The sequence below is a fragment of the Microbacterium sp. NPDC056057 genome (genome assembly GCF_042266945.1).
In the GTDB taxonomy this organism is placed as follows: Bacteria; Actinomycetota; Actinomycetes; order Actinomycetales; family Microbacteriaceae; genus Microbacterium; species Microbacterium trichothecenolyticum_C.
Genome location: NZ_JBHJWS010000002.1, coordinates 627,783 through 858,468, shown reverse-complemented (window position 1 = coordinate 858,468; position 230,686 = coordinate 627,783). Strand labels below are relative to the sequence as shown.

The window sequence follows — 230,686 nt, the reverse complement described above, 5'->3', positions numbered from 1 at the left end:
GGAGCCCTCGTGTTCTCGGTGATCGAAGGCCCGGATCTGGGGTGGTGGGCGCCGAAGGCCGCGTTCCAGATCTTCGGCTGGACGTGGCCGCCCGATGCCCCGATCTCCATCATCCCGATCACGCTCGCCGTCGCCGCGGCATCCCTCACGCTCTTCGTCGTGTGGGAGCGGCACCGCGCGCGCAACGGGCGGTCGGCGCTGCTCGATCTGCGCCTCTTCCGGCTGCCGACTTTCACGTGGGGCAACATCACAGCGGGCGCTGTCGCCGTCGGCGAGTTCGCGATCATCTTCGTGCTGCCGCTGTACCTCGTCAACGTGCTGGGCATGAACGCGATGGGCGCGGGCCTGGTGCTGGCGGCGATGGCCGTCGGAGCTTTCGCCTCCGGCGCGGCGGCGCGGCACGTCGCGGCCCGTTTCGGTGCGCCCGGGACCGTGCTGCTGGGTCTCGGGCTCGAGGTCGCCGGAGTCGTGGTCGTCGCGCTGGTGCTCACCGCGACGACGCCGGGTTGGCTCATCGCGCTGCCGCTGATGGTCTACGGACTCGGTCTGGGACTGGCCTCCGCCCAGCTCACCGGCACCGTGCTGCGGGACGTGCCGGTCGCGGAGTCGGGTCAGGGATCGGCTACGCAGAGCACCGTCCGGCAGGTGGGATCGGCGCTGGGCACGGCGTTCGCCGGCGCAGTGCTGTCGGTCGCCCTGGCACTGACTCTTCCGGCCGCCCTGTCGTCGGCCGGCATCACCGGATCGACGGCCGACACCCTCGCGGACTCCACGCGCCAGTCCGCGGGGACGACCATCGCTCAGCTGCGCCTGCAGGGCGAGGACAGTGCGCTCGGATCCCAGACGAGCGATGCGGTCGCGGCGCTCGCGAGCGGGTTCGCGGATGCCACGCAATGGGCGCTCGTCGTGGCCGCCGTGTTCCTCGTGCTGGGCTTCGCCGGCGCCGTCCTGCTGCGCCGCGCCGCGCGCCGCGGATCGGACTGACCCGGCCGATCTCAACCTTTCGATGGATCCGGCCGCGGCGACGCTCGCCGAGGCTGGAAAGAGATTCGAGAGGAATGCCAATGCGAAAGCTTTACTACGCGGCCTTCGGCTACATGCTCGCCGGGGTCGCCTCCGGCCTGTTCTACCGTGAGTTCACCAAGCTCAACGACTTTCCCGAGGGGCAGTTCACACAGCTCGGACTCGCCCACACCCACCTGCTCACACTCGGCTTCGTGATCCTGCTGATCGTGCTGCTGCTCGAGAAGGCGTTCGCGCTGTCGCGCTCGAGACTGTTCGCCTGGTTCTTCTGGGTCTACAACGCGGGCGTCATCCTGACCGCGGCCATGCTCGTCTGGCACGGCTCGCTCACCGTCCTCGGGCTGGAGGCGTCGAAGGCGATCGCCGGCATCGCCGGCACCGGTCATATCCTCCTCACCGTGGGCATGGTGCTGCTGTTCCTCGCGCTGGGGCGCGCTCTGCGCCGCACGCAGGCCGCGGGCGAACAGGCGCCGCCCGCTCACGCCGTCGCGAGGGGATAGACCCCGCGCAGGACGATCCGCTGCGCCAGCGTCCACGCGACCGTCGTGGCGAGATAGAGCGCGGCGGCGAGCGGCACGAAGAGGGCGAACACCGCGGTCGTGAACTGCAGCGCTCCGGCGAGCCTCGCCATGCCGGCACCGGCCAGGGGCGCAGCATCCGGTGTCGCGTCGATCGGCGGACGGAACGCTCGCCGCGTGATCTCGGCGACCAGGACGATGACCGCGAGCACTCCCGCGAACACCCCGAGGGTGGCGGCCGAGGCCGTGCCCGCGGCGATCGCGCTCACCAGGCTCGTGCCGAGGGGGACGGCGAAGAGTTCGTGCGCGAGCAGCGCGTTGGCGTGTCCGGCGATCGCGGTGTGGAGGAAGAGGGCATAGACGATCGCCACGATCGGAGCCTGAGCGAGCATCGGGAGACACCCCGCGAAGGGCGACGCCTTCTCGTCGGAGTAGAGCTTCATCGTCTCCCGCCGGAGGCGCTCGGGGTCCTTCCGGTGACGTCGCTGGAGGTCTCGCAGCTTCGGCGCGAGGCGGCTGCGGGTCTGCTCGGCCCTCGCCTGCGCGATCCCCGCGGGGATGAGCGCCGCGCGCACCAGCAGCGTCAGGACGATGACGGATGCTGCGGCCGCCGCGGATCCGGCGAGAGGTTCGAGCAGGGCCGCGAGGCCCATGAGCAGGGAGTATGCCGCGTCGAGGATCGCGGCGACAGGCGGGAAGGCGTAGAGGTCCATGGAGGTGTCCGTTCGTCGGGTGCTGTCTCGTGGCGTGCGGCCACGAAGGCACCGGCGAGCGGTCCTCGAGGGGAACGGGCGTCGGGGCTACGCGGCCAGGGCCGCGGAACCCGGGGCGCGCGGACGGGAGTGCCCGGGAGCGTCGGGGTGGGATGCGCTGAGCCTTGTCGCGTCGGCGATCGCGCGGCGTGGATGGGCCGCGGCGGCGATCGTGCGCGCCGGGACGAGGAAGACGGCGATCGCGACGGCAAGGAGGGCCAGCGTCGCGACGACGGCGACCGCGATCACGAGGGCGCCGGTTTCGGGGTGCGGGGTCGGTGCCACCTCGAACGCGGCGCGGGCTGCGGCGCCGAGCAGCTCCAGGGCGGGGCGCAGGCCGGCCGCGAGAACCTCGACGACGAGGCGCAGCACCGCGGCGATCGTCTCGAGCACGCGCACCTCCCTCGTCGCCGCCACGGTAGCACGGGGCCGGGAGGCCAGGTCGGGACGGCGGACCGGGTGTCAGGACCATGGGGCAGGCTGGGAGGGTGACAGCGACCACGACGACCCGCACCGAAGCCCTCGAGGTGCTGCGCACCCTCGTCGGACGCAACGACGCCGACTTCCACGAGGGGCAGTTCGAGGCGATCGAGGCGCTCGTCGACGAACGCCGCCGTGCGCTGGTGGTGCAGCGGACCGGGTGGGGCAAGTCGGCCGTGTACTTCGTGTCGACGCTGCTCCTGCGTCGGCGCGGGGCGGGACCGACCGTGCTCGTGTCGCCCCTGCTGGCCCTGATGCGGGATCAGATCGCCGCGGCCGCGCGCGCCGGGGTGCGGGCCGTGAAGATCGACTCGACGAATGCGCACGAGTGGGGCGACGTGCTCGCACAGCTCGACCGCGACGAGGTCGACGTGCTGCTCGTGTCGCCCGAACGCCTCAACAATCCTTCGTTCCGCGACGAGCAGCTGCCGCAGCTCGTCGCCCGCATCGGCCTGCTGGTCGTCGACGAGGCGCACTGCATCAGCGACTGGGGCCACGACTTCCGCCCCGACTACCGGCGCCTGCGCGACCTCATCGCGCGCATGCCCGCGGGCGTGCCGGTGCTCGCGACCACCGCAACCGCCAACAGTCGCGTGGTCGCCGACGTCGCGGAGCAGCTCGACGCCGGTATGGCGGAATCGGATGCCTCGGCGCAGGGCGTGCTCACGATTCGCGGTCCGCTCGCGCGGGCATCGCTGCGGCTCGGCGTACTGCGCCTGCCCAACTCGCCGAGCCGGCTCGCCTGGCTGATCAGCCACCTCGGCGACCTGCCGGGATCCGGCATCATCTACACCCTGACGGTGGCTGCGGCGAACGACACAGCACGGCTGCTGCGCGAGCGGGGGTACGACGTCCGCGCGTACACCGGGCAGACCGACACCGACGAGCGTGAAGAGTCCGAGGCGCTCCTGAAAGACAACCGGGTCAAGGCGCTCGTGGCGACGAGCGCGCTCGGCATGGGATTCGACAAGCCCGACCTCGGCTTCGTCGTGCACCTCGGTGCGCCGTCGTCGCCGGTGTCGTACTACCAGCAGGTCGGCCGCGCCGGTCGCGCCACCGACTCCGCGGACGTGCTGCTGCTGCCGGGCGTCGAGGACCGCGAGATCTGGCACTACTTCGCCACCGCCTCGATGCCCGACCGCGAGCGCGCCGAGCGCGTGCTCGCGGCGCTCGGCGCAGCGGGCGGACCCCTGTCGACGCCCGCGCTCGAGGCCGTCGTCGACATCCGGCGCACACCGCTCGAACTGCTGCTGAAGGTGCTCGACGTCGATGGCGCGGTCGGCCGCGTGCGCGGCGGCTGGATCGCGACCGGCGAACCCTGGACGTACGACGAGGAACGCTACCGCCGCATCGCGGCCGAGCGCGTCGCCGAGCAGCAGCACATGATCGAGTACGAAGAGACCTCCGGCTGCCGCATGGAGTTCCTGCAGCGCTCGCTCGACGACGACTCGGCGGCGCCCTGCGGGCGCTGCGACAACTGCGCCGGCGCGTGGTTCCCGACGGCGATCGCGTCGGGAGCGACGGATGCCGCGGCCGCCGCCCTCGACCGCGTCGGGGTGCCGATCGAGCCGAGGCGGCAGTGGCCGACCGGCGCCGACAGGCTCGGCGTGCCGGTGAAGGGCCGTATCGCCGCGGACGAGCAGTCCACGGAAGGGCGCGCGCTCGCGCGTCTCACCGACCTGGGCTGGGGCGGCGCGCTGCGCGACCTCTTCGCGGCAGGAGCGGCCGACGCGCCCGTGCCGCAGAACGTGCTCGCAGCGTGCGTGCGCGTCCTCGCGGAATGGGGCTGGGAGAACCGCCCGGTCGCGGTCGTCGCGATGCCGTCGCGCACGAAGCCGCAGCTCGTCGACTCGCTCGCCCGCGGCATCGCCGAGATCGGCCGGCTGCCGTTCGCCGGGACGCTCGACCTCGTCGACGGTGGGCCGACCGGGCAGCCCGGCGGCAACAGCGCCTTCCGTGTCGCCGGAGTCTGGGGCCGGTTCTCCGCCGCGGGTCTCGACATCCCCGCGGGCCCCGTGCTCCTCGTCGACGACCGCGTCGACAGCGGCTGGACCCTCACGGTCGCCGCGCGCGAGCTGCGCCGCGCGGGCGCGACCGAGGTGCTCCCCTTCGCCCTCGCCCTCCGCGGCTGAGCCCGGCCTACGTCTCGGTCGGCGGCTTCGGCCGCGGTCGCCGCACGATGAGGTAGATCACGGCCGCGGCGACGAGCAGCACCACCAGGACGACCCAGGGCACCCAGTTGATGGGCGCGGCGGCGTTGTCCCCCTCCTCGGCCGTGGGTGAGGGTGTCGCGGACGGGGTCGGTGTCGCCGTCGGGGTGGGTGTCGGCGTCGGGGTCACGGTCGGCTCGGGAGTCGGTGTCGCCGTCGGCTCGGGCACCACGGTGGGCACCGGCACGGGCGTGGTGGGCTCGGCCGTGGGCTCCGGCACCACGGTCGGCTCCGGGGTCGGCTCGGCTGTGGGCTCGGCTGTGGGCTCCGGTGTCGGTGCGGGGGAGCGCGTCGGCAGCACCCTTGTGGGCTCCGGTGTCGGCTCGACCGTCGGCTCCGGGGAGGTCGTCCGCGTGGGCAGCGTGGTGGGAAGCCCCGTCGGCAGCGCGGTCGGAATGGGGATCCCGCCGTTGCCGCACCCGGCGAGGAGCGTGAGCCCCGCCGCGATGGCGAGTCCAGCGAGAAGCCGGGCCGCGCGCCGCGGGGCCCGGGAATCACGTGTCGCGCGAGGGTGCGGCATCCGTTCCTCCATCGGTTCTGGCGGAATCGTACGGCCGCACGCGCGAGCCGACCCGGATTCGACGCGAGACACACCGCGCCGCCTGCGCGAGCGGCCCCGACACATGACTGCGTGTGACGCCCCGTGTCGTCGTGTCGCGGCGTGTGTCGTCACAACATCCCGCGCGGTCTGCGGCCGGGTGAGCATGACCTCATGCCTTCCCCGATCATCTCGCCGACAGAGCTCGCTGATCTCATCCGCAACGGAACCCCGCCGCGGATCCTCGACGTGCGCTGGCGGCTCGACCAGCCCGAGGGCCGGCCGGCGTACCTCGACGGGCACCTGCCCGGTGCGGTCTACGTCGACCTCGACCACGAACTGGCGCGCCGCGGCGATCCGCGCGAGGGACGCCACCCGCTGCCGCCGCGCGCGCAGCTCGAGGCCGCTGCTCGGCGGTGGGGCATCCGGGCCGGCGACACCGTCGTCGCGTACGACGACGTGCACTCGGTCGCCGCGGCACGCGCATGGTGGGTGCTGACGCGATCCGGGCTCGCCGACGTGCGCGTGCTCGACGGCGGCCTGCGCGGCTGGCTCGCCGAGCGGCTTCCGCTCGAGACGGGCGACGTGCTGCCTCGACCGCCCGGGGACGTCGTGCTCGACGAGATCACCGAGGGCGTCGCCGACATCGACGGCGTGGAGGAATGGCCCGACCACGGCCTGCTCCTCGACGTGCGCGCGCCCGAGCGGTACCGCGGCGACGCCGAGCCGCTCGATCCGGTCGGCGGGCACATCCCGGGCGCGGTGAACCTTCCGACGACGGTGCACCTGACCGCGGGCAAGTTCCGTTCGCCCGACGAGATCCGCGCCGAGTTCGCGGCCGCGGGCGTCGTCGACGGCGTCTCGGTCGCCGCGTACTGCGGCTCGGGCATCGCGGCGACGCACACCGCGCTCGCCGGGGCGCTCGCCGGCATCGACGTCGTGGTCTACCCGGGCTCGTGGAGCCAGTGGTCGCGCTCGCGCGGCCGGCTGGCCGCCGTCGGCCCTGCGCCGTCGCTGGACGTGGTGCCGGTATGACCGAGGTGCTGCGGGAAGCACCCGCCATCCCGACCATCGCCGACCGCCCCCTGCGCGTGGTGGGGGTGTCGGGCTCGCTCCATGAGCCGAGCCGCACCACCGCTCTCGTGCGGACGATCCTCGCGTCGGTCGCGCAGCGCATCCCGGCGGAGACGGAACTCGTCGAGGTCGCCGCGCTGGGCGCGGGCTTCGCCGGCGCGCTGAAGCGCGAGGACGTCGCCCCCGAAGTCGAGACCGCATTGCGGGCGATCGAGTCCGCCGACCTGCTCGTCGTGGCGAGCCCCGTGTACCGGGCCTCCTTCACGGGGCTGTTCAAGCACCTGTTCGACTTCGTCGGCCAGTACGACCTCGTCGGGACGCCGGTGCTCCTGGCGGCCACCGGAGGCGGCGAGCGGCACGCGCTCATCATCGAGCATCAGCTGCGGCCGCTGTTCGGCTTCTTCCAGGCGCTCACCCTGCCGATCGGCGTCTACGCGTCGAACAGCGACTTCGCGGACTACCAGCTGACGTCGCCCGAGGTGGCGCGCCGCGTCGTGCAGGCCGTCGACCGTTCGCTGCCGCTCGTCGAGCAGGCTGCGCTCGTCCGTCGATCGGAGTACGTCGCGACCTGGTGATCTGCTTCTTCTCGACGTGATGCCGCCCAGCACATAGACTGGCGCCCGTGTTGACCTGTCGGTGTTGTCGCCCCTGCTGTTGAAGCTCCCGCTTCACGCAGACCTCAGCGACCCCGACAACCTTCCGCGCACCCGCGCGGCAACACTCCAGGACACAACGTGCGTTACGCCCAGAGCGTGGCCGACCTCGTCGGCGACACCCCCCTCGTCCAGCTGACCCGTGTCACCGACGGCATCGCCGCGACGGTGCTCGCCAAGGTCGAGTACTTCAACCCCGGCGGCTCCGCCAAGGACCGCATCGCCCGCCGCATCGTCGACGCCGCCGAACGTGACGGCCTGCTGAAGCCCGGCGGCACGATCGTGGAGCCGACGAGCGGCAACACCGGCGTCGGTCTCGCGCTGGTCGCCGTGCAGCGCGGCTACCGGATGATCTTCGTCGTGCCCGACAAGTTCGCCGGTGCCAAGGTCGACGTGCTCAAGGCCTACGGCGCCGAGGTCGTCGTGACCGAGACCAGCGTGCCGCCCGAGGACCCGCGCTCGTACTACAGCGTGGCCGACCGTCTCGTGCGCGAGATCCCCGGCGCGTTCAAGCCGAACCAATTCGCGAACCCGAACGGGCCTCTCAGCCACTACGAGACCACCGGGCCCGAGATCTGGCGCGACACCGACGGCCGCGTCACCCACTTCGTCGCGGGCATCGGCACCGGCGGCACCATCACGGGCACCGGCCGCTTCCTCCACGAGGCGTCGAATGGGGCCGTGCGCGTCGTGGGCGCCGACCCCGAGGGGTCGATCTACTCCGGTGGACCGCTGCACGGCTATCTCGTCGAGGGCGTCGGCGAGGACTTCTGGCCCGAGAGCTACGACCCGTCGGTGCCCGACGAGATCCACCGCATCCCCGACGCCGAGTCGTTCGAGATGACGCGTCGACTCGCCCGCGAGGAGGGCCTCCTCGTCGGCGGATCGAGCGGCATGGCCGTCGTCGCCGCCCTGCGCACCGCGCGGGACCTCCCCGCCGACGCGGTCGTCGTCGTGCTGCTGCCCGATCACGGTCGCGGCTACCTCAACCGGTTCTACGACGACGACTGGATGCGCGACCACGGGTTCGACGTCGGCGCCGTGGCGCCCGCACCCGGCGCACACCCCGCGCCCGAGGCATCCGGAACCACCCACGAAGGAGCACCCGAATGACCGAGTCCACGAACGACCGCGGCTTCGAGACCCGGGCTGTGCACGCCGGGCAGGCGTTCGACCCGACGACGGGGGCGGTGATCCCGCCGGTGCACTTCTCGACGACGTATGCGCAGGACGGCATCGGCGGACTCCGCGAGGGGTACGAGTACGGACGCAGCGGCAACCCGACGCGCACGGCGCTCGAGACCCAGCTCGCCGCCCTCGAGGGCGGTGCCCACGCGCTGTCGTTCGCCTCGGGCCTCGCCGCCGAGGACGCGCTGCTGCGCGCCGCGCTGAAGCCCGGCGATGAGGTGCTGCTCGGCAACGACGTGTACGGCGGCACGTATCGCCTCATCGCGCGCGTGCTCGGCGGGTGGGGCGTCGGGATCCGGGTCGTCGACATGAGCGACCTCGACGCCGTGCGGGCGGCGCTCGAGGAGCGCCCGGCCCGCATCGTGTGGGTCGAGACCCCCAGCAACCCGCTGCTGCGCATCACCGACATCGCGGGGCTCGCGAAGCTCGGGCACGACGCCGGCGCGCTGGTCGTCGTCGACAACACGTTCGCGTCGCCGGCGCTGCAGCAGCCGCTCGCGCTCGGCGCCGACGTCGTCGTGCACTCGACGACCAAGTACCTCGGTGGGCACTCCGACGTCGTCGGCGGCGCGCTCGTGCTCAACGACGACGCGCTGTACGGCGAGGTGAAGTTCCTGCAGTTCGCCGTCGGAGCGGTGTCGGGCCCGCTCGACGCGTGGCTCACCACCCGCGGAATCAAGACGCTGGCGCTGCGCATGCAGCGGCACAGCGAGAACGCCCAGGAGATCGCGGAGTTCCTCTCGGGGCACGGCGCGGTCGCGCGCGTCTACTACCCCGGTCTCGCATCGCACCCGGGGCACGAGCTCGCCGCGCGGCAGATGAGCCGGTTCGGCGGCATCGTCTCGGTGGCGCTGGCGGATGCCGCATCCGCACGCCGCTTCGCCGAGTCGACGCGTCTCTTCCAGCTGGCCGAGTCGCTGGGCGGCGTCGAGTCGCTGATGAACTACCCCGACGAGATGACGCACGCCTCGGTGCGCGGCACGGAGCTCGCCGTCCCGCCGGAGGTCGTGCGCCTGTCGGTCGGCATCGAGTCGGCGCCGGACCTCCTCGCAGACCTCGAACAGGCGCTCTCGGCGCTCTGAGGAAGGCGGTCGTAGGCTCGAAGGCATGACCGCGAGCCCCGGCATCCGTTCGTCCGTCCTCGCGCAGCCGCTGCGGATCGGCGGCGTCACGGTGCCGAACCGCATCATGCAGACGGCGCACTCGAAGCAGTACTCCGACCGCGTCGAGTCCGACCGCGAGACCGCGTACTACGTGCGCCGCGCGCTCGGCGGATGTGGCCTCTTCGTCGCCGGCAACCACTTCGTGCACCCGACCGGGTCGATCCGGGGCTTCGAGGACGCCTACCGTCCCGAGGGCGTCGCGGCGTCCAAGGGCATGACGGATGCGGTGCACGAAGCCGGTGCGAAGATCTTCGTGCAGCTGAACCACCATGGGGCGCAGGCGCAGCCCGACGGGCCGGATGGCCCGCGCACCGTCTACGCGCCGTCGCGGCTGATCTCGCCGTCGACGGGGCACGCGACCCGGGAGATGGACCACGCCGACATCGCCTCGTTCGCCCGGGGCTGGGCGCTGTCGGCCGAGTACGCGCGCGACGGCGGGTTCGACGGCGTCGAGATCCACCTGGCGCACGGCTACCTGCTGCACCAGTTCCTCTCGCCGCTCTACAACGCCAGACAGGACGAGTACGGCGGCGACCTCGACGGGCGCACGCGATTCCCGCGCGAGGTGCTGCGGGCCGTGCGCGCGCGGGTGGGCGATGACTTCACCGTGGGCATCCGCATCGTCGCGAATGAGTTCCACCCCGACGGGATCGACGGCGCCGGCATGCGCGAGGTCATCGCGCGCCTCCGTCAGGAGGCCCGGATCGACTTCCTCGACCTCGCCGCCGGCGGCTACCACAACGTGCACTACGTCTTCCCGTCGTCACCCATGCCGTACGCGTGGCTGCGCGACGACGTCGCCGCGGTCAAAGCCGCGAACCCCGACGTGCCGGTGTTCGGCGTCGGCGCGGCCCGCTCGGTCGAGGAGGCCGAGGACGTCGTCGCCGCCGGCATCGCCGACATGGTCGCGCTCACGCGCGCGCAGATCGCCGACCCCGACCTGGGCCGCAAACTCATCGGACTCGCACCCGTCGACACGGCGGAGCGCGGCATCCGTCATTGCATCCGCCTGAATCAGGGATGCCTCGGCCGCGGCAGTCGCGGACTCGCGATGTCGTGCACCGTGAACCCTCTCGCCGGCCGCGAGCTCGAGCGCGGCGAGCGGCCGCGCACCGCGTCACCACAGCGGTGGGTCGTCGTGGGCGGGGGCCCTGCGGGCATGCGCGCCGCCGTCGAGCTCGCGACCGATGGGCACGCCGTCACGCTGCTGGAGCGGACGCACGAGCTCGGCGGACAGCTGCGCCTGGCCCGGAGAGTGCCGGGGCGGGAGAGCGTGGGCCTGCTGGTCGACGACCTCGAGCGCGACCTCGGGGCCGCCGGCGTCGACGTGCGGCTCGGCGTCGAGGCGACGGCCGAGACGGTGCGCGGGCTCGGGATCGTCGACGGCGTCGTCGTCGCCACCGGTGCCGTCGCGCCTGCGACGACCTCGCTCGCGCTCGGCGGGGCCTACACCGACGGATTCCCCGTCGCGGGCACGATCGACGCGTTCGCCGCGGCGGCGGGGGTGCCGCTCGGGCGGCGGATCGCGGTGGTGGATGCCGACGGCACGGCGTACGCCGCCGGCATCGTGCTGAGCCTGCTCGACCGCGTCGACGAGCTCGAGCTGATCACCCCCTTCGAGACCGTGTTCCCGCACATCGGTGCCGGGTACGACCGGCCGCTGCTGCTCGAGCGCCTCGGCGCGCACGCAGGCTTCCGCCGGAGCGTCGCGCACCGCGTCGTGAGCATCGAGCCCGGCGCGGTGACCGCGCGCGACATGCTCACCGGGGCCGCGGACGCGATCCCGGGCGTCGACACCGTCGTGGCGATCGAGCCGCGAGCTGCGGTCGGGGTCCCCGGCCTCGCGACGGACACCGCGGCCGCAGCATCCGGATCCCCTCGTGTCGTGGTGATCGGTGACGCGTTCGCGCCCCGCAGCATCGACGCCGCGATCTTCGAGGCCGTCGAGCTCGCCTACGACGTCGCGGGCATGGCCGTGCTGCGCGGCTGAGGTCCGCGCGGCCGCCGGTCGCAGCATCCGTCCGTCCTCCCGTTCGACAGGTCAACCGGGGTTCCGCAGGAGCTTTCCCCGCGGATCCTCCTGTCGCGGCCCGGTTGACCTGTCGAAGCGCCCTTCGACAAGCTCCAGGACCCGATCCCATCGACGCGGAAAGGCGGTGGCTACGCTGGGCGGGTGGACCCCGTCACCGCAACGCTCGTCATCCTCGTGCTCGCGGTGATCGCGTTCGTGAGCAATCGCGTGCCGATCGGGGTGGTGGCGATCGGCGTCGCGCTGGCCCTCTTCTTCACCGGCGTGCTGACGCTGCCGCAGGCGCTTGCGGGGTTCGGCGATCCGACGGTGCTGTTCATCGCGGCGCTCTTCGTGGTGAGCGAGGCGCTCGACGGCACGGGTGTCACGGCGTGGGCGGGGCAGAAGGTGATCGGCCGTGCCGGCACCAAGCGGACCACCCTTCTGGTCGTGATCGCGCTGCTCGTCGCCGGACTCACCGCCCTCATCAGCATCAACGGGGCGGTCGCCGCGCTGCTGCCGCTCGTGGTGGTCGTCGCCGCCCGCGCGGGCATCGCGTCGTCGAAGCTCCTCATGCCGCTCGCGTTCGCGGCGTCCGCGGGTTCGCTTCTGCTGCTCACCGGCACGCCGGTCAACATCATCGTGTCGGAGTTCGCCGCCGCTGCCGGCGGGCGCGAGTTCGGGTTCTTCGAGTTCGCGCTGGTCGGCATCCCTGTGCTCCTCGGGACGGTCGCGATCCTCCTCGTCGGCGGCGCTCTCGTGCCCGAGCGCAAGAGCGCGCTCATGCCGCTCGATCTCGTGCGGCACGCGCGCCTGCTGCGTCAGCAGTATTCGCTCAGCCTCGACACCGGCATGCTCCTCGGGCCCGAGACCGGCGTCACAGAGGTGGTCGTGGCGCCCCGGTCGCCGCTCATCGGCAAGCGCGTGTGCGCGGGCATGACCACGCCCGACGGCGATCTCGTGGTGCTCGCCGCGCGTCGCGGCGACGAGCAGCTGAAGGGCACCGAGTTCGTCGTGCAGGCCGGGGACGCGCTGCTGCTGCAGGGCGCGTGGGACGACCTGTCGCGAAAGACGAGCCAGCCGGGCGTGCTCGCCGTGGACGATCCCGCGCAGCTGCGCCGGTCGGTGCCGCTCGGCAAGGGCGCGAAGCGCGCGATCGGCATCCTGCTCGCGATGATCCTGCTGCTCGCGACGGGCCTGGTTCCGCCCGCGGTGGCGGCGCTGCTGGCGGCGTGCACCCTGGTGCTCACCCGCACGGTCACCGTGACGCAGGCCTACCACTCGATCTCGTGGACCACCATCGTGCTCATCGCCGGCATGATCCCGCTGTCGACCGCCTTCATCAGCACCGGAACGGCGGACCTCGTGGCGAACTGGATGCTGTCGTTCCTCGGCGACGCCGGGCCGCACGTCGCCCTGCTCGCACTCTGCGGGCTGACGGTGGTGCTGGGGCAGCTCATCAGCAATACCGCGACCGTGCTCATCGTCGCGCCGATCGCGATCTCGGTCGCGCAGTCGCTCGACCTCTCGGTGCAGCCGTTCATGATGGCGCTGACCGTCGCGGGTGCGGCCGCGTTCCTGACCCCGATCGCGACGCCCGCGAACCTCATGGTGATGGAGCCCGCCGGCTACCGCTTCGGCGACTACTGGAAGCTCGGCCTGCCGCTGGCCCTGTTCTTCCTCGTCGTGGCGGTCTGGTACGTGCCGCTCGTCTGGCCGTTCTGACGTCGCGGGTTTGGCGACTCGCCAAAAGGGCCTGGAGCACAGAGCGACGCCCCGGCGGACCGGAGGGTCGGGTCCGCCGGGGCGTCGCGGTGGGGTCAGGCGGCGGACCAGCCGCCGTCGCTCGCGAGGTTCTGGCCGTTCACGTTGACGCCGTCACCGCTCAGCAGGAAAGTGATCGACGCGGCGAGGCGGTCGGCGGCGACCGGAGGCGTCATGACCGCCATGCCGGCGCGCACGCGGTCGGCGCCGAGCGGCGAGTTGAACTTCGCCTCGATGTTGGTGATCACCGCACCCGGGGCGACCGCGTTCACGCGGATGCCGCTCGGGCCGTACATGAACGCGCTCGACTTGGTGAGGCCCACGACCGCGTGCTTCGACGCGGTGTAGGCGGCACCGGCGGAGGAACCGCGAAGGGATGCCTCGGACGAGGTGTTCACGATCGAGCCGCTGCCCTGCGCGAGCATGGCGGGGATGACGGCGCGCATCAGCTTCATCGTGCCGGTGACGTTCACGCGGAAGACGCGATCCCAGACCGCGTCGGTGACGTCGCCGACCGGCGTCATGTCGTCCATGATCCCGGCGATGTTGGCGAGGGCGTCGATCCGGTCGCCGGCCGCCTCGATGATACGGGCCACGCCCTCGTCGTCGGTGATGTCGGCCGTCAGGGCAACCACGTCGGCGCCGGCGTGGGCGGCGACGAATTCGTCGAGGCGGTCCTGGCTCACGTCGACGGCGATCACGCGACCGCCCTCGCGCGCGACGCGCGACGCGGTGGCGCGGCCGATGCCGGAGCCGGCACCGGTGACGATGACGGTCTGGCCGGTGAAGCGCCCGGCGGTGACCTTCTCGGCCCACTCGGCCTTCGGGGTCTCGGCGGCGGCGTCGGCCTCGGCGGGGACGCCGTCGGGGTTGACCTGCGCGACGAGTGCGTCGAGGGCGGCCTGCGGGAAGGCGCCGCCGCTCATCGCGACGAGGTTGCTGATCGGCAGGCCCGCGATGGGTGCGAGAGTCTCCGCGGTCTGGCCGCCCTGGGCGAGCAGACCGCGCAGTGCGGCGCCGCCGGCGGGGTCGTCGAGCCAGGTCTGGATGGTGGATGCTCCGGTCAGGGGAGCGGTGGTGGTGCTCATTTTCTGTCCCTTCTTCATGCAGTTCAGCGGGGCTGCGGGTCCGGGGGATGAGGATCCTTCGGGGCGGCTCCTACCGGACAACTTTGTCCGGTACTAGGCTACACCCGTGCCGAGCACCGCATCCCCCCGTGCGCTCCCTCGCCAGAACCGAGGCCCCGCCGCAGCCGCCGACAACCGCAAGGCGTTGATCGCTGCTGCCCGCGAGGTCTATGCCGAAGGAGGCCTTCAGGCTCCCTTCAGCGCCGTCGCCAAGCGCGCCGGTGTCGGGCAAGGAAGCCTTTACCGTCATTTCCCCGACCGCACCGCCCTCGCCGTCGCCGTCTTCGAAGACAACGTGCGCGACCTCGAGGAGTACACCGTGCCGCCTGACCGAACGATCGACGATCTGCTCGATCGTGTGGTCGATCAGGCGGTCGTGTCGACGGCGTTCATCGAGCTCATCACCGCGGATCTCTCCGATCGCCGCGTCGCGTCGCTGGGTGCGCGATTCCAGGCGCTCGTGGAGCGTCTGGTCGCGCGTGACCGGGCCGCCGGACGCATCGGATCCCACATCGAGACCGAGGACGTGACCCTCGCGACCGGGATGCTGGCGACCGAGCTCGCCCGCGCCGATCCGGCCCAGCGACCCGCGGTCGCGCGCCGCGCGCGTGCGCTGTTCGCGGCGGCGTTCGCGCCGCGCTGATCAGCCGTTCGCGCCGTGATGATCCGGCACTAGGCTCCTGCCATGGGCCGGTTCATCTACGACACCAACGCCAACTCGGTCGACATCGATGACCGCACGCTGGCGCATCTGCGCATCGTGATGATGAACAAGCTGCGCCGCTCCGAGCCGTTCATGTTCGACGTCGAGATCGGCGACGGCAGCGGCCGGCGGAGCTTCTGGATCCATCCTTCGGTGCCGATCCAGTTCCACTTCTTCGGCAGCCGTCAGCCGCGCATCAACCGCACCTGGATCGAGGCGCTGATGCTCGCGGCCAGCGGGCCCAACGGCCTCACGATCCTGCCGGAACCCGAGCAGGAAAACGCACCGCCGCCGGCGGAGGGCTGAGCTCAGTCTGCGTCGTCGCCGGGGGTGACTTCACTGCCGCCGACGGTGAGTCGCTCGACATCGAGGTGATCCACGTCGACGTTGCCGAGCGTGACGTCGGGAGCGGCGCCGTCCGCCCCCTCCAGCACGGCGACGGGACCGGTGTCGAAGTGCTCGGCGATGAGCATGATGCCGCCGGTCGAGCTGGCGGAGTTCGCGAGCTCCTCGATCCAGTCCCGGCTGAGCTCGGTGGGCTCGGGATCGTCGAAAACGAACCGCAGCGGAATCGACGGATGCAGCCAGATGGTGCTGCGCCCGCGCGGCTGGTCGTCCGGATGCTTCCACGAGACCGTGAAGCTCTCGTCGCGTCGCAGCTTGGTCGCGATCACGACCTTCAGGTGCGCGAGTGCGCGGTCTTCGATATGGATCGGCATCCCGCCGCCGCCGTAGTAGATCGTGCCCACGCGCCAACCATAACCCCGCCCCCGGGGAACCGCGAAGGGGTGGATTTCCGCACGTCGAGCGTGGTGAAATCCACCCCTTCGGGGTTCTGGTGTCCGGTGCAGGACGTCAGAGCCGCGTCCACGCCTCCGTCAGCACGCTGCGCAGGATCTGCTCGATCTCGTCGAACTCCTTCGGCCCGATCGTGAGCGGCGGGGCGAGCTGGATGACGGGGTCGCCGCGGTCGTCGGCGCGGCAGTAGAGGCCCGCGTCGAACAGCGCCTTCGACAGGAACCCGCGCAGCAGCCGCTCGGACTCGTCGTCGTCGAAGGTCTCCTTCGTCGCCTTGTCCTTGACCAGCTCGATGCCGAAGAAGTACCCGTCGCCGCGCACATCGCCGACGATCGGCAGGTCGGAGAGCTTCTCGAGGGTGGAGCGGAACAGTGGCGAGTTCTCGCGCACGTGCTCGTTGAGGCCCTCCTCCTCGAAGATGTCGAGGTTCTCGAGCGCGACCGCGGCCGACACCGGGTGGCCGCCGAAGGTATAGCCGTGGTAGAACGCGCGGTCGCCGTGGGCGAAAGGCTCGTAGATCTTGTCGCTCACGATGGTGGCGCCGATCGGCGAGTAGCCGCTGGTCATGGCCTTCGCGCAGGTGATCATGTCGGGGACGTAGCCGTACGCATCGCACGCGAACATGTGCCCGATGCGGCCGAAGGCGCAGATGACCTCGTCCGACACGAGCAGCACGTCGTACTTGTCGCAGATCTGGCGCACGCGCTGGAAGTATCCGGGAGGCGGCGGGAAGCAGCCGCCCGAGTTCTGCACGGGCTCGAGGAAGACGGCGGCGACCGTGTCGGGACCTTCGAAGAGGATCATCTCTTCGATGCGGTCGGCGGCCCAGACGCCGAACTCCTCGAGGCTGCCGGACGGCGCGCCCATGTCGTCGGCGCGGTAGAAGTTGGTGTTCGGCACGCGGAACCCGCCCGGGGTGACCGGCTCGAACATCGACTTCATGGCCGGGATGCCGGTGATCGCGAGCGCGCCCTGGGGTGTGCCGTGGTAGGCCACCGAGCGCGAGATCACCTTGTGCTTGGTCGGCTGGCCCTGGATCTTCCAGTAGTACTTCGCGAGCTTGAACGCGGTCTCGACGGCCTCGCCGCCGCCGGTGGAGAAGAACACCTTGTTGAGATCGCCGGGCGCGTAGTCGGCGAGGCGGTCCGCGAGCTCGATCGCGGCGGGGTGCGCGTACGACCAGATCGGGAAGAACGCGAGCTGCTCGGCCTGCTTCGCGGCGACCTCGGCGAGGCGCTTGCGGCCGTGGCCCGCGGCGACGACGAACAGGCCGGCGAGCCCGTCGATGTACTGCTTGCCCTGCGAGTCCCAGATGTGGTGGCCCTCGCCCTTGACGATGATCGGGACACCGGGTCCGTCGGTCATCACCGACTGGCGCGCGAAGTGCATCCACAGGTGGTCTTTGGCCATCTGCTGCAGTTCGGCTTCGGTGCGGGCGTGGCGTTCGGTCGTGATCGACATGTGGAGCCTTCCGTCAGACTGGTCCCACGCTACTCGCGTGCCCCGCGCGCCGACATGCGACGTTTCGTCCGGTTCGGATGCCGCGGCCACCGGTCCGTCCGGATCGTCAGGTCGAGCCGCGCTCGATGAGCTGCGTCGGCAGGACGATCGGCGACGGCGCAAGCGCAGCGCCGGCCGCGGCGTCGGCGAGGGCCGTCACGGCGGCCGCGGCCATCTCGCGGATCGGCTGCCGCACGGTCGTGAGGGGAGGTGTCAGCCACCGCGCGCCGCGCAGGTCGTCGAAGCCCACGACGAGCACGTCGTCGGGGATGCGGCGCCCGGTCGCCGCGGCTGCGGCGTACACGCCGGCCGCCATCTCGTCGGTGCACGCGAAGACTCCGAGGCGCTCCCCGGCGCGCAGGCCGCGCAACAGGGGGAGCGCCGCCTCGCGCGCCGCCGCTCCGCTCCAGTCCGCTTGCACCGCGGCGAGGTCGGCGCCGGGGGCCGCCAGGCGCAGCCCCTCGCGGAAGCCTGCGTTCCGCGCCCGCCCGTAGCGGAACGGCGGCGAGCCGAGCACGATCGCGAACCGCGTCGCCCCCCGCTCCGCGAGGTGGGTCGCCGCCCCGAACGCGCCGTCGCGGTCGGTCGTGCGCACGCTGGCGAGCCCTCGGGAGGTCTCAGCCTGCGGGTCCATCAGCACGACCGGGATCTCGGCATCCGTGATCGCGGCCAATTGCGACGCGGTCGGCGAGATGAGCCCGAGCACCACACCCGCCGAGCCGCGTCGGCGGATGCGCATCGGCCAGTCGTCGTCGGGGGTGTCGCGCTCCTCGGTGAGCACGAGGTCGTAGCCTGCGGCGGCGGCGGCGCTGCGCGCGCCGGCGGTCACCTCGTCGGAATAGGCGTTGTGGTACGAGCCCAGGACGAGGTCGACGAGGCGCGCGGTGCCGGCCGGGCGCCCGCCGCCCGACGGATCGCGGGTGTATCCCAGCGCACGCGCCGCGGCGAGCACGCGGCGCCGCGTCGCAGGAGCGAGGTCGCCACGGCCCGACAGCGCCCTCGACGCGGTGCCGACACTCACTCCGGCCTCGGTCGCGACATCGACGAGGGTCACTCGGGCTGGCACTCGACCAGTTTTGCGCAAGATCCTCGACCGATGCCAGAGCCGATGGCATCGTCGGTTTCGGAAAGGGCCACCACGATGACGACGACGACATCTCCGCTGCGGATCGCGCTGATCGGCACCGGCTTCATGGGCCGCATGCACACGCAGGCCTGGCGCACGGCGCCGCACTTCTTCGACCTCCCGCTCGCGCCGCAGCCGGTGCTGCTCGTCGGTCGTCGCCCCGACGCCACGGCCGAGGCCGCGGCGCGCTGGGAGTGGCCCGAGCACGGCGTCGACTGGCGCGAAGCCGTCGAGCGCGACGACATCGACGCGATCGACATCTGCACCCCCGGCGACACCCACGCCGAGATCGCACTCGCCGCCCTCGCCGCCGGCAAGCACGTCCTGTGCGAGAAGCCCCTCGCGAACTCGGTCGCCGAAGCGCAGGAGATGACGGATGCCGCGGCCGCAGCATCCAGTCAGTCCGGCGTCGTCGCGATGTGCGGCTTCAGCTACCGCCGCACACCGGCGCTCGCGCTCGCCCGTCAGCTCATCGACGAAGGGCGCATCGGGGAGATCCGGCACGTGCGTGCGCAGTACCTGCAGGACTGGCTGAGCGACCCGGACTCGCCCCACACGTGGCGGCTCGACCGCGACCGCGCCGGCTCCGGCGCCCTCGGCGACATCGGCGCGCACAGCATCGACACTGCGCAGTGGCTCGCCGGTCAGCACATCGAGGCGGTGTCGGCGACGATGCACACGTTCGTCACGTCCCGGCCTCGGCGCTCGGCGGTCGAGGGGCTCGGTGGCGTCGCCGCCGACACGTCCGACCGGCTGCCGGTGACCGTCGACGACGCCGCGGCGTTCACGGCGCGCTTCGACGGCGGCGCGCTCGGCGTCTTCGAGGCGACGCGGATGGCGACAGGCCGCCGCAATGCCAACCGCATCGAGATCAACGGCGACCGCGGTGCGATCGCCTTCGACTTCGAGCGCATGAACGAGCTCGAGGTGTACGACGCCGCGGCCGATGCCGCGCAGGGCTTCCGGCGCGTGCAGGTGACCGAGGCGCAGCATCCGTATGCCGGAGCATGGTGGCCCGCGGGACACGGACTCGGCTACGAGCACCTGTTCGCGCACCAGGCCGTCGACTTCGTGCGCGCGGTCGCCGGCGAGATCCCGGTGTCGCCGAGCTTCGCCGACGCCACTCAGGTGCAGCGCGTGCTCGCCGCCGTCGAGCAGAGTGCCGCCCACGACAGCATCCTCACGCCGGTGGCACCCGCCGCCGCCGACCCCGAAGGGATCCCCGCATGACCCGTACCGCCCTCGTCGTCCGTGGCGGATGGGACGGCCACCATCCGATCGAGGCGACCGACCTCTTCCTGCCGTTCCTCCGCTCCAGTGGATTCGACGTCACCGTCGAAGAAGACCCCGAGGTCTACGCCGACGCCGACCGCATGGCGGCCACCGACCTCGTGCTGCAGTCCGTGACGATGTCGCAGGCGTCGCACGAGGCGATCCGGGGCCTCCGCGATGCCGTCGCCGCCGGCACCGGCCTCGCCGGCTGGCACGGCGGCATCGCCGACTCGTTCCGCGCGAGCTCGGACTATCTGCAGCTCGTCGGCGGCCAGTTCGCGACGCACCCGTCGAAGCACCCCGACGAGGTGCACGGCGACCAGACCGACAACTACCTCGACTACACGGTCGAGATCACCGACCTCGGTCGCACGCACGACATCACGGCCGGCATCGACGACTTCACGCTCACCACCGAGCAGTACTGGGTGCTGCACGACGACCTCATCGACGTGCTCGCGACGACGACGCACCCTGTGCAGCCGTACCACCCGTGGCATCGGCCGATCACCTCGCCGGCGGTATGGACGCGGGACTGGGGTCAGGGTCGCGTGTTCGTGGCCACGCCCGGCCACTCTCCCGAGGTGCTGCAGGACGCGAACGTCCGCACGATCGTCGAACGGGGGCTGCTGTGGGCCGCGCGGTGACCGACATCGGGATCGTCGGGCTCGGCGTCATCTCCCGCCAGTACCTCGACACCCTGCTTCCGGCGTCGAGCGTGCGCATCGCGGCCGTCGCCGACCTCGACGTCGCGCGTGCGGAGGCGGCCGCCGAGGCGATCCCGGGCTGCCGCGCACTCACGACCGCCGAGCTGCTCGCGGATCCCGGCATCCGCACCGTCCTCAACCTCACGATCCCGGCCGCGCACGCCGAGGTCGCGCTCGCCGCCATCGCGCACGGCAAGGACGTCTACGGCGAGAAGCCGCTCGCGGCGACCTTCGCGGACGCTGCGCGGATCACGGATGCCGCGGCCGCCGCGGGCGTCCGCGTCGGCGGCGCGCCCGACACGGTGCTCGGCACCGGCGTGCAGACCGCGCGCGCGGCGATCGACGGCGGGCGCATCGGGCGACCCGTGTCGGCATCGGCGATGTGGGTCTCGGCGGGCCACGAGTCGTGGCATCCGCAACCCGACTTCTACTACCGTGAGGGCGGCGGGCCGCTCCTGGACATGGGGCCCTACTACGTCACGTCGCTCGTGCAGCTTCTCGGACCCGTGACCGCGGTCTCGGGCGCCGGATCGCGGTCGCGCGAGACGCGCGTGATCGGCTCGGGCCCGCGGGTCGGCGAGAGCGTGCCGGTCGAGGTCGACACGCACCTCACCGGCATCCTGCACCACGCGTCGGGTGCGATCTCGACCGTCACGATGAGCTTCGACGGCGTCCGCTCCACCGCGGCCCCCATCGAGGTGCACGGGGTCGACGGATCGCTCATCGTGCCCGACCCGAACAACTTCGCCGGCGACGTGCAGCTGCATGCGCGCGGCGGGTCGTGGGAGACGCTCGAGCCCTCCGCCGGGTACGTCGACTCGGGGCGCGGGATCGGCCTCCTGGACCTGGTCGCGGGCGAGGGCCGTGCGAGCGGGGCGATGGCCCTGCACGTGCTCGAGATCATGACCGCGCTCGCCGCATCCGCGGCCTCGGGTGTGCGCGAGTCCCTGCGCTCCACGGTCGAGCGTCCTGCGCTCGTGCCGTTGACACCCGCCGAGGCGTGGCGGAGCCTCTGAGGCCGAACCTGCGCGGCGGGTCGCGGCATCCGTCCTCCTCCCTGCGTGCTTCAACAGGTCAACCGGGGTTCTGCAGGAGCGAAGTGCGAGGTTTCGTCCTGTGGAGGGCCGGTTGACCTGTCGAGCGGGGGGCGGATTGCGGACGTCAACCCAGACGAAGTGCCCCGAGTGCTGCACGCACTCGGGGCCCTTTCAACGGGGGTCGGGGACCAGGGCCGAGACCGCAGCCGTTGCCGTTCGCGGCGCATCGGCGGTGATCGCGTGCACGGGTCCGACGAGCTCGATCCGGGTCTCGGTGTCGCGTTCGGCGCACGACCCTCCGACCCACAGGTCGACGGCACCGGGCTCGACGATCCGGCGGCCTTCCCGTCCGGTGAACGCGAGCCGCGAGGTCGGCACCGAGAACGTGACCGTCGCCGACTCGCCAGGCGCCAGGGACACCCGCTGGTAGGCGAGCAGCTGTGCGACGGGGCGGGTGACCGAGCCGACGATGTCCCGGGCGTAGAGCTGCACGACATCGGTGCCTGCGCGGTCGCCCACGTTCGACAGTCGCACCTGCGCGGTGATCGTGCCGTCGGTCGCGGCATCCGAAGCCGTGAGGTCCTCTCGGGTGAACGAGGTGTACGTCAGCCCGAAGCCGAACGGCCTCGCCGGCGTGTTGTCGGCGCTGGTGATGTCGGTCGGACCCCCGAGCCTGGGGTGCAGGTACGTGTAGGGCTGGGCGCCGGCGGACCGGGGCAGCGAGACAGGCAGCCGGCCCGACGGCTCGGCAGCGCCCGAGACGATCCGAGCGATCGCGGGTCCGCCCTCCTCTCCGGGGAAGAACGCCTGCAGCACCGCTGCGGCAGCGGTGCTGCCGTCGAGCATCCAGCCGATCGCGTACGGGCGTCCCGAGACGATCACGACGACGGTCGGGGTGCCCGTGGCGACCACAGCCTCGACGAGGCGCCGCTGCACACCGGGAAGCTCCAGGTCGTCCACGTCGTTGCCCTCGCCGACGGTGCCCCGTCCGAACAGACCGGCGCGGTCGCCCACGACGACGATCGCGACCTCGGCGTCCGCCGCCGCGCGGGCGGCGGCGGCGATGCCGCGCTCGTCGTCGCCTTCGACGTCGCAGCCGCGCTCGAGCACGATATCCGCGTCGCGGAACTCCGCGCGCAGTGACTCCGCGATGGTCGGGATCTCGAAGCCCAAGGGCGTGCCGGGGTGGTGCGCCAGCACATGGTTGGCGAACGAGTAGCAGCCCATGAGCGACTCCGCGGCGTCGGCGTTGGGGCCGATCAGCGCGATGGTGCGTGGCGCCGCCAGTGGAAGCACGCCGTCGTTGCCGAGCAGGACGACCGACTCCTCGGCCGTCCTGCGAGCGAGGTCGCGAAGCACCGGGCCGTCGAGCTCCACCTGCGTCGGCGGCGAAGAGAAGTCCTCGTCGAGGAGGCCGAGCTCCTCCTTCTGCGAGAGCACGCGGAGCACCGCACGGTCCACATCGGCCCGTCCTTGGGCGCTCGAGTCGAGCAGCGCGCGCAAGGGCTCGACGAACGCGTCGCCCGTGGGCAGCTCGATGTCGATCCCCGCGCGCAGCGCCAGCAGCGCAGCCTCACCGAGATCGCCCGCGACCCCGTGCAGCGCGTGGAGGAATGCGACCGAGAAGTAGTCGGCCACGACGGTGCCGTCGAATCCCCACTCGTCGCGCAGGAGCGCGGTGAGCAGCTCGGGGTTCGAGGCGACGGGAACACCGTCGATCTCGGCGTACGAGTTCATGACCGACCGCACCCCGCCGTCGCGGACCGCCATCTCGAACGGCGGGAGCATGACGTCCTGCAGCCGACGGCGCCCCATGTGCACGGGGGCGTGGTTGCGGCCGGCCTGCGACGCGGAATAGCCGGCGAAGTGCTTCAGGGTGGCGTGGACACCGGCCGATTGCAGTCCCTTGACGTACGCGGTGCCGATCGTGCCGACGACGTACGGGTCCTCCGAGATGCATTCGTCGGCACGACCCCATCGCGGGTCCATGATCACGTCGAGCACTGGCGCGAGGCCCTGGTGTATTCCGAGCTCCGCCATCGAGCGGCCGATCGCCGCCCCGAGCTGCTCGGTGAGCTCGGGGTCGAAGGCCGCGCCCCAGGCGAGCGGCGTCGGGAAGGTGGCCGCCTTCCACGCGGCGAGCCCCGTGAGGCACTCCTCGTGCACGATCGCGGGGATCCCGAGGCGGGTCTGCTCGCGAAGTCGACGCTGCTCCGCCCAGAGCCACTCGGCGCGGGCGACCGGGTCCACCGGCCGCGTGCCGTAGACGCGGGTGAGGTGCCCGATGCCGTTCGCGGTGGCATCCTCGTACCGCGTCGACGTGACCATCTCGCCCGCCATCGGCGCGACGACCTCGTCTCCCTGGTCGACCCAGTACCCGACGAGCTGTGCGAGCTTCTCGTCGAGGGTCATCTGTGCGTGCAGCGCGAGCACGCGCTCCGAGACGGCGCGCAGTTCGTTGTCGCTCATCCCTTGACCGCTCCCGTCAGGCCGCCGACGATCCGCCGCTCGAAGAGGCTGAAGAACGCCAGCGCGGGGATCATCGACAGCGAGGTGAACGCCAGCACCTTGGCGGTGTCGACGGAGTACTGCGAAGAGAACGCCTGCACGCCGAGGGGGAGCGTGAAGTTCGCGTTGTCGTTGAGGAGGAACAGCGGCAGGAGGTAGCTGTTCCAGCTGCCGATGAAGGCGAGGATGCCGACCGTGATGACACCCGGGACGGCCAGAGGAAGCACCATCCGCCAGAAGAAGCCCAGGCGGCTGCATCCGTCGATGAAGGCGGCCTCCTCGATCTCGTCGGGGATCGCGCGCAGGAACGGCACCAGGATGATGATCGTCGTCGGCAGCCCGAAGGCGATCTGGGGCAGGATGACGCCGCCCAGCGAGTTGATCAGCCCGATGTCGCGCACGACGATGTAGAGGGGCGTGATGGCGACGGTGATCGGGAACATGAGTCCCGCCGCGAACAGTGCGTACATCGCACCCCGGCCCCGGAACCGGTACCGCGCGAGCACGTAGCTCGCCATGAGGCCCAGCACGATGACGCCGAGCGTGGTGGCGATCCCGACGATGGTGGAGTTGAGTACGAGCTGCCAGAAGACGCCGCCGGTCAGCACGTCGAGGTAGTTCGTGAAGACCCACGGGTCGGGGAGGCCCCCGGGGTCCGTCGTGATCTGGGAGTTCGAGCGGAAGCCGCCGAGGATGATGTACAGGACCGGCCCGAGCATCAGTGCGATCACGACGAGCGCGACGAACCACACGGCGGGCGTGGAGCGCCGCGTGCGCTGGCGTCGTGGCGGTGGCAGCTCAATGGTCGCCAGTGAGGCGGCGGTGGTCATTGGGCGTTCCTTTCAGTGAGCGCGCCGGCGGTGTCGCGGCGCAGCACGAAGCGCTGGTAGACGAGGGCGACGATGAGGGAGATGAGGAAGATGACGACGGCGACCGCGTTGCCGTAGCCGAAGTTGCCGGCGTTGCGACCGTTGGCCACCATGTACGTCGCCATCGTGGAGGTGCCCGCGACGGGAGCGACGTACTGGCCCCAGATGATGTAGACCAGGTCGAACAGCTGCAGTGCGCCGATGATCGACAGGAACGCCCAGATGCGCAGGGTCGGCGCGAGCAGCGGAATCGTGATGCGCCGCTGGATCTGCCAGTAGGTGGCGCCGTCGATGGCCGCCGCCTCGTAGAGCTCGTCGGGGATGCCCTGAAGGCCCGCCAGGAACAGGATGACGGCGAAGCCCACGTACTTCCAGGTGAGGATCGCGACGAGAGTCCAGATGGCGATGCTCGGATCGGCGAGCCAGTCGTGGGTCAGCCCGGAAAGGCCCCACTTCTCCAGGACTCCGTTCAGGCCCCCGTTGGTCGCCAGGAGCAGGCTGAACCCGGTTCCCACGACGACCTCTGCGATGACGTAGGGAACGAAGATGAGCACGCGGATGACGGACTGCCCGCGCATCTTGCGGTTCAGCAGGAGCGCCAGGAGCAGGGCGATCGGTCCTTGGATGAGGATCGACGTGACGACGATGAACGCGTTGTGACCGAGTGCTTCCTGGAAGTCCGGGTCGGTGAGGATCGTGACGTAGTTCTTCAGTCCGATGAAGTCGGTCGCCGGCCCGTAGCCGTGCCAGTTGAAGAAGCCGTAGTAGGCCGCCATGATCACGGGGAAGATGACGAACCCGATGAAGACGAGCATCGCCGGCCCGGCCAGGATCGCCACCTCCAGGCGGCCCGACCAGCCGAGTCCTCGGGATCGGCGGCGCTGCGACGCCGGGGGCGGCGGTGTGACGCCGCCGCCCCCGGAACGCTGCGCGAGATCCGTCTCCGGGCGATCGTCCGTCTTCGGGGTCTCGCTTGTCTGCATGGGAGTTCTTCCTAGCCCTTCGCCCCGGCCTTGTTGGCCTCGTCGATCATCTGCTGCGGGGTGCTCTGTCCGGCGAGCATCGAGACGACGGCGACGTTGAGCGCGTTGCCGACGTTCTGCCCGAGCACCGTGTCGAGCCACTGCGAGACGAACGGGGCCGCGTTGTAGGCCTCGAGGATCTGCTTCAGGTAAGGCTCGGTGACCTCGGCCTGTGCGGCCTGGTTCACGGGGGGCGAGTTGAACGCCTTGTAGTACGCGGTCTGCTGGTCGTTCGACGCGACGAAGTTGAGGAAGTCGACGCACTCCTTGGGTGCCTTCGCGGAGCATGAGTAGCCGTCGACGCCGCCCATCATCGAGCCGGGCTCGCCCTTGCCGCCGGAAACCTCCGGGAAGGGGTACCACGCCAGATCTGGAAGCGGCTTCTCGTCCGGCGTCAGCGAGGCGATCACGCCCGGGTCCCACGCGCCCATCAGCTCGCCGCCCGCCTGGTGGTTGGCGACGAGGCCGGCCGAGCTGCCGGCGCCCTGCTGCGCGGACGTGGTGAGGAAGCCGTCGTTGAACGGCTCCGTGGCAGCGAAGTCGGCGAGGTCCTCTGCGGCCTTCAGCCAGCACGGGTCGCTGAAGTCCTTGGAGTCGCCGGTCTCCTCGACCGTCTTCGGGGCGCACTCCCGGAGTGCGAACCAGTAGAACCAGTGCGCGGCCGGCCAGGCATCCTTCGCGCCGAGGGCGAGCGGCGCCACCCCGGTCGCCTTCAGCTTGTCGTTGGCCGCGACGAGCTCGTCGATCGTGGTCGGGTTCTCGGTGACGCCCGCTGCGGTGTACAGGTCCTGGCTGTAGAAGATGCCGCCCGGCAGCACCGAGAGGGGCATCGCCCAGACCTTGTCCTGGTACGTCTCCGCCTTGAACGAGCCTTCGGAGATGTTCTCCTTGGCGTCGCCCTCGATCTTGCCGGTGAGGTCCATCAGCTGGCCGGCCTGCACCATGGCCGCCATCTTGCCGCCGCCGCGCTGCAGGAAGATGTCCGGCGGGTCGCCCGCGTTGAGCGAGGTCTGCAGCTTGCCGTCCATGTCCTCGTTCTGGATGGACTGCATCTTTATCGTGACGCCGGGGTTCTCCTTCTCGAACGCGGCGATGGCGTCCTTCCAGAACTGCTGGCCCGGGCCTGTCGTCGAGTTCTGCCAGAGCGTCATCTCGACGTTGCCATCATTGCTGTCGCCGCCGCCGGCGCTACAGCCGGCGAGCGCGAGCGCGCCGATGATGAGTGCTGCGGAACCCGCGAGGATTCTCTTGCGCATCATGTGATTCCCGTCTCTTCTTCGAGGGGCACCTCTGCTGCGAGGTGCTGGTGGTCGACGCGATCGGGTCGCGTACCGCCCGGCGTGCAGACCGGGCGAGAAAAGTCTGAGTCGACAACAAATCATATGTCAAACGTTTTCAATAACGGTTTCGAGGCCGTTATGATTTCGAGACATGACCCGTCGTCCCACGATCACCGACGTCGCCGCCGCAGCCGGCGTCTCGGTCGCCACCGTCTCCAAGGCGGTGAACGGGCGCTATGGAGTGGCGAGCGAGACGGTGGACAAAGTTCTCGCCGTCGTGGCCGAGCTCGGATACGAGTCGAGCCTCATCGCCAGCAGCATGCGATCGCGCAAGACGGGTGTGATCGGCGTGCTCGTCGCGGACTTCGAGCCCTTCAGTGCCGAGATCCTGAAGGGCGTCGGCGAGGCGCTGCGCGACTCGCGGTACGACCTGCTCGCCTACTCAGGGTCGCACGGTGCCGCGGAGGGGTGGGAGCGGCGTTCGCTGTCGCGACTGAGCGGCACGCTCATCGACGGCGCCATCATCGTCACCCCGACGGTGGTGAACGTGGGCGCTGAGGTGCCGGTCGTCGCCATCGACCCGCACACGGGTCCTGCCGATCTGCCGACCGTCGAATGCGACAGCTTCGGAGGTGCTCTGCAGGCGACGCGCTACCTCATCGAGCTGGGCCACTCGCGCATCGGCTTCATCGCCGGTCGTCCGGATCTGCGCTCGTCGATCGCGCGAGACGCCGGCTATCGACGCGCACTGGCGGACGCGGGCATCCCCCTCGATCCGGCGCTCGTCGGCTCGGGGAGCTACCAGCAGGACGCCGTCCGCGTGGCCGCACTCGAGATGCTCCACCGTCCCGACCGGCCGACCGCGGTCTTCGCCGCCAACGACATCTCGGGTCTGGAGATCGTCAGGGTGGCGTCCGAGCTCGGCATCGACGTCCCCCGCGAGTTGTCGGTGATCGGCTTCGACGACGTCCCCGAGGCGTCCAAGTCGACACCCGCGCTGTCGACGGTGCGCCAGCCGATGCAGGTGCTCGGCGCCGAGGCTGTCGGGATGCTGCTGGAACTCATGGACGGGAAGACGCCACCCGTCACGCATGTCAAGCTGCCGACGCGTCTCGTGCCGCGGGACACCACTGCCCCGCCGGCGTGAGTCAGCTCCGAGCTGCGCCGCCAGGATCCCGGAGCAGCTCGGCGAAGGCGGCCTCGGCGGCCCCGATGAGGAGGCGATCCTCGGCCAGTGATGCGACACGGATGAGGAGCTGCTCGCTGGTCGCCGACATGGTCTGCTCCTGGACCATGGTTCCGAGTCCCTGCACATCGACCGCGGCGATCGTCGCGAGGAAACCGCCGAGCACGACCACCGAAGGGTTGAGCGCGTTGACGGCGTTGGCGAGCGCCGTCGAGAGGATGCGGCGCTGTCGCGCGACCTCCTCGGCGGCGGTCGGGCCCGCTGCGGACACAGCCGCGGCGAGCGCCGGCTCGTCCGCCGCGTGAAGTCCGACGGCAGCGAGCAGTCGGGTTCTGCTGACCTCGTCCTCGAGCACGCCGTCGTCGGCGCGACGGTCGGTGGCCGACGCGATGCCGGGGCGATTCTGCCCGAACTCGCCGGTGTAGCCGCCGGCGCCGAGGAGCGGCTGGCCGTGCACGATCAGGCCGCCGCCGATCCCGCTCGCGCCGCCATTGAGGTACACGACGTCATCGAAGCCGACCGCGGCGCCGAAGAGATGCTCGGCGATCGCCCCCAGCGTCGCGTCGTTGCCCACGACGGTCGGCAGGCCGGTGGCCTCGGCGACGAGGTCGCGCACGGGCGCGTCTGCCCAGCGCAGGTGCGGGGCGTTGCGAACGAGCCCGTCGGCCGCTCGCACCAGTCCCGGAACGGCGAGTCCGACGCCGACGATGTGCGCGTCGGCGAGTTCGCCCGCGCGCCACGCCTCGACACGCTCGGCGATGAGCCGTGCCGTCTCGTCCGGCGACAGCAAGTGGTCGAGCTCGATGCGTTCACGGACCGGGATGCCGCGGTCCAGTCCCACGGCCGCGATCGTGAGGGCGTCGACCTCCGGGTTGGCTGCGATCGCCATCACGCGTGCATCGGCGGCGACGACCGGCGATGGGCGGCCCACGCGCCGGGACGGATCGGGCGCGCGCTCGACGACCAGCCCCTCGCGCACGAGCTCGGCCACGAGGTCGGCGATCGTCGACCGGTTGAGACCCGTGGACTCGGTGAGTCGTGCTCGAGAGAGAGGGCCTTCGAGGTGGACGAGGCGGAGCAGCCGTGCCAGATTGCGCTGGCGTACGCCCTCGGCGGCCGTTGGATCGCTCACCGTCTCACTGTAGGGGGCGTCGAGGCGGCGCTTCGAGATTTGTTGCGCGGAGCTTCAAACCGGTGGCACCGCGTGGCGCGGAGGGTCAGTCGGACGGGCGCGGGACACCAGCCGGCGAGATCGCGGCGACGGCGAGGGGGAAGTCGAGCGTCTGGAGCACTTCGACGGCCCGGTCGTAGCGAGGGCCGGCGAGGACGACGAACACGGCCCCGACGACGTCGATGAAGCCGACGGTCGCCGCGGCGGCGCTCACCTCGTAGCGATCGATGTCGATGCGCTCCCACCGGACGGCCGAGTCGTCGGGTGCCGGCGGCTCCGGTCGTCGCGGCGGCAGCTCCTTCGGCGACGGCATGACACGCGACCGCAGGGCACTTCGTCTCGCCGGTGAGGACGGCCTCTCGAGCACCATGGGGGAGGCTCCTCTCGTCGTGCCCCGATCCTCCGCCTCGCCTGCACTTTTCGGGCAGGGGATAGACGCGTGGGGATGGGCCGGCGAGGGCTGACGCCGGCGTCCGCGCGACCGGATCGCGCTCCCGAGATCATTCTCCGCGCTCCGACCGGAACCGCGTGTTAAGGCCTGATGAACTTCCGGTCACAACCGGACACGCGTGGACCCGCGGCGTCATCTGATCATCGCTTCCCGAGTCTGGAGGCGCGGTTCGCGTGGAAAGCTCCGTCCGTGGTGGACGCAGCATCCATTCTGGTATAGGTTGTCGGCAGCAACATTTACCGCGAAGGAGCGTCATGCCCACCCCCACCCGCGCCGACAAGTTCTCGTTCGGTCTCTGGACCATCGGCTACAACGGGACCGACCCCTTCGGTGGGCCGACCCGCAACCACCTCGACGTCGTCCACGCCGTCGAGAAGCTCGCCGAGCTGGGCGCCTACGGACTCACCTTCCACGACGACGACCTGTTCGCCTTCGGATCGACGGATGCAGAGCGCCAGACGCAGATCGACCGCCTGAAGGGCGCGCTCGCCGACACCGGCCTGATCATCCCGATGGTCACCACGAACCTCTTCTCGGCCCCGGTCTTCAAGGACGGCGGCTTCACGTCGAACGACCGCGACGTGCGTCGCTTCGCGCTGCGCAAGGTGTTCCGCCAGCTCGACCTCGGTGCCGAGCTCGGCGCCAAGACCTTCGTCATGTGGGGCGGCCGCGAGGGCGCCGAGTACGACTCCGCCAAGGACATCCGCGCCGCGCTCGAGCGCTACCGCGAGGCCGTCAACCTCCTGGGCGACTACGTCACCGACAAGGGCTACGACATCCGCTTCGCCATCGAGCCGAAGCCCAACGAGCCCCGCGGCGACATCCTGCTGCCCACGCTCGGGCACGCGATCGCATTCATCGACTCGCTCGAGCGCCCCGAGCTCGTCGGCCTCAACCCCGAGGTCGGCCACGAGCAGATGGCGGGCCTCAACTTCGCCGCCGGCATCGCTCAGGCGCTGTTCCACGGCAAGCTCTTCCACATCGACCTCAACGGCCAGCGCGGCATCAAGTACGACCAGGACCTCGTGTTCGGCCACGGCGACCTGCACAACGCGTTCGCGCTCGTCGACCTGCTCGAGAACGGCGGCCCCGGCGGCGTGCCTGCGTACGACGGCCCGCGCCACTTCGACTACAAGCCCTCACGCACCGAGGATGAGACGGGCGTCTGGGACTCTGCCGCCGCGAACATGCGCACCTACCTGCTGCTCAAGGAGCGCGCCGCGGCCTTCCGCGCCGACCCCGAGGTGCAGGAGGCGCTCGCCGCCGCAAAGGTCGACGAGCTGTCGGTTCCGACGCTCAACCCGGGTGAGACGTACGACGACTTCCTCGCGGACCGCTCGGCCTACGAGGACTTCGACGCGAACGTGTACCTCGGCGGCAAGGGCTTCGGCTTCGTCCGCCTGCAGCAGCTGGCCACCGAGCACCTGCTCGGCGCCCGCGGCTGACCGATCCCACTCACCGAACCAGGGGATTCTCGTCGAGACCCGGGGCACAGTCCCCGGTCTCGCGTGGAATCCCCTGTTTCGGCGGAACACAGCGTGAAGGAGCGCACATGAGCCTCGTGATGGGGGTCGATTCGTCGACGCAGTCCTGCAAGGTCGTGATCGTGGATGCGGCGACCCGCGCGGTCGTCCGGCAGGGGCGTGCGTCGCACCCCGACGGCACCTCGGTCGACCCCGAGGCATGGTGGAGCGCACTGCAGGAGGCGATCGCCGACGCCGGAGGGATCGACGACGTCGAGGCTTGGGCGATCGGCGGGCAGCAGCACGGCATGGTGGCGCTCGACGCCGAGGGGCACGTCGTCCGCGACGCGCTGCTGTGGAACGACACCCGCTCGGCGCAGGCCGCGGCCGACCTCACGGCGGAGTTCGGCGCCGAGGAGCTCGCACGGCGCACGGGCCTCGTGCCCGTGGCATCCTTCACCATCACGAAGCTGCGGTGGCTGCGCGACCACGAGCCCGACAACGCCGCGCGGGTCGCGGCCGTCGCCCTGCCGCACGACTGGCTGACCTGGCGGCTGCGCGGGTTCGGGCCCGAGGGCGAGTCTCCGCGCGGCCCCGAGCTCGACGAGCTCGTCACCGACCGCTCCGACGCCTCGGGCACGGGTTACTGGAACCCCGCCACGGGCGGCTACGACCGCGAGCTGCTCATCGCCGCCCTCGGCCACGACGCCGCGCTCCCGCGCGTACTCGGACCCGACGAATGGGTGACGGATGCCGCGGACCGGCGTGTCGGCGGCGGCGCCGGCGACAACGCGGGCGCGGCCCTCGGGCTCGGCGCCGGTCCCGGAGACGTGGTCGTGTCGATCGGCACCAGCGGAACCGTGTTCGCCGTGAGCGAGGAGCGCACGATCGATCCCACCGGCACGGTCGCCGGCTTCGCGGACTGCACGGGGCGCTTCCTGCCGCTCGTCGCGACGCTCAACGCCGCGCGCGTGCTCGACGCGATCGGACGCGTGCTCGGCGTCGACCACGCCGAGCTGTCGCGGCTGGCTCTCTCCGCCGAACCGGGCGCCGCGGGCCTGACGCTGGTGCCCTACTTCGAGGGCGAGCGCACGCCCAACCTTCCCGACGCCACGGCCTCGCTCACCGGCATGACGCTCGCCTCGACGACGCGCGAGAACCTCGCTCGCGCCGCGGTCGAGGGCATGCTCTCGGGGCTCGCTGCCGGGCTCGAAGCCCTCCGCGGCCTCGGCGTGCCGCTCGAGCGCGCGTTGCTCGTCGGCGGCGGCGCGCAGTCCGCAGCGGTGCGCGAGATCGCGCCGCTCGTGCTCGGGCTTCCGGTCGAGGTGCCCGAGCCGGGGGAGTACGTGGCCCTCGGCGCCGCGCGGCAGGCAGGCTGGGCCCACGCGGCCAGAGGCTCCGCCTGACGCGCCAGCGGCAGGTGGAGGGGCCGTGGGGACCGTCCTCGCCTCCTGAGCACGGAAGCCTGCGGGCCGAATCATGCAGGCCGCCTCGGCGGAAATGGGTAGAACTGCCGATGTATCGCGGGTGGCAGCATCCGTATCTTCCCTATATGGATGCTGCGACGCTCGCCGGGACGGTCTCGACCGTGCTGTTCGCCGCGGCCAACCTGCCGATGGTGGTGAAGGCCGTGCGCTCCGGCGACCTGCGCTCGTACAGCCTCAGTGCGCTCGTGATGGGCAACGTCGGCAACGCCGTCTACACCGTCTACGTGCTGAGTCTGCCGTTCGGACCGATCTGGATCCTGCACGGCTTCTACCTCACGACCATGGCGATCATGCTCGCTCTCTACGGGGTCTCTGCGCACGCGCATCGGGGTCGCGCGGCGACCCTCGGACACGGCGCGATGACGGCGGTACCATTCGGGCATGGCGGACACGGTCGCCGTGCTCGAACAGGCGCGGGCGGCATACCGGTCCGGTGACTGGGAGACGGCGCGGGAGGCGTTCGAGGGGGCCCGCCGCGACGCCGCGGCCACCGGTGCCGACCTGCGCGCGCTCGCGTCGTGCGAGTGGTGGCTCGGGCGCCAGGATGCCTGCCTCGAGCGCCTGGAGTCGGCCTTCCGCGTGCTCTCCGACGAGGGCGACGCCATGGGCGCGGCCGAGGCGGCGCTCGTCGTCGCGCTCGTACGCCTGATCCGGGCCGAGATCACCGTCGGAACCGCGTGGGCGCGGCGCGCGCGGAGGATCCTCGCCGACCTGCCCGACGGTCGCGGGCACGCCTACGAGGTGTACCTCACGGCGAGCATGGACCTCGACGCCACCGGCGCGCTGTGGCCGGCCGAAAGCGTGTCGCGCATGCGCGAGCTGGCCGACGCGCTGCGACAGCCCGCGGTGTCCGCGTTGAGCGCGGTCATGGCCGGGATGCACGCGATCCGGGCGGGGCGCACGGCCGAGGGCTTCGCGCAGCTCGACGAGGCCATGCTCTGCGTCGTGTCGGACGAACTCGAGGCGGAGTGGGCGGGCGACGTGCTGTGCACCACCATCCACGTGTGCCATGAGCTCGCCGACTTCCGCCGCATGGCCGACTGGACCCGCGCGACGGAGGCCTGGTGCGCCGCACGCGGCGCGCACGTCCTCTACGCCGGCGTCTGCCGCGTGCACCGACTCGAGCTCCAGTCCGCGAGTGGGGAATGGGATGCTGCGGAGTCGGCGCTCGAGCGCGCGTGCGAGGACCTCGGATCCGATCACCCGTGGATCGCCGGCGAGGGCTGGAACCAGCTCGGCGAGATCCGGCGCCTCCGCGGCGATGCCGCCGGAGCGCGCGACGCCTACCGCCGTGCGAGCGAGGCCGGGGTCGACCCGGTGCCGGGCGAGGCGCTGCTGGTGCTCGCGGACGGCGACACCGAGCGCGCGGCCGCGATGATCGCCGCCGCACTGGAGCAGCGCGATCGGATGGGCCGCGCGCGGCTGCTGCGTCCGGGGATCGAGATCGCTCTCGCGGACGGGCGGCCGCGGGAGGCCGAGCACCTGCTCGACGAGCTCGAGGACGACGCCCGCGCCTTCGGCAGCGACGGATTCCACGCGTGGGCGGCCCATGGGCGCGGGATGATCCTGATCTACACCGGCGACGCCGCGGACGCCGTCGGCCGGCTGCACGCCGCCCTCGACCTCTTCCGGCGCTTGGGGCAGCCCTGGGAGCAGGCGAACGTGCTCTGCTGGCTCGCCACCGCACAGGAGCTCCGCGGGGAGCAAGCGCTGGCCGCGCAGCTGCGGGAGCAGGCGGGTGCGATCTTTGCGCGCCTCGGCGCGCCGCCGGTGGTCGTGAGATCGGCGGCTGCCGAAGACGGCGGGCCACTGACGGCCAGGGAGCGCGAGATCGTCGAGCTCGTCGCGCAGGGCAAGGCCAACCGGCAGATCGCCGACGAGCTCTTCATCAGCGAGAAGACCGTGAGCCGGCACCTCGCGAACATCTACGTGAAGCTCGACGTGGGCTCGCGCACCGCCGCCGCCGCGTGGTGGCGCGAGCACGCGGGGAAGCGCAGCCGGTGAACTCGTCTGTTGCCGAGCGGGGTGTCTGCATCGAATGGTGCAGACCTTCGCGCGGGATTGCGCGGTTCTGCCGACGCGGCGGCCCCAGCCGGCTCCGTAGCGTCATGGGCAGGCAATCGAGGGAACACTCATGAAGGAGACGATGATGTCGACAACGATCACCGGCGCTGACACCCAGGCCGAGGCCACGGCGGCGTTCGCCGACCGGATCATGGAGGCCACGCTCGGCTGGTTCGACCTCATGGCCGTGCATCTCGGCTCGCAGCTCGGCTGGTACGCCGAGCTCGCACGCGCCGATGGCCTTGCGGCAGACGAACTCGCCGACACGACGCGCACCGACGCCCGTTACGCCCGCGAGTGGCTCGAACAGCAGGCCGCGAGCGGAATCCTGGTCGCGGAAGAGAATCCGGACGCCGCAGCCCGCCGCTTCCGACTCGCGCCCGGGGTCGCCGAGGTGCTGCTCGACCAGGGCAGCCAGTCGTACCTCGAACCTCTGGCCCGCATGGCCGCTGCCTCGGGCAGCCAGATCGACGCGCTCGTGGACGCGTACCGCACCGGCGGCGGCGTCAGCTGGGAGCAGCTCGGCCGGCACGCCCGCGAGGCGCAGGCCGACATGAACCGCCCGTGGTTCGACGACCTGCCCGCGCTCTTCAGCCGCATCGAGCGGCTCGACGGCATCCTGCGCCGTCCCGATGCGCGGATCGCCGACCTGGGCTTCGGCGGCGGCTGGTCGTCGATCGCACTGGCGAAGGCCTACCCGCAGCTGCGCGCTGTCGGCCTCGACATCGACGAGGCCTCGGTCGAGGCGGCTCGGCGCAATGCCGCCGAGGCGGGGGTCGCCGACCGCGTGGAGTTCCTGCTCGCGGACGCGGCCCTGGTCGACGCACACGGCCCGTTCGACGCGGTGTTCGCGTTCGAGTGCCTGCACGACATGCCCCACCCCGTGGACGTGCTCGCCGCGGCGCGCGGTGCGGTGAGCGACGACGGCATCGTCGTGATCATGGACGAGGCCACCGAGGACCGCTTCGCCGCGAACGCGAGCGACCTCGAGCGCGTGCTGTACGGCTTCAGCCTCTTCGTGTGCCTGCCCGACGGCCGGTCGCACACGCCGAGCGCCGCCACCGGGACGGTGATGCGCCCCTCGACCCTCCGCGGCTATGCGCGCGCGGCGGGCTGGAGCGACATCGAGGTGCTGGTCCCCGAGTTCGGCCTCTGGCGCTTCTACGAGATCGTCTGATGCCCTCTCTCCGAAGTTCGTTCGTCACGGATGTACGCCGATCCGGCCCGGACGCGTACATCCGTGACGAACGAACGGAGAGGCCTGGCGCGGCGATAGGCCGAGCGAGGAGCGCGGGGGCGGCACAATGGGCGCATGGATGCCGACGCCGACGGAGCTGACAGGCTCGACGCGATCGCCGCGGAGCTGTACGCCCTCCCGCCGGCGGAGTTCACGGCCGCCCGCAATGCCCGTGCGGGGCTCGCGGCACCGGCGCTGGCCAAGCGGCTCAAGGCGCTGCGCAAGCCTACTGTCTCGGCGTGGGCCGTCAACCTGCTGGCCCGCGACGGGCAGCTCGCCGACGCCGTGGAGCTGTCGGCCGCCCTCCGCGAGGCGCAGGACGACCTCGACGCCGCCGAGCTGGCGCGCCTCGGCCGCCAACGACGTCAGCTGGTGGCCGCTCTCGCGAAGCAGGCGGTCGGGCTCGCCGAAGAGGCCGGCGCCACCCTCAGCACGGCCGCGCGCGACGACGTCGAGAAGACGATCAACGCGGCGGTGATGGATGCCTCGGCCGCGGCCGCCGTCCTGACGGCCCGGCTCGTCAAGCCGCTGGAGGCGGGCGACATCGAGCCGGCCGGGCTCGCCGACGCCGTGGGCGGGTCGCTCCCGGGAGCGGTCGCCGCGCCCCCGCGCGACGACCTCGCCGAGCGCCGCGCGCGCAAGGCGGCGGAGAAGGCGGCGCGCGAGGCCGAGCGCCTCGCGAACGAGGCGGAGCGCGAGCTCGCCCGCGTCGACGCGCGTCGCGCGAAGGCGCAGGAGCGGGTCGACCATGTGCGGGAGCGCATCGACGACCTCCGCCGCGACCTCGCCGCCCTCGAAGGTGACGAGCGGGCCGCCGTCGAGAAGCTCGACGTCGTGGAGCGCGAGCAGTCCGAGGCCGCCGCGAAGGCCCGGGACGCCGCCCAGGCGAACGAGCGCGCCCAGCGCGCCCTCGACGACGCCTGACCTGAGCGCGAACGCTGGGACACGGCATCCGTGTCTCACAGGACTCTCGTAGAACCGCCGCCTAGCGTGAAAGGCATGGCGACTCCCGCACCTCTGGTGCCCGCGACGGCGTCCGACGAGGGTGAGATCACGGTCTCGCCGAGCGAGCTCAGGGAGCTCCGGGACGAGCTGCAGCGCTTCATGATGGAGTACCGGTTCGGCCTGCAGGAGGTCGAGACGAAGATCGGCATCCTGCGCGACGAGTTCCTGCTGACGCACGACTACAACCCGATCGAGCACGTGTCCAGCCGCGTGAAGTCGCCCGACAGCCTGGTCGAGAAGGTGCAGCGCAAGGGCATCGACGGGGACTTCGCCTCGATCCGCCGGAGCATCACCGACATCGCCGGCATCCGCATCACGTGCAGCTTCACGGCCGACGTGTACCGCCTCTTCGACCTGCTGACCGCGCAGGACGACGTGCGCGTCCTGCAGGTCAAGGACTACATCGCGTCCCCGAAGTCCAACGGCTACAAGAGCCTGCACGCGATCCTCGAGGTGCCGGTGTTCCTGTCGACCGGGCGCATCGAGGTGCCGGTCGAGGTGCAGTTCCGCACCATCGCGATGGACTTCTGGGCGAGCCTCGAGCACAAGATCTACTACAAGTACGCGACGCGCGTGCCCGACGAGCTGCTCGAGAGCCTCAAGGACGCCGCCGAGACCGCCGCCGAGCTCGACGCCCGTATGGAGCGCCTGCACCGGCAGATCCGAGGCGGCGGCGCGGGCCAGACCGCGCCCGTGGCCGTGCGCGAGATCACGTCGATGCCGGCTCCCGCCGAGAGGGCTCCGGATGCTGCGCGCCTGCGCGTCGACGACGCCGAGGCCCGTCCGGTCTGACGTCACCCCCTCGTTGTCGTGCCGCGGGCCCGCGGTCGTGGGCGGGTCAGCTCGCGAGGACGGCGGCGGTGCTCTCGAGGTAGTCGTCGACGGTGCGGGGGCCGAAGACCGCGCTGTTGGCGATGTAGCCCTGCGCGAGAGCGGCGATCGAACGGGCGGTCTCGGCGGCGAGGGATGCGGCATCCGTCTCGCCCGCGGTCTGTGTGCGCGCCCACGGTCCGATCGCGAGAGCGAGGGAGGCTCGCAGGCGCCCGGCGGTGCGCAGCATCTCGTCGTGGACGCCGGGCTCGACCATCGCCTCGCCCCAGAACTGCAGGATGAGCGAGGGCGACAGCCCCACTTCCGCGAACATCGAGAGCATGCCCTGGAGCGCCTGCCGCGGCGTCACCAGCTGGCCGCGCTGCCCGGCCTCTTCGAGGGCGTCGATGCGGGGGAGCAGGTAGCGTCCCACGACGTAGCGGGCGAGTTCGGCCTTGTTCGTGAAGTGCGAGTAGATCGCGCCCGTCGACAGGCCCGACTCGGCGACGATGTCGGCGATGGACGTGTCGCGCACGCCATTGCGCTCCAGCACGCGCAGCGCGGCCTGGGCGATCTCCTCGCGGCGGGCCTCGCGGTACTCCTCCGACACCTTGGGCATGGAAACAGAATACCCATTCTGTTATTCTCACAAACAGAATCATCATTCTTTTTAGGAGGACGCGATGAACGCTCATCGTGACGCGGCATCGGTGGATGCCGCACCCGCACGCCGCACGAAGTGGGGTGTCGCGGCGCTGTTCGGACTGCTCGGCTCGTTGATCGTCGCCGTCATCGTGATGGCATTCGTCTGGCCCGCAGCCACCTCGCAACCGCAGAACCTGCCGGTCGGCATCTCAGGACCCGCCGAGGCCGTGACCGCCGTCGAGGACAAGCTCGCCGAACAGGACCCCGCGCCGTTCGACCTCCACGAGGTCGACTCGCGCGACGACGCGGTGTCGCAGATCGAGTCCCGTGAGCTGTACGGCGCGATCCTGCTGGGCGACGAGCCCGAGGTGCTCATCGCGACGGCGGCGAGCCCCGTCGCCGCGCAGGCGCTGCGCGGCGTCGCCACCCAGCTGCAGTCGCAGATCGACACGGCCGCCAAGACCGCGCTGACCGACCAGCTCACCGCGATCGTCGGAGCGCTGAAGTCGGGGCAGATGCCGCAGCTGCCCGACGGCGCCTCGGGTGCCGCGCCGGTGATCCCCACGGTCACCGTCACCGACGTCGTGCCGCTGGCCGATGGCGACAGCACGGGCGCCGGGCTCGGGGCATCCGTCTTCCCGATGGTGCTGGGTGGCATGCTCGGCGGCATCCTGCTGACGCTGCTCGTGCAGGGCGTCGTGCGCCGCCTGGTGGGACTGGTCGTCTTCGGCATCGCCGCCGGCGCACTGATCGCGCTCGTGATGCAGACCTGGTTCGGCATCCTCACCGGGGACTGGCTGCTCAACGCCGCCGTGCTCGGCCTGGGCGTGACGGCGACCTCGGCGCTCATCGTCGGGCTCGCCGCCCTGATGGGTCCTCCCGGGATCGCCGTCGGCGCGGTCATCACGATGTTCATCGCCAACCCGATCGCCGGTGCCGCACTGCCGCCGCAGTTCCTTCCCGAGCCGTGGGGCGCCGTGGGCCAGTTCTTCGTCCCGGGGGCATCGGCGAACCTGCTGCGATCGGTGATGTACTTCCCGGATGCCTCCACCTGGGCGCAATGGACGATCCTGGGTGCCTGGCTCGTCGGGGGCGTGATCCTCGCGCTGATCGGCCACCAGCGCAACCGGGCAGAGCTCACGCCGCCCGCTGAGCAGCTCGAGCACTGACCGCTCGCAGCGCGGGAGCGCACGCCGCGACGCGTGCGCTCCCCGCGCCGGACGCGATAGCGTCGCAGCAATGGGGACCTCGACGCGCCGCGCGCGCCGACAGCGATTCGTCTTCGCCTTCGTGGCGGCGACGCTCGCCGTCGTGGGCGGGGTCGTCGCGGCCGAGGAGGCGCGGCTCGTCGGTGACGCGCTCGAGCGCCCCGGGATCGACGCGTTCTACGCCCAGCCCGACGACGCCGCCGACGGCGAGCCGGGCTCGCTCGTGAAGGTCGATGCGCTCCTCGGCGCTCCGCTCGCCGCGCGGGCGTGGCGGATCATGTACCGCACCACCGACGTGCACGGCGATGCGGCGGTCGCAACCGGCGTGCTCGTCGCTCCGCTGACGCCGGCGCCGTCGTCGGGGCGCACCGTCGTGTCGTGGGGGCATCCCACGACCGGCGCGGCCCGGGACTGCGCGCCGTCGTACGGCTTCGACCCGTTCATCGGCATCGAGGGGCTGAGGTTCCTGCTCGACCGCGGGTACGCGGTCGTCGCGACCGACTACGTCGGCATGGGCACGGCCGGTATCGACTCGTACCTCGTCGGCGTCACCGGCGGCAACGCGGTGCTCGACGCCGTGCGGGCCGCCCGCTCCGTCCCGGACGCCCGCGCGAGCGAGCGGGTCGTGCTGTGGGGCCACTCGCAGGGTGGTCAGGCGGTGCTCTTCGCCGCTCAGCAGGCGGCCGACTACGCGCCCGAGCTCGACATCCAGGCCGTCGCCGCCGCGGCGCCGGCCGCCGACCTGCCCGGCCTCATGAGCGCGCACCTCGACGACATCTCGGGGGTGACCATCGGGTCGTACGCGTTCACCGCCTACGCGGACGTGTACCCCGAGGCATCCCTCGACGTGATCCTCACGCCGACCGCGCAACAGATCGTGCCGCGCATGAACGAGCTGTGCCTGCTCACCAACATCCCGGAGCTCCATGAGATCGGCCAGCCGCTCGTGGGCGACTTCACGACGAGCGATCCCACGAAGACCGAACCGTGGGCGAGCCTGCTGGAAGCGAACTCGGCGGGGGCGACCGCGTTCGATGCCCCGCTGTTCCTGGCCCAGGGGCTCGAGGACGGGCTCGTCGTGCCGTCCGACACGACGGAGTTCGCGCAGCACGAGGCCGACCTCGGCATGGACGTGACGTACCACGAGATCCCGTTCGCGAGCCACGGGACGGTGGCCTATCTGGCACTGCCTGCGATGCTCCGCTGGCTCGACGGGGTCTCGGCGGGGTGACCCCGGCTGGCTAGTCTGTTCGCGTGGACGGTATGACACCCTCGACGCTCCTGCTGATCCCGCTGATGGCCGTGCTCGCGCCCCTGCTTGCGCGCGGGATCGGCCACTGGGTGCGGGTTCCGGTGGTGGTGTTCGAGCTCTTGCTCGGCATCCTGATCGGTCCGGCGGTGCTGGGATGGACGGGGCCCAACGCCTTCGTCGACACGCTCGCGAACTTCGGCCTGGCGATGCTGTTCTTCGTCGCCGGCACCGAGATCGAGTTCGGGTCGTTCCGCGGGCGGCTCGGCGTGCGCGCGTCGCTCGGCTGGCTCATCAGCCTCGCGGCCGGCGTCGCGGCAGGATGGCTGCTCGCCCCCGGCGAGGCCGCCATCGTGATCGGCGTGGCGCTGTGCTCGACGGCACTCGGGACCCTCCTGCCGATCCTGCGGGATGCCGGCGAGCTTCCCACCCCGTTCGGCAAGGCGGTCGCGGCGATCGGCGCCGTCGGCGAGTTCGGGCCTCTCATCGCGATCTCGATCTTCCTCGGCGGACGCGAGCCGGGCCTGTCGACGATCGTGCTGGCACTCTTCGCCGTGTTCGCCGGCCTCGCTCTCTGGCTCGCCTTCCGCGTGCCCCGCGGCGCCATGCACTCGTTCGTCAACTCCACGCTGCACACGTCGGGGCAGTTCGCGATCCGCGTGGTGTTCGTGATCCTCGCCGCTCTCGTCGCGCTGAGCGTCATCCTCGACCTCGACATGCTGCTCGGCGCCTTCACCGCGGGCATCATCTGGCGTCTGCTCATGCGCGACGCCTCCGAGCACGACCGTCACGCCGTCGAGAGCAAGATCGAGGGCGTCGCGTTCGGGTTCCTCGTGCCCATCTTCTTCGTGTACACCGGCATCACGTTCGACCTGCAGGGGCTGCTCGACGATCCGGCCCTCTTCTGGCTCGTGCCGCTGGTGCTCGTCGCGCTGTTCGTGGTCCGCGGTCTGCCGTCGACGCTCGCGGCGCCCGCGGGATCCACACGCCGTGAGCGGCTCTCCGTCGCCTTGCTCGGGGCGACGGGGCTTCCGATCATCGTCGCCGTGACCCAGATCGGAGTGGACGAGAAGATCCTCGGCACGACGCAGCAGACCGTGCTCGTCGCGGGCGGCATGCTATCGGTGCTGCTGTTCCCGCTGGTCGGCATGGCGCTGCGCGGCGAGAGGCTGAAGGCCAGCCCATCACTCCTGGACGACATGGCGTGACCGCCCTCGACCTGCTCGACGCCGCGCGCTCGCGGCTCACCGACGTGCCCCGTGAAGCGCTCGGAGAACTGATCGTGCCCAAGCGGTTCCTGGGAGTGGCACGCGCTCCCCGCATCGAGCGGCGCGGCGACGCGTGGCACCTGGGCGTGCTGCTCCTCACCGACGACGCCCTCTTCGCGACCGGCGACATCCTCCGCGCCCGGCACGAGGCCCGGGGCGGCTACACCGCCGAGTCCCAGCGGCAGCGCGCCGAGCTCGCTGCCGCCGCACGTCGCGGCGGCTTCGCGGAGGGCGAGACCGTGCACATCGGATGGCGGATGCTGCAGCCCGGCGCGGTCGACAGGGGCGAGGCATCCGCCCCGCTCTTCTCCTCCGACGGCGTGCCCAGCGTGCGGTGGAGCGCCGCCGGAGGGCTCATGCCTCTCGAGGCCTATCTCTCGGAGCGGGTCGCCCTGCTGCTCGACCCGCCCCGCGGCTCGTGAGCCCGCTCGCTATCTGCCGCGGCGCGGGATGTCAAGAGCCCTCGTGGCGGGGTGACCCGCGCCCTACCGTGTGAGCATGACCGCCAAGGACCTCGCCCGGCAGATCATCGTCATCAGCGCGTTCTGCTTCATGATCGTGGCCGCCATGGTCGGAACCGGCCTGTTCGGCGGCACGCCGGTGCAGGCGCTGCAGGACGGCGCGCTCGACCAGGACGGCTCGTACCTCGCGCCGGCGCGGCCGGCGTTCTCGATCTGGACCGCGATCTACGTCGGCCTGTTCGCCTACACGGTGTGGCAGGCGCTGCCGCGCCAGCGCGGCAGCGAGCGGCAGCGGGCGCTCGGGTACCTCATCGCCGGCACGATGGCGCTCAACGGACTCTGGCTCGTGACGGCGCAGTTCGGCTCGCTCGCGCTGACGGTGCTGGCGATCATCGTGCTGCTCGCGCTCCTGGGCGTCACGTTCAGCCGCACCGTCATCGAGCCCGCTGACGGCTGGGCCGATCGGCTGCTGGTCGACGGAGTCACGGGCCTCCACCTCGGCTGGGTGACGCTCGCCACCGTCGCGAACGTCGCGGCCTGGCTGACCTCGATCGGACCGCCCGAGTGGGAGGCGTCGGCGGACCTGTGGGGCGTGGTCGTCCTCATCGCCGTCGCTGCCATCGGACTCGGGATCGAGATCGCGAGCCGCTGGCGCCTCGGGCCGGCGCTCGCTCTCGCGTGGGGGCTGATCTGGCTCGCGGTCGGCCGGCTCGAGGGCGAGCCGCAGAGCACCGCGATCGGGGTGACGGCGATCGTCGTCGCGGCCGTGATCCTCGGCACGGCGCTCATCGGCACCGCAGCGCGCGAGCTGACCGCGGTCCGCAACGCCGAGGTGTGATCAGGCGGGTGCGAAGCGGTCGGCGAACGCGCGCAGCAGACGCGTGGGCTCCGTGACGGATGCCGCGAGCACGCGTCCGGCGATCGCGTCGTAGTCCGCGGAATCGAAGTAGCCGTCGTCGCGGTAGACCGCCATGCGCTCGGTGAACGCCTTCGTGGTCGGCTCGGGGTGGAACTGGGTCGCGTAGAGCCGGTCGCCCACGCGGTACGCCTGCACGGGGCATCCGTCGTTCCTCGCCAGCAGAACCGCGCCCGGCGGCAGGCTCTCGGTCCCCTCCTTGTGGGCGGTGAGCGCCGTGAAGCGATTCGCGAGGGCGCCGAACAGCGGGTCGGCCGAGGCCTGCTTCGTGAGCGCCACCGCCACGGGGCCGGTGTCCTCGGGGAAGGCACGGCTCACCGTGCCGCCGAGCGTGCGGGTGGCGATGCCGATGCCGTAGCAGGTGAACAGGGCGGCCGGTCCATCGCCCGTGGCGGTGCGTTCGGCGATGCGCGCGAGACCGGCCTCCAGGCGCCGCTGCGCGTCGGTCTTGGTCGATTCGGGGTCAGTGACGTTGAACGGACTGCCGCCGACAAGGAAGCCGGAGTAGCGCTCGAAGACGTCGTCGGGAAGCGGATCGCGCACCAGGTCGTGGCGAGCCAGGCGGCTCTCGTCGAGGTGCATCGCGGTGCGGAAGGACTCGTATTCGGCGGCCGCCGCACCCAGCTGCGGGCGCACGCAGACATAGAGCAACGGCGCGGTCGTCATGCACGCAGTCTAGGTCTCCGCTCCCGAACCCTGCGAGACGGCTGAAATGGTCGGTATTCGGGCGGTCTCCGTGTATCAAACCCGCACTATCGCGCTCGGGCATGGTGTGGACAGAATGGGCGCTATGACGCAGGCTGGCGCCGAACCATCCGTCGACTCCGTGGAGCCGGCGCGATGGGAGCGCGCCGCCGCACTCTTCGTGCGGTGGCGTGAAGGCGACAGCCGTGCGATGGACGAACTCGTCCGCCTGATGACGCCGCCGTTATGGCACGTCGTGAGGGCGTACGGGCTCGATCATTCGTTGGCGCAGGACGTCGTGCAGACGACCTGGCTGACGCTCGTACGCCGTCACGAGACCATCAACGACCCGCTCGCGGTGTCGGGGTGGCTCACGATGTGCGCGCGCCGTGAGGCGTGGCGGGTCGGCAAACAGCATCGGCGTGCCGATGCGACAGAGGCCGAGTCGCTCGAACCGCACCTTCCGGTCCACGAATCCGCCGAGCAGACCGCCGCGCAGGACGACGAGACCCGTCGCCTCTGGACAGCGGTCGGAACGCTCAACGAACGATGCCAGCGCCTGCTGCGGATCGTCGCGTTCGAGGATCGCCCCGACTATGCCCGCATCGCCGAAGACCTCGCGATGCCCATCGGATCGATCGGACCGACCCGCCAGCGCTGCCTCGCGAAGCTACGCGCCGTACTCGAGGGAGACGGATGGAGAGGTGACGACGATGGAAACTGAAGACTTTGCGGCCGACGCCGCGCTCTTCGCACGGATGCGGCGCATGTGGGAGGACGTCGACCCCGTGCCGGCCGACCTGGTGGACCAGATGGTCGCCGCGGTCGCCGTCGAGGACCTGTCGCGGGAGTATGCGCTCCTGACACTCGTGGAGGGGACGTTCGCGGCCGTGCGCGGAGAGACCGACACGGCGACGCTCCAGTTCAGCGACGGCACGACCAGCGTGCTGCTGCACGTGACCGCCACCGAAGGCGGCGACCGGCGCGTGGACGGATGGGTGGATGCCACGGCCCTGGCCATCCGTCTCATCCAGGGCGACCGTGAGTGGTCGGCCGAACCAGGCGAGCACGGACGCTTCGCCTTCGACGAGGTCACGCCCGGGATGGCGCGGCTTCGCCTGGTGGTGCGCGACGCCGACGGCACGCTGCGCGACTTCCAGACCCCGCAGTTCGAAGTCTGACAACCAGTTCGAGATACGAAGAAACGGATGCCGCGGCCTGGGGGCCGCGGCTCCCACGTGTGTGAGGAGAAGACGATATGGCCAGCGCAAGCGGATCCTGGCGGGACCGGGTCAAAGCCGGAGCGCCTCGCGGAGTGGTTCTCGACCCGACGCGCAACGTGGTGCCGGGCTACGAGGCGTTCCCGAGCGCGTACGCGCCGGGGCATCTGCTGATCTTCGGCGACAGGACCGACTCCGAGAACACCCTGCTCGCCGCAGCGCAGGAGCTCGGCTGGGACTTGGAGGTCGACCGCATCCGCCCCGAGGACTCGTCGAAGGACGACCTGTGGAAGGCGACGATCATCCAGCTGCCGAGTCCGACGCGCGACGACGAGCCGGTGCCGCCTGTCGACGCCTGGCGCCTGCTCCAGCACGCGCGGCGACTCGAGATCGAGCAGGCGGAGATCGACCAGCGGTCCGGGGGAGCGACCCGCGAGCGGGCGCTCACCGACGCGGCGGAAGAGACCCGGGTCCGGGCGGAGGTGCGCCGCAAGGTCGCGGTCGAGGCGGCCAACCAGCGAGAGGAATTCGCCTCCCGGCGTCCGCCGGTGCGATCCCGCGGTCCGGAGAAATCGCTGGCACCCGAGACGCGGCTGCGCAACGTGAGCCTGGACCACGTCCTGACGGTCGATCCGATCGGACTGAATCCGCACTCGATCACGAACCCGCACTCGATCACGAATCCGCACAGCATCACGAACCCGCACTCGATCACGAACCCCTCGGGCACGGACGGCTACGCGTATCCCGGTAACGGCGGCCTCGAGATCGTGTCGTACATCGGACCCGATCCGGTGCGCTCGGAGGCGAAGTTCCCCGGGAGGAGGCCGGTCGTGGCTGTCGTCGACACCGGCTGCGGCAAGCATCGGTGGCTTCCGCCGTTCGGGGCGGGAGAGGCGGGGCCCGGCGTGGCCGCGGACTCCACAGCCATCGTCTATCGCGGCAAGCTGCCCGACGGACAGCTCATCGGCATGCAGGATCCCCTGACTGACCCGGAGGTGCACGGCGACCAGTCCGGCCCTCTTGACGGGTATCTCGACGCGGCTTCAGGCCATGGCACCTTCGTCAGCGGCATCGTCCGTCAGGTGGCGCCGGAGGCGGAGATCATCGCGATCCGGGTGGCCGACAGCAACGGTACAGCGCTCGAGAACGAGTTGATCATCGCGCTGGAGGAGCTGGCGGACTGGGTCGAGGCTGACACCGACAAGAACAAGGTCGATGTCGTGAACCTCTCGCTGGGTTACTACCACGAGACCCCCGAAGACGGGCAGTACAGCGATCGGCTGTACAAGGCGCTCGTCCGACTGAGGGCGAAGGGCTGTGCGATCGTCTGTTCGGCGGGCAACGACGCAACGGCGCGGCCGGCGTTCCCCGCAGCGCTCTGGGAAGGGGGCGACCCCGACCTCGGCCTCGACGACGCCGAGGGCCTCGCGCGCCACCTCGCCGTCGGCGCGCTCAACCCGCAGGGCACCTCCGCGGCGCTGTACAGCAACGTCGGGCCGTGGGTCACGCACTTCGCGCCGGGAACGTCGATCGTCAGCACCTTCCCGAGGTTCCAGGGCGGCGTACAGGCGGGCTCCAGCGCCGACACCGAAGACCGCGTGCGCCTGAGCCTCGACCCGGACGACCATTCGGGCGGATTCGCCATCTGGAGCGGGACCTCGTTCGCCGCGCCGTATGTCTCCGGCGTCATCGCCCAGGCGTTGAGCTCTGTGCTGATGAACCCGAGCGCCGTGCCCGAGTCGACGGATGCGGTGATCGAGAAGGCGCTGAAGAGGGTGGTCGACGCGGACCGGTCCAAGAAGACGAAGTAGCCCATCGGCGGACCCGCCTGCCGCTCGCCATCGGGCGGCGGGCGGGTCCATCATGGCTCTGTGGAGGAGAGCGCCGATCAGCTGTATCAGCAGGGACGCCATCTGGCGACCCGTGGCAGCTACCTCGAGGCCAAGCGCGCGCTCATGTCGGCCGCCGAAGCCGCGGATGCCGACAGGGACACCGAACTCAGCGCGCGCATCGCCGGCACGACGGCCTACGTCCTGGCGCGGCTGGGCGACGTCGATGCCGGCGAGCGCACCTGCCTCGAGGCCCTCGATCGGCCGGGCCTCTCGGCCGGGGCCGTCGCGCAGCTGCAGGGGCAGCTCGGGATGCTCGCAACCGAGCGAGGCCGGATCGACGAAGCGATCGGATGGTTCGGCAAGAGCATCCACGGCCTGTCCGACGAGCCCGTGCGCCAGGCCAACACACGCGTGAACCGCAGCATCGCACTGATGCAGACAGGCAAGCTCGACGCAGCGATCGAGGATCTCGAAGCGGCGGAGGAGGTCTACCGGTCCGCGGGCCTCGAGCAGGAGGCGAATCTCGCGGTCCACAACCGCGGCTACGCGCTCATGCTCGCCGGCGACCTCGTCGCCGCGCTGAGGACGATGCAGTCGGTGCGGGAACCCCTCGACAACGAGTCCGCACTGTGGGCGGCGATCAACGAGCTCGACCGCGCCGAGGTGTTGCGCGATGCCGGGCTGACCACGGAAGCCGAGCGTAGCCTCGTCGCCGTCGCCGCGTCGCTCGGGCGCCACCACGCGCCGAGCGAGCGCGCTGCCGCGGAGTATCAGCTCGCGCGCTCTCTCCTGAACCACGACCCCGAGGCCGCCGCCACCGTCGCCGGAAACGCCGCCCGGCGGTTCCGGCGCGTGGGAAGCCCGGGCGGGGCCGCGCGCGCTGAGGCGGTGCGCCTGCGCGCGCGGTTGTCGACGAGGAACCACGACCGCTCCGGCGATCCGCTCGCGCCCGCGGGGCGACTGCCGGCGAAGGCCACTGTGGACGGCGTCGCGGGGCGGCTTGCAGACCTGGGCTTCTCCGCCGACGCGGAGGTCCTCGTCATCGCCGATGCACTGGCGCGCGTGCGGCGCGGGAGCGGCACGGCGGCACCCGCGTTCCGGGTCGCGAAGAACACCCGACTGGAATCAGCCCTGCTGGTGCAGGAGCTGCGCGCTGCCGATGCGATGCGGCGGCACCGGGATGGGGAGGCACGACGTCACGCTCAACGCGGCCTCGACCTGCTCGACGCGTCGTTCAGCGACGGCGCCAGCCTCGACCTGCACGGCTCCGTGATGATGCGCGGCCTCGGTCTGCTCACCGCGGGCATCGGCGCGGCGCTGAGGTCGGGTCGGCCAGACACGGTGTTCGACTGGTCGGAACGGGCCCGACTGGGCAGCGAGCGGGTCATGCCGGTGCGCCCTTCACCTGATCCCGGGCTCGCGGCCGATCTGGCGGAGCTCCGGGTCCTCCGTATGAACAGCCCCGACGGCGGATGGCTGGCCGATCCCCGGGCGCGCGCCCTGCAGGATCGAGCGCGCGAGCACCAGTGGTCCGGAACGGGCGCCGCAGGGGTTCAGCGCCGGGTGAGCCTCGCCGAAGTCCAGGCCGGGATCGAGCCGGGCGAGGCGCTCGCGAACTTCGTCTTCGATGGCGAGCGACTGGCGGTGCTCGTCATCGACAGCGACGACGCGGAAATGACCGAGCTCGACTGGGCGGCGTGCCGCCGCGTGATGCGGGGCCTTCGCGCGGACCTCGACGTGCATGCTGCGGTCTCCACGGGTCCGATGGCCGAGATCGTGCGGGCGTCGCTGACCGATCGGCTGGCTGCCCTGTCGGCAGCGCTGCTCGAGCCGTGGCTCGCCCGCGCCGGCGCGTCTCGCGTCGCCCTGACCATTCCGGGCGTGCTGGCAGGGGTGCCCTGGGCGATGCTGCCGGCGTTCCGCGGCGTCGCCATTTCGGTGGCGGGCTCCGCGAGCGGGTGGCTCCGGCGGCGCGAGCAGCCGTATCGGCACCCCGCGAGCGCGGGGTTCGCCGTGGGCCCGCGGGTCCCGCGCGGCGACGAGGAGGTGCTGCTGGCGGCCGATTCGTGGCGTGAGCCCGCCGTGCTCACGGGCGACGCGGCCGAGGTGCGAGCCGTCACCGCTCTGGCGGGCGAGGTCGACGTGCTGCACGTCGCCGCGCACGGCCGGCACGCACTGGACAACCCCATGTTCTCGGGGTTCGAGCTCGCGGACGGGACGCTGTTCGGCTACGACATCGACCTCATCCCCGTGGTGCCCGACACCGTCATCCTCTCGGCGTGCGAGGTGGGACGTTCGTCCGTGCGCTGGGGGGAGGAAGCGGTCGGGATGACACGCATCTGGTTGCACGCCGGTGCGCGTGCCGTCATCGCCGCTCCCGTCGTGGTCGCCGACGACGACGCGTGCGAGCTGCTGGGTGCGGTCCACGAGGGCCTCGCCGCGGGCGTCGCCCCCTCGGAAGCACTGGCCGCGGCATCCGTCCGTACCGGCATCGTCGCCCCGTTCCAGGTGCACGGCGCCGGCTTCTAGAAGATTCTTCGCGTTCCGTGTATCAGGACGGATGCTGAATGCTCCTGGTCATCGGAACGGCTTGCGCTTGGCCGACGGGGGGTCGGGGGCGCTGACAGAAGACCTTCTTGGGGAACGCAGAATCGGCTGTGGGTCTTCGCCGCCGATCCTCGAGGGGTGCTGCATGGGACTGGGGCGGCACCCCTCAATCCATGGTTCGGCGCAGCCGCGATCAGCCGCGCGAAGAGTTGGCCGTGCGCCCGCGCACGATGCCGACGAAGGCCTCGACCGCGGGGGTGGTCCGCTCAGCCGCCCACGCGAGTGCCACCGTCGAGATCGGGCCCCCGCTCAGCGGACGGTATTCGACGTCCTTGCGACGGTGCAGTCGTGCGACCGACATCGGCACCACCACGATCCCGACACCCGCCGCGACGGTGGCGATCGCCTCGCCGGTGTCGGCAGGTGGGGTGAACCGCGGCGCGACGGTGCCGGGGAGCTGGACGGCGAGCACGTCGTCCTGCGGCACGATGAGCACCTCGCCCACGAGATCCGCCGCGTCGAGCTCGTCCTCTGCAGCGGTCAGGTGCGAGTCCTTCGCGCACACGACGACCGGAACCTCGTCGTACAGCGGGATGACGTGGAGGCCGTCCTTGTCGAGCGGCAGCCGCACGAGCGCCGCGTCGACCTCGCCGTCGAGGAGCGCGCGACGCTGATCGGCGACGACCAGGGGCACGAGTTCGAGGGTGGTCTGCGGCATCCGATCTTTCCAGGTGTCGATCCACTTGCCGGGCGTCGCGCCCGGGATCGCGCCGAGGGTGAAAGTCGCGGGCATCGCGGGCTCGCGGGGTGGCGTCGGCGACGGCCCGGGCGACGGCTGCGGCCGCCGCGTCTTGGCGGGCTTCGCCTTCGAGGACGATCCGGATGCTGCGCCCGGACGCTTGCCCGATGCGCCTCGTCCTCGTCCGCCTGTACGCGACCCGCCCTTCGCCATGCTGTTCAGCGTAGCCGGGGCGATATGGTTCGCTCATGGTGGCGATTCTGGCAACGGTCTTCGCGGCGCTCGCCGCGCTGCTGCACGTCTACATCTTCGTGATGGAGAGCGTCCAGTGGACGCAGCCCAAGATCTGGAAACGGTTCGGTGTGGCCGACCAGTCGGCCGCGGACACGACGAAGCCGATGGCATACAACCAGGGCTTCTACAACCTGTTCCTCGCCATCGGCGTCGTGATCGGGCTCGTGCTGCTCTTCGCGGGAAGCGACACCGCGCCCGTGCACGCCGCAGGGCTCGCGCTCGTGCTGTTCGCGCTGGGATCGATGGTGGCCGCAGCGCTGGTGCTGCTCACCACGGGACTGCGGTACCTGCGGGCGGCTCTCATCCAGGGGACGCTGCCCCTCATCGGGTTCGTGCTGTTCCTCTTCGCTTGACCGCAGCGCCCGCGTGACGGCTCAGCCGCACGCGCCCCACTGCCCGGAAGCCGCGGCGACCGCCGAGGATTCGAGTGAGCGCAGCAGGGTCTCCTGGCTGCGGTTGGGCGAATAGACCTCGACCCGCGCATCGCCCTGAGCGACGAGTTCGCCGTTCACGAACCGGCCGTCGGGCGTCCAGACGTAGAGCAGCGTTCTGCCGTACTGGTCGTGCACCTCGACGTCGGCGGCGACCCAGATCGTCGATCCCACCGGGACGAGTGACGTCAGCTTCGCCGTCGCCTCCGCACCCCAGCAGTCGAGTTCGGGGGAGATCTCGGGGGTGTCGATGCCCAGCAGGCGGACGCGCGTGGATTCGAGATCGCCGACGACGGCGTTCGGGACGGCGACGCGAGCGCGCAGCGTGTCGCCGTCGTGGACGCTCTCGACGGTCATCTCGAAGGCGTCGGCCGGGATCGCCGGCATCGTGGCGGAAATGCCCGGTGCCGGCTGGGCGACCTCGGCGCCTGCGTCGCGCCCGACGAACCACCAGTAAGCCGTGCCCGCGATGACGAGCAGCAGGATTCCGATGAGGACGCGTCTGAGCACGACGCGAGCCTATGCGGTGGCGCCGACGCGCCACCGCGACGATCAGGCTGCCAGACGCAGTCCGCGCTTGTCGGTGGCGACGCGCTCGCCGTCGGCGATCGTCTCGTCGTCGCCGATGAGCGAGCCTCCGGCGACACGGGCGTCGTGCCCGACCTGGGTGCGCACGCCGATCTTCGCGCGCGGGCCGATGGCCGCGCGCGGCCCGATGTGGGCGTGCGGTGCGATTTCGGCGTCGGGTCCGATGACGGCATCCGTCTCGACCCATACGCCCCGGCCGACGTGCGCGCCTGCGGCGATCTGCACGCCCGGTTCGACATACGCCCCCGCTTCGACGATGGCGCTGGGGTGCACCTTCGCTCCGTGCGCGATCAGGCCCCGACCGTTGACGTGCTTGCGGTAACGCAGCATCTCGCCCTGGTCGTTCTCGATGTCGATGTAGTTCTTTCCCACGGTCCCCTCCTGGAGCAGCACATGGTGCTGAGTAGAGGAATAACGGTGGGGAGGGGTGATTCATTCCCGCGCATCGGAACGATTCGGTGACGGGCGTGCAGCGGCCCCGCGCCCGGAGTGGACGCGGGGCCGGAAAGGGGTGCTGATCAGCGCGTGACGTACTCGTCGGCGGTCGAGAGGGCCCGGTCGATGACGTCGAGTCCACGCACCAGTTCGTCCTCGGTGATCACCAGCGGAGGCGCCACGTGCACGCGGTTGAAGTGCGTGAAGGGCCACACCCCTTCCCGCTTGCACGCCGCGGCGACCGCGGCGATGGGTGCAGCATCCGTCCCGCTCGCGTTGAAGGGCACGAGCTGCTCGCGGGTCTCGCGGTCTTTGACGAGCTCGATCGCCCAGAAGAGGCCCAGTCCCCGCACATCGCCGACGGATGGATGCCGCGAAGCGAGGTCGCGCAGGCGCGGCTCCACGACGCGCGATCCGAGGTCGCGCACGCGCTCGAGGATGCCGTCGCGTTCGAACACCTCGAACGTGGCGACGCCCGCCGCGCACGCCAGCGGGTGGCCCGAGTACGTGAGCCCGCCGGGGAAGAACACCGTGTCGAAGTGCGAGGCGATCCGGTCGGAGATGACGACGCCGCCGAGCGGCACGTAGCCCGAGTTCACGCCCTTCGCGAAGGTGATGAGGTCGGGTTTCACGTCGAACGCCTGGAACGCGAACCACTCGCCCACGCGGCCGAAGCCCACCATGACCTCGTCGGCGATGTAGACGATGCCGTAGCGGTCGCACAGCTCGCGCACACCGGCGAGATAGCCCGGCGGCGGCACCAGCACGCCGTTCGTGCCCACGATCGTCTCGATGATGATCGCCGCGATCGTCGTGGCGCCCTCGAGCACGATGGTCTGCTCGAGGTGCTCGAGCGCGCGCTGCGTCTCCTCCTCGGCGCTCGACGAGTGGAACGCGGAGCGGTACGGGTACGGACCGAAGAACTTCGCGGTCGAGCCGTCGGCCGGCTCATTGGGCCAGCGGCGCGGGTCGCCGGTCAGCGAGATCGCCGTGGTGGTGTTGCCGTGGTAGCTGCGGTACATCGACAGCACCTTGCGGCGGCCCGTCACGAGGCGCGCCATGCGCACGGCGTTCTCGTTCGCATCGGCGCCGCCGTTCGTGAAGAACACCTTCTCGAAGCCGTCGCCCGCGACCTCGGCGATGCGGCGGGCGAGCTCGCCGCGCACGTCGTTGGCCATCGACGGCTGGATCGTCGCGAGACGACCCGCCTGATCCTGGATCGCCCGGACGAGATCCGGATGCTGGTGCCCGAGGTTGAGGTTCACCAGCTGGGAGCTGAAGTCGAGGTAGGCGTTGCCGTTGTAGTCCCAGAAGGTCGACCCCTCGCCCGCGGCGATGGGGAGCGGATCGATGAGCGCCTGCGCGCTCCACGAGTGGAACACGTGGCCGCGGTCGTCCGCGCGAACGCGGGCGTCGGCCTCAGGATCGGTGTAGACGGCGGGGGCGGGGGTGAGTGTGTCAGTCATTGTGCTCCGGTCGTTGAGCGAGCGAGGAACGTGGTCGTTGAGCGAGCTTGCGAGTCGAAACGCAGAGACGAAACGCGTCGGGATTCCGGGCGACGCTGATTGCGAGTGGGGTCAGTTGTTCTGGGGGAAGCCGAGGTTGATGCCGCCGTGGGTGGCGGGGTCGAGCCAGCGGCTGGTGATGGCCTTTTCGCGGGTGAAGAAGTCGAAGCCGTGGACGCCGTAGGCTTTCGCGTCGCCGAACAGGGACTGCTTCCAGCCGCCGAAGGAGTGGTAGGCGACGGGGACGGGGATGGGCACGTTGATGCCGATCATGCCGACCTCGACCTCGTTCTGGAACCGGCGGGCCGCGCCGCCGTCGTTGGTGAAGATCGCGGTGCCGTTGCCGAACTGACCGGAGTTGATCAGGTCGAGTCCCTCGTCGTACGACTGCACCCGGACCACGGAGAGGACCGGGCCGAAGATCTCCTCCTGATACGCGCGGGAGGTGGTGGGGATGTCATCGATGAGGGTGGGGCCGAAGAAGAACCCGTCCTCGTGACCCTCGACGGTGTAGCCGCGGCCGTCGACCACGATCCTCGCGCCATCCGCCTCCGCGATGTCGACATAGGAGGACACCTTGTCGCGGTGGACGTCGGTGATGAGGGGTCCCATGTCGGGTTCGACACCGTTCACACCCGCCCCGTTGCCGATCTTGAGCTTGGCGATGCGGTCCTGGATCTTCGCGATCAGGTCGTCGGCGACCGGTTCGACGGCGAGGACGACGGAGATGGCCATGCAGCGTTCCCCGGCGGCGCCGTACCCGGCGTTGACGGCCTGGTCGGCGACCAGGTCCAGGTCCGCGTCGGGGAGCACGAGCATGTGGTTCTTCGCGCCACCGAGCGCCTGCACGCGCTTGCCGTGACGCGACGCGGTCTCGTAGATGTACTGCGCGATCGGGGTGGACCCGACGAACGAGATCGACGCGACGTCGGGGGAGGTGAGCAGCCCGTCGACGGCGAGCTTGTCACCCTGCAGCACCGTGAACACCCCGTCCGGGAGGCCCGCCTCCTTCCACAGCTCGGCCAGCCACAGTGCCGCGGACGGGTCCTTCTCGCTGGGCTTGAGGACCACGGCGTTGCCGGCGGCGATCGCGATCGGGAAGAACCACATCGGCACCATCGCCGGGAAGTTGAACGGCGAGATGATCCCCACCACCCCCAGCGGCTGCTTCAACGAGTACACGTCGATCCCCGTCGACGCGTTCTCCGAGAAGGCGCCCTTGATGAGGTGCGGGAACCCGGTCGCCAGCTCCACGACCTCCTGGCCGCGCAGGATCTCACCCATCGCATCCGAGAGCACCTTGCCGTGCTCTGCCGTGATGATCTCCGCCAACTCCCGCTTCCGCGCGTTCAGCAGCTCCCGGAACGCGAACAGCACCGTCTGCCGCCGCGCGATCGAGTACCCCTTCCACACCTGGTAGCCCGCTTTGGCGGACGCGATCGCCTGATCGATCTCCGCCTGATCCGCCAACGCGACCCGAGCGCTGACAGCGCCGGTCGCCGGGTTGAACACCGACGCGGTCCGCCCCGACGACGACGCACACTCCGCACCATCGATCCAGTGCGAAATCACCCGGACGTCGGCGTCCGTGGTCGCGGGCGCGACGGCGCTCTCTGCAATGCTCATGGGTGGCTCCTTCTCGGTGTCGGACAGATCGTGTGGTGATCCCCTAGGCTTGACGGGTCCCAGCCTGTCAGAGAAGAAGAGGCGGCCACGGTGCCCGACCGTCGCGAAGATCGGGCGATCCACACGGATCGTCCGGCAGATCGATCCGCAGATGAGATCCTCCCGACCGTGCGCGAAGTGATCGCGCTCGAAGCGGTCGCGCAGGGCGTTCCCGAAGTGCTCGTCGGCGATGATGCGCTCGAGGCGCGCGTGCGCTGGCTGCACGTCTCCGACAGTGCGGGCGTCGCCCGCCTGCTGGACGGCGGCGAGATGCTGCTGTCGACCGGTTCGTCGTGGCCGGTGGAGCCGGGGGATCTGCGCCGGTTCGTCGACGAGCTCGCCGACGCGGGGCTCTCCGGCCTCGTGCTCGAGCTGGGCACCCACTATCGGTACGTCCCCGCGGTGGTCGTCGAGGCCGCCCGCGAGCGCGGCCTCGCCCTGGTCGTGCTGCACCGGGAGCTGAAGTTCGTCACGGTCACCGAGGCCGTCCACAGCCGCATCATCACCGGGCAGACCGACGCGCTGCGCGCGCGTGACGAGGTGCGCGAGCGCTTCACGGCGCTGGTGCTGCGCGGATCGCCTGCGGACTTCATCGTCCACCAGCTCGCGCAGACGCTCGGCGCGCCCATCGTGCTCGAGAACCTCGGCTACGAGGTCGTCGCGGCCGAGGTGCCGCTGGCGATGGAGGAGGAGCTCTTCACCGAGTGGGAGCTCCGATCGCGCTCCGCGCACCGGCGCTCCGAGCAGCGCCGGGAGCGCGGCATCCCTGCCGGAGCGGACGACTGGCTGATCGTCCCGGTCGAGGCACGAGGCATCCGTTGGGGAAATCTCATCGCGCTGCCGGGACCGGAGCACGCGGCCGGACGCACCGCCGTGCTCGAGCAAGGCGCGATCGCCCTCGCGGTCGGCCGTCTCGCCGACGGCGACGCCGACGAATGGGCGCGCATAGGACGGCGCCGCCTCGTCGACGGGCTGCTCGCCGGACGCTTCGCCGGGGTCGGCGGCGCCGCCGCGCGCCTCGAGGCGGCCGGCCTGCCGCTGCGCGGTGCCAAGCTCTACGGTCTGGTCGTGTCGGGCGCGCCGGTCGCGGTGGAGCGCGCGGATGCTGCCGCCCGCGCCCTGCGAGGGCGCGCGCTGGCGGGGTCGGCACCGGCGGGCGTCGTGGCGCCGGCGACCACGATGCTGGTGTCACTGCCGCCGGAGGCCGTGTTCGACGATGCCGCCGTGGTCGCATTCGTGCGTGCCCTCGTCGATGCCGGTGACGTCGAGCGCGTCACCGTCTCGGTCGGGCGCAGCGCTGAGGGCATCGATGCCGCGCTCGCCTCGGTGCACGAGGCGGTCGACCTCGCGGGCGGCCGGAGGCGGCGCTCGGGGCGCGGCCCGCACCTGCGGCGCGCCGAGAATCGTCCGCTCGTGCAGTTGGTCACCGCCCTGCGTGATGACCATCGCGTGCTCGAGCATGGCGAACGGATGCTCGCCCCGCTCATCGCCTACGACCTCTCGCGGTCGGGCGACCTGCTCGACGTCCTCGAGGCGATGCTCGCCCACCCGGGCAATCGCACCGCGGCGGCGGGAGCATCCCATCTGTCCCGGTCGGTGTTCTACCAGCGCATCGCGCTCATCGAGGAGCTCCTGGGCGCCGATCTCGACGACGGCGAGACCCAGACCGCGTTGCATCTGGCGCTGCTCGTGCGGAGGTCCGCAGGACGCTGACGCGCGTGTTCTGCACTCGAGTGTGCGCACTTACGCGTCGGAGTCGCCCGTCGTGTCGAACGTGGTGATTCCGAGGTCGGCCCACGCGCGCAGCAGGTCGCGATCGCCCGACACCGCGAGGCAATCCTCGGACGCTGCCGCCAGCGCCGTCGCACACTGCAGTGCGTCGTAACCGCGGAGTCGGTGACTGGCCGTCAGAGTCGCGGCGTGCCGGATCACGGCATCGTCCACGCTGACCTGCGTGACCGCTGCCCAGATCGCCTCGAAGTCGGCGATCGCGCGCCGGTGCTGGCTGGTGTCCAACCGACGCGAACGAGCAGCTGTGGCGAGTGCTGCGTGTACCTCGACGAACGTCACGACGCTCGAGATGACCTCGATAGAGGCCGTCCACGCCATGGTGCATCGCCCGGTCGATGGCTCGTCGATGAGCAGCGGAACGAAGGCGGAGCTATCGAAATACGCGCGCACTCAGTACCTTCCGCGACTCTCCTCGAGAAGGTCGCTGACCGTGCCGCTCGCCTTGATCGGCTCGGGCAGCGGGCGTCGCGGTGACGTCGGCCGACGCGCAAGGCCCTCACGGACGAGTTTCTCGAGTCCCGATTCGCGGCCGAACGGCACGATGCGTGCGATCGGCTTGCCGTGGTCGGTGACGATGATCTCGCCGCCCTCCCGCACCTCGGCGAGGTGCCGGCTGAGACCGTCGCGCAGTTCGCGAATGCCGATTGTGTCCACACTCATGGAGAAATTGTAGCCATAATGTCGGAGGCCGGCGTCATGCTCTCGCCATGGAAACAGCCATCGACATCCAAGCCGAATCGTTCGTCCGTGAGCTCGCCGTCGCGATCATCGCTCCGCGGGGTGGTGAATGCCTGGCGTGTTATCTCAACCGCGTCTTGCGCGACGCCCCCTGCGACGGATCGCTGCGTCTGGCGCGCACCTACCGCGACGCGCTGGCGCCGCGTGCCGTCGCCCTCGAGGGTCGTCTCGAGGGCGGCGGCGGCTTCTGCGACTGCGAGGTGCTGATGAACGTCTACTGGTCGAAGACCGACGAGGTGAAGCCCTGCCATGGCGCGAGACACGGGTCCACGAAGCCGTGCGACCTCTGGCTGCGCCGCAGACGCGGAGATCGGTGGTGAGCCCGGAGTCAGCCCGCGATGTAGACCTTGCGCAGCGTCTCGCGCACCGTCCACACCGTGTGCATGCCTGCTGTCAGGCGTGCGATCGACCCCGCGCGGAGCTCGATCGGCTCGAGGGCCGGGTCGTCGAAGGACACGGTGGCCGAGCCGGACAGCACGACGAAGACCTCGTCGGCCTCGACGTCGGTCGACGCGCCTGGCGTGTGCTCCCACACGCCGAGCTCGATCCCCCCGAACTCGCCGAGTTCGGCGAACCCCGTGGCAGGGGAACCCTGCACGACCTGGTCGGCGGGCAGCGGCTCGAGGCCGAGCTCGAGGGACGCGGCATCCGTCACGATTCCGGGGTTCACGAGTCGAACCCCAGACCGAGCGCGTCGAGCGTCTTGAGCAGCAGGTTGCGCTTGCCCTTGTTGTGGTCGGCGCGGTCCAGCGACCAGCGGGTGGCGTTGATGCCCATCGACGCCGCGGGCTCGGGAGGGAACGGGAGCGGGCGCTTGCGCACCATCTCGAGCTGAGTGCGCTCGTTCTGGACGCCGTCGAGAAGGTCGAGCATGACCTCGCCGGCGAAGCGGGTCGACCCGACGCCGAGCCCGGTGAATCCGGCGGCGTACGCGACGCGGCGGTCACGGGCGGTGCCGAAGAACGCCGTGAACTGGGTCGAGGTGTCGATCGCGCCCGCCCACTGGTGCGTGAAGCGCAGTCCCTCGAGCTGCGGGAAGGTGGTGAAGAAATGGCTGGCGAGCTTGGCCCAGGTCTCCGGGCGATTCTCGTACTCGGGATCCACCTTCCGGCCGTACCGGTAGATCGCGTCGTAGCCGCCGAAGAGGATCCGGTTGTCCTTGGTGATCCGGTAGTAGTGGAACTGGTTCGCCATGTCGCCGATGCCCTGGCGGTCCTGCCAGCCGATCGATGCGAGCTGGATGTCGGTGAGCGGCTCCGTCATGAGCACGTAGTCGTACACGGGAACCGTCATGAGCCGGTTGCGCTTGATGAGCGACGGGAACACATTGGTGCCGAGCGCGGCGCGAGCGGCCTCGACGCGGCCCTCGGGGGTCGTCACGACGACGCCCTGTCCGCTCGTGTCGAGGCCGGTGACGTGGGAGCGCTCGAAGATCACGACGCCGCGTTCTTCGCAGACGCGAGCGAGCTCGGCGGCCATGCGTGCGGGATGGACCATGCCGCACGCGTCCTTCTCCCACACCGCAGCGAGGTATGTGGGGGAGTGGACGGATGCCTGGGCCTCGACCCGGTCGAGATAGACCACGCCCTCTTCGCCCTCGGCGGCCCACTCCTTCAGCCACTCCACCTGGTGCGGCTCGATCGCCGGAGCGAGCTGCCCGGTGCGCTCGAACTGGAAGTCCATGCCGAAGCGGGCCTCGGCGGCCTCGATCGCATCGAGGTTCTCGTGCCCGAGCCGGTCGAGCGTGGGCATCTCCTTCGGCCAGCGGGCCATGCCGTTCTCGTGGCCGTGGGTGAGGCTGGCCTCGCAGAAGCCGCCGTTGCGGCCCGACGCGGCCCAGCCGACGCGCTGCGCCTCGACGACCACGACCGTCGCATCGGGGTCGCGCTCGGTGGCGAGGAGCGCCGTCCACAGGCCCGTGTATCCGCCGCCCACGACGACGAGGTCGGCGCGGTGCGTGCCGACGAGCGCGGGCCGGTCGGGAAGGAGGCTGTCGGGAAGATCGTCGCGCCAGAACACCGAGTGCTTCGTGTCGGCGAGGGAATGCTGGACGACGGATGCTGCCGGCCGCTGTCGTTCGAAGACGGTCGTGCCCACGGTTATCAACTCCGATGCGGTGTGTGGTGCTCCCATCCTCACCCGTTCGCCGGGTCGATGTGGGGCTTGCGTGTCGGAAGTTGTCCGGCTGGTCGGACAGGTTGTCGCGGCGTCAGCGGGCGACGAGCTCCCCCACGAGCGCATCGACGTCGGCGACCCGGGCATACGTGCCGTCGAGCGCCGCCATGAAGGCGAGGTGCACCTGGGCGCCCGGCACCGTGCGGCCGTCGTAGGCGAGGTCGGGTGCGGCGCACGCGTCCTGCGCGACGGCGATGGTGAAGCCCAGGTCGGACGCCGCACGCACAGTGGCGTCCACGCACATGCTGGACATCATGCCCGCGACGACGATCTCGTCGGCGTCCGCTGCGCGCAGCAGCGACTCGAGCCCCGTCCCCAGGAACGCGTTCGGCTCGTGCTTCACGATGACGTGCTCCTCGCCGTCGGGTGCGACCCGCGGATCCAACTCCACCCCGGGGGTTCCGGGGGCGAAGAACGCGGCGTCCGGTGCGTCCCACACGTGCTGGACGTGCACGACCCGCTCGCCCGACGTGCGGAATCCGGCGAGGAGTCGCGCAGCGGCATCGGCGGCGGAGTCCGGGTCGACGAGCGGGTGCCGCCCGCCGGGGAAGTAGTCGCGCTGGATGTCGATGAGGAGCAGGAGTCGGGTCACCGCGACAGCATAGGGTCGCACAACCGCATCAGCCGCCCGTCATCGTGCGCGCGATCTGCGTCGCGGAGTCGCCCGCGCGCTTGAGCACGAGCGCCACGAGGGCGAGAGCGACGAGCGTCAGCAGCAGCATGATCGTCGACACCGCCGCGATCTCGGGACGCAGCCCGGTCCGCAGCGCGCTGAGCACGTACACGGGCCACGGCGTCGTGCCCGACACCTGCACGAAGGCCGCGACGATCGTGTTGTCGAGACTCAGCGTGAACGCCAGCAGGAAGCCGGCGAGCACCGCGGGCATCGCGAGCGCGAGGGTGATCCGTCGGAACGTCGTGAAGGGCGTGGCGTAGAGATCGGCGGATGCCTCCTCCAGCTGCGCGTCCTGACCCACCAGCCGGGCGCGCACGATGTACGACACGACCGCGGTCGCGAACAGCGACGAGCCGACCGACAGTCGCACGATGCCGTCGTTGAACATCGACAGGCCGAGGTCCTGGCCGAGGAAGACCATGAAGGGGAGCAGTGCCACGGCGTCGACGATCTCGGGCGTGACCGACACCAGCAGCAGGAGCCCCAGGAACCACCACACCCACTTGCCGGGGTGCCGCGCCATCGCGATCCCGGCGAGAGTGCCCAGGACGGTCGCGATGATCGCCGCGATCAGCGCCGTGATGAGCGATACCCGCACGGCGTTCTGGATCGCCGGCTTCACCAGGATCGACGCGAAGGCGTCGAAGCCGAACCCGTCCCACACCGCCAGCAGGCGGCCGGTGTTGAACGAGTAGACGACGATCACGATGATCGGCAGGAACAGGAACAGCATGACGAGGAGGCCCCAGACGCCGAAGGCGACGTCCGACCACGACCTGCGGGGCCGCCGGCGCGGCGCGGCGCCCGGGCGCGCCGCCCGCGCCTCTGCCTGCAGGATCGTCTCGGTCTCGGTCTCGGTCTGCGTGGTCACGTCGTGGCCTCCAGGATCGCGGCGGGGGCGGCATCCGTCTTCGCGGTCTCGGGAGCCGGCCCGAGCACCAGCCGGTTGCGGGAGCGGAACGGCAGCGCGACCAGCCAGATGATCACGGCGGACACCCCGATCGCCACCATGATCAGGAGCATGAGCAGCACCGCCATCGCGGATCCCAGCGCCCAGTTCTGCGCGGTCTGGAACTGTCCGGCGACGAGCTGACCCACCATGTTGCCCTTCGCGCCGCCCAGCACCGTGGCGGTGATGTAGTCGCCCATCAGCGGGATGAAGACCAGCAGCACGCCCGCGATGATGCCCGGCTGCGACAGCGGCAGCGTGACGCGGAAGAAGGTCACGATCTTGCCGGCTCCGAGGTCCTTCGACGCCTCGCGCAGTGCCGGCCCGACGCGGTCGAATGCGACGAAGAGCGGAAGGACCATCAGAGGCAGGTAGTTGTAGACCACGCCGATGATCACGGCCGCGCGCGTGTAGAGCAGCTCGAGTGGGCCGTCGAGCACGCCGATGCCCTGAAGCACGGTCGACAGCCACCCCTCGGGGGCGAGGATCACCTGCCAGCCGATCGTCCGGACGAGGAAGTTGGTCCAGAACGGCACGAGGACGAGGGCGATGAGGATGCCGCGGCGCTGGGGTTTGACTTTGAAGGCCATCCAGTACGCCACCGGGGCCCCGATGGCGAAGCAGAGCACCGTGCCGATGATCCCCACCCACAGGGTGTTCTGGAAGGTCGCGAAGAAGGTCGGCGAGATGGCCTCGACGTACCGGTCGAACGACAGGACGTCGTTGGCGTGGGTGCCGAAGACGCCGGGCTTGTAGCCGAAGCTGAACCACACGACCATGGCGACCGGCGCGACGAAGAAGAGGAGCAGCCACGCCCAGGCGGGGACCGCGAGCGCGGGCCCCACCGCACCGGTGGCGCGATTACGCACCGGCGGCAGCCTTCACCTCGTTGTAGATCTCGACACGAGTGCTCAGCGAGTCGTTGAGCACCTGCTCGTGCATGCTGTCGAGCTGCTCGGGGGTGAAGAAGATCATGTCGAGCCGCTCGACCTCGGCCTCCTCGGCCGCGCCCTGCATGTCTTTGCCGCCGACGTTGTAGCCGACCCACTCGAGGTTCAGCATCTGGTTCTCGGGGGCCATCGCGAAGTTGATGAAGGCGTGGGCGGCCTCGGGATGCGCCGCCCCGGTCGCGATCGCCCAGTTGTCCATCCACAGCTCCGTCTGCGGGCCGGGCAGCACCCACTGCCAGCGGTCGGGGTCGGACGACTCCTGGATGCCGAGCCGCGCGTCGCCGTTCCACGCCATGAGCAAGGCATGAGTGCCCTGGGGGATCGTGTTGGCCCCGGCTGAGGAGTCGAACGCCGCGACGTGCGGGGCGATCTTCTCGACGAGGAAGGCGCGCGCCGCCTCGAGCTCGTCGGCGTCGTCGGTGTTCCAGTCCACGTCGTTGGCCCAGAAGTACGATCCCACGACGCCGGCGGGATCGTCCGACATGGCGGTCTTCCCGCTCGCCTCGTTCTGCGCGGCGTCGAAGTAGTCGGCCCACGTCGTCAGCTCGCGGGTGATCACGGTCTTGTCGTAGACATAGCCCGTCGTGCCCCACGCCTTGCAGATCGAGTAGTCGTTGCTCGGATCCCACGCGCGGCCGAGGAAGGCCGGGTCCATGTTCGCGATGTTCGGGAGCAGGTCCTTGTTGAGCTTCTGCAGCAGTCCCTGCTCGATCATCTGGGGGATGAAGACGCCCGTGGGCACGACGATGTCATAGCCGGACGTGCCCTTCGCCGCGACGAGCTTGGCGATGAGCTCCTCATTCGATCCGTACGAGTCGAGCGTGACCTTCGGCCCGAGCTCGGCACTGAACGCCTCCACGACCTCGGGCGCGTCGTACTCGGCCCACGTGTACACCGACAGGCTGTCCTCGAGTGCCCCGCCGGTCGCCTGCGGCGCCGGCGCCCCGCTGCCGCCAGGGGTGCAGGCCGCCAGCACCGTGGCGCCACCGGCCAGTGCGGCGAGGCTCAGGAAGCGGCGGCGCGACAGCTCGCGCGCGATCAGGGGCGCCGCGCCCTCGGGGGCGAGGATGCGGAGCGGCGTACGAGGCTGGATCATCGGGTACTCCTGGAGTCGGGTCGGGAGCCGAGACGGATGCTGCGGCTTCGGGCGTGCGACGGGCGTGCAGGTCGTGCGGTGGTGCGTCGGGTGCGGGTCGAGTCGTGCGGGTCAGGCGGTCGGCGGTGCGACGTAGCCGCCCTGCTGCGCGGCGTCTTCGTCGGCGGCGGGGAACAGCAGCACGTGATGCGCCGCCCACGTGCAGACGACGGGATCGCCGATCGAGAGGGTCGGGGCGTCCGGCGTCGGCCGCCGCACGATGAGGCTCTGGTCGGCGCCGAGTCGCACCAGGTACTGCATCGTGTCGCCGAGGTGCGACACCCCGATCAGCTCCCCTCGGGCCGTGTTCGCGTCCGGAGAGCTCGGCCCTGCGGTCGCGGAGCCCGCCGAGGCCGCCTTCTCGATGCGGATGAACTCGGGCCGCACCGCGGCCTCGCCGAGGTTCGTGGTCGTGAGCACCGGCGAAGCCGCACGCACCAGCGCGTGCGGCGAGGTGATCGCCGCCCCGGCCTCTGCGGCCGGTCCGCGGAAGAAGTTCTGCTGGCCGACGAACGCGGCGACATACGCCGAGGCCGGTCGCGCGTAGACGGTGTCGGCGTCGGCGAGCTGCTCGATGCGGCCGGCGCGCATGATCGCGATGCGGTCGCTCATCGACAGGGCCTCGCCCTGGTCGTGCGTGACGAAGACGAACGTGATGCCCAGGCGGGACTGCAGCAGCTTCAGCTCGAGCTGCATCTCCTCGCGCAGCTGGCGGTCCAGCGCGCCGAGCGGCTCGTCGAGCAGGAGCACCGCGGGCCGGTTCACCAGGGCGCGGGCCAGCGCGATGCGCTGCTGCTGCCCGCCCGACAGCTGGGTCGGCTTGCGGTCGCCGTACTGCCGCATCTGCACCATGTCGAGCGCCTGGGTGACGCGCTCGCGCACCTCGCTCTTCGGAGTGCGTCGCTGCTGCAGCCCGTAGGCGACGTTCTCCGCGACCGACAGGTGCGGGAACAGGGCGTAGGCCTGGAAGACCGTGTTGACGTCGCGCTTATACGGCGGCGCGGCGAGCACCGAGCGGCCGGAGATGCGGATGTCACCGGCATCGGGGTGTTCGAATCCCGCGATCATCCGCAGCGTGGTGGTCTTGCCGCAGCCCGACGGCCCGAGCAGCGAGATGAACTCGCCGGGCTGGATCTCGAGCGACAGGTCGTCGACCGCGAGCTGCTCGCCGTAGTACTTCGTGATCCCCGACAGGGTGACGGCCCCGCGTGCGCCGTCGCCGTCGGGGGGAACCTGCTCCGCCGAAGCCTGCGCTGCGGTCGCCGTGCCTGTGGACATCGTCACCTCGTGAGGGTCCTTCTGGTGCGGGCCGCGCGACGATGCACGGCCTATCGGGTGTGGGGGTATTCAATATGGCGACGCACACACCCGCAACGGAGCCGCGACCGAACCGGACGATCCGGGCCGGTGCGGACGTCCGGTGGGACAGATCGTCCGGGCTTGTGTGACGGTCAGGAAACCGCGGCGTTTCCGCGGTGGCACGACGCGGCAGCACGGATGCCTCGCCCCCGCGCGACATTTCGTCCGCCGGGCATCGTGATCAAAGCGTGCTGGAACCGGGGATCAACGGGAGGGGGACCGAGGCTCAGCGCTGGCAGGTGGGGCACCAGAACACGATGCGCTCGCGCGTCGGATCGGCGCCCAGGCTGCCACCCAGGATGAGAGTGCCGCATCGGCGGCATGGGCGGCCTTCGCGCCGATACACCCACGTCGATCGGCCGGCGCGTGCGTCACCCGTGAAGGTGCGCCCCGAACGGTCGCGGTTCGCGCGCATCATGCGGGCTCCGAGCTCCACGATGGCCGCAGCATCCGTCTCATTCGCGGGCGTCGTGGGCAGGACGCCGCGCACGAACAGGATCTCGTTCGCGTACTCGTTGCCGAAGCCCGCGATGTTGCGCTGGTCCTGCACGGCGACGTGCACCGCGCGGGTGTCCGCCGCCAGTCGACGGGTGGCCTCCGCCGGGTCCCACGAGTCGGACAGCGGATCGGGACCGAGATAGCCGACGAGCTGGTCCTCGTCGGCCGTCGGGACGAGCTTGATGTCGGCGAGGTCGAACCCGACGGTCTCCCACTGGACGCCGTCGGGTGCCGTCGCCCCGATGATCGCCCGCGCACGGAAGGCGGGAGCGTGCCAGCGCTCACCGCGTCGGTAGACGTGCCATTCTCCCTCCATCTTGAGGTGCGTGTGGAGCGTCCAGGACCCGATGCGGTGGAGCAGATGCTTGCCGCGCGAGACCACGTCGTGCACCACTTCACCGCGCAGGTCTGCGGTGGCGAGCTGCGGGACCCGCAGCTCGAAGCGCGTCACGGTCGTCCCCGCGAGCGCTGCGTCGAGCCGCCGTGCAGCGCGGTAGACAGTGTCGCCCTCAGGCACGCGCGCCTGTCCTGTCCTCCGGTCCCTGAGCGCCTCCTGGCCCCTGAGCCTGTCGGAGGGCGTCGCCCGCAGTGAGGCGGCGCAGTGTGAGACCGCGCGGCGACTCCACGAAGCCGGCATCGCGAAGCGTCCTGCCCACAGAGGTGCCGTAGACGAACGCGCCGTTCACCTGCTCGATGGTGAGGGTGTCGAGGCGCCGCGCCCGAGCGGTCGCCGCGAGGTCGCGCGTGGCCGCGGCCAGCGCCGCTTCGTCGCCCGTGAACGCGAGCGCGGACTTGCCGCCACGCTCGAGGTACAGCGTGAGCGCGCCGTCGACCAGCACGACGAGGGCGCCCGCCTTGCGACCGGGGCGGTGCGAGACGCCCTCGAGCGCCGGCCACGCGAGCGCGGCGCCGTAAGGATTTGCGGGATCGGTCGCCGCCAGCGTCACCGCCCGCAACGGCGGAGGGTCGGAGAGGCCGGCGAACTCGCGCAGCCGGTCGACGGTGGCCGAGGCCGCGAACTGCGCCGCCCCGAGCTTCTCGATCACGTAGCCGCGGCGGCAGTGGCCGGCTTCCTCGAAACCCGCGAGCACGCGATAGGTCTGGGCGAACCCGCCGGGCACGCCCTCCGACTGCACCGCGCCGCGCGTCACCACCCCGTACCGGTCGAGCAGCAGGCTCGCCGTCGCGGTCGCCCGCAAGGCGGCGTCGGGTTCGGCGGCGGGCAGCAGCGACCACCGTCCGCCGATCGCCGGTGGACGAGCGGGAACGGATGCTGCCACCGCTCGCACCGCCGCACCCCGGTAGAGCCGTGCGCGTGGTGTGCGGCGGCTCACCCGGTGGGCCTGCGATCCTCCCGACACGAGCGCACGGACCGGCGCGAAGGTGTCGTTGGTCACGAGGCCCGCCCACGTCAGTCGCCACAGCGCGTCGACGACGGACTGCTCGTTCTCGGCGCCGGTGGTCTGCCGCAGCTGCGCGGCGAAGTACGCCCCGCCACCGCCGAGCGCCGCGAGCAGCTGCGCGTCGAGCGAGCCGGGTGCGACCTCTTCGGCTTCGTCGGGGAGAGCCAGGGTGAGCGGCACCGCGTCAGCAGGGTGCAGGGCGATCCAGCCGTCGCGCCCGGGAAGGCTGCCGTGGCCCGACCACACCACTTCGCCGGTGGCGGTGAGCTCGTCGAGCATGCCGGACGTGTAGTCCGCGACGCGGGCGGGGAGCACGAGCGACTCCCACGCGCTCGCGGGGATCGGCACGCCCGCGAGCTGCTCGACGACCGCGGCGACGCCGTCGATCCCCTCGAGCGGCCGCGTCACGTGCTGCCACACCGGGAGGAAACGGGCGTACGCATGCTGCGGCACCGGCTCGACGCTGCCGCGGATCGCCGCGAGCGAGCGCATGCGAAGGCGGCGGAGCACCTCGGTGTCGCACCACTCCGTCTCATCCGCGCGCGTCGCCCCCGCCGCTCCCGAGCCCGTCGAAGGGTCGGGAAGGAAGAAGCCGCTGGTGACGCGTCCCTGCGACTCGAGGCGCTGCAGCGTCAGCCGCGCGACGGCCACGCCGATGCCGAGACGGTCGGCCGCGGCATCCGCCGTGAAAGGTCCGTGCGTCCGTGCGTAGCGGGCCACGAGGTCGCCCAGCGGGTCGGCGACAGGCTCGAGGAACGCGGTGGGGATGCCGACCGGCAGGGGTGCGCCGAGGGCATCGCGCAGCCGCCCCGCGTCTTCGATCGCGGCGATGCGCGTGATGCCGGCGATGGTCACCGGGATCGCGCGCCGCGCCGAGACGAGGGCATCGAGGAGAGCGGATGCCTCGGCCTCGGTCGCGTTCGGAGCACCGGCACCGTTCGCCTCGACGGCGGATTCCAGGCGGGCGGCGACCTCGGCCGCGTCGAGCGGGCCGAGGAGGCGGAGCAGATCGGCGACACCCTCGAGCCCCCGCGCGCGGCGCTCGGGGTCGAGGCGCTGTGCCTCGCGCTCGAACTGGGCGATCACGTCGGGATCGAGCAGCTCCCGCATCTCGACCTTGCCGAGCAGCTCGGAGAGGAGGGCGGGGTCGACGGAGAGCGCCGCTGCACGGCGCTCGGCGAGCGGAGAGTCGCCCTCGTACATGAACGCGCCGACGTAGCCGAAGAGGAGGTCACGGGCGAACGGCGAGGGCTGCGCGGGCTCGGTCTCGATGAGCCGGATGCGCCGCTCGCCGATCCCGCGCATGAGGCGCAGCAGCGACGGCACGTCGTAGACGTCCTGCAGGACCTCGCGGAGCGTCTCGAGGATGATCGGGAAGGTCGGATAGCGCCGGGCGACCTCGAGCAGCTGCGCCGATCGCTGTCGCTGCTGCCACAGGGGCGTGCGCTTGCCCGGGTTGCGCCGCGGCATCAGGAGCGCGCGCGCTGCGCACTCGCGGAACCGGGAGGCGAACAGTGCAGAGCCGCCGACCTCCTCAGTGACGATCTGGTCGAGCTCGTCGGGATCGAAGACGAAGAGGTCCGCGCCCGGCGGCTCGGCCGTAGCATCCGGAATCCGCGCGATGATCCCGTCGTCGCTCGCCACCGCCGATCCGTCGACTCCGAGCCGCTCACGGATGCGGGCGTTCACCGCGAGGGCCCACGGCGCGTGCACCTGCATGCCGTACGGCGAGTGCAGGATCACGCGCCAGTCGCCGACCTCGTCCCTGCCGCGCTCGACAGTGAGCTGGCGGTCGGTCGGCAGTGTGCCGGTGGCCTCGCGCTGCTCGGCCAGATACGCCAGCAGATTGTCTTGCGCGAACTCGTCGAGGCCGGCCTCGCGCAACCGCGACTCGGCCTTGTCGGGCTTCGCCGCCGACACCTCGCGCGAGAACTTGCCGAGCGCCTCGCCGAGCTCGGCGGGACGGCCGATGCCGTCGCCGTGCCAGAACGGCACCTTGCCGGGCTGCCCGAATGCGGGCAGCACGTTGACGCGATCGTGGGTGATCTCGACGATGCGCCAGCTCGTTGTGCCCAGGGTGAAGACGTCGTTGACGCGCGACTCGTAGACCATCTCCTCGTCGAGCTCGCCGACCCGGGCGTTCTGGGATTCGCCCGCGATGAAGACGCCGAAGAGGCCGCGATCGGGGATCGTGCCGCCGCTCGTCACGGCGATGTGCTGCGCGCCCGGGCGACCGGTCAGCACGCCGAGGTCGCGGTCCCAGATGACCCGGGGACGCAGCTCGGCGAACTCGTCGGACGGGAACCTGCCGGCGATGAGGTCGAGCGTCGCCTCGTACGCCGATCGCGGGAGGGAACGGAAGGGTGCGCTGCGCTTGAGCGTCTCGTACCAGCCCTCGACGTCGACGGGACCGATCGCGGCGGCGGCCACCGTCTGCTGAGCGAGGATGTCGAGCGGGTTCTGGGGAATCGCGATCGCCTCGATCTGACCCGCGAGCATGCGCTCGGTGACGATCGCGGTGTGGAGCACGTCGCCGCGGTGCTTCGGGAACAGGGCGGCACGGCTCACCTCGCCGACCTGGTGACCGGCGCGGCCGATGCGCTGGAGTCCCGAAGCCGCGCTCGGCGGGGCCTCCACCTGGATCACGAGGTCGACCGCCCCCATGTCGATGCCGAGCTCGAGACTCGAGGTCGCGACCACGCAGCGCAGGATGCCGGACTTCAGCTCTTCCTCGACCTGCGCTCGCTGCTCCTTCGAGACCGATCCATGGTGCGCCTTCGCGAGCACGGGATCGGCCCCCGCCGTCGCTCCGGCCTGCGCCATCATCGCGGCGGGCACCGTCGGATCGGGCAGGTCGAGGCCGAGGCGCTCGGAGTAGATCTCGTTCAGCCGGCCGGTCAGCCGTTCGGCGAGGCGACGGGAGTTGCAGAACACGATGGTCGAGCGGTGCAGCAGGATGCGATCGACGATCGCCTCCTCGACGTGCGGCCAGACCGACCCCGTCATCTCCGTCTCACCGGCTCCGGAGGCGCGCGGTCCTGATCCCGAGGACTGTCCGTCGGCGAACCAGTCCTCGTCGATCGGCTCGTCCGCCGCGCCCGGCTCTGCCCAGGCGCCGTCGCCGTCAGAGCCGAACGGGCTCGGCGGCGGAGGCGGGTTCAGCATGTCGCCGATGGGCACGACGACCTTCATGTCGAAGGCCTTGGTCGCGCGCGGAGCCACGATCTCGACGGGCTCCGCACCGCCGAGGAACCGCGCCACCTCGTCGATCGGACGCACGGTCGCCGATAGGCCGATGCGCTGCGCCGGCGGAGCATCGGGTGCGAACGAGCGTCGCAGTGCGTCGAGACGCTCCATGCTCACCGCGAGGTGCGCTCCGCGCTTCGTGGCCGCGACGGCGTGCACCTCGTCGACGATCACGGTATGGACGTCGCGCAGCGTCTCGCCCGCGCGGCTCGTGAGCATGAGGTACAGCGACTCGGGGGTCGTGATGAGGATGTCGGGCGGCGTCTGCACGAGCTTGCGCCGGTCACCCGCGGGGGTGTCGCCCGACCGCACGCCGACGGTGACGTCGGGGACGCTGAGGCCCAGGCGCCGCGCGGACTGCCCGATCCCGACGAGCGGCGACCGGAGGTTGCGCTCGACGTCGACGCCGAGCGCCTTGAGAGGGGAGATGTAGAGGATCCGGGTGGCGGGGGCCGTAGCATCCCGTCGCTTCTTCTTGCCCTCGGGAGCCGGCGATGCCGGGGCCTTGTCGTGGAAGACGCGGTCGATCGCCCACAGGAACGCCGACAGCGTCTTGCCCGAACCGGTCGGCGCGACGACGAGCGCGTGCTTTCCGGCGGAGATCGCCTCCCACGCGCCCGTCTGCGCGTCGGTCGGGGCATGGAAGGCGCCGCGGAACCAGTCCTGCGTGGCAGGACCGAACCGCTCGAGGACGTCGCCCATCACTCCATCTTCGTCGTGATCGCCGACATCGGGCCAGGTTCCGTCCAGGACCGTCGCGTAGGCTCCCTGCGTGCGTGCACCCCCGGCACGCGCTCACCGCCGAGGACCGTGATGGAACCGATGCCCTCGAGCGAGCCCACGGCCCCGGCTCCGCTCACCCGCCGCACCAATCCGGCGCTCGCCGACCGCTCGTGGATGCGCTCGCGGCGCGTGCAGACGTTCGGGCTCGGCGCGCTCTGCGGTGCGCTGGGGCTCTCGCTCCTGGTGGTCGTCACCACGATCCTCGGAGCGTCGCAGAACCAGGCCCCCTTGGTGCCCGCCGACCCGGCGCCCGTCTCTGAGCCACGGCCCTCGGCATCCTTCCCCGCCACGCCCTCGCCGTCCTCCGCGCCGACGACCGAGCCGGCGGAGGAGACGGATGCCGCCACCGAGCCGGAAGCACCCGCCGAGCAGCCGGTGGTCGCGGTCCCTGCGCCGGCGCCCGAGCCCACCCAGACCCAGCCTCCGGCCGATGAGTCCACGGACAGCCCCGGCAACAGCGCGAATGCGCCGGGTCGGCTCAAGAAGAAGCCCTGAGCGTCTGAGTCAGCGCTCGTCGGGCATGAGGATCCAGAACAGCAGGTACATCAGGATCGAGACGCCGAAGAACGCGGTCGAGCCGACCCACAGCACACGCACCGGCACCACGCTGCAGCCGAAGCGGTCGGCGATGCCCTGGCAGACTCCGGCGATCATGCGCCCTTTTAGCGGGCGGACCAGGCGATGCATGCGTTCATCATGGCGTGGGGAACCCCGCCGCACCAGGGGTCAGCGCTCGGAGGGCACGATGATCCAGAGCAGGATGTAGATCCACAGCGACAGGCCGAAGAAGACGACCGCGATCAGGGTGAGGATGCGCACGAGGGTGACGTTCCACCCGAAGCGGTTGGCGATGGCGGCGCAGACGCCGGCGATCCATCGGCCCTGCTGAGGTCTCACGAGTGCGTTCATGGCTCCATCCTGCTCGCGGCGGCGCGTCACCGCACGGGTGCAGGCCCCCGATACGCGCGGGGGCGGGCCGCAGCATCCGTCCCCCTTCCGGAGATGACGGATGCCGCGACCCGGCGTCAGCGCTCGGTGAGCGTGCCGTCGCGATCGAGCTCGAGCACGAGGCTCACGCCGATGCGTTCGAGGAACGCATCGTCGTGACTGACGACGAGCACCGCGCCGCGGTAGGCCGCGATCGCGTCGACGAAGCGGTCGACCGTGTCGAGGTCGAGGTTGTTCGTCGGCTCGTCGAAGACGAGCAGCTGCGGCGGCGGATCGGCGAGCATGAGTCGCGCGAGCGCGACCCGGAACCGCTCGCCGCCCGACAGCGTCCCGACCGGACGTTCCACCGCGGCTCCTCGGATGAGGAACCGTGCGAGCCGGTTGCGCAGCTCCACGATCGTGACGTTCGGCGCCGACGGGGCGACGTTCTCGAGCACGGATGCCGCGTCGTCGAGTCCGTCCACGCGCTGCGGGAGGTAGCCGACCCGGTCCGTGTGCAGCTCCGCACGTGCAGAACTCCACGGATTCGCCACCGGCTCATCCGATTCCGCGTTCGTGGACGCCTGCGCTCCGGGATCCGTGGAGTTCCGCGGGCGGGCTCCGATCAGCTTCTCTAACACCGTCGTCTTGCCGGCGCCGTTGGGGCCGATCAGCGCGACCCGCTCGGGTCCCTGGATGATCCACGAGCGCTCGCCGTCGCCGAGCGTGGCGATGCGACGCCCGGCCGGAACACCCGGGTCGGGCAGGTCGATCTTCACGATGTCGTCGTCGCGCACGCGGCGCTCCGCGGCATCGAGCGCTTCGCGGGCGGATGCCTCGCGGTCGGCCTTCTCGCCGCGCAGCTTCCCCGCCGACACCTGGGCGGCCATCCGGCGTCCGTTCGCGACGATCTTCGGCACGCGCTTCTCGTCGAACGCCTTCTGCCCCATCGCGGCGCGGCGCGAGATCGTGGTCTCGGCCTCGATGCGCTGGCGCTTCTCGCGCTTGACGGCCTGGCGCGCGGCGCGCTCGGCATCGCGGGCGGCGCCTTGCTCGGCATCCAGCCACGCCCGCCACTCGGAGTACGGGCCACCGAAGACCGACAGCGAGTTTGCGTAGAGCTCGGCGGTGTCGTCCATCAACTCGAGCAGCGACGTGTCGTGGCTGACCACGATCAGCGCACCACGCCACGAGCGCACCATGTCGTGCAGACGTGCACGCGCCTCGCGGTCGAGGTTGTTGGTGGGCTCGTCGAGCAGCGCGATCGACGCGCCACGCAGCCGGATGCCGGCGATCGCGGTGAGCACCGCCTCGCCGCCCGACAGCTGCCCGACGTTGCGGTCGAGCATGTCCGGGACGAGACCGGCTTCAGCGAGCGCCGCGTGCGCGCGCGCTTCGATGTCCCAGTCGGAGCCGACCGCGTCGAAGTGACGCGGGTCGGCATCGCCGGACTCGATGGCGCGCAGCGCCCGGAGCGTGCCGCCCACGCCGAGCAGGTCGGCGACGGGCCGGTCGACGTCGAGCGTCAGGCGCTGCGGAAGGTACGCAGCATCCGTCGTCCGTGCGATGTGACCGCCCGAGGGCGTGAGCTCGCCGGCGATGAGCCGCATGAGCGTGGACTTGCCGGAGCCGTTCCGGCCGACGAGACCGGTGCGGCCCGTGCCGAACGCTCCGGAGACATCCGAGAGCGCGGCGGTGCCGTCGGGCCAGGCGAACGAGACCCGGTCGAGGACGATGGCAGGGGTGAGGGTGTGAGCGGGCATGAGGCCTCCTGTGTCAGACGTGCGCTGACACCGAGGGGCCGCAGGACCGGCGCCCGGGCATGCCGGAGCGGGTGAGGAAGCGGCGGATCGACGGCAGCGCGAAGTGGTTCAAGCGCTGGCGCGTCGAGAGTCGACGGAGCAGCGCGATTACAGCGCGGTCGCGTCGATCAGCTTCAAGGGAGTTCCTCACGGAGGGGACAAGGCCGTGAGCCACCATAGCCGACATCCCTGGACAGGGCGAGGGATCGTGCCGGATGGGGCCGCGCGCGTCGGTTGGATAACGGTGGATCGACAATCGCGGGGACGACCACCGTCAGCCGGTTAGGTTACTCACAACCAGCCCAGGTCGGGAGGGTCGAGAGGAACGGATGTCCCCCCGATCTGCCATTGCCGCAGTTCTGACGATCGCCATCGCCGGCGTGCTGGTGTCGTGCACGACTGACGTCCCGCCGGTTGCCGAGACGCCGAGCGCGACCGCCACCGCAGCACCGACGCCGGCGCCGGCGCCGGCGCCGGAGACGCTCGTGGTTGCTCCGGGGGCGCGACCACCGGTCTTCCTGGACGGAGACTGCGAACGGATGCTGCCGCTCGACGTCGTGGAAGCCACGCTGGGACGGGCGGCGGAACTCGACCGCGCGCCGGAGCCTGAGGGGTACGACGTCGTTGCCGGTGCGGGTGGGTTGAGTTGTCTCTGGTGGGCGGACAACGTGGACGGCCTTCGGGTCGCCGTGTTCACCGCAGACAGTGTCTCGGAGGTCGATCTGACTACCGTCGACGGCTGGCGCGCAGACCCGGCGTGCGACTGGTATTGCTCCGTGATCATCGAGCGCGACGGCTACGTGGTGGTGACGACCGTCAACGGGTTCGATGGCGCCGACGTCGCGGGTTCGCTGCATGAGGAGGCTCTTCGGGTCGCCGAGCAGGTCGCTCCGGTCGCCCTCGCCAACGTCGCCGCGGGCGACAGCAGGTGGGTGAGGGACCGCACAGGCTGGTCGGACGTGGACTGCAGCTCGCTGGCCGCGAAGGTGGGCACCTCCCTGGGCCGGGAGTTCGGCGGTGAGGACTGGGGGCTGTACGTCGACCCGCCCCTGACGGTGGGCCTCATCGCAGATGAAGCCGCTCGCGTGTGGGTGTGCCGTTTCGTGGATTCTTCGGGTCACTACATCGAGGCGTGGGGTCACGCGGGCGCGGCGTGGGGATTCGATGCGTCGAGCACGGAAGCGATGCCCCGACCGTGGATCGGCCGCATCCTCGAAGCGGACATGCGCAACGACGGAAACGTGGGTGAAGGCTGGGAGATGAGCGACGGCATCAACGTCGTTCGTCTCACGGGAGTGCCTGCCGAGCTCGGGCTCGGGGCCAGGGAAGTCGCGGCTGCGCTCGCCACCGCACTCACGGACTGACCGGCGTCGGCATCAGCCCTCGATCGCGAGCTCTTCGAGCTGCTTGTCGAGGAAGACCCGTACGTCGGCGAGCTCCTGCTCCGAGACGCTGTGCGTCAGGCCCGCGTACACGCGACCGCTCAGGTCGACGCGCTCGGGCAGCCACTGCGTCGTGTGCTCGACGAGGAACTCCGGGATGACGTCGTCGTTGGTGCCCCGGCCCCAGAACACCGGAGGCCTCCGTTCGGCGAACTCGGCATCCTTCGGCAGCTCGCCGGGCGTCACGTAGCCCGACAGGTTGGCGGCGAACGCGAACCGCTGCGGCTCGAGACGCATGGCCTGCAGCGACACCGCTCCGCCTTGCGAGAAACCGAGAAGACCGACGGATGCTGCGCCCTCCGCGTGCGCGTCGACCCAGGCGATCACTGCCTCTGCAGCGCGCGTGACGTGCGAGGGATCGCGGCCGTCCAGGCCGTCGATCGGGTACCAGGAGCGACCGGGCGCCGGCCACGGCGGGACGAGGGGAGCGGCGAGGCTCGCGACGACGAAGGCGTCGGGAAGGTAGCCGCGCAGGGGATAGAGATCGTGCTCGTCGGCGCCGTAGCCGTGCAGGAGAAGGAGGAGGTGGCGTCCTGCGAGGGCCGACCGCTCGGTCGACCACAGCACGGCGTCGGCATCGAGGACGAGCGCTTCCGGCATGCCCTCATCCTGACATGCTGCGCCGACACGGCCGAGGCCCGAACGGGTGCGGTCCTCGTCGCGGGTGGGTCGCGCGGGGTATACAAGAGGCATGTCCGTGCGCACTCCCGACCCCGAACCTGCGGGCGACGAGCCGTTCGGCCCGCCGGCCGGCAATGTCTCGAACCCCGCGTGGCTGAGCGACATCGAGCTCGAAGAGGCTCGTCGCCGGCTGCCCATGCTCTACGTCGAGGGCGTTCCGGTGCGCACCGACGGCATGGGTCAGGTCACGCAAGTCGGCATCCTGCTGCGGGCGACCCCCATCGGGGAGATCTCGCGCACCATCGTGTCGGGTCGCGTGCGGTACGGCGAGACCGTCCGCGACGCGCTGTTCCGGCACCTCGAGAACGACCTCGGGCCGATGGCCTTCCCCCTGCTGCCGCCGCAGCCGACGCCGTTCACCGTCGCCGAGTACTTCCCGCTCCCGGGCGTCAGCGCCTACCACGACGACCGGCAGCACGCGGTGTCGCTCGCGTTCGTCGTCCCCGTCACCGGCACGTGCGAGCCGCGTCAGGACGCGCTCGAGGTGACCTGGCTGACACCGGAGGAGGCGGCATCCGATGCCCTCTCCGCCGAGATGGAGGGCGGACGCGGCACCCTCGTGCGCATGGCGCTCGCAAGCGTCGGCGCCCTGCGCTGACCCTCGCGCCCGCCCGGATCCCGCCCTCGCGCGGTGTCGCCGCCCGCGCATAGGCTCGCAGGGTGACTCTCGCACCCCTGCCCTTCCCGTCCGACGCCGCCGGCTGGGCGGCCTTCGCGACCGCGCGCCCTGCCGAGCGCATCGCCCGCGTGCACGAGATCGACGCGCGCCTGACCTCCGGCGCGGAGCTGACGACCGCGGCACGCCTCGAGCTCTGGAACGACGCCGACATCGCCCTCGCCGAGGCGCTCAGCGAGGCCTACGTGGTGAGCGAGGCGCACCCCGACGCCGAGGTGCGCGAGATCGCGGAGTCGCAGGTGCAGGCGGTCGAGTCGCTGTCGGCGGCGCGCCTCTTGAACCGCGATCTGTGGCATTCGTTCGCGGATGCCTCGGCCGACGGTCTCGACGAAGACCAGGCGCGTCTGCTGACGCACCTGCTGCGCGACTTCCGCCGCGGTGGCGTCGAGCTGGACGAGGCGGACCGCGAGCGTGCCCGGCAGCTGGCCGACCGCGACACCGAGCTGTCGCTGGCGTTCTCGCGCAACATCCGCGACGGGCGCCGCGAGATCACCGTTCCGGCGGAGGGCCTCGGCGGACTGCCGCACGACTTCATCGACGCCCACCCCGCCGATGCACAGGGCCGCGTGACACTGTCGACCGACTACCCCGACCTCATGCCGATCCGCGACTACGCGCACGACCGTGCGACCCGCGTCGCACTGGTGAGCGCCTACAACGACCTCGCGTGGCCCGAGAACGACGCGATCCTGGCCGAGCTGCTCGACGTGCGCGCCGAGCGTGCCCGACTGCTCGGGTACCCGGACTGGGCCGACTACGAGACCGAGACCCGCATGATCGGGTCGGGGGCCGAGATCCCGGCATTCCTCTCACGTCTCGACGACGCGTCACGGGCGGCGACGGATGCCGAGTACCCGATCCTGCTCGAACGCCTGCGCCGTGACATCCCCGATGTCGACGCCGTGTCGATCGCCGACTTCTGGTACCTGCTCGGGGCGATCAAGCGCGAGCAGTACGACGTCGACTCACAGCTCGTGCGGTCGTACTTCCCGTTCGAGCGCGTCGTCGCGGGCGTTCTCGATGTCACCGGTCGGCTGCTCGACGTCGAGTATGTGCCGGTCGACGCCCCCGCGTGGCACGACGACGTGCAGACCTACGACGTCGTGCGCGACGGTGATCGCCTCGGGCGCATCCACCTCGACCTGCACCCGCGCGAGGGCAAGTTCAGCCACGCCGCATGCTTCCCGCTCGCGCCGGGCGTCTCCGGACGCGTGCTTCCGGAGGCAGCGCTGCTCTGCAATTTCTCACGCGGACTGCTCGAGCACGACGAGGTGGTGACGTTCTTCCACGAGTTCGGGCACCTCGTGCACGACATCCTCGGCGGCCGGCAGCGCTTCGCCCGTTTCAGCGGGGTCGCGACCGAGTGGGACTTCGTCGAAGCACCCAGCCAGCTCCTCGAGGAGTGGGCATGGGACGCCGAGGTCCTGGCCTCGTTCAGCGCGAACGCCGACGGCGAGCCGATCCCGTCCGATCTCGTCGAGCGCATGCGCACCGCCGACGCGTTCGGTCGCGCACTCGAGGTGCGCCGCCAGCTGGGGCATGCCAACGTGTCGTACCACCTGCACGTCGACCGGCCCGCCGACCTGCAGGCCGAGACGGAGCGGCTGTACGCGGCATCCAGTCCCGTCCAGCCGCTGGGTGGACTCCACTCGTATGCCGGATTCGGGCACCTCACGGGGTACGGCGCCTGCTACTACACGTACCAGTGGAGCCTGGTGATCGCGCGCGACCTGCTGAGCGGGTTCGGGGCGGGATTGATGGACCCCGAAGCCGCACATCGCTATCGCACGGAGGTGCTGGAACGGGGCGGATCGCGGGACGCGCGGGACCTCGTCGAAGCGTTCCTGGGGCGCCCCTCGTCGTTCGACGCGTACCGCGAGTGGCTCGCGGGCGAATGACGTTTCGCGCACACAGCGCGGCGTTGTAGGGTTCACCTACCCCCGAAGCGCAGTCACCCGCGACACACCCCCCGGTGTCGTCGAGGACGGTGCGGCCACCGCTGCCCGCGCGCGCGGCGATCCGTTCGCCGGCGCGGCGGGCGCGGTACCGCACGCCTCCGCCGCGAGCACTCGCCGACGTTGCACACCCTCGCCACAGAAAGCGGAGATACCGATGTCCGACCACGCCCAGAGCGCCGGAAACACGGGTCAGGACGACCCGACCCCGTTCGACAACCTCATCGGCGACACGGCGACCACCGCGTTCGGATCGGGCTTCACGACGACCTTCCGCGGATACGACAAGGAAGAGGTCGACGCCGCCATCGCCGGGCTCGACGCGCGTATGCGCGCCGCCAGCGACGAGGTCGCGCAGCTGAAGCAGCACCAGCGCCGCGCGGGTGCCGCCGTCGCCCAGAGCCGCGCGAAGGCCGAGCGCCTCGAGGCCGAGCTGCAGACGGCCAACGAGCGCCGTCAGGCCGAGATCGATGCGGCGATCGCCGAACGTCAGGCCGAGATCGACGCCACGCTCGTCGCTCGGCAGGAAGAGGTCGAGCGTCTCGAAGCGGCGCTCGCCGAAGCCGAGCAGACGCGCCGGGCCGACCTCGAGCGCGTCGCGGCCGAGGCATCGGCCGCCCGCGAGGAAGAGGGCGACGCCGTCCAGCGGCTCCAGGGCGAGCTCGAACTCGCGAACGCGAAGATCGCCGACGCCGAGCAGCGCGTGCAGACCCTGAGCGATGAGCTCGTCGGCGCGACCACGGAGTCGCCCAACCGTCAGCAGTTCGAAGAGGTGCTGCGCGTCGCCGAGGACCAGGCGAGCCTGCTCATCCGCAACGCGACGATCCAGGGTGACCGCCTGCTCGAGGCCGCGCGCGAGGAGATCGCGAACCGCCGCTCATCCGCGCTGGCCGAGGCTGACGGCATCGTCTCGCAGGCCCAGCACGACGCCCAGCAGATCCAGCTGAAGATCGACACCGAGCTCACCGCGCACGAGGCGCGCCTCGAGCGCGAGGCGGCGCACGCGGCCGAGAAGGTGTCGCAGGCCGAGCGCGAGGCCGCCGCCATCCGCTCCGAGGCCGAGAAGGGCGCGGCCGTGCTGCGCTCGACCGTGGCCCGCGAGACCGCCCGTGACCGCTCGGAGGCCGAGGAGACGGTGCGCGAGCTGCGTCTGCGTGCCCTCGAGTTCGAGGCATCCCTCACCCGCCGCCAGGATGACGCGCACCAGGAGTTCCTCGTCCTGCATAACCAGGCGGTCGCGCACGCCGAGCGCATCACGCAGGACGCCAACGAGCAGGTCACCGCATCGCTCGAGCACGCCCAGCGCGTGTCGGTGAAGGCCGAGGACTTCGAGCGCCTCATGCGCGCCCAGTCGCAGCAGATCGAGGCCGACGCGCAGCTGCGCGCCCGCGAGCACCTCGACCGCGCCCACGTGAAGGCCGAGCGCATCATCGACCTCGTGACGACCCACTCGCAGTCCGTGCTCCGCGACGCCGAGGACCGCACCCGCCAGCTGCGCTGGCAGCAGCACCAGCTGATGAGCTTCATGGCCGAGGTCAAGGAGCTGATCCGTCCCGAGACCCCCCTCACGTCGGCCGAAGACGCCGCGAGCGACGAGGTCGAGACGGACGAGACGGATGCTGCTGCCTCCGTGGATGCCGAGGCTGCGGTCGGTGGGGTCGAGGGCGCTGAGCCCGAGGACGAGCACGGGGACGATGAGCCAGCCGAGGGCGAGCACCACGAAGGCGAGCACCACGACGGCTGACCCCGGTCCTTGAGCGCAATGCGCTCCGCGCCCGAACACGAACGCGCCTGACCTTGCGCAAGGTCAGGCGCGTTTCGTCTCTGCGTCTCGACGCGCAAGCTCGCTCGACCGCGTTCCTCGCTCGCTGAGGCGACCGAGGATGCTCGGGTGTGCGGCATCCATCCCACGGCTGCAACAGGTCAACCGCGGTTCTGCAGGAGCGGCCTACGGCGCATGCTCCTGCAGAAGCCCGGTTGACCTGTTGAGCGGCGACGGCGTCCGGGGTCAGGCCGCCGAGGTCTCGCGGGCGATGGCGGCGAGGAAGGCGTCGATGTCGTTCTCGGAGGTGTCGAAGCTGCACATCCAGCGGACTTCGTTCTTCGCGGCATCCCAGTCGTAAAACTTGAATGAGGTGCGCAGGCGCTCGGCGACGCCGTCGGGCAGGGTGGCGAAGACGCCGTTCGCCTGCGTCGGCTGCGTGAACTCGATGCCCGAGATCGAGCCGTCGACGATCCCCGCCTCGATGCCGGCGCGCAGGCGCTGCGCCATCGCGTTGGAGTGCGAGGCGTTGCGGTGCCACAGGTCGCCCTCGAGCAGGGCGAGCAGCTGCGCCGACACGAAGCGCATCTTCGACGCGAGCTGCATGTCGAGCTTCCGGAGGAACCTGAGCCCTTCCGACGCCGACGGGTTGAGCACGACCACGGCCTCGCCGAGCATCGCACCGTTCTTGGTCCCGCCGAAGCTCAGCACGTCGACGCCCGCGTCGCGCGTGAAGGCGCGGAACGGCACGTCGAGCGATGCCGCCGCGTTGGAGATGCGCGAGCCGTCCATGTGCACGTGCATGCCGAGGCTGTGGGCGTGGTCCGCGATCGCCGTGATCTCGTCGACCGTGTACAGCGTGCCGAGCTCGGTCGACTGCGTGATCGACACCACGAGCGGCTGTGCGCGGTGCTCGTCGCCCCAGCCCCATGCCTCGCGGTCGATGAGCTCGGGGGTGAGCTTGCCGTCGTCCGTGGGGACGGTCAGCAGCTTGATGCCCGCCACGCGTTCGGGCGCGCCGCCCTCGTCGACGTTGATGTGCGCCGTCCCGGCCGAGACCACCGCGCCCCAGCGGGGGAGCATCGACTGCAGCCCCACGACGTTCGCACCGGTGCCGTTGAACACCGGGTACGCCTCGACCCCCTCGCCGAAGTGGCGGGCCATCACCGACTGCAGACGCTCGGTGTACACGTCGTCGCCGTACGCGACCTGGTGGCCGTCGTTGGCGGCGGCGATCGCCGCGAGCACCTCGGGGTGGATGCCGGAGTAGTTGTCGCTGGCGAAGCCGCGCAGGTTCGGGTCGTGGATCGTGGTCACGGGTGTCCAATCTCGTATCGCGTGCGGGCGGCCCGGGGGCCGTTACAGGGAGGGGTCGGTGAGCTCGACGATGGTGTCGTTGATGTCGGCGGCCTCGGCGATCCAGAGGTCGGCGAACCGGTGCGCGAGCGCCTCTTCGAGTCCGTCGAGGCTCTTCACGCGGAAGATCACGGATGCTGCGGCCTGCGGCGTCCCGGAGTCCCGGGCGTCCTTCGCGAAGCCCTGTGCGACGGCGCGGGCCCACGCCTCGGTCGCGGCCTTCACCGCGGCGTAGTTCGCGCCGCCGGCGAGCGGACGTGCTACCGCCGTGGACGACACCACCGCGAGCCGACCCGCCTCGGAGGCCCGCAGATCGGCGTCGAACGCACGGCTCACATGGCGCAGCGCCGTGAGGGAGCCCTCCAGGAAGCGGAAGTCGGCGTCGCTCTGCCCCGCCAGGCCGCCTCCGCCGCGCCACCCGCCCACGAGGTGCAGCACCCCGTCGACCGGGCTGTCCTCCGCGTGGATGCGCTCTGCCAGCGCCGCCACCTCGGCCTCGTCGCCCAGGTCGCACACCTCAGTGCGTACGCTCCCTGCGGTGCCCCCGGCCAGGGATGCCGCATCGCTTTCCAGAGAATCGAGAAGATCGCGCAGCTTGCCCGCGTCGCGCCCGACGGCCACCACGCGCGCACCGGCGGCGCGAAGGACGCGTGCGGCGGTGAGGCCTGACGCGCTGGTCGCACCGGCGATGATCACGAGTCTGCCTGAGACGCTCATGTCTCCACCCTTCCACGTCGCGAACGAGCGTTCTCGGCGAGATACGAGACCTCGCCGAGAACGCCCGTCGGTGTCAGGAATCCTGCCCGGTGATCCCGGCGGTCGACTCGATGATCGGCTTCATCTTCTTGTCGAGCGCCTCGAAGAACATCGAGAGCGGGAACTCGTCGTCCAGGACCGCGTCGGTGTACCCCTTCGGGGCGCCGGCGAGGATCTCGTCGGAGAGGCCCCGCGCCCAGCGCGAAGCCGGATTCGGCGTCAGCGTCGAGCGCACGAGGTCATAGGCGGCGAGCCAGTGCGCGGTCTTCGGCCGGTCGATGGACCGCCAGTACAGCTCGTCGATCGCCTCGCCGAGCGCGATCACGGCGGCGGGCACGTCGTCCCAGTCGAAGGCGAGCGCGGTGTCGGTCCAGTGCAGCACATCGCGCTGGTGCAGCCACGCGAACAGCAGCTGGCCGCCGAGTCCGTCGTAGTTGCGCACGCGCGAGCCCGTGATCGAGAACCGGAAGATGCGGTCGAAGATCACCGCGTACTGCACGAGCTTGGCGTGCTCGAGCATCTCGGCCTCGGCGGCATCGAGCGTCTCGCCCGCCTGTACGCGGGCCGCGAGGCGCTTCTCGATCGCGACGCACTCGCGGAACGCGGTGAGGTCGCACCGCAGCTCTTCGAGCGAGTACAGGAAGTACGGCATCCGCTGCTTGATCATGAACGGATCGAACGGCAGGTCGCCGCGCATGTGCGTGCGGTCGTGGATGATGTCCCACATCACGAACGTCTTCTCGGTCAGCGCCTGGTCGTCGAGCATGCGCGCGGCGTCGGCGGGGAGGTCGAGCTTCGTGATGCCGGCGGCGGCACGGACGACGCGGCGGTAGCGCGCGGCCTCGCGGTCCTGGAAGATCGCGCCCCACGTGAACGTCGGGATCTCGCGCATCGCGACGGTCTCGGGGAAGAGCACCGCGGAGTTCGTGTCATACCCGGGCGTGAAGTCGACGAACCGCAGCGACACGAACAGCTTGTTGCCGTAGTCACCGGCCTCGAGTTGAGCGATGAACTCCGGCCAGATCACCTCGACGAGCACGGCCTCGACGTGGCGGTCGCTCGAGCCGTTCTGCGTGTACATCGGGAACACGACGAGATGACGGATGCCGTCGGCGCGCTGCTGCTGCGGCTGGAAGGCTTCGAGCGACTCGAGGAAGTCCGGGACGCCGAACCCCTGGTCCATCCAGCGATCGAAGTCGCGCACCGACGCGGCGAGGTACTCGGCGTCGTGCGGGAAGGCGGGCGCGAGCGCGCGGATGCCGCTCGTGATCTCCGTGACCAGGGCGCGAGCTTCGGCGTGGGCGGCAGCATCCGGAATCGATCCGTCCTGCACCTGGAGACTCTGGATCGCGGTCGCCGCGGCCTTGAGGCGCAGCCACGCGTCGCTCGACTCGGCCACGCGGGCGTCCTCGACGACCTCGGGTTCGCCGACGATCGCCTTCGACGTGTGAAGGGTGCTGCTGGACATGGTGAACCTCCGATCTTCGAGTGCGGTTTCACTCCCGATTCTAGAGAAGTTCCCTTGGTTCCGAGATTCGGCAGGAAAGTTTCCTGCTCGCGCGACTAGTGTCGAGTCATGCCCGTCCTGGATGACGCGATCGATGCCGCCATCGTGCGCGAGGTGTCGAAGGACGCCCGCGCCACCCTCGCCGACCTGTCCGCAGCCGTCGGACTGTCGGTGTCCGCTGTGCAGGCGCGACTGCGCCGCCTCGAGAGCCGCGGCGTCATCACGGGTTACCGCACCCTCGTCGACGCCGAGGCCGTTGGAAAGCCGCTCGCCGCGTTCGTCGAGATCACGCCGCTCGACCCCGCCCAGCCCGACAACGCACCCGAACTGCTCGAGCACCTCACCGAGATCGAGGCGTGCCATTCGATCGCGGGCGACGCGAGCTACATCCTGCTCGTGCGCGTCGCGTCGCCGCGCCATCTGGAGTCGCTGATCCGCGACATCCGTGCCGCCGCGTCGGTCAATACGCGCACGACCGTGGTGCTGCAGACGTTCTACGAGAACCGGCCGATCCTCCCGGCCTGAGCGCGCCGTACTCGCAGCGCGCGGGTGGCGCCGGCGGCGAGACACGGGAATCCCGCCGAAACAGGTGACGTCGCCGCGAGTCCCGACGGAAATGCCTTGTCTCGCGATTCCGCGCAGATCGCGGGCGCCGGCGCAAGCCCTCGTTCAGCCCCGTCTGCGTCGGTACCCTCGCCGCATGAACCACAGGACACGCTCCGACGGGCACGGTGTACTCGTCGTGCGGAACGCGCGATCCGGCTCCGCCGTGATCCGCTCGGATCCGGCGGGCACGTTCGCCGAGCGACTGCCGGCCGCACGGGTGCACGAGCTCGGCGAGGGGGAGGACCTCGCGGAGGTCGTCGATACGGCGATGAAGACGGATGCCGCACCCGACGTGCTGGGGATCTACGGCGGCGACGGCTCGGTGTCTCGCATGGCGCACCTCGCACGACAGCACGATCGACCGTTGCTGGCCATGCCCGGCGGCACGTTCAACCACTTCGTGCGGGCACTCGGCGTGGAGACCGTCGACGACGCCATCGATGCTCTCGCGGCCGGCTCGACCGTGGAGGTCGGTGTGGTGGAGGCGACGGCCGACGCGGACGAGCCGGTGACCGTCCTCAACGTGGTTTCCATCGGTGCGTACCCGGAACTCATCGAAGAGCGCGAGCGCCGCAGCAGCCTGGGCAAGTGGCTCGGCGGTGCGGTGGCCACAGCGGTCGCGCTGCGGCGCGCCGAGCCGCTGACGATCGTCCGCGGCGGCAGGCGGGCCCGGGTCTGGTCGGTCTTCGTCAGCGTCGGACGAAACGATCCCGACCGTGTCGCGACGATGCAGCGGCAGGAGACGGATGCCGCCGTGCTGGATGTGCGCGTCCACCACGCGCGCGGATCCAAGGTCCGCGCATTCGCGTCGCTCGCGTTCGGCAAGCGGTCGGCGGCCGTGCTGCGCGCGATCGGGCTGTTCCCCCGCGACGCCGACATCGAGCGGCTCGTGGTGCGGGAGTTCGAACTTCAGGTGCGCCCCGAGCCGGGGCATCCGTCTGTCTTCGTCCACGACGGCGAGCTCGAGGAGCGGGCTCCCGGCGGCTTCACCCTGCGGTGCGTCGCCGTGCCGCGGGCGGTGACGGTGTTCGCGCCCGCTCAGCGACCGGACGTCGGTCGCTGAGCACCAACCAACCCTTTGTTCGTTCGTCACAGATGTACGTAGATAGCCCATACGGGCGTACATCTGTGACGAACGAACGAAGGAGAGCGTGGCGCGTGCGGGCGTGACGTGGGCCGGTCAGTCGTGCTGGGGGAAGCCCAGGTTGATGCCGCCGTGCGACGGGTCGAGCCAGCGCGAGGTGATCGCCTTCTCGGCCGTGAAGAACTCGAAGCCGTGCGGGCCGTAGGCCTTGGCGTCGCCGAAGAGCGACGCCTTCCAGCCGCCGAAGGAGTGGTACGCCACCGGGACGGGGATCGGCACGTTGATGCCGATCATCCCGACGGTCGCCTCGCGCTGGAAGCGCCGGGCCGCGCCGCCGTCGTTCGTGAAGATGGCCGTGCCGTTGCCGTAGCGGCTCGAGTTGATGATGTCGAGGCCCTCTTCGTAGCCTTCGACGCGCACGACCGACAGCACCGGGCCGAAGATCTCGTCGGTGTAGACCGTCGAGGTCGTGGGCACGTTGTCGATCAGGGTCGGTCCGAGCCAGAAGCCGTTCTCGTCGCCGTCGATCTCGACGTCGCGCCCGTCGACCACGACCGAGGCGCCGTCGGCTCCGGCGACGTCGAGGTACGACGTCACCTTGTCGCGGTGCTGGCCCGTGATGAGCGGACCCATGTCGCAGCCGCGGGTGCCGTCGCCCACCTTGAGTCCCGCCATGCGCTCGGCGACCTTCGCGACGAACGCGTCGGCGACGGTGTCGACGGCGAGCACGACCGAGATCGCCATGCAGCGCTCGCCGGCAGAGCCGAAGCCCGCGTTGACGGCGGCGTCCGCGGCGAGGTCGAGGTCGGCGTCCGGCAGCACCAGCATGTGGTTCTTCGCGCCGCCGAGCGCTTGCACGCGCTTGCCGTGCGAGGTCGCGGTCTCGTAGACGTACTTGGCGATCGGCGTCGAGCCGACGAACGAGATCGCCCGCACGTCGGGGTGCTCGAGGAGCGCGTCGACCGCCTCCTTGTCGCCGTGCACGACGTTGAAGACACCGTCCGGGAGCCCCGCCTCGGTGAGGAGGCCGGCGAGCCAGTTCGCCGCCGTCGGGTCCTTCTCGGACGGCTTCAGCACCACCGCGTTGCCGGCGGCCAGCGCGATCGAGAAGAACCACAGCGGCACCATCGCCGGGAAGTTGAACGGGCTGATGATGCCCACGACGCCGAGCGGCTGCCGCAGCGTGTACACGTCGATGCCGGTCGAGACGTTCTCGGAGTACGCGCCCTTGGTCAGGTGCCCGAGGCCGCACGCGAACTCGACGACCTCCATGCCGCGCGCGATCTCGCCGCGCGCGTCGGAGAGCACCTTGCCGTGCTCGGCGGTCAGGATCTCGGCGAGCTCCTCCTTGCGGGCGTTGAGCAGCTCGCGGAACGCGAACAGCACCGTCTGACGCTTGGCGATCGACGCGTCGCGCCACTGCAGCCACGCCGCGGACGCGGCATCCACCGCTTCGCCGACGTCTTCACGCGACGCGAACCGCACCTCCTTCTGGACCGTTCCCAGCGCGGGGTTGAACACCTGGCCGGTGCGCTCGGATGCCCCGGCCCAGGGGGCCCCGTTCACCCAGTGGTCGAGAACCGCCGTCTCGGTGCGCGGCAGGGTGTCAGTCATCGTGTTCCTCCTTCGGAAGCCCTCCTCGTGAGAGGGCGTGCACGTGTCACGCGAGGTCGCCTTCGACCTTCGTCAGAGCTTCATCGTAAATCGACATCGCCTCCTGCACCTCCCCATCGGTCACCACGCAGGGCGGCACGACGTGGATGCGGTTCTCCGCGGCGAAGGGCAGCAGGCCTCGCGAGGTGAGCTCCTTCTTGAGGCGTCCGATCACATCGGCGCCGACCGGCTCGCGGGTCTCGCGGTCCGAGACGAGGTCGAGCGCCCAGAACACGCCCTCGCCCCGCACCTCGCCGATGAGCGGGTGCTTCTCGGCCAGCTCGGCCAATCCGGGGCCGATCGCCTCTTCGCCCACGCGGCGGGCGTTGTCGACGATCCCCTCCGACTCCATCGCGTCGATCGCGGCGATGATGGATGCCGCGGCCAGCGGATGACCGGAGTACGTGAGCCCTCCGGGGAAGACGCGGTCGTCGAACGTCGCCGAGATCTCGGGCGAGATGATGACGCCGCCCACCGGGACGTAGCCGGAGTTCACGCCCTTGGCGAAGGTGATGAGGTCGGGCACGACGTCGTAGCCCTGGAACGCGAACCAGCGGCCGGTGCGGCCGAAGCCCGCCATGACCTCGTCGAGGATCAGGACGATCCCGTACTTGTCGGCCAGGGCCCGGACTCCGGCGAGGTATCCCGGAGGCGGGAGCATGATGCCGGCGGTGCCAGGGATCGACTCGAGCAGCAGAGCCGCGATCGTCGCGGGACCCTCGGACTGGATGACGCGCTCCAGGTGCTGCAGCGCCCGCTCGGACTCCTCCTCCGGGGTCGTCGCCCAGAACTCGGTGCGGTACAGGAAGGGTCCGAAGAAGTGCACGTGTCCGCGGGCGAACTGGTTCGGCATCCGTCGCCAGTCGCCGGTGGCGACGATCGCCGCGCCGGTGTTGCCGTGGTACGAGCGGTACGTCGAGAGCACCGTCTCACGGCCCACTTCTCCTCGAGCAGCACAGTGGAGGCGTGCCATGCGGATGGCGTTCTCGATGGCGTCCGCGCCGCCGTTGGTGAAGAAGACCTTGGCGAACCCGTCGGGCGCCTTGTCGAGGATGCGCTCTGCCGCTTGCCCGCGGTGGAGGTTGGCCGTGGCGGGCCCGATGGTGGCGAGCCGCTCGGCCTGCTCGCGGATGGCGGCGACGACGGCAGGATGCTGATGCCCGATGTTGACGTTGACCAGCTGGCTCGAGAAATCGAGCAGCCGGTTGCCGGCGTGGTCCCAGACGACGGTGCCGGAGCCGCCGGCGATCACGGGGAGGTCCAGGCCCGCCTGCGCGGACCACGAGTGGAACACGAACTCGCGGTCGAGCTGCTTCGCGAGGGCGTCGAGGTCTTCGGTCATGCGGCCACGTTGCTGGATCGCGACGGCCGGCGCAAGACCCGGTTCACCCGCCCGACGCCCGCGCGACGGCGCCGGGACAAAGGGTTTCCGCCGAAACCGAGGATGATGCCCCCGGTTTCGGCGGAGATGCCCTGGTTCGGCGCGAGGGCGCTCAGACCCCCATGCTGCGCTCCGCGCGGGCCCGCCGCAGGATCGCGACACCGAACCACACGTCGCAGCAACGCCGAGATCGCGTCGATCCTGTTCCTCGGCGAGGCGACGGTGAAGACGCACGTCAGCCGGATGCTGCTCAAGCTGGGCGTCCGCGATCGCGTCCAGGCCGTCGCGTTCGCGTTTGAGAGCGGGCTGCTGACCCCGGGCGGCTGATCGCTCGGCCGCCCGGGGTCACGCGGCTATTGGCCGCCCTCGGTGAGGGTGACGTCGATCGGCGTGTACTCGCCGGCGACCTCGACGCCCTCGTCCTTCAGCGCGGCCAGCGCCTTCTCGATGTACTCGTTCGAGTACGCCGAGGCGGCGGGTTCGGTCGTGATGAGCTCGAGGTCGTCCTGGTTCTTCGCCGACAGCGCGCCCGCGACCGTCTTGTCCCACGCGGCCTTATCGACCAGGCCGAAGTCGGCGCCGGTCCAGATGAGCTTGTTGACCTCGTTCATCTGCCACTGCTGGTGCACCGGACCGACCGGGAAGGCCGCCTCGGCGTTGGAGGCGATGTCGTAGACGATCGACGCGGCCTCCTCGGGATTGTCGCGCGCGAAGATCCAGCCCTTGGTGACGGCCTTGAGGAACCGCACCGCCGCGTCGGCGTATGCGGGGTCGTCTTCGAGGCGCTGCGTGTCGGCCCAGATGGCGTCCTGCAGCATGGCGCCGTCGGTCTCCTCGTACGAGATGACGTCGAAGTCCTCCGGCTGGTACAGCTCACCGGTCGCCGGGTTCACGACCTCGAGGATCTGCGCCCACTCGTTGTACGTCATCGCCTGGGCGGCGTCGACGTCCCTGTCGAGGAGCGCGTTCATCGAGAAGTCCTGCGTCGTGATCGAGACCGTGGTCGAGTCGAGGTCTTCGGCGGCCATCGCCGCGAAGATCTCCCACTCATTTCCGAAGCCCCATGATCCGATCCGCTTGCCCTCGAAGTCCGCGACCGATTCGATGCCGTCGCCCTTCCACGACACCTGGAGCGTCCCCGACTTCTGGAACACCTGCGCGATGTCGGTGAGCTCGACGCCCGTGGCTTCGAGTGTGCCCAGCACTTTGGGAACCCACGCGATGGCGAAATCGACGTCGCCGGCGACGAGCGCGTCCTGCGGCACGATGTCGCCGCCCGACGGGACGATCTCGACGTCGTCGAAGCCCTCCTCCTCGAAGTAGCCCTTCTCCTGGGCGACGTAGTACCCCGCGAACTGCGCCTGCGGCAGCCACTGCAGCTGCAGCTTGATCGACGAGAGCGGCTCGAAGTCCTCGCCCCCGCCGCCCCCGTCGTCGCCGGAGTCACCGGAACCGGCACACGCCGCGAGCGCGAGTGCCGCGACGGTGAACACGGATGCTGCGGCCAGGCCGCGTCTGATGCTGTGTCTCATTGCGTTCCTTTCGTGTGGTGCGTTGTCTTTCCCTCGGTGGTCAGGGTTCTTCAGTCCGACGACCGCCTCGTCGCCAGGCGCTCCAGGAGCGAGGTGACGAGGAAGAACACGAGGCCGATGATGATGCCGCCGAGCACGTACGCCCATGCCAGCGCGGCGCGGCCGGATTTCGCGTAGGTGGCGATCGCGGTGCCGATCCCGTCGGCTGGGCCGCCGAAGTACTCCGCGACCAGGGCGGCGATCACGGCGAGCGAGCTCGCGATGCGCAGTCCCGTCATCAGATAGGGGAGCGCGGTCGGCAGCGTGAGCACGCGGAACGTCTGCCAGCCGGAGGCCGCCGAGGCGCGGAGCAGGTCGCGGTGCACCGGGCGGGTCTGCCTGAGCCCTCGCAGCACGTTGACGAACACCGGGATGAAGGCCGCGATCGTCGCCACCGCCTGGCGCCCGAACTGGCTGGACGCGCCGAACATCGTGTTGAGGATCGGCGTCACTGCGACGATCGGGATGACCGCGAGCGCCGACACGAGCGGCGCGAGCATGCCGTCGACGGGCTTGGCGGCGGCGGCGAGGCCGGCGAAGAGCAGCGCGAGCAGCGAGCCGACGACGAGGCCGATCAGCGCATTCGTGGCCGTGATCTTCATGTCGTCGAGGATGATCGGGAAGCGCCTCACGAACTCCTCGGCGATCGCGATCGGGCTCGGCAGCATGCGCGGCGCGGTGCCGAGCACGTCGACCCAGAAGATCCAGACGGCGAGGATGAGGATCCCGACCACGATCGGCGCCACCCATTTCAGCCAGCCCGGAAGCTCGCGCTCGGCGGGCAGAGGGCGCTTCGACGGGCTCAGCGACCGATCCCTGGTGGCGGTGCCGGTCATGAGGTCCGGTCCCTGAGCTTGTCGAAGGGCGTGACGGGGGTGCCGTGGAGCGCCTCGCGGACCGCGGTGACGCGGTCGAAGAACTCGGGCGACTCGCGCAGCGCCTCGTCGCGCACGTCGCCGAGGCCCGTCTCGACGACGTCGGTGATGCGACCGGGACGCGGGCTCATCACGACGACGCGGTCGGAGAGGAAGACCGCCTCGGGGATGGAGTGCGTCACGAACACCACCGCGGCGGAGGTCTCGGCGGCGATGCGGGTGAGCTCGGACTGCAGGCGCTCGCGCGTCATCTCGTCCAGCGCGCCGAACGGCTCGTCCATGAGGAGGAGCTTCGGCCGCGCGGCGAGCGCCCGCGCGATCGCGACGCGCTGCTGCATGCCGCCGGAGAGCTGGTCGGGGTACCGGCCTGAGAAGTCCGAGAGGCCGACGAGCTCCGCGAGCTCCGCGACGCGCGCCGCACGATCCGCTTTGCCGGTGCCGTGGAGTTCGAGGGGAAGTCCGATGTTCGCCCCGACGGTGCGCCAGGGGAGGAGTCCTGCCTGCTGGAAGGCGATGCCGTAGTCCTGGTCGATGCGGGCGCGCTTGGCGGGCTTGCCGAAGATCTCGAGGGTTCCGCTCGTGGCCTGATCGAGGTCGGCGATGAGGCGCAGCAGCGTCGACTTGCCGCAGCCGGACGGCCCGATGAGCGACACGAACTCTCCGGCCGAGACCTCGAGCTCGACGTCGGTCAGCGCGACGACCTCCCCGGTCTTCGTCGGGAAGACCTTCCCGACGCCGGCGGCGTGGACGGCGAACGGTTCCTGAGCCTGTCGAAGGGCCGTCATGCGGTCGCTTCTCCTCTGCGGTAGTTGGCGAGTCCGAGGCCGATGAGGGCGACGGAGCCGGCGGCGATGAGGCCCAGGGCGATCGAGCCGAAGGTGGGACCCCACGGCGCCGCGGGGTCCGACGAGGCCTGACCCGCGAGCTGGATGAGCATGCGGCCGATGCCTCCGCGCATGCCGATCGACACCTCGGCGACGACGGCGCCGAGCACCGCGTTCGCGGCCGCGAGCCGGAACGCGGGGAGGAGGTGGGGGACCGCGGCGGGAAGGCGGAGTCGGAACAGGGTCGCCCAGTAACCGGCGGCGTAGCTGTTCATGAGGTCGAGGTGGATGCGGTCTGGCGACGCGAGTCCGCGCAGCACGCCGACGGCGACCGGGAAGAACGCGAGGTACGAGGCGATGACGGCCACCGACAGCCACTGCGGCCAGGTGCCGCCGCCGCGGTCGATCTGGTTGCCGATCGCGTTGACCACGGGGGCGAAGGCGATGAGCGGCACGATCTGGCTCACGACGATCCAGGGGAGGAGCCCCCACTCCAGCAGCCGCCAGCGCTGCATCACCAGGCCCAGCACCGCGCCCACGGCGACGCCGATCAGCCAGCCGACGGCGGCGATCCCGAGCGTCACGAGCGCCGCACCCGCCACCGAGACCCACAGCGGCGGGGTGTCGCCGCCGCTGGTCGGTGCGAACAGTCGTGCGGCCATGTCCCACACGTGCGGCATCGCACGGTCGTGCGTGCGGGGGAGGATCATGACGCCCGAGCCGGACTCGCCCGGCACGGCGCCGACGACGAATCCTTCGCTCGGCCCGGCGAACTTGTACAGCTCCCACAGCACGAGGACGGCGAGCACGCCGAGCGCGCCCCATCCTGCGGCGATCCACCCCCGCAGCTCGCCCTGTCGCCGGGCCGACCAGCCGATGGGCCTCATGCGGCCGCCGTCACTTCTTCGCCGTCACGTGGGCCGACAGCGCCGGAATCACCGTCTCGCCGTAGACGCGGAGGGTCTCCTCCTTGTTGTCGTGCTGCAGGTAGCCGGCGAACTGGGTCACGCCGAGCTCGCGCAGCTGCTCGAGCTTCGCGATGTGCTCGGCCGCCGTTCCGAGGATGCAGAACCGGTCCACGATGTCGTCAGGAACGAAGTCGACGTGGTCGTTGTCGGCCTTGCCGTGGGTGTTGTAGTCGTAGCCCTGGCGTCGCTCGATGTAGTCGGTGAGCGCTTCGGGCACCCCCTCGCCGTGGTGGCCGTACTTCGCCACGATGTCGGCGACGTGGTTGCCGACCATGCCGCCGAACCAGCGGCACTGCTCGCGCATGTGCTCCCAGTCGTCGCCGATGTACATCGGCGCCGCCACGCAGAATGCCAGCGACTCGGGGTCGCGGCCGGCGGCGGCCGCGGCATCCTTCACCGTCTTGATCATCCAGGCGGCGATGTCGACGTCGGCGAGCTGCAGGATGAAGCCGTCGCCCACCTCGCCGGTGAGCTTCAGCGCCATCGGCCCGTATGCGGCGACCCACACGTCGAGCTCGGACCCCCGGCTCCACGGGAACTGGAGCGTGGCGCCCTTGTACTCCACGGCGCGCGAGTTGGCGAGCTCGCGGATCACGTGGATCGACTCTCGCAGCTCGGCCATCGTCGTGGGCCTGCCGTTCGTCACCCGCACCGCCGAGTCGCCGCGGCCGATGCCGCAGATCGTGCGGTTGCCGTACATCTCGTTGAGGGTGGCGAAGACGGATGCCGTGACCGTCCAGTCCCTCGTCGCGGGGTTGGTCACGAACGGCCCCACCGTGACGCGCTTGGTCTCGGCGAGGATCGCGGAGTGGATGACGTACGGCTCCTGCCACAGCAGGTGCGAGTCGAAGGTCCACACGTGGCTGAAGCCGTGCGCCTCGGCGAGCCTCGCGAGCTGCACCGTGCGTGAGGCGGGCGGATTGGTCTGAAGGACGACACCGAAGTCCATGGGCTGCTCCTCAGATCAGGTACTGCGACAGGCCGCGCTTGAGGAACCGGCCGTCGCCCTTGGCGCCGAGGTACTGGCCGCGGTCGACCACGACCTTGCCGCGCGAGATGACGGTGTCGACGTGCCCGTCGATCTCGTAGCCCTCCCACGCGGAGTGGTCCATGTTCATGTGGTGGGTCTTGCCTTCGCCGTACCCGATCGAGGTGTGGCCGTTCGGGTCGTAGACCACGACGTCGCCGTCGGCACCGGGCTGGATCACGCCCTTGCGCCCGTAGAGGCCGAACATGCGCGCCGGAGTGGTCGAGGTGAGCTCGACCCAGCGCTCGAGCGTGATCTTGCCCGTCACGACGCCCTGGTACATGAGGTCCATGCGGTGCTCGACCGAGCCGATGCCGTTCGGGATCGCGCGGAAGTCGTCGAGCCCGAGGTCCTTCTGGCCCTTCATGCAGAACGGGCAGTGGTCGGTCGAGACCATCTGGATGTCGTTGGTGCGCAGGGCCTGCCACATGTGGTGCTGATGGCCCTCCTGACGCGAGCGCAGCGGCGTCGAGCACACCCACTTGGCGCCCTCGAACTGCCCCCACTCCTCGCTGAACGCGCCCAGCTGCTCCTCGAGCGAGAGGTACAGGTACTGCGGGCACGTCTCGCCGAAGACGTTCCAGCCCTGGTCGCGGGCCCAGGCGAGCTGATCCACGGCTTGCTTCGCCGACACGTGGACGACGTACAGCGGGGCACCGGTGAGGTTCGCGAGCATGATCGCGCGGTGCGTGGCCTCCTCCTCCATCTGCCAGGCGCGGGCGATGCCGTGGTAGTACGGCGCCTTCTTGCCCGCCTCGGCGAGCTGCGCCGCCAGCACGTCGATCGCCGGCCCGTTCTCGGCGTGCATCATCGTGAGGAGTCCGGTCTCCTGCGAGACCTGCATCGCCTTCAGCACCTGGGCGTCGTCGGAGTAGAAGACGCCGGGGTAGGCCATGAAGAGCTTGAAGCTGGACACCCCCTCGTCGACGAGTCCTCGCATCGCCGCGAGCGACTCGTCGTCGACGCCGCCGACGATCTGGTGGAAGCCGTAGTCGATCGCGCAGTTGCCCGCGGCCTTCTCGTGCCAGGCGGCCAGGCCGTCCTGCACGCGCTCGCCGTAGCGCTGCACGGCGAAGTCGATGATCGACGTCGTGCCGCCCCACGCGGCCGCTCGCGTGCCGGTCTCGAACGTGTCGGACGCATTGGTGCCGCCGAACGGCAGCTCCATGTGGGTGTGCGCGTCGATGCCGCCCGGGATCACGTACTTTCCGGTGGCGTCGATGACGGTGTCGACGGATGCCGCGACATCCGTTCCGAGAAGCTGCGAGCCGGGCGCGAGCACGGCCGCGATGGTCTCGCCGTCGATGAGCACGTCCGCCTCGCCCCGGCCGGTCGCCGAGACGACGGTGCCGCCCGTGATGAGTGTCGTCGCCATGTCCCGCCCCCTTACGGCTTCGCGATCTTCGTGTAGGAGTCGGGCCGGCGATCGCGGTAGAACTGCCAGTCGTCACGCATCTCGCGCACCATCTCGAGGTCGAGGTCGCGCACCAGCAGCTCCTCGTGCGTGCCCGAGCCGCGCTCGCCGACGAAGTTGCCCCGAGGGTCGATGACCTGGCTCGTGCCGTAGAAGTCGACGGCGAGGTCGCCGTACTCGTTGTCCTCACGACCCACGCGGTTCGGCTGCAGCACGAAGTACCCGTTCGCGACGGCTGCGGCGGGTCCTTCGACCTCCCACAGCCGGTTCGAGAGACCGGGCTTGGTGGCGTTCGGGTTGAAGACGATGTGGGCGTCGTTCAGGCCGAGTTCGCGCCATCCCTCAGGGAAGTGGCGGTCGTAGCAGATGTACATGCCGATCCGGCCGACCGCGGTGTCGAACACGGGGTAGCCCATGTTGCCCGGCCGGAAGTAGAACTTCTCCCAGAACCGGTCGAGATGCGGGAGGTGGTGCTTGCGGTACTTGCCGAGGATCGTGCCGTCGGCATCGACGAGCACGGCCGTGTTGTAGTACACGCCGGTCTCCGCCTCCTCGTAGATCGGCAGCACCGTGACGATCCCGAGCTCCTTCGCGATCGCGGCGAAGCGCTGCACGATCGGCCCCTCCGACGACTCCGCGAAGCGGTAGTACTTCTTGTCCTGTGTGATCCCGAAATAGGGACCGTAGAACAGCTCCTGGAAGCACACCACCTGCGCACCCTGAGCCGCGGCGTCCCGCGCGAACCCTTCGTGCTTGTCGAGCATCGACTCCTTGTCGCCCGTCCAGGTGGTCTGCGAAATCGCCGCGCGTACCGTCGTCATCGTCTCTCCGTTCATGAACCGGCTGGCGCCGTGTTCGTCCGTCCCTCGGGCGGGTCGGGCGGGGTCCGATCGATGGAGCAGCCCCGCTTCCCGATCCTGGCGATCCGACGTTTCCCGTCGGTTTCGGCCTGTGACGCGACAGTAAAGCCTTGCCCGGTGCGGCGCAATGGTCGGCTGGGCAGACCTTATGGATCCACGGAACGGGATGCTGCGGCATCCGGTCCGTACATCCCTCGAATGATCCCCGCCCCCGACGGATACAGCGCGGGACGGATGCCTCGGCGCGAGGCGCTCGCGTAGCGTGAGACGGTGTTCCGCCGCATGAAGACGTCCCAGCTCGTCGTCGACGTCATCGTGGCGGTCGGCTTCTTCCTCATCGCGTGGCCGGTGGAGACGGTGCTGGCGACCGGCACGCTGGGCCTGGAGTACCAGCTCGGGTCACTCGGCCAGATCATCACGGGCCTGCTCATCGCCGCGCTGTTCAGCGGCGCGCTGGCGCTCCGCCGGCTGTCGCCGTCGCTCTCCCTGGGCATCGCGTGGGTCGGGGCGCTCGTGCAGATGGGGCTCGGGCGCCCGCCCAGCCTCTCGGACGTCGCCATCTTCGGCATCCTCTACACGACCGCCGCCTACGGGACCCGGCTCGTCTATTGGGCCGGCTTCGCCTCGGCGCTCGTCGGAGCGCTCGTGATCACCGTCTACCTCTTCGCCGGCCCGGTGTTCGCCGGCGGCGGGCTGTCGTGGCAGACGCTGCCGCTGGCGCTCGTCGTCCTCGTCGCGGGCGCGTTCGCGCTCGGGCTGTCGTGGACGATCGGCGCCCTCGTCCGCACCGCCGTGCGGGCGCGCGAGAATCGCGAGGCCCAGCAGCGCGCCGAGGCGGAGACCGCGGCCGAGCAGGAGCGCGTGCGCATCGCTCGCGACATGCACGACGTGGTCGCCCACTCGCTCGCGGTGGTGATCGCCCAGGCCGACGGCGCACGCTATACACTCACGGCTGCGCAAACCGGCAAAGGCGACATGAAGACACTGTCCGATCCCGCGGTCGCGACCGACGCGCTCGCGACGATCTCGGCCACCGCCCGCTCCGCCCTCGCCGACGTGCGGCTGCTGCTCGGGCAGCTGCGGCACCGCCAGGGCGACGGGCCGCAGCCGACGATCGCCGACCTCGAGGAGCTGTACGCCCAGGTGCGCACGGCCGGGGTGCAGCTGCGGGTCGACGTCGATCCAGCGCCTCCGGGCGAGCCCCCGGCGGCCGTGCAGCTCGCGGTCTATCGCATCCTGCAGGAGGCGCTCACCAACACACTCCGGCACGGCGCACCCGGCGGCTCGGTCGACGTGCGGCTGTCGTGGCTCCCTGACCGTGTCGAGCTCGACGTCCGCAATCCCGTCTCCCCGGGCTCGCAGCCCGGACGGTCGGGCCACGGCATCATCGGCATGCGGGAGCGCGCCCAACTCGCCGGCGGCCGGCTCGACGCAGCCGACGAAGGCGGCGCCTTCATCGTGCGTGCCACCATTCCCCTGGGAGGACCCGCATGATCCGCGTCGCGCTCGTCGACGACCAGTCGCTGTTCCGCGCCGGCATCCGCATGCTCGTGGACTCGCAGCCCGACCTCGAGGTGGTGGCCGAGGCATCCGACGGTCGCGAGGCGATCGACGCCGTGCGCCAGTCGCGGCCCGACGTCGTGCTCATGGACATCCGCATGCCCGTCATGGACGGCCTCGCGGCCACGGCTGAGCTCCTCACGGATCCGGAACCTCCGCGCATCGTGATGCTGACGACGTTCGACCTCGACGAGGCCGCCGCACGCGCGATCCGCCAGGGCGCGAGCGGGTTCCTCCTCAAGGACGCCGACCCCGAGTTCCTCCTCGCGGCGATCCGCACCGTGCATGCGGGGTCGGCCGTGATCGCAGCATCCGCCACGCGAGAGCTGTTCGAGAGATTCACGGATGCTGCGCCCCGGCCGGTCCCGGCCGCCTACGCGGAGCTCACCGAGCGCGAGCGCGAGATCTTCGCGCTCGCCGCACGCGGGCTCTCGAACGCCGAGATCGCTGCGCGCGAGTACCTGTCGGAGGCGACGGTGAAGACGCACATCAGCCGCATCCTCACGAAGCTCGGCCTGCGTGACCGCGTGCAGCTCGTGGTCTTCGCCTTCGAGCACGGCCTGGTGTAGCGCTCAGCGGCCCTCGAGGGCGGCGCGATGCTTGGCGTAGGCGCGTCGCCCGATCAGTCGCCACGCCAGCCGGCCGGGCGCGGGCATGTGCTTGTGCAGCCACTCGTCGCCGCCGTCCGGCTGCGCCGCGAGGATCTCGCCGAGCTGCTGCCAGGTCTGGCCCTTCGGGATGGCGCCCCGGCCGTGCTCCGCGAACCACTCGATCTCGGGCTCGGTGATGGTGTACTCCATCACTGGCACGATGTTGGTCTCCTCGTCGGGGAGGTGCACGGCCATCGCCGTGTTCACGCCGGCGAGTGCGGACAGCACGGGCTCGGCATCCGTCGCCGTGGCCGTCGCCCGCCACGCGGGCAGCGCGCCATCGAGCGCTGTCAGGTGCACAAGCAGCTCGGCGTGCTGCGCCTTCATGCGCTCGACGTGCGCAGCGCACGACGGTGCGCGCTCGTCGAGCGCGGGCCACAGGCGCTCGTCCTCGCCCTCGTGGTGGGCGTGCAGACCCAGTGACAGCGTCTCGAGCTGCGTCGCGACCGCGGCGGCATGCGCCGTGTCGCCCTCGCGCACGCCGCGCACGAGGGCCGGGCCTTCGCCGAACCCGCGCGTGAACATGCGGTGGATCTCGGCCATCCCGCTCGCATCGCACGTCTTCGGACCGCCGGGCAGATCGCCGCTGGGCGGCAGGGGCGTGGCGGGCATCGTTGCTCCTCGCGTCGGTGTTCGGGCTCCCCGCGAGGCTAGTCCCGAGCGCCTGCGCACGGAAGGTCATCCTCGAGATGTAGACGGATGCCTCTCATGGGCGACGCGGGCGACACCGGGTCGTTCCTACCGTCGAAGCATGGAACTCTCATCGACCGACCTGGGCCTGGCCGCCCGGGTGCAGCAGCTCACCAAGACCTACGGAACCGGCGAGAGCACGGTGCATGCGCTCGACGGCGTGAGCGTCGGCATCCGCCGCGGCGAGTTCACCGCGATCATGGGCCCGTCGGGCTCGGGCAAGTCGACGCTCATGCACATCATGGCGGGACTCGACGCCCCCTCGTCGGGGCGCGCGTGGATCGGCGACACCGACATCACCGGCCTCTCGGACCTCGAGCTCACGATCCTGCGGCGCCGCCGCGTCGGGTTCGTGTTCCAGGCGTTCAACCTCGTGCCCACCCTCGACGCGCTGGGCAACATCCTGCTGCCGTTCGACCTCGACGGCCGCCGGCCCACGACGCTCGAGCGGGCTCGCATCGACGGCCTCGTCGAGCGCTTGGGGCTCGCGTCGCGCCTGAACCACCGCCCCCACCAGCTGTCGGGCGGCCAGCAGCAGCGCGTCGCGATCGCCCGCGCACTCGCCACCGCACCCGACCTGGTCTTCGCCGACGAGCCCACGGGCAACCTCGACTCACGCTCGGGTCGCGAGGTGCTCACGCTCCTCGCCGCCGCCACGCGCGAGCACGGCCAGTCCATCGCCATGGTCACGCACGACCCGGTCGCGGCCTCGCACGCGGATCGCGTGCTGTTCCTCGGCGACGGACGCATCGTCGCCGACAAGCCGCGCCAGAGCGCCGAGGAGATCTCGGCCTACATGCTCGCGTCCGAGCTCGGCGCGGGTGCCGCGGCGGTGGCATCGTGACCGCGATCGCCGAGACCGGGCGGATCCCGCGGCCCGCAGCATCCGTCCCGCGCAGCGCGTCCGCCCCGCTCGCGTGGCTGCGCGAGCGCGGCATGGGGGCGAGCATCCTGGTCGCCGCGATCTCGAGCGCGTTCGGTGCGATCCTGCTGAGCGCGACCGGGTTCATCGCCGCCGTGCTGAAGGCCGATCCGTTCATCGGCGAGAGCGGCACGCTGGCCGTGGTGCTCGCGATCATGAGCTTCCTGCTCATCGGCGTCGCGGTGTACGTCGCGGCCATCGTCACCGCGAACACCTTCGCGACGGTCATCGCGGGGCGCACGCGGCGCATCGCGCTGCTGCGGCTGATCGGCGCCTCGGCGCGCTCGCAGCGTTCCGAGGTCGCCCGCCAGGGGCTCGTCGTCGGCGTCATCGGCGCTGTGCTCGGGCTCGTCGGCGGAACGCTCGCCTCGTGGGCGGGCGTCGTGCTCGCGGGCGTCGCGTTCGGCATCGAGGACGTGGAGTACGCCGTCGTCCAGCCGGTGCTCGTGGTCCCGGCGGCGGTGGTCGCGCTCACGACGTGGGCCGCGGCGTGGGCGGGGTCCCGGCGCGTGCTGACCGTCACGCCGCTGCAGGCGCTCGGCGGCTCGGTCGAGGCATCCCACGACGTGTTCACCCGCAAGGGCGCACGCAACGGTGCGGCGATCACGCTGTTCGCAATCGGCGGGGCACTGCTCGCGGGAGGCATCGCCATCGGCCTCGTCTCCCCGCTCGGCGTGATCGTCGCCTTCTTCGGCGGGATCTTCTCGTTCACCGGGCTCGCGCTCGGCGCGACGCTCGTGATGCCTCCGGTGCTGCGGCTCGTGGGCAAGCTGTTCGGTGCGTCGGCGACGGCGCGGCTCGCGTCGGAGAACGCGCTGCGCTACCCCGAGCGCTCCAGCCGCATGGCGATCGGCGTCGTGATGGGCGTGACGCTCGTGACGATGTTCGCCGTCGCGCTCGAGACCGTGAAGGCCGTGTTGACGACGTCGGCCGGCGGCGAGGCGCCGCAGGAGATGACCACGCTGCTCGACACGTTCGCCGGAATCATGATGGGTCTCGTCGCGGTCTCGGCGGTCATCGCCGCGGTGGGGCTCGTGAACCTCCTCACGATCGGCGTGGTGCAGCGCCGCCGTGAGCTGGGGCTCCTGCGAGCGCTCGGAGTCTCGACCGGGCAGGTGCGCCGCATGGTGCTGCTCGAGGCCGCGCACATCACGATCACCGCGACGATCACGGGCCTCGTGCTCGGCATCGCGTACGGCTGGGCCGGGGCGCAGTCGCTGCTCGGTGCCGTGCCGATGCCGCCGTCGTTCTCGTCGCCGACGCTGGTCGCTCCGGCTGTGCCGTGGCTGCCGGTGGCCATCATCGTGGTCGCGACGGCGGTGCTCACCCTCGTCGCCGCGGTCGTCCCGACGCGGCTCGCAACGCGGGTCGTCCCGGTGGAGGCGCTCGCGGACTGAAGGCTGCCGCTCACCTGTCACGAAGTGCCGGACCGGTCAGCACTTCGTGACAGGTGAGCAGGCAAGACGTCGGCTGGACGGACGGATGCTGTGGCGCAGGGCTTCGCGCCGCAGCATCCGTTCACGCATCTTTGACGAGCGGGACCTGACGGAAGGGGCCGTGCGCGGCGTCTGCTTCGAGTTCGATCCACTCCTCACCGCCGGTGAGGTCGTCGGTCGAGTAGAGGTCGGCGACCTCGCGGAGCGCGGTGACGAGCTGCGGCTGCGGCACGGCGCCGTCGCCCTCGCCGTGGACGTCCTGGCGGGTCGACATGACGGCGGCGAGCCGGGGGCGTTCGGGTTTGCGGTCCTTCCACAGCGCGTGCAGCGAGCGGGGTGTGGCGTTGCGGCTGCCGTGGTGGCCGACCTTGTACAGGTCGATGCCGGCGAGCCGTTCGCGAAGCTGCGGCTCGTCCGCGAGCCGCTCCAGCGTGAGCCGCCAGTTCTCGATCTGCGCATCGCCCGGGAACAGCATCGACAGCCCCTCGATCTCCAGCAGCAGGATGATGCTCGTGTTGTTGAGGGCGTCGTCGAGGTCGCGCACCAGACGTGCCGCCGAGTGCGACCGCTGGTTCGCGAGGCGGTCGATGAGCCAGCGCACCGGACCGGGACCGTGCGCGATCGGGGCGGGCGCGCCGGCGTCGGCGGCCGAGCCGACGACGCGCAGGGAGGCGCCGAGCGCACGGAGCCAGTACTCCGGGTCGTCCTCCCGCTGCTTCGCGACGCGCGGGTCCTGGTCCACGGTGGGCGGGCCGAGCACGGTCGTGCGCATCCCCGGCACCAGGTCGTCGATGCCCGACTCCATCCCGGCGTGCAGGTAGCGGCCCCGGTCGGCGAGCGACAGTTCGTCCAGCAGGGCCACCGCTTCGGCGTTCTTGAGCTGGTCCTCGGCGGCGGCCCTCACATCGTCGTCGAGCCCCACGAGCTGGGTGAGCTTGGCGACGTGCTCCTGCGCCTGTGCGAGCAGCGCGGCGTACCGCACGGACGCGCTGGTGAGGCCGTTCGGCGGCTCGGCCGCAGCGAGGCCCGGGTCGCCGGGGCCGTTCGCCGTCGCCGACAGCTTCGGATCTTCGGTCCACGACCGGAGCACGAGCGTGGGCGCGAGCTTCTTCATGATCGCCGCGCCCGCGTCGACCTCGAACCCGCGCAGGTGGTCCCGGTGGCGGTGGGTGACCACGAGCACGTCGAGCCGGCCGCCCGTGTGCTTCTCGATCAACGCGGCGACGTCGCCCATGCGGCCGCGGGCCATGCCTTCGCGGGGGGAGTGGCTCGTGCCGTAGTCGATGAGGATGTGCCGCTCGGCGCGGCCGTCCGGGAGCGGCTCGTCGTACTCGACGGACACCAGGAAGCAATCGCCGAAGCCGACCTGGTACATGCGGACGCGAACGCGGATCGGAGTGCTCACCATGTCTCCCCGGAGCTCTGCTCGGTGCGGTGCAGCTCGGCGAACGTCTGCCCGCGAGCCGCCCCGTCCGAGAAGCCGAGGCGGCGCTTCGAGTCCATGCGACCGGTGCGGGCGAGGTGGTCGAGCCGCAGCTGCTGGCGACGCCAGTCGTCGAGCCGCTTGTGGATGTGCAGCTTGAGCCGGCCGAACTGGTCGAAGATCAGCGTCCCGCCGCCGAACAGCTGCACGGGCGTGCTCGGATCGATCAGCGGGGAGAGCTGGAGCCCCGACTCGTCGGTGAACTCACGCGCGGTCATGTCGGCCATCTGGACGTACGTGGCGACCGACTCCGGCACGATCAGTCCGTCGGGACCGATCCGCTGCGTCGGGAGCACCGACTCGATCACGGTGTAGTAGTCGGTCGACACGTCGAGGCGGCGGGCGTTCTGCCAGAGGAACCGCGACACCTCGTCACGGTCGCTGCGGAGACCCGCGAAGTTGATCCCGAGGTAGCGCGGCGGCAGCTCCGACTCGAGCACGTCGGTCACCCGACCCGACGGGAGCTTGATGCCGGCCTTGGCGAACCCGTCGACGAGGAGCTTGCGATAGCCGAGGTCGTCGTCGGGCACGACCTCGTTATCCGCCAGCAGCACCGCGTTGAGGAGGTCGCCGAAGTCGAACTCGACGGGCGGCAGGTAGTCGAGGCCGCGGATCAGCATCGTGAGCAGCTGGGACGCCGCCTTCGCACCCTCCTCGGCGGCCCGGGCCCGGTCGACGGTGACCCCCTTGCCGGTCGCCGCCTCGCCGTTCGGCCGCGAGAACAGCGCCTGCAGCCGCATGTACCAGATGTCGATGAGCAGATCGAAGGCGATCGCCACCAGCACCTCGCCGCGCCGGTGCGGCTCGAGGAAGTCGGTCTGCTTCGCCCAGTCCACGGGCGGCGGAGTCAGCGCCGACTCCCGCAGCGCGCCGCGGCCCTGCGTCAGCACGCTGCCGATCTGCTCGGCGACGCGGGCGAGCATGTTCCTGCGCAGCGCCTCGGGCTCCACGTGGCTTCTCGGGATGCGCCCGCTCCTGTCGGGCTTGCCGAGCGCCTGCTCGATGACGGGGCGCATCGAGAACACCGAGAGCAGCGCCACGATGTCCGCGAAGCCCTCGTGGAACGCGGCCTGGTCGGGGAGGCTCGGCTCGAGGAACCGGCCCCGCAGTCCGTCGAGCACGGCGTGCGTCGTCTCGTGCACCACCACGTCGTGGCTCAGGCACGTGTAGATCGTGTCTCCGGTCGGGTCCGCGGGTGGCACGTAGCCGAACAGCAGCGCGCGGTCCTCGAACGAGTAGTAGGCGTTCGCCTCGGCGAACGCGTGCGGCACGAGGAACAGCTGGTGGCTGCGGAACCCCCACGGAAGCCGCCGGCCCAGCGCCGTCTCGAACGTCGCGAGCGTGCGCGCGGCGGTGGCGTACACATGCTGCGCGTGGAAGGCCCAGTCGGTGCGCAGCACGTCGTCGGTCGCCTCCGCGAAGAGGTCGTCCTTGCCGAGCGGCTCGTGCTTGACGTAGCGGCCGGTGGCGGTGTCGTAATCGACCACGTGCAGGCGGGCTCCGCGGGGTCCGTCCTCCATGCGCGACCACGGCACCTTCACGTTGGCGGTGAGGATGCTCGCGTCGTCCCCGCTCACCGACGGATCCTGCGCGATGAGCCGCAGCGTCACGTGCGTGCGCGGTTCGTCGGCCGGTTCCGCGAAATCGATACCGTCCGCCATGTCACACCCCCAGGGTCTACGGCTCCACAATGCAGCGACTTGCCCCGCTCTGGAAGAGGGTCGCCGCGCAGGCCTGATACCCGCGGCTCCGGAGCGCAAGGGGGTGCGTGAGCGGTTGCACGGGTGCAGGCTGGCCGCATGCAGATCGAGATCGTTGAGCACGAACCGCCCTATCGCGTCGGCGTCATCGTCGGCAGCCTCTCTCGCGAATCCGTCAACCGGCGTCTGGCACTCGCCTTGCAGCGCCTCGCGCCGCCCGAACTCGAGTTCTTCGAGATCTCGTACGCCGATCTTCCGCTGTACAACCGCGACCTCGACGCCGACTACCCGCAGGCGGCGCTCGACTTCAAGGAGGCGGTGCGCTCCTCCGACGCGCTGCTCTTCGTGACGCCCGAGTACAACCGCTCGATCCCCGGCGCGCTCAAGAACGCGATCGACTGGGGCAGCCGGCCGTGGGGTCAGAACGCGTGGAGCGACAAGCCGGTCGCCGTCATCGGCGCCTCGCCCGGGCAGATCGGCACCGCCGTCGGCCAGCAGTCGCTGCGGAGCACCCTGAGCTTCCTCAACGCACGCCAGATGACCACCCCCGAGGCGTACATCCACTTCACGCCGGGGCTCATCGAGGCCGACGGCGAGGTGACCGTCGCCTCGACGGAGGAGTTCCTCCGCACCTTCATGGTGAAGTTCCTGGAGTACACCGCGCGCGTGCTGACGGTGATCCCGCAGGCGTGATGAACACCGGATGCTGCGGCCGGCAGCATCCTGTCAGTCGTCGTCGCGGGGATCGGGGTCGTGGGCCCACGAGGGCGCGAGGGCGCGCACGCGTGCGGCGCGCCATTGCCACATGCCCCACAGCACCGGCCACAGGAGGGGCGCCGTCGGGCCGCCGATGACGAGCCGGTCGCGCCACAGCGTCTTGCCGGGCTGACCGGGCGCCGGCGAGACCGCCATCTGGTGGTCCCACACGTCGAGGCTGGCCAGCGGGCCCGTGAGCGGGATGCCGCTGTCGCGGAAGATCCGGACGCGGCCGCCGGCCTCGTCCACCGAGCGCTCGCTGACGTGGATGAGCTGGCGCCCCATCGGCACCGCGCCGAACGCCGACAGCTGCACCGGCACGTCGTCGCCGGGGGTCCACGACGTCGGCAGCCCGCTCGGCACGAGCGGAGCGAGGTCCATCAGCGGGCCGTAGAGCTCGGCGACGGCACGCGGTGAATGCACTGCCCGCCACGCGGCATCGGCGTCGCAGTCGATCACGAACTTCAGCAGGATCCGCATGCGCTCCAGTGTCGCATCCGTCGCGGAGCATGGCGTGGGATGGGGCGGATACCACAAAACCGAGTGATGCTCGACATTCACCTCGGCGTCGGTGAACGTTTACCCGATGCTCGCCGGTACCGGACAACCGCTCGATAGCTTCGCCCCTGGCCTGCGCCAGCCCCGAGCGCGGCCGTGAAAGGACCCCGGGAATGAGGCCCCATCCCCGCCGGACACTCCGGCACATCACCGCGATCGGCGGCGCCGTCGCACTCACGCTGGCGATCGCCGCGCCCTCCGTCGCATCGGCCCCCGCCGAGGCGACGGCCACGCTCGGCGAGCCGGTGCCGTATCTCATCGAGAACGTGCATGCCGCCGGCAAGGTGCTCGAGATCGGCGCCGACGACGCGCAGTCGACCGGCCCGTCGGACGCGCCCTGGCTCGCTGCTGCCGCGATCTTCTCGAAGGAGGCGGATGCCGCCTCCCTGCGCGCGCAGGCCGTGCTGGCGTACCCCGTGACCGGTGCCGCCGACACGTACGTGTTCGCGAACGCCGACGGCGACGTGCTCGCGCGTAAGGCGAACGACGACCCGTGGGCGCGCTACGTGGAGATCTCGGATCTGTCGGTCGCCGAGGCTGCGACCGACCCGGGCGCCCAGTGGCGCGCGGTCGACGCGGGCGGAGGCGCGGTGTACCTCCACAACGTACGCGCGTACGCGAACGGCGGCACGGCCGGTCTCGACATGTACAACTGGGCCACCGCCGACGGCGCCGAGATCCAGACCTACGACGCCGGCAGCGCCGCGGTGCAGAAGTGGTACCTGCGCTCGCTCGACCCGACCGTCGCGCCGCACACCGGCCGCACCGACCTCGGCGTCGCCCCGACGCCACCCTCTTCGCTCGTCGCCACGTACAGCTGGGGGCTGAGCCACACGCTCACGGCGATCGCGTGGACCGACCCCGGCGCGGGCGCGTGGCAGGCCGAAGGCACCGTGCGTGTCACGGGCACCGCGACCGGGTACTTCGGCGAGGCCGTGCCCGTCGCCGCGGAATACCTCGTCGGGTCGCTCGGCGCCGCCCGCGATGTGCCCGTGTCGGCGCACGTGGGCATGACGGTGGCGCAGCTGCGGATGCTCGCACCGAGCAAGGTCGAGCGCACCGTCTCGGGCTCCGATGTCACCGTCACGGCCCCGGCCGCGTGGGACTGGTCCGCGGTGACCGACGCGTCGATGGCCGAGGAAGGCACGTTCACCGTGCCCGCGACCGCCGCGACGGGCTTCGCCGCGCACCTCGTCGTCACGGTCGTCGCCGTCGAGGAGGTCAACATCCTCCGTGAGGCGGGCGTGCACTACACCTACACGCACAAGGACGACACCCGTTTCGCCCTGACCGACGGGGTGCGGAACGCGGTCGGCTTCGCCGACTGGCGCAGCGGCGGCGCGGCGAACCGCGTCAACCCCAACACCGTGTCGTTCTACTTCGACGCCCCGCGTCAGGTCACCGGTGCCGCCGTGTACGACATCGGCGGCACGAAGAACATCGGCTCGGTGACGGTGCAGTACCGCACGCTCACCGGCGGCTGGCGCGACCTTCCGGCCGAGAGCACGACGTGGCCCGCCACGAACCCGACGGCGGACCTCAGCCTCGTCGTCGACGGCGACACCGTGCTCGCCACCGGCGTGCGCGTCGCGATCGGCAACAAGTCGACCGCCACCTGGATGTCGCTGTCCGAGGTCGAGGTCTACGGACCCGGCACCGTGCCGGCGAGCTGATGATGCGCACCGCCACAACCCCTCCCGAACCCCACTCGCAAGGAACCCCGATGCCTTCCCCCGCAACGCGCCGCGCCCGCGGCGTGCTCGCCACCGCGTCGCTCGCCGTCGCGGCGGGCCTCATCGTCACGACGGGCGGCGCTGCGGCGGCCGCACCGCAGGCGCCGGCTCGCAGCATCCCATCGTCCGTCACGAGCGTGGCCGCCGCGGCCGAGGCGCCCGCCGGCGACCGGTCGAGCTTCGTGCTGCCGGTGCTGCCCGACACCCAGTTCTACTCCCGCTACAGCGCCTCGCAGCTCGTGCCGAGCTACGGCACCAACCCTTTCGAGGTGCAGGCGAAGTGGATCGTCGATCACCAGGACGAGCTCGACATGCCCTTCACGGTGCACGTCGGCGACGTCGTCGATCAGGAGTGGGTCGCCACCGAATGGGATGCCGCCGAGAAGGCGATGCGCATCCTCACGGACGGCGGCATGCCGTACTCGGTCGTCCCCGGCAACCACGATGTGAAGAACTCCGGCGCCCGCTCGTCGGTGGCGAGCTCGGGCAACTACCTCGCCCGCTTCGGCGCGGCGGACCTCGCCGCACAGGCCGGTCCGGCACTGATCGGCACGTTCCAGGACGGGCTGTCGAGCGCGTACCTGTTCGAAGCAGAGGGGCACACGTGGATGTCGCTCGCACTGGCGTGGAACGCGTCGGACGACACGTTCGCGTGGGCGCAGGGCATCCTCGACGCGCACCCGGGCGTGCCGGCCATCCTGTCGTCGCACGCGATCATCAACATCGCCGAGGACCAGGTGTCGCCCGCCGGCTGGGGGTGGGGTGAGGAGCTCTGGGAGAAGCTGATCCGCCGCAACGACCAGATCATCCTGACGCTCAACGGCCACTTCCACGGTGCGACCTCGCAGACGCGCCTCAACGACGCCGGCAACCCCGTGCACCAGGTGCTCACCGACTACCAGATGGCCGCCGACGGCGGCAACGGCATCATGTCGCTGTTCGAATTCGACCTGTCGAACAACGCCATCGACGTCGAGACGGTCTCGCCGTGGGTCACCGTCAAGCACGAGGCGTCGCTGACCTCGTCGGACGCCCCCGTGCTCGACGGCCCCTGGCAGTCGTTCAGCCTGCCGCTGGACTTCGGGGCGCGCTTCGGCTGGACCGTGGACCCCGCCGACGAGACCGGCGCCGACCTGTCCGAGCTCGCCAAGGCGATCGCGTCGGAAGGCTGGGACGGTGACGGCGCGGGCGCCGCGCTCCATCCCGCCGGCAGCCCGGCCGACTACATCGAGGCCGAGGGGACCGTGGCGCACTGGCGCTTCGGCGAGGTCGAGGAGGGCGTGGTCGACGAGAACACCGTCGTGCCCGACATCGCCGGCGAGAGCCCGATGCACCGCAACCCGATCGACGAGACCGACGCGCCCGAAGAGCTCGAGGACCTCACCGTCACGCACGAGAACACGGCGTTCTACTCGGCCGATGCGGGCGCCTCGTGCTTCACGAACGTCTCCCGTGACGCGGCGGGCGGGCCCGACCGCCTCTCGTTCCTGACGACCGAGTACGGCGCGCCGGCGACCTTCGCCGACCTGGACTCGGACGCGGGCTACACGATCGAGACGTTCCTGCAGCTCGACGCCGACTGGACCGAGACCGACAACCGCTGGAGCGCCGCGCTCACCCGCGGCGGCGCGCGCGAGTGGGCCGGGATCAACGACGGCTCCGACCCGGGCGCCGGCGTCTCGTGGCTCGGCATCTCGAACCTGCGGGAGTACCAGTTCTCGGCGGCCGACACCGCGAGCTCGAACTCGTACACGCTGTGGTCGGGTGAGATCATGCCCGGCGCCTGGCACCACGTCGCCATCGTCAACGACCCCGCCAAGAACACCGTCATCATGTACGTCGACGGCGTCCCGGTGCTGCGCAACGCGTCGGGCGTGGCCGGCATGGTCGCCGAGGACTACATGCCCTGGGTGATCGGCACGTCGACCTGGTACACGGAGCCCGACCACGGCTGGCACGGATGCGTGGGCGAGACCCGCATCGTCGAGCAGGCGCTCGACACCGGCGAGTTCCTCTACAACCGCGTCGACATCGACGGTGACGGCGGCTCGTTCACGCTCGGGACGGACCTGAGCCAGGTGCAGCCGGCCGATGCCGAGATCGCCGCGTTCGAGGGCACCGGCCACCCCGGCGCCGCCGTCCGCGTCGAGGTCGCGGGCGAGGTCCGCGGCTCGGCCGAGGTCGCCTCCGACGGGCGCTGGTCGATCGCGCTCGACGAGGCCGTCGCCGGATCGGGCACGCACGAGCTGTCGTTCGTGCAGTCGATCGGCACCCGCGACGGCGAGCCGTACGAGGCGGTCGTCGTGATCGCCGAGGACGCGGGCTGGACGCCCGCCGACCCCGAGTCGATGCCCGACCTCGAGGGCCGCATCACCATCACGCCCGAGACGTTCGCCCCCGGGGACACGATCACGATCGAGCTGCCCGAAGGGTACGAAGGCACCGCGATCAACGCCTTCGCCTTCTCGGCCCCGACGGCGCTCGGCTCGGGCACCGTCGTGAACGGCGCGATCACCGTCACGACGCCCGTGACGCTCGCGGCGGGCGTGCACCGCGTCGCGGCGTACACCGCCGAGGGCGAGATGGTCGGCTGGAACACCGTGTTCGTCGACCCGGCAGCCGGCTCGGCGGGGTCTGGCGATCCGGCGGGGGAGGCCGCGGGCAGCCCGTCGGCCGAGGAGCTCGCCGTGACCGGCATCACCACGACCGTGCTCGTGGTGCTCGCACTGGCCGCGGCCGCGGCGGTCGTGCTCGGTGTGTTCGCGGTGCGCCGCCGCCGCGTCGGCTGACCGCGCGGGTTCAGGGGCCGGGTGGAACGAGGTTCCGCCCGGCCCCCTCGCATGCCCGCCGGCGCGACCACATCGTGTGCTCTCGCCGAGGGCACACGATATGCGCGGGCAGGACGTGTCGTCTCGGTGAGAGCACACGATCCGAACGCGGGCAACCGAGGACGGGAAGCGGGATGCTGCCGCCTACGCTGGACGGATGCCCGAGAGCCCGTTCGACCAGCACCGCTACCAGGTCCGCCACGACTGGGGGATCGAAGGGCTCCGTCGCCTCGCCCCCGCGGATGTCGTGGTGGTCGTGGACGTGCTCCGGTTCTCCACGACGGTGACGGATGCCGTCGCCCGGGGCGAAGCCGTGGCCCTCGACGCTTCCGCGCACGCGGTGTCGATCAACGGCGCGGCGGTGGCCGACGCGGCGGCAGAGTCCGGCGCGGTGGTGCTGCTCGGCTGCCTCCGCAACGCCGCCGCGGTCGCCCGGGCCGTGCTCGACCTCCAGCACGAGCGCGGTGCGCGCACGAGCATCGCCGTGATCGCGGCGGGCGAGCTCGCCGGCCGTGACCCCGGCGCTCCGCTCCGGTTCGCGGTCGAGGACCAGCTCGGGGCGGGTGCGATCATCGACGCGCTCGGCGACCTCGGCGTCGACCACACCGCGCCCGAGGCGGCGGCGGCGTGCGAGTCGTTCCGCGGGCTGCGCGGCGCCATCCGGCACCTCCTCACGGCCGGCGGCTCCGGGCAGGAGCTTCTGCTTCGACCGGCTCAGCAACCGGGGGACGCCCGCGACGAGGTGCTGAACGCGGCCGCGGTGGATGCGGCATCCGTCGTCCCGGTCCTGCGAGACGGGGCGTTCGTCGCGTACTGACGCGGCTCAGTCGCGCGGGGTCATCGCTGCCAGGCGCGTCGCGCGCGTGATCTCGCGACGCGTCCACGTGAAGGCGTGGCGCTCATCGAAGTGCGGGGCGCACTTCGCGCACGACGTCGGCCGAGTCGCCTTGCGGTGGCGGTACGCGACGTGCCCCGCGGGGCAGACGCCGATCCACGGCGCGAGCTCGGTCGCCGTCTCGCCGTTGTGCGTCGTGCCGCCGACATAGCCGAGGTCGCGCGCGACGGCCTTCCACCGCGCGCCGTGGCCGGCGCGCGGCCCGGCCAGTGCGTGGGCCACCTCGTGCAGCAGCGTCTGGTGATTGGTGTCGTCGTCGTACCGCGCCGCGAGGTAGCGCGAGACGCTGATGCGCTTGTGCGTGTAGTCGCACAGGCCCGCCCGGCGCTTGGCGTTGTCGAACGCGAAGCTCCACGAGTCGTCGAGGTGGAGGGCGATGAGGGCCTCGGCCCAGTGCCGCACGCGATGCAGATCCGACATGTGCGCGAGACTAGAACGTATCTCCGACACTCCGGCCCAGGGTGCCCACCTCAGCTGGCGACGGATGCCGCGGCCCGGCGCCGGTCGGCGGCGTCGATCGCGAGGAGGGTCGACTCGAGCTGGTCCTCGGTGGCGCCGGACTCCTGGCGCAGGAACAGTGCGCGCTTGAAGTCCTTGCGGGCGGCCTCGAAGTCGCCGGCGTCGTAGTTGACCTTGCCGCGGTGCTGGTAGGCGAAGGCCCCGATGCCGGCCCAGCCCTGCCCGTCGGCCTCTTCGGCGCACGTGGTGAGCTCCTGATCGGCGGCTCCGTACGCGCCGCGGGCCTGCAGCACGGTGGCGTGCAGGATGCGGGCGCGCAGCAGGTCCTTGCGGGTGCCGGCCATGCGCGCGACGCGCACCGACTGCTCCGAGATGACGAGGGCCTCGTCGGGGCGATCCAGGACCTTGAGCAGCCACACGCGCTCGAGCAGCGCCGGAAGACTGCGCTGATCGCCGATCTCTTCGAGCCGCTCCTTGCACTGGCTCGGGTTCACCTTCTCGCGGAGAGTGTCGGGATCGTACCCGCTGATGTAGCTCACGTCTGACTCCCTTCGCCGCGCCGGTGGCCTCTCCAGTGTGCCTTGCCGCTTCCCGGGACGCGGTCGTGCCACGCCGGGTCGCGGCATCCGTGAACCGTCAGCGGGTGAAGACGGATGCCGCGGGCTTGGGCGACGGCGTCGCGTCGGCGTCGGTGGCCACCCGCGCGCCGCGCGCGAACTCGTCGAGCTCGCGTCCTTCGGCGACCTTGGCGGGGTGCGGACCCGCGGCCATGAGGCGCGGGAGCCACTCGGTCGGAAGGGGCGCGCGCGAGGCGGCGATCACGAGGTTGCCGAAGCGGCGGCCCTTGAGCGTCTGCACCTCGGCGAGCACGATGACGTGCTCGAGCACGGCCTGCACCGTCGCGACCTCGCGGCGGGCGAAGGCGAGGCCCGCGCCGTCGGCGACATTCACGAGGAGCACTCCGTCGGGGGCGAGGAACCGTGCGGCGTCGGTGAAGAACTCCACGGTCGTGAGGTGCGCGGGCGTCTGCGCGCCCGAGTACACGTCCGAGACGACGAGGTCGGCGGCGCCCACGAGACCCGCGGGCAGGCGCCCGAGCGTCTCGCGCGCATCGCCGATGCGCACCCGGATCGAGGCACCGCGGGGGAGCGGCAGGTTCTCGCGCACGAGGTCCCACAGCGCCGGCTCCAGCTCGACCACCTGCTGCCGCGAGCCCGGACGCGTCTGCTCGATGTACCGCGGGATGGTGAGCGCGCCTGCGCCCAGGTGGATCGCCGTCAGCGGCTGCCCGGGCATCCGCAGCCGGTCGATCACGGCGCCCATGCGCGCGACGTACTCGAAGTGCAGGTGCGTCGGATCGTCGAGATCCACATGCGACTGCGGCGTGCCGTCGACGTCGAGCTCCCACCCGCCGCCGAACGGCGAGCGCACCACGCGGGCGAGCGTCCCGTCTGAGAGCCGGACGGAGGGGACGGATGCTCCCCGACCTTCTCCACGGGTCGCTCCGCGCCCCGCGGAGCCTCCGGGTCGGGGGCCCACTTCCCTCGCGCGTGCCATGGCCTCCACGTTAGCCGCACCCCACGCGCCCGCACCCGGCGGGGGCGGGGATACCGTGGAAGCATGGCGGCGATCGACCTCAACGCGGACCTCGGCGAGACCGTCGACGGGGTGCCCACGGCCGACGACGAGGCGATGTTCGCGGTCATCTCGAGTGCGAACGTGGCCTGCGGCGGGCACGCGGGCGATGCGGCGTCGATGCGCGATGCCGTCGTCCGCGCGCAGCGCTTCGGCGTCGCCGTCGGGGCCCATCCGTCGTATCCGGATCGCGCGCACTTCGGCCGCATCGCCGTCGTGATCGACCCCGCCGAGCTCACCGCGACGGTCGCGGAGCAGTTCGCCGCGCTCGCCGACGCGGGCGCCGACCTCCGCTACGTCAAGCCTCACGGCGCCCTGTATCACGCGGTCACCGTCGACCGGGTGCAGGCCGACGCCGTCGCCCGGGCGACCGCGGACCGCTCCGCACTGCTCGGCCGGCCCTTGCCCGTGCTGGGCCTGGGGGGCGAGATCGTGCGGGCCGCGGCATCCGTCGGTCTGCCGTTCGTCCGCGAGGCGTTCCTCGATCGCGGCTACCTCCCTGGCGGCTCGCTCGTGCCGCGCACGCAGCCGGGCGCGCTGCTCGACGACCCCGCACTGGTGGCGGCGAGAGCCGTCCGCCTCGCGGACGAGGGCGTGGTCGAGGCGGTCGACGGCTCCCTCGTGCGCGCGGATGCCGCGTCGCTGTGCGTGCACGGCGACTCGCCGTCGGCGGTCGACATGGCCCGCGCCGTGCGCGCGGCGCTCGACGCCGCCGGCGTGGAAGTGCGGGCGCCGTGGTGACCCCGCGCGTGCGGCCGATGGGGGAGCGCGCGTTCCTCCTGGACGTCGGCGCGCTCGATGAGGTGCTCCCGCTGCACGCCGCGCTGGCCGCCACGCGTCCCGCTGGCGTCATCGACCTCGTCCCTGCCGCGCGCACGGTGCTCGTCCGGGTCGACCCGCGGGTGCTTCCGCCGGCGGCCGCGCGCTCGTGGGCGCTCGGTGCGGCGACGGAGACCCGGGAGGCGACGGATGCTGCGGCCCCGCCCGTCGAGCTCGACATCGCGTACGACGGGGCCGACCTGGCGGACACCGCGCGCCTGCTGGGTGTCGACGCCCACGAACTCGCGCGGCGCCACGCCGAGGCGGACTGGCGGGTCGCGTTCACGGGGTTCGCGCCCGGCTTCGGGTACCTCGTGAGCGACGACTGGACGTTCGACGTGCCCCGGCTCGAGTCGCCCCGCACCCGCGTGCCGGCCGGATCCGTCGGGCTCGCCGGCGTCTTCAGCGGCGCCTATCCCCGCGACACCCCCGGCGGCTGGCGGCTCATCGGCACGACCACGGCGCCCCTTTTCGATCCGGATGCCGCGTCCCCCGCGCTCCTCGAGCCCGGAGCGCGCGTGCGGTTCCGCCCGGCGCCGGCCGCGGTCACCGCTGCCCCCTCGACCCCGATCGAGAGCCGCTCGCCTGTCACGTACGGTCGGCCGGAGCGGCAGGTCGTGACCGGTGAGCGGTTGCACGCCGGGGATGATGGAGCGCCCGCGGGAGCGGCGCCGACGGGTCGCAGCATCCGTGTCGTCGAACCCGGCCTCTTGACGACCCTGCAGGATCTCGGCCGCGAAGGCGCGGGCTCGGTCGGCGTCGCGGTCTCGGGGGCGCTCGACCGCGGGGCGCTGCGCACCGCGAACCGCCTGGTGGGCAACCCCGAGGGGGTCGCCGGGCTCGAGGTCACGATGGGCGGGCTGCGAGCCGTGGCCGAGGCCGACCTGTGGGTCGCCGTGACCGGCGCGTGGGGCACGGTGCGCCTGGACGGGCGCGAGGTGGATCCGTACGAGGCCCACGCGTGGCGCGCCGGCTCCGAGCTGCACCTCGACTGGTTCGCGCACGGCGCGCGCGGTTACGTCGCCGTCCGCGGCGGGCTCGACGCCCACGCCGCGCTCGGCTCGCGGGCGACAGATCTGCTCGCGGGGCTCGGGCCCGCGGCGCTGCGCGCCGGTGACGTCGTGGGCGTGCGCGACGACGCGGCGGGGCCGGTCCCGGTGGCGCCTCCCGTCGGCTGGGGTGCGCCGCACGACGACGAGCTCGAGCTGGAGCTCGCGCCAGGTCCGCGGGCCGACTGGTTCGCTCCGGCAGCGCTCGCCACCCTCTACGACACGGTCTGGACCGTCTCGAATCACGCCGATCGCGTCGGCGCGCGCCTCGACGGGCCTGAGCTCGCTCGCCTGCGGAGCGGCGAGCTCGCGAGCGAGGGGATGGTGCCCGGAGCGCTGCAGGTGCCGCCGAGTGGAAGGCCGACGATCCTGCTCGCGGACGGCCCCGTCACGGGCGGCTACCCCGTCATCGCGGTGGTGACGGACGCGAGCCTCGACCTCGTCGCGCAGGCCCGGCCGGGCACGCGCATCCGCTTCCGCCACGCCCGCCCGGGCGGCTGAGCCGCGCCGGGCCGAGGCATCCGTCCCCTCTCGCGGGTGCTCGACACCTGCTTCAGGGGGCGCGACACGCGGGCTCGCCGAGGCGATCCCGCGTGTCGTGACACCCGCGACGGCGTCAGTCGGCGCCGCCCGCCTCCAGCAGGTCGGCGGTCGCCCGCAGGATCGCGACGATCGCGGCCGTGCGCACGTCGCTCGGCGCGCGGTGGCCGTCCGTCTCGACGGCCGCCGGGGCCACCGCCGCGAGGGCGTCGTGCACCGAGGTCAGCAGCCCGCGGGCGCCGAGGTCGCCCGCGGCGGACAGCATCGGACGCTGCTCGTAGGTGTCGTCGAGGACGTCGAAGACGGCCGCCACGAAGGCCGTGTTGCTCAGCTTCGGTGTCTTCGCCAGCACGCCGAGAGCGGCCGTGGTGAACACGCCGTGGCCGTTGGTCTCGAGCGCGACCTGGTCGGGCTGGCAGGCGCTGATGAGCACCTCCCTGCCGTCGGCGCGGGGCTTCGTCGGCACCGCCGCGCGGTCGGTCTCGACCTCGACCACCCGCTTCCACGCGGCTGTGCGGAAGGGATCGTCCGGCGACGCCGCCCGCTCCTCGCGGAACGCCGCCTCTTCGCCGGCGTTCAGCACCGTCATGCGCGGCGTCGCACCTGCCGGGATCTTGCGCGACTCGAACTCGGTCGGCGTGATCTCGCGGTTCACCGAGCCGGAGTGGCACGAGTCGAAGAACAGCGTCACCGCGACGCCTTCGGGGATCGCGTCCCAGATGACGCCGAGATCGTCGTCGACGATCAGCTGTCCGTCGCGGAAGTCGACCGGGCAGAGGGCCTCGTCCTTCGGGCCGAACTCGTCGGTCTCGTCGCCGTCGAGATCGGGCACGAACGTGCCGTGGCCGGCGAACTGGATCGCGACGATGTCGCCGTCGCGGGCCGACGAGACCTTGTCGAGCATCGCGCGCAGGATCGCGTCGCGGGTCGCGTCGCCGTTGTGGATCGACTCCACCTGGAAACCCGCGTCGCCGAGCGCCTTGGCCCAGGACTCCGCATCGGCGACGCAGCCGCTGAGCGGGTCCCTCGGGTACGCGTCGATGCCGATGCACAGGGCGAGCTTGCGCGATGCCGCGCCCCGCGCGCCGGTCGGCTCGGGGCGAGGCGCCGGGACGAACTCTCCGACTTCGCGCGCCCGCGCCGGGAACACGGCGACGTGGTCCGCCTCGTTGCTGTCGGGCACGCCGACCACGCGCCGGGCGAGACTCATCATGGTCTGCTCGTCATTGTCGAAGTCGCCGTGCGACGTCGCCTGCGTGCTGCTGCGGGGCCCGCGGGTGACGGGGCCGAGAACCAGGCGCTCGCTCCGGTCGCCCAGGTACGCCATCGTGCGGCCGGAGCCGCGCAGGTGCTCCTCGACACCGAGGATCTCGGCGTCCTTCTCCGCTTCGAAGGCCCGTGAGACGAGATACAGGAGGGACTTGCGGTACACGCCCGCGGTGTTGTCGCGCTTCTCGTGGTTCTCGTCCATCGTGAAGATCGAGAGGTTCTCGATCTTCCCGGCCTCCGCGAGCGGCAGCAGCGTCGCCTCGAAGGTGTCGATGCGCACGGCCGGTGCGAGGAACGTCACGGTCTTGACGCTGTCCACGCGGTCATCGCCCTCGAACAGCCGCGGGACGAAGTGCGAGTGGTAGATCGAGCCCGCGCTGTGCCCGCCGATGTGCAGTTCGATGGCGCCCGCGTTCGCCGCCATGAACTCGCGCAGCGCGCCGGCCAGCACGAAGGCCCCGCCCGGGTCGCCGCCGTCGACGCTGGGAAGACACGCGCCGGCCGAGTCGAGCTTCATGTCGTCCCAGAACTTGCGACCTCCGAGCACGCGCGCCGCCGCCTCGACCGCGAGGTCCGTGAGGTCGGTGAAGCCACGCTTGCCCGCCTTGCCGCGGACGACGTCCTCGAGGGTCGTCTTGAACCCGCTCTCCCACACGAGGTGGATCGGGTACACCCCGTTCTTCTTCCACCAGCCGGTCTGCCGCTGCGCCGTCAGAAGGCCGGCGTCCTTGTCGGTGAGACCGCCGTGCGCCCAGATGAACACCGGGACGGGTGCGGGCGTCTCCCCGGCGGGGGTCTTCTTCGCCTGCTGGTCGACGAACGCGGCGAGATCCACCTCGATCATGCGGCGGACGTCGGCCGCCGTCGTGGCGAAGTCCGCCACGGTGCGAGGCTTCGCGACCGCGGTCTTGGCGAGACGGCCGTCCGCGGTGTGGACGACGTGCTTGCGCAGCGCGGTGAGCTCGGCCGCCGTGAGGCTCGCGCCCCGGGCGGTCGTCGTGGTCTCGGGCATGGTGTCACGTCCTGTCTGCTGGTGATGGATGGCTGAAGGTCAAGGGTTGTCGCCGGCGTCCCCTGCGGCGTGGGGCACGAGCCTCGCGCGCGGGTCGGCGAACACGGTGAAGGCCAGCGACGTGAGATCGCCCGCCTCGCGCGCCGCCCGCCGCGCCGCGAGGACCGCCTCGCCGACTGTCGCGTTCTCGCCGAGCGTGCGCTGGTAGAAGGTGCGGACGAAGAGCGCCGTCACGTCGTCTCGCACGGCCCACGAGCAGCCGATGAACACGCCGACGCCGCCGCGGAGGAAGACCTCCGCGAAGCCGCCGAGGCCGGTGGCCCCCGAGCGCAGCCGGCCGACGTCGCACGCGCTGAGGAAGACGAAGGGGGTGGAGGTCGCGGCCGAGGTGTCGAGCTCGGGGAGATCTCGGCGCGCGTCGGAGTCGGTGTACGACGCCGACCCGTCGTCGTGGTCCTCGGAGAACGCCGCGAAGGCGATCTCCTGACCGAGCGGCGCGATGTCGCGCCAGCGGCCGTGCCCTGCGAAGTGGAGCAGGTCGAAACCGTCCTCGATCGCCTGGCGGAACTCGACCGGGTCGGCAGCGGATCGCGGGGGACCCGCGAGCAGGTCGCCGAGTGTCTCGATCTCCTCACGGGCGCGCGGGAGGTCGAGACTGTGGTCGACGTAGTCGGGTGCGATCGCGACCACGCGCGTCGGGTCGACAGGGATGACGGTGGGTCGCGACGTGCCGTACATCCATCGGGTGAGTCCGAGGTCACCGAGGAAGTAGCGCTCCGGATCGGGCCGTTGCTTGCCGACCGGGACGAGATGCACGATCTCCCAGGGGATGTCGAGCTCGCCCGAGGTCTGCAGCACGAGCTGCGAGATCCGGCGGCGTCGGCTCCAGAGCAGCGCGTTGACGTCGCCGCCGAGGAGCTCATCGGCGACCCGGGCACCGAGGGTGCGCACGTCACGCCGGGCGGTGTCGGCGGCCTCGTCGGGATCGTCTTCGACGGATTCGAGGAACGTCGTGCGAATCCTGGAGAGCTCCGCGTAGATGCCTTCGACGTACGCGCTCTTATCGGGCAGCCGCACGGAGTTCTTGGCGACGGTGCGCCCGATCTTCGCCGTGACGAGCAGCTCCGATGCGCCGCGCGACATGGACTCGTCGATGACGAGCGTCGGAAGGTCGGCGATGCTGCGGGGCGGGGCCGCGACCGTGGCGACCGTGGTGCGCGGGTCCTCGGCGACGATGCCCTCGACGGCGTCGTCGGCCGCGAGGATCGGCGTGCTCAGCGCCAGCACCGCGAGCGGCGTCACGATGGGCGGCTGGGTGAACGTGACGGTGATGTGTCCGCGTCCGGGGCCGTCGGGGACCAGCGCGAAGACGAGTCGACGCGGATCGGAGGCCTTCGCGGGGAGCGTGGTCGAGAGGATCGACGGCGTGCCGTCGGCGAAGGCGAGGCCTCGCAGCTGCATGGCCACCTCGATCTCGCGCGCCGGGTCGAACAGCGCCTTGGCCTTCTTGCGTGCCGTGCGGGCCGTCGGAGCGAGATCCGCGAGCGACAACCGCACGACCGCGTCGAACGGGACGCCCTCCACGACCCGCGCCGGCACCTCCGCATCGACGAACGCCGCGACGGGAGCCGCACCGTCGAGACCACCGGACGGTGTGACAGCCTCGGGCGCCGGCGCCGGCTCGGCGGCCACGGGGGGTGGCGCGGGCGCAGGCGTCGGAGATGGCGCAGGTGAGGGTGGGGGGACCACGGGCGCGAGCCCGGGTGAGCGTCCGCCGAATCCACCGCCACCGAGCACGACATCGGGGACGAGGGGCGGCGGTGGCGGTTCCGCGGCCGCCTCGAGCTCGCCGCCCATCCCCATGCCGCCCTGCGCGACCTGGTGCTCGAGCCACGCGATGCCCGTCTCGAAGTCGCTCGCCACGACCGTGAGGTGGAGGGTCTCGCCGCGTGCGACCGCGATCCGCGCGCTGTACCGGCCGGCGCCGAGGGCCTCGAAGTGGACGAGTTCGGCAACCCCGCCGCGTACGACGATCGCCGCGTAGTGGAAGTCGTCGCTGCCCTTGACGCGCACCCGCACCACGGTGTCGGAGAGGCCGTGCAGCATGATGTCGGCCAGGAGGGCCACGCCGAATTCGTTCGGCTCGACGTCCGGCGGGGCCGCGTCGACGCGCACGTCCACGGCGTCGGCGTCGGAATCGACGTCGACTGCGCCGTGCGGCACGTCTGGAACACGCGCCATGTCGACCCCCTCGCACCGGTGCCCAGTCACCTGACGATCCGAGAGCGCTGCTCGGTGCACAGCATACGAGCGCGCTCCTCACCACACCAGAGCGGCATCGTGGGCGGCTGATACCTCTGGACCGAGTGGATGCCGCGACCCGCGGCATCCACTCGGCTCTACCAGGCGCGCAGCGCGTCGACGACCGTCGCGAACTCGTGCTCCGGCAGTGCCAGCTGCACCGCTTCGGCGACGGTGAGCTCGGCCCCGGCGATCTCGCCGGCCTCGACGCTCTGCGCATCGCGGCCGCGGAGGATCTCGAGGTACGGCGTGTGCACCGTGAACGCCTCCACGTCGAAGATGCCGATGCGACGGCGGATCTCGCCGGCGGCGACGGCGAGCGCCGCCGCCCGCCACGCTTCGCCGTGGGCCGCCGCGACCGCGCACACGCCCTCGAGGCCGTACGCGACGCCCTCTTCGTAATGAAGCCCGACCGAGAGCAGCAGAGTGTGGACGAACTCGCGCTCCGCCTCCTCGATGCGGCCGAGCTGGAAGTTCAGGCGGGACCGCAGGTTGCCGGCGACCGAGGTCGTGAACAGGTCGCCCCGCGACTCGGCGACCGAGGTGGCACGGTCGAAGTGCGCGAGGGCGTCGTCGGTGGATCCGCGCACCCAGGCGAGGCGGCCGAGCGAGACCTCGGTGATCGCCTCCGCCCACGTGTTCCCGCGCTCGCGCAGCGTGATCACGGCCTCGCGCAGCTCGGCTTCGGCCTTGTCGGTGTCCAGATGCGAGAACTGCACGCGGGCCGTCGCGCGAGCGGCGAGCGCCATCGCCGCGGCATCCTCGTCGCCGCTCTCACGGAACAGACGCACGCACTCACCGAGGCCCGCCACCACCTGCTCGCTCGGCCGCTGCCACATCTCGCCCCACAGCGCGAAGAACCACGCGATCGCGCGGGTGTGCGGCGTGATCGGCTGCTCGTGCTGCTTCTCCAGGAGCTCGAGCATCCACACGCGCACCTCGGCGAAGAAGCCGGAGATCCACCAGTAGATGAGGAGGCACCACGCGAAGTCGCCGGCGTCGTCGAGACGGTTCGTGTAGACGAGGTGGCGCACGGCCGCGCGCAGGTTCGGCAGCTCGAGCCCGAGCCGCACCACGGCGTCGGCCTGCCCGCGCCCGCCGAGGTCGGGGGCGATCTGCTGGACGAGCTCCCGGTAGTAGTCGGCGTGGGCACGCCGCACGCGCTGCGCGTCGCCGCGCTCCTTGAGATGGTCCAGCGCGTACTCCCGCACGATCGCGAGCAGCGAGAAGACGCGGCGTCCGCCGAGCTCGCTCTGCTTCACGAGCGAGCCGTCCGCCAGCTCGGCGAGTGCGTCGATCGCGTGACCGCCCCACGGTCGGCCCTCGCCGAGGGCCTCGACCGCATCGAGCGTGAACCTCGTCGCGAACACGCCGAGATCCTCGAGCAGGTCGCGCTGCGCGGGCGGCAGGAGGCTCACGCTCCAGTCGATCGTCGCCCGCATCGTGCGGTGCCGTTCGGGCAGATCGCGCACCGCGGCCGTGAGCAGCGGCAGGCTCTTCTCGAGGCGCCCGGCGATCTGCGCCGGGTTCAGGATGCGCACCTTCGCCGCCGCGAGCTCGATCGCCAGCGGCAGCCCCTCGAGCCTGCGGCAGATGTCGGCGAGATCCCGCGCGTTGTCGGGTGTCACATCGAACTGCGGATCGATCGCGCGTGCCCGGTCGACGAACAGCGACACCGCCGCCGAGCGTGAGGTGCGGTCCAGGCTCGCGGGGCCCTCGCCGGCGGGCGTCGTGAGCGGCGGCACGTCGTAGACGCGCTCGCCGCGGATCCGCAGCACGATGCGGCTCGTCACGAGGAAGGTCGCCGTCGGCGCGACCGTGTACAGCCGCACGAGCACGGGTGCGGCATCCACGATCTGCTCGAAGTTGTCGAGCACGATCAGCACGCGGCGATCCGCGAGGGCGTGGGCGATGCGCTCCTCGAGCGCGGCCTCGCCGTTGTCTCGGATGCCGAGATAGTAGGCGATCGTCGGCAGCAGCAGGCCCGGCTCGAGCACGCCCTCGAGGAGGACGAAGTACACGCCGTCGGGGAACAGGTCGGCGCAGGCGAGAGCCGCCTCGATCGCGAGCCTGCTCTTGCCGATGCCGCCCGGCCCGATGAGGCTCACGACGCGGTCGGTGCCCCTCGCGAGCAGGGTGCGCACCGCATCGATGTCGCCCTCGCGCCCGATGGTGGTCGTGTAGGGAACAGGGACCCGGCCCACCAGGCCGACCGGCGCGGCACCGGCGTCGGGTGCCTCCGGCGTACGGGATTCGTCGAATCGTTCGGCGAGGAGCATGGCGAGGTCGCCGGCGACCTGGTCTTCGAGGTCTTGGGTGTTGTGGAAGTGGAGGTAGGCGGCGGTGTCGTCGGCTTGGATGCGGGCGATGAGGTCGGTGAGTCGTTGGTCTCGGGTGTCGGTGTCTTTGACGTAGATGAGTTTGGGCATGCCGGCGGGGGCGAGGTTGTATTCGTCTTCGAGGCCGGAGACGTCTTCGTCGGGGGCGACCCAGCCGTAGCTGGCGCCGTAGATGCCGATGAAGACGTCGGATTGGGCGAGGTAGGAGCGGTAGAGGTCTCGGGGCGGGTGGGGGCGGGCGCCGAGTTCGAACATCACGGGGGCGAGCCGGAGTCGCTCGATGGCCGACCGCACTGCTTCGCGTTCGTCCGCGAGCTCGCGCAGGGTCGAGCTCACGAACACCCGGATCCGCTGGTCGGGCGTGCGGATCACGGGCGCCCGCTCGGGGCCCGTCACCACGAAGGGACCTTTTCGCGGACGTCCGCGTCGGCGTCGGGCAGCGCGATCGCGATCGCGTCCGCGAGGCCCATCTCCCTGCCCGCGCGCTCTCCGGCCTCGACGCTGTCGGGGTCGACCGCCCGCAGCGCCTCCAGCGGGGCGAGATGCACGGCGAACCCCTCGATGTCGTAGATGCCCGTCGTCTCGCGGATGGTCGCCGCCACCGCGGCCAGGGCTCCGGCGCGCCACGCCTCGCCGTGCGAGGCGGCGATCGCGGACATTCCCTCGAGCCCGTACGTGGCGCCGTCGACGAAGTGCAGCCGGATCGACAGCGTCAGCGTCAGCAGGAACTCCGCCTCCGCCTCGTCGCGCTCGCCCAGCACGAATCGCAGGCGCGCGCGGTTGTTGCCCGCCACGACGCGGGTGAACGCATCATCGGCGGCATCGGCGATGTCGACCGCCCGGCCGAGGTGCTCGAGCGCCGCCGGGATGTCGCGACGGAGCATGCCGAACTGGCCGAGCACCACTTCGGCGAGCGACTCCGCCCAGCGGTCGCCGAGCTCGTGGAGCGTCGCGATCGCCTCGCCGATCTCGGCCCGGAACACCTCTTCGTCGAGGTCGGCGAACTGCAGCCGCGTCGACGCCTTCGCGGCGAGCGCCATCGCAGCGGCCTGCTCGTCGCCGCTCTCGGTGAAGAGCCTCACGACCTCGCCGAGGTCCTCCACCGCCTGGTCGCTCGGGCGCTGCCACAGCTCTGCCCACAGCGGGAAGAATGTCGCGATCGCACGCGTGCGCGGTCTCAGCGGCATCCGCTTCTCGAGAAGCTCCAGCATCCACAGCCGCACGTCGGCGAAGTACCCGCAGATCCACCAGTAGGCGAGCATCGTCCACGCGAAGTCGCCGGCGTCGTCGAGCCGGTCCATGGAGACCAGGTGGCGGGCCGCGGCGCGCAGATTCGGCACCTCGAGCCCCAGTTCGGCGACGGCGTCGATCTGCTCGGCTCCGCGCAGCCGCGGCGCGACCCGGTGCACCAGGTCGAGGTAGTAGTCGGCGTGCGCGATCCGCATCGCATCCGCCGCCCGGCGGGACTCGAGCGTCTCGAGGGCGTATTCGCGGACGATCGCGAGGAGCGAGAACACCGAGCGACCGCCCGAATCGATGCGCTGCACCAGCGACGCATCGATCAGCCCGGCCAGCGTCTCGATCGTGTGAGGTCCCCACGAGCGGGTCTCGCCCACCGCCTCGACCGACTCGAGGCTGAACCGTGCGGCGAACACGCCGAGGTCCTCGAGCATCGCGCGCTGGTCGTCGGACAGCAGGCCCACGCTCCAATCGATCGTCGCCCGCATGGTGCGATGGCGGTCCGGCAGATCGCGCACCGAGGTCGACAGCAGTGGGAGGGTGTGCCCGAGACGCTCGGCGACGTCGTGCGGCGAGAGCAGCCTGATCTTCGCCGCGGCCAGTTCGATGGCGAGCGGCAGCCCGTCGAGCCGGCGGCAGATGCCGATGACGTCGGCCGCGTTCTCGGCGGTCAGCTGGAAGCCGGGGAGTGCGGACGCGGCACGCTCGGCGAACAGCACGCATGCCGACGATGCCTGCGCCTGCGCGAGCGTCGCAGGGACATCCGGCGAGGGCGTCTCGAGCGTCTCGACCTCGAACACGCGTTCCCCGCGGATGCGCAGCACGATCCGGCTCGTCACCAGGAAGCATGCGCGGGGCGCGAGCGAGTACAGGCGCACGAGGACGGGGGCCTCGTCGATGATCTGCTCGAAGTTGTCGAGCACGATGAGGACGTGGCGGTCGCCGATCGCCTGCGCGATGCGCTCCTCGAGCGTGGCCGCCCCGGTGTCGCGCACGCCGAGGATGTAGGCGATCGTCGGCAGCAGGAGCCCCGGTTCGAGCACGCCCTCCAGCGGCACGAAGTACACGCCGTCGGGGAACAGGTCGGTGTTCGCGTGGGCCGCCTCGATCGCGAGCCGGCTCTTGCCGATACCGCCGGGACCGATGAGGCTCACCACGCGGTGGAGGCCTCCTGCCAGCAGCGCCCGGATCTCGGCGAGCTCGCCCTCGCGCCCGATGGTCTCGGTGTAGGGCTCGGGCACGCGAGCCGCGAGCGAGATCTCGGCCGCCGTGGCCGGCTCGATGCGCCGCGACTGGTCGAATCGTTCGGCGAGGAGCATGGCGAGGTCGCCGGCGACCTGGTCTTCGAGGTCTTGGGTGTTGTGGAAGTGGAGGTAGGCGGCGGTGTCGTCGGCTTGGATGCGGGCGATGAGGTCGGTGAGTCGTTCGTCTCGGGTGTCGGTGTCTTTGACGTAGATGAGTTTGGGCATGCCGGCGGGGGCGAGGTTGTATTCGTCTTCGAGGCCGGAGACGTCTTCGTCGGGGGCGACCCAGCCGTAGCTGGCGCCGTAGATGCCGATGAAGACGTCGGATTGGGCGAGGTAGGAGCGGTAGAGGTCTCGGGGCGGGTGGGGGCGGGCGCCGAGTTCGAACATCACGGGGGCGAGCCGGAGTCGCTCGATGGCCGACCGCACTGCTTCGCGTTCGTCCGCGAGCTCGCGCAGGGTCGAGCTCACGAACACCCGGATCCGCTGGTCGGGCGTGCGGATCACGGGGTGTCCCACCCCAGTCATGTGCATATATTGGCGCGATCGGAGGCGTTTCGCCATGGTTTCGGTGCACGGATGTATCGGAATCGCCGCGCGGCTTCAGTTCGAGCGCATGCGTTTCTCATCCCGGCACCTCCCTTCCGTGCCGGCGCGCCCAGGAGTAAGTTGCGGCGGTGACGGCGTCGGAGTGGACGCCGTTGGTCCGGATTGGGGCTCCGGGCGTCACTCATGGGAGGGGAATGCGATGAAGAAGGCTTTGGCGTGCGCGGTCGTGGCGATCGGGCTGGTGCTCGGCAGCGGCGGAGCCGCGATGGCGGGCGAGGTCAACGGGAACGGCGGGGCGGCGAGCGGCGCCGCGAACTCGGCATCCGAGTGCGCGTTCTCGGGTCAGGACACGCCCGACGCCATCGAGAACCCGCCGGGCGGCCCGGGTTACGATCCGGCGTTCAACGACGACGGCTTCGCGATGCGGGGCAACCAGAAGAACGGTTACCACGGCGTGCAGAACTACGGCATGTTCCAGAAGGCGAAGATCGACATCCCGATCAACCCCGGTGACGCCTGCCGCGGAAATCTGGGGAAGAAGCACTGATCTGACCTCGGCGCCACGCCGCGCCCGCGTGTTCCGGCCCTGTGCCGGGCGCGCGGGTGCGGTCGTCTTCCGGCTTATACCGCAGCATCCAGAACTTTTCAAGAATCCGACTGGACACGGCGCGTCGTGCGACGTATAGTGGGTCTTTGCGCTCTTGGATTCCCCCTGCCCTCATATGGTGGTCGGCTGTGCCTGCGCCCCCTCACGTTCACGTGAGGAGTGCCGCGCGGGTTTCGGGGATGAGGAGCACTCCACCTGACGACAAGGAAACGAGCCCTACGGGCCCACGGAGGTAATCCCCTTGGCTGCTGCGCGCAACGCATCCAACCCCACCACCACCCCGAAGAACGGACGCGGAGCATCCCGCCTCTCGTTCGCCAAGATCTCCGACACGCTGACGGTCCCCGACCTTCTCGCGCTGCAGACCGAGTCGTTCGACTGGCTCGTCGGCAACGAGGCCTGGAAGGCGCGCGTCGCGGACGCGAAGGCCGCCGGTCGCACCGACGTGCCCGAGGTCAGCGGCCTCGAGGAGATCTTCGAGGAGATCTCGCCGATCGAGGACCTGAGCGAGACCATGCAGCTCTCGTTCACGAACCCGTACCTCGAGCCCGAGAAGTACTCCATCGAGGAGTGCAAGGAGCGCGGCAAGACGTACGCGGCCCCGCTCTACGTCGAGGCCGAGTTCATGAACCACCAGACCGGTGAGATCAAGACCCAGACGGTCTTCATGGGCGACTTCCCGCTCCAGACCGACAAGGGCACGTTCATCATCAACGGCACCGAGCGCGTCGTCGTGTCGCAGCTCGTCCGTTCGCCCGGTGTCTACTTCGACAAGACCCCCGACAAGACGTCCGACAAGGACATCGTGTCGGCGCGCGTCATCCCGTCGCGCGGCGCCTGGCTCGAGTTCGAGATCGACAAGCGCGACCAGGTCGGCGTCCGCATCGACCGCAAGCGCAAGCAGTCGGTCACCGTCTTCCTGAAGGCCCTCGGCCTCACCAGCGAGGACATCCTCGCCGAGTTCGCCGGCTTCGACTCGATCGAAGAGACCCTGTCGAAGGACACGATCCTCACCAAGGAGGACGCGCTCCGCGACATCTACCGCAAGCTCCGTCCGGGCGAGCAGGTCGCCGCCGAGGCCGCCCGCGCGCTCCTGGACAACTTCTACTTCAACCCGAAGCGCTACGACCTCGCCAAGGTCGGCCGGTACAAGATCAACCACAAGCTCGGTCTCGACAAGCCGCTCACCGACTCGGTGCTGACGGTCGACGACATCGTCGCGACGATCAAGTACCTCGTGCGCCTGCACCGCGGCGACGTGACGTTCGACGGCGTGCGCGGCGGCAAGCCGGCCGAGATCCGTCTCGACGTCGACGACATCGACAACTTCGGCAACCGTCGCATCCGCGCGGTCGGCGAGCTCATCCAGAACCAGGTCCGCACCGGTCTGTCGCGCATGGAGCGCGTCGTCCGCGAGCGCATGACCACGCAGGACATCGAGGCGATCACGCCGCAGACCCTGATCAACGTCCGCCCCGTCGTGGCCGCGATCAAGGAGTTCTTCGGAACGTCGCAGCTGTCGCAGTTCATGGACCAGAACAACCCGCTCGCGGGTCTGACCCACAAGCGCCGCCTCTCGGCCCTCGGCCCCGGCGGTCTGTCGCGTGAGCGCGCAGGCGTCGAGGTCCGCGACGTCCACCCGTCGCACTACGGCCGCATGTGCCCCATCGAGACGCCGGAAGGCCCGAACATCGGTCTGATCGGCTCGCTCGCCTCGTTCGCGCGCATCAACGCGTTCGGCTTCATCGAGACGCCGTACCGTCGTGTCGTCGAGGGCAAGGTCACCGACCAGATCGACTACCTGACCGCCTCGGAGGAGAGCGACTACATCGTCGCCCAGGCCGGTGTCGAGCTGAAGGCCGACGGCAGCTTCGCGCAGGACCGCGTCCTCGCCCGTCGCGGCAACGGCGGCGAGGTCGACCTCTTCCACTCGGAGGAGATCGGCTACATGGACGTCTCGCCGCGCCAGATGGTGTCGGTGGCGACCTCGCTCATCCCGTTCCTCGAGCACGACGACGCCAACCGCGCCCTCATGGGTGCGAACATGCAGCGCCAGGCCGTTCCGCTTCTCCGCTCGGAGTCGCCGGTGGTCGGCACGGGCATGGAGGGCTTCGCCGCGATCGACGCCGGTGACGTCGTCACCGCCGACAAGGCCGGTGTCGTCGTCGAGGTCTCGGCCGACGTCGTGACCGTCCAGCTCGACGAGGGCGGCACCCAGGACTACTTCCTGCGCAAGTTCGACCGCTCGAACCAGGGCACGTCGTACAACCAGCGTGTGGTCGTCTCGGCCGGTGAGCGCGTCGAGGCCGGCGAGGTCATCGCCGACGGTCCCGCGACCGAGAACGGCGAGCTCGCCCTCGGCAAGAACCTCCTCGTCGCGTTCATGACGTGGGAGGGTCACAACTTCGAGGACGCGATCATCCTCAGCCAGGACCTGGTGAAGGACGACACCCTCTCCTCGATCCACATCGAGGAGTACGAGGTCGACGCCCGCGACACGAAGCTCGGCAAGGAGGAGATCACGCGTGACCTCCCCAACGTCAGCCCCGACCTCCTGAAGGACCTCGACGAGCGCGGCATCATCCGCATCGGCGCCGAGGTGCGTCCCGGCGACATCCTCGTCGGCAAGGTCACGCCGAAGGGCGAGACCGAGCTGTCGGCCGAGGAGCGCCTGCTCCGCGCGATCTTCAACGAGAAGAGCCGCGAGGTCCGCGACACGTCGCTGAAGGTGCCCCACGGTGAGCAGGGCACGATCATCGCGGTCAAGGAGTTCAACGCCGAGGACGGCGACGACGAGCTCGGCTCGGGCGTCAACCGCCGCGTCGTGGTCTACATCGCCCAGAAGCGCAAGATCACCGAGGGTGACAAGCTCGCCGGCCGTCACGGCAACAAGGGCGTCATCGCGAAGATCCTCCCCGTGGAAGACATGCCGTTCCTCGCGGACGGCACGCCGGTCCAGGTCATCCTGAACCCGCTCGGCATCCCCGGTCGAATGAACTTCGGCCAGGTCCTCGAGCTCCACCTCGGCTGGATCGCCAAGCAGGGCTGGAAGGTCGAGGGCACCCCCGAGTGGGCCGCCCAGCTGCCCGAGCAGGCCTTCGAGGCTCCGGCCGGCACCAAGGTCGCCACGCCGGTGTTCGACGGCGCGTTCGAGGCCGAGATCGCGGGTCTGCTCGACTCGACGAACCCGACCCGCGACGGCGAGCGCCTGATCGACTCGTCGGGCAAGACGCAGCTGTTCGACGGTCGCTCCGGCGAGCCGTTCCCGGCTCCGATCTCGGTCGGCTACATGTACATCCTGAAGCTGCACCACCTCGTGGACGACAAGATCCACGCGCGCTCGACGGGTCCGTACTCGATGATCACCCAGCAGCCGCTCGGTGGTAAGGCGCAGTTCGGTGGCCAGCGCTTCGGTGAGATGGAGGTGTGGGCCCTCGAGGCCTACGGCGCCGCGTACGCGCTCCAGGAGCTCCTCACGATCAAGTCCGACGACATCCTCGGCCGCGTCAAGGTCTACGAGGCGATCGTCAAGGGCGAGAACATCCAGGAGCCCGGCATCCCCGAGTCGTTCAAGGTGCTCATGAAGGAGATGCAGTCGCTCTGCCTGAACGTCGAGGTCCTCTCGGCCGACGGCACCGCTGTCAACCTCCGCGACACCGACGATGACGCCTTCCGCGCCGCTGAAGAGCTCGGCATCAACATCTCCAGCCGCTTCGAGTCCTCGTCGATCGACGAGATCTAAGCGCGCCAGGTAACGAACGAATTTCCGACACAGGAGAACCAGTGCTCGAATCAACCACTTTCGATCAGCTTCGCATCGGCCTGGCCACCGCTGACGACATCCGTCGTTGGTCCTACGGCGAGGTCAAGAAGCCCGAGACCATCAACTACCGCACCCTGAAGCCCGAGAAGGATGGTCTGTTCGGCGAGCAGATCTTCGGACCCTCGCGCGACTGGGAGTGCGCGTGCGGCAAGTACAAGCGCGTCCGCTTCAAGGGCATCGTCTGCGAGCGCTGCGGCGTCGAGGTCACCAAGTCCTCGGTCCGCCGTGAGCGCATGGGCCACATCGAGCTCGCCGCGCCCGTCACGCACATCTGGTACTTCAAGGGCGTGCCCTCGCGCCTCGGGTACCTGCTCGACATGGCGCCGAAGGACCTCGAGAAGGTCATCTACTTCGCCGCCTACATGGTGATCTCGGTCGATCAGGACGCTCGCCACCGCGACCTGTCGACGCAGGAGAACAACATCCGCCTCGAGCTGAAGACGCTCGCCGACCGCCGCGACGCGCGTGTGGCCGCTCGCCTCCAGAAGCTGGAGGAGGAGCTCGCCGCGCTCGAGGAGGAGGGTGCCAAGGCCGACCAGAAGAAGAAGGTCAAGGACGCCGCCGAGAAGGAGATGGCGTCGATCCGCAAGGGCACCGACGACCAGATCACGCGTCTCGAGAAGGTGTGGGAGGACTTCCGCACGCTCGAGGTCGGCCAGCTCAAGGGCGAGGACGAGATCTTCCACGAGCTCCAGGACCGCTTCGGTCAGTACTTCGAGGCCCACATGGGCGCGGAGTCGATCAAGCGTCGCCTCGAGGCGTTCGACCTGGCGGCCGAGGCCGACAGCCTGCACCTGCAGATCTCCGAGGGCAAGGGCCAGCGCAAGATCCGTGCGATCAAGCGCCTGAAGGTCGTCAACTCGTTCCTGCAGACCGGCATGTCGCCGGCCTCGATGGTGCTCGACGTCGTCCCGGTGATCCCGCCGGAGCTGCGCCCGATGGTGCAGCTGGACGGTGGCCGCTTCGCGACCTCCGACCTGAACGACCTGTACCGCCGCGTGATCAACCGCAACAACCGCCTCCGTCGCCTGATCGACCTCGGTGCCCCCGAGATCATCGTCAACAACGAGAAGCGCATGCTGCAGGAGGCCGTCGACGCGCTGTTCGACAACGGCCGCCGCGGTCGCCCCGTCACCGGTACCGGCAACCGCGCCCTCAAGTCCCTGAGCGACATGCTCAAGGGAAAGCAGGGTCGCTTCCGCCAGAACCTGCTCGGCAAGCGCGTGGACTACTCGGGCCGTTCGGTCATCATCGTGGGTCCGCAGCTCAAGCTCCACCAGTGCGGTCTGCCCAAGCAGATGGCGCTCGAGCTGTTCAAGCCGTTCGTGATCAAGCGCCTGATCGACCTCGGTCACTCGCAGAACATCAAGGCGGCCAAGCGCGCCGTCGAGCGCACGCGTCCCGAGGTCTGGGACGTGCTCGAGGAGATCATCCGCGAGCGTCCCGTGCTGCTCAACCGTGCACCCACGCTGCACCGCCTCGGCATCCAGGCCTTCGAGCCGCAGCTCGTCGAGGGCAAGGCCATCCAGCTGCACCCGCTCGTCTGCGCCGCCTTCAACGCGGACTTCGACGGTGACCAGATGGCCGTGCACCTGCCGCTGTCGGTCGAGGCCCAGGCCGAGGCCCGCATCCTGATGCTCGCCTCGAACAACATCCTCAAGCCGTCGGACGGCCGCCCGGTGACCCTGCCCTCGCAGGACATGATCATCGGTCTGCACCACCTGACCACGGTCATCGAGGGTGCTGCCGGCGAGGGCCGCGTGTTCGGTTCGGTCGGCGAGGCGATCCTGGCCAAGGACGAGGGCACCCTCGACCTGCAGGCCAAGGTCCGCATCCGCATCCCGGGTCTCGCGTTCCTCGAAGGCGAAGCCCCCGAGGGCTACGAGCGCCACGGCCTCGTGGACGCCTCGCTCGGCCAGGCGATCTTCAACGACACGCTCCCCAAGGGCTACCCGTTCGTCCGCGAGCAGGCAGACAAGGGCAAGCTGTCGCAGATCGTGAACAAGCTCGCCGAGGAGTACCCGAAGGTGGAGGTCGCAGCATCCCTCGACCGCATCAAGGACGCGGGCTTCTACTGGGCCACCCGTTCGGGTGTCACCGTGGCGCTCAGCGACATCCTCACGCCCCCGAACAAGGGCGAGATCGTCGCGGGCTACGAGAAGCAGGCCGCGAAGGTCCAGGCGCAGTTCGAGAAGGGTCTCACCACCGACGCCGAGCGTCGTCAGGAGCTCATCAAGATCTGGACCGAGGCGACCGACGAGGTCCAGAAGGCGATGCGCGACCACTTCCCGGCCGACAACACCATCAACCGCATGGTCTCGTCGGGCGCCCGTGGTAACTGGCTGCAGATCCGCAACATCGCGGGTATGCGAGGCCTGGTGAACAACCCGAAGGGTGAGATCATCCCGCGCCCGATCATCTCCTCGTACCGCGAGGGTCTGTCGGTGGCGGAGTACTTCATCGCGACGCACGGTGCCCGTAAGGGTCTGGCCGACACGGCCCTCCGTACCGCCGACTCGGGCTACCTGACCCGTCGCCTCGTGGACGTCTCGCAGGATGTCATCATCCGCGAGGAGGACTGCAGCACGACCAAGGGCCTCGAGTTCACCATCGCCGCTCCCGGTGCCGACGGCACGCTGGTGCGCGACGCGAACGTCGAGAACTCGGTGTTCGCCCGCACGCTCGCGGCCGACGCGGTCGACCCGAAGGGCGAGGTCGTCGCCTCGGCCGGTGAGGACGTCGGCGACGTGCTCATCGACAAGCTGGTCGCGGCGGGTGTCGAGTCCATCAAGGTGCGCTCGGTGCTCACGTGCGACTCGGCTGTCGGCGTCTGCGCGAAGTGCTACGGCCGTTCGCTCGCGACCGGAAAGATCGTCGACATCGGCGAGGCCGTCGGCATCATCGCGGCCCAGTCGATCGGTGAGCCCGGCACGCAGCTGACGATGCGTACCTTCCACACCGGTGGCTCGGCGTCGGCAGACGACATCACGCAGGGTCTTCCCCGCGTGCAGGAGCTGTTCGAGGCCCGCACCCCGAAGGGTGCGTCGCCGATCGCCGAGGCCGACGGCCGCATCACGATCGACGAGACCGACAAGGCCAAGAAGGTCATCCTCACGCCCGACAACGGCGACGAGCCGCACGTCTACCCGGTCCTGAAGCGCGCGACGCTCCTGGTCGAGGACGGACAGCACGTCACCGTCGGTCAGCCGATCCTGGTCGGCACGCTCGACCCCAAGGAGGTCATGCGTGTCATGGGTGCCCGCGAGGTGCAGAAGTACCTCGTGAACGGCGTCCAGGGCGTGTACCGCTCGCAGGGTGTGCCGATCCACGACAAGCACATCGAGGTCATCGTCCGTCAGATGCTGCGGAAGGTCACCGTGGTCGACCACGGCGACACCACGCTGCTGCCGGGTGAGCTGGTCGACTTCAAGAAGTACCAGACCATCAACCGCGAGGCGGTCGGCGAGGGCAAGCGCCCCGCGTCGGGTCGTCCCGAGCTGATGGGTATCACGAAGGCGTCGCTCGCGACCGAGTCGTGGCTGTCGGCCGCGTCGTTCCAGGAGACCACCCGCGTCCTGACGCAGGCGGCCATGGAGGGCAAGAGCGACCCGCTCATGGGCCTCAAGGAGAACGTCATCATCGGAAAGCTCATCCCCGCCGGAACCGGACTCGCGAAGTACCGCGATGTCACGGTCGAGGCGACGGAGGAGGCCAAGAGCGAGCGGTACCCCAACCGCATCTTCGCCTCGGACGGCGCGTACACCGACGCCGACCTGAGCTACGTCGACTTCGACAGCTTCTCCACGGACGGTTTCACCACCGACTACAACTGAGTCCCGGGTCTGAAAGACCCTGACGCTCGAACGAGAGGCCCCGGCATCGCCGGGGCCTCTCGCCGTTGACGGGACGGATGCCTCAGCCTGCGGCGTCCTCGGAGGCCCCGCGCGCGCCGCGGCGCAGCATCCGTCTCTCCGGCTTACCGTGGAGACGGAGGTGGGGGCCCCATGGCGAGGATCGGTGGACGCAACTCGTGGATCGCCGTGCCCGCGGGGATGCTGTGCGCCGCGGTCGTCGCCTCGCTCGTGTGGCTGGCGCTGCCGATGGTCCCGGTGGCCGTCGCGTGGGTCGGCGACACGCTGCGCAGTGCCACCGCGCCGCGGCCCGAGGCGACGCCTGTGCAGACGCCCGCCCGGATCGCGGCGGACGGCGGCGCGATCGACTGCCGCACGCTGTACTCCGACGACCTCTGGAACGAGCTGACGTGGCGGGAGGGATCGCTGCTCAACCAGTCGACGGCGGCTCCTGCGACGGCGGCGGCGGCGTTCGCCGATGCCGCCGCGCCCGACGTGCTGGTGACGTGCACCTGGCGGTTCGACTCGGGCGGGATCGTCACCACCCTGTCGAAGGTGGACGCCGACGCCGCCACGATCGCCGAGGCCGCGCTGGCGGGCGACGGGTTCTCCTGCCGGACGGCGGACGCCGCCACCGTCTGCGACCGCACGCGGGGCGCGGTGCTCGAGGAGCACACCCTCCGCGACGGACTGTGGCTCGTGAGCGTCGAGACGGCGTGGCACCCCGACGACTACGGCCCGCGGCTCGACCACACGGTCTGGGGCTGACTCAGCCGAAGATGCTCGCGACGACGGCTGCCGTGTAGCCGGCGGGCGCGAGGTTCGAGTACTGCGTGTCGATGAGGATGTCGTCGCGCCAGAACAGCGTGCGTCCGTCGGTGACCGGGTACGTCTCGTTCGGCCAGGTCTTCTCGCAGCGCGTGCCGCCATCGGGGGTGTAGCACGTGTAGCCCTCGTCGGTGACGAGCTTGTTGAGCATGTCGAGCGCCGGCCCCCGCGACATGGAGGAGATCTTGGTGACCAGACCCGTCGTGTCGGCGGCGGGGTCGCGCCACACGCACACCAGACTGCCGTCGGGCTGCGCTCCCGATGCGCCGAAGGCGGGGTCGTTGAGCGGCACGCCCTCGAGCTGAGCGAGTACGTCGGCGGTCAGGATCGCGCGGCAGTCGTCGGGGATCTCCGCGCTCGCGGTGGGCGACGGCGTCGGGGTGGGCGTCGCCGATCCGGACGCCGACGTGGACGGTGTGGGCGTGAAGGTGAGTCCGCCCCCCGAGGGCGCGTCGGGTGCGCACGCCGTCAGCGCGGCGAGTGCGAAGAGAGTGGATGCCGCGGCCGCGGCGACCCGGAACGCCCGTGGTGCCATGGGCTCAGGGTAGTGGGCGGGCGCGTATTCCCCCGGCACGCCTCCGTCGTGTGCGCGGAACCGCGGGCTACTCTGCCTCTGCGGGGATGAGCCCTGCGTGAGGAGTGCCTGCGATGAGTGACCCCAAGTCGTCCTACGGCGAGCCCGTCGACGAGCCCAACGGCGTCGACGACGTCGTCGGCCGTGCGAACGAAGGTCTCGCCGACGCCGAGGCCGCCCGCCGTGACACCGGCGCCACCGAGACTCCTGCCGCAGAGACCCCCGCCGACGAGACCGAGGCATCTCGCACCGCCGACGCGGAGGCGTCCGCCGAGGCTCCCTCGACCACCGCCGAGGCGCCGGCCGCCGCCGAGCCCGACCCGTGGGACTCGCCGGAGGCGGCCACGCTGGACTACACGTCCACCGCGACGCCCGCTCCCGCCGCCGACGACTCGCCCACCGTGGTGGTCCCGCCGGTCGTGACCCCGAGCGAGCCCGTCGTCGCCGAGCCCGCGGTCGTCGCCGCGGCCGCCGCCCCGCAGCCGATCTTCGTGCAGGCGCCCGAGGCTCCGCGTCCGCGGGGCAACCGCGCCGCCGCCGGAGCCATCGGCCTGCTCGCCGCCGTCGCGTTCGCTGTGCTCTACCTCGCGGTGTGGCTCGGCGTCGACGCGATCAAGGGCGACGTCACCGGCGCGAACGTCGGCACGACCGCCCTCGAGGCACTCGCGACCTGGTCGCTCTGGGTGCCCGTCGTCGTGTTCTTCATCGGCTTCTGGCTGCTCGGCGCGATCATCAACCGCGGCCGCTGGGGCCACTGGGTGGTCTTCGGCATCCTCGTGGGCGTCGCCGCCTACGGCGGGCACATCCTGGGCGCGCTGTTCCAGGCCCCGTTCTGGAACCTCACCGCCAGCGAGGGCGCCAAGCTCGTCGAGGGCGAGCTGCTGACGCCGCTCGCGATCGCCGCGTTCATCATCGGCCGCGAGCTCACGATCTGGTTCGGCGCGTGGGCCGCCGCGCGGGCGAAGCGCGTCACCGAGCTCAACATCGAGGCGCAGCGCGAGTACGAGCGCACGCTCGAGGCCGGCCCGCAGCTCGTCCGCCAGTAAGCCCCGTCCGCGTCCGTGCCCGCCGACGTAGGCTGGCGGCATGGCCGCTGACGGTTCGGACGGGCCGTCGCAGGGACGCGTGCGACCGCCTGTCGCCCTGGCCTTCGCGACGATGGGCTTCGTCGCGCTCCTCATCTTCGGGCTCGGCATGACCAGTCTGGTGACGGAGGAGGATGTCATCGCGAGCCCCGGGCTCGGACAGGCTCCCGGGATCACCGGCGTCGTGTGCGCGACACTCGCTTTCGCCGGCGGCCTGTGGGCCGCGATCGCACGCGCCGGAAGCCGGACGGATGCTGCGGCCCCGGCGCGCGGCGCCGCACCGGGGTCCGCGGGCGCGGGGTCGAACGCCGGCGCCGGGGCGAGGCATCCGTCGTACTGGGGTGCCGCGTGGACGACCGCCGCGACCTTCCTCGCGTACCTCGCGGGAGTGTGGTTCGGCGCCGTGTTCACCGGTGCCGATCTCGGCGTCGCGACGGCGGTGGTGGGACGCCTCGCGACCACGTGGTTCGGGCTCGTGGTCGCGGCGGCGGCGTTCGTGTCGTCGTGGGCGGGCATCGCGCTCGTGCGCACCCGCGCCCGCCGCCCGAGATGGCCGTGGGAGGACGAGTTCGACGAGTGATCCGGCGGCCGACGGCGCTCGGAACCGCGGAAATCCGCACGAGTGCGGAGGCCGGGCACTAGCGTGGGACGCGTGGAGCGGTCGCTCGAGACCCAGGTCAGCCAGGCGGTGGACGCCTGGCTCGCGTGGGTGCCCCGCTGGGAGCCCGCGACGCACCACGGCCGGACCGCCCCCTGCCGCCGCTGCTTCGGGTCGCCCGTGCTCTCGGCTGCGGGTCTCGGCGCCGACGTGCCGCACGGCGTGCAGCACGGCCTGTCGACCCGCATCAAGACGATCGTCGACCGCTCGGTCGCCGAGTACACGGCGCTGAACCTGCCGATGCTGCAGGCCGAGCTCGATCAGCAGGCCACCCGCAACCGCGCCCGCACCTACCGCCCCGGCGAAGGGCTCGATCCCGAGTTCGAGGGTCTTCCCATGGACCCCGATCCGGTGCCCGGCGCCCCCTTCCTGTTCACGATCGCGGGACTCGCCGAGGAGGCCGACGCGCACGTGCCCGCGCTGCCCCCGCTGAGCGAGGAGGCGAAGGCGGCACTGCGCCAGGAGGTCGGGCTCGCCGACGACTACGCGAACATGGTCGGCCGCGAGGTGTGCACGATCCTGCTGCACCATCGCCTGCGCATCCAGGCCGCGGTGACCGAGTACGTCGAGCCCCAGATCGAGGCGATGCTCGCCGATCTCACGAAGTCGCTCGACGCACCGTTCGACCCCCACGACCCCGGCGACACTCCGCGGCTAGACTGACGCCGGCCCCGTCATTGCGGCACGGTCCGACGCCGGACCGCCGCACGCGCTCCACTCTCCACATCCCTGCTCGCCATGCGGGTTCTCGGGAGGTGGGTTTTGTTAGCATGACCGGGTTTGTTGTCGCCCTGGCGACATGGGTGTGACGGTAGCGGACTGCGGGGAGGTGTGCTGGTGGCTGCACGGCTTCCTTCGGCGCCTCCGATCCTTCCGGGGCTCGCCTACATCCGCCCGCTCGGCTCCGGCGGCTTCGCCGACGTCTTCCTCTACGAGCAGGACATGCCCCGCCGCAACGTCGCGGTGAAGGTCATGCCGAGCGACGTGCGCGACCCGGAGCTGCGGCGGATGTTCAACGCCGAGGCCGACGTGCTCGCGCACCTGTCGGCCCATCCCTCGATCGTGACGGTCTACCAGGCGAGCATCTCGGCCGACGGCCGCCCGTACATCGTGATGGAGTACTGCCCGGGCTCGCTCGCGCAGCGGTACCGGGTCGAGCGCGTCCCCGTCGAGGAGGTGCTCGCGACCGGCGTGCGCATGGCCAGCGCGCTCGAGTCCGCGCACCGCGCCGGCCTCATCCACCGGGACGTCAAGCCGAGCAACATCCTCATCACCACCTTCGGCACCCCGGTGCTCGCCGACTTCGGCATCTCGGCCTCACTGCAGCGCAAGAGCGGCGGCGAGGTGCTCGCGATGTCGATCCCGTGGAGTGCTCCGGAGGTCGTCGCCGAGCAGACGAGCGGCACGGTGACGAGCGAGGTGTGGAGCCTGGGCGCCACGGTCTACTCGCTCCTCGCGGGCCACAGCCCCTTCGAGCGCCGCGAGCGCGGGCAGAACACCAAAGAGCTGCTGCGCAAGCGCATCGCGCGCGCCACCTACGTCGAGATCCCGCGGGCCGACGTTCCGGCGTCGCTGCAGGCCGTGCTGGCGACCGCGATGAGCCGCGACCCCGGTCGCCGGTACGACTCGGCTCGGGCGTTCGGCGAGGCGCTGCGAGAGGTGCAGTCAGGGCTCGGCCTCTCGCCGACACCGCTCGAGATCCCCGACGCGGAGTGGTCCCCGGCATCCGCCCCCGTCGATTTCGCGGATTCGGCGCTGCGAGGACCCGCGCGCTCGCACGTCGAGCGCGACCTCACCCGCAAGACGCGCGCCGGCACCGGCGTCGCGCAGCTCGCCCGCGACGAGGACACCGAGATCTCCGCCCCCGCCCGTCGGCGCGGGCGCGCGGTGCTGCCCTGGGCGATCGGCATCGGAGCGGGGGTCATCGCCGGCGCCGGCGCGGTCGTCGTCGCGCTGATGGCCGCGGGGGTGCTCTGATGCGACGCGGCACCATCGCCGGCATCGTCGCCGCCGGCGCGGTGGTGGCCACCGTCATCGGCATCAGCATCGTGTGGCCGGGGCTCGACGCGCAGGAGACCCCCGACGTCGACACCGCGGTCTGGGCGCTGCAGACCGGCGACGGCCGTCGCTACGCCCGCGTGAACACCTCGGTCGGCGAGCTCGACACCGTGCGCAGCATCAGCAACCCCGACCAGGTGGTGCAGACGGGGGATGCCGCGTACCTCTTCAGCGACAGCTACTCGACGCTCACGCGCATCGACGCCGCGATGCCCACCGACCTCGACGAGGAGGCGCTGCAGTCCTCGCAGAAGACCCCTTCCGGCACGACCGAGGTCGTCACCTCCGGGGACTGGGTCGCCTATCTCACCGACTCGGGCGCCGTCTTCGCGGGACGCCTTTCGAGCGGCACGTCGTCGCAGCTCGACCCGTTCGGCGTGGACGACGAGGATGCCCCGCAGTACACCGCCGAGGCGATCGCCGTCGACGAGCGCGGCATGCTGTTCGCGTACTCGGGCGCCGACGGATCGGTGCTGCGCTACGACATCGGCGAGAGCCAGGTGCGCGCGCGCGACGCATTCGACCCCGACGGCCTCGATACGCCGGCCATCACGGCGGCGGGCGACACGTGGGCGGTGGTCGACACCGAGGACGGCGACGTGTGGCTTCGCGGGCAGGATGCCGCGGCCCGAGCGCCGACGACGGGTGCGGTGGTCGTCGGCGCACCGGACGCGCAGGGCACCTCCGTCTATCTCGCCGACGAGACCGGGCTGGTGCGGGTGCCGGCCGACGGGTCGGCCATGGAGACCCCGGTCGGGGACGGCGCAGGAGCCGTGCTCGGCACACCCGCGCAGCCGGTCGCGCACGGTGGCGAGACCTACGCCGCATGGCTCGGCCAGGGCGACGCGGGCGGTCTGCTGTGGCGCTCGAGCGGCGCCACCGCGCCGCTCGACTACGGCGACGAGACGATGGGCGACCAGCAGCGCCCCGTGTTCGTCTCGAGCGACTCCGCGGTCATCCTCAACGACACCCGCTCGGGGTGGGCCTGGTCGGTGCCCGACGGCGCACTGATCCCGTCGAGCCAGGACTGGAGCCTCGACGACCGCACCGACCCCGACGCCGTTCCCAGCGAAGAGCAGCTGCAGGTCGTGCTCGATCCGAAGCCGCCGATCGCCGAGCCCGACGCGTTCGGCGTGCGTGCGGGCGCCCTCGCCTCGCTGCCGGTGCTCATGAACGACCACGACCCGAACGAGGACGTCCTCACGATCGACCCGGCGTCGATCGCCGGGCTCGACCCCGCGTTCGGAACCGTGTCGGTGACCGACGACGACCAGCGCCTCGCCCTCCGGGTGCAGCCCGGCGCGACGGGATCGGCGACCTTCTCGTACGCGGTCACCGACGGCACCACCGAGAGCGGCCTCATGTCCGACCCGACGTCGGTCACGGTGACGGTGGCGGACGCCGCCGCCGACTCGGCGCCGGAATGGTGCGGCGTCGAGCGATGCCTCGTCGAATGGCCCGAACCCGAGGTCGCCCGGGGCGGCACGGTGACCGTGCCGGTGCTGCCGGGCTGGGTCGACCCGGAGGGCGACCCCCTGCTGCTCCTGTCGGTCGAGAACAAGAGCGGCGTCGGCAGCGTCGCGGCGACGCCCGGCGGCGACGTCGTCTACCAGCACGACGACGCCGGTGACGGCGGGGAGCAGCTCGTGGAGCTCGAGGTGACGGTCGCCGACACCCAGGGCGGGACGACCGTGAAGCCGCTCATGATCAAGGTCTCGCCGCAGCCTCAGCTCGCGGCGCAGTCGTTCGCCGTCACCGACACCGTCGCATCCGGGATCACCGTCGACGTCGCCGACCACGTCACGGGCACCGCGGGCACGCTGTCTCTGGAATCGGTGCGGGTGCTCGACGATGCCGCGGCCACGGCGACGGCTGTCAGCGGCTCGACCTCGTTCGACTTCGCGGCGAAGAGTCCCGGCACGTTCCGCGTCGACTTCACGGTGACCGACGGCGTGAGCGAGGCGAGCGCCACGGCCCGCATCACCCTGCTGCCCGCGGACGCGCCGGCCCAGCTGGCCACGTCGCCGGTGGTCGCGTTCGTGCACCCTCAGCAGGACGCGACCCTCGAGATCTTCGACGCCGTCTCGAACCCGACGCGCCGCGTGCTGCTGCTGAGCGACGTCGTCGCGCGGGCGGACGACGGCGCCACGCTGTCGGTCGACGCCGTCGGCCAGAACCACCTCCGCGTGTCGGGGACCACCGCCGACGGCGCCGCCGGACGACTCGGCACCGTCTCGTATGTGGTGAGCGACGGCACCGAGGACGCGGGCGCGAGCGTCGAAGGCGAGGCGACGGTCTACCTGCTGCCACCCGCGCCCGAGCTCGCGCCGATCGCCGTCGACGATGCCGTGATGGTGCGCGCCGGCGCCCAGATCGACATCCCGGTGCTCGACAACGACATCTCGCCTGCCGGCGGCAGGCCGACTCTGAACCCGGCCTCGGTGAGCTCGTCGTCGGAGGGCGCGCTCGCCTTCGCGTCGGGCGACCTGCTCCGCTACCTCGCTCCCGACGAGCCCGGGCAGTACGCGATCGAGTACTCCGTGTTCACGACGGGCGCTCCGGCGCTCGCGGACACCGCGACGGTGCGGGTGACGGTGATCGACGCGGAGGCCAACCGCGCCCCCACCGCCGACACCCTCGAGGGCCGCGTGCTCAGCGGCCAGTCGACCCTCATCGAGTTCGACGACTTCGGCACCGACCCCGACGGCGACGTCGTGACCCTCGACCGCATCGTCGAGCAGCCCGCCCGGGGCGCGGCCACCATCACGGCCGACGGCGGATCGATCATGTACACGAGCGTGCCCGGCGACAGCGGTCAGGTGTCGTTCCGCTACCGCGTCGTGGACGCGTTCGGTGCGACCGCCGACGGGACGGTGCGCATCGGCGTGCTCGACAGCCAGGCCAACCCGAGCCCGGTCACGTTCACCGACTACGTGCAGGTGCAGGCCGGTGAGGGCAACACGATCCGCGTCAGTCCGCTCTCCAACGACGTCGACCCGACCTTGGGCGAGCTGCGGGTCACCGATATCCGTCCCGACGTGCCGGCGACGCTCGTGGACGGCAGCGCCAACCCCGAGTTCGCACGGCTGAACGAACAGATCGTGGGGGCGGACGACACCACGGTGCGGATCGCGGCGGGGGACGAGCCCGCGACGATGTCGTTCCTCTACGACGTCGAGTCCTCCTCCGGCAACACGGGACGCGGTCTCATCGTGGTGCGCGTGGTGCGCGAGAACGTCCCCGACTTCCCGGTCGTCGCCGACACCAACCTCACCGTCGAGACCCGTGAGGGCTTCCCTCGGGGAGTCGACGTGCTGGGCGGCAAGGTCACCTGGTCGGGCGGCGACGTCGACGACCTCGAGCTGTCGCTGTGGGGCGATCCCGACGGCGTCTCGGTGCGGGGCACGCAGCTGCGGGGCGAGCTCCCCGACACCACCCGGCTGATCCCGTTCGCGGTGACCGGTGAGGGCACCGCCGGCGAGGTGACGTCCTACGGCTTCCTCCGCGTGCCGGGCGAGAACGACCTGGCGCTGACGCTGCGCGCGAACGCCGCCTCGCCCGAGGTCACCGAGCTCGAGTCCACCACCTTCGACATGGCGGGCCTCGTCGCGCGCCCCCGGGGGGCGGTGGTCGAGCTCGGCGAGGACGTGCGGGCATCCGGCGCCCGTCCCGAGGCGTCCTGCACCGTCGAGTCGGGCACCGTGGTGCGCTACGACGCGGGTTCGGGCGCACCGTGGGTCGACGCCTGCCAGGTGCCCGTGCGCCTGACCGGCCAGGAGGACTGGACCTACCTCTCGGTGCCGATCGTGGTGCACCCGCGCGACCCGCAGCCGGAGCTTCGGCCGGGATCCATCACGGTCGGCCCCGGTGAGACCGCGACCTTCGACCTCCGGAACATGACCACGTGGCAGCTGCGCCCGGATTGGGACGGGATCGTCTACGCGACCGAGCACGCGGGCACCGCGTTCGAGGTCACGCAGGAGGGCTCCATCGTGACCGTGACCGGCGCGGACCGTGCCGTCCCGGGCTCCGAGGAGGCCGTGCTCGTCTCCGTCACGAGCCACACCTCGGTGACCCCTGCGCGGCTCATCCTCCGCGTCGGCGCCGCGCCGTCGACGCTTCCGCAGGGCGGCTCGGTCGTGCAGCAGTGCTCGCAGGCCGCGGGGTCGTCGTGCACGATCCCCGTGATCGGCGCGGGCGGCGAGGTCAATCCGCTGCCCCGCACTCCGCTCGACGTCGTCGACGTGCGCCCGACGGGCGCGTGCGTCGGGGTGGGCTTCCAGGTGGCGTCGGCGACGTCGATCACCGCGACGTGGACGACGGATGCCCCGGGCGCGACGTGCACCGCCACGTTCTCGGTACGCGACGCCCAGGGTCGCGTGACGAACGCCGAACGCGACGGCCGCGTGCTGCTCGACCTGCTCGGATTCCCGAAGACGCCCGCGAGTATCACCCAGACGGCATATGCCGATGGAGCGGTGACTCTGAGGGTCGATCCGGGCGAGGCTCGACTGGCGTACCCGGCGCTCACCGGCTTCGTCATCCGCTCGGGCGGGCAGGAGGTCGCGCGGTGCACCGCGGACGGCGTGTGCCCCGCGGTCGCCGCGCCCAACGGCGAGCAGCGCACCTATGACGCCTGGGCCGTCAACGCCGTGGGCGAGTCGAAGGCAGGCGTGCGCACCGTCGCGTGGGCGTACGACGCGCCGCTCGCGCCCGCGAGCGTGATCGCCGCCCCGGTCCCCACCGGTGACGGTGCGGGCGGCATCGTGTCTCTCGTCATCGACGGGATCGAGGCCGGCGAGACCGGCAGCCTCGAGATCGCGAGTCCCGCCGGCGAGACGGTGCGGGTGCCGGTGAACCGCAACCAGACGCGCGTCGAGGTGCCCTGGTTCCGCGTGGGCAGCAACACCGGCACGATCGTGACGATCACCCCCTACTCGCGCTTCGACCTCCCGCCCGGGCTCGGCGGGAGCGCGTCGGGCGGGGCCGCGACGGTGCAGACCAACGGCATCGGCAGCCCGCTGTCGCCGCAGCTGACGCTCAGCTCGGTGTCCAACGGCGACGGCACCGCGACGGTGACGGCGCGCGCCTCCGCACAGCGCAATGGCGACGGCTCGGAGCTGCGCTACGGGATCGTGCAGGACGGTCAGCGCTGCACCGTGACCGAGGACGGCGCGACGGCCACCTTCCCCGGCCTCACCGACGGCGAGGAGTACACGTTCCGCGCGTGCGTCGAGTCGTGGGAAGACGGCACGTCGTTCGGCCGCGCGGAGGTCACTCAGAGTGTGCGCGCCTTCCAGTCCGGCAAGGCGCCGCAGAGCTGGACGTTCGTCGTCGACGGCACGCCGAACGTCCAGTCGCAGCGCGCCGACTGGGTGATCCGCCAGAACCCGACCTCGACCGAGGGGCTCCCCAACCGCAATCACGCCGAGTTCCAGGGCTGGGGCGGGAGCACCTCGGTCTTCGGTCAGGATCCCGCCATCCAGGTGCGCTACGTGCACGACTTCTGGGGCACCGTCACCCCGTGGTCGACCGTGACGCCGCGCGCCGGCAGCGCTCCGTACCAGGTGCAGGCGAACTGGACGGTAACCTCCTGCGTCGGCGGCAGCCCGCTCGCCTATCGCGGCCAGTCGTCGAACGCCCCGAACGGCTCATCGGCGGTGTTCACGTTCGGCAACGCCGGCCTGCGCTACTACGACAAGCAGGACCGGCTCCTCACCCACGCCGCCGGCACGTGGGACGTGCCGCAGGGCGCGGTCCGCGTCGACGGCATCTCGGTGTCCGTGAACTGGGACGCCCAGGGCTGGGGTCTGGCCCCCGTGAGCACCGAGTTCTCGGCGATCTGCCAGCCGGGCAACGGCAACCCGGAACCGCCGCCCACACCCTGAGCGGCAGCATCCGCTCTCCCCACGATCTTCCCCACACGACGAAGGACGACACCACATGACGATCACGCAGGAGCAGGCCGACTGGTTCGCGCAGACGTTCGGGCAGATCGCCGACAACGTCGAGCGCGCCGTCCTCGGCAAGCGCCATGTCGTCGAGCTCGTGCTCACCGCGATGCTCAGCGACGGGCACGTGCTCCTCGAGGACGTGCCGGGGACCGGCAAGACCTCGCTGGCGCGGGCGATGGCGCAGTCGGTGCAGGGCACGAACACGCGCATCCAGTTCACGCCCGACCTGCTGCCGAGCGATATCACGGGGCTCAGCGTCTACGACCAGAAGGAGGGCGTCTTCGAGTTCCACGCCGGCCCGATCTTCGCGAACATCGTGCTCGCCGACGAGATCAACCGCGCGAGCCCGAAGACGCAGTCCGCCCTCCTCGAGGTGATGGAGGAGGGACGCGTCACGATCGACGGCGTCTCGCGGGAGGCGGGCGTGCCGTTCCTCGTGCTCGCGACGCAGAACCCCGTCGAGCAGGCGGGCACCTACCGCCTGCCCGAGGCTCAGCTCGACCGCTTCATGATGCGCACGTCGCTCGGCTACCCCGACCACGCGGCGACCGTGCGCATCCTCGACGGGGCGGCCGTGGCGACCGCCGAGCTCACGCCGATCATCACGCCGCAGGCGCTCGTCGGCATGGCCGATCTCGCCGCCGATGTGTACGTCGACGCGCTCGTGCTCGACTACATCGCCCGCCTGGTCGACAGCACGCGCACAGCCGACGAGGTGCGCCTGGGCGTCAGCATCCGTGGCGCGCTCGCCCTGACGCGCGCCGCCCGCACGCGGGCCGCGTCGCAGGGCCGCACCTACGCGACCCCCGACGACGTCAAGACGCTCGCCGTGCCCGTGCTGTCGCACCGCCTGATCCTTCACCCCGAAGCCGAGTTCGACGGCGTCACCCCCGAGACCGTGGTCGGGCAGGTGCTGCTCGACGTGGCACCGCCCTCGAGGCGCGAAGCGGTATGACGAGCCCCGAGCGCCGCGGCGGCGCCACCGGAACGGTGGAGCCGCGCATCACGCGCACCGTCCAGTCCACCGGCACGACCGGCCGCACGCACGTGACCGCCACGGCCACGAGCGTCGGCGAGTCGCGCCGCGGGCGCGCCTTCGTGCGCGCCGCGGTGTGGTGGACCGGCGTGTGGCGGGCGGCGGGCTCGGGCATCACGACCGCGGCCGAGTGGGCCGCTCAGACCATCCGGCCGGCCGGAGCCCTGGTGGCCCTTGCGGCGACCGTGGGACTCGTGCTCGGAGTCGTCTTCGGCTGGGTGGAGTTCATGGTCGCGGGCGCGGCATCCGTCGTCCTCATCGTCGCCGCCGTGCCGTTCCTGTTCGGCGCCCGCGCGTACGACGTCGACCTGTCGCTGACGCACGAGCGGATCGTCGCCGGCGAGGGCGTCACCGGCCGCATCGACGTGCGAAACGACGGCCGCCGCACGGCGCTGCCGGGCCGCATCGACATCCCGGTCGGAGCTGGCCTCGTCGAATTCGGCGTGCCGCTGCTGCGACCGGGGAACGCCGTCGAGCAGCCGCTCGACATCCCGGGTCTCCCGCGCGGCATCGTGAGGGTCGGCCCGGCGACGACGGTGCGCAGCGACCCGATCGGGATGCTGCGCCGCGAGCACTCGTTCCATGACGTGCACGACCTCTACGTCCACCCCCGCACGGCCGCGCTCCCGTCCACGAGCGCGGGGCTCATCCGCGACCTCGAAGGCGCGCCGACGCGCCGTCTGGTCGACGCCGACATGTCGTTCCACGCCATCCGCGAGTACGCGCCCGGCGATTCGCGCCGCCAGATCCACTGGCGGTCGACGGCCAAGACCGGGCGGCTGATGGTGCGTCAGTACGAGGAGTCGCGGCGCTCGCGCATGGCGGTGGTCCTCGCGGCCTGGGAAGCCGAGTACGCGGACGCCGACGAATTCGAGCTGGCCGTGTCGTGCGCGGCCTCGCTGGGCCTGCGCGCCGTCCATGACGCCCGCGACGTGCAGATCGTGACCGGATCGGAGATCCCGCGGGTGGTGCGCGGACGCCTGCGCGCGATCCGGCACATCCCCGCCGCGGCGCCGCGCCCCATGCTGGACGGCTTCAGCGGCGTCGAGCTGCTCGAGAGCACGATGCCCGTGGGCGAGGTGTGCCGCCTGGCCGCCGAGTCGGGCGAGCGGCTGTCGATCGCGTTCGTCGTGGTCGGCTCGCGCGTGCCGCTGACGAGGCTGCAGCAGGCGGCCCTGGCGTTCCCGGCCGACACCGCGGTCGTCGGCCTCATCTGCGACGAGCGCGCGCACCCGCGCATGCAGCCGCTGTCGGGCATGACGGTGCTCACCGTCGGAACCCTCGAAGACCTCTCGGGCCTCCTGCTGCGGGGAGCGACATCGTGAGCGGGCCGATCCCCATGATGGAGCGGATGGATGCTGCGCCCCGCGGTGCGGCCGAAACCCTGGGCGTGCGCGCACCGCGGTTCGTGGCCCGCGTGTGGGTCGGCGCCGGGTTCGCCGCGGTGATCGCCGTCGTCGCGGCCGTCGCCGCGTGGCCGATCTACCGCTCGGGCACCTTCGCGCTCCTCGTGCTGGTGGGCACCCTGGTCGGCGGCGGGATCGCCGCCGTCGCGTGGTGGCGCCGCTGGAGCAGCTGGACCGCGGCCGGTGCGCTGGCGCTCGCGGTGCTGATCCTCGGCGTGCCGCTCGCCGTGCCCTCGCGCCTCGGCACGCCCGACGACCTCGTGCGGGGTCTCGGCGAGCTGGCGAGCGGCCTGGTGCTCGGCTGGAAGGACCTCGTCACCGTCGAGCTGCCGGTGGGCTCGTACCGCAACCTGCTCGTCCCCGCGCTGGTGGTGTTCCTCATCGGAACGTGCACGGTGCTGCTGCTCGCCTGGCGCGAGGATCGCGCGGCCTACGCGGCGGTTCCGGTGGCGCTCGGGATGGTGACATTCGGGCTCTTCTTCGGCCGTACGACCGTGAGCGCCCCGCTCGAGGTCGGCCCGGTGTTCCTCTACGCGCCCGTCGAGACCGCGGTCGGCGTCACCGCCCTCGTGGCGTGCCTGCTCTGGCTGGCCTGGCGCACCCACGACGAGCGCGTCCGCGCACTGCAGCGGGCCGCGGCATCCAGCGGCGTCCGCATCTCGCGGCGCCCCTCCGCGGCCGACCGGCGTCGCACCGCGCTGGGCGCGGGCATGGTCGCGGTCGCCCTGGTGGTCGCGGTGGCGGTCGTGCCGTTCGCCGCGCGCGGCGTGGAGCGCGAGGTGCTGCGCTCGGCCGTCGGCCCCGACATCGACCTGTCGGCCGAGGTGAGTCCGCTTTCGCAGTACCGTGCGCTGTTCGCCGACGCCCGCGCCGACGACGTGCTGTTCACGGTCGAGCCCGTGGTGACGGACGGCGTCGTCGACGCGCTCCCCGCACGCGTGCGCCTGGCGACCCTCGACGCCTACGACGGCGAGATCTTCCGGTCGGGCGGCGAGGGCGCCGTCGACGCCGGCCGGTTCGTCCGCGTGCCGTCGGCCCTCGACGCCGGCGAGGGCACGGCGGTCGCGGCGCGGATCGAGATCGACGCGTGGGACGGGATCTGGATGCCGACCGCCGGCCGGCTCGAGGCGGTCGCGTTCGACGGTGACCGCTCCGCCTCGCTGGCGGACCGGTTCTACTACAACGCCTCGGCCTCCGCCGGCGTGCAGACCGCCGGGGGAGGCTTCGAGTCCGGGGACGCGTTCGTGGTGCGCGGCGTCGAGCCCTCGGCTCCCGCGCTCACCGAGCTCGACGCGCCGGGGAACCCCGGCGGCGTGGCCGCCCCCGACAGCCTCCGGACCTGGATGGACGAGCATGCGGTCGGGTCGGGCGGCTCGGCCCTCGCGGGCCTGGTCGCGCTGCTGCGCGAGCGCGGCTACCTCAGCCACGGCCTCGACGAAGGGGCGCAGGAGCCGGCCTGGGCGGCGGCCCTGCCCGACTACGCGTTCCAGCCCAGCGCCTCGGGCCACTCGCTCGCCCGCGTCGACACGATGTTCGCGCGCCTGCTCGGACGCGAGACGGACCAGAGGTCCGTGGCGTCCGGGAACTACGTCGCGGCGATCGGCGACGACGAGCAGTTCGCCGTCGCGGTGGCGCTGATGGCGCGGGAGCTCGGATTCCCGTCGCGGGTCGTGCTGGGAGCGAGACTGTCCGCGACCGAGCCCGATCTCGCGACGTGCGACGAGGGCGCCTGCCGCGCGCAGGACCTCACCGCGTGGACCGAGGTGCAGTCGGCGGCGGGCGAGTGGGTCGCGGTCGACGTGACTCCGCAGCATGCGCAGTCGCCGAGCCTCGACACGACCGAGCAGCGCGACCCCGAGAACGTCACCGAGGTGCGCCCCGACTCGGTCGAGGAAGTCGTGCCGCCGGACCCCGCGCAGGAGGACTCCGCCGCCGATCGCCCCGCCGACGAGGACACCGGCGCCGACCTGGCGTGGCTCTGGCCGATGCTGCGGATCGGCGGCATCGCGCTCCTGGTGCTCGTGCTCGCACTCGGTCCCTTCCTCATCGTGATCGGCACGAAGGCCGCCCGCCGTCGCTCCCGCCGGCGCACCGGCACACCGGCGACCCGCATCGCGGGCGGGTGGGACGAGTACGTCGACGCGGCGCTCGACAGCGGGCGCGCGGCATCCCGGACCGCAACCCGCAGCGAGCTCGCCGCAGCATTCGCCACGCCCGCGGGGGTCGCGCTCGCGCGAGACGCCGACCGCGCCGTGTTCTCGCACGCGGACCACTCCGCCGACGCCGCGCGGCGCTACTGGGAGGCCGTCGACGCTGAGCGAGGCGCCCTGCGCCGCGAACGCGGGTTCTGGCGCGGAGCGCTGGCGACCGTATCGTTGAGATCGTTGTTCCGTCCGATGGCGCCCGAACCGGGCGGCCGCACGCGATTCGCCGAGAGGGGGAGACGACGGGCCGAGCCCGTGCGTCCCACGCCATGAACGCCACAGATGCCACTGCAGCCGTCTTCGGCACGCTGATCAGCCTGCTGCTGTTCGCGGGTCTCTACGTCTGGACCGCGCTCGCACTGTCGGCGGTGTTCCGCAAGTCCGGCGTCGAGGCCTGGAAGGCGTGGGTGCCGGTCCTCAACACCATCGTGCTCCTGCAGCTCGCAGGACTCTCGCCGTGGCTGGTCGTGCTCGCGTTCATCCCGTTCGTCAACATCGCGTTCCTGGTGGTCTGGGCGATCGCGCTGTACCGCGTCAACGTCGCCTTCGGCTTCGGCGCCGGCATGACCGTCCTCGGCTTCCTGCTGTTCCCGGTCTGGGCGTCGATCGTCGGCTGGGGGAGCGCGCGCTGGGTCGGACGCGAAACCGATGCCGGAACCCGCGCTCCCTTCGGCGCCGGCGTGCGGCGCACGTCGGGCGAGACGGCGACGCTTCCTCCCCTGCCGCCGTTCCCGACTCCCGGTGCACGGACCGACGGGGCCGGGTATCCGCCTGCGCCGACGGCCGTCCCGCCGGTGCCGACGAGCGCCGGCGCAGGGTTCGCGCCGCCCCCCGCCGACGTTCCCCAGGCGCCGGTGGTTCCGGCTCCAGTGGCAGCTCCGCCTGCGCCCGCATCCGCCCCAGCCGCCGCTGCGCCCGTGGCGCCTCAGGAGTCCGCCGCGGCCGACGTCGCGCCGCCGGCCGCGGGGTGGACGCCCCCGCCGCTGCCGGGCCGCCCCGTCTCCGCGTCGCCCACCGAGGCGGGCGGCAACGGCACCGGCGACGCGGACCCGTGGCAGGGCTTCGCGCTCGACGGGATCGACCTGAGCGCCGAGGTCACGGGGGCCGTGCCCGGTGCTCCGGCGCCCATCTCCGCCGTGCCCGCCACGCCGCTCGCATCGCTCCCGACCGCCGCCGCATCGCCCGCGCCGGCCGGGCCCACGCGCACCGCCGCCGAGCCGTTCACGGCTCCCGACGCCGCGACCACCGGCGAGGAGGGCATCACGCGTCCCCCCGTCACCCGCGTGCCGGCGGCCCCCTCTGAGGGCGACGACCGCGAGCCGTGGGCTCCCGCGCGCTCGCCGATGAGCGAGGCCGACGCCTTCCCCGAGACCTCCGGACCGGTGTCGGCGATCTACGGCGCGCCCGACGCCGGCTCACCGCGATCGGCGCGGTCGTCGGTGTCGGCATTCCACAGCAAGCCCGAGATCCCGGACGAGCAGGACCTCCTCGAAGAGACGATCATCGCCCGCCGCAAGCGCACCGACTGGGCGCTCGTGCCGCCGACCGGCGAGCCCGTCGCGCTCTCGTCGGAGGTCGTCATCCTGGGCCGCCGGCCCGCCGCCGACCCGGACCACCCGAGCGCGCAGCTCGTCTCGATCCAGGACGGCACCGTGTCGAAGACGCACGCGCGCCTCCAGCTGCGCGACGACAAGTGGTACGTGACGGACCTCGATTCCACCAACGGCGTGCTGTTCGCGACCGTGATGGGCACCGAGGTCGAGGCCCCTCCGGGTGAGGAGGTCGAGGCCGGCGACCGGTTCCTGCTGGGCGACGCCGAGGTCCGGCTGCGCCGGAGCGACGGGTGATCGATCCCGACGAAGAGCGCACCGCCTTCTCCCGACGGAAGACCGCGGCGGCCCCGCCGGACGACCACGACGCGTTCGACGAGCGGACGCTGCCGTCGAGGCGCTCCTCGACGGAGATCGACGCCGTCGACGACACCGTGATCGCGGGGAGGTCGGCGGTCGCCTCCGACTCCGAGATCCCCACGCAGGCCGCGACCGAATCGGCGCCGGCCGGCCCGCGACGGACCGCCCATCCGCCGGCACCCGAACCCGGCGATGCCTCCGCAGCCGCACGGCGCGCCGCATCCCCGTCGCCGGTGGCCCCGGAGCCCGCCGGAGAGACTTCGGCGGCGCCCGGCCGGGTCGCGGCTCCGCCCGCATCGGCGGCGGACGCCTACCGCGCCCGCGCCGTCCCTGCGGTCACCGCGGTGCGTGCAGAGCCGGTTCGCCGCACGCCGCAGGATCACGTCGACACGGCTGCCGCCCAGGCGACCCGCAGGCGTCGCCGACGCCGGCGGATGATCGTGGTCGTGGCCGCGGCATCCGTCCTCGTCATCGTCGTCGCGCTGGCGCTCGTCGTCCTCCTGACGACCGGCTGACGGAGACGCCGGAAGGCGATCTCGGCCGTGTCGCGGCGTGTCGTCGTCCGGTTGGGGCTGCAACGTGCTTCCGCGTTTGCCCGACCCCCGAATCCCACGTATCATGGATCGGGTGTGCGCTCACGCGCGCCGTCGACCGTGCCTCGGCGCGGGAACCGGTGCGAGCGCCGCATCTCAGGGAACAGCCTGCGAACAGGCCACCCCCACGGCATACCCACCAACGAAAGCGCGACAGTCATTCTGGCGCGTCGGTGGGTCAGCGTGAGCCCGCAGCGTCACGAATCGAAAGATCCGGATGCCGCGGGGGAGACCACGACGCTGTCACCGTGCAGCACAACAAGGAGAGAACGTGCCAACCATTCAGCAGTTGGTTCGCAAGGGTCGCTCGCCCAAGGTCTCGAAGACCAAGGCGCCGGCGCTCAAGGCGAACCCGCAGCAGGCGGGTGTCTGCACCCGCGTGTACACGACCACCCCGAAGAAGCCGAACTCGGCGATGCGCAAGGTCGCCCGTGTCAAGCTCCGCAACGGCACCGAGGTCACCGCGTACATTCCCGGCGAGGGCCACAACCTGCAGGAGCACTCGCTCGTGCTGGTCCGCGGCGGTCGTGTGAAGGACCTCCCCGGTGTCCGCTACAAGATCGTCCGCGGTGCGCTCGACACCCAGGCAGTCAAGAACCGTAAGCAGGCTCGCAGCCGCTACGGCGCGAAGAAGGGCTGAGAAAGATGCCTCGTAAGGGACCCGCCCCGAAGCGCCCCGTCGTCAACGACCCGGTCTACGGCGCTCCGATCGTCAGCCAGCTGGTGAACAAGATCCTCGTCGACGGCAAGAAGTCGCTCGCCGAGTCGATCGTGTACACCGCCCTCAAGGGTGTCGAGGCGAAGAACGGCCAGGATGCCGTCGCCACGCTCAAGAAGGCGCTCGACAACGTGCGCCCGACCCTCGAGGTCAAGTCGCGCCGCGTCGGCGGCTCGACCTACCAGGTGCCGGTCGAGGTCAAGCCTCACCGCGCCAACACGCTCGCCCTCCGCTGGCTCGTGAGCTACGCGAAGGGTCGTCGTGAGAAGACGATGACCGAGCGCCTCCAGAACGAGATCCTGGACGCCTCGAACGGCCTCGGTGCCGCGGTCAAGCGCCGCGAAGACACCCACAAGATGGCCGAGTCGAACCGCGCCTTCGCGCACTACCGCTGGTAAGCCGCTTCGACAGGCTCAGCGACCGGTTCGCCGGTCCCTGAGCCTGTCGAAGGGCCGCCCGCCCAGACCCACCTTCAACAGCTAAGGACACCCCGTGGCACAAGAAGTGCTCACCGACCTCAACAAGGTCCGCAACATCGGCATCATGGCGCACATCGATGCCGGCAAGACGACGACGACCGAGCGCATCCTGTTCTACACGGGCGTCAACCACAAGATCGGCGAGACGCACGACGGCGCTGCCACCACCGACTGGATGGAGCAGGAGCAGGAGCGCGGCATCACGATCACGTCGGCCGCCGTCACGTGCTTCTGGAACAAGAACCAGATCAACATCATCGACACGCCCGGCCACGTCGACTTCACGGTCGAGGTCGAGCGGTCGCTGCGCGTCCTCGACGGCGCGGTCGCCGTCTTCGACGGCAAGGAGGGCGTCGAGCCCCAGTCCGAGACCGTGTGGCGTCAGGCCGACAAGTACGACGTGCCCCGCATCTGCTTCGTCAACAAGATGGACAAGCTGGGCGCCGACTTCTACTTCACGGTCGACACCATCGTCAACCGCCTGAAGGCCAAGCCGCTCGTGCTCCAGCTGCCCATCGGCGCGGAGAGCGACTTCGTGGGCGTCATCGACCTCGTCGAGATGCGCGCACTGGTGTGGCCCGGCGACGCCAAGGGTGACGTGACCATGGGCGCCAAGTACGAGATCCAGGAGATCCCTGCCGACCTCGCCGACAAGGCCGCGGAGTACCGCGAGATCCTGCTCGAGACGGTCGCCGAGTCCGACGAGGAGCTTCTCGAGAAGCACTTCGGCGGCGAGGAGCTCACCGTCGCCGAGATCAAGGCTGCGATCCGCAAGCTCACCATCGCGTCGGAGCTCTACCCCGTGCTCTGCGGCTCGGCGTTCAAGAACCGCGGCGTGCAGCCGATGCTCGACGCCGTCGTGGACTACCTCCCGTCGCCCCTCGACGTCCCCGCCATCGAGGCGAAGGACCCGAAGGACGAAGAGGTCATCATCGAGCGTCACGCCGACCGCGACGAGCCGTTCGCGGCGCTCGCGTTCAAGATCGTCACGCACCCCTTCTTCGGCCGCCTGACCTACATCCGCGTCTACTCGGGTCACCTCGACTCGGGTGCCCAGGTCGTCAACGCGACCAAGGGCAAGAAGGAGCGCATCGGGAAGATCTTCCAGATGCACGCCAACAAGGAGATGCCGGTCGACTCGGTCACCGCCGGTCACATCTACGCGGTCATCGGCCTCAAGGACACCACCACCGGTGACACCCTCGCCGACAGCCAGAACCAGGTCGTCCTCGAGTCGATGACGTTCCCGGAGCCGGTCATCGAGGTCGCCATCGAGCCGAAGACCAAGGCCGACCAGGAGAAGCTGGGTCTCGCGATCCAGAAGCTCGCCGAAGAGGACCCGACGTTCCGCGTCGAGCAGAACGCCGAGACCGGCCAGACGGTCATCAAGGGCATGGGCGAGCTGCACCTCGACATCCTCGTGGACCGCATGAAGCGCGAGTTCAAGGTCGAGGCCAACGTCGGAAAGCCCCAGGTGGCGTACCGCGAGACGATCAAGAAGACCGTCGAGCGTCACGACTACACGCACAAGAAGCAGACCGGTGGTTCGGGTCAGTTCGCGAAGATCCAGTTCGCGCTCGAGCCCCTCGAGGTCACGGCCGACAAGACGTACGAGTTCGAGAACAAGGTCACCGGTGGCCGCATCCCGCGCGAGTACATCGAGCCGACCAACCAGGGCTTCCAGGACGCCATGAACGTCGGCGTGCTCGCCGGCTACCCCATGGTGGGCGTGAAGGCCATCCTCATGGACGGTGCGTCGCACGACGTCGACTCGTCCGAGATGGCGTTCAAGATCGCCGGCTCCATGGGCTTCAAGGAGGCCGTCCGCAAGGCGAACCCCGTCATCCTCGAGCCGCTCATGGCGGTCGAGGTGCGTACTCCTGAGGAGTACATGGGCGACGTCATCGGCGACCTCAACTCGCGTCGTGGCCAGATCCAGTCGATGGAGGACGCCCAGGGCGTCAAGGTCGTCCGCGCGCTGGTCCCGCTGTCCGAGATGTTCGGCTACATCGGCGACCTGCGCTCGAAGACCTCGGGCCGCGCCGTGTACTCGATGGAGTTCGACAGCTACGCCGAGGTTCCTCGCAACGTGGCCGACGAGATCGTCCAGAAGGTCAAGGGCGAGTAACCCTTTTCCGTCGGGATGCCTCGGTGACGCGGCATCCCGACGGCACAACTTCACACAGAATCAACAGAACCGTCTCTACTAAGGTGGAGATATCCCCGTAGACGACCGGCGCACACCAGCGCCCGGAACCTCTACACGAACGTCCTGAGGAGGACCCAGTGGCTAAGGCCAAGTTCGAGCGCACCAAGCCGCACGTGAACATCGGAACGATCGGTCACGTCGACCACGGCAAGACCACGCTCACCGCCGCAATCTCGAAGGTGCTCGCCGACACGTACCCGTCGGCCACCAACGTGCAGCGCGACTTCGCGTCGATCGACTCGGCTCCCGAGGAGCGTCAGCGCGGTATCACGATCAACATCTCGCACGTCGAGTACGAGACCCCGAAGCGTCACTACGCCCACGTCGACGCCCCGGGTCACGCCGACTACATCAAGAACATGATCACCGGTGCCGCTCAGATGGACGGCGCGATCCTCGTGGTCGCCGCCACCGACGGCCCGATGGCTCAGACGCGTGAGCACGTGCTGCTCGCCAAGCAGGTCGGCGTGCCGTACCTGCTCGTCGCGCTGAACAAGTCGGACATGGTCGACGACGAGGAGATCCTGGAGCTCGTCGAGCTCGAGGTTCGCGAGCTCCTCTCGTCGCAGGACTTCGACGGTGACAACGCTCCGGTCGTCCGCGTCTCGGGCCTCAAGGCTCTCGAGGGCGACGCCGAGTGGACCGCCAAGATCCTCGAGCTCATGGAGGCGGTCGACGAGTCGATCCCCGACCCGGTGCGCGACAAGGACAAGCCGTTCCTCATGCCCATCGAGGACGTCTTCACCATCACCGGCCGTGGCACGGTCGTCACGGGCCGCGCCGAGCGTGGCACGCTGGCCATCAACTCCGAGGTCGAGATCGTGGGTCTGCGCCCGACGCAGAAGACGATCGTCACCGGTATCGAGATGTTCCACAAGCAGCTCGACGAGGCCTGGGCCGGCGAGAACTGTGGTCTGCTCCTGCGCGGCACCAAGCGTGACGACGTCGAGCGCGGCCAGGTCGTCGTGAAGCCCGGTTCGGTCACCCCGCACACCAACTTCGAGGGCACGGCGTACATCCTGTCCAAGGAGGAGGGCGGCCGTCACAACCCGTTCTTCACGAACTACCGTCCGCAGTTCTACTTCCGCACCACCGACGTCACCGGCGTCATCACGCTGCCCGAGGGCACCGAGATGGTCATGCCCGGCGACACCACCGACATGACGGTCGAGCTGATCCAGCCGATCGCCATGGAGGAGGGCCTCGGCTACGCCATCCGCGAGGGTGGCCGCACCGTCGGCGCCGGCACGGTCACGAAGATCCTCAAGTAAGGTTCTTCGGCGCAACTGCTGCGAGAAGCCCCCGGGAGAGATCCCGGGGGCTTCTCCGCGTCTGCGGGCGTCTGAGGGGCGTGCGGGCGGCTGACGGTGCGCAGGGGTTCCGCTGCAGCATCCATCCCGACAGGATGGGTCTGGGCGCCTCGCCGGGGGGTGCGCGAAGGAGTGAGCATGGGCGGTTTCGACGACCTGGTGAACCAGGGCAAGGACATGTACGAGCAGAACAAGGACAAGATCGGCGAGTTCCTGAAGTCCGAGCAGGCCGAGGACATCAGCGACAAAGTGCTCGACGGCGCGTCGGGTCTCGCCAAGAAGGTCGTCCCGGAGGAGCACCACGACACGGTCGACGATATCCGCGGGAACGTCGACGGAGCAGTCGGCAACCAGTAGCGGAATCATCGAGAAGCGGCCCGGGGGGACCCGGGCCGCTTTCGCGTTTCCTGAGGCGATCGTGACCGGCGCGTGATCATTGAGACTTGACGTCCCGCCCGAAGCGCCGATAGCTTGACCGTGGGCTACGTGCGTCCGGTGCGACTGGGGAGTTAACACCGGATGGGAACGCACACTTGGGGAGTCCGACCGGGAAATTCGGGGTCCCCTTGAGCTGACATCAGCGAGAAGGGGAAACCTTGATGTCTGGGCACTGGGGAATTGACGGTTCGGCACGCTCGGGAGTGCGGCGGAGGCTTCGGGAGGCGCGTGAGCGCGACCGCAAGCTGACGATGAGGCACCGGTGGTACGCCGGTGGCATCGCGACGCTGCTGTCGGGCGCGCTGATCTTCACGGGGGTCACTCCGGCGATCGCGGAGGTCGTTCCGACGCCCACGCCGTCGACCGAAGCGACGACTCCTCCGGAGGAATCGACTCCTCCTGCCGAGGAGACGCCGGCTGAGCCGGCACCGTCCGACCCGGCGCCCGCCCCGGCGGAGCCTGCACCGGCTCCGTCGGAGGAGTCGACCGAGCCGCCGGCGGATGAGACGCAGAGCGACGAGTCGAAGACCGACCAGTCGCAGTCGCGCGTCGCGCCGTCCACTGAGGACGCCGGCGTCGGCGTTCTCTCGGTGCCTGAGCCGGGCGCGAACCAGGCCGTGATCACGGTGAAGGTCGGCTCCGACCGCACCGGCATCACGGGCGTCACCAACCTCATGGGCGTCGTGCTGCTGCTCAACACGGGCACCAACTCCCCGAGCGGTACGCGCCCTGACGGTGTCGCCGGCACAGGCGACGGATGGGCCAAGTGCACGTCCGACGCCGACGGCGACTGCTCGTTCGTCGTGCCCAATGTGGTGCAGGGGGGCAACCGCGACGCTCGCTTCTGGGTCGTCCAGTCGAGCGTCCCGTCCGGGTACTACTCGAACCCGGTGCTCCGCGTCGGCGGCGCGAGCGGTTCCGGCTCCCAGTTGGCGTACCAGTTCCGCACCGGCACGCTGCTGCGTGCGGGCCAGACCTACTCTTCCCAGAACGCCAACGACTTCATGCTGGCTTCCGGCGACGCGGACAACGCATCGGGCGGCATCTGGCAGCAGTCGCGCAACAACCCCACGCTCGCCCCGGCGTGTGGTCTGGACGTCGCGCTGATCCTCGACATCTCGGGCTCGGTCGGCGACGCGCTCCCGAACCTCAAGCAAGCGGCCAACACGTTCGTGGATGCGCTGCAGGGCACGCCCTCGCGCATGTCGCTGTTCTCGTTCTCCTGGCAAACGCCGGGTGCCGGTGCATCGCAGAACTACCCCGACCTCGTGTCGGTGTCGACCGCCGGCCAGGGGACGACCTTCAAGAACCGGTACTCGGGCTGGACGTCGTCTGGCGGGACGAACTGGGACCGCGGTCTCGGCATCGCAGCCTCGTCGAACACCGGCGCCAACAAGTTCGACGTCGCCGTGATCATCACCGACGGCAACCCGACCACCTACAACCAGCCCTACCAGGGCAGCGGCAGCGACAACCGCTTCCGTGAGACCGAGAACGGCGTCTTCTCGGCCAACGCGCTCAAGGCCGCAGGCACCCGCGTGCTCGCCTTCGGCGTCGGCGCCGGGGCGACGGGAGCGAACAACGCGCTCAACATCCGCGCCATCTCCGGCCCGACCGCGTACACCGGCAGCAACGGCGCCGTCGCGGACTACTACCAGACGGCCGACTACAGCGCTGTCGGCACGGCCCTCCGCAACCTCGCGCTCGGCAACTGCCAGGGCAACCTCACCGTCACCAAGCAGATCGTTCCGAACACCGCTCCGGCGGGCTCGATCGCGGGCGCAACTCCCGCAGGCGCCGGCTGGCAGTTCACCGGTGTCTCGAACACCCCGAACGTGACCACGCCGACGGCGAACCGCACCACGGTCGCCGACGGCACCGGCACCGTGACCTACCCGCTGAACTTCGGCGGTGGCATCAACTCGGGCAACGTCACGGTGACGGAGGCGCAGCAGCAGGGCTTCACGCTCACGCAGGTGAACTCGAAGAACGCCGTCTGTACGAACCTCAACACCGGTGCCGGCGTCACTGTCACGAACCAGGGTCCACTGGGCTTCTCGGTCGACGTGCCGAACACGCAGGCTGTCAACTGCATCGTCTACAACCGGGCACCGAGCCCCGAGGCCGACATCACGGTCACCAAGAAGTGGGTCGTCAACGGCACCGCATACGCGAACGGCGCGCAGCCCGGCGGGCTCACCTCGCAGCTGAGCCTCACGGGTCCCGGCAACGCCACCGCCACGCCCCAGGGATGGGGAGTCACCCGCGGCGGCTACACGCAGGGCAACTCGACGACCCTCACCGAGACGGTCGGGCTGATCGATCCGCAGCTGTGCACCAATGACGCCCGCGTGACCGAGGTCAACGGCTCGACGATGAACACCGCGTTGGGCTCGGGCTACCAGGTCGCATTGAGCCAGGAGCACAACACCGCGACGATCACCAACAACGTCACGTGCCGCAGCACGCTGACCCTCGTGAAGCAGGTGCAGGGCGGCAACGCTCAGGCGTCGTCGTGGACCCTCAACGCGCAGAGCACCGACGTTCCCGCACCGATCGCCTTCGCGTCCGGCACCACGGGCGTCAAGCACGACGTCACGCCGGACGCCCGCTACCAGCTGTTCGAGACGAACGGCAGCCCGCTGTACGCGCAGACCGACAACCGCACGAACCTGCAGTCGAACCCGCTCTCGAGCGGCTCGGCCACCTGTATCCAGGTCGATGGCAACGGCAACCCGGTGCAGGGCAGCGGCTACTCGGACGGCATCAACGGCGGCGTCAACGTGCCGCTGGGATACAACGTCCGATGCACGCTGGTCAACCAGACTGCGTCGCTGACGCTGCTGAAGCACGTCGTCAACGACAACGGCGGCTCCGCCGAGGCCGATGACTGGAAGCTGACCGGAACACCCGCGATCCTCGCCGGACTGTCGGCGACCACGGTCGACGGTTCCGAGACTCAGGTCGCTGCGAGCACCTTCCAGGTGCGCCCGCGTCACACCTACACGCTGACCGAGTCGAGTGTGGCGGGCTACCAGTTCCAGAAGCTGCAGCAGCTGGTGAACGGCTCGTGGGTCGATGTGGTGGCCAACCCGGACCCGAACGGGTACCCGCGCCTGAACGGCCAGGGCAACTGGATGGTCCAGGTCGCCGGCCTCGACGCGCCCGTGTACCGGTTCGTGAACGACGACGTGGCGCCGAAGCTGACCCTCGTCAAGGAGGTCGTCAACAACAACGGCGGCACCGCGGCGAACACCGCATGGACGCTCGCGGCGAACACCCCCGGCGGTCCGAGCCTCAGCGGCGTCACCGGCACTCCGGCGGTCTCGAACCAGAACGTCAAGGCCGGCGTCGTCTACACGCTCTCGGAGTCGGTGATCGCCGGCTACGACTGGACGACGCTCTCCTGCACGGGCTACGCGAACACCACCAAGGACAGCCCGACGCTGACCCTCAAGCCGGGCGACAACGTCACATGTACCTTCACCAACGACGACAAGCCGGGCAAGCTCACGCTCGTCAAGGTCGTCGATGACAGCAACGGCGGCTCCGCGGTCCCGAGCGACTGGAACCAGAAGCTCACGGCCAAGCGTGGCCAGGACGCGACCCTGACGTTCAACCACAACGAGACGAAGGATGTCCCGGCGGGCGTCTACACGCTCAACGAGATCAACCAGATCACCGGCTACGAGTGGACGAACCTCGTCTGCTCGACCGGCGGCACCTCGCTGCAGGACAAGACGGTGACGGTGGCCAACGGCGCGAACGTGACCTGTACCTTCACCAACCGCGCGATCAAGCCGACGCTGAACCTCGTCAAGATCGTCGACAACAAGAACGGCGCCGGCTCCGCCACGCCCGACATGTGGACGCTCACCGCGGCGGCCGACGGCCAGCCGTCGGTGACGGGCCAGGGAACGGCATCCGGAGCGGTCATGCCCGGAGCGGAATATACGCTCTCCGAGAGCCAGAACGTCTCCGGCTACACCGCCGGCGACTGGAGCTGCTACATCACGGGCAGCGACCCGCGGGTGGCGTTCCCGGTCGACGACGACGTCGTGGTTCCGGTGGTCGGCAAGAACGTGACGTGTGAGATCACGAACACCGCGATCCCGGCCGAAGGCGGCATCGTCAAGAAGGTGCGCGCCGGCTCGCCGCAGCAGATCGCTGCCGGCCCGGACGCGGGCAAGTGGCAGATCGTCTACGACATCACGGTGACCAACCAGTCGCGCACGTCGACGCTCTTCTATTCGCTCACCGACGCGCTGCAGCTCGGCGCCGGCATCACGGCCTCGGCCGCGAGCTGGACCGGTCCGAACGGCACGAGCGGTGCCTTCACGCTGCCGGCCGGCACCGCGACGCTGGCGCCCAGCGGGTCGCTCGCACCGCAGACGAACGTGAACCAGCCGCTGGCGACCCACGTCTACACGGTGACGGTGATCGCCGATGTCGCGCCGAGCGCGGCAGGCGCGACCTCCTCGGTCTGCACCTCGACCGAGCCGAAGCGCGCGTTCCTCAACACCGCGACTCTCACGGTCGACGGCAAGCCGACGACGGTGCAGGACTGCGCCCAGCCGGTCTTCCCGACGATCGTCAAGGTGGGGACGAACCCGGCATCGCAGAACCCGGATGCCTCGTGGAACATCCAGTACACGGTCACGGTCGGCAACCCCAGCGCCACCACGGCGCTGCAGGCCACGCTGAGCGACGCGTTCCCCGCGGCTCCGGCCGGCTGGACGCTCGACCCGAACAGCTGGACGGTCACCGCGGTCGGCAGTGCGCCGGCTCCCGCGGCATCGCCCTACGCACCCGGATCGGCGACGATCTGGACGGGCACGCTGCCCGCGAACACGAGCTACGCGTACACCGTGACGGGCAAGCTCGTGCCCTCGACGTCGGCGACCTCGATCGGCGACTGCGCGGCTGAAGCAGGCCTCAAGAACAAGGCGACGGTGACGTCTGGTCAGATCGTGAAGGATGCCACGGGCTGTGTGTCGATCGTGCTCCCGCCGGTGACGGTCGTGAAGTCGAACGCGGGCGTCGTGACGCAGATCTCGCTCACCCAGTGGGAGATCCTGTACGACGTCACCGTGCAGAACTCGAGCCAGACGACGGCGACGGTCTACACCCTGACCGACACCCCGCAGCCGGGCGCAGGCTGGACTGCCGACCCCTCCAGCGGATGGGTTCCGACGGCTGACCAGCCGCCCGTGCCGGCGCCGAACACGCCGATCGCTGCAGGCGCATCGCACACGTTCAAGTACCGCATGGTCGTGAACCGCAACGCGCAGGTCGAGAACCCCTCGCTGACGTGCGACCTCTCGAACGGCGGCGGCTTCTTCAACCGGGCGACGGTGACGTTCCCGGGCGGGACCGCGACCGACACCGGCTGCGCGACGCCGGGTGCCCCGACCATCGTGAAGACCGGCAAGCCGGCGACCGCGAACGAGGACGGCACTTGGACGATTTCGTACGAGGTCGCGGTGTCGAACGCCAGCGGGAAGACGCTGTACTACTCGCTGACCGACACGCCGCCGGCCGCGCCGGCGGGGACCGCGCTCTCGAACTGGAAGGTGACGGGGCCGAACGCCTCGGCCGCATGGCCGACGCCGAACGTCATCGCGGCACAGTCGATCGCGAATGGTGCGACGCACACGTTCACGATCACGGCGACGGTCACCATCACGGGAACGCTGAGCCCGGTGGCGAACGCCTGCGGTGAGGGCACCGCGACCGGTGTCGCGATCGTCAACACGGCGACGGTGACCAACGGCGTCAGCACGACGAACGACGACGGCTGCACCTCGGTCAACCCGAGGCCCGTCCAGGTCGAGAAGTCGGACGGCATCGTCTCGCAGGGCGTCGACGGCATCTGGACGATCGAGTACGAGGTGACGGTGTCGAACCCGAACCCCCTCCCGAGCGTCTACACGCTGACCGACGCGCCGCAGTTCGACGCAACGAGCTTCGAGATCCTCACGCAGGGCTGGGAAGGCTCGCCGGACACCACCGACGTGCCGATCGCGGCGAATGCGACGGGAGCGGACGCCCACGTCTACACCTACGTGATCACGGCCAAGTCGAAGGTCGATCCGGTTCCGGCCTCGGGCCTGCGCTGCACCGAGAACGGCGGTGGCTTCTTCAACGTGGCGACCGTCACGTTCCCGGGAGGCAGCGACAGCGACAGCGGTTGCGCGATCCCGGCGAAGCCGACGGTGCAGAAGACCGCGCTCGAGTCGGTCCAGAACACCGAGACCGGTGAGTGGACGCTCAGCTACGAGGTGTCGGTGACCAACGGCACCGGTGTCGACCTCTGGTACTCGATCACCGACACTCCTGACGCCCTGCCTACGGGCGTGAGCGGCGGAGAGTGGGCGGCGACCGGGCCGGTGGCAACCGGCGGCGGTTCGGGCACGCTGAACCCGGCGTGGGATGGCGACGCAGTCGTGCAGTTCGCGACGGGACTGATCCCGACCGGTGCCACGCACGCCTACACGTTGACGCGCACGGTCTCGGTGGCGGCATCCGTCGAAGACTCCGCCCTCGATTGTGAGAGCGAAGGCGGCGGCATCTGGAACTCGTCGACCGTGACCAACGGCGTCGGCGGGAACACCAGTGAAGACTGCGCCCAGATCGATCGTCCGACGGTCGACATCGCCAAGACCGTGACCGGGACGAAGCAGCTCGAGGACGGGACGTGGGAGATCACGTACGACGTGGTCGTCACGAACTCCTCGACCGCGCTGGCGGCCGTGTACAGCCTCGATGACACCCTCGAGTTCGGTGGCGACATCGAGATCGCGGATGCCTCGTGGACCGGTCCTACCGGACCCGGCGACTTCGCCGGGCCGGCCTGGAGCGCCACCCTTGCGACCGACCAGGTGCTCGCGCCGAAGGTCGACGCGGCCGGTGTCGACACCTACACGGTGACGGTGCACGCGAACATCGACGCGGAAGCGTGGGACGGCGACACCCTCGCCTGCAAGGACGACGAGGGCCCATCGGCCGGCGGCTTCCTCAATGTGGCGACCGTCACGGTGAACGGCGAGGCGATCCCTGCCGACGACTGCTCCGAGCCGAAGCTGCCTACGTTCCAGAAGATCGGGGTCTCGGCCGCACAGGACGAGGACGACGCCTCGAAGTGGCTCGTGACATACGAACTCCGGGTCACCGGCAGCGGTTATGACACGTTCTACTCGCTGTCCGACACGCCGGCGTTCGCTCCGGGGATCGACGTGATCTCGGGTGTGGCGCAGCGGACCGACACCGACCCGGTGGGTACTCCCATCCCGGTGACGGCGGGCACTGACTTCGTGACGAACGTGCCGCTGGGCGCCGACGACGAACCGCACGTGTACACGATCGCGTGGCTCGTCGACATCTCCGACACGTTCGACCCCGACCTCGCAGCCTGCGAGGGCGAGGGCACCGGATTCTTCAACACGGCGCTGCTCTCGATCGGCCAGATCGAGATCCCCGGTGAGGACTGCATCCCCGTCGAGGACCGGGTGTACCCGGTGCCGGTGAAGACGGTGACGTCGACGACGCAGGATCCCGAGACCGGGGACTGGACGATCGTCTACGACATCGACGTGACGCTCGCCGGGGAGGGGCCGCAGAACCCGAAGGCGCTGTCGGCCGAGTACGACCTGACCGACACGCTGGACTTCGGCGGCGACATCAACATCGGCAGCGCCGAGTGGGAGTTCGACGGCACGTCGCACGACTTCGCGGGACCCGATTCGACCGAGACGCTCGCGAACGACCGGACGATCGACGCGGGTGAGACCCACACCTACACGGTGACGGTCGTGGCCTCGGTGACCAAGAAGGCGATCGATGGCCACACCACCGACTGCATCAGCGGGGAGGGCCCGGAGGCCGGCGGCTTCCTGAACACCGCGCTGCTGACGTCGGGTGACTCCGAGACGCCGGTGGACGCCTGCTCCGAGCCCGTGTTCCCCGAGATCGAGAAGCACGGCGGCGAGACGACGGACAACGGTGACGGCACGTGGGACATCGAGTACATCGTCACGGTGAGCTACCCGGTGTCCGACGCCGACCCGCTGCCCGAATCGGTGGCCTACGACCTGACGGACGCCCCGGCGCTCCCGGCAGGCGTCGAGTTGGACGGCGACTGGCACGCCGAGGCGTGGGACGACGACACCCCCGCCCCGACGAACCCGACGTGGAACGGCTCCGGCACCTGGACGGTCGTCGACGGCGGCGAGCTCACGCCCGAGAACGACGTGCACACCTACCGGGTGTACGCGACGGTCGCGGTCACCGAGCCGCCGGCGGGCGAGCCCGAGGTGTGCGAGGACACCGAGGGATCCGGCATCCTGATCCCCAACGTCGGCACCATCACGTCGGGCGACTACGTGTCCGACGACGACGGCTGCCAGGTCGTGCACTACGACGACGTGAAGATCGAGAAGACCGCGTCCGGCCTGCCCGAGGTGGGCAGCGTCGAGCCGGGCGACGAGTTCACGTACGAGCTCACGGTGACCAACCTGGGTACGCGAGACGCCACGAACGTCGTCGTGACCGACCCGATCCCGGATCGTCTCGAGGTCACCGGCATCGAGCTGCCCGCGGGCTGGGTCAACGACAACTCGCCCGACTTCGTGGATGAGAACGGTGAGCTCAGTGTGAGCACTCCGACTCTCGCGGTCGGCGCGTCGGTGACGATCAAGGTGCACGTCGAGTTCACCGAGGTCGAGAGCGACGTGATCGACGTGGGCACCGGCACACCGCCGGAGGCGCCCGCGGCGATCGAGGAATTCGTCAACACCGCGTGCGTCGAGGCCGACAGTGATGCCGTCGAGTCCAACAACTGCGACACGAACGAGATCCCGGTCCGCGACATCTCGGTGGTCGTCTACACGAAGTGCGTGGGCGACGCCCCGTTCCTCGGATGGTCGGTCACGAAGTCGCAGACGCTGCTCGCCGAGCCGATCGACTTCTTCTGGGAGCCGGTCAACGACGACGTGAAGCCGACCACGACGCCGGCCGACGTCACTCTCACCCAGCCGGGCGGGACCCTGACGTGGGCCGACGAGATCTCGTGGCCCGGTGCGGCGTTCACGCCGTCCGGCATCTCGATCGACTACCCCGGATGGCGCGCCATCGAGGTGACCGACATCGTGCCGGGCTCGAACCCCACGCAGTACTACCTGCCGGGAACGAGCAACGTCATGACGCCGGCGCAGCAGGCCGAGTTCATCTTCAACGGCCTGATCCTCGACCCGAGCGAGCTCGACTTCGCCTGGCGCGGCAACACCGAGGTCACGCTCTCGGTCAACCCGAGCGAGACGTTCTCGACCTCGTACCCGCCGGCGACGCCCGAGTGCTTCGTGGCCCGCCACACCGAGGTGCAGATCGAGAAGACGGCGAGCGTCGAGAAGACCGAGCCGGGCAAGTCGTTCACCTACACACTCGACGTGGCGAACGTGAGCGACGACGCGGCGGCGGAGGGTGTGGTCGTGACCGACCAGATCCCGGCCGACATCAAGATCACCGCGGTCAACTGGACCGGCAAGGGCGACGCGAACACGTTCCCGAACTGGCAGTCCTGCGCGGTGACGGGTCAGAACGGCTCCGGTTACGGCGGCACGCTCACGTGCGTGCTGTTCGGACCTCTGCAGCCGATCAACTCCGACAACGGCGGTACATCCGTCGCTCCGCGGATCACGCTCTCGGCGACGGTGAACCCGGCGTCGAAGGCGAACACGATCAACAACATCGCGGTGGTGGATTACCACACGTTCGGCGACCCGGATGACCCGGGCCGCGACTCGGACGACGCCACCGTGCTGCTGTCGTCGCTGCCGGCGACGGGTGGGAGCCCGATGCTGCCGATCATCCTGCTCGGCCTGGTCGTGATGCTCACGGGCGCTGCCGTGGTCGCGGTCTCGCGCCGCCGACGCGGAGAGGCCAAGCCGACGCTGTGATCCCTGGAGAGGGCGGGCATCCCCCAAGGGCCCGTCCTCTCCAGCCACGCCCGGCATCCGTTTTCAACCCGTTACTTGACGCGGGTGGATGCCGGGCATAGCTTTGCCCCGGGAACACGTTTCGGCTCGTGTTTGGGGAGATAGCCGAACCTTGGGGACTTGGGATCCCTCGGTTCTTGGGTTCATCAACTCACAGCGAGTCGTGACGTGCTGGGAGGGGCCTCTACTTGGGGCACCCTGTGTCGTTTCGACCAAGGGTGAAGTTGATGTTCAGTCGTACTTTCGTGCGCGCCTCGAAGTCTGAGGGTCCGCGCCGCCGCATGCGTCAGGAGCGGACTGAGGAGCGACGTATCGCGCTCCAGAACCGCTGGTACGTGGGGGGACTCGCCGCGATCGTGGCGAGTTCTCTTGTGTTCTCGGGGATGTCCCCGGCATCGGCGGAGGAGGTGACCACCCCCGACCCCGCCGCCACCACACAGGCGACGACGACGGACACGACATCGACGGATGCTGCGCCCCCGCCCCCTGCGGAAGAGCCGGCCACGCCGCCTCCCGCGGCGGAAGAGCCGGCTGCGCCGGAGGCGACAGTGGCGGAAGAGACCGCACCGCCGGCCGCGCTCGCCGCGCCAGTGGCGGAGCCTGAGATCGCCGCGCTGGCGCTTCCCTGTGCCGGATGGCCCGTCTCCGGGTCTCCACTGGCAGGCTTCGAGATCGACGGCAACCTGTGTCTCGACGGCGCCGGCACCAAGGACTGGGCGACCGTCGGCGGTCAGCCGGTCGCGGACGACGGCTACGACGACGCGACGCAGTTCACCCAGGGCTCCAAGGAGAGCAACTGGCCGTGGAGCTCTGGACAGATCGGCGGTGACGGCGTCGCGCCGGGCAAGACCGACATCGGGAACGTGTACTCGTACACCCAGACCGTCGGCGGCCACGTCTACGCGTACCTGGGCTTCGAGCGTGCGGTGAACAACGGCTCGGTCTCTTACCACGTCGAGCTCAACCAGAAGCCGAACACGTTGGGCCCGACCCCCGACCGGTCGGTCAACGACCTCCGACTGACGATCGAGCAGAACGGCAACAACACGATCTCCCTCGTCGGCGCGGACCGGTGGAACGGGACGGCTTGGGTCTCACTGGGCAACCTCTCCGGCTTCATCGGCCAGGTCAACCAGGGCCAGATCGAGAACCTCTCCGGCGACATCCTCGAGCCGGGCGAGTTCGCCGAGATGGCGATCGATCTGACGGTCCTGTTCGGCAACGCCGGCTGCAGCGGCAATTACGGCGTGCTCAACGTCCGCTCGAGCTCGTCTCCCGAGGACACGTCCGCGCTGGCCGACTGGATCAAGCCGGTCGCCGTGAACGTCCCGTCGACCTGCTCGACGCTGACGATCCTCAAGACCGACATGGGCGGCACGCCGCTCGCGGGTGCGAAGTTCAGCATCACGCCGAATCCGGCAACGGGGACCGGCTCCACGACCGGCACGACCGACGCCAACGGCAAGATCGTGTTCAGTGGCAACGTCCAGCCCGGCACCTACACGGTCACCGAGACGGAAGCTCCCGCGGGATACCTGCTCGACTCGACGCCGCAGCAGGTGACGTTCGGTGACAACGCCGAATCCAAGACGCTGACGTTCAAGGACCCGCTCGGCTCGGGGGCTTGGGTGAAGCGCGCAGGTGACGCGAACGGCGCACTGCTGGGCGGCGCGACCTTCTCCCTGGCCGCGACGGGCGGCCCCGCGGCAGCGGCGCCCTGGGCTGCGACCTTCCCGAAGACGGTGGTCGACAACGGCGCGAACGACGCCGACCCGGTGGCCGGTCAGATCAAGGTCGTCAATCTGCCGATCGGCACCTACTCGGTGACCGAGACGGCAGCGCCCGCCGGTTACGTGCTGGACCCGTCGGCGAAGACCTTCGCGGTCACGCAGGCGGCGCCGAACGCGACCATCTCGACATCGTTCGTGAACATCCCGTACGCGACGGTCACCCTCACCAAGGACTGGGTCAACTCGTTCGACGGCGACACCGCAGAGCTCTTCATCAAGGGCGCGGCGCAGAACAGCGCGACGTCGACGGCACCCACCGACGGCCCGGTGATCTCGGTCAGCGTGGCTCCGGGAGCGAACCTCAACGTGACGGAGGTCCTCGGTGCTCAGAACCGCGGTCTCTACAATGCGACGCTGACCTGTGTCGGGTCCGACATCGGTGACGGCGGTGCGATCACCGTGCCGCAGTGGCCCGCATCGGCGAACGGTGTGCAGTGCACGTTCACCAACACGGCCAAGACGCGCATCGTGAAGCTGCAGAAGCAGTGGGTCGACGGCTTCCAGGGCGACTCCGCTCAGCTCTCGCTGACGGGTGACGCCGACGGCGCGAAGAGCACGGCGACGGGCGTGGCGGGATCGCAGCTCGACACCGTGAACGTCGCGACGGCCACCGTCCGCGTCGGTGAGACGGTGAACTTCGGCGAGGCGCTCACTGCTCCGAGCGGCGCCGCCTACGGCACCACGTTCTCGTGCACGCCGACCGTGGCCGTCACCGGCTCCGACAAGGCGTACACGCTGGACCGCATGCCGAACGCCGACGTCGTCTGCACCTTCACCAACACGGCGCAGAAGGCGACCGTTACGCTGAAGAAGCAGTGGGTGGACGCCTTCGAGGGCGACGCCGCGATCCTCGGCATCGCCGCCCCTCCGGCGGTGGACGTCATCGAGGCGGTGGCACCCGAGGGTGACGGGACCTCGCCACAGATCGCGACTCTGCAGGTGCGGATCGGCGAGAAGGTGGCACTGGGCGAGACGCTCGACGACGACAACCAGGGTGACTACACCTCTACCTGGTCGTGCGACGACGGCACCAGCGGCACCGGTACCCAGCTCGGTCAGATCACCGTCACCAAATCGGTCGTGTGCACCATCGTGAACACAGCGAAGACGATCCAGGTCACAGTGAACAAGACGTGGGACAACGCGTTCGGCGGCGACACCGCCCAGCTCGGGGTCAACGGCACGACCGAGACCTCGACCGCCGGCACCGCCGGTCAGCTGATCGTCAACGAGACCGACGCCCCTGTCGTGACGGAGACGGTGCGCATCGGTGACCCGGTGAACATCGCCGAGACGCTGAACACCGCGGGCAACCGCGGCTCGTACACGTCGAGCTACGTCTGCACCGGTGCGGAGTCATCGGGGCAGGGCACCACGATCCCGGAGTTCGAGGCCACGTCGGCGAACGTCAGCTGCACGTTCACCAACACCGCCGTGAAGGTCGGCGTCCTGCTCAAGAAGAACTGGATCGACGCCCTCGCGGGCGACAAGACCTCGCTCTCGGTGACGCCGGAGTCGGGGCCGATCGCGACGGCACTGTCGACGATGCTCGCGAACTCGCCGAAGGACTTCCTCGACGACATCAACGTCGTCGGGCTCCAGGTCCGCATCGGCGCGGTGCTGCCGATGAAAGAGGTGCTCACGGCGAACGGCACGTACGCCTCGAGCTTCTCCTGCTCGGCGGGTGAAACGACCGCGGTCGGCGTCGACGGTCGCGCCTTCACCCTCAAGGTGACCGGCGCCGCCATCTGCCGCTTCATCAACGTCTCGCAGACGGCGCACCTGACGGTCGTCAAGAGCTGGGTGAACAGCCAGGACGGCGACAGCGCCGCCCTGTCGGTCACCGGCGGCGCGACGGGCGCGGCGACCTCCAACACCGACGGGGGCACCTTCACCGACCTCGACCACACGATCAGCGCAGAGGCGACGATCGGTCAGACGGTGAACGTCAAGGAGATCGTGAGCGTCGAGCACGGGGACGCCTCCGACTACACGTCGACGCTGGTCTGCACCAGCGGAGAGACGGTTGTCTACACCGGCAGCGCTCGCGAGGGCTCGTTCACGATGCCCGGCGTGCCGGTGACCTGCACGTTCACGAACACGGCCGAACTGCCGTCGATCGCGCTGGTCAAGATCGTCTCGGGCGCTCCCGGGATCGAGGACACGAACTGGCAGCTGATCGCCGCACCCCAGATCGGGCCCGCGGTGACGAACCTGGCCGGCGGCGACGTCGTCAAGACGAACGTCGTGGCCGGTGTGCCCTTCGTCCTCTCGGAGGACCTGATCGGCACCTTCCCGGGCTCGAACGAGTTTGCGGCCGGGCTGTGGTCGTGCCTCAACGAGGACGGACAGGTCACCCTGACGGACAGCACGCCGGGGAAGGCGGACCTGCGTGGCCTCGACAAGGGCGAGAACGTGGTGTGCACCATCGTCAACTCGCACGTCGATCAGGGCTTCACGGTTGCGAAGACGGCGACAGGGTCGACCCAGCACGAGGACGGAAGCTGGACCGTGACCTACGACATCCGGGTCCACAACAACAGCGCCGTCGTGCCGATCACGTACGACCTGTCGGACACGCTCGACGCTCCGGCCGACGGCGTCTCCTACACGGGGGCATCGTGGACCGGGCCTACCACCGGATCGTTCACGCTTCCGAGCCTCACCGCTCAGCTTGCGGATGGCGAGGTCGCGCCGCCGTTCAACGGCTCCAACGACCCCGTCTACTCGGTGTCGGTGAATGTCGAGGTCAGCGCGATCCCGGCGGAACCGAACCCCTGTGACGCGGAGGTGACCGAGGGTATCGGCATCGTCAACACGGCGTACCTCACGGTCGGGGAGGTCACGGAGGATGACAGCGCGTGTGGCACCGTCCACTATGACGACGTCTCGATCCTGAAGACGGCGACCAACCTGCCCGAGCCGCCCGAGGGTGAGGAGCCCTGGGCCGAGGTGGGCGACACGTTCGACTACGTGCTCACCGTCACCAACAACGGCACCCGCGATGCGAAGGGCCTCGTGGTCACCGACCCCGTGCCCGCACGCCTCGAGGTGACCGCGGTCGACCTTCCGGACGGCTGGCAGAACGACAACGGTGGCGCACTGGTCGGTCCCGGAAACACGATCTCGGTCAGGATGGGGCCGGACACGACCCTCGGAGCCGGTGAATCGGTGGACATCACCGTGACCGTCGAGTTCCTGCCGCCGGACTACCCGGAGGGTGCGGAGGAGCCGCCGACGCCGATCGACTCGCTCGTGAACGAGGCCTGCGTCGAGGCGCCCCTCGACCAGGACCCGACGAACGACTGCTCCGAGAACGAGATCCCGGTGCACGAGATCACGGCGATCGTCTACACCACCTGCGTGGGCGACGCCCCGCTTCTGGGCTGGACGATCTCCAAGTCGGGCACGCTGCTGGACGACCCGATCGACTTCCTGTGGACGCCGGACTCCCTCGAGCCGACGACCGACCCGCAGGAGATCGCGATCACTCAGCCCGGTGGCACGTCGACCTGGAGCGACCTGATCGACTGGCCCGGCACCGCGTTCACGCCGTCGGGTGTCTCGATCGACTACCCGGGATGGCGACCGCTCCAGGCGTCGGACTACGGCCCCAACGGCGGGTACATCAACCCGGAGAACGGCATTGAGTACGCACCGGCGGATGCAGGGGACTTCGTCTTCAACGGGTTGATCCTCGACCCGAGCGAGCTCGACTACTCGTGGCGCCTGCAGTCGACGGTGACCTTCTCGGTCAACCCGACGCTCGAATTCTCGGTGGGGTACCCGCCGGCGAGCCCCGAGTGCTTCGTGGCACGTCATTCCGACGTCCAGATCGAGAAGACGGCGAGCGTCGAGAAGACCGAGCCCGGCAAGTCGTTCACCTACAGCCTGGCTGTGGAGAACATGAGTGACGACTCGGCCGCCGAGGGTGTGGTGGTCACTGACACCATCCCCGCCGACATCAAGATCACGGACGTGACCTGGCCGGGCAAGGGCGACGCGAACACGTTCCCGAACTGGGAGTCGTGTGCGGTGGCGGGGCAGGACGGCTCCGGCTACGGCGGAACGCTGACCTGCGTGCTCTTCGGACCGCTGCAGCCGCAGGGTGCGAACGACTCGCCATCGGCGGCCCCGACCATCACTCTGGCGGCGACGGTGAACCCGGCGTCCAAGAGCAGTTCGATCACCAACGTGGCAGTCGTGGACTACCACACGTTCGGCGACCCGGACGACCCGGGCCGTGACTCGGACGACGCTGTCGTCCTGCTCTCGGCACTGCCGGCGACCGGTGGTGAGCTGCCGCCGCTCCTGGTGATCCTCGGCCTGCTCGCACTGCTCGGAGGCACGGCGATGCTGATCGTCACCCGCCGCCGTCGTGGAGAGGCCAAGGCCACCATCTGACCGACCGTGTGAGAGAGCGGGACCGCCCCAAGGCCCGCTCTCTCACCCGACTCCGGCCCGCCTCTTGTGCCGGACGTTCGAGCCCCTCGCACCCCAAAGGCGAGGGGCTCGTTCGCGCGACGGCACGTATTAAGAGGAATGGATGCCTCGGCCCGCAGGATCCGTGTCGCGCGTCGATTTCGCCATCCGGGCGTGTCGCGATAGCCTGCACGAACGGCGGTTCTCCGCCTGTTCCGCAACCTTCGGGAAGGGCGCGGAACCCGGATCCCATTCGGCCCGAACCGCGTGAGGTCTGACACCCGTTCCCCGACGGGTGAATGGTGCGCCCCCGTGCGCCGAAGGAATGCGGTACCCCCGTGCCGCAGAAGTACCGATGTGCCTCCGCACGTCGCTGGGATGTACGGCGCGCTCTGCGCGTCGCTGGGAAGTACGGCGCGCTCCGGCGTGCCGCTGGGATGTACGGCGTGCCTCGGCGCGCCGCTGGGACGGCGCCTCGGCGCCGGTAAGGGGAGGAACGCTGTGCCTGCATTGCGCAAGCGAACATGGAAAGCATTGGCTGGGGCGCTGGTCGCCGCCGCACTCGTGGTGGCACCTCTGGTGACCGCCGGTGCGACGGCCGCGGAGCCGGTGCTGAAGGGTGAGGTCGGAGTACTGCAGCCCTGGAGCTCGGACACCAACAAGACGTCGTACTGGGAGAAGCTCTACGCGGCCCACAAGGCGGTCTGCTACAAGTCCGAGGGCAACACCTCGCACGGCAAGATCACCGACGGCGGCAAGACGGTCACGCTCAAGCCGTTCGACCAGTCGTGGCCGGGCGACCACTGGGAGCTGCTCGTCGTCAAGGGCGGCAGCGTCTACAACAACGTGATCGAGCACCCCCAGGCGGGCGTGGCGTACGCCTCGCCGGTGAATGATGGGGGTAAGCAGTCCGACGTCTCGCACTGGATCGTCTGCAAGGGCACCACGCCCGAGACGCCGCCCAAGACGGTCGTCCCCGCGCTGGACTGGGATCCTGCGACGTGTGACGTCGCCGGTGTCCTGCGCAAGAGCGAAGACGTGACCTGGACGTCGGTCAAGAACCACGACGGCACCACCACGTGGACGGCCGCGCCGAAGGCCGGCACCGTCTTCCCCGTCGGTGCCCGCGTCAGCTGGGACGTCCCGAACCTCGCCAAGCTTCCGCTCGACAGCGACGCCTGCCGGCCGGACCAGCCGAAGGCCGAGGAGACGGTGACCCCCGTCGAGATCATGACCTGCGAGAGCACGACTGTGCGGATCGAGACGACCACGGTCACGACGCCCTACGTGTGGAACGGCGAGGCCTGGGTGCCCGGCACGTCGACGAAGTCGGTCGAGACGACGACGCGCGACAAGACCCCCGCAGAGAAGAAGGAATGCCCGCTTCCTGCGGACGACACCGACACGGGTGAGTGGGAAGACGGCGAGTGGGTGTGCGGCGACACGACCGTGACCCAGACCCGCGAGGTCACCACGACGGTCTACTCGTACGACGAGAAGGGCGACGTCACGTCGACGACCGACCTGGAGACCGAGACGCAGACGCGCGAGCTCGAGTCCGAGGAGATCGGCGAGGTCTGCGACCTGGTTCCCGGTGAGATCGAGTCCGTGTGCGTCGGCGATGTTCCGTTCCTCGGCTACGAGGTCACGCTGCCCGAGGGCTTCGAGACGGACGACGAGACGCCCGTCACCATCACCTTCGTCAACCCCGAGGGCGAGAACTACGTCGTGCCGGGCACGCACCCGCTCAGCGGCGTCGTCCTGTGGCCGGGCGCCTCGAACGGCACGCCGAAGATGTGGCCGGGCTGGGAGCTCGTGAACGGCGAGTACGTGAAGACCGATGGCAACTTCGACTGGACCCGCAACGGCGTCACGGTGCGCTTCGAGGTCAACCCGTCGTACGAGACGGAGGTCGAATACCCTGCGGCCAGCGCGCTGTGCGCGAACCCGCCCGTCGGCGGTGGCGATGACCCGTCGACCCCGACCACCGGCACGCCGGCGTCGACCGACCCCGAGGCCCTCGCGGTCACGGGTGGCGGCATCAGCCCGATGTTCGCTGTCGCGGGTGGTGCCGTGCTCCTCGCCGGCATCGCGACGGTCGCCTTCGCGGCCTACCGTCGCCGCCACGCGAGCGCGGAGTGACGCCTTAAGAGATAGGTAGAAAGGGCGGTCGCGCACAGCGCGACCGCCCTTTCGCATGGGGCCGCATCATCCATTCCGCGAACCCTCCTGAGAAACGACCGAGCATACCCGCGTCGCGACACGCCCGAGTTTGCGACACGCCCGGGCTGCACGTAGACTAGTGAGGTTCCACATTCCGACGCCCCTCTTGGCGTGCGTCGGATCACTGCCAGGGCAGTGCATAGGCAGCGCAAAAGCGCAGGGTCCTAGGCCGCGGGCAGCAGAACCACCACATCACGAATCCACCTTGGGCGGAGCTTTGCTTCGCGCGCGGGGGAGGACGGATGCCGGGACGCGGCGCTTCGGCGCGGCACCCGGATTGACAGCAGAACAGCGGTGCAGCACGCACTGCGTAAGCGGTGCAGAAGTGCCATGGCGCTTTGCGCCACGTGCGTCCAATGCCACAGGGGTATGACGCGAGAAAGAGAGTGAGCAGACAATGGCGGGACAGAAGATCCGCATTCGCCTGAAGTCGTACGACCACGAGGTCATCGACTCGTCGGCGCGGAAGATCGTCGACACCGTGACCCGTGCGGGCGCGACGGTCGTGGGCCCCGTGCCCCTTCCGACGGAGAAGAACGTGATCGCCGTGATCCGTTCTCCCCACAAGTACAAGGACAGCCGCGAGCACTTCGAGATGCGCACCCACAAGCGTCTGATCGACATCATCGATCCGACGCCCAAGGCTGTCGACTCGCTCATGCGCCTCGACCTCCCGGCCGATGTCAACATCGAGATCAAGCTCTGAGGTTCGACATGGCTGACATCAACAACAAGGTTTCCAAGGGCCTGCTGGGCACCAAGCTCGGTATGACCCAGGTCTGGGATGAGAACGGCAAGCTCGTTCCCGTCACCGTCATCGAGATCGCCCCGAACGTGGTCACCCAGGTTCGCACCCCCGAGAAGGACGGCTACAAGGCCGTGCAGATCGGCTACGGGCAGATCGACCCCCGCAAGGTGAACCAGCCCCTCACGGCCCACTTCGAGGCCGCGGGTGTCACCCCGCGCCGTCACCTCACCGAGATCCGCACCGCGGACGCCGCTGACTACTCACTCGGTCAGGAGCTCACGGTGGACGGCACGTTCGAGGCCGGCCAGCTGGTCGACGTCGTCGGCACCAGCAAGGGCAAGGGCACCGCGGGTGTCATGAAGCGCCACAACTTCAAGGGTGTCTCCGCCTCGCACGGTGCGCACCGCAACCACCGCAAGCCCGGTTCGATCGGCGCCTCGTCGACCCCGAGCCGCGTCTTCAAGGGCATGCGCATGGCCGGCCGTATGGGTGGCGAGCGCGTGACCGTCCTCAACCTCAAGGTGCACGCCGTCGACGCCGAGAAGGGTCTGCTGCTCGTCAAGGGCGCCGTCCCCGGTGCTCGCGGCCGCATCGTCTACGTCCGCAACGCAGTGAAGGGTGCCTGATCTCATGGCTGACTCGACTCTCGCGCTCGACGTCCTGAAGGCCGACGGCAAGAAGGCCGGCTCCGTGGAGCTGCCCGCCGCCATCTTCGACGTCAAGACGAACATCCCGCTCATCCACCAGGTCGTCGTCGCGCAGCTCGCGGCGGCTCGCCAGGGCACCCACTCGACCAAGCGTCGCGGTGAGGTCTCGGGCGCCGGCCGCAAGCCCTTCAAGCAGAAGGGCACGGGTAACGCCCGCCAGGGCTCGATCCGCGCGCCGCACATGACCGGTGGTGGCATCGTCCACGGCCCGAAGCCGCGCGACTACTCGCAGCGCACCCCCAAGAAGATGATCGCCGCCGCCCTGCTGGGCGCGCTCAGCGACCGTGCTCGCGGTGAGCGCCTCCACGTCGTGGAGTCGTTCGCGATCGAGGGTGCCCCGTCGACCAAGGCCGCTGTCGCGGTCCTGACGGCACTCGGCGCCACCAAGAACGTGCTCGTGGTCGTGGACCGCTCGGACGACATCAGCGTCCTCAGCGTCCGCAACATCGCGTTCGCGCACGTGCTGCCGGCTGACCAGCTCAACGCCTACGACGTGCTCGTCTCGGACGACATCGTCTTCACCAAGGCCGCCTACGACGCGTTCGTCGCGTCGAAGAGCGCCGCCACCCAGGAGGTCTCGGCATGACGAACGTCAACAAGGACCCGCGTGACATCATCCTGAAGCCGGTCGTTTCGGAGAAGAGCTACGGGCTCATCGACGAGGGCAAGTACACCTTCCTCGTCGACCCCCGTGCCTCGAAGACCGAGATCAAGCTCGCCATCGAGAAGATCTTCGGCGTCAAGGTCGCAGCGGTCAACACGCTCAACCGCACGGGCAAGGCCCGTCGCACCCGCTTCGGCACGGGCAAGCGCAAGGACACCAAGCGCGCCATCGTGACCCTGAAGTCGGGCACCATCGACATCTTCACGGCAGTCGGCTGACGGTCGGGATAGAGGACTAGAGATATGGCTATTCGCAAGTACAAGCCCACGACCCCGGGTCGCCGCGGCTCGTCGGTGGCCGACTTCGCCGAGATCACCCGATCGACGCCTGAGAAGTCGCTCCTCCGCCCGCTCAGCAAGACCGGTGGCCGCAACAACCAGGGCCGCATCACCACGCGTCACATCGGTGGTGGCCACAAGCGTCAGTACCGCGTCATCGACTTCCGTCGTAACGACAAGGACGGCATCAACGCCAAGGTCGCTCACATCGAGTACGACCCCAACCGCACCGCGCGCATCGCGCTCCTGCACTACTTCGACGGCGAGAAGCGCTACATCATCGCGCCGAACAAGCTGTCGCAGGGCGACATCGTCGAGTCGGGTCCCTCGGCCGACATCAAGCCGGGCAACAACCTGCCGCTGAAGAACATCCCCACCGGTACCGTGATCCACGCGATCGAGCTCCGCCCCGGCGGCGGCGCGAAGCTGGCCCGCTCGGCCGGTGCGTCGGTTCGCCTCGTGGCGAAGGACGGCCCGTACGCCCAGCTGCGTCTGCCCTCGGGCGAGATCCGCAACGTCGACGCGCGCTGCCGCGCGACCGTCGGCGAGGTGGGCAACGCCGAGCAGTCGAACATCAACTGGGGCAAGGCCGGCCGTAACCGCTGGAAGGGCATCCGCCCGACCGTCCGCGGTGTCGCCATGAACCCGGTCGACCACCCGCACGGTGGTGGTGAGGGTAAGACCTCCGGTGGTCGTCACCCGGTTTCGCCGTGGGGTCAGGCCGAAGGCCGCACCCGTCACGCGAACAAGGAAAGCGACAAGTACATCGTCCGTCGTCGCAACGCCGGCAAGAAGCGGAAGTAGGAGTAGAGGAAGATGCCTCGCAGCCTTAAGAAGGGCCCCTTCGTCGACGAGCACCTGCTTCGCAAGGTCGTCGTCCAGAACGAAGCCGGCACCAAGAACGTCATCAAGACCTGGTCGCGCCGTTCGATGATCATCCCGGCCATGCTGGGTCACACCATCGCCGTGCACGACGGACGCAAGCACATCCCCGTGTTCGTGTCCGAGACCATGGTCGGCCACAAGCTGGGCGAGTTCGCGCCCACCCGCACCTTCCGCGGCCACGTGAAGGACGACAAGAAGGGCCGCCGCCGCTGACGCGGGGGCAGAGGAGAGAGAAATGGTGGAGTCCATCGCACGCGTGCGACACATCCGCGTGACCCCTCAGAAGGCTCGTCGTGTCGTTGCGCTCATCAAGGGCAAGCAGGCTGAGGAGGCCCTGGCCATCCTTAAGTTCGCACCGCAGGGTGCGAGCGAGCCGATCTACAAGCTCGTCGCCGCCGGCATCGCGAACGCTCGCGTCACGGCAGACAAGAACGGCGAGTACCTGGACGAGCAGGACCTGTACGTGAAGAACGCGTACGTCGACGAGGGCACGACGCTCAAGCGTTTCCAGCCCCGCGCGCAGGGTCGTGCCTTCCAGATCAAGAAGCGCACCAGCCACATCACCGTCGTGCTCTCGACCCCCGAGGTCGCGGAGACGGCGCCGGCTGCCAAGAGCAAGAAGGCGAGCAAGTAATGGGACAGAAAGTCCACCCGTACGGCTTCCGCCTCGGCATCACGACCGACCACGTGTCGCGTTGGTTCTCGGACTCGACGAAGCCCGGCCAGCGTTACGCCGACTACGTCGCCGAGGACATCCGCATCCGCAAGCTCCTGCAGACCCAGCTCGACCGGGCCGGCGTGAGCAACATCGAGATCGAGCGCACCCGTGACCGCGTTCGCGTCGACATCCACACCGCCCGCCCGGGCATCGTGATCGGTCGCCGCGGCGCCGAGGCCGAGCGCATCCGCGCCGACCTCGAGAAGCTCACCGGCAAGCAGATCCAGCTGAACATCCTCGAGGTCAAGAACCCCGAGGCCGACGCTCAGCTCGTCGCGCAGGGCATCGCCGAGCAGCTCACCGCTCGCGTGGCGTTCCGTCGCGCGATGCGCAAGGGGCTGCAGGGCGCTCAGCGCGCCGGCGCCAAGGGCGTCCGCATCCAGGTCTCCGGCCGCCTCGGCGGCGCCGAGATGAGCCGCTCGGAGTTCTACCGCGAGGGTCGTGTGCCGCTGCACACGCTGCGCGCGAACATCGACTACGGCTTCTACGAGGCGAAGACCACCTTCGGCCGCATCGGCGTGAAGGTCTGGATCTACAAGGGCGACCTCACCAACAAGGAGCTCGCTCGCGAGCAGGCCAACGCGCCGAAGTCGGACCGTCGTCGTGACGACCGTCGTGGCGGCCCGCGTGGCGACCGCGGCGAGCGTGGCGGCGACCGCCGCAACGAGGCCCCCGTGGCAGAAGGAGCGTCGGCGTAATGCTCATCCCCCGCAAGGTCAAGTACCGCAAGCAGCACCACCCCGGCCGCTCGGGCCAGGCCACCGGTGGCACCAAGGTGTCGTTCGGTGAGTTCGGCATCCAGGCCCTCACGCCCGCTTACGTGACGAACCGTCAGATCGAGTCCGCTCGTATCGCGATGACCCGTCACATCAAGCGTGGCGGCAAGGTGTGGATCAACATCTACCCCGACCGTCCGCTCACCAAGAAGCCGGCCGAAACCCGCATGGGTTCCGGTAAGGGTTCGCCCGAGTGGTGGGTCGCAAACGTCAAGCCGGGTCGCGTCCTCTTCGAGGTCGCCGGCGTCAACGAGGAACTCGCTCGTGAGGCCCTGACCCGTGCCATCCACAAGCTGCCTCTCAAGGCACGCATCATCAAGCGCGAGGAGGGCGACGCGTAATGGCGATCGGCACCAAGACGCTCGCCCCGAGCGAGCTCGACACGTTCGAAGACCAGCGCCTCGTCGAGGAGCTGCGCAAGGCCAAGGAAGAGCTGTTCAACCTGCGCTTCCAGTCGGCGACCGGCCAGCTCGAGAGCCACGGCCGCATCCGCGCGGTCAAGCGCGACATCGCGCGGCTCTACACCGTGATCCGTGAGCGCGAGCTCGGCATCCGTGCCACGCCCGCGCCGCTGGAGACCGCGACGAAGGCGAAGAAGACGAAGGCCAAGAAGGCGGATGCCGCTGACGAGGCCGCGAAGGAAGAGGCCGAGTGATGGCTGACACGAAGAAGACCGCTGACGCGGTCGAGACCAAGGGCCACGAGTCGGCCGAGCACGATGTGCGCGACGTCGACGCCCGCGGTTACCGCAAGGCCCGCCGTGGCTACGTCGTCAGCGACAAGATGGACAAGACCATCGTCGTCGAGGTCGAGGACCGCGTGAAGCACCCGCTCTACGGCAAGGTCATCCGCCGCACCTCCAAGGTGAAGGCGCACGACGAGACGAACTCCGCCGGCATCGGCGACCTCGTCCTCATCAACGAGACCCGCCCGCTCAGCGCCACCAAGCGCTGGCGTCTGGTCGAGATCCTGGAGAAGGCCAAGTGATTCAGAACGAGTCCCGCCTCAAGGTCGCCGACAACACGGGCGCCAAGGAGCTGCTCACCATCCGCGTTCTCGGTGGCTCGAACCGCCGTTACGCGGGCCTGGGTGACATCATCGTGGCCACCGTCAAGGACGCGATCCCGGGAGGCAACGTCAAGAAGGGCGACGTCGTCAAGGCCGTCGTCGTTCGCACCAAGAAGGAGACCCGTCGTCCCGACGGTTCGTACATCAAGTTCGACGAGAACGCCGCCGTCATCCTGAAGAACGACGGGGAGCCCCGCGGCACCCGCATCTTCGGACCGGTCGGTCGTGAGCTTCGCGACAAGAAGTTCATGAAGATCGTCTCGCTCGCACCGGAGGTGATCTGACCCCATGGCCAAGATCAAGAAGGGTGACCTGGTTCAGGTCATCACGGGCAAGAAGCAGGACAAGGGCGGCGACCGCGGCAAGCAGGGCAAGGTCCTCGAGATCTTCGCCGAGCAGAACCGCGTGATCGTCGAAGGCGTCAACTTCGTCACGAAGCACAACCGTGTCGGTCAGTCGCAGCGCGGCACCAAGACGGGCGGCATCGAGACGATGGAAGCCCCCATCCACATCTCCAACGTCCAGGTCGTCGACCCCTCGACCAAGAAGCCGACCCGTGTCGGCCACCGTGTCGAGGAGCAGACCAAGGACGGCGTGAAGCGCACCGTCCGCGTGCGCTACGCGAAGAAGTCAGGCAAGGACCTCTGAACATGAGCAGCACCACTGCCGTGGAGGCTGGCAAGATCCAGCCCCGCCTGAAGCAGAAGTACAACGGCGAGATCAAGAAGGCTCTGCAGGACGAGTTCGGCTACGCCAACGTCATGCAGATTCCCGGCCTGGTCAAGGTCGTCGTGAACACCGGTGTCGGCGAGGCAGCTCGCGACAGCAAGGTGATCGATGGCGCGGTCGACGACCTCACCAAGATCACCGGTCAGAAGCCGGTCGTGACCAAGGCCCGCAAGTCCATCGCGCAGTTCAAGCTGCGTGAGGGTCAGGCCATCGGCGCGCACGTCACCCTCCGTGGTGACCGCGCGTGGGAGTTCATCGACCGCCTCGTCAACCTGGCGCTGCCCCGTATCCGCGACTTCCGCGGCCTCTCGGGCGCCCAGTTCGACGGTCACGGCAACTACACCTTCGGTCTCCAGGAGCAGTCCGTGTTCCACGAGATCAACCAGGACAAGATCGACCGCGTCCGCGGCTTCGACATCACCATCGTGACGACGGCGAAGACGGACGCCGAGGGCCGCGCACTCCTGCGCGCCCTGGGCTTCCCGTTCAAGTCGGACGAGGCGCAGGCGTAATTCCTGAATCGGATGCCTCGGCCCGGGCGCGTGCGCGGGTCGAGGCATCCGGATCCCACAACTGAACATGGCAATCATGGAAGGTCGTCCGGCGTGTAACGCCTGCCGATACCTCGTGAACAAAGGAATCAAGAAATGACAATGACAGACCCGGTCGCAGACATGCTGACCCGTCTGCGCAACGCGAACTCGGCGCACCACGACTCCGTGTCGCTGCCGAGCTCCAAGCTCAAGACCCACATCGCCGAGATCCTCAAGCAGGAGGGCTACATCTCCGCGTGGGAGGTCAGCGACGCCCGCGTCGGCTCGACCCTCACCCTGACGCTCAAGTACGGCCCGAACCGCGAGCGGTCGATCGCCGGCATCAAGCGCGTCTCGAAGCCCGGCCTCCGCGTGTACGCGAAGTCGACCGAGATCCCCCGCGTCCTCGGCGGCCTCGGCGTCGCGATCCTGTCCACCTCCTCCGGTCTTCTCACCGACCGTCAGGCAGAGCAGAAGGGCGTGGGTGGGGAAGTCCTCGCCTACGTGTGGTGATCTGACATGTCGAGAATCGGTCGTCTTCCGATCGACATCCCCGCCGGCGTGACCGTTTCGGTCGATGGCCAGGATGTCGCCGTCAAGGGCCCCAAGGGCGAGCTCCTGCTCACCGTGGCCCGTCCCATCGAAGTCAAGGTCGAAGAGGCACAGGTCGTCGTGACCCGTCCCGACGACGAGCGCGCCTCGCGTTCGCTCCACGGCCTGACCCGCACGCTCATCAACAACAACATCATCGGTGTCACCCAGGGCTACACCAAGGGTCTCGAGGTCGTCGGCACGGGTTACCGTGTCGCGCAGAAGGGCAGCTCGATCGAGTTCGCCCTCGGCTTCTCGCACCCGGTGCTGGTCGACCCGCCCGCCGGCATCACCCTGACCGTCGAGGGCAACAACAAGGTCACCGTGAGCGGCATCGACAAGCAGGCGGTCGGCGAGGTCGCCGCCAACATCCGCAAGATCCGCAAGCCCGAGCCGTACAAGGGCAAGGGTGTGCGGTATGCCGGCGAGGTCGTTCGTCGCAAGGCCGGAAAGAGTGGTAAGTAACCATGGCTGTCAAGACAAAGACCCAGGCGCGTTCGCGCCGTCATGCCCGCCTCCGCAAGAAGGTCGTCGGCACCGAGCTGCGTCCGCGCCTCGTCGTCACCCGTTCGGCCCGCCACGTCTTCGTGCAGGTCGTGGACGACAGCAAGGGCCACACCGTGGCCTCGGCCTCGACGCTCGAGACCGGTCTGCGCACGTTCGACGGTGACAAGACCGCCAAGGCCCGCAAGGTCGGCGAACTCGTCGCCGAGCGCGCGAAGGCCGCCGGCGTCTCGGACGTCGTGTTCGACCGTGGCGGCAACCGCTACGCCGGCCGTGTCGCGGCGATCGCCGACGGCGCCCGCGAGGGAGGTCTGAACCTGTGAGTGACAACAAGGAGAACATCGTGACCGAGCAGGCTGCTGCCGAGGCTCCGGCCGACGCCGCCGCGACGGCTCCCGCCGAGCGCGAGCGCGAGCCGCGCCGCGGTGGGCGCGAGCGCAACCAGACCCGCGGTGACCGCGGTGGTCGCGATCGCAACGAGAGCCAGTTCCTCGAGCGCGTCGTCACCATCAACCGCGTGTCGAAGGTCGTCAAGGGTGGTCGCCGCTTCAGCTTCACCGCGCTCGTCGTCGTCGGCGACGGCAACGGTGTGGTGGGCGTCGGCTACGGCAAGGCCCGCGAGGTGCCCCTGGCGATCTCGAAGGGTGTCGAAGAGGCCAAGCGCAACTTCTTCCGCGTGCCGCGCGTCGGCTCGACCATCCCGCACCCCGTGCAGGGTGAGGCCGCTGCCGGTGTGGTGCTGCTGCGCCCCGCCGCCGCCGGTACCGGTGTTATCGCCGGTGGCCCGGTGCGTGCCGTCCTCGAGTGCGCCGGTATCCACGACGTGCTGTCGAAGTCGCTCGGCTCGTCGAACACGATCAACATCGTCCACGCGACGGTGGAGGCCCTGAAGCAGCTCGAGGAGCCCCGTGCGGTCGCCGCGCGTCGCGGTCTCGACTTCGACCAGGTCGCCCCCGCCCGTCTCGTCCGTGCCGAGGCTGAGGCCGCGGCCGCTGCGAAGGCAGGTGTCTGATGGCTGCGCGCCTGAAGGTTACGCAGGTCAAGTCCAAGGTGAGCGAGAAGCAGAACCAGCGTGACACGCTGCGTTCGCTCGGTCTGAAGCGGATCGGCGACTCGGTCGTCCGCCCCGACGACGCGCAGACGCGCGGCTACGTCCGGACCGTCGCGCACCTCGTGAAGGTTGAGGAGATCGACTGATGGCTGAGAAGAACGACGCCGTCGAGGCCGAGAAGGCCCCGAAGAAGGCTGCTGCTCCCAAGGCTGCCGCCGAGAAGAAGGCTGCTGCTCCCAAGGCTGCCGCCGAGAAGAAGGCCCCCGCGAAGGCGGCCGCCGCCAAGGCGGACAAGGCTGAGAAGGCCCCCGCGAAGAAGGCTGCCCCGAAGAAGGACGCTCCGGCTTCGCGCCCGGGCGTGCTGAAGGTGCACCACCTTCGTCCGGTCCCCGGCTCCAACACCGCGAAGACCCGTGTCGGTCGCGGTGAGGGCTCGAAGGGCAAGACGGCGGGTCGTGGTACCAAGGGTACGAAGGCCCGCTACCAGGTCAAGGTCGGCTTCGAGGGTGGGCAGATGCCGCTGCACATGCGCACCCCGAAGCTCCGCGGCTTCAAGAACCCGTTCCGCGTCGAGTACCAGGTCGTGAACCTGGACAAGCTCGCGGAGCTGTACCCGGCTGGTGGCGACGTCACCATCGGCGACCTGGTCGCCAAGGGTGCAGTGCGCAAGAACGAGAAGGTCAAGGTGCTCGGCACCGGCGACATCGCGGTGAAGCTCAACGTGTCGGTCGACAAGGTCTCGGCTTCGGCCGAGCAGAAGATCGTCGCCGCGGGCGGCGCCGTCAAGTAATACGCACACAGTGGGGGTCGGAGCTTGCTCCGGCCCCCACTGGGTTACCCTGGACGTCGGTACGTCTGCGTGCCGACGCCCCCTCTGGAGGAATCCTCTTGTTCAGCGCCATCGCGCGGATCTTCCGCACACCCGACCTTCGGCGGAAGATCGCATTCACCCTGGCGATCATCGCCCTGTATCGCTTCGGCGCGCACGTTCCTGCGCCGTTCGTCGATTTCCCGAACGTGCAGTCGTGTCTGCGGCAGTCCGCCGGCACCGAGGGCCTCCTCTCGCTGGTGAATCTCTTCTCCGGCGGCGCCCTCCTCCAGCTGTCGATCTTCGCCCTCGGCGTCATGCCGTACATCACGGCGACGATCATCGTGCAGCTGCTGCGCGTCGTCATCCCGCACTTCGAGACCCTCTACAAGGAGGGCCAGGCGGGCCAGGCCAGGCTCACGCAGTACACGCGCTACCTCACGATCGCGCTCGCACTGCTGCAGTCGACCACGCTCGTCACCGTTGCGCGCAGCGGCCAGCTCTTCGGGACCACCGGTGTTCCCGAGTGCGAGAACCTCCTCACGAACGACGTGTGGTGGGCTCAGCTGCTCATGATCATCACGATGACCGCCGGCACCGGCCTCATCATGTGGTTCGCCGAGCTCGTCACCGAGCGCGGCATCGGCAACGGCATGTCGCTGCTGATCTTCACCTCGATCGCCGCCGCGTTCCCCGCCTCGATGTGGGCGATCTGGCAGTCCAAGGGCTTCGAGGTCTTCCTGCTCGTCCTGGCGGTCGGCATCGTCGTCGTCGCGCTCGTCGTCTTCGTCGAGCAGTCGCAGCGCCGCATCCCCGTCCAGTACGCCAAGCGCATGGTCGGACGCCGCACCTATGGCGGCACGAACACGTACATCCCGATCAAGGTCAACATGGCCGGCGTCGTGCCCGTCATCTTCGCCTCGTCGCTGCTGTACATCCCGGCGCTCATCGCGCAGTTCAACCAGCCGCAGGCGGGCGAAGAGGTTCCGGCCTGGGTCGCATGGATCCAGCTGTACCTGGTGCGCGGCGACCACCCGCTGTACATGGCGCTGTACTTCCTCCTCATCGTCGGCTTCACGTACTTCTACGTCGCGATCACGTTCAACCCGGTCGAGGTCGCCGACAACATGAAGAAGTACGGCGGCTTCATCCCCGGCATCCGTGCCGGTCGCCCCACGGCGGAGTACCTGGACTACGTGCTCACGCGCATCACGCTCCCGGGCTCGATCTACCTCGGTCTGATCGCGCTCCTGCCGCTCATCGCCCTCGCGACGGTCGGCGCCAACCAGAACTTCCCGTTCGGCGGCGCCTCGATCCTGATCATCGTCGGCGTGGGTCTCGAGACGGTGAAGCAGATCGACGCGCAGCTGCAGCAGCGCCACTACGAAGGGCTCCTCCGATGACGCGACTTCTGATCGTCGGCCCGCAGGGTTCGGGCAAGGGCACGCAGGGGATCCGCATCGCCGAGGCGTTCGGCGTCCCGGCCATCTCGACGGGCGACGTGTTCCGCGCCGCCGTCGCGGACGGCTCGGACCTCGGCAGCCAGGTGAAGGCCATCATCGAAGCGGGCGACCTGGTCCCCGACGAGCTGACCAGCGCCGTGGTGCGCGAGCGTCTCTCGCAGGGCGACGCCGAGGGCGGCTTCCTGCTCGACGGCTACCCCCGCAACGTGGCTCAGGTCATGCACCTCGACGAGTTCCTCGAAGGGCGCGACGAGGAGCTGGACGCCGTGATCCTGCTCGACGTGCCGCGTGAGGAGAGCATCTCGCGCATCGCGGGCCGTGCCGCCGAGCAGGGCCGCAGCGATGACACCGAAGAGGTCATCGCCAACCGTCTGGCGATCTACGAGCGCGAGACGGCGCCCATCCTCGGCGTGTACGAGGTGCGCGACCTGGTCGTGCCGGTCGACGGTGTGGGCACCCTCGACGAGATCACCGAGCGGATCGTCTCCGCCCTCGAGGCGCGCGGGCTCGTCCGCGTCCCCGTCGCCTGATCCCGTGTCGCTCCGCCGTTCGATCTACAAGTCGCCCGCCCAGCTGCGGGCGATGGTGGAACCCGGGCTCATCACGGCTGCGGCGCTCGACGCGGCCCGCAGCCTGATCGCTCCGGGCGTGACGACGGCGGAGCTGGATGCCGCGGCATCCGCCCTCATCACCGGCCGGGGCGCGAAGTCCAACTTCCAGATGGTGCGCGGGTACCGCCACACCATCTGCGCCTCGGTCAACGAGGAGGTCGTGCACGGCATCCCCGGCGACCGGGTGCTCGCGCCCGGCGACATCCTCTCCGTCGACGCCGGCGCCGAGTACAAGGGCTGGAACGGGGACTCCGCGTTCACGTTCGTCCTCCCCGACGACAGCCGTCCGGAGGTGGTCGCTCAGCGACAGCACCTGTCGGACGTGACGGAGGGGTCGCTGTGGGCGGGCATCGCCGCGCTCGCGACCGCGAAGCACATCGGCGAGGTCGGCACCGCCATCCAGGCGCACATCGAGGCGAACTCTCCCGAGTCCGGCACCTACGGCATCCTGCGCGAGTACGTGGGGCACGGCATCGGCCGGAAGATGCACGAGTCGCCCTCGGTCTTCAACTACCGCGTGGCCGACCCCGGCCCCGAGGTGCGGCCCGGACTGGTGCTCGCCATCGAGCCCATGGTCGTGATCGGCGACCAGGCCACGTTCGTCGAGGACGACGGATGGACGGTCTCCACGATCGACGGCACCGCCGGCTCCCACTGGGAGCACAGCGTCGCCGTTCACGAAGACGGAATCTGGGTGCTCACCGCACCCGACGGCGGCGCCGCGGGCCTTGCGCCCTTCGGCGTGACCCCGCGCGAGATCGCCTAGGAGGCTTCACATGGCACAGACGGCACGCAAGACCAACTGGTTCGCGATCTGGGTGACCCTGGGCGTCGTGGTGGCGCTCGTGCTCGTCACCGTGCTCGTGGTCACCCTGAACAACGCGGCGACGCCCAAGCCGCTGCCGACCGAGGTGAACACGCCGTCGGCGTCGAACATCGACAGCGAGACCGGCGCGATCGTCGTCGGCACCGGCGAGGACACCCTCGGCACCTACGTCGACTTCATGTGCCCCGTCTGCAACCAGTTCGAGCAGGTCTACGGCGCCGAGATCCAGAGCATGGTCGACGACGGCAGCATGACGCTCGAGATCCACCCGATCTCGATCCTCGACAGCCAGTCGAGCGGCACCCAGTATTCGACCCGCGCCGCGAACGCCGCCTACTGCGTCGCCGTCGCCGACGCCGACGCGTCGCTGCCCTTCCTCCAGGCGATGTTCGAGAACCAGCCCTCCGAGGGTTCGAAGGGTCTCACGAACAACGAGATCCTCGACATCGCGTCGGGTGTCGGCGTCACGGGCATCGACTCGTGCGTCAACGACGGCACCTACGCCGGCTTCGTCACCGCGATGACGCCCGAGACCCCGATCCAGCCGGGCTCCTCCGGCATCGGCACCCCGACGATCACGGTCAACGGCCAGGTCATCGCGAACTCGGCGCTGCCGCCCGCGGGCTCGCTCGCGACGCTGTTCGAATAGGCACCGGGAGAACGGATGCCGCAGCGCGCGGCATCCGTTCGTCGGCTGTCGTCCTGCCGACGCTGCCGGCCGCGCGGGTCCCGCCACTACGCTTCGGCTAGGAAGGCGGGTGGGATGAGCGGAACCAGACGCAGGTCGCTGCGGGGTATGGCGTTGATCGCCGCGCTCGGTGTGACGGTGGCGGCCACGCTCACGTCCTGGAGCGTGCTGGGTCTCGCGGATCCTGCGACGGCGGAGTTGGGGGAGTGCCCGCCCGGCACGATCCCGGGACCGGGCAACACGAACCCGATCTGGACAGACGACAACGTCGCGATCTACGCGGGGCAGGATTTCCGCGCTGAGGCCGGCGCCGCGGAGGCCGAGGGCCTTGTGGTGGTGCAGGGCGACGCCGACTTCACCAAGTCGCCCGGCGGCACTTTCAACGTCGGCTGGGTCGGAGTCGGATCGGGTGTCGTCCCCACTCCCGGCGAGACCATGCTCGCGGTCGGCGGCGACCTGTCGGTCGGCGCCGGGACCGTGCTCGACGTCGGCGCGAACGCGCGGAACGCCGCGAACGAGCTCGTCGGCGGCAATGTCGACGTCGGCGGCATCACGACTCCCGACTACGAGAGCGATGGCTCGCGGTACCGGCTCAACAACGGCACGCTCTCACAGGACCTGGGCGCTGGTGCGACGGCGAACTGGTCGACGTGGGGCGCCGACATCGCGGCCGCCTCGACGACCTACGCAGCCCTGCCCTCGACCGGGACGGTGACCGCGGCGTTCACCGTGATCGACTTCGTCGGCGACGGGGCGGCCACCCAGCAGGTGTTCACGGTCACGTCGGCTGCCCTCGCGGCCAATCCCGAGATCCACTTCACCGGGATACCGGCGGGGGCGTCCGTCGTGATCAACGTGACAGGCTCCGGCCCCGTGACCTGGGCGCCCTACTATTTCAGCGACAACGGCGTCCGCGTCGACGACCCCGCGTCCCCGGACTTCGGCACCGTCGCGCAGCGCACCCTGTGGAACTTCGTCGCCGCGACGTCGGTGCACGTCGCCGGGTCGTCCCAGGTGCTCGGCACGATCCTCCTGCCGGCGGCGGATCCGGCCGCCGACCAGCCTGCGCTCCGGGTGACGGCGAGCACCAACGGCCGCCTCTACACGAACGGCACGATCGTCATGGATGGCGTGGGCAACGAGCACCACAACTACCCGTGGATCGAGCCGCCGTTCGACTGCATCCCCGAGCCCATCGTCCCGCAGGCGACGGGATCGGTCACGATCGCCAAGGAGGTCGCGCCCGAGGATGCCGCATTCCTCCCCGACGGCGTGCTGTTCCACGGCATCGTCACCTGCGAGCTGCCGGACGAGGGCGGCGAGGTCGTCGCCGAGTGGTACGTCGCACCCGGCGGCTCCACGGTCGTGGACGGACTCCCCGTCGGCGCGTCGTGCGTCATCCAGGAGTCGATCGGCGTCGGCGCCCGTGCGGTCGCACCGTTGGTGCTCGTCGGTCCGGTGCTCGCTCCGACCTACTTCCTGTGGCAGACGCCGGTGTGGGATCCGTCGCCTCCGGAGTTCGTCGTGCCCGCCTCGGACGACCCCGTCCAGTTCACCTTCACCGTCACGAACGCGCTCGTGCGCGGCGCGTTCACGATCGAGAAGGCCGTGGAGGGTGAGGGTGCACCGGCCGCGACCTTCGCCGGCACCTGGTCGTGCACGCTCTCCGGCGAGGTGGTCGGGGAGGGAGAGTGGTCGCTCCAGGCCGGCGAGACGACCGAGCCGATCGACGCGCTCGTCGGCGCGACGTGCACCATCGCCGAGATCGCCCCGGGCGATCCTGACGGGGGCAGGTGGTCGGCGCCCGTCATCGATCCGGCATCCGTGACCATCACCGCGGCATCCGCGCAGGAGCCGCTGACGTTCCAGGTCATCAACACGTTCACCACCGACAGCCCGACCCCGACCCCGACCCCAACGCCGACGCCGGAGCCCGGCCCCGGACCCGGCGGCGAACTCCCGGCCACGGGCACCACCGTGCCGTGGTGGGCGATCGCGGTGGGCGGGGCGCTGCTCATCGGAGGAGCCGCGGTCGTGCTCATCACCGCGGTGCGTCGCCGGCGTTCCTGAGTGCGAGCCGTGACCGCACCGCGGTCATTTGCCGAGGCATCCACTATCACGTATGCTTGATCTTTGGTGCGTTGCGCCTGTATTGGCGTGTCGCCGCACCGAATCCCATCCACCGCAGATCGACCGGTCTGCACAAGTGTTAGCGAGCGTATGGCGAAGAAAGACGGTGTCATCGAGATCGAGGGCGTCGTGTCCGAGGCGCTGCCCAACGCGATGTTCCGCGTTGAGCTCAGCAACGGCCACAAGGTCCTCGCGACGATCTCCGGCAAGATGCGGCAGAACTACATCCGCATCATCCCCGAGGACCGTGTCGTCGTGGAGCTGTCGCCCTACGACCTCACCCGCGGGCGCATCGTCTACCGCTACCGCTAGACCGGTCGAGAAGTAACACCCCAGGCTCCGGCCTGCCCGGTGAAGACAGCGAAGAGAAGAAATCATGAAGGTCAACCCCTCCGTCAAGCCCATCTGCGACCACTGCAAGGTCATCCGTCGCCACGGTCGCGTCATGGTGATCTGCAAGAGCAACCCGCGTCACAAGCAGCGCCAGGGCTGACATCAGGTCTGGACGGATGCTGCGAGCCGCAGCATCCGTCATCCCACAACTGAATACGACTACAGGCAGCGTCAGAACCTCTCCGGAGGGGACACCTCGGGCTGGGGGCCCGGGCACCGACACTGCTCCACACCTCCACCAACTCTCAGGAGAATCGCATGGCACGTCTTGCCGGCGTTGACATCCCGCGCGACAAGCGCGTGGTGATCGCCCTCACGTACATCTACGGCGTCGGCCGTACCCGCTCGAACGAGATCCTCGCCGCGACGGAGATCGACGAGAACATCCGCGTCAAGGACCTCACCGACGACCAGCTCGTCGCGCTCCGCGACCACATCGAAGGCAACTACAAGGTCGAGGGTGACCTCCGTCGCGAGGTTGCCGCCGACATCCGCCGCAAGGTCGAGATCGGTTCCTACGAGGGCCTGCGCCACCGCCGCGGCCTCCCGGTGCGCGGGCAGCGCACGAAGACGAACGCGCGTACCCGCAAGGGTCCGAAGCGCACCGTCGCCGGCAAGAAGAAGGCGCGCTAAGGCGCGGCCCCCAGGGTTTAGGAGAGCAAGCACATGGCACAGGCCAAGTCCGCCGCGCGCAAGCCGCGCCGCAAGGAGAAGAAGAACATCGCGCTGGGCCAGGCCCACATCAAGTCGACGTTCAACAACACGATCGTCTCGATCACCGACCCGTCGGGCGCCGTCATCAGCTGGGCGTCGTCGGGTGGCGTGGGCTTCAAGGGCTCGCGCAAGTCGACGCCGTACGCCGCCGGCATGGCCGCGGAGTCCGCTGCCCGCCAGGCGCAGGAGCACGGCGTCAAGAAGGTCGACGTCTTCGTGAAGGGTCCGGGTTCGGGCCGCGAGACCGCGATCCGCTCGCTGACGGCCGCCGGCCTCGAGGTCGGCTCGATCCAGGACGTGACGCCGCAGGCCCACAACGGCTGCCGTCCGCCCAAGCGCCGCCGCGTCTGACATCCCGTAAGCCGGGGCACCGTTCGTCGGTGCCCCGGCTCCGGCACGTTTCCTACGGATGCCGCGACCGCTCGCCCGCGCGTCGGCCGCAGCATCCCGAGTAAAACTCAACACCTCACCCACCGCACGTGTCATATAGCGGGCACGTGATCGAAAGGAACACATAGTGCTCATCGCACAGCGTCCCACTCTGACCGAGGAGAAGATCGGGGAGTTCCGCAGCCGTTTCGTCATCGAGCCGCTGGAGCCCGGCTTCGGTTACACGATCGGCAACGCGCTGCGTCGCAGCCTCCTGTCGTCCATCCCCGGCGCAGCCGTGACGTCGATCCGCATCGACGGCGTCCTCCACGAGTTCAGCACCATTCCCGGTGTCAAGGAGGATGTCACCGAGATCATCCTCAACATCAAGCAGCTGGTCGTCTCCAGCGAGCGCGACGAGCCCATCACCGCGTACCTCCGCAAGACCGGCGCCGGTGAGGTCACCGCCGCCGACATCTCGGCTCCGGCCGGTGTCGAGGTGCACAACCCCGAGCTCGTCATCGCGACGCTCAACGACACCGCCAAGTTCGAGCTCGAGCTCACCATCGAGCGTGGCCGCGGCTACGTCTCGGCCACCCAGAACCGCAACGAGTACGCCGAGGCCGGCCAGATCCCGGTCGACTCGATCTACTCGCCGGTCCTCAAGGTCTCGTACCGCGTCGACGCGACGCGTGCCGGTGAGCGCACCGACTTCGACAAGCTCGTGCTGGACGTCGAGTCCAAGTCGTCGATCGCCCCGCGCGACGCCGTCGCCTCGGCCGGTCGCACCCTGACGGAGCTCTTCGGCCTGGCCCGCGAGCTCAACGTCGAGGCCGAGGGCATCGAGATCGGCCCCGCGCCGGTCGAGACCGTCCTCTCGAACGAGCTGTCGATGCCCATCGAGGACCTCGACCTCTCGGTGCGTTCGTACAACTGCCTCAAGCGCGAGGGCATCAACACCGTGTCGGAGCTCGTCGCCCTCTCGGAGACGCAGCTCATGAACATCCGCAACTTCGGTCAGAAGTCGGTCGACGAGGTGCGCGACAAGCTCGTCTCGCTCGGCCTGTCGCTGAAGGACTCGGTCCCCGGGTTCGACGGCGCGCACTTCTACGGCGGCTACGACGACGAGACCGTCTGAGCCAGCCGGATACCGGATGCCGCAGCATCCGTTTCCCGACCGACTTTTCACACTGGAGTAAATGAGAATGCCCAAGCCCACCAAGGGTCCCCGCCTCGGAGGCGGCCCCGCCCACGAGCGCCTGCTGCTTGCGAACCTGGCCGCTGCGCTGTTCACCCACAAGTCGATCAAGACGACCGAGACCAAGGCGAAGCGCCTGCGTCCGCTCGCCGAGCGTCTCATCACGTTCGCGAAGCGCGGCGACCTGCACGCGCGTCGTCGCGTGCTGTCGGTCATCGGTGACAAGGAAGTCGTGCACGTCCTCTTCACCGAGATCGCTCCGCTGGTCGCGGACCGTGACGGCGGCTACACCCGCATCACCAAGGTCGGCAACCGCAAGGGCGACAACGCGCCCATGGCCGTCATCGAGCTCGTCCTCGAGCCCGTGACGAAGAAGCCGTCGGCCAAGAAGGCTGCCGCCGCCAAGGCTGCCCCGGCGGAGGAGACCCCCGCCGAGGAGGCTCCCGCCGCCGACGAGGCCGCCGAGGCCGGCGCCGAGTCGCAGGACGAGGGCGCCGCCGCTGAGGCTGCCGCCGAGGAGGCCGTCGAGGCCCCCGCCGAGGAGAAGTCCGAGTAATCGGATCCCGCCGGGCGCAGCAGCCCGGCACCCCTTGCACCGCGAGGCCCGTCACCCACTGGGTGACGGGCCTCGCTGCGTTCTCGGGCGCCCCCCTCCCTGTTCGTTCGTCACGGATGTACCTCCGAAGGGCGATTCCGCGTACATCTGTGACGAACGAACAACCGGGGGAGGGGAAGGGGAGACGGATGCAGCGACCCGGCGCGATGCCGGGACGCGACATGGCGCCGGCTCAGGGCACGAGGTCGGCGCTGAGGATCTCGGCGAGGCGGTCGGCGCGGTCCGCGGCGTCCGCGCGGCGCTCGTCGGCGAGCTCGTCGACGGCCGCCGCGACGGTGTCGGCGAAGATGCGGCCCCCGGCGGCGCCGGGGTGGATCCTGTCGCCGGCGAGGAGGTCCTCGTGGGGCGCGATGGCGCCCGACCAGTCGGCGACGATGACGTTGCGGTGGTCCTGGGCGAACGCGGCGAGCTCGGCGTTGACGCCGGGGATCCAGTCGCGCGGCGCGTAGGCGTTCACGAGCACGAGGTTGCGCTTCGGGCCGACGGTGTCGGCGAGCTGTTCCAGCGTCGAAGGGTCGACCGCGCCGTTCGTGCCCAGGGCGACGACGACGTACGGCCGGAGCCGGCCAGTGGCGTCGAGGTCGTCGACGATGTCGGGCCCGGCCCACATCGAGCGCGAGACCTCGGCGTCGACGTCGATGCCCGGCAGGCGCTCCACGAGCCCGCCGGCGGACGCCAGCATGACGGAGTCGCCCACGGCGCTGATCTGGTCGCCGGTGATGTCGGCAGCCGCGGGGGACGCGGCATCCGTTCCCGAAGGCGTGGGGGCGATCGGTGCGGGAGCCTCGCGCAGCGCCTTCTCGAGGGCGGCGCGACCTGCCGCGACGGCGGCCTCGGCGCTGGTCTCGTCAGGCGAGACCGCGATGGCGGTGCCCGCACCGGCGAGCACGAGTGCGCCGCTGAGTGCCACGCCGACGGCGCGGAGCCGGGCGCCCGGCCCGCTCTGCAGGCGTGTGGTGAGCAGGCGTGCCGAGGCGCGGAATCCGTGCCGGCGCACGGGCGTCTCGATGCAGCGGAACGACAGGGCGGATGCTGCGGCCGTCGCCGCGAGGACTCCCAGGCCGATCCAGACCGGCGCCGAGGCGACGGTCGCGTCGGGTGCGAACGCCGCGACCGCGAGCACGAGGAGCGGCCAGTGCCACAGGTAGATGCCGTAGGAGCGGTCGCCGATCCAGCGCATCGGCCGCACGTCGATCGTGCGTCCGAACCACGAGCCGGGCCACACGCCCGCGACGATCGCGACGGCGCTGAGCAGGCTCGCGGCCAGGAGGGCGCCGGGGAAGGTCGCGATCGAGGAGCTCTGCGGAAGCATCGCGAGCGCGACCAGGCCGCCGAGCGCGAGGACTCCCGCCGTACCGGTCAGGTCCCGTGCTGCGCGCGACTGCGCCCACTGCAGACTCGGGAGCGGTGCCAGCAGGAACGCGAGGCCGACGCCCAGCAGCAGGCCGAACGCGTGCGTGTCGGTGCCGAAGTAGGCGCGCGTGACGTCGCCGCCGCCCGAGACCGTGACGCCCATCCAGACGGCCGACGCGGCCGCCAGCACGAAGGCGGCCGCCGAGCGCGCCCACCCGCGCGGGAGCAGCAGGAACAGCGGGAAGATCAGCGGCCAGAGCACGTAGAACTGCTCCTCGACCGCGAGCGACCAGAAGTTGCGGAACAGCTCGGGCGTCGCGGCGGCGAAGTATCCGCCGCCGCCCGCGACCGAGACCCAGTTGTAGCTGAAGGTCGCGGCTCCGAGCACCTGGTCGTCGAGGTCGACGAGAACGTCGCCGCCCACGATCCAGGCGAGCGCCGAGCAGACCACGACCACCACCGCGAGGGCGGACAGGAGCCTCCGCGCGCGCCTCTGCCAGAACCGTCCGAGGGCGACGCGTCCGGTCGAGAGCTGCTCCCGCAGCAGCAGGCTCGTGATGAGGAATCCGCTGATCACGAAGAACACGTCCACGCCGACGAACCCGCCCGGCAGCAGCGCCGGCGGGAACAGGTGGTAGACGACCACGAGCAGGACGGCGATCGCGCGCATGCCGTCCAGCCCGCCGAAGCGGGCGGGCGAGGCTGGGGAGGGCGCAGTCGACGTCATGGGTTCTCACGAACGAAGGAGGGGGAAACGGCAATCATACGCGGCGCGTCTGGGCGTATCACGGCGCGCGGTGGCGGCTCTATGCCAGAAGCAGGCCGAGCGCTACTCTTGGCCCCAACCTCGGGGGGCCGGGGTGATTGGGGATGCTTCCAGCGCCGCTGCACGTGATCGAACGGCGGCGTACGAGGGGAGAGAGCGTGTCCGGACCGGAGACGCCCGTGGCGACACCCGCGCACTGGGTGGGCACGCCACGCGCCCGCGCGCGTGCGGGCCTGTCGATCTACTCGATCCTGCTCATCATGCTGCTGTCGGTGAGCGTGCTCTCGAGCATCGTCGTCGGCATCATCGGGTACGTCAACGGCACCGAGGCGCTGCGCGCGATCGCGTACGAGAAGCTCGTCGAGATCCGCGAGAACCGCGCGCGCGAGGTGTCGCAGCTGTTCCGCTCCATCGAGAACTCGGTGCGGCTGTCGGCGCTGAACGACACCAGCACGGCGGCCGTGCGCGCCTTCACCGAGGGCTTCGACGAGTTGAACGCGCAGGAGACGGATGCCGCAGCATCCGCCGCCGTGAACACCTACTATCGCGACACGTTCGCCGCCGATCTCGAGGAGGCGACCGGCGAGGACGTCGACGGCTCGGCATTCGCCCCGCGCGGGGCTGCCCAGACATATCTGCAGAACCACTACGTGATCCCGTACGACAGCTGGGAGGACGCGATCGTCGCTGACGACGCGGGCGACGGCAGCGCATGGTCGGCGGCGCACGCGAAGTACCACGACTACTACCGCACGATGACCGAGCTTCAGGAGTACGAGGACGTGCTCATGCTCGACACCGAGGGCAACGTCGTCTACAGCGCCTACAAGGGCGTCGACCTCGGCACGAACCTCTTCGACGGGCCGTACCGGCTGTCGAACCTCGCCGTCGCGTACCGCGAGGCGATGGACCGCAACATCGTCGGCGACGTCGTGCTCGCCGACTTCGCGTCGTACGGTCCGAGCCTCGGCGCCCCGGCCGGCTGGGCGGTGGTGCCGATCGCCGACGACGGCGAGGTGCTCGGCGCGCTCGCGATCGAGCTGCCGATCGAGCGCATCGACGACGTCATGACCGTCGCCGGCGAGTGGGAGCTCAACGGCCTCGGCGCGACGGGCGAGACGTACCTCGTGGGCGCCGACGGCACGATGCGATCCGTCTCCCGCGCGCTGCTCGCCGACGCGGCGACGTACGAGACGGATGCTGTGGCCGCGGGTCTTCCGCCGGCTGCGGCTGCGCTCGCCGTGAACAACGGAAACACGCTCCTCAGCCAGGCGATCGCGGGCACCGCCGTGACCCGCGCTCTCGCCGGCGACTCGGGGACGCTGCTCGAGAGCGACTACCTCGGCCGTGCCAGCCTCACCGCCTACGCGCCGCTCGAGGTCGACGGCCTGGACTGGGTGATCGTCGCGCAGGAGACCGAGCAGGAGGCGATGGTCCCCGTCGAGGACTTCACGCGCAACCTCATCCTGTCGACGGCGGCGATGATCATCTTCGTCTGCGTGCTCTCGCTGGTGCTCGCGCAGGTGTTCGTGCGGCCGCTGCGCCGCCTCAAGACCGCGGCCCAGCGCATCGCCGCGGGCGACGAGGGCGTGCAGGTCGACGCCGGTTCGAGCGACGAGCTCGCCGATGTCGCGAACGCCTTCAACGACATGAGCCGCAGCCTGCAGGTGAAGTCGCACCTCATCGCCCAGCAGGAGAAGGCCAACGAAGACCTCATCCTGTCCTTCATGCCCGAGGGGATGGCGAGCCGCTACAAGCTCGGCGACGACGCGATCACGCAGGACAGCGACGACGTCACCGTCGTCTTCGCCGACATCGTGGGCTTCGAGGCGCTCGCACTGTCGATGTCGTCCGACGACGCGGTCGCGCGCCTCAACGACCTCATCCGGGCGTTCGACGAGGCGGCCGAGCGGCACGGGGTCGAGCGCGTCCGCACGACGCGGCAGAGCTACCTGGCCAGCTGCGGGCTCGCCACGCCGCGCGTCGACAACGCGCGCCGCGCCGTCGAGTTCGCCCTCGAGCTGGACACGATCCTCGAGCGCTACTCGACCCAGCAGGGCGTCGCGCTGACGCTGCGCGCAGGCCTCGACTCCGGCAAGGTGACCAGCGGACTGATCGGTCGCGCGCGCGTCGTGTACGACATGTGGGGGGATGCCGTGAACCTCGCGTTCCGCGTGCAGGGCGACTCCGACGAACCCGGCATCTACATCACCCAGCGCGTCGCCGAGCGACTGCCCGATTCGATCACGACCCTGCCGGCGGGCGAGATCGAGACGCAGTCGGGCGGCCAGCGCGTCTGGAAGGTGCAGGCCCCGAGCGTCGTCGTGGCCGAGGGGTGAGGCATCCGTGGCCGATATCGTCTCGCAGCCGTGGTTCTGGCCCGCCGTCGTCGTCTCGGTGGGGCTGCCGCTCGCGCTCATCGGGCTGACGGAGTTCCACAACGCGCTCGCCCGCCGCGGCAGCCGCGCGGCGCCGATCGTGCTGATGGTGCGGAACTACCTCGTGCCGGTCGCCGGCATCCTGGTGCTGCTCAGCCAGCCGGGTGCGTGGGAGGGGTCGGGCACGTGGCCGAAGGTCGTGTGGACGATCTTCGGCCTGCTCGTGATCGTCGTCACGATCAACGCCGTCAACCACCTCGTGTTCCACCGCGCCGAGAAGGGGTCGTGGCGCGACCGGTTCCCCACGATCTTCAGCGACCTCATCCGGTTCGTCTTCATCATCCTCGGCATCGCGGCGGTGTTCTGGTGGGTGTGGGATGCCGACGTCGCCGGCGTTTTCGCCGCACTCGGCATCACCTCGATCGTGGTCGGTCTCGCGCTGCAGAACGCGGTCGGGTCGATCGTCTCGGGCCTCTTCCTCGTGTTCGAGGCGCCGTTCGAGCTCGGCGACTGGATCGAGACCGGCGGCACGCGCGGGCAGATCGTCGAGGTGAACTGGCGCGCCGTCCACCTCGAGACCGGCAACGGCACGGTGATCATCCCCACCGCGGAACTCGCGGGCGGCTCGTTCGTGAACCTCTCGCGCAACCCGGAGCCGTACGCCGCGACCCTCGAGGTCGAGTTCGGCACCGACGATCCGCCGGGGCGCGTGCGCGAGCTGCTCGTGGCGGTGGCGCGGGACATCCCCCTGCTGTCTCCCGACCTCGAACCGTCAGCCGTCACCCTGGGCGGCTCGCGGTACGAGGTGTCGATCCCGCTCCGCACGCCCGGCGACCGCGCGGACGCCCTCGACGCGTTCGCGACCCGGGTCTGGTACGCCGCGCGCCGCGCCGACCTGCACCTGGACGGCGACCTCACCGACGACTGGCGCACATCGGCGCGACTTCAGGACGCGCTGCGGCAGATCGCGCCGTCGCTGAGCCTCGCGCCCGGAGAGGCCGAGGCGCTCGCCGCCCACGCGCGCCTCGAGCGGTACTGCGCGGGGGAGTCCCTGCTGCGGCCCGGCATCGTGCCCGTGGAGACCCGCTTCATCCTCGCCGGCTCGGTCGTGCTCGGCATCCCGACCGAGGACGAGGGGTTCGTGCAGGTGGGGATCCTGGCCGAGGGCGACGCCGTCGGCCTCACCGCCCTCTCGCGCACGCCGACCATCTCGCGGGCTGTGGCCACGAGCGAGGTCGACGTCGTTGTCGTGCCGGTCGCCGCACTCGACGACATCGTGCGCGCCCACCCGGTGGTCGCGCGCGAGATCGTCCGCGAGAGCGAGAACCGGCTCCGCCAGGCCGGCGCGGCGCTCGCCGCAGTCGGCGAGACGCTGCCCCGAGGCCGCTTCGTCGTCGGGTGAGGGCGCCTCGGTAGGCTGGAGTCCGTGCGGATCCGCCTCGACATCGCCTACGACGGCACGCATTTCCGCGGGTGGGCGCGTCAGCCCGGGCTGCGCACGGTGCAGGAGACCCTCGAGTCGTCTCTCGCGCGCGTCCTCGGCGGCGATCCGCGACTCGTGGTCGCCGGCCGCACCGATGCGGGCGTGCACGCCACCGGCCAGGCGGCGCACGTCGATCTCGACGAGGCTCAGCAGCGGCGCATGCTCACCCGGCACGCGCGTCCGGACGCCGGTGTCCCCACCGCCGAAGACCGCGCCGCGGCGCTGGCCGCGCGAATGACGGGCGTGGTGGGCGCGTACTCCGACGTCGCAGTCACGGGCTCGCGCATCGCACCCGAGGGCTTCGACGCCCGCTTCTCGGCGGTGTGGCGCCGCTACGAGTACCGCATCGGCGACACCGTGACGGGCTACGACCCGCTCGAGCGCCATCGCACCACCTCGGTGCGGGCATCCCTCGATGCGGAGGCGATGGATGCTGCCGCCCGCGCGCTCATCGGACTCCACGACTTCGCCGCCTACTGCAAGCCGCGCGAAGAGGCCACGACGATCCGCACGCTGCTCGAGTTCGACTGGCATCGCGACGACGCCGGCGTGCTGGTCGCGAACGTCAAGGCCGACGCGTTCTGCCACAGCATGGTGCGCGCGCTCGTCGGCGCGTGCGTCGCCGTCGGCGAGGGCCGGCTCGACGTGGACGACGTCGTCGACATCCGCGACGCGCAGGAGCGCGTGCCCGAGGTGAAGGTGCTCGCGGCGCGCGGTCTCACGCTCACCGAGGTGGGCTACCCGGCCGACGATCTGCTCGCGCAGCGCGCCGAGCAGACCCGCGCGCGGCGCGACCGCGAGTGACACCGCCCCGCTAGACTGACCGGACGTTTTCCGGCGCGACTCGGGGGTTTTATGCGCAGGTGGAACCGGTTCGCCGGCGTCGTGACGATCTCGCTCGTAGGCATGGCGGCGCTCGCCGGCTGCGGGCCCGCCCCGTGGGAGGACGGCGCGGGCGGGAGCACGCCGACACCCACGTCGACGGCAGTCCCGACCCCCGTGCCCAATGACCTCTCCGGCGGGGCCACGCAGCGCGAGCTCACCGCGGGTGCTGTCGCAGCGACGATCGACTACTGGTCGACGCTGTCGATGGACAAGTGGACCGCGGAGGCGGTCAAACCCGTCAGCATCTCGCTGATCACGACCATCACCCCGAACGACGGGCAGAAGGTCTACCTGCAGCGCGCCACCATGACCGCCGTGCCGTCGTCGCCGACGGGCGCGCTGGACGCGCTCGCCCCGCAGGTCGACGCCGCGACGGTGAGCCCCGGCTACCTCGTGCTGGACCCCTACAGCTACTCGCAGACGTTCAACGTCGGCCCGGTGCCGGCCGAGGCGACGTACGTGACGCTGCAGTTCAGCTACGACTTCCTGGTGCAGACGACGCCGACCTCGAGCGAGTACGCCAAGCAGACGGCGACCGACACGCTCACGGTAGCTCTGACTGACTGATCAGGCGGTTGACGATGGTGGCGCCGACGCGCTCCCATCGGTCGCCGCCCTTGCCGCTCGCGACCCGCGCGGCCTCGCGGCCGGTGTACACGAGGGTGTCGAGGTCGTACCCGAGCACCGAGACCGGAGCCCAGCCTGCGCTCGCCGTGGGCCGGATGGGAAGGGCGCCGTGCACGTCGAGCAGTGTCACCCGCTCGAGCGTCGCGCGCAGCAGATCGCGCACCACTGCATCGGGTCGGGGCACGAGCACCACGACGGCGCCCGCCGAGGGCGATCCGACGTCCGACTCGGCCGGGAACGCGGCGCGCACCTCGTCCTCGAGTCGTTCCGACAAGGTCGCGAACGCGGCGGTCCCCGCGGTCTGGCGGATGTCGGCGGCGTCGTCGAGCCCGAGATACACGACCGACCACGGCTCCGACGTCTTCTGCGCCCGCGAGAGGCGGTCGCCGGCGGTCCGCTCGAACTGCTGCCACGCCGTCGAGACGGCCGCGGTGCGGCCGAGCCCGCTGTCGCGAGCCGTGGTGCCGACCACCGCGATGAGAGCGCACGCCACGTACACCAGCATCCCGACCGACGAGATCAGTCGTACGAGCTCGAAGTCGTCGCCGCCGGACGGCGGGTAGACGAAGCCCGCGATCAGGGTGCCGACACCGGTGACGAAGAACGCGATCGACACGATCACGAGCGGCAGCAGCAGGCGGTCGTGGCGCCGTGACGAGGCGCGCGCCCAGTCGAGCACGAAGAGTCCCGCGAACACGGAGGCTGCGAAGAAGACGGTGCGGTACGCCACGGTGAACCACGCCAGGTCGTCGACGATCGCCAGCGAGAACGCCGACACCGCGGCCATGGCCGCCCCCGCCCAGACGTGCGGACGCAGCCCCCACGCCGCGCGGAAGCCCGACCACAGGAACGCCGGGGCGCCCATCAGCGCACCGAGCGACGCGCGACGGAGCTGCTCGATGCCGGCGACGTCGCCCGCGACGACGCCGTACGTGGCGAGCATCGCGAGAGTGAAGGCGATGCTCCAGTAGAGCGTCGGGAGTCCGGGCCGCACGAGGAACGCGATGCCGATGGTGAGCATCGTCGCCAGGGTGGTGATCACCGCCTGGGCGATGCCGAGGTCCACGCCGGCTCCGGCGATGAGGTCGGTCATGCTCGTCCTTCTGTGTCGCGCCGGTCGTCCGGCCGCGCGGCCAGCTCGCCCGCCAGGGGCAGGCGGATCGTGATGGTGGTGCCCGCGCCCGGCTCGCTCTCGATCGACAGGGTGCCCCCGTGGGCGAGCACGATGTCGTTGCTGATGCCGAGTCCGAGCCCGGTGCCGCCGGACTTCTTCTTCGCCTCCTCGGTGCGGAAGTACGGCGTCAGGATGTTGGGCAGGTCGTCCGCGGCGATGCCGATGCCGGTGTCGGCGACCGACAGCACGACATGGTGGTCCTCGACGGCTCCGGTGATGCGCACGCGACCGTCGCGCGGGGTGTACTTGATCGCGTTGCTCACGACGTTGTCGACGACCTGCCGCAGCCGGAACCCGTCCGCCGTGATCGGAAGCGCGTCGTCGGCGCGCACGTCGATCGAGATGTCGCCCGACACCGCGGTCGGGCGGAACGAGGCGACCGACTCGAGCAGGATCTGGCGCAAGTCGATGTCGTCGACCTCGTCGCGGGCCGAGAAGCCGCGCTTCGAGGTGGTGCCCAGGCTCTGGATCATCGTCAGCATGCGGTCGCTCGCCGCGACGATCGACTCGAACCGCTCGCGCGTGCGCGGGGTGAGGTCGTCGAGTTCGAGGGCGAGCTCCGCATTGCCGATCATCACGGTGAGCGGGTGCTTCAGCTCGTGCGACGCCATGGCGGTGAACCGCTCCCGCTCGCGCTGCGCGTAGGTGAGGGCGGTCACGTCGTGCACGAGGAGAAGGATGCTGGACCCTTCGTCTCCGCCGGCGGCGAGGCGCTTGGCGGTCACCGAGAGCGCGCGCCACTCGCCCTCCGCGGTGAACAGCCACACCGAGGCATCCGTGAAGGTCTCTCCGCGTGCGGCGCGGGCGAAGGGTCGCTCGGAGAACGGCACCGGCATGCCGCGGCGCCCGGTGTACTCGACGGAGCGGGCAGGCAGCGTCGCGTCGAGCGGGTCGAGCCCGTACAGCCGCGAGTATGCGTCGTTGACCGCGAGGACGGACCCGTCCTCGGAGATGCGCGCGATGCCGGTGTCGACGCCGTTGAGGATCTCGCTGGTGCGGCGCTCCTGGTCGGCGCGGCGCGTGTACGTCGCGGTGAGACGGCTTGCCTGACGGCGCAGCAGGCGGCGCAGTGCGCGGGTCCGGCGGAGGGCGATATGCGCGGTGATGCCGATGAAGGTCAGCGACAGCAGGACGACGAACACCCGCAGCGCCGCGAGGTTGCTCGAGGTGATCGCAGAGTCGACGAGGAGGATGAGCCCGATCAGCGCGAGCATCGCGGCGAGGGCGGTTGCCCGGAAATGCATCGCCACCCACATCACGGGGAACGCCCAGAGGTAGCCCAGGCGCAGCTCGGTCCCGCTGGACATCAGGCCGATGGCGATCGCGTCCGCGAACGGCACCGCCAGCACCGCCCACGCGGGCAATCGCGACCACGGCAGGGACAGGGTGGCCAGCGTGAGGATGACCACCAGGAGCGTGCCGAGCAGGAAGTTCCAGCGGCCGAACATCTCCGGCTGCAGCGCCATCACGAGGATCGCAGTGATGAGCACGCTGGCGGCGAGCACGAGCTGCGTGAGCCAGATCGACCGGGTGCGGCCGTCGGGCGCGCCCACGACGAATGTCGATCGTGCAGCCCCGGTAGCCATAGGCCGATTCTATTGACGCGGCCACCTGGCATTTCGGCGCCGAGCCGACAGTCGGCAAACGCTCTCTTGCGGATGCCTTGCGCAAACCTTGCGGTTCTGTTCGCGGTCTCTCGGAGGGGCCTTGCGGTCGGTGGGAGAAGCTCTTCATGTGCCGGAGACACCGGCCCGAGAATCCGAAAGGCGACGAACGTGACCGAGATCGTCCCCCTCACCCGCAGCCAGCGCACGCACCGCGCGGAGCCGGCCGCTGCACTCGAGGACGTCACGACCGTTCACGGATTCGCCGACGACTTCGATGCCGTGCTCGACGACACTTCGGTGCACCGCTCGACCATCGGCTGCGTCATCCCGGCGTACAACGAGGAGGAGTCGATCGCCCAGGTGATCGGCGGTCTCCTCGCCCAGACGCGCGTCCCCGACGTCATCCACGTCGTCGTGAACAACTCGTCCGATGCGACGGTGCGCATCGCATCGCAGTACGCCGGCGCGCACGAGATCGTCACCGAGCTCGGCGAGCAGTTCACCGAGGTCTTCGTCCACGACATCGGCAAGAACCCCGACAAGAAGGTCGGCGCACTGAACTACGGCTACACGCTGGTCGAGGGCTACGACTTCCTGCTCGGCGTCGACGGCGACACGGTCGCGGACGCCAAAGCGGTCGAATACCTCGAGTCGGAGGCCACCTCCGACTCCCGCATCGGCGGCATCTCGGCGATCTACTCGATCGATGAGAAGCCCATCAAGGGCGCGATCGCCAAGTTCCTCATCACCGGGCAGCGCGCTCAGTTCGCGGCGTTCAACATGCACAACCTGCTCCGTGGTCGCAACATGGCGGTGCTCGGCGGCCAGTTCTCGATCTTCTCGACGCAAGCCCTGCGCGACGTCATGAAGGAGAATCACCAGTCCACGCCGTGGGTCAAGGACTCCGAGGTCGAGGACTCGCTCCTTTCGCTGCAGATCAAGAGCGCCGGCTATCTCACGAAGATCAGCCCGTTCGCCCGCGCCGACGTCGGCGGCATGACGACCCTCCGGGCGCTCGACGCGCAGCAGGTCAAGTGGACGTACGGCGCCATCGAGCTGATGTGGCCGGGCCAGCGCGGCGACACCAAGGGTCAGCCGTTCCACCCGAACCTGCGGGTCCGTTGGCTCGAGAACTTCGGCATGCTGACGAACCTGTTCGTGCGTGTGGCGTTCGTCGCCCTGCTTGCGGGCTCGCTGTCGCTCGGCGCCTTCGTGTTCTCACCGTGGTGGCTCCTGCCGCCGGTGGTCGCGATCGCGCTGAACACCCGGATGGCGCTGACCATGCAGGACCGCACTGCCCGTGATCTCCTGTTCGCGGTGACGCTCGTGCCTGCGGAGGTCTACATGTGGCTGCGTCTCAGCTACTTCGCCCGCTCATGGACGCGTTTCCTGTCGCGCAAGAAGGTCGACAACTGGGCGATGCAGGCCAAGGCCGAGCGCGGCGGCGGCTTCGGCCATTGGACGCCGCTCATCGTCGTGGTCGCTGTCGTGGTCGCGATGGCGGTCATCTGGTCGATGCTCGGCCCGATGGTCCAGTCGACGATCCTGTGGATCGGCTGGCCGATCGTCGGCGTCGTCACGGTGCTGCAGACGCTGTCCATGTTCTTCAAGCTCATCCGTCGTCAGCACGGATACAAGGTCTGACCCGAACCCGAATCGGGTCAGAAGCTGGGGAAAGCGCCGAGGCTGGGGAGCACGGCGCGGGGGAGGAGGTGAGGGCGCCCGCCTGGGGAGGGCGGGCACCCTCGCCGAAAACTACACACGGTCCACGGGGGGAGGCATCCGCCCGTACGGCACGCACCCGAAGCGTGCCGTAACGCTGGGGACGCGCCGCGGCTGGGGAGCACGGCGCAGGGGGAGGAAAGGCAGGGGTCCGCAAGGGAGAGGCGGACACCCGGCCGAAGAGGAAGAGGTGGCATCCGCTCGCGTGGGGCGAGCGGATGCCACCTCTTCTGCGTCGCCGGGGTCAGCCCTCCGAGGTCAGCCGGTACCCGACGCCGCGGACGGTCTCGATGTAGCGAGGGTTCGCGGCGCTCTCGCCGAGCTTGCGCCGCAGGTTGGTCATGTGGGCCTCGACCGCACGCTTGTCGGCGTCGCCCACGAAGTAGCTCGTGACGTAGGACTCGCCGCGCAGCACCAGCGTCAGGTCGGCCTTGCTGCGCACGCGCCGCTTCGACTCGAGCAGCGTCGCGAGCAGGTCGAACTCGGTGCGCGTGAGGTCGAGCTCCTCGTCGCCGATGAGCACGATGCGGTTCTCGGGGTGCAGACGCAGGTCGCGGTGCGTCAGCCACTCGCCGTCCGTGTCGACGGTGGCGGGGACGGATGCTGCGTCCGCGGGCACGATCTCGGTCGCGGGTGTCGCGAGGTCACGGCTCTCGATCGCGGGTGTGGTCGGCACGGCGGTGGTCGTCGGCCGGACCCCCGGGAACGACGGGCCGACGCTGCCCTGCGACGGCGCAGCGGGCGCGGCGACGGCGCGCTCCGTCTCGGTGGTCCGGCGTCGCATGAGCGCCTCGACGCGGGCGCGCAGTTCCCGGGGGCGGAACGGCTTGAGGAGGTAGTCGTCGGCGCCGGCGCCGAGGCCCGCGATGACGTCGGCCTCATCGTTCATGCCGGTGAGCATGATGATGTACGTGTCGGACTGCGCCCGGATGCGCCGCGCCGCCTCGATGCCGTCGATGCCGGGCATGTTGACGTCGATGGTCGTCAGCACGGGCTTGTAGGTGAGCACCGCCCGCACCCCGTCGATGCCGTTGCCGACGGAGACCGTCGAGAACCCCGACGACTCGAGGACCTCGGCCAGGACGTGGCGGATCTCCGTGTCGTCCTCGATGATGACCGCTGTCTTCAGCTCGTCAGAAGGGGTGCTCATGCGTGCGTACTCTCTGGGACGGTGGAACCGGACATGCGCCGATTACCGACCCCAGCCGCGGCCCCCGACGCATGCGCAAAGTACTCCCGATGCTACACAACACCGGGAATGCCTGGTCGGAGATCAATCCGAGACGACGTCGCGGGTGAGCTCGACGGCGGCCGCCGGCCACCATCGTCCGGCCGCCGGACCGCCGTTGCAGTCGCCGTCGCTCTCGCCGGGCGGCTTGATCCACAGGTTCGTGTCGACGACGTCGTCGCCGATCGATCCGCCCGGCTCCCCGACGAGCCGCCCGGGCGGGTTGCACCATTCGCCGTCCGAGCCGGCGCCGTTGCGGCCGGTGTCGATGATCGCGTGCATGCCGGCGAGGTACCCGGCGACGTCGTGGGCGTAGGCCATCTCGTCGTCGGTCGCCTGGAAGTTCGACACGTTGGTGACGAATCCGCGGATGCCTCGATCCTTGTCGCCGCGCGACGCCCGGTCGACCTGGTCGATGAGGTCGGCCATCTGCTCCGGGGCCAGCCAGTCGGAGTGTCCGCCGTCGACGTAGATCCAGGTGCTCTCGGCGGCGAGCACCTCGACCGCGGCGCTCAACTGCTCGACGCGCTCGTCGACATTGCCGCACTCAGGCGCGAGGGCCAGGCTGTCGGGCTCGAGGATCACGATCGGCGCCGTGTCGGCGGCCGCGCGCAGGGCGTCGCCGATCGCACGCGTCCACTCGACGTACGCATTGCCGTGGAGGCCGCCGGCGGAGTGCCCGCCGCAGTCGCGCTCGGGCAGGCCGTAGACGACGACCGCGACCCGTGCGGACTGGTCGCGCGCCTCGGCGGCGAGGCCGGCGATGCGCTCTCCCACGACGTCGACGGGGTCGCCCTCCGGCGTGAGCCAGACGGCCGTGGGCTCGGCGCTCAGATACTTCGCCGCGGCCTGCTCGGGGCTGCCGTCGGCGGCGCGGGTCGCAGCATCCGTCGCCTTCGAGTGCGCGGAGGCGACGATCTTCGTGCCGCGCGCGGGCGGCTCGGGCGACTGCCCGCGCAGGAGGACGACAGCCGCGACGACAGCGACGACGGCGACGACGCCCGTGATCGCCAGGATCGTGATGGTCCGTCGCGAAGGGGGCACGAAGGCGAGCCTACGAGACCGGCGCCGCGGCGAGGTGTCGCGGCGTGTCGCGTCAGGCCGTGCGCGGGCGCGGGCTGCGCACTCGTGCGGCGGGTGCGGTCCGCCCGGAGGCGAGTGCACCCCGGCGGGCCGTGCCGCCGCGCTTCGAGCCGACGAGCTGCAGCAGGGCGGCCGCCAGCGGGCTCGCCGATGTCGCTTCGGCCTCGAACGCGCCGGCGACGACGGATGCTGCGCGCTCGAACTCCCGCGCCTTCTCCACGGCCGCTCGGCGCTCGGCGACGACGCGGTCGGCGGCGGCGTACTCTGCCCGGAGGCGAGCGCGCTCGGACTCGTCGAGCCCGGGTCGCCGCGCGGTGCGCTCGAGCGTCTCGGCCGCGCGGGAGCGCAGCGCGATGCTGCGGTGCAGCTCGCGCTCAGCGGCCTCACGGGCGAGGCGGCTCGCGTCGAGGGCGTCGGCGAGCTCGGCGCGGACGGTCTTCGGGGATGCAGCGGTCATGGGGTCCTCCAGGATCGGGGTGCGGGTTCACGCTCGGATGCCGTGAACCGGCACACCACTGAGGAGCCGCAGCATCCCGTTTTCGTACATACGAGCTTCCTGTCAAGGCCATCCGTTCGAAACGTCCACGGCATAGGCTGTGGTCGTCATGAAGGTCATCTCGTACAACCTGCGCAAGCACCGGGCGGCGGGGGAGCTCGCCCACCTGGTCGAGCGCCATGGCGCCGACGTGCTGTGCCTCCAGGAAGCCGACACGTCCGACATCCCCGAAGAGATCTCGGGGCTGCGGCTCGCGGACTCCACACAGCGCAACCGCCTCGGGCTCGCCGTGTACTACCGCGAGAACACCTACCGCGCCGTCGAGGTGCGGGCGCTGGCGCTGAAGAAGTCGCTGCACGACCGCGTGCTCAAGCCGGCGGAGGAGCGACTGCTCGGCGTCCGGCTGCACGACATCGACGAGAACACCGATGTCATCGTGGCCTCGTTCCACGCCGCGCCGCTCACGGCGCTGAACTCGCTGCGCCGCCACCAGATCCGCACGGCGCTCGGCGAGCTGCAGCAGCTCGGCGAAGGCCTGCCGGCGCTGATGGTCGGCGACTACAACTATCCGGTGTTCAAGGAGCGGCTGGGCCAGCACATCCGCGAGCAGGGGTACGAGCTGAACCTGTCGGACTCGCGGACGTACACGCGCTACCGCTTCTTCCGCGGCCACTACGACTTCGCGACCTCGATCGGCTTCGAGATCGACCGCGTGCGGACGCTGCCGCAGGGCCTCAGCGACCACCTGCCGATCCTCGTGACCGCCCATCCCGCCCCGGGTGTGCGCCGCGTGGTCGAGATCGCCGATCCCGAGGCGGCGGCCGCCGCCGGAACCGGCGCCGCCTGAGCTCGCGCTTCGCTCTTCACCCCTGACATCCGGGGGCGCGAAGAGTACCATTGGGCGCGTGACGAGGGGGATCGTCACGCGCTCCGAACCCGAGGGTGCGCAAACTGGGGCCGTTCTCGAAGCTGAGGCGACGCCTGTTCCGTTGCGCCGCCGGCGCGCGTGGCCGTGGATCGTGGTCGCGTTGCTCACCGTTCTGCTGGTGGGCGGCGTCGTCGTCGGCGCCTTCGCGCTGCAGTTCTGGTCCGAGGCCCAGCGCGCCCGCGCCGCCGTCGAGCGGGCGGCGGCCGGGATCGAGGCGCTGCGCACCGATTTCGCCGATGCCGACACGGCGCAGGTCCGCGCCGAGACCGACGAGATCCAGGCCAACGTCACGCTCGCCGTCCGGACCGTCGACGGGCCGTTGTGGGACATCGCCACGAACGTGCCGTTCATCGGGCAGAACGTCGACGCGGTGCGGCGCGTGACGCATGCCGTCGACATCCTCGTCGACCGCGCGCTGCCGGCGGGGCTGCAGTTCATGACGGCCGCCGACCTCGACCGGCTCGCCGTGGCGGGCGGCGGGATCGACCTCGAGCCGTTCCGTCAGGTGCAGAGCTCGATCCCCGAGATCGCCTCGGCCTTCGCCGACGCGCAGGCGATCGTGGCGCCGATCGACACGTCGACGCTCTTGCCCGAGGTCGGCGAGTCGATCTCCGACATCCTCGACTTCATCGACCTGGCGACCCCGGCCCTCGGCGTCGCCGAGAAGTATCTGCCGACGCTGCTCGACATGGCCGGGTCCGCGGGCACGAAGACGTACCTGCTGATGTTCCAGAACAACGCCGAGATCCGTGCCACGGGCGGCAATCCCGCCGCGAGCATGATCGTGACGCTCACCGACGGCAAGCTCGGATACGTCGATCAGGCCAGCTCGCAGACGTTCTACGACGCGGGCACGCAGGGCAACGAGTACGTGCCCCTGCCCGGTGAGACGACGGGCCTCTACCTGCCCACCCTGACCAGGAACTCGCAGGACTTCACCTTCACCCCCGACTTCCCGACGACGGCGCAGCTCTTCCAGGCGCTGTGGACGCACACGACGGGCGCGACGTTCGACGGTGTCGTCTCCATCGATCCGGTGGTGCTCTCCTACATGCTCGGAGTCGCGGGGCCGGTGACGCTCGGCACGGGAGAGCAGCTCACCGCCGACAACGCCGTCAAGGTGCTGTTGAGCGACGCCTACGAGCGGTACCCGGAGGGGCATGATTCGGACGCGTTCTTCGCGGATGCTGCGCGGCAGGTGTTCGACCATCTCACCGCGTCGTCGTGGGATCCGCTTCAGATGCTCGCGGCGCTCGAGCGGGCCGCCGCCGAGCAGCGCATCAACCTCGCGTTCACCGATCCGGCGGCTCAGGCACTTGCCGTCGAGTTCGGTCTCGACGGTGCGCTCGCCGCTGACACGACGACGCAGACGCAGGTCGGGATCTACCTGAACGACTCGGCCGTCAGCAAGCTCGACTACCACCTCGCCACGGCTGTCACCACGACGTGCGATGCCGCGGCCCGCACCATCACGACCACGATGACCATGCACAACGGGATCACCGACGACATCAGAAGCAACTACACGCTGGGGTACCGGAACCGGCAGCTGGGCGTCCCCCGCACGACGATGATCCTCGACGTGCTGTTCTTCGCGCCCCCGGGCGCGCAGATCACCCAGACCGTGCCGGCGCGCGGCGATGTCGCCCGCTGGGAGCGGAGCGGCGTCGAGAAGGGCAACACGGCAGTGAGCAAGACCGTGTTCATCGGCAAGGGGGAGACCGAGACCGTCTCGTTCACCGCCGTGTTGCCCGCCGGCGACCTCGGGCCGCTGCACCTGCGTCATACCCCGACAGCCGGCTCGACGCCCGTCACGATCGACGCGAGCTGCAACGCACTCTTCCCCGCTCCCTCCGATCAGTGAGTGAGCGAGGAACAAGCCAGACGGAACGTCCCCGGACCCTCCCGAACCCCCGGGGGCGTTTCGTCTCTCACATCGCGATGATCGAAGGGTCGGGATCGTTCCATTTCTCGATCCCCTGCACCACCCAGAACACGAAGAACAGCGCGAGCGCGATCGCTTCGACGATGAGGACGATGGGGATGCCGGAGCCGCTCGCCTGCGGCAGCAGCACGACGTACGCCACGAGCACCAGTACGAGCCCCACCGCGATCGTGGTGTACAGCACGCGGAACACCGGGGCCGGGGGCGGACCCTGCCGGGGGAACGCGCCTCGCACGGCGACCGCTGCGAACAGCGCGAAGAAGGCCGTCGTCGCGATGAAATGCGCGTTCTGCAGGAACGCGTCCCGTGCGAACGCCCACGTCAGGCCCGTGACGGCGATCACGACGGCCGCGATCAGCAGCGACGGCCACACCGACGCGAGCGAGATCTGGCCGAGCGCGCCGAGCAGCAGCGCGACGAGGAGCAGCAGGATGCCGAGGACGAGGTAGACGACGACGCCGTTCGCGACGTCCGCCTCGAACGCGGGTGGGAAGCAGCGTCCGGTGCAGGGGACGTCGACACCGGGCACGACGCCGGGTGCGAGAGTCGTCGGCACCAGGGCGATGAGCGGCGCGAACAGCGCGGCGGCATCGAGGAGCGCCCGCTCGGAGCCCCGCCCCGAGAGGGCGAACAGAGCGAGGGAGACCGCGATCAGCGCTCCGACGAACACGTCGCGCGCCGGCGTGTAGAAGTAGTCGCTGATGGAGGTCAGCGAGCCGTAGGTCGTCGCCGCCTGCGCGATGGCGACGAAGATCGCGATGACGGTGCCGGCCAGCCCGATCCGCAGGTAGCGGTAGGTGCGCTCGAGCGACGTCGACGCAGCGGATGCCATGGCGATCACGATAGTCGCCGGCCCCGACGGCGGCGCCGACCGGCGTCGCGGTTCAGCGCGAGTCGCGCGAGCGGCGCACCGCCGCGACGACCGCCAGGGCGGCCCCGGCGAGCAGGAGCGCCCCGCCGCCGATCCACAGGCCGAGCGTCTGGCCCTGGTCGAGGCCCGTCGCGGGAAGCCCGTCGGCGCCGGTGATCGTGACGGCGGCGGTGCCGCCGGCGGACGTCGACGACACCGCGGCGATGTTGTAGGTGCCCGTGGCGTTCGAGGGGAGCGTGATGTCGACGGCGGCGAGTGAGCCGTCGGCCTCCGACGAGGCGTTGCCGCTCGCGGTGGTGATCGCGAACTTCAGCATGCCGATGCGCGAGGCGGCGCCGTTCTCACCGGTGACGGTGATCGTGATGGCCTCGTCGGGAGAGAAGGTCTCGGCGGCGCACTCGAACGAGATGGTGCCGCCCGCCTGGGCCGTCGGCGTCGTGGTGCACGAGCCAGAGGGCGGGTAGATCGTCGACGCGTGGGCCGCGGCGGGTACCGCGAGGACCGCTCCGAGTGCGAGCGTCGAAGCGAGGGCGGCTCGGGGGAGGAGCCGGGGCGTGGTCGATCGAGTGATGTGGGGCATCGGGAGCAGTCTACGAACCGCCGCACACCGCGGCAACTGCGGCCGGCGGCGTGAGTGTCGGCGTGGTCACGGCCTCGAGCGTCGCGGCGACCGGCTCGCTCGCCCGTGCGGTGAGCGTCGCGGTCGTGGATCCGCCCGGCGGCAGGTCGATCGCGAAGCTCACGACGCGGTGCCCGTCGTGGGTGCCGCCGCCGAATCCGGTGCCGTCCGACATGGTCGCGTCGACGAGCTCGAAGCCCTCGGGCAGGTACAGGTAGCCGATGGTGCGGGTGATGCCTGCCGGCACGCCGAAGGCGCTGTCGCCGGTGATGTATGCGGGAAGGGACGCGGCATCCGCCGGGGCCGTGTTGCCGATCGTGACCGTGAGCACGGCGTCGCCCGTCGCAGAGCCCGCGGCGTCGAGGGCGCAGCTCGACCACTCGAGCGCGGTCGTCGCGTTCTGGTAGAAGTCCATCTTCGAGCCGGTGCCGTCGTTGACGTAGACGCCGAAGCGGGCGGCCTTGTCGTCCGAGACCGGCAGACCACCCGCGAGGGTCGTGTCGGCGAGCACGCTCTGCTCGTTCTCGTGCGTGCTCCACAGCAGCAGGCGGTCCTCGTCGCCCGCGCGGGTGAGCGCGCCGACGAGCGCGGCCGGGTCGACCTCGCCCCCCGAGAGCTTCTCGAACACCGCGGCCGCCGCCATGGCGAAGAAGGCGTCCTGGTCGGCGGGGCGGGTGTAGCGCGAGTAGACGTCGTTCAGGAGGAGCTGCACCGCGTTGTCGGGGGCGAGCACGTCTCCCGTGGGGAGGGTGATCGGACCGGTCGCCGCGAGCAGGTACGAGAGCGCGACCGGGTCGAGCGCGACCACGCCGTCGACCTGCTGCCCGCCGTGCTGTCGTGCCCACATCTCGCGGGCGAGCGCGCCGCTGACCGCGAAGTCGGGCACCTGCGTGACGTTCTGGATCCAGCGGCCCGGGCGCTCGCCGTAGATCGCGGTGACTTCGTCGCCGAGGGGCAGGACGGCGTCGTCGTAGCGGGGGTAGTCGCTCGAGGACTCCTGCGCGGCGAGGCTGATCGCGCCGCCGTCGGTGTGGATGAGTGCCATCGCGCCGGGGATGCCGCCCAGCGACCGCCATTCGGCGTTGTTCTGGAACAGCACGAGGTAGTCGCGGGGGGCGTCCGCGCCGAGCATCGAGGGGATGAGCTGGGTCGCCCGGGCGAGAGCGTCGGTGGCGGTGCCGGCCTCGACGAGGAGTGCGTCGACCTCGTCCACGGCTTCGCGGACGGGCGCGACGAGCGCGGTGCGATCGATGGCGGAGACGGATGCTGCCGCCGCCCCGACCTCGTCGCTCGCGGTCTGCGCGGCGCCGCTGATCTGCTGCAGGGGTGCGAGGTCGAGCTGTCCGTCTTGCGGTTTCAGGGCGTCGACCTGGAACGAGGCGGCGACTTCGGAGAGGGGTCGAAGGGCGGTGCTCGTGACGCCGTCGAGCGACTCCGCGACCGTCGCGACCGCGGCCAGCTGCGGGCCGGCCCACGGAAGACCCTCGGCCAGGTGCCACACCGGGTCAGAGGTCATCGCGTGTGCGGCGCCGGTGTCGGCGGCGAGGGCGGCGATCGCGTCACTCGCGGCCGCCGGGTCGGCAAGGTTCTCCCGCACCGCGGCCGCCGTCTGCTGTGCATCGCGGAGATGGCTGTAGGCGAGGACTCCGCGCACCCCGATCCACACGGTGGCGACCACGGCGAGGATGAGGAGGCCGCCCAGGACGGCGGCGAAGACGACACCCCCGCGGCGCACGGAGCGGGGCAGGGGAGAGTCGGTCACCGCTCCACCCTACGGGGCTGGTCCGAACAGCCGCTCCGAGCTCAGCGGGAGTCTGCCCCGGCGTAGTCGCCCTGGTACTGGTAGCCGTAGTAGCCGCCGTTCTTGCGCGGCACGCGGTTCAGCACGACGCCGAGCACGCGGGCGTTGGCCTTGCCGAGGTTCGCGAGCGCCTTGTGCAGCATGTCGTACGTCGTCTTGCCGGCGCTGACCACGATGAGCGCGCCGTCTGCTGCGGTCGTCAGGACCGCAGCATCCGTCACCGGAAGAAGGGGCGGGGAATCGATGATGACGAGGGCGTGCTCGGTGAGGCTGCGCACGAGCGCCTGCATGCGGTTCGAGCCGAGCACCTCGCTGGGGTTCGGCGGGACGCGGCCGGCGGTGATGACGGCGAGGTTGCGGCTCGCGCCGACGTTGTGAACGACGTCGTTGAGATCGGCGCGTCCGGCGAGCACGTCGGTGAGGCCGGCGCCGTCGGGCAGGCCGAACACCGTCGAGACCATGGGGCGGCGCAGGTCGGCATCGAGCAGCACGACGTGGCGGCCCGCGGCGGCGAGGCTGACGGCGAGGTTCGCGGCCATCGTCGACTTGCCGTCGCCGGGCAGCGGGCTCGTGACCACGATCGCGCGGGGCGGGTTGTCGACGTCCATGAACTGCAGGTTCGTGCGCAGTTCGCGCATCGCCTCGGCGAGCGGGGCGGAGGAGGAGTGCTGGCTCTCGAAGTCGGCGACGCCGCGCTCCACGCTCAGGCCCTTGTCGACGGGCAGGGTTCCGACGACCGGAACGCCGGTCTCTCGCTCGATATCGCGCGGGTCCCGCAGGCGGCGGTCGAGCACGTGGCGTACGACCGCGTAGCCGATGCCGAGGGCGAGTCCGACGAGTGCGCCGAGGGCGAGCGCGAGGCGCACGTTCGGTGACGAGGGTGCCGTGGGCAGGCGGGCGGAGTCACCCGTGACGAGAGTGACGGCGGCGGTGCCGGTCTCGTCGGTGCCCTCGACGGTGTTGATCTGCTCGACCATGCAGCCGAGCCACGACTCGGCGAGGTCGCGGGCCTCTTCGGGGCTCGACGCGCTCGCGGTGACGCGCACGATGACGGTGTCGAGCGGGTTCGACACGTCGACGCGGGTGACGAGGGATTCGGGGGTCGTGGAGAGGCCGAGTTCGTCGATCGCGCACTCGGCGACGGCGCGCCATGAGCCGAGCTCGACGTACGAGGTGACCTTGCTGCGGGCGAGCTGGTCGCCGACGAGCGACGAGCCGGTGTCGGAGCCGGCGTTGGTCGCCGTGACGATCCCGCTGGCGTTCGCCGTGTAGACCTTGGGTTGCAGGGCTGTCCAGCCCCACGCCACGGCCACGCCCAGGAGGGTGAGGATCACGATGGCGAGCCAATGCGCTCGCAAGATGCGCAGGTAATCCCGCAGCTCCATGGGCCCCCTCCCAGTCCCCCGTACACTACCGCGTGTGACCGGCAACCTCGTGATCGCTGCCCTCGGGGTGCGGGTGGGCATCGTGTGCGACGGCCTCGACGCGGACTCGAGGGCTGCTGTCGAAGAGGCCTGGACGGATGCTGCGACCGTCGGTGTCGCCGACATCGAGGTGGTGGCGGAGTCGGGTGGCAGCATCCGTTCTCTGCTGTCGTCGCTGTCTCAGCGCGTGACGCTCGCGGCGATCGAGGCCCAGCGCGGACGGATGTGGATGCTCCACGCCGCCGGCATCGCCCTGCCTGACGGCCGGGTGGTCGCTCTCGTGGGTCCGAGTGGTCGGGGGAAGACGACGGCGTCGCGTGTGCTGGGCGAGGCGTACGGGTACGTGTCGGACGAGACGGTGGCCGTCGACTCGTCGGGTCGCGTGCACGCGTACCGCAAGCCGCTGTCGATCATCGAGCCGGGCGAGTTCGAGAAGGCGCAGCGCTCGCCGTCGGCTCTCGGCCTGGGTTCCTTGCCTGACGCCTCACTGCGGCTCGCGGGGGTTGTGCTGCTCGACCGGCGCGAGGACGTCTCGGGCGCGGTCGTCTCGGATGTCGACCTCGGCGATGCGCTCGAGGAGCTCGTGGCCCAGTCGAGCTATCTCACGAACCTGCCCGCGCCCCTCCGCACGATCGCCGCGCTTGTCGCGTCGGTCGGTGGCGTGCGTCGGGTCTCCTACGCGGATGCTGCGGCCCTCGTCTCGGTCCTCCCCGAGCTCGCCGCGGCGTCACCGTCGCGGCCGCGGGTGTCGGAGCCTGTGTCTCTCGGCCATTCGGCGATCGCTGGTCCGCCCGCGAGTCGGGTGTTCCGTCGCGTCGCGCCGTTGGACGAACTGCAGCTCGCCGATCCGGATCGTCTCGCCCTCTTGCATGTGGATGCCGACCACGCCGGCACTGTACGTGTGCTGGCGGGCATCGCACCGGCGCTCTGGCGCGCGGCCGATGGCGTCGGCCTCGAGACGTTGACGACCGCTGCGGTTTCCGCCTACGGCGCTCCTGGGGATCAGGACGCCACAGTCGCCGTCGAAGCGGCCGTCGATGAGCTGGTCGCGGCCGACGTCCTGAAGGTCTCGTCGCCGGCCGGGCCTGCGGACCCGGCGTTGTGGCGCATCCACGACGACGTCGCCTGGACGGGCGAGTCCTCGCGCGTGGTCGTGCTGGCTCTCGCGAATCCCGCCGCCTCACCGCTGGCCCTCGAGGGTTCGGCTGCCCTGATCTGGATCGCCCTCACCGCCGGACCCGGTCATTCCGACGACATCGTGGCGCGCGTGGCCGCGTCAGCCGAGGTAGATGGCGACGCGATCCGCGACGACGTCGAATCCTTCCTCGGAACCCTCCGCGATCAGGACCTGGTCTTCACCGGCTGAGCGGGCGGTTCAGAGCCCCGACCAGCGGCTGATGGGCCACAGGATCACCGCGGCCTTGCCGACGATCCCGTCACGTGTTGCCCACCGCCAGCAGGCCGCGTTCGGATCCTCGATGCGGCATTGCGCGGCCGAGTCCGATGATCCCGCGCGGTTGTCGCCGAGGACGAGGTATGAGTCCGCCGGCACCAGCACCGCGTCGAAGCAACGTGTCGAGCGGGGCACCGTGTCGCAGTCGAGCAGGCCCGGTTCGAATGGCAGGTCATTCGTCACGTACGGTTCGTCGATCGGTTGGCCGTCGACGACGACGCGCCCGTCGGCGCTGCAGCATTCCACGGTCCGCCCGGGCACGCCGATGACACGCTTGACGAGCGTGTGCGGTCCCGAGGGTCCGAAGCCGGTGACTTCGCCCACCCATCGCACCGGATTTGAAGTCGGCACGGATGCCTCGCCCCACCCCTCGCCCGCATCGAAGACGATCACGTCTCCCGCGCCTGGGCGCGCTCCGACGTAGGCAAGTCGGTTCACGAGGATGCGGTCACCGGGTTCGAGGGTGGTCTCCATCGATCCCGATGGCACCCAGTACGGCTTCACGACGAACGACAGCACCAACCCCGCGACGATGAATGCGGCGGCGAGGTGAAACCACGTGCTGCCCAAGACCCGGCGCCATCGCGGCCTGGGTTGGGCAACGACATCCGTCACGGCTACAGGCTAGAGCGTGCCGGTCTTGGTCGCGGGTGCGAAGGGGACGCCGTTCACGAGGAACTCGATGGTCCAAGTGTGGCTATCAGATCCGGTCTGCTGACTGTACTTCGGGAAAGTAATGGTCTGCCGGCCGGTGAAGCCGGTACCCGTCGCAATATCGGTCGCCGTCTTGCCGGTGCCTTGCACCGTGATTCCCCACCCTGCGGGTACCGGTGTAGCGAAGCCGTCATTCTGGTGCGTGCGCTTCACGGAGAGGCGGGGGACGACAACGGCGCTGCTGCTGGCCTCGACGGTGATCGTCACGTCCTTGCCCACCGGAACGTCCGGTTCCGCAGGCACCGCAACCGCTGCGGTTGCTCCGACCGCAGCCACGCTCACCGTTCCCGACGCGGTCGCGCCAGACAGGGTTGCATGGACGCCGGTGCCCGTGCTTGTCATGGTCCAGGCCCGGTTGAAGATGGGCGCGAAGCCGGTTGCCGCCGCAACGGAGAAGACCAGCGTGGCCGTCGATGCGCCAGCGGCAAGCGCCGGGGCATACGTGAATGTGTAGCTCATCCGACCGTTCGTCGGCCCCGCGACACCGGCTGTGGCCCAGCCGGAGCCGGATACGACCTGAGCGGGAACTCCCGCTGCGAGTCCAGCGGCGTCCACGCTGATCACGACCGTGACGGGGGTGGCCGACCCTCCGCTCCCACTGGTGTGGTCCAACTTGACAGCGACTGTCCCACCGATGCCGCTGACCGCTGTCGAACCCCAGGTGTAGAAGAGATTCGCACCGGGAGCGAAACTCAGCGCCGCGGTCCCCGAGGCGCTCGCCGCGGGGACGGCCGCAGCCAGCACGACAACGGGCGCGGCCCAGGCGCCGACCTTGAGCAGCTTGCGGCGGTCGATCGTGTGGTCGTCGGCAGATGCAAGAGCGCGCGCGAGCGTGTCGGTCACTGTGTTCCCCCAGAGAACAGTCGTGGCTGACGGGCGTTCGGGCTCCCACAGCCGTGAACAGAACGGGCGACCCCTCGCCCGCCGTGCGGTCGCCCCAGGCAACCCACGTGATCCTCACCCTAGCGGAGCGGCAGGGGCCGCTCGTTAACGTGAAGTAACGACCGCGGCTTCTTTACGCGATCTTGAGGCAGGCCGCCGTCACCGCGGGCCGACGACCGGGCCGCCTTCGAACCCGTTCGCCGTCGTGCCCGAAATCCGACCGTTGATGGAGATGGATCCAGCAGCCGGCGCACTGGTGAAGGGGATCCAGCGCAGGAATGGTGAGGTCCAGTAGTTGCCGCTCGGAGCGATGGGGTACTGCAACGTCGTAGAAGTCGCTGACTGCGTGAGCAGCTGCCACCCATTGAGATCCTCTGTGGTGGGGGTGCCCAGCACTCCACCTGCCGAGGTGACCGTGATCTGGACGAGGTTGTCGGCAGTCCAGCTCCCCGACTCGAATCGTGCGGAAACATTGCCGTCGAGGCCACCGTCGAAGATCGAGAACGCACCGCCCATGACAGGGTTCACGGGCGACGCTGACGCCGCCGGCACAGCCGCGGCAACCACCACCGCCGGCGCCGCCCATACCCCTGCCCTGAGCAGTGTCCGCCTGTCAAGCGTCCGGAATCCCTGAGAGCCTGTCGTGTCGTCGAGCATCGCGATCCCCCCGGATCTGCGCGGATGCACGGCGAATAGCCAGGGCAGCCAGCGCCGTCGTCGTGTCTTCGTCGACCGGCGCGTTGCCCCCGGGCGACATGCTGTCCGGTTCGACGCTAGCGAAATCGGGAGCCCGATGGAACGGTTCAATCCTGGGAGTTCGCGCAAGCTTCACCTGCGGCATGGGGCATTTCGTTACACGCACGTCCTCGTCCGGCAACCGTACGGGCGTACCGTCAGGGCAAGACAACGGTGTCGTGCACCGGAATCAACGAGTGGGGGCTCGGCATGGCACAACCACGACGCCGGCGGCGGCGCTACGAGATCGGGCAGGAGCCGTGGCTGCTTCGCGAATACGGCGGGGCGCCGATGTGGCTCATCTGCGTGGCGGCGGTGTTCCTCGTCGCCGTGGGCGTGCTGTGGCTCATCGTGGGCTGACGCTGCGGCGGTGAGCCCAGACTGCCCGCACGCCGGCAGGGGCGGAACGGATGCCGCGTCCCCAACGCGCCAGCCGCGCACGCGTCCGCCCACGAAGGGTGTCGACCGTCTCAGGCCGGGCGACCAGCAGGTCGCGGCGGGTGGGCCATACCGCGCGCCACAGGATGCGGGGGCGCTCGCGCCAGGGCGACTTCCGGAGCGCCAGCATCCAGAAGTATGAGCCGTGGGATCCGGCGGTGACCCGCTCGCGCCAGTCACGCAGATCCGGTGACGCCAGCTCTGCGGCGGAAGGCTCGACGTCGACCCCGAGCCGGGGCAGCACCGACTCGAGAGTGGCGACGCAGCCGGTCTCGCGGGCGAGCCGGCCGAGCTCGTCGCGTTCGCCATCCGTGAAGGGTGTGCGCACCAATTGCTCGAGCTCGTCCAGGTGGCGCGGCTGGATCGTCGCACCCCTCAGCGAGTGCAGACCGAGCACGAGCGCGCCGGCGACCTTGTCGAGACCGAAGCAGTCGCGGTGCGCGAGGGACAGCGCCCACCGGCGCTGCCAGAGCGCGTCGAACACCTCGGCAGGGTCGGCGAGGAAGCCCGGAAAGAAGCTGTGCACATCGAGGTCGCACGGCCACCCGTCGCGCAGGTACGTGTTCGAGTGCAGGGTCGTCAGTGTGCCGACGAACCCCGACGGTCGTTTCGTCCACCCGGACTCCGCGATCGCCGCGCACAGCTCCTCGAATCGCGACGGCTCCACGAGCACGTCGACGTCGGCCGACACCCGCTCCTCGCGGAGGCCGTGGAGGTGCAGTGCAGGCCCCTTGATGAGGAGGGCACGGATGCCTCGCCTCTCGGCCAGCGCGCACACCCAGGCGGCGGCGAGCTCGTCGGCCTCGTCGAGGCGGAGCAGAACCGTCGCGTCGGTCGAGACATCGGTGGGCACGGGCCCACGATAACGGGCGCCCCTTCTGCGCTTCGCCGGCTGAGGCAGCCCCGAGCCCGGACGCGCGCGGCCCGCCCGCTCGCCGGTCAGACGGCGGCGAAGTCGTAGCGAGCGCGCCCGCCGAGGCGCGGAGTGCGTGCGGGGTCGACGTACGCGGGTGGGATGAGCCACACCTTCGCTTTTCGGCCGGTACCTGCGACCTGTACGTCCCACCCGTTGTCGTGTATCCGGTGGTGACACGATTCGCAGAGCAGTACGCCGTTGTCGAGGTCTGTCGGGCCGGCGTCCCGCATCCACCAGCGGATGTGATGCACCTTCGTGAACTGGGGCGGAAGCCCGCACCCGGTGCACCCGCCGTCGCGCTCGCCGAGGGCGAGCTTCTGAGACTTGGAGTAGAGGCGTCGTTCGCGACCCCAGTCGAGGATCTCGCTGTCGCCACCGAGCACAACGGGGATCACCGAGGCGCTCGACGCGAGCTTGCGGGCGGCGGAGGCGGAGATCGGGGCGTCGATGCCGTCGATCTCTGCCGTGCCGATGCCCTCGCGAAGGGTCTCGAGGTCCATGCGGACGACCACCGTCACACCGTTCAGAGGGAGGTCCTTCTCATCGCACCCGAGCACGTGCTCGCAGATGCTCACGAACGCGTCGGCCTGCATCTGCGGGATCGTGCGGCGCTCAGCATCCGTCGTCTCATCGAGCAGGGGCGTCGCAGGCGAATCGGGCGACGGCGCGACGCGGGCGTTCTCGGCGTCTCGCTGGGCGCGGAGCTTCGCGGTGACCATGCCTTCGAGCGCCGTCACGACCGGCGCGCCGCTCACTGGGTCGAACTTGCCGGTGACGATGATCATGCCCGAGCGATCGCGGCGGATGGTCAGCGCCGTCTCGGCTGCCAGCTCCGCTTCGCGGGGCTCGACGCCGTCGGGGTCGAGCCAGGCCTCGGCGCGGAGGATGAGCTTCGACAGGGCGTCGAGGGGGAGTCCGGCGGCCTGATCGACGAGGAGCTTCTCGGCCTCGTCGACCTTCTCGGCGCCGGCGCGGATCGAGACGCGGTCGAGCATCGCGATGATCGCCGACGCCGCCTGCGCGCCGATACGGCCGTCGCTCAGACCCTGCCCGACGTGCGGATGCCGGGCGGGTGCCTTGTCGCCTGAGAGCAGCATGCGCGGAGTCGTGGCCTCGCCGACCTTCACGAGCCGGGCGGCATCGCCGGTGGTCGTGCCCATCGTCGCCGCGATGAACTGCGTGGGATTGCGGAAGCCCTGGATCTTCGCGAGGCTGTCGGGCCCGAGCTCGGGCCGCGACTGGCGCTGGATCTCGGACGCCACCAGCGCCTGAACGCTCTCGGCGAGACGTTTGCCGCGCCCGATCTGCTCGTTGAGGGCGATCAGCTCGGCCGGCGCGAGCGATGCGATGTCGCGCCCGTCAGGCAGGATTCCCCGCGCAACGTCGATCGCCTCGGCGAGGGACGACAGTGCGCTGGTCATGCGTTCAGCCTATCGGAGGCTAGGCCGAGTGTCAAAGATTTGTTCGAATCAGTTTACCCATCGGACTGCTCGCCCGAATATGGGAGTGGCTGCTCGAAGACGGCAGTCGTTCGTCGATCCGCTGCCGCTTAGCAGCCGTTTCGCCAGTTGCGTCCGAGTCGCAGCAGTCGCACATCCGATTCCGAAGCCTCTCGAGCGTCGACGATCTCCGATTCGAAACTCATGCAACTCTCGAAGAAATGTTCCATATGTCGACGCCCACTCTCACCCGCACCCGCTGCCGAGTAGAATCGCCGCACTGCGCGGCAGCGTCGCGGCGCCCGATCGAGGGGAGTTCGCCATCACCGATGCGCCGACCCTCGCGCCCGCGCAACCATCCACCGCGGCCGTCGCAACATTGCATCTGCGTCGCACGCAGGGGCGAGGCATCCGTCTGCTCGTCATCTATGGCGTGCTGCTCGCACTCATCGCGTTCTGGCCGGTACCGGTGGATCGCGGCGCTTCCGCCCTCCTCGCGGCGATCACGCGGGCGGTTCCGTGGCTGACGTACGACCTCATCGAGACGACCGCGAACGTCGCGCTGTTCGTGCCGTTCGGGGTGCTGCTGGCGCTCGTGCTTCCGCTGCATCGAGGACTCGTGGTGCCGATGGCCCTCGCCACCACCCTTGTCATCGAGTCGGGGCAGGCGCTGCTCCTCTCCGAGCGCACGCCGAGCATGCGCGACATCGTCGCCAACGTGCTGGGCGCGGCCATCGGCCTCGCGATCGTGCATCTGATGGAGCGGCGCCGGATTCCGGATTGACGGATGCTGCGCCGCTGGGCCCCGGCGTGTGCAGGCAGTCTTCCGCACTGGCGTGCGCAGTGGTATCTCTAGTCCCACGGCGCATCATCTGGGGGCGCTGTGTTCGGGGGCTTCGCGAAGCGGCGGAGGAATCATGGCTGGACTCGTTCTGCTGGCGCAGATCCAAGACGGTGACGAAGTCGCCTCCGACAGCGCGACGCCCACACTGGCGGCGCCGAGCGGTGCGACGATCACCTGGACGGTGACGGCCGATGGGGGGACTCTGCGCGAGTGCGTGCTCGACGGAGGGGGTGCACGAACTCGCATCCCGGTGAAAGACGACAAGGGCGAGGTGACGCTGCCGGTTGATACGGCCGGTGAGTACAAGGCGGTGGGCAAAGACGCCAATGGCGCCGACGTCGAGAGCCTCCCGATCACACTCGAGATCACGGAGGACGAGGGGGACGGCGGGGGGAACGGCGGCGGCCCGCCACCACCAGTCGGCAAGGTGATCGAGACCGACACGGGCTACTACGACGAGGTGTTCGCTGTGATCGTCGGCCTGCTGACGGTGGCGGCGACCGCGGTCGTCGTGTGGAGCGCGTGGACGGCCATCGGGCGGTTCGGGATCGATGTGGCGCCGCAGACGATCGCCGAAGGCACCGAGGTCAACGGCACGTGGGGGCAGCGGGCGCTTGCCGTGCTGCTCGTGTTCATGCTGGCCGTGGGTGCCGTGATGCTGATCGTCGGCGCCGCCCTCGCGGCTCTCGAGACGCGCGGACGGCTGAAGGGCAGGAAAGACGGCAGCCTCAAGACACGGGCGGGAGTGGACCTCGAGGGGTGGAGCAAGTTCGTCGAGGCGGTGCGCACCACGCGCGGATCGGTCGTGGTCGCGGTGTCGGGTCTGATCATCGTCGTGAGCGCCGGCGGCTTCGCCCTCGGCATCGTGGGCGACACGAGCAGCGACCCCGCCCCTCAGCCGTCGTCCACTGCAACCCCGACGGTCGAAGTCGGCGACGACCCAGCCGACGACCCCGCCGACGACTCCGGCGGCGAACAGGGCACGGGCGACGACGCGGGCACGGGCAGCGATCCGGGCGACGACGGGGGCACGGGCAGCACCGAGGGGCCGTGAGGAGGATGAACGGTCCCGTTGCACGCGTGCTGCTGATCGGGGTGCCGGCCCCGCCGCCCATCCGCTCCACGAACGAGCGCAAGCTCGCGTACGGCAAGACCGCGGTCGGCTTCCCCGAGCTCGACACCGTTCCCGAGGAGCTCGAATGGTTCGACGATCTGCTGACTGCGCGTCTCGGCGAGCGCAACATGTCGTTGACCCGCGTGGTGAGCCCGGCGAACACGACCAGCGAGAAGGTGCGGAAGGCGATCACCGAGGCGGTGTCGCTCGAACCGGTGCCGCCGCTGCTCATCTTGTATCTCGCCGGGCACGGGGTGCAGTTCGAGCGGCCGGCGGACGATGACGGCGCAGCAACATCCCTCAACGGAAGTCGCAGGTTCGACGAGGCCTTCGCCACAAGCGACGGCTATGTGCTGGATCGCGAGTTGAAACGGATGCTGGATGCCAAGCCCGCGACGACACGTCTGATCGCGTTCGTCGACACGTGCCATGCCGACGGCATGCTGGGGGTGCGGGGTGTTCAGGCACTCGACATCGTCGAGGAGCTGGCCGAGGGTGAGTTCGGTCGGTTGGTCATCTCGTCGTCACGCAAGACGATGACGGCGCCTGAGCTGCGTCAGGGCGGCGTGCTGTCGACGACTCTGCGGCGAATCGTCGAGGATCCCGAGAACGTGCGCACGTACCGCACGCTCTGTGCATCGCTCGCCCGCGTCGCCGCTGAGGTCTATCAGCAGCAGATCGTGGTCCGCTACACGGCGGCTGACGGCACGTTCCTCGACACGATGCCGTTCGCCTCAGAGACGTGACGCCCCGCCCGGTACACCCATCTGGGCCAGCAGCCCAGTCGTCCCGCTCACAGCGCGCGCGCCGCCAGCACCAGCTTCTCGGCGGCGCTGCGCGCGGTGGTGACGCGCTGTGCCGACATGGGGCTCGCACCGTAGCCGGCGGCAGACTTCATGCCCACAAGGCGAGCCAGCGGCGGGGCGAGCGACGCATCGGCCTTCTCCAGCAGAGTGATCGCCTCGGCGTGGTTGGCGGAGCTCGAGTATTCGCCTAGCTTCGCGCAGCAGATCGCGTCGCCCGCCGCGATGCCCGCGTGGACGTAGAGCGTGACGATGCTGTTGGGGCTGGCCTCGCCGAGCTCGCGAAGGTCTTCGGCGTCCTGCCAGAAGCCTTCGGCCTGTGCGAGGCGTCCTGCCCGATCGGCGGGCGTGCAGTCCTTCGTGCGCTGGTTCTTCGGCGTCATCGGCGTCCTTTTCTCCTGAGGGTCTTGCGCAACCAGTCGGCGTCGTCGCTGAACGCGATGCCCTCGGCGGCGATGGTGGTCAGCAGCGGCTGGGTTGCCGCATCCGTCACCTCCTCGACAGCGAGGTCGACGATCCTCGTGTCGTTACCCGTCCATGCCGTGGCCGCCTTCGTGAGGCGTGCCAGGTTGGCGCCCCACTCTTCGAGCGACGCGTCGTCACGGCGGACGAGCAGGATGTCGAGGTCGCTCTCGGGGCGCATCTCGCCGCGGGCGGCGGAGCCGTAGAGGCTTGCGAACACGGGCGGCTCGTGCCAGCTGGCGATATGCGCGCGCAGTCGCGTCAGCAGTGCCTGCTTGAGCCCGGCGATCTGGCGGATGGCGGATGCTGCGAGGTGATCGTCGTTGAGCGCGTAGGCGTGTGTGCGGCCGAAGCCGTGCTGCACCACGATTCCCTGCGCGACGAGCCGCCCGAGTGAAGAGCGGATGCCGACGACCGACCGTTCCGGAATCAGCTGGTGCAGGCGCGGAACGCTGAACTCGGCGTCGCTGGAAGCGAGGACACGCAACACGTCACCGTCGACGCTCGTCGTCACGACGGTGAAGGGGCGTTGGATCTCCACGGAAGGAATTGTATCCCTAGAGACACTTTTCTGTCTCTAGGGAAGGAATTCTATCTCTCCTGACTTTCTTCTCCAGCCCGGCCGCGTCAGCTGCCGAAGTACTCTCGCGCGGAGCGGGTGTAGAGCAGGATCAGACCGATGATCGACAGGATGCTGCCGCTGATGGCCGACCAGAGGCCCTCGCCGTTGAACATCCCGAGCACCTCGAGCACGATGTTGGCGATGAACACGATCGTCGCGATCGTGCGGGCGGTGTGGTTGCCGCGCCAGAGCCCGACGCCGACCGCGAGCGTGACGATGCCGATGATGAGGCTGATCCACCCGACGATCGCGGGCCAGGTGATGAAGAGGCCGGCGATGATCACGAAGATCGAGCCGATGATCTGCAGGAAGCCCGAGATCCAGGCGATGATGGCGACGAGGGTGACGCCGAGCGGGCGCTGAGACATTTCGTGTCCTCCGTGGCGAGACAGAAGTCGGCTATTGCGTCCAACGTAGCGGAGCGTTGCCCGAGCGCCCCTACGATGAGCGCATGCTGTTCCTCGCTGCGACCGCGAACGCGACGATCAACGGAAACACCGCCGAACTGATCGCGGCCGTCGCCGCGATCCTGGCGCTCATCCTTTCGGCAACGGCGATCTGGTTCGTGCGTCACTCCGAGAAGCGCCAGCTCTTCATCCAGCTCCACGACCTCCTCACCTCCCCCGATTCCCAGGCGGGACGTCGGATCCTGCATACGCGCATGAAGCACCCGTGGCAGATCTCGCTGATCTTCCACGTGAGTCCGCGCGAGTTCGATCTCGTCAATCGCACGCTGGGCCTCTACAACACGTTGGGGATCTACGTCCACCGCGGATACGTCCGTCGCGATGAGGCGTTTGCGCACTGGGCGGGCCCGATCAAGAACAGCTGGCCAGAACTCGAGCGATTCCTCCGGTGGCGTCGAGACAACGCCAACGGAGTCAGGATGTGGAGCTACTTCGTGTGGCTCGCACAGGAGGTGGGGGCCGACGTTCCTTCCGACATGCGGCTGCACCCGGGCTGGGAGGCGGAGAAGCCGTACAGCTGAGGCCGGTCGCGGATCAGGCGCGTACAGCGCCGACGTGGTCCCGGTACCAGGCGACCGTCCGCTCGAGCCCTTCGTCCAGCGGGATCTTCGACGTCCAGCCGGCCTCCGCGAGCTTCGACACGTCGAGCAGCTTCTGCGGAGTTCCGTCGGGCTTGGACGTGTCCCACTCGGTCTCGCCCTCGAAGCCGACGATCCCGGCGATCATCTCGGCGATCTCGCGGATGGTCAGGTCGCTGCCCGTGCCGACGTTGACCTGCTCCGGCCCGTCGTAATGCTCGAGCAGATGGAGGACAGCATCCGCCATGTCATCGGAATGGAGGAACTCGCGTCGAGGCGTACCGGTACCCCAGTTCGTCACCGACCAGGAACCGGACTTCGCGGCGTCGTCGTACCGGCGGATCAGTGCCGGGAGCACGTGCGATCCCGTCGGCGAGAAGTTGTCGTTCGGTCCGTAGAGGTTGGTGGGCATCGCCGAGATCCACGGCAGCCCGTACTGGCGACGCACCGCTTGGATGTTCAGGATGCCGGCGATCTTGGCGATCGCGTACGCGTCGTTCGTCGGTTCCAGGCGTCCGGTGAGAAGCGCGTTCTCGCTGATCGGCTGCTCCGCGAACTTGGGGTAGATGCACGACGACCCGAGGAATGCCACCCGCTCGACCTCGTTCGCCAGCGCCGCGTCGAGCACGTTCGATTGGATGCGGAGGTTGTCGCTCAAGAAATCGACGGGATACGTACTGTTCGCCAGGATGCCTCCCACCTTGGCGGCAGCGAGCACCAGGTACCGCGGGCTGATCTCGGCCAGGTAGGCGAAGACGGCATCGCGGTTCTTGAGGTCCAATTCGGCGGACGTCTTGCCGACGATGTTCGTGAAGCCTTCGCTTTCGAGCTTTCGAACAATGGCCGAGCCGACAAGGCCTCGATGGCCGGCCACGTAGAAGGTCGCGTCGCGGTCGAGCTCACCGGGCGCGTACTCGACGCCTTCGGCCGCTCCGGTCATCGGCCGACCAGCGACGGCTCGGGCGTCCACGAGGCGAGGTTGACCGAGTCGATCCATTCGGGCTTCTTGTTGAGCGCCTCGATGTCGGCGTCGACCATCAGCGTGGCGAGGTCCTTGCCGTCGAGCGTTGCCTGCCACCCGAGCTTCTCCGCGGCCTTGGTCGGGTCGCCGATGAGGGCGTCCACCTCGGTCGGGCGCAGGTAGCGTTCGTCGAACTTCACGAACTCCTGCCACTCCAGGCCTACATGACCGAAGGATGCCTCGAGGAAATCG

At 70.3% G+C, this 230,686-nt stretch carries 196 protein-coding genes and 1 pseudogene (2 of these 197 only partly in view); 118 read left to right on the top strand and 79 right to left on the bottom strand.

Annotation, left to right across the window (positions count from 1 at the left end; all coding sequences use genetic code 11):
* Together ACFC1K_RS11615 and ACFC1K_RS11610 are read left to right on the top strand one after the other, a co-directional pair.
* On the top strand, window positions 1-984 hold the 3' portion of the coding sequence (locus tag ACFC1K_RS11615; protein WP_375871724.1) for a DHA2 family efflux MFS transporter permease subunit. The gene continues 645 nt to the left of window position 1, outside the view; the window shows 984 of its 1,629 coding nt (coding positions 646-1,629); the start codon falls outside the window, past its left edge; its stop codon occupies window positions 982-984.
* A gap of 80 nt (window positions 985-1,064) precedes the next feature.
* Window positions 1,065-1,523: a DUF2871 domain-containing protein gene (locus ACFC1K_RS11610; protein ID WP_375871723.1), complete on the top strand. Its 459-nt coding sequence runs from the start codon at window positions 1,065-1,067 to the stop codon at window positions 1,521-1,523.
* Here ACFC1K_RS11610 and ACFC1K_RS11605 read toward each other — a convergent pair.
* On the bottom strand, window positions 1,502-2,254 hold the full coding sequence (locus ACFC1K_RS11605; protein WP_375871722.1) for a YidC/Oxa1 family membrane protein insertase: 753 nt from the start codon (window positions 2,252-2,254) through the stop codon (window positions 1,502-1,504). The two genes, ACFC1K_RS11610 and ACFC1K_RS11605, sit on opposite strands and share 22 nt — an antisense overlap.
* 87 nt (window positions 2,255-2,341) lie before the next feature.
* Entirely contained in the window at window positions 2,342-2,710 is a 369-nt protein-coding gene (locus tag ACFC1K_RS11600; protein ID WP_375871721.1) for a DUF6412 domain-containing protein, read from the bottom strand.
* 53 nt (window positions 2,711-2,763) lie between these two features.
* Between ACFC1K_RS11600 and ACFC1K_RS11595 the strand changes: the two genes are divergently transcribed.
* A complete protein-coding gene (locus ACFC1K_RS11595; RefSeq protein ID WP_375871720.1) occupies window positions 2,764-4,905 on the top strand; it encodes a DEAD/DEAH box helicase in 2,142 nt (713 codons plus the stop codon).
* Window positions 4,906-4,912: 7 nt separating this feature from the next.
* Here the strand turns inward: ACFC1K_RS11595 and ACFC1K_RS11590 are convergent, their stop codons facing one another.
* Window positions 4,913-5,503: a hypothetical protein gene (locus ACFC1K_RS11590; RefSeq protein ID WP_375871719.1), complete on the bottom strand. Its 591-nt coding sequence runs from the start codon at window positions 5,501-5,503 to the stop codon at window positions 4,913-4,915.
* A gap of 192 nt (window positions 5,504-5,695) precedes the next feature.
* Between ACFC1K_RS11590 and ACFC1K_RS11585 the strand changes: the two genes are divergently transcribed.
* The 6 genes from ACFC1K_RS11585 (at window position 5,696) to ACFC1K_RS11560 (ending at window position 13,332) form a co-directional block, all read left to right on the top strand.
* A complete protein-coding gene (locus ACFC1K_RS11585) occupies window positions 5,696-6,556 on the top strand; it encodes a sulfurtransferase (RefSeq protein WP_310288081.1) in 861 nt (286 codons plus the stop codon).
* Entirely contained in the window at window positions 6,553-7,170 is a 618-nt protein-coding gene (msuE, locus tag ACFC1K_RS11580) for an FMN reductase (protein ID WP_310288084.1), read from the top strand. The genes ACFC1K_RS11585 and msuE overlap by 4 nt, the downstream gene beginning before the upstream one ends.
* A 159-nt stretch (window positions 7,171-7,329) precedes the next feature.
* Window positions 7,330-8,361: a pyridoxal-phosphate dependent enzyme gene (locus tag ACFC1K_RS11575; RefSeq protein WP_375871718.1), complete on the top strand. Its 1,032-nt coding sequence runs from the start codon at window positions 7,330-7,332 to the stop codon at window positions 8,359-8,361.
* Entirely contained in the window at window positions 8,358-9,518 is a 1,161-nt protein-coding gene (locus tag ACFC1K_RS11570) for a cystathionine gamma-synthase (protein WP_375871717.1), read from the top strand. The genes ACFC1K_RS11575 and ACFC1K_RS11570 overlap by 4 nt, the downstream gene beginning before the upstream one ends.
* A 25-nt stretch (window positions 9,519-9,543) precedes the next feature.
* Window positions 9,544-11,589, top strand: a complete 2,046-nt coding sequence (locus ACFC1K_RS11565; protein ID WP_375871716.1) for an NAD(P)-binding protein — start codon at window positions 9,544-9,546, stop codon at window positions 11,587-11,589.
* Between the two features lie 183 nt (window positions 11,590-11,772).
* A complete protein-coding gene (locus ACFC1K_RS11560; protein WP_375871715.1) occupies window positions 11,773-13,332 on the top strand; it encodes an SLC13 family permease in 1,560 nt (519 codons plus the stop codon).
* A gap of 95 nt (window positions 13,333-13,427) precedes the next feature.
* Here the strand turns inward: ACFC1K_RS11560 and ACFC1K_RS11555 are convergent, their stop codons facing one another.
* Window positions 13,428-14,459: an SDR family NAD(P)-dependent oxidoreductase gene (locus ACFC1K_RS11555; RefSeq protein ID WP_375871714.1), complete on the bottom strand. Its 1,032-nt coding sequence runs from the start codon at window positions 14,457-14,459 to the stop codon at window positions 13,428-13,430.
* 106 nt (window positions 14,460-14,565) lie between these two features.
* On the opposite strand from ACFC1K_RS11555, the gene ACFC1K_RS11550 reads away from it, so the two are divergent.
* Together ACFC1K_RS11550 and ACFC1K_RS11545 are read left to right on the top strand one after the other, a co-directional pair.
* Complete coding sequence (locus ACFC1K_RS11550; RefSeq protein WP_310288098.1) at window positions 14,566-15,141, top strand: helix-turn-helix domain-containing protein; 576 nt, start codon at window positions 14,566-14,568, stop codon at window positions 15,139-15,141.
* 42 nt (window positions 15,142-15,183) lie between these two features.
* A complete protein-coding gene (locus tag ACFC1K_RS11545; RefSeq protein WP_310288100.1) occupies window positions 15,184-15,507 on the top strand; it encodes an ATP-dependent DNA ligase in 324 nt (107 codons plus the stop codon).
* Window positions 15,508-15,647: 140 nt separating this feature from the next.
* Here ACFC1K_RS11545 and ACFC1K_RS11540 read toward each other — a convergent pair.
* The 3 genes and pseudogenes from ACFC1K_RS11540 to ACFC1K_RS11530 form a co-directional block, all read right to left on the bottom strand.
* A pseudogene (locus ACFC1K_RS11540) lies at window positions 15,648-15,950 on the bottom strand (hypothetical protein); the annotation flags it as partial.
* A gap of 106 nt (window positions 15,951-16,056) precedes the next feature.
* Entirely contained in the window at window positions 16,057-17,460 is a 1,404-nt protein-coding gene (locus ACFC1K_RS11535; protein WP_310288103.1) for an aspartate aminotransferase family protein, read from the bottom strand.
* 106 nt (window positions 17,461-17,566) lie between these two features.
* On the bottom strand, window positions 17,567-18,565 hold the full coding sequence (locus tag ACFC1K_RS11530) for a LacI family DNA-binding transcriptional regulator (protein WP_375871713.1): 999 nt from the start codon (window positions 18,563-18,565) through the stop codon (window positions 17,567-17,569).
* 75 nt (window positions 18,566-18,640) lie between these two features.
* Here ACFC1K_RS11530 and ACFC1K_RS11525 point away from each other — a divergent pair, with 75 nt between their 5' ends.
* From ACFC1K_RS11525 to ACFC1K_RS11515, 3 genes are read left to right on the top strand one after another with little or no spacing between them, the layout of a single operon-like run.
* Complete coding sequence (locus ACFC1K_RS11525) at window positions 18,641-19,855, top strand: Gfo/Idh/MocA family protein (protein ID WP_375871712.1); 1,215 nt, start codon at window positions 18,641-18,643, stop codon at window positions 19,853-19,855.
* Window positions 19,852-20,544 (top strand): ThuA domain-containing protein, encoded by a 693-nt coding sequence (locus tag ACFC1K_RS11520; protein WP_375871711.1) that lies wholly within the window; start codon window positions 19,852-19,854, stop codon window positions 20,542-20,544. Before ACFC1K_RS11525 ends, ACFC1K_RS11520 begins: the two co-directional genes overlap by 4 nt.
* Window positions 20,541-21,620 carry a Gfo/Idh/MocA family protein gene (locus ACFC1K_RS11515; protein WP_375871710.1) on the top strand — a complete coding sequence of 360 codons (1,080 nt, stop codon included), beginning with the start codon at window positions 20,541-20,543 and terminating at the stop codon, window positions 21,618-21,620. Before ACFC1K_RS11520 ends, ACFC1K_RS11515 begins: the two co-directional genes overlap by 4 nt.
* A 192-nt stretch (window positions 21,621-21,812) precedes the next feature.
* Here ACFC1K_RS11515 and ACFC1K_RS11510 read toward each other — a convergent pair whose 3' ends face one another.
* From ACFC1K_RS11510 to ACFC1K_RS11495, 4 genes are read right to left on the bottom strand one after another with little or no spacing between them, the layout of a single operon-like run.
* Window positions 21,813-24,110: a glycoside hydrolase family 3 N-terminal domain-containing protein gene (locus ACFC1K_RS11510; protein WP_375871709.1), complete on the bottom strand. Its 2,298-nt coding sequence runs from the start codon at window positions 24,108-24,110 to the stop codon at window positions 21,813-21,815.
* A complete protein-coding gene (locus tag ACFC1K_RS11505) occupies window positions 24,107-24,979 on the bottom strand; it encodes a carbohydrate ABC transporter permease (RefSeq protein WP_375871708.1) in 873 nt (290 codons plus the stop codon). The genes ACFC1K_RS11510 and ACFC1K_RS11505 overlap by 4 nt, the downstream gene beginning before the upstream one ends.
* Window positions 24,976-26,001: a carbohydrate ABC transporter permease gene (locus ACFC1K_RS11500; RefSeq protein ID WP_375871707.1), complete on the bottom strand. Its 1,026-nt coding sequence runs from the start codon at window positions 25,999-26,001 to the stop codon at window positions 24,976-24,978. The genes ACFC1K_RS11505 and ACFC1K_RS11500 overlap by 4 nt, the downstream gene beginning before the upstream one ends.
* An 11-nt stretch (window positions 26,002-26,012) precedes the next feature.
* Window positions 26,013-27,299, bottom strand: coding sequence for an ABC transporter substrate-binding protein (locus ACFC1K_RS11495; protein WP_375871706.1), 1,287 nt, complete (start codon window positions 27,297-27,299; stop codon window positions 26,013-26,015).
* Window positions 27,300-27,471: 172 nt separating this feature from the next.
* Here ACFC1K_RS11495 and ACFC1K_RS11490 point away from each other — a divergent pair, with 172 nt between their 5' ends.
* Window positions 27,472-28,467: a LacI family DNA-binding transcriptional regulator gene (locus ACFC1K_RS11490; protein ID WP_375871705.1), complete on the top strand. Its 996-nt coding sequence runs from the start codon at window positions 27,472-27,474 to the stop codon at window positions 28,465-28,467.
* Between the two features lies 1 nt (window position 28,468).
* Here the strand turns inward: ACFC1K_RS11490 and ACFC1K_RS11485 are convergent, their stop codons facing one another.
* Together ACFC1K_RS11485 and ACFC1K_RS11480 are read right to left on the bottom strand one after the other, a co-directional pair.
* Window positions 28,469-29,638: an ROK family protein gene (locus ACFC1K_RS11485; RefSeq protein WP_375871704.1), complete on the bottom strand. Its 1,170-nt coding sequence runs from the start codon at window positions 29,636-29,638 to the stop codon at window positions 28,469-28,471.
* 85 nt (window positions 29,639-29,723) lie between these two features.
* On the bottom strand, window positions 29,724-29,990 hold the full coding sequence (locus tag ACFC1K_RS11480; RefSeq protein ID WP_375871703.1) for a hypothetical protein: 267 nt from the start codon (window positions 29,988-29,990) through the stop codon (window positions 29,724-29,726).
* A gap of 392 nt (window positions 29,991-30,382) precedes the next feature.
* On the opposite strand from ACFC1K_RS11480, the gene xylA reads away from it, so the two are divergent.
* From xylA to ACFC1K_RS11445, 7 genes are all read left to right on the top strand, one after another.
* The gene (xylA, locus tag ACFC1K_RS11475) at window positions 30,383-31,573 is read left to right on the top strand and encodes a xylose isomerase (RefSeq protein WP_375871702.1); all 1,191 of its coding nucleotides are present in this window, start codon (window positions 30,383-30,385) and stop codon (window positions 31,571-31,573) included.
* A 107-nt stretch (window positions 31,574-31,680) separates the two neighbouring features.
* Entirely contained in the window at window positions 31,681-32,997 is a 1,317-nt protein-coding gene (gene xylB, locus ACFC1K_RS11470) for a xylulokinase (RefSeq protein WP_375871701.1), read from the top strand.
* Window positions 32,998-33,143: 146 nt separating this feature from the next.
* Window positions 33,144-33,515 carry a hypothetical protein gene (locus tag ACFC1K_RS11465; RefSeq protein WP_375871700.1) on the top strand — a complete coding sequence of 124 codons (372 nt, stop codon included), beginning with the start codon at window positions 33,144-33,146 and terminating at the stop codon, window positions 33,513-33,515.
* Window positions 33,460-35,082 carry a LuxR C-terminal-related transcriptional regulator gene (locus ACFC1K_RS11460; protein ID WP_375871699.1) on the top strand — a complete coding sequence of 541 codons (1,623 nt, stop codon included), beginning with the start codon at window positions 33,460-33,462 and terminating at the stop codon, window positions 35,080-35,082. Before ACFC1K_RS11465 ends, ACFC1K_RS11460 begins: the two co-directional genes overlap by 56 nt.
* A 145-nt stretch (window positions 35,083-35,227) precedes the next feature.
* Window positions 35,228-36,319 carry a class I SAM-dependent methyltransferase gene (locus ACFC1K_RS11455; protein WP_375871698.1) on the top strand — a complete coding sequence of 364 codons (1,092 nt, stop codon included), beginning with the start codon at window positions 35,228-35,230 and terminating at the stop codon, window positions 36,317-36,319.
* Between the two features lie 135 nt (window positions 36,320-36,454).
* A complete protein-coding gene (locus ACFC1K_RS11450) occupies window positions 36,455-37,303 on the top strand; it encodes a transposase (RefSeq protein ID WP_375871697.1) in 849 nt (282 codons plus the stop codon).
* A 75-nt stretch (window positions 37,304-37,378) separates the two neighbouring features.
* A complete protein-coding gene (locus tag ACFC1K_RS11445; RefSeq protein ID WP_310288137.1) occupies window positions 37,379-38,176 on the top strand; it encodes a GTP pyrophosphokinase family protein in 798 nt (265 codons plus the stop codon).
* Window positions 38,177-38,222: 46 nt separating this feature from the next.
* On the opposite strand, the gene ACFC1K_RS11440 is transcribed toward ACFC1K_RS11445, so the two are convergent.
* Window positions 38,223-38,813, bottom strand: a complete 591-nt coding sequence (locus tag ACFC1K_RS11440) for a TetR/AcrR family transcriptional regulator (protein WP_375871696.1) — start codon at window positions 38,811-38,813, stop codon at window positions 38,223-38,225.
* Window positions 38,814-38,877: 64 nt separating this feature from the next.
* Here ACFC1K_RS11440 and ACFC1K_RS11435 point away from each other — a divergent pair, with 64 nt between their 5' ends.
* The 5 genes from ACFC1K_RS11435 (at window position 38,878) to ACFC1K_RS11415 (ending at window position 43,863) form a co-directional block, all read left to right on the top strand.
* On the top strand, window positions 38,878-40,008 hold the full coding sequence (locus ACFC1K_RS11435; RefSeq protein WP_375871695.1) for a hypothetical protein: 1,131 nt from the start codon (window positions 38,878-38,880) through the stop codon (window positions 40,006-40,008).
* A 70-nt stretch (window positions 40,009-40,078) separates the two neighbouring features.
* Window positions 40,079-41,278 (top strand): lipase family protein, encoded by a 1,200-nt coding sequence (locus ACFC1K_RS11430; protein WP_375871694.1) that lies wholly within the window; start codon window positions 40,079-40,081, stop codon window positions 41,276-41,278.
* Between the two features lie 32 nt (window positions 41,279-41,310).
* On the top strand, window positions 41,311-42,504 hold the full coding sequence (locus ACFC1K_RS11425; protein WP_310289989.1) for a cation:proton antiporter: 1,194 nt from the start codon (window positions 41,311-41,313) through the stop codon (window positions 42,502-42,504).
* On the top strand, window positions 42,501-42,986 hold the full coding sequence (locus ACFC1K_RS11420) for a glutaminase (protein ID WP_375871693.1): 486 nt from the start codon (window positions 42,501-42,503) through the stop codon (window positions 42,984-42,986). The genes ACFC1K_RS11425 and ACFC1K_RS11420 overlap by 4 nt, the downstream gene beginning before the upstream one ends.
* A 76-nt stretch (window positions 42,987-43,062) precedes the next feature.
* On the top strand, window positions 43,063-43,863 hold the full coding sequence (locus tag ACFC1K_RS11415; RefSeq protein ID WP_375871692.1) for a tryptophan-rich sensory protein: 801 nt from the start codon (window positions 43,063-43,065) through the stop codon (window positions 43,861-43,863).
* Here the strand turns inward: ACFC1K_RS11415 and ACFC1K_RS11410 are convergent, their stop codons facing one another.
* On the bottom strand, window positions 43,864-44,607 hold the full coding sequence (locus tag ACFC1K_RS11410) for a GMP synthase (RefSeq protein WP_375871691.1): 744 nt from the start codon (window positions 44,605-44,607) through the stop codon (window positions 43,864-43,866).
* A 124-nt stretch (window positions 44,608-44,731) separates the two neighbouring features.
* Between ACFC1K_RS11410 and ACFC1K_RS11405 the strand changes: the two genes are divergently transcribed.
* The 4 genes from ACFC1K_RS11405 (at window position 44,732) to ACFC1K_RS11390 (ending at window position 50,209) form a co-directional block, all read left to right on the top strand.
* The gene (locus tag ACFC1K_RS11405) at window positions 44,732-45,349 is read left to right on the top strand and encodes an RNA polymerase sigma factor (RefSeq protein ID WP_045301345.1); all 618 of its coding nucleotides are present in this window, start codon (window positions 44,732-44,734) and stop codon (window positions 45,347-45,349) included.
* Window positions 45,339-45,806, top strand: coding sequence for a hypothetical protein (locus ACFC1K_RS11400; RefSeq protein WP_310288158.1), 468 nt, complete (start codon window positions 45,339-45,341; stop codon window positions 45,804-45,806). The genes ACFC1K_RS11405 and ACFC1K_RS11400 overlap by 11 nt, the downstream gene beginning before the upstream one ends.
* A 134-nt stretch (window positions 45,807-45,940) precedes the next feature.
* Window positions 45,941-47,659, top strand: a complete 1,719-nt coding sequence (locus ACFC1K_RS11395; protein ID WP_375871690.1) for a S8 family serine peptidase — start codon at window positions 45,941-45,943, stop codon at window positions 47,657-47,659.
* A gap of 60 nt (window positions 47,660-47,719) precedes the next feature.
* Window positions 47,720-50,209 (top strand): CHAT domain-containing protein, encoded by a 2,490-nt coding sequence (locus tag ACFC1K_RS11390; RefSeq protein WP_375871689.1) that lies wholly within the window; start codon window positions 47,720-47,722, stop codon window positions 50,207-50,209.
* A gap of 211 nt (window positions 50,210-50,420) precedes the next feature.
* Here the strand turns inward: ACFC1K_RS11390 and ACFC1K_RS11385 are convergent, their stop codons facing one another.
* The gene (locus ACFC1K_RS11385) at window positions 50,421-51,179 is read right to left on the bottom strand and encodes a LysR substrate-binding domain-containing protein (RefSeq protein WP_375871688.1); all 759 of its coding nucleotides are present in this window, start codon (window positions 51,177-51,179) and stop codon (window positions 50,421-50,423) included.
* Between the two features lie 35 nt (window positions 51,180-51,214).
* Here ACFC1K_RS11385 and ACFC1K_RS11380 point away from each other — a divergent pair, with 35 nt between their 5' ends.
* Window positions 51,215-51,613 (top strand): DUF1304 domain-containing protein, encoded by a 399-nt coding sequence (locus ACFC1K_RS11380; protein ID WP_310288167.1) that lies wholly within the window; start codon window positions 51,215-51,217, stop codon window positions 51,611-51,613.
* Between the two features lie 21 nt (window positions 51,614-51,634).
* On the opposite strand, the gene ACFC1K_RS11375 is transcribed toward ACFC1K_RS11380, so the two are convergent.
* The 4 genes from ACFC1K_RS11375 to ACFC1K_RS11360 form a co-directional block, all read right to left on the bottom strand.
* Window positions 51,635-52,201, bottom strand: coding sequence for a thermonuclease family protein (locus ACFC1K_RS11375; RefSeq protein ID WP_310288169.1), 567 nt, complete (start codon window positions 52,199-52,201; stop codon window positions 51,635-51,637).
* A gap of 42 nt (window positions 52,202-52,243) precedes the next feature.
* On the bottom strand, window positions 52,244-52,651 hold the full coding sequence (locus ACFC1K_RS11370; RefSeq protein WP_056372272.1) for a transferase: 408 nt from the start codon (window positions 52,649-52,651) through the stop codon (window positions 52,244-52,246).
* A 146-nt stretch (window positions 52,652-52,797) separates the two neighbouring features.
* Window positions 52,798-54,180, bottom strand: coding sequence for an aspartate aminotransferase family protein (locus tag ACFC1K_RS11365; RefSeq protein WP_375871687.1), 1,383 nt, complete (start codon window positions 54,178-54,180; stop codon window positions 52,798-52,800).
* 111 nt (window positions 54,181-54,291) lie between these two features.
* Entirely contained in the window at window positions 54,292-55,845 is a 1,554-nt protein-coding gene (locus tag ACFC1K_RS11360; RefSeq protein WP_375871686.1) for a CoA-acylating methylmalonate-semialdehyde dehydrogenase, read from the bottom strand.
* A gap of 168 nt (window positions 55,846-56,013) precedes the next feature.
* Between ACFC1K_RS11360 and ACFC1K_RS11355 the strand changes: the two genes are divergently transcribed.
* Window positions 56,014-57,597, top strand: coding sequence for a PucR family transcriptional regulator (locus ACFC1K_RS11355; RefSeq protein ID WP_310288178.1), 1,584 nt, complete (start codon window positions 56,014-56,016; stop codon window positions 57,595-57,597).
* 30 nt (window positions 57,598-57,627) lie between these two features.
* Here the strand turns inward: ACFC1K_RS11355 and ACFC1K_RS11350 are convergent, their stop codons facing one another.
* Window positions 57,628-58,065: a type II toxin-antitoxin system VapC family toxin gene (locus ACFC1K_RS11350; protein WP_375871685.1), complete on the bottom strand. Its 438-nt coding sequence runs from the start codon at window positions 58,063-58,065 to the stop codon at window positions 57,628-57,630.
* Window positions 58,066-58,335, bottom strand: a complete 270-nt coding sequence (locus ACFC1K_RS11345; protein WP_375871684.1) for a type II toxin-antitoxin system Phd/YefM family antitoxin — start codon at window positions 58,333-58,335, stop codon at window positions 58,066-58,068. It abuts the gene before it with no gap.
* A 47-nt stretch (window positions 58,336-58,382) separates the two neighbouring features.
* Here ACFC1K_RS11345 and ACFC1K_RS11340 point away from each other — a divergent pair, with 47 nt between their 5' ends.
* Window positions 58,383-58,733 (top strand): DUF2695 domain-containing protein, encoded by a 351-nt coding sequence (locus ACFC1K_RS11340; protein WP_375871683.1) that lies wholly within the window; start codon window positions 58,383-58,385, stop codon window positions 58,731-58,733.
* An 8-nt stretch (window positions 58,734-58,741) separates the two neighbouring features.
* Here the strand turns inward: ACFC1K_RS11340 and ACFC1K_RS11335 are convergent, their stop codons facing one another.
* From ACFC1K_RS11335 to ACFC1K_RS11295, 9 genes are all read right to left on the bottom strand, one after another.
* Complete coding sequence (locus ACFC1K_RS11335; protein ID WP_375871682.1) at window positions 58,742-59,083, bottom strand: cupin domain-containing protein; 342 nt, start codon at window positions 59,081-59,083, stop codon at window positions 58,742-58,744.
* On the bottom strand, window positions 59,080-60,510 hold the full coding sequence (locus ACFC1K_RS11330) for an NAD(P)/FAD-dependent oxidoreductase (RefSeq protein WP_375871681.1): 1,431 nt from the start codon (window positions 60,508-60,510) through the stop codon (window positions 59,080-59,082). Before ACFC1K_RS11330 ends, ACFC1K_RS11335 begins: the two co-directional genes overlap by 4 nt.
* Window positions 60,511-60,622: 112 nt before the next feature.
* Complete coding sequence (locus tag ACFC1K_RS11325) at window positions 60,623-61,180, bottom strand: cysteine hydrolase family protein (RefSeq protein ID WP_375871680.1); 558 nt, start codon at window positions 61,178-61,180, stop codon at window positions 60,623-60,625.
* A gap of 28 nt (window positions 61,181-61,208) precedes the next feature.
* On the bottom strand, window positions 61,209-62,135 hold the full coding sequence (locus ACFC1K_RS11320; protein ID WP_375871679.1) for an ABC transporter permease: 927 nt from the start codon (window positions 62,133-62,135) through the stop codon (window positions 61,209-61,211).
* On the bottom strand, window positions 62,132-63,082 hold the full coding sequence (locus ACFC1K_RS11315) for an ABC transporter permease (RefSeq protein ID WP_375871678.1): 951 nt from the start codon (window positions 63,080-63,082) through the stop codon (window positions 62,132-62,134). The genes ACFC1K_RS11320 and ACFC1K_RS11315 overlap by 4 nt, the downstream gene beginning before the upstream one ends.
* On the bottom strand, window positions 63,075-64,259 hold the full coding sequence (locus tag ACFC1K_RS11310; RefSeq protein ID WP_375871677.1) for a PotD/PotF family extracellular solute-binding protein: 1,185 nt from the start codon (window positions 64,257-64,259) through the stop codon (window positions 63,075-63,077). The genes ACFC1K_RS11315 and ACFC1K_RS11310 overlap by 8 nt, the downstream gene beginning before the upstream one ends.
* Before the next feature lie 111 nt (window positions 64,260-64,370).
* Window positions 64,371-65,576, bottom strand: a complete 1,206-nt coding sequence (locus ACFC1K_RS11305) for an ABC transporter ATP-binding protein (RefSeq protein WP_375871821.1) — start codon at window positions 65,574-65,576, stop codon at window positions 64,371-64,373.
* A gap of 307 nt (window positions 65,577-65,883) precedes the next feature.
* A complete protein-coding gene (locus ACFC1K_RS11300; protein ID WP_375871676.1) occupies window positions 65,884-66,672 on the bottom strand; it encodes a DNA-formamidopyrimidine glycosylase family protein in 789 nt (262 codons plus the stop codon).
* A complete protein-coding gene (locus ACFC1K_RS11295; protein ID WP_375871675.1) occupies window positions 66,665-71,506 on the bottom strand; it encodes a DNA glycosylase AlkZ-like family protein in 4,842 nt (1,613 codons plus the stop codon). Before ACFC1K_RS11295 ends, ACFC1K_RS11300 begins: the two co-directional genes overlap by 8 nt.
* Window positions 71,507-71,617: 111 nt before the next feature.
* Between ACFC1K_RS11295 and ACFC1K_RS11290 the strand changes: the two genes are divergently transcribed.
* Complete coding sequence (locus ACFC1K_RS11290; RefSeq protein ID WP_375871674.1) at window positions 71,618-72,082, top strand: hypothetical protein; 465 nt, start codon at window positions 71,618-71,620, stop codon at window positions 72,080-72,082.
* Window positions 72,083-72,091: 9 nt separating this feature from the next.
* Here the strand turns inward: ACFC1K_RS11290 and ACFC1K_RS11285 are convergent, their stop codons facing one another.
* From ACFC1K_RS11285 to ACFC1K_RS11275, 3 genes are all read right to left on the bottom strand, one after another.
* Entirely contained in the window at window positions 72,092-72,274 is a 183-nt protein-coding gene (locus ACFC1K_RS11285) for a PspC domain-containing protein (RefSeq protein WP_375871673.1), read from the bottom strand.
* A 39-nt stretch (window positions 72,275-72,313) separates the two neighbouring features.
* Complete coding sequence (locus ACFC1K_RS11280) at window positions 72,314-72,496, bottom strand: PspC domain-containing protein (RefSeq protein WP_310288207.1); 183 nt, start codon at window positions 72,494-72,496, stop codon at window positions 72,314-72,316.
* Window positions 72,497-72,612: 116 nt separating this feature from the next.
* Entirely contained in the window at window positions 72,613-74,277 is a 1,665-nt protein-coding gene (locus ACFC1K_RS11275) for an ABC-F family ATP-binding cassette domain-containing protein (RefSeq protein WP_375871672.1), read from the bottom strand.
* A 368-nt stretch (window positions 74,278-74,645) separates the two neighbouring features.
* Between ACFC1K_RS11275 and ACFC1K_RS11270 the strand changes: the two genes are divergently transcribed.
* A complete protein-coding gene (locus ACFC1K_RS11270; RefSeq protein WP_375871671.1) occupies window positions 74,646-75,680 on the top strand; it encodes a hypothetical protein in 1,035 nt (344 codons plus the stop codon).
* A 12-nt stretch (window positions 75,681-75,692) separates the two neighbouring features.
* Here the strand turns inward: ACFC1K_RS11270 and ACFC1K_RS11265 are convergent, their stop codons facing one another.
* Complete coding sequence (locus ACFC1K_RS11265; protein ID WP_375871670.1) at window positions 75,693-76,358, bottom strand: alpha/beta hydrolase; 666 nt, start codon at window positions 76,356-76,358, stop codon at window positions 75,693-75,695.
* A gap of 91 nt (window positions 76,359-76,449) precedes the next feature.
* Between ACFC1K_RS11265 and ACFC1K_RS11260 the strand changes: the two genes are divergently transcribed.
* The 3 genes from ACFC1K_RS11260 to ACFC1K_RS11250 all read left to right on the top strand — a co-directional run bounded on the left by ACFC1K_RS11260 (window position 76,450) and on the right by ACFC1K_RS11250 (window position 80,814).
* Window positions 76,450-77,037, top strand: coding sequence for an NUDIX hydrolase family protein (locus ACFC1K_RS11260; protein WP_310288214.1), 588 nt, complete (start codon window positions 76,450-76,452; stop codon window positions 77,035-77,037).
* A gap of 62 nt (window positions 77,038-77,099) precedes the next feature.
* Complete coding sequence (locus ACFC1K_RS11255) at window positions 77,100-79,013, top strand: M3 family metallopeptidase (RefSeq protein ID WP_375871669.1); 1,914 nt, start codon at window positions 77,100-77,102, stop codon at window positions 79,011-79,013.
* A gap of 214 nt (window positions 79,014-79,227) precedes the next feature.
* The gene (locus ACFC1K_RS11250) at window positions 79,228-80,814 is read left to right on the top strand and encodes a hypothetical protein (protein WP_375871668.1); all 1,587 of its coding nucleotides are present in this window, start codon (window positions 79,228-79,230) and stop codon (window positions 80,812-80,814) included.
* Window positions 80,815-81,078: 264 nt separating this feature from the next.
* Here the strand turns inward: ACFC1K_RS11250 and ACFC1K_RS11245 are convergent, their stop codons facing one another.
* The 3 genes from ACFC1K_RS11245 to ACFC1K_RS11235 form a co-directional block, all read right to left on the bottom strand.
* Window positions 81,079-82,149: a threonine aldolase family protein gene (locus tag ACFC1K_RS11245; RefSeq protein ID WP_375871667.1), complete on the bottom strand. Its 1,071-nt coding sequence runs from the start codon at window positions 82,147-82,149 to the stop codon at window positions 81,079-81,081.
* A 42-nt stretch (window positions 82,150-82,191) separates the two neighbouring features.
* Entirely contained in the window at window positions 82,192-82,905 is a 714-nt protein-coding gene (locus tag ACFC1K_RS11240; RefSeq protein ID WP_375871666.1) for an SDR family NAD(P)-dependent oxidoreductase, read from the bottom strand.
* Window positions 82,906-82,978: 73 nt separating this feature from the next.
* The gene (locus ACFC1K_RS11235) at window positions 82,979-84,412 is read right to left on the bottom strand and encodes a DUF6421 family protein (RefSeq protein WP_375871665.1); all 1,434 of its coding nucleotides are present in this window, start codon (window positions 84,410-84,412) and stop codon (window positions 82,979-82,981) included.
* A gap of 117 nt (window positions 84,413-84,529) precedes the next feature.
* Between ACFC1K_RS11235 and ACFC1K_RS11230 the strand changes: the two genes are divergently transcribed.
* Together ACFC1K_RS11230 and ACFC1K_RS11225 are read left to right on the top strand one after the other, a co-directional pair.
* Complete coding sequence (locus ACFC1K_RS11230) at window positions 84,530-84,976, top strand: Lrp/AsnC family transcriptional regulator (protein ID WP_310289995.1); 447 nt, start codon at window positions 84,530-84,532, stop codon at window positions 84,974-84,976.
* A 175-nt stretch (window positions 84,977-85,151) separates the two neighbouring features.
* Window positions 85,152-86,120 (top strand): diacylglycerol/lipid kinase family protein, encoded by a 969-nt coding sequence (locus ACFC1K_RS11225; RefSeq protein WP_375871664.1) that lies wholly within the window; start codon window positions 85,152-85,154, stop codon window positions 86,118-86,120.
* A 117-nt stretch (window positions 86,121-86,237) separates the two neighbouring features.
* Here the strand turns inward: ACFC1K_RS11225 and ACFC1K_RS11220 are convergent, their stop codons facing one another.
* Window positions 86,238-87,755 (bottom strand): CoA-acylating methylmalonate-semialdehyde dehydrogenase, encoded by a 1,518-nt coding sequence (locus ACFC1K_RS11220; RefSeq protein WP_310288236.1) that lies wholly within the window; start codon window positions 87,753-87,755, stop codon window positions 86,238-86,240.
* Between the two features lie 46 nt (window positions 87,756-87,801).
* On the bottom strand, window positions 87,802-89,136 hold the full coding sequence (locus tag ACFC1K_RS11215) for an aspartate aminotransferase family protein (protein WP_375871663.1): 1,335 nt from the start codon (window positions 89,134-89,136) through the stop codon (window positions 87,802-87,804).
* Between ACFC1K_RS11215 and ACFC1K_RS11210 the strand changes: the two genes are divergently transcribed.
* Window positions 89,080-89,502: a response regulator transcription factor gene (locus ACFC1K_RS11210; RefSeq protein WP_375871662.1), complete on the top strand. Its 423-nt coding sequence runs from the start codon at window positions 89,080-89,082 to the stop codon at window positions 89,500-89,502. The two genes, ACFC1K_RS11215 and ACFC1K_RS11210, sit on opposite strands and share 57 nt — an antisense overlap.
* Window positions 89,503-89,528: 26 nt before the next feature.
* Here ACFC1K_RS11210 and ACFC1K_RS11205 read toward each other — a convergent pair whose 3' ends face one another.
* The 7 genes from ACFC1K_RS11205 to ACFC1K_RS11175 are packed head-to-tail and all read right to left on the bottom strand — an operon-like array spanning window position 89,529 to window position 96,675.
* A complete protein-coding gene (locus tag ACFC1K_RS11205; RefSeq protein ID WP_375871661.1) occupies window positions 89,529-90,707 on the bottom strand; it encodes an ABC transporter substrate-binding protein in 1,179 nt (392 codons plus the stop codon).
* A gap of 50 nt (window positions 90,708-90,757) precedes the next feature.
* Window positions 90,758-91,582, bottom strand: coding sequence for an ABC transporter permease (locus tag ACFC1K_RS11200; protein WP_375871660.1), 825 nt, complete (start codon window positions 91,580-91,582; stop codon window positions 90,758-90,760).
* On the bottom strand, window positions 91,579-92,406 hold the full coding sequence (locus ACFC1K_RS11195; protein ID WP_375871659.1) for an ABC transporter ATP-binding protein: 828 nt from the start codon (window positions 92,404-92,406) through the stop codon (window positions 91,579-91,581). Before ACFC1K_RS11195 ends, ACFC1K_RS11200 begins: the two co-directional genes overlap by 4 nt.
* A complete protein-coding gene (locus ACFC1K_RS11190) occupies window positions 92,403-93,332 on the bottom strand; it encodes an ABC transporter permease (protein ID WP_375871658.1) in 930 nt (309 codons plus the stop codon). The genes ACFC1K_RS11195 and ACFC1K_RS11190 overlap by 4 nt, the downstream gene beginning before the upstream one ends.
* A gap of 10 nt (window positions 93,333-93,342) precedes the next feature.
* Complete coding sequence (locus ACFC1K_RS11185) at window positions 93,343-94,362, bottom strand: TIGR03842 family LLM class F420-dependent oxidoreductase (RefSeq protein WP_310288254.1); 1,020 nt, start codon at window positions 94,360-94,362, stop codon at window positions 93,343-93,345.
* Between the two features lie 10 nt (window positions 94,363-94,372).
* Window positions 94,373-95,815 (bottom strand): dihydropyrimidinase, encoded by a 1,443-nt coding sequence (hydA, locus tag ACFC1K_RS11180; RefSeq protein WP_375871657.1) that lies wholly within the window; start codon window positions 95,813-95,815, stop codon window positions 94,373-94,375.
* An 11-nt stretch (window positions 95,816-95,826) separates the two neighbouring features.
* Window positions 95,827-96,675, bottom strand: a complete 849-nt coding sequence (locus ACFC1K_RS11175; RefSeq protein ID WP_310288259.1) for a nitrilase-related carbon-nitrogen hydrolase — start codon at window positions 96,673-96,675, stop codon at window positions 95,827-95,829.
* A gap of 309 nt (window positions 96,676-96,984) precedes the next feature.
* On the opposite strand from ACFC1K_RS11175, the gene ACFC1K_RS11170 reads away from it, so the two are divergent.
* Together ACFC1K_RS11170 and ACFC1K_RS11165 are read left to right on the top strand one after the other, a co-directional pair.
* A complete protein-coding gene (locus ACFC1K_RS11170; protein WP_375871656.1) occupies window positions 96,985-98,208 on the top strand; it encodes a sensor histidine kinase in 1,224 nt (407 codons plus the stop codon).
* Window positions 98,205-98,843 (top strand): response regulator transcription factor, encoded by a 639-nt coding sequence (locus ACFC1K_RS11165; protein ID WP_310288265.1) that lies wholly within the window; start codon window positions 98,205-98,207, stop codon window positions 98,841-98,843. The genes ACFC1K_RS11170 and ACFC1K_RS11165 overlap by 4 nt, the downstream gene beginning before the upstream one ends.
* 3 nt (window positions 98,844-98,846) lie before the next feature.
* On the opposite strand, the gene ACFC1K_RS11160 is transcribed toward ACFC1K_RS11165, so the two are convergent.
* The gene (locus tag ACFC1K_RS11160; protein ID WP_310288268.1) at window positions 98,847-99,536 is read right to left on the bottom strand and encodes a hemerythrin domain-containing protein; all 690 of its coding nucleotides are present in this window, start codon (window positions 99,534-99,536) and stop codon (window positions 98,847-98,849) included.
* A gap of 139 nt (window positions 99,537-99,675) precedes the next feature.
* Between ACFC1K_RS11160 and ACFC1K_RS11155 the strand changes: the two genes are divergently transcribed.
* Together ACFC1K_RS11155 and ACFC1K_RS11150 are read left to right on the top strand one after the other, a co-directional pair.
* Window positions 99,676-100,458: an ABC transporter ATP-binding protein gene (locus ACFC1K_RS11155; RefSeq protein WP_310288269.1), complete on the top strand. Its 783-nt coding sequence runs from the start codon at window positions 99,676-99,678 to the stop codon at window positions 100,456-100,458.
* Window positions 100,455-101,933 (top strand): FtsX-like permease family protein, encoded by a 1,479-nt coding sequence (locus tag ACFC1K_RS11150; protein WP_375871655.1) that lies wholly within the window; start codon window positions 100,455-100,457, stop codon window positions 101,931-101,933. Before ACFC1K_RS11155 ends, ACFC1K_RS11150 begins: the two co-directional genes overlap by 4 nt.
* A gap of 121 nt (window positions 101,934-102,054) precedes the next feature.
* On the opposite strand, the gene ACFC1K_RS11145 is transcribed toward ACFC1K_RS11150, so the two are convergent.
* Entirely contained in the window at window positions 102,055-103,377 is a 1,323-nt protein-coding gene (locus tag ACFC1K_RS11145) for a hypothetical protein (protein ID WP_375871654.1), read from the bottom strand.
* The gene (locus tag ACFC1K_RS11140) at window positions 103,374-105,116 is read right to left on the bottom strand and encodes a hypothetical protein (protein WP_375871653.1); all 1,743 of its coding nucleotides are present in this window, start codon (window positions 105,114-105,116) and stop codon (window positions 103,374-103,376) included. Before ACFC1K_RS11140 ends, ACFC1K_RS11145 begins: the two co-directional genes overlap by 4 nt.
* A 138-nt stretch (window positions 105,117-105,254) precedes the next feature.
* On the opposite strand from ACFC1K_RS11140, the gene ACFC1K_RS11135 reads away from it, so the two are divergent.
* Complete coding sequence (locus ACFC1K_RS11135; protein ID WP_375871652.1) at window positions 105,255-105,848, top strand: NADPH-dependent FMN reductase; 594 nt, start codon at window positions 105,255-105,257, stop codon at window positions 105,846-105,848.
* A 33-nt stretch (window positions 105,849-105,881) separates the two neighbouring features.
* Here the strand turns inward: ACFC1K_RS11135 and ACFC1K_RS11130 are convergent, their stop codons facing one another.
* Entirely contained in the window at window positions 105,882-106,391 is a 510-nt protein-coding gene (locus ACFC1K_RS11130) for a hypothetical protein (RefSeq protein ID WP_375871651.1), read from the bottom strand.
* A 191-nt stretch (window positions 106,392-106,582) separates the two neighbouring features.
* On the opposite strand from ACFC1K_RS11130, the gene ACFC1K_RS11125 reads away from it, so the two are divergent.
* From ACFC1K_RS11125 to ACFC1K_RS11115, 3 genes are all read left to right on the top strand, one after another.
* The gene (locus tag ACFC1K_RS11125) at window positions 106,583-108,142 is read left to right on the top strand and encodes a hypothetical protein (protein ID WP_375871650.1); all 1,560 of its coding nucleotides are present in this window, start codon (window positions 106,583-106,585) and stop codon (window positions 108,140-108,142) included.
* A gap of 50 nt (window positions 108,143-108,192) precedes the next feature.
* Entirely contained in the window at window positions 108,193-110,991 is a 2,799-nt protein-coding gene (locus ACFC1K_RS11120; RefSeq protein WP_375871649.1) for a LamG-like jellyroll fold domain-containing protein, read from the top strand.
* Between the two features lie 196 nt (window positions 110,992-111,187).
* Window positions 111,188-111,847, top strand: a complete 660-nt coding sequence (locus ACFC1K_RS11115; protein ID WP_375871648.1) for a 2-phosphosulfolactate phosphatase — start codon at window positions 111,188-111,190, stop codon at window positions 111,845-111,847.
* A gap of 6 nt (window positions 111,848-111,853) precedes the next feature.
* On the opposite strand, the gene ACFC1K_RS11110 is transcribed toward ACFC1K_RS11115, so the two are convergent.
* From ACFC1K_RS11110 to ACFC1K_RS11100, 3 genes are all read right to left on the bottom strand, one after another.
* Entirely contained in the window at window positions 111,854-112,345 is a 492-nt protein-coding gene (locus tag ACFC1K_RS11110) for a SprT-like domain-containing protein (protein ID WP_056372354.1), read from the bottom strand.
* Window positions 112,346-112,395: 50 nt separating this feature from the next.
* On the bottom strand, window positions 112,396-112,923 hold the full coding sequence (locus ACFC1K_RS11105) for a hypothetical protein (RefSeq protein WP_375871647.1): 528 nt from the start codon (window positions 112,921-112,923) through the stop codon (window positions 112,396-112,398).
* 97 nt (window positions 112,924-113,020) lie between these two features.
* Window positions 113,021-113,818, bottom strand: coding sequence for a spermidine synthase (locus ACFC1K_RS11100; RefSeq protein ID WP_375871646.1), 798 nt, complete (start codon window positions 113,816-113,818; stop codon window positions 113,021-113,023).
* A gap of 186 nt (window positions 113,819-114,004) precedes the next feature.
* On the opposite strand from ACFC1K_RS11100, the gene ACFC1K_RS11095 reads away from it, so the two are divergent.
* Together ACFC1K_RS11095 and ACFC1K_RS11090 are read left to right on the top strand one after the other, a co-directional pair.
* Window positions 114,005-114,760 (top strand): LamB/YcsF family protein, encoded by a 756-nt coding sequence (locus ACFC1K_RS11095; protein WP_375871645.1) that lies wholly within the window; start codon window positions 114,005-114,007, stop codon window positions 114,758-114,760.
* Complete coding sequence (locus ACFC1K_RS11090; protein ID WP_375871644.1) at window positions 114,754-116,388, top strand: 5-oxoprolinase/urea amidolyase family protein; 1,635 nt, start codon at window positions 114,754-114,756, stop codon at window positions 116,386-116,388. The genes ACFC1K_RS11095 and ACFC1K_RS11090 overlap by 7 nt, the downstream gene beginning before the upstream one ends.
* Before the next feature lie 115 nt (window positions 116,389-116,503).
* On the opposite strand, the gene ACFC1K_RS11085 is transcribed toward ACFC1K_RS11090, so the two are convergent.
* From ACFC1K_RS11085 to ACFC1K_RS11070, 4 genes are all read right to left on the bottom strand, one after another.
* Complete coding sequence (locus ACFC1K_RS11085) at window positions 116,504-118,708, bottom strand: caspase family protein (protein WP_375871643.1); 2,205 nt, start codon at window positions 118,706-118,708, stop codon at window positions 116,504-116,506.
* Between the two features lie 39 nt (window positions 118,709-118,747).
* Entirely contained in the window at window positions 118,748-120,949 is a 2,202-nt protein-coding gene (locus tag ACFC1K_RS11080; protein ID WP_375871642.1) for a CHAT domain-containing protein, read from the bottom strand.
* A 158-nt stretch (window positions 120,950-121,107) separates the two neighbouring features.
* Window positions 121,108-123,747, bottom strand: a complete 2,640-nt coding sequence (locus ACFC1K_RS11075; RefSeq protein ID WP_375871641.1) for a DUF4062 domain-containing protein — start codon at window positions 123,745-123,747, stop codon at window positions 121,108-121,110.
* Window positions 123,741-126,359 carry a DUF4062 domain-containing protein gene (locus ACFC1K_RS11070; RefSeq protein WP_375871640.1) on the bottom strand — a complete coding sequence of 873 codons (2,619 nt, stop codon included), beginning with the start codon at window positions 126,357-126,359 and terminating at the stop codon, window positions 123,741-123,743. The genes ACFC1K_RS11075 and ACFC1K_RS11070 overlap by 7 nt, the downstream gene beginning before the upstream one ends.
* Window positions 126,360-126,579: 220 nt before the next feature.
* Here ACFC1K_RS11070 and ACFC1K_RS11065 point away from each other — a divergent pair, with 220 nt between their 5' ends.
* The 4 genes from ACFC1K_RS11065 to ACFC1K_RS11050 all read left to right on the top strand — a co-directional run bounded on the left by ACFC1K_RS11065 (window position 126,580) and on the right by ACFC1K_RS11050 (window position 135,429).
* A complete protein-coding gene (locus tag ACFC1K_RS11065) occupies window positions 126,580-126,927 on the top strand; it encodes a hypothetical protein (protein ID WP_375871639.1) in 348 nt (115 codons plus the stop codon).
* A 301-nt stretch (window positions 126,928-127,228) separates the two neighbouring features.
* A complete protein-coding gene (locus tag ACFC1K_RS11060) occupies window positions 127,229-130,729 on the top strand; it encodes a DNA-directed RNA polymerase subunit beta (RefSeq protein WP_310288306.1) in 3,501 nt (1,166 codons plus the stop codon).
* Between the two features lie 41 nt (window positions 130,730-130,770).
* Window positions 130,771-134,643, top strand: coding sequence for a DNA-directed RNA polymerase subunit beta' (gene rpoC / locus ACFC1K_RS11055; RefSeq protein ID WP_310288308.1), 3,873 nt, complete (start codon window positions 130,771-130,773; stop codon window positions 134,641-134,643).
* Window positions 134,644-134,814: 171 nt separating this feature from the next.
* On the top strand, window positions 134,815-135,429 hold the full coding sequence (locus tag ACFC1K_RS11050; RefSeq protein ID WP_375871638.1) for a hypothetical protein: 615 nt from the start codon (window positions 134,815-134,817) through the stop codon (window positions 135,427-135,429).
* 1 nt (window position 135,430) lies between these two features.
* Here ACFC1K_RS11050 and ACFC1K_RS11045 read toward each other — a convergent pair whose 3' ends face one another.
* Complete coding sequence (locus ACFC1K_RS11045) at window positions 135,431-136,024, bottom strand: hypothetical protein (protein ID WP_375871637.1); 594 nt, start codon at window positions 136,022-136,024, stop codon at window positions 135,431-135,433.
* Between the two features lie 113 nt (window positions 136,025-136,137).
* On the opposite strand from ACFC1K_RS11045, the gene ACFC1K_RS11040 reads away from it, so the two are divergent.
* The 49 genes from ACFC1K_RS11040 (at window position 136,138) to rplQ (ending at window position 195,556) form a co-directional block, all read left to right on the top strand.
* Entirely contained in the window at window positions 136,138-137,109 is a 972-nt protein-coding gene (locus tag ACFC1K_RS11040) for an ABC transporter (protein ID WP_375871636.1), read from the top strand.
* A 40-nt stretch (window positions 137,110-137,149) separates the two neighbouring features.
* Window positions 137,150-137,728, top strand: coding sequence for a hypothetical protein (locus ACFC1K_RS11035; RefSeq protein ID WP_375871635.1), 579 nt, complete (start codon window positions 137,150-137,152; stop codon window positions 137,726-137,728).
* Window positions 137,729-137,800: 72 nt separating this feature from the next.
* The gene (locus ACFC1K_RS11030; protein ID WP_375871634.1) at window positions 137,801-138,469 is read left to right on the top strand and encodes a spermidine/putrescine ABC transporter substrate-binding protein; all 669 of its coding nucleotides are present in this window, start codon (window positions 137,801-137,803) and stop codon (window positions 138,467-138,469) included.
* A 174-nt stretch (window positions 138,470-138,643) separates the two neighbouring features.
* Window positions 138,644-139,783 carry a serine/threonine-protein kinase gene (locus ACFC1K_RS11025; RefSeq protein WP_375871633.1) on the top strand — a complete coding sequence of 380 codons (1,140 nt, stop codon included), beginning with the start codon at window positions 138,644-138,646 and terminating at the stop codon, window positions 139,781-139,783.
* A complete protein-coding gene (locus ACFC1K_RS11020; protein ID WP_375871632.1) occupies window positions 139,783-145,752 on the top strand; it encodes an Ig-like domain-containing protein in 5,970 nt (1,989 codons plus the stop codon). The genes ACFC1K_RS11025 and ACFC1K_RS11020 overlap by 1 nt, the downstream gene beginning before the upstream one ends.
* 55 nt (window positions 145,753-145,807) lie before the next feature.
* The gene (locus ACFC1K_RS11015) at window positions 145,808-146,773 is read left to right on the top strand and encodes a MoxR family ATPase (protein ID WP_310288326.1); all 966 of its coding nucleotides are present in this window, start codon (window positions 145,808-145,810) and stop codon (window positions 146,771-146,773) included.
* On the top strand, window positions 146,770-148,179 hold the full coding sequence (locus tag ACFC1K_RS11010) for a DUF58 domain-containing protein (protein WP_375871631.1): 1,410 nt from the start codon (window positions 146,770-146,772) through the stop codon (window positions 148,177-148,179). Before ACFC1K_RS11015 ends, ACFC1K_RS11010 begins: the two co-directional genes overlap by 4 nt.
* Complete coding sequence (locus tag ACFC1K_RS11005; protein WP_375871630.1) at window positions 148,176-150,737, top strand: transglutaminaseTgpA domain-containing protein; 2,562 nt, start codon at window positions 148,176-148,178, stop codon at window positions 150,735-150,737. Before ACFC1K_RS11010 ends, ACFC1K_RS11005 begins: the two co-directional genes overlap by 4 nt.
* Complete coding sequence (locus ACFC1K_RS11000; protein ID WP_375871629.1) at window positions 150,734-152,311, top strand: DUF5684 domain-containing protein; 1,578 nt, start codon at window positions 150,734-150,736, stop codon at window positions 152,309-152,311. The genes ACFC1K_RS11005 and ACFC1K_RS11000 overlap by 4 nt, the downstream gene beginning before the upstream one ends.
* Window positions 152,308-152,889, top strand: coding sequence for a hypothetical protein (locus ACFC1K_RS10995; protein WP_375871628.1), 582 nt, complete (start codon window positions 152,308-152,310; stop codon window positions 152,887-152,889). Before ACFC1K_RS11000 ends, ACFC1K_RS10995 begins: the two co-directional genes overlap by 4 nt.
* A gap of 349 nt (window positions 152,890-153,238) precedes the next feature.
* Window positions 153,239-153,607 carry a 30S ribosomal protein S12 gene (gene rpsL, locus ACFC1K_RS10990; RefSeq protein ID WP_018171438.1) on the top strand — a complete coding sequence of 123 codons (369 nt, stop codon included), beginning with the start codon at window positions 153,239-153,241 and terminating at the stop codon, window positions 153,605-153,607.
* A 5-nt stretch (window positions 153,608-153,612) separates the two neighbouring features.
* The gene (gene rpsG, locus ACFC1K_RS10985; RefSeq protein ID WP_056117669.1) at window positions 153,613-154,083 is read left to right on the top strand and encodes a 30S ribosomal protein S7; all 471 of its coding nucleotides are present in this window, start codon (window positions 153,613-153,615) and stop codon (window positions 154,081-154,083) included.
* Window positions 154,084-154,177: 94 nt separating this feature from the next.
* Window positions 154,178-156,292, top strand: coding sequence for an elongation factor G (fusA, locus tag ACFC1K_RS10980; RefSeq protein WP_375871627.1), 2,115 nt, complete (start codon window positions 154,178-154,180; stop codon window positions 156,290-156,292).
* Window positions 156,293-156,450: 158 nt separating this feature from the next.
* Window positions 156,451-157,644, top strand: a complete 1,194-nt coding sequence (tuf, locus tag ACFC1K_RS10975) for an elongation factor Tu (RefSeq protein ID WP_056371402.1) — start codon at window positions 156,451-156,453, stop codon at window positions 157,642-157,644.
* Window positions 157,645-157,821: 177 nt separating this feature from the next.
* Complete coding sequence (locus ACFC1K_RS10970) at window positions 157,822-158,040, top strand: hypothetical protein (protein ID WP_375871626.1); 219 nt, start codon at window positions 157,822-157,824, stop codon at window positions 158,038-158,040.
* Window positions 158,041-158,372: 332 nt separating this feature from the next.
* Complete coding sequence (locus ACFC1K_RS10965; RefSeq protein WP_375871625.1) at window positions 158,373-168,074, top strand: LPXTG cell wall anchor domain-containing protein; 9,702 nt, start codon at window positions 158,373-158,375, stop codon at window positions 168,072-168,074.
* Window positions 168,075-168,340: 266 nt separating this feature from the next.
* Window positions 168,341-174,307 carry a SpaA isopeptide-forming pilin-related protein gene (locus tag ACFC1K_RS10960; protein ID WP_375871624.1) on the top strand — a complete coding sequence of 1,989 codons (5,967 nt, stop codon included), beginning with the start codon at window positions 168,341-168,343 and terminating at the stop codon, window positions 174,305-174,307.
* 552 nt (window positions 174,308-174,859) lie between these two features.
* Window positions 174,860-176,467, top strand: coding sequence for a hypothetical protein (locus tag ACFC1K_RS10955; RefSeq protein ID WP_375871623.1), 1,608 nt, complete (start codon window positions 174,860-174,862; stop codon window positions 176,465-176,467).
* A gap of 478 nt (window positions 176,468-176,945) precedes the next feature.
* Window positions 176,946-177,254 carry a 30S ribosomal protein S10 gene (gene rpsJ / locus ACFC1K_RS10950; RefSeq protein ID WP_018171443.1) on the top strand — a complete coding sequence of 103 codons (309 nt, stop codon included), beginning with the start codon at window positions 176,946-176,948 and terminating at the stop codon, window positions 177,252-177,254.
* A gap of 8 nt (window positions 177,255-177,262) precedes the next feature.
* Window positions 177,263-177,922, top strand: a complete 660-nt coding sequence (rplC, locus tag ACFC1K_RS10945) for a 50S ribosomal protein L3 (protein ID WP_116194496.1) — start codon at window positions 177,263-177,265, stop codon at window positions 177,920-177,922.
* Window positions 177,923-177,926: 4 nt separating this feature from the next.
* Window positions 177,927-178,589, top strand: a complete 663-nt coding sequence (rplD, locus tag ACFC1K_RS10940; protein ID WP_375871622.1) for a 50S ribosomal protein L4 — start codon at window positions 177,927-177,929, stop codon at window positions 178,587-178,589.
* A complete protein-coding gene (gene rplW / locus ACFC1K_RS10935; RefSeq protein ID WP_310288349.1) occupies window positions 178,586-178,885 on the top strand; it encodes a 50S ribosomal protein L23 in 300 nt (99 codons plus the stop codon). The genes rplD and rplW overlap by 4 nt, the downstream gene beginning before the upstream one ends.
* 24 nt (window positions 178,886-178,909) lie before the next feature.
* Window positions 178,910-179,749: a 50S ribosomal protein L2 gene (rplB, locus tag ACFC1K_RS10930; protein WP_045301487.1), complete on the top strand. Its 840-nt coding sequence runs from the start codon at window positions 178,910-178,912 to the stop codon at window positions 179,747-179,749.
* A 12-nt stretch (window positions 179,750-179,761) separates the two neighbouring features.
* The gene (gene rpsS / locus ACFC1K_RS10925) at window positions 179,762-180,043 is read left to right on the top strand and encodes a 30S ribosomal protein S19 (protein WP_045275479.1); all 282 of its coding nucleotides are present in this window, start codon (window positions 179,762-179,764) and stop codon (window positions 180,041-180,043) included.
* A gap of 22 nt (window positions 180,044-180,065) precedes the next feature.
* Window positions 180,066-180,464, top strand: coding sequence for a 50S ribosomal protein L22 (gene rplV / locus ACFC1K_RS10920; protein WP_310288351.1), 399 nt, complete (start codon window positions 180,066-180,068; stop codon window positions 180,462-180,464).
* Window positions 180,464-181,246, top strand: a complete 783-nt coding sequence (gene rpsC / locus ACFC1K_RS10915) for a 30S ribosomal protein S3 (protein WP_045301490.1) — start codon at window positions 180,464-180,466, stop codon at window positions 181,244-181,246. The genes rplV and rpsC overlap by 1 nt, the downstream gene beginning before the upstream one ends.
* Window positions 181,246-181,665 carry a 50S ribosomal protein L16 gene (rplP, locus tag ACFC1K_RS10910; RefSeq protein WP_018171451.1) on the top strand — a complete coding sequence of 140 codons (420 nt, stop codon included), beginning with the start codon at window positions 181,246-181,248 and terminating at the stop codon, window positions 181,663-181,665. Before rpsC ends, rplP begins: the two co-directional genes overlap by 1 nt.
* Window positions 181,665-181,979, top strand: a complete 315-nt coding sequence (rpmC, locus tag ACFC1K_RS10905) for a 50S ribosomal protein L29 (RefSeq protein ID WP_045301493.1) — start codon at window positions 181,665-181,667, stop codon at window positions 181,977-181,979. Before rplP ends, rpmC begins: the two co-directional genes overlap by 1 nt.
* Complete coding sequence (gene rpsQ, locus ACFC1K_RS10900) at window positions 181,979-182,311, top strand: 30S ribosomal protein S17 (RefSeq protein ID WP_310288355.1); 333 nt, start codon at window positions 181,979-181,981, stop codon at window positions 182,309-182,311. The genes rpmC and rpsQ overlap by 1 nt, the downstream gene beginning before the upstream one ends.
* A complete protein-coding gene (gene rplN / locus ACFC1K_RS10895; protein ID WP_056371389.1) occupies window positions 182,308-182,676 on the top strand; it encodes a 50S ribosomal protein L14 in 369 nt (122 codons plus the stop codon). The genes rpsQ and rplN overlap by 4 nt, the downstream gene beginning before the upstream one ends.
* A 4-nt stretch (window positions 182,677-182,680) precedes the next feature.
* Window positions 182,681-183,040 carry a 50S ribosomal protein L24 gene (gene rplX / locus ACFC1K_RS10890; RefSeq protein ID WP_310288358.1) on the top strand — a complete coding sequence of 120 codons (360 nt, stop codon included), beginning with the start codon at window positions 182,681-182,683 and terminating at the stop codon, window positions 183,038-183,040.
* A 2-nt stretch (window positions 183,041-183,042) separates the two neighbouring features.
* The gene (rplE, locus tag ACFC1K_RS10885; RefSeq protein WP_310288360.1) at window positions 183,043-183,633 is read left to right on the top strand and encodes a 50S ribosomal protein L5; all 591 of its coding nucleotides are present in this window, start codon (window positions 183,043-183,045) and stop codon (window positions 183,631-183,633) included.
* A 135-nt stretch (window positions 183,634-183,768) separates the two neighbouring features.
* Window positions 183,769-184,167: a 30S ribosomal protein S8 gene (rpsH, locus tag ACFC1K_RS10880; RefSeq protein WP_045301501.1), complete on the top strand. Its 399-nt coding sequence runs from the start codon at window positions 183,769-183,771 to the stop codon at window positions 184,165-184,167.
* Window positions 184,168-184,173: 6 nt separating this feature from the next.
* A complete protein-coding gene (rplF, locus tag ACFC1K_RS10875) occupies window positions 184,174-184,710 on the top strand; it encodes a 50S ribosomal protein L6 (RefSeq protein WP_056371383.1) in 537 nt (178 codons plus the stop codon).
* A gap of 2 nt (window positions 184,711-184,712) precedes the next feature.
* Window positions 184,713-185,072 (top strand): 50S ribosomal protein L18, encoded by a 360-nt coding sequence (gene rplR, locus ACFC1K_RS10870; protein ID WP_056371381.1) that lies wholly within the window; start codon window positions 184,713-184,715, stop codon window positions 185,070-185,072.
* The gene (rpsE, locus tag ACFC1K_RS10865; protein ID WP_056371379.1) at window positions 185,069-185,761 is read left to right on the top strand and encodes a 30S ribosomal protein S5; all 693 of its coding nucleotides are present in this window, start codon (window positions 185,069-185,071) and stop codon (window positions 185,759-185,761) included. The genes rplR and rpsE overlap by 4 nt, the downstream gene beginning before the upstream one ends.
* Entirely contained in the window at window positions 185,761-185,946 is a 186-nt protein-coding gene (gene rpmD, locus ACFC1K_RS10860) for a 50S ribosomal protein L30 (protein WP_018171461.1), read from the top strand. Before rpsE ends, rpmD begins: the two co-directional genes overlap by 1 nt.
* Window positions 185,946-186,590 (top strand): 50S ribosomal protein L15, encoded by a 645-nt coding sequence (rplO, locus tag ACFC1K_RS10855; RefSeq protein WP_310288363.1) that lies wholly within the window; start codon window positions 185,946-185,948, stop codon window positions 186,588-186,590. The genes rpmD and rplO overlap by 1 nt, the downstream gene beginning before the upstream one ends.
* Window positions 186,591-186,688: 98 nt before the next feature.
* A complete protein-coding gene (gene secY / locus ACFC1K_RS10850; RefSeq protein ID WP_056371373.1) occupies window positions 186,689-188,011 on the top strand; it encodes a preprotein translocase subunit SecY in 1,323 nt (440 codons plus the stop codon).
* Window positions 188,008-188,601: an adenylate kinase gene (locus ACFC1K_RS10845; RefSeq protein ID WP_310288366.1), complete on the top strand. Its 594-nt coding sequence runs from the start codon at window positions 188,008-188,010 to the stop codon at window positions 188,599-188,601. The genes secY and ACFC1K_RS10845 overlap by 4 nt, the downstream gene beginning before the upstream one ends.
* 4 nt (window positions 188,602-188,605) lie before the next feature.
* Window positions 188,606-189,448, top strand: coding sequence for a type I methionyl aminopeptidase (map, locus tag ACFC1K_RS10840; protein ID WP_375871621.1), 843 nt, complete (start codon window positions 188,606-188,608; stop codon window positions 189,446-189,448).
* 10 nt (window positions 189,449-189,458) lie between these two features.
* Window positions 189,459-190,157: a DsbA family protein gene (locus ACFC1K_RS10835; RefSeq protein ID WP_375871620.1), complete on the top strand. Its 699-nt coding sequence runs from the start codon at window positions 189,459-189,461 to the stop codon at window positions 190,155-190,157.
* Between the two features lie 114 nt (window positions 190,158-190,271).
* Window positions 190,272-192,266 (top strand): choice-of-anchor A family protein, encoded by a 1,995-nt coding sequence (locus ACFC1K_RS10830; protein ID WP_375871619.1) that lies wholly within the window; start codon window positions 190,272-190,274, stop codon window positions 192,264-192,266.
* Between the two features lie 150 nt (window positions 192,267-192,416).
* Complete coding sequence (gene infA / locus ACFC1K_RS10825) at window positions 192,417-192,638, top strand: translation initiation factor IF-1 (protein ID WP_018171468.1); 222 nt, start codon at window positions 192,417-192,419, stop codon at window positions 192,636-192,638.
* Between the two features lie 64 nt (window positions 192,639-192,702).
* The gene (gene rpmJ, locus ACFC1K_RS10820; protein WP_005050492.1) at window positions 192,703-192,819 is read left to right on the top strand and encodes a 50S ribosomal protein L36; all 117 of its coding nucleotides are present in this window, start codon (window positions 192,703-192,705) and stop codon (window positions 192,817-192,819) included.
* A 158-nt stretch (window positions 192,820-192,977) separates the two neighbouring features.
* The gene (rpsM, locus tag ACFC1K_RS10815) at window positions 192,978-193,352 is read left to right on the top strand and encodes a 30S ribosomal protein S13 (protein WP_310288379.1); all 375 of its coding nucleotides are present in this window, start codon (window positions 192,978-192,980) and stop codon (window positions 193,350-193,352) included.
* A gap of 33 nt (window positions 193,353-193,385) precedes the next feature.
* Window positions 193,386-193,784 (top strand): 30S ribosomal protein S11, encoded by a 399-nt coding sequence (gene rpsK, locus ACFC1K_RS10810; protein WP_018171470.1) that lies wholly within the window; start codon window positions 193,386-193,388, stop codon window positions 193,782-193,784.
* 166 nt (window positions 193,785-193,950) lie between these two features.
* Entirely contained in the window at window positions 193,951-194,940 is a 990-nt protein-coding gene (locus ACFC1K_RS10805) for a DNA-directed RNA polymerase subunit alpha (RefSeq protein ID WP_045301523.1), read from the top strand.
* Window positions 194,941-195,007: 67 nt separating this feature from the next.
* A complete protein-coding gene (gene rplQ, locus ACFC1K_RS10800) occupies window positions 195,008-195,556 on the top strand; it encodes a 50S ribosomal protein L17 (protein ID WP_375871820.1) in 549 nt (182 codons plus the stop codon).
* 232 nt (window positions 195,557-195,788) lie between these two features.
* Here the strand turns inward: rplQ and ACFC1K_RS10795 are convergent, their stop codons facing one another.
* Window positions 195,789-197,696 carry an acyltransferase family protein gene (locus ACFC1K_RS10795; protein WP_375871618.1) on the bottom strand — a complete coding sequence of 636 codons (1,908 nt, stop codon included), beginning with the start codon at window positions 197,694-197,696 and terminating at the stop codon, window positions 195,789-195,791.
* Window positions 197,697-197,893: 197 nt separating this feature from the next.
* Between ACFC1K_RS10795 and ACFC1K_RS10790 the strand changes: the two genes are divergently transcribed.
* Genes ACFC1K_RS10790 through ACFC1K_RS10775 form a run of 4 tightly spaced genes read left to right on the top strand, consistent with a single transcriptional unit; the run spans window position 197,894 to window position 203,048 of the window.
* Window positions 197,894-200,074 carry an adenylate/guanylate cyclase domain-containing protein gene (locus ACFC1K_RS10790; protein ID WP_375871617.1) on the top strand — a complete coding sequence of 727 codons (2,181 nt, stop codon included), beginning with the start codon at window positions 197,894-197,896 and terminating at the stop codon, window positions 200,072-200,074.
* A 7-nt stretch (window positions 200,075-200,081) separates the two neighbouring features.
* On the top strand, window positions 200,082-201,515 hold the full coding sequence (locus ACFC1K_RS10785) for a mechanosensitive ion channel domain-containing protein (protein WP_375871616.1): 1,434 nt from the start codon (window positions 200,082-200,084) through the stop codon (window positions 201,513-201,515).
* A gap of 24 nt (window positions 201,516-201,539) precedes the next feature.
* On the top strand, window positions 201,540-202,400 hold the full coding sequence (gene truA / locus ACFC1K_RS10780; protein WP_375871615.1) for a tRNA pseudouridine(38-40) synthase TruA: 861 nt from the start codon (window positions 201,540-201,542) through the stop codon (window positions 202,398-202,400).
* Between the two features lie 51 nt (window positions 202,401-202,451).
* Window positions 202,452-203,048 carry a hypothetical protein gene (locus ACFC1K_RS10775; protein ID WP_310288391.1) on the top strand — a complete coding sequence of 199 codons (597 nt, stop codon included), beginning with the start codon at window positions 202,452-202,454 and terminating at the stop codon, window positions 203,046-203,048.
* Here ACFC1K_RS10775 and ACFC1K_RS10770 read toward each other — a convergent pair.
* Entirely contained in the window at window positions 203,026-204,201 is a 1,176-nt protein-coding gene (locus tag ACFC1K_RS10770; protein ID WP_375871614.1) for a hypothetical protein, read from the bottom strand. The genes ACFC1K_RS10775 and ACFC1K_RS10770 overlap by 23 nt on opposite strands.
* Entirely contained in the window at window positions 204,198-205,868 is a 1,671-nt protein-coding gene (locus ACFC1K_RS10765) for a sensor histidine kinase (protein ID WP_375871613.1), read from the bottom strand. The genes ACFC1K_RS10770 and ACFC1K_RS10765 overlap by 4 nt, the downstream gene beginning before the upstream one ends.
* A gap of 189 nt (window positions 205,869-206,057) precedes the next feature.
* Between ACFC1K_RS10765 and ACFC1K_RS10760 the strand changes: the two genes are divergently transcribed.
* Entirely contained in the window at window positions 206,058-207,533 is a 1,476-nt protein-coding gene (locus tag ACFC1K_RS10760) for a glycosyltransferase family 2 protein (RefSeq protein ID WP_375871612.1), read from the top strand.
* A 322-nt stretch (window positions 207,534-207,855) separates the two neighbouring features.
* Here the strand turns inward: ACFC1K_RS10760 and ACFC1K_RS10755 are convergent, their stop codons facing one another.
* The 3 genes from ACFC1K_RS10755 to ACFC1K_RS10745 all read right to left on the bottom strand — a co-directional run bounded on the left by ACFC1K_RS10755 (window position 207,856) and on the right by ACFC1K_RS10745 (window position 210,379).
* A complete protein-coding gene (locus tag ACFC1K_RS10755; RefSeq protein ID WP_375871611.1) occupies window positions 207,856-208,761 on the bottom strand; it encodes a response regulator transcription factor in 906 nt (301 codons plus the stop codon).
* Between the two features lie 123 nt (window positions 208,762-208,884).
* Complete coding sequence (locus ACFC1K_RS10750; RefSeq protein ID WP_375871610.1) at window positions 208,885-209,883, bottom strand: glycoside hydrolase family 6 protein; 999 nt, start codon at window positions 209,881-209,883, stop codon at window positions 208,885-208,887.
* A gap of 52 nt (window positions 209,884-209,935) precedes the next feature.
* Window positions 209,936-210,379, bottom strand: a complete 444-nt coding sequence (locus ACFC1K_RS10745; protein ID WP_375871609.1) for a hypothetical protein — start codon at window positions 210,377-210,379, stop codon at window positions 209,936-209,938.
* A gap of 148 nt (window positions 210,380-210,527) precedes the next feature.
* On the opposite strand from ACFC1K_RS10745, the gene ACFC1K_RS10740 reads away from it, so the two are divergent.
* Window positions 210,528-211,265 carry an endonuclease/exonuclease/phosphatase family protein gene (locus ACFC1K_RS10740; protein ID WP_310288407.1) on the top strand — a complete coding sequence of 246 codons (738 nt, stop codon included), beginning with the start codon at window positions 210,528-210,530 and terminating at the stop codon, window positions 211,263-211,265.
* Between the two features lie 58 nt (window positions 211,266-211,323).
* Entirely contained in the window at window positions 211,324-213,210 is a 1,887-nt protein-coding gene (locus tag ACFC1K_RS10735) for a DUF4012 domain-containing protein (protein ID WP_375871608.1), read from the top strand.
* Window positions 213,211-213,277: 67 nt separating this feature from the next.
* Here ACFC1K_RS10735 and ACFC1K_RS10730 read toward each other — a convergent pair whose 3' ends face one another.
* Genes ACFC1K_RS10730 through ACFC1K_RS10715 form a run of 4 tightly spaced genes read right to left on the bottom strand, consistent with a single transcriptional unit; the run spans window position 213,278 to window position 217,967 of the window.
* Window positions 213,278-214,123: a hypothetical protein gene (locus ACFC1K_RS10730; protein WP_375871607.1), complete on the bottom strand. Its 846-nt coding sequence runs from the start codon at window positions 214,121-214,123 to the stop codon at window positions 213,278-213,280.
* A 52-nt stretch (window positions 214,124-214,175) separates the two neighbouring features.
* Entirely contained in the window at window positions 214,176-214,742 is a 567-nt protein-coding gene (locus ACFC1K_RS10725) for an LPXTG cell wall anchor domain-containing protein (protein ID WP_375871606.1), read from the bottom strand.
* A 10-nt stretch (window positions 214,743-214,752) separates the two neighbouring features.
* Entirely contained in the window at window positions 214,753-216,543 is a 1,791-nt protein-coding gene (locus tag ACFC1K_RS10720) for a DUF4012 domain-containing protein (RefSeq protein WP_375871605.1), read from the bottom strand.
* A gap of 41 nt (window positions 216,544-216,584) precedes the next feature.
* Window positions 216,585-217,967: a polysaccharide biosynthesis tyrosine autokinase gene (locus tag ACFC1K_RS10715; RefSeq protein WP_375871604.1), complete on the bottom strand. Its 1,383-nt coding sequence runs from the start codon at window positions 217,965-217,967 to the stop codon at window positions 216,585-216,587.
* A gap of 34 nt (window positions 217,968-218,001) precedes the next feature.
* Between ACFC1K_RS10715 and ACFC1K_RS10710 the strand changes: the two genes are divergently transcribed.
* Window positions 218,002-219,372, top strand: a complete 1,371-nt coding sequence (locus tag ACFC1K_RS10710) for a PqqD family peptide modification chaperone (protein WP_375871603.1) — start codon at window positions 218,002-218,004, stop codon at window positions 219,370-219,372.
* A 9-nt stretch (window positions 219,373-219,381) separates the two neighbouring features.
* Here ACFC1K_RS10710 and lepB read toward each other — a convergent pair whose 3' ends face one another.
* The 3 genes from lepB to ACFC1K_RS10695 all read right to left on the bottom strand — a co-directional run bounded on the left by lepB (window position 219,382) and on the right by ACFC1K_RS10695 (window position 221,712).
* Window positions 219,382-220,029, bottom strand: coding sequence for a signal peptidase I (gene lepB / locus ACFC1K_RS10705; RefSeq protein ID WP_375871602.1), 648 nt, complete (start codon window positions 220,027-220,029; stop codon window positions 219,382-219,384).
* A 54-nt stretch (window positions 220,030-220,083) separates the two neighbouring features.
* A complete protein-coding gene (locus tag ACFC1K_RS10700; RefSeq protein ID WP_375871601.1) occupies window positions 220,084-221,016 on the bottom strand; it encodes a hypothetical protein in 933 nt (310 codons plus the stop codon).
* Window positions 221,017-221,214: 198 nt separating this feature from the next.
* Window positions 221,215-221,712, bottom strand: coding sequence for a hypothetical protein (locus ACFC1K_RS10695; RefSeq protein ID WP_375871600.1), 498 nt, complete (start codon window positions 221,710-221,712; stop codon window positions 221,215-221,217).
* Between the two features lie 288 nt (window positions 221,713-222,000).
* Between ACFC1K_RS10695 and ACFC1K_RS10690 the strand changes: the two genes are divergently transcribed.
* The gene (locus ACFC1K_RS10690) at window positions 222,001-222,150 is read left to right on the top strand and encodes a hypothetical protein (protein ID WP_375871599.1); all 150 of its coding nucleotides are present in this window, start codon (window positions 222,001-222,003) and stop codon (window positions 222,148-222,150) included.
* On the opposite strand, the gene ACFC1K_RS10685 is transcribed toward ACFC1K_RS10690, so the two are convergent.
* Together ACFC1K_RS10685 and ACFC1K_RS10680 are read right to left on the bottom strand one after the other, a co-directional pair.
* Window positions 222,137-223,081 (bottom strand): nucleotidyltransferase family protein, encoded by a 945-nt coding sequence (locus ACFC1K_RS10685; protein WP_375871598.1) that lies wholly within the window; start codon window positions 223,079-223,081, stop codon window positions 222,137-222,139. The two genes, ACFC1K_RS10690 and ACFC1K_RS10685, sit on opposite strands and share 14 nt — an antisense overlap.
* 86 nt (window positions 223,082-223,167) lie before the next feature.
* A complete protein-coding gene (locus ACFC1K_RS10680) occupies window positions 223,168-224,565 on the bottom strand; it encodes a DUF222 domain-containing protein (protein WP_375871597.1) in 1,398 nt (465 codons plus the stop codon).
* Between the two features lie 397 nt (window positions 224,566-224,962).
* Between ACFC1K_RS10680 and ACFC1K_RS10675 the strand changes: the two genes are divergently transcribed.
* The 3 genes from ACFC1K_RS10675 (at window position 224,963) to ACFC1K_RS10665 (ending at window position 227,287) form a co-directional block, all read left to right on the top strand.
* Window positions 224,963-225,367, top strand: a complete 405-nt coding sequence (locus ACFC1K_RS10675) for a VanZ family protein (protein ID WP_375871596.1) — start codon at window positions 224,963-224,965, stop codon at window positions 225,365-225,367.
* Window positions 225,368-225,500: 133 nt separating this feature from the next.
* Window positions 225,501-226,481, top strand: coding sequence for a hypothetical protein (locus tag ACFC1K_RS10670; RefSeq protein ID WP_375871595.1), 981 nt, complete (start codon window positions 225,501-225,503; stop codon window positions 226,479-226,481).
* Window positions 226,482-226,486: 5 nt separating this feature from the next.
* Window positions 226,487-227,287: a caspase family protein gene (locus tag ACFC1K_RS10665; RefSeq protein ID WP_310288446.1), complete on the top strand. Its 801-nt coding sequence runs from the start codon at window positions 226,487-226,489 to the stop codon at window positions 227,285-227,287.
* 47 nt (window positions 227,288-227,334) lie between these two features.
* Here ACFC1K_RS10665 and ACFC1K_RS10660 read toward each other — a convergent pair whose 3' ends face one another.
* From ACFC1K_RS10660 to ACFC1K_RS10650, 3 genes are all read right to left on the bottom strand, one after another.
* Window positions 227,335-227,727: a hypothetical protein gene (locus ACFC1K_RS10660; RefSeq protein ID WP_375871594.1), complete on the bottom strand. Its 393-nt coding sequence runs from the start codon at window positions 227,725-227,727 to the stop codon at window positions 227,335-227,337.
* Window positions 227,724-228,347, bottom strand: a complete 624-nt coding sequence (locus tag ACFC1K_RS10655; protein ID WP_375871593.1) for a nucleotidyltransferase family protein — start codon at window positions 228,345-228,347, stop codon at window positions 227,724-227,726. The genes ACFC1K_RS10660 and ACFC1K_RS10655 overlap by 4 nt, the downstream gene beginning before the upstream one ends.
* An 86-nt stretch (window positions 228,348-228,433) precedes the next feature.
* Window positions 228,434-228,796 carry a hypothetical protein gene (locus tag ACFC1K_RS10650; RefSeq protein WP_310288453.1) on the bottom strand — a complete coding sequence of 121 codons (363 nt, stop codon included), beginning with the start codon at window positions 228,794-228,796 and terminating at the stop codon, window positions 228,434-228,436.
* Window positions 228,797-228,879: 83 nt separating this feature from the next.
* Here ACFC1K_RS10650 and ACFC1K_RS10645 point away from each other — a divergent pair, with 83 nt between their 5' ends.
* Window positions 228,880-229,416: a hypothetical protein gene (locus tag ACFC1K_RS10645; RefSeq protein WP_375871592.1), complete on the top strand. Its 537-nt coding sequence runs from the start codon at window positions 228,880-228,882 to the stop codon at window positions 229,414-229,416.
* 13 nt (window positions 229,417-229,429) lie between these two features.
* Here the strand turns inward: ACFC1K_RS10645 and ACFC1K_RS10640 are convergent, their stop codons facing one another.
* Both ACFC1K_RS10640 and gmd read right to left on the bottom strand, forming a co-directional pair.
* Window positions 229,430-230,413, bottom strand: coding sequence for a GDP-L-fucose synthase family protein (locus ACFC1K_RS10640; RefSeq protein ID WP_375871591.1), 984 nt, complete (start codon window positions 230,411-230,413; stop codon window positions 229,430-229,432).
* Window positions 230,410-230,686 carry the end of a GDP-mannose 4,6-dehydratase gene (gene gmd, locus ACFC1K_RS10635; RefSeq protein WP_375871590.1) on the bottom strand. The gene runs 767 nt beyond the window's last position, so 277 of the gene's 1,044 nt are visible here — the last part of the coding sequence; the start codon falls outside the window, past its right edge; the stop codon is at window positions 230,410-230,412. Before gmd ends, ACFC1K_RS10640 begins: the two co-directional genes overlap by 4 nt.

Bases quoted from the DNA above. Each gene is read 5' to 3' on its own strand.
- ACFC1K_RS11610 (WP_375871723.1), top strand. From the start codon at position 1,065: ATGCGAAAGCTTTACTACGCGGCCTTCGGCTACATGCTCGCCGGGGTC.
- ACFC1K_RS11605 (WP_375871722.1), bottom strand. From the start codon at position 2,254: ATGGACCTCTACGCCTTCCCGCCTGTCGCCGCGATCCTCGACGCGGCA.
- ACFC1K_RS11595 (WP_375871720.1), top strand. From the start codon at position 2,764: ATGGGGCAGGCTGGGAGGGTGACAGCGACCACGACGACCCGCACCGAA.
- ACFC1K_RS11590 (WP_375871719.1), bottom strand. From the start codon at position 5,503: ATGCCGCACCCTCGCGCGACACGTGATTCCCGGGCCCCGCGGCGCGCG.
- ACFC1K_RS11585 (WP_310288081.1), top strand. From the start codon at position 5,696: ATGCCTTCCCCGATCATCTCGCCGACAGAGCTCGCTGATCTCATCCGC.
- msuE (WP_310288084.1), top strand. From the start codon at position 6,553: ATGACCGAGGTGCTGCGGGAAGCACCCGCCATCCCGACCATCGCCGAC.
- ACFC1K_RS11570 (WP_375871717.1), top strand. From the start codon at position 8,358: ATGACCGAGTCCACGAACGACCGCGGCTTCGAGACCCGGGCTGTGCAC.
- ACFC1K_RS11565 (WP_375871716.1), top strand. From the start codon at position 9,544: ATGACCGCGAGCCCCGGCATCCGTTCGTCCGTCCTCGCGCAGCCGCTG.
- ACFC1K_RS11555 (WP_375871714.1), bottom strand. From the start codon at position 14,459: ATGAGCACCACCACCGCTCCCCTGACCGGAGCATCCACCATCCAGACC.
- ACFC1K_RS11545 (WP_310288100.1), top strand. From the start codon at position 15,184: ATGGGCCGGTTCATCTACGACACCAACGCCAACTCGGTCGACATCGAT.
- ACFC1K_RS11535 (WP_310288103.1), bottom strand. From the start codon at position 17,460: ATGTCGATCACGACCGAACGCCACGCCCGCACCGAAGCCGAACTGCAG.
- ACFC1K_RS11525 (WP_375871712.1), top strand. From the start codon at position 18,641: ATGACGACGACGACATCTCCGCTGCGGATCGCGCTGATCGGCACCGGC.
- ACFC1K_RS11520 (WP_375871711.1), top strand. From the start codon at position 19,852: ATGACCCGTACCGCCCTCGTCGTCCGTGGCGGATGGGACGGCCACCAT.
- ACFC1K_RS11510 (WP_375871709.1), bottom strand. From the start codon at position 24,110: ATGAGCGACAACGAACTGCGCGCCGTCTCGGAGCGCGTGCTCGCGCTG.
- ACFC1K_RS11505 (WP_375871708.1), bottom strand. From the start codon at position 24,979: ATGACCACCGCCGCCTCACTGGCGACCATTGAGCTGCCACCGCCACGA.
- ACFC1K_RS11500 (WP_375871707.1), bottom strand. From the start codon at position 26,001: ATGCAGACAAGCGAGACCCCGAAGACGGACGATCGCCCGGAGACGGAT.
- ACFC1K_RS11495 (WP_375871706.1), bottom strand. From the start codon at position 27,299: ATGATGCGCAAGAGAATCCTCGCGGGTTCCGCAGCACTCATCATCGGC.
- ACFC1K_RS11490 (WP_375871705.1), top strand. From the start codon at position 27,472: ATGACCCGTCGTCCCACGATCACCGACGTCGCCGCCGCAGCCGGCGTC.
- ACFC1K_RS11480 (WP_375871703.1), bottom strand. From the start codon at position 29,990: ATGCCGTCGCCGAAGGAGCTGCCGCCGCGACGACCGGAGCCGCCGGCA.
- xylA (WP_375871702.1), top strand. From the start codon at position 30,383: ATGCCCACCCCCACCCGCGCCGACAAGTTCTCGTTCGGTCTCTGGACC.
- xylB (WP_375871701.1), top strand. From the start codon at position 31,681: ATGAGCCTCGTGATGGGGGTCGATTCGTCGACGCAGTCCTGCAAGGTC.
- ACFC1K_RS11465 (WP_375871700.1), top strand. From the start codon at position 33,144: ATGGATGCTGCGACGCTCGCCGGGACGGTCTCGACCGTGCTGTTCGCC.
- ACFC1K_RS11460 (WP_375871699.1), top strand. From the start codon at position 33,460: ATGGCGGACACGGTCGCCGTGCTCGAACAGGCGCGGGCGGCATACCGG.
- ACFC1K_RS11455 (WP_375871698.1), top strand. From the start codon at position 35,228: ATGTCGACAACGATCACCGGCGCTGACACCCAGGCCGAGGCCACGGCG.
- ACFC1K_RS11450 (WP_375871697.1), top strand. From the start codon at position 36,455: ATGGATGCCGACGCCGACGGAGCTGACAGGCTCGACGCGATCGCCGCG.
- ACFC1K_RS11445 (WP_310288137.1), top strand. From the start codon at position 37,379: ATGGCGACTCCCGCACCTCTGGTGCCCGCGACGGCGTCCGACGAGGGT.
- ACFC1K_RS11440 (WP_375871696.1), bottom strand. From the start codon at position 38,813: ATGCCCAAGGTGTCGGAGGAGTACCGCGAGGCCCGCCGCGAGGAGATC.
- ACFC1K_RS11435 (WP_375871695.1), top strand. From the start codon at position 38,878: ATGAACGCTCATCGTGACGCGGCATCGGTGGATGCCGCACCCGCACGC.
- ACFC1K_RS11430 (WP_375871694.1), top strand. From the start codon at position 40,079: ATGGGGACCTCGACGCGCCGCGCGCGCCGACAGCGATTCGTCTTCGCC.
- ACFC1K_RS11425 (WP_310289989.1), top strand. From the start codon at position 41,311: ATGACACCCTCGACGCTCCTGCTGATCCCGCTGATGGCCGTGCTCGCG.
- ACFC1K_RS11415 (WP_375871692.1), top strand. From the start codon at position 43,063: ATGACCGCCAAGGACCTCGCCCGGCAGATCATCGTCATCAGCGCGTTC.
- ACFC1K_RS11410 (WP_375871691.1), bottom strand. From the start codon at position 44,607: ATGACGACCGCGCCGTTGCTCTATGTCTGCGTGCGCCCGCAGCTGGGT.
- ACFC1K_RS11405 (WP_045301345.1), top strand. From the start codon at position 44,732: ATGACGCAGGCTGGCGCCGAACCATCCGTCGACTCCGTGGAGCCGGCG.
- ACFC1K_RS11400 (WP_310288158.1), top strand. From the start codon at position 45,339: ATGGAAACTGAAGACTTTGCGGCCGACGCCGCGCTCTTCGCACGGATG.
- ACFC1K_RS11385 (WP_375871688.1), bottom strand. From the start codon at position 51,179: ATGGCGAAGGGCGGGTCGCGTACAGGCGGACGAGGACGAGGCGCATCG.
- ACFC1K_RS11380 (WP_310288167.1), top strand. From the start codon at position 51,215: ATGGTGGCGATTCTGGCAACGGTCTTCGCGGCGCTCGCCGCGCTGCTG.
- ACFC1K_RS11365 (WP_375871687.1), bottom strand. From the start codon at position 54,180: ATGACTGACACACTCACCCCCGCCCCCGCCGTCTACACCGATCCTGAG.
- ACFC1K_RS11360 (WP_375871686.1), bottom strand. From the start codon at position 55,845: ATGAGCATTGCAGAGAGCGCCGTCGCGCCCGCGACCACGGACGCCGAC.
- ACFC1K_RS11345 (WP_375871684.1), bottom strand. From the start codon at position 58,335: ATGAGTGTGGACACAATCGGCATTCGCGAACTGCGCGACGGTCTCAGC.
- ACFC1K_RS11340 (WP_375871683.1), top strand. From the start codon at position 58,383: ATGGAAACAGCCATCGACATCCAAGCCGAATCGTTCGTCCGTGAGCTC.
- ACFC1K_RS11310 (WP_375871677.1), bottom strand. From the start codon at position 64,259: ATGATCCAGCCTCGTACGCCGCTCCGCATCCTCGCCCCCGAGGGCGCG.
- ACFC1K_RS11305 (WP_375871821.1), bottom strand. From the start codon at position 65,576: ATGTCCACAGGCACGGCGACCGCAGCGCAGGCTTCGGCGGAGCAGGTT.
- ACFC1K_RS11295 (WP_375871675.1), bottom strand. From the start codon at position 71,506: ATGGGCGACGTCCTCGAGCGGTTCGGTCCTGCCACGCAGGACTGGTTC.
- ACFC1K_RS11290 (WP_375871674.1), top strand. From the start codon at position 71,618: ATGGAACCGATGCCCTCGAGCGAGCCCACGGCCCCGGCTCCGCTCACC.
- ACFC1K_RS11285 (WP_375871673.1), bottom strand. From the start codon at position 72,274: ATGCATCGCCTGGTCCGCCCGCTAAAAGGGCGCATGATCGCCGGAGTC.
- ACFC1K_RS11280 (WP_310288207.1), bottom strand. From the start codon at position 72,496: ATGAACGCACTCGTGAGACCTCAGCAGGGCCGATGGATCGCCGGCGTC.
- ACFC1K_RS11275 (WP_375871672.1), bottom strand. From the start codon at position 74,277: ATGCCCGCTCACACCCTCACCCCTGCCATCGTCCTCGACCGGGTCTCG.
- ACFC1K_RS11270 (WP_375871671.1), top strand. From the start codon at position 74,646: ATGTCCCCCCGATCTGCCATTGCCGCAGTTCTGACGATCGCCATCGCC.
- ACFC1K_RS11265 (WP_375871670.1), bottom strand. From the start codon at position 76,358: ATGCCGGAAGCGCTCGTCCTCGATGCCGACGCCGTGCTGTGGTCGACC.
- ACFC1K_RS11260 (WP_310288214.1), top strand. From the start codon at position 76,450: ATGTCCGTGCGCACTCCCGACCCCGAACCTGCGGGCGACGAGCCGTTC.
- ACFC1K_RS11250 (WP_375871668.1), top strand. From the start codon at position 79,228: ATGTCCGACCACGCCCAGAGCGCCGGAAACACGGGTCAGGACGACCCG.
- ACFC1K_RS11240 (WP_375871666.1), bottom strand. From the start codon at position 82,905: ATGAGCGTCTCAGGCAGACTCGTGATCATCGCCGGTGCGACCAGCGCG.
- ACFC1K_RS11235 (WP_375871665.1), bottom strand. From the start codon at position 84,412: ATGTCCAGCAGCACCCTTCACACGTCGAAGGCGATCGTCGGCGAACCC.
- ACFC1K_RS11225 (WP_375871664.1), top strand. From the start codon at position 85,152: ATGAACCACAGGACACGCTCCGACGGGCACGGTGTACTCGTCGTGCGG.
- ACFC1K_RS11220 (WP_310288236.1), bottom strand. From the start codon at position 87,755: ATGACTGACACCCTGCCGCGCACCGAGACGGCGGTTCTCGACCACTGG.
- ACFC1K_RS11215 (WP_375871663.1), bottom strand. From the start codon at position 89,136: ATGACCGAAGACCTCGACGCCCTCGCGAAGCAGCTCGACCGCGAGTTC.
- ACFC1K_RS11205 (WP_375871661.1), bottom strand. From the start codon at position 90,707: ATGAGACACAGCATCAGACGCGGCCTGGCCGCAGCATCCGTGTTCACC.
- ACFC1K_RS11200 (WP_375871660.1), bottom strand. From the start codon at position 91,582: ATGACCGGCACCGCCACCAGGGATCGGTCGCTGAGCCCGTCGAAGCGC.
- ACFC1K_RS11195 (WP_375871659.1), bottom strand. From the start codon at position 92,406: ATGACGGCCCTTCGACAGGCTCAGGAACCGTTCGCCGTCCACGCCGCC.
- ACFC1K_RS11190 (WP_375871658.1), bottom strand. From the start codon at position 93,332: ATGAGGCCCATCGGCTGGTCGGCCCGGCGACAGGGCGAGCTGCGGGGG.
- ACFC1K_RS11185 (WP_310288254.1), bottom strand. From the start codon at position 94,362: ATGGACTTCGGTGTCGTCCTTCAGACCAATCCGCCCGCCTCACGCACG.
- hydA (WP_375871657.1), bottom strand. From the start codon at position 95,815: ATGGCGACGACACTCATCACGGGCGGCACCGTCGTCTCGGCGACCGGC.
- ACFC1K_RS11175 (WP_310288259.1), bottom strand. From the start codon at position 96,675: ATGACGACGGTACGCGCGGCGATTTCGCAGACCACCTGGACGGGCGAC.
- ACFC1K_RS11165 (WP_310288265.1), top strand. From the start codon at position 98,205: ATGATCCGCGTCGCGCTCGTCGACGACCAGTCGCTGTTCCGCGCCGGC.
- ACFC1K_RS11160 (WP_310288268.1), bottom strand. From the start codon at position 99,536: ATGCCCGCCACGCCCCTGCCGCCCAGCGGCGATCTGCCCGGCGGTCCG.
- ACFC1K_RS11155 (WP_310288269.1), top strand. From the start codon at position 99,676: ATGGAACTCTCATCGACCGACCTGGGCCTGGCCGCCCGGGTGCAGCAG.
- ACFC1K_RS11140 (WP_375871653.1), bottom strand. From the start codon at position 105,116: ATGGCGGACGGTATCGATTTCGCGGAACCGGCCGACGAACCGCGCACG.
- ACFC1K_RS11135 (WP_375871652.1), top strand. From the start codon at position 105,255: ATGCAGATCGAGATCGTTGAGCACGAACCGCCCTATCGCGTCGGCGTC.
- ACFC1K_RS11130 (WP_375871651.1), bottom strand. From the start codon at position 106,391: ATGCGGATCCTGCTGAAGTTCGTGATCGACTGCGACGCCGATGCCGCG.
- ACFC1K_RS11125 (WP_375871650.1), top strand. From the start codon at position 106,583: ATGAGGCCCCATCCCCGCCGGACACTCCGGCACATCACCGCGATCGGC.
- ACFC1K_RS11120 (WP_375871649.1), top strand. From the start codon at position 108,193: ATGCCTTCCCCCGCAACGCGCCGCGCCCGCGGCGTGCTCGCCACCGCG.
- ACFC1K_RS11115 (WP_375871648.1), top strand. From the start codon at position 111,188: ATGCCCGAGAGCCCGTTCGACCAGCACCGCTACCAGGTCCGCCACGAC.
- ACFC1K_RS11110 (WP_056372354.1), bottom strand. From the start codon at position 112,345: ATGTCGGATCTGCATCGCGTGCGGCACTGGGCCGAGGCCCTCATCGCC.
- ACFC1K_RS11095 (WP_375871645.1), top strand. From the start codon at position 114,005: ATGGCGGCGATCGACCTCAACGCGGACCTCGGCGAGACCGTCGACGGG.
- ACFC1K_RS11085 (WP_375871643.1), bottom strand. From the start codon at position 118,708: ATGCCCGAGACCACGACGACCGCCCGGGGCGCGAGCCTCACGGCGGCC.
- ACFC1K_RS11080 (WP_375871642.1), bottom strand. From the start codon at position 120,949: ATGGCGCGTGTTCCAGACGTGCCGCACGGCGCAGTCGACGTCGATTCC.
- ACFC1K_RS11070 (WP_375871640.1), bottom strand. From the start codon at position 126,359: ATGACTGGGGTGGGACACCCCGTGATCCGCACGCCCGACCAGCGGATC.
- ACFC1K_RS11065 (WP_375871639.1), top strand. From the start codon at position 126,580: ATGAAGAAGGCTTTGGCGTGCGCGGTCGTGGCGATCGGGCTGGTGCTC.
- ACFC1K_RS11050 (WP_375871638.1), top strand. From the start codon at position 134,815: ATGGCGAGGATCGGTGGACGCAACTCGTGGATCGCCGTGCCCGCGGGG.
- ACFC1K_RS11045 (WP_375871637.1), bottom strand. From the start codon at position 136,024: ATGGCACCACGGGCGTTCCGGGTCGCCGCGGCCGCGGCATCCACTCTC.
- ACFC1K_RS11040 (WP_375871636.1), top strand. From the start codon at position 136,138: ATGAGTGACCCCAAGTCGTCCTACGGCGAGCCCGTCGACGAGCCCAAC.
- ACFC1K_RS11035 (WP_375871635.1), top strand. From the start codon at position 137,150: ATGGCCGCTGACGGTTCGGACGGGCCGTCGCAGGGACGCGTGCGACCG.
- ACFC1K_RS11020 (WP_375871632.1), top strand. From the start codon at position 139,783: ATGCGACGCGGCACCATCGCCGGCATCGTCGCCGCCGGCGCGGTGGTG.
- ACFC1K_RS11015 (WP_310288326.1), top strand. From the start codon at position 145,808: ATGACGATCACGCAGGAGCAGGCCGACTGGTTCGCGCAGACGTTCGGG.
- ACFC1K_RS11010 (WP_375871631.1), top strand. From the start codon at position 146,770: ATGACGAGCCCCGAGCGCCGCGGCGGCGCCACCGGAACGGTGGAGCCG.
- ACFC1K_RS11000 (WP_375871629.1), top strand. From the start codon at position 150,734: ATGAACGCCACAGATGCCACTGCAGCCGTCTTCGGCACGCTGATCAGC.
- rpsG (WP_056117669.1), top strand. From the start codon at position 153,613: ATGCCTCGTAAGGGACCCGCCCCGAAGCGCCCCGTCGTCAACGACCCG.
- ACFC1K_RS10970 (WP_375871626.1), top strand. From the start codon at position 157,822: ATGGGCGGTTTCGACGACCTGGTGAACCAGGGCAAGGACATGTACGAG.
- ACFC1K_RS10965 (WP_375871625.1), top strand. From the start codon at position 158,373: ATGAGGCACCGGTGGTACGCCGGTGGCATCGCGACGCTGCTGTCGGGC.
- ACFC1K_RS10960 (WP_375871624.1), top strand. From the start codon at position 168,341: ATGTTCAGTCGTACTTTCGTGCGCGCCTCGAAGTCTGAGGGTCCGCGC.
- rpsJ (WP_018171443.1), top strand. From the start codon at position 176,946: ATGGCGGGACAGAAGATCCGCATTCGCCTGAAGTCGTACGACCACGAG.
- rplC (WP_116194496.1), top strand. From the start codon at position 177,263: ATGGCTGACATCAACAACAAGGTTTCCAAGGGCCTGCTGGGCACCAAG.
- rplD (WP_375871622.1), top strand. From the start codon at position 177,927: ATGGCTGACTCGACTCTCGCGCTCGACGTCCTGAAGGCCGACGGCAAG.
- rplW (WP_310288349.1), top strand. From the start codon at position 178,586: ATGACGAACGTCAACAAGGACCCGCGTGACATCATCCTGAAGCCGGTC.
- rplB (WP_045301487.1), top strand. From the start codon at position 178,910: ATGGCTATTCGCAAGTACAAGCCCACGACCCCGGGTCGCCGCGGCTCG.
- rpsS (WP_045275479.1), top strand. From the start codon at position 179,762: ATGCCTCGCAGCCTTAAGAAGGGCCCCTTCGTCGACGAGCACCTGCTT.
- rplV (WP_310288351.1), top strand. From the start codon at position 180,066: ATGGTGGAGTCCATCGCACGCGTGCGACACATCCGCGTGACCCCTCAG.
- rpsC (WP_045301490.1), top strand. From the start codon at position 180,464: ATGGGACAGAAAGTCCACCCGTACGGCTTCCGCCTCGGCATCACGACC.
- rplP (WP_018171451.1), top strand. From the start codon at position 181,246: ATGCTCATCCCCCGCAAGGTCAAGTACCGCAAGCAGCACCACCCCGGC.
- rpmC (WP_045301493.1), top strand. From the start codon at position 181,665: ATGGCGATCGGCACCAAGACGCTCGCCCCGAGCGAGCTCGACACGTTC.
- rpsQ (WP_310288355.1), top strand. From the start codon at position 181,979: ATGGCTGACACGAAGAAGACCGCTGACGCGGTCGAGACCAAGGGCCAC.
- rplX (WP_310288358.1), top strand. From the start codon at position 182,681: ATGGCCAAGATCAAGAAGGGTGACCTGGTTCAGGTCATCACGGGCAAG.
- rplE (WP_310288360.1), top strand. From the start codon at position 183,043: ATGAGCAGCACCACTGCCGTGGAGGCTGGCAAGATCCAGCCCCGCCTG.
- rpsH (WP_045301501.1), top strand. From the start codon at position 183,769: ATGACAATGACAGACCCGGTCGCAGACATGCTGACCCGTCTGCGCAAC.
- rplF (WP_056371383.1), top strand. From the start codon at position 184,174: ATGTCGAGAATCGGTCGTCTTCCGATCGACATCCCCGCCGGCGTGACC.
- rplR (WP_056371381.1), top strand. From the start codon at position 184,713: ATGGCTGTCAAGACAAAGACCCAGGCGCGTTCGCGCCGTCATGCCCGC.
- rpmD (WP_018171461.1), top strand. From the start codon at position 185,761: ATGGCTGCGCGCCTGAAGGTTACGCAGGTCAAGTCCAAGGTGAGCGAG.
- rplO (WP_310288363.1), top strand. From the start codon at position 185,946: ATGGCTGAGAAGAACGACGCCGTCGAGGCCGAGAAGGCCCCGAAGAAG.
- ACFC1K_RS10845 (WP_310288366.1), top strand. From the start codon at position 188,008: ATGACGCGACTTCTGATCGTCGGCCCGCAGGGTTCGGGCAAGGGCACG.
- ACFC1K_RS10835 (WP_375871620.1), top strand. From the start codon at position 189,459: ATGGCACAGACGGCACGCAAGACCAACTGGTTCGCGATCTGGGTGACC.
- ACFC1K_RS10830 (WP_375871619.1), top strand. From the start codon at position 190,272: ATGAGCGGAACCAGACGCAGGTCGCTGCGGGGTATGGCGTTGATCGCC.
- infA (WP_018171468.1), top strand. From the start codon at position 192,417: ATGGCGAAGAAAGACGGTGTCATCGAGATCGAGGGCGTCGTGTCCGAG.
- rpmJ (WP_005050492.1), top strand. From the start codon at position 192,703: ATGAAGGTCAACCCCTCCGTCAAGCCCATCTGCGACCACTGCAAGGTC.
- rpsM (WP_310288379.1), top strand. From the start codon at position 192,978: ATGGCACGTCTTGCCGGCGTTGACATCCCGCGCGACAAGCGCGTGGTG.
- rpsK (WP_018171470.1), top strand. From the start codon at position 193,386: ATGGCACAGGCCAAGTCCGCCGCGCGCAAGCCGCGCCGCAAGGAGAAG.
- rplQ (WP_375871820.1), top strand. From the start codon at position 195,008: ATGCCCAAGCCCACCAAGGGTCCCCGCCTCGGAGGCGGCCCCGCCCAC.
- ACFC1K_RS10795 (WP_375871618.1), bottom strand. From the start codon at position 197,696: ATGACGTCGACTGCGCCCTCCCCAGCCTCGCCCGCCCGCTTCGGCGGG.
- ACFC1K_RS10775 (WP_310288391.1), top strand. From the start codon at position 202,452: ATGCGCAGGTGGAACCGGTTCGCCGGCGTCGTGACGATCTCGCTCGTA.
- ACFC1K_RS10770 (WP_375871614.1), bottom strand. From the start codon at position 204,201: ATGACCGACCTCATCGCCGGAGCCGGCGTGGACCTCGGCATCGCCCAG.
- ACFC1K_RS10765 (WP_375871613.1), bottom strand. From the start codon at position 205,868: ATGGCTACCGGGGCTGCACGATCGACATTCGTCGTGGGCGCGCCCGAC.
- ACFC1K_RS10755 (WP_375871611.1), bottom strand. From the start codon at position 208,761: ATGAGCACCCCTTCTGACGAGCTGAAGACAGCGGTCATCATCGAGGAC.
- ACFC1K_RS10745 (WP_375871609.1), bottom strand. From the start codon at position 210,379: ATGACCGCTGCATCCCCGAAGACCGTCCGCGCCGAGCTCGCCGACGCC.
- ACFC1K_RS10740 (WP_310288407.1), top strand. From the start codon at position 210,528: ATGAAGGTCATCTCGTACAACCTGCGCAAGCACCGGGCGGCGGGGGAG.
- ACFC1K_RS10730 (WP_375871607.1), bottom strand. From the start codon at position 214,123: ATGGCATCCGCTGCGTCGACGTCGCTCGAGCGCACCTACCGCTACCTG.
- ACFC1K_RS10725 (WP_375871606.1), bottom strand. From the start codon at position 214,742: ATGCCCCACATCACTCGATCGACCACGCCCCGGCTCCTCCCCCGAGCC.
- ACFC1K_RS10715 (WP_375871604.1), bottom strand. From the start codon at position 217,967: ATGGAGCTGCGGGATTACCTGCGCATCTTGCGAGCGCATTGGCTCGCC.
- ACFC1K_RS10695 (WP_375871600.1), bottom strand. From the start codon at position 221,712: ATGCTCGACGACACGACAGGCTCTCAGGGATTCCGGACGCTTGACAGG.
- ACFC1K_RS10690 (WP_375871599.1), top strand. From the start codon at position 222,001: ATGGCACAACCACGACGCCGGCGGCGGCGCTACGAGATCGGGCAGGAG.
- ACFC1K_RS10680 (WP_375871597.1), bottom strand. From the start codon at position 224,565: ATGACCAGCGCACTGTCGTCCCTCGCCGAGGCGATCGACGTTGCGCGG.
- ACFC1K_RS10670 (WP_375871595.1), top strand. From the start codon at position 225,501: ATGGCTGGACTCGTTCTGCTGGCGCAGATCCAAGACGGTGACGAAGTC.
- ACFC1K_RS10665 (WP_310288446.1), top strand. From the start codon at position 226,487: ATGAACGGTCCCGTTGCACGCGTGCTGCTGATCGGGGTGCCGGCCCCG.
- ACFC1K_RS10660 (WP_375871594.1), bottom strand. From the start codon at position 227,727: ATGACGCCGAAGAACCAGCGCACGAAGGACTGCACGCCCGCCGATCGG.
- ACFC1K_RS10650 (WP_310288453.1), bottom strand. From the start codon at position 228,796: ATGTCTCAGCGCCCGCTCGGCGTCACCCTCGTCGCCATCATCGCCTGG.
- ACFC1K_RS10645 (WP_375871592.1), top strand. From the start codon at position 228,880: ATGCTGTTCCTCGCTGCGACCGCGAACGCGACGATCAACGGAAACACC.
- ACFC1K_RS10640 (WP_375871591.1), bottom strand. From the start codon at position 230,413: ATGACCGGAGCGGCCGAAGGCGTCGAGTACGCGCCCGGTGAGCTCGAC.